This window comes from Brevibacillus choshinensis, assembly GCF_001420695.1.
Lineage (GTDB): Bacteria > Bacillota > Bacilli > Brevibacillales > Brevibacillaceae > Brevibacillus > Brevibacillus choshinensis.
Genome location: NZ_LJJB01000010.1, coordinates 1 through 230,686, shown reverse-complemented (window position 1 = coordinate 230,686; position 230,686 = coordinate 1). Strand labels below are relative to the sequence as shown.

At 49.3% G+C, this 230,686-nt stretch carries 223 protein-coding genes and 1 riboswitch (1 of these 224 cut by a window edge); of the genes, 163 read left to right on the top strand and 60 right to left on the bottom strand.

The genetic code is table 11. The annotated features are described in order from the left end of the window. Both AN963_RS11450 and AN963_RS11445 read left to right on the top strand, forming a co-directional pair. Positions 1 to 592, top strand: partial view of a pirin family protein gene (locus AN963_RS11450; protein WP_055744734.1) — the 3' portion only. It extends 107 nt beyond the left edge of the window; 592 of the gene's 699 nt are visible here — the last part of the coding sequence; its start codon lies off the left edge, out of view; the stop codon is at positions 590 to 592. Between the two features lie 13 nt (positions 593 to 605). After that, positions 606 to 935 carry a hypothetical protein gene (locus tag AN963_RS11445; RefSeq protein ID WP_055744733.1) on the top strand — a complete coding sequence of 110 codons (330 nt, stop codon included), beginning with the start codon at positions 606 to 608 and terminating at the stop codon, positions 933 to 935. Positions 936 to 1,475: 540 nt separating this feature from the next. Here the strand turns inward: AN963_RS11445 and AN963_RS11440 are convergent. Further along, positions 1,476 to 1,736, bottom strand: coding sequence for a DUF2573 family protein (locus tag AN963_RS11440; protein WP_055744732.1), 261 nt, complete (start codon positions 1,734 to 1,736; stop codon positions 1,476 to 1,478). Positions 1,737 to 1,919: 183 nt separating this feature from the next. On the opposite strand from AN963_RS11440, the gene AN963_RS11435 reads away from it, so the two are divergent. The 14 genes from AN963_RS11435 to AN963_RS11365 all read left to right on the top strand — a co-directional run bounded on the left by AN963_RS11435 (position 1,920) and on the right by AN963_RS11365 (position 18,384). Next, complete coding sequence (locus AN963_RS11435) at positions 1,920 to 2,837, top strand: hypothetical protein (protein ID WP_055744731.1); 918 nt, start codon at positions 1,920 to 1,922, stop codon at positions 2,835 to 2,837. 709 nt (positions 2,838 to 3,546) lie between these two features. Continuing rightward, the gene (locus AN963_RS11430; protein WP_055744730.1) at positions 3,547 to 3,756 is read left to right on the top strand and encodes a hypothetical protein; all 210 of its coding nucleotides are present in this window, start codon (positions 3,547 to 3,549) and stop codon (positions 3,754 to 3,756) included. Between the two features lie 239 nt (positions 3,757 to 3,995). After that, a complete protein-coding gene (locus AN963_RS11420; RefSeq protein WP_055744728.1) occupies positions 3,996 to 5,051 on the top strand; it encodes a polysaccharide pyruvyl transferase family protein in 1,056 nt (351 codons plus the stop codon). Positions 5,052 to 5,143: 92 nt separating this feature from the next. Then, entirely contained in the window at positions 5,144 to 5,359 is a 216-nt protein-coding gene (locus AN963_RS11415; RefSeq protein ID WP_055744727.1) for an alpha/beta-type small acid-soluble spore protein, read from the top strand. 170 nt (positions 5,360 to 5,529) lie between these two features. Continuing rightward, positions 5,530 to 6,654: a response regulator gene (locus AN963_RS11410; protein ID WP_055744726.1), complete on the top strand. Its 1,125-nt coding sequence runs from the start codon at positions 5,530 to 5,532 to the stop codon at positions 6,652 to 6,654. Between the two features lie 252 nt (positions 6,655 to 6,906). After that, entirely contained in the window at positions 6,907 to 7,296 is a 390-nt protein-coding gene (locus AN963_RS11405; protein WP_055744725.1) for a response regulator, read from the top strand. Between the two features lie 42 nt (positions 7,297 to 7,338). Continuing rightward, a complete protein-coding gene (locus tag AN963_RS11400) occupies positions 7,339 to 9,543 on the top strand; it encodes an NAD-dependent epimerase/dehydratase family protein (protein ID WP_055744724.1) in 2,205 nt (734 codons plus the stop codon). Next, a complete protein-coding gene (locus tag AN963_RS11395; protein ID WP_055744723.1) occupies positions 9,536 to 10,546 on the top strand; it encodes a hypothetical protein in 1,011 nt (336 codons plus the stop codon). The genes AN963_RS11400 and AN963_RS11395 overlap by 8 nt, the downstream gene beginning before the upstream one ends. After that, the gene (locus AN963_RS11390) at positions 10,543 to 12,384 is read left to right on the top strand and encodes a DUF2194 domain-containing protein (protein WP_055746257.1); all 1,842 of its coding nucleotides are present in this window, start codon (positions 10,543 to 10,545) and stop codon (positions 12,382 to 12,384) included. The genes AN963_RS11395 and AN963_RS11390 overlap by 4 nt, the downstream gene beginning before the upstream one ends. Before the next feature lie 3 nt (positions 12,385 to 12,387). After that, positions 12,388 to 13,824, top strand: coding sequence for a GT4 family glycosyltransferase PelF (gene pelF, locus AN963_RS11385; protein ID WP_055744722.1), 1,437 nt, complete (start codon positions 12,388 to 12,390; stop codon positions 13,822 to 13,824). Continuing rightward, the gene (gene pelG, locus AN963_RS11380; RefSeq protein ID WP_055744721.1) at positions 13,805 to 15,202 is read left to right on the top strand and encodes an exopolysaccharide Pel transporter PelG; all 1,398 of its coding nucleotides are present in this window, start codon (positions 13,805 to 13,807) and stop codon (positions 15,200 to 15,202) included. Before pelF ends, pelG begins: the two co-directional genes overlap by 20 nt. Positions 15,203 to 15,231: 29 nt before the next feature. Continuing rightward, positions 15,232 to 16,956: a CotH kinase family protein gene (locus tag AN963_RS11375; protein WP_236707951.1), complete on the top strand. Its 1,725-nt coding sequence runs from the start codon at positions 15,232 to 15,234 to the stop codon at positions 16,954 to 16,956. A gap of 16 nt (positions 16,957 to 16,972) precedes the next feature. Continuing rightward, the gene (locus AN963_RS11370; protein WP_055744719.1) at positions 16,973 to 17,683 is read left to right on the top strand and encodes a polyphosphate polymerase domain-containing protein; all 711 of its coding nucleotides are present in this window, start codon (positions 16,973 to 16,975) and stop codon (positions 17,681 to 17,683) included. Between the two features lie 20 nt (positions 17,684 to 17,703). After that, positions 17,704 to 18,384 (top strand): DUF4956 domain-containing protein, encoded by a 681-nt coding sequence (locus AN963_RS11365; RefSeq protein WP_055744718.1) that lies wholly within the window; start codon positions 17,704 to 17,706, stop codon positions 18,382 to 18,384. 54 nt (positions 18,385 to 18,438) lie between these two features. Here the strand turns inward: AN963_RS11365 and AN963_RS11360 are convergent, their stop codons facing one another. Further along, positions 18,439 to 19,818 (bottom strand): DUF4832 domain-containing protein, encoded by a 1,380-nt coding sequence (locus AN963_RS11360; RefSeq protein WP_055744717.1) that lies wholly within the window; start codon positions 19,816 to 19,818, stop codon positions 18,439 to 18,441. A 303-nt stretch (positions 19,819 to 20,121) separates the two neighbouring features. Between AN963_RS11360 and AN963_RS11355 the strand changes: the two genes are divergently transcribed. The 5 genes from AN963_RS11355 to AN963_RS11335 all read left to right on the top strand — a co-directional run bounded on the left by AN963_RS11355 (position 20,122) and on the right by AN963_RS11335 (position 26,352). Beyond that, positions 20,122 to 22,212, top strand: a complete 2,091-nt coding sequence (locus AN963_RS11355; RefSeq protein WP_055744716.1) for a carbon starvation CstA family protein — start codon at positions 20,122 to 20,124, stop codon at positions 22,210 to 22,212. After that, complete coding sequence (locus tag AN963_RS11350) at positions 22,209 to 22,421, top strand: CstA-like transporter-associated (seleno)protein (RefSeq protein ID WP_055744715.1); 213 nt, start codon at positions 22,209 to 22,211, stop codon at positions 22,419 to 22,421. Before AN963_RS11355 ends, AN963_RS11350 begins: the two co-directional genes overlap by 4 nt. A 232-nt stretch (positions 22,422 to 22,653) precedes the next feature. Continuing rightward, positions 22,654 to 23,475, top strand: coding sequence for an inositol monophosphatase family protein (locus AN963_RS11345; protein ID WP_055744714.1), 822 nt, complete (start codon positions 22,654 to 22,656; stop codon positions 23,473 to 23,475). Between the two features lie 257 nt (positions 23,476 to 23,732). Beyond that, positions 23,733 to 24,824 carry a glycoside hydrolase family 15 protein gene (locus AN963_RS11340; RefSeq protein ID WP_055744713.1) on the top strand — a complete coding sequence of 364 codons (1,092 nt, stop codon included), beginning with the start codon at positions 23,733 to 23,735 and terminating at the stop codon, positions 24,822 to 24,824. A gap of 151 nt (positions 24,825 to 24,975) precedes the next feature. After that, entirely contained in the window at positions 24,976 to 26,352 is a 1,377-nt protein-coding gene (locus tag AN963_RS11335) for a peptide MFS transporter (RefSeq protein ID WP_055744712.1), read from the top strand. Between the two features lie 20 nt (positions 26,353 to 26,372). Here the strand turns inward: AN963_RS11335 and AN963_RS11330 are convergent, their stop codons facing one another. Then, entirely contained in the window at positions 26,373 to 27,296 is a 924-nt protein-coding gene (locus AN963_RS11330; protein ID WP_055746256.1) for a DMT family transporter, read from the bottom strand. Positions 27,297 to 27,456: 160 nt separating this feature from the next. Here AN963_RS11330 and AN963_RS11325 point away from each other — a divergent pair, with 160 nt between their 5' ends. Then, a complete protein-coding gene (locus AN963_RS11325; protein WP_055744711.1) occupies positions 27,457 to 28,902 on the top strand; it encodes an aminotransferase-like domain-containing protein in 1,446 nt (481 codons plus the stop codon). Between the two features lie 12 nt (positions 28,903 to 28,914). On the opposite strand, the gene AN963_RS11320 is transcribed toward AN963_RS11325, so the two are convergent. Then, entirely contained in the window at positions 28,915 to 29,808 is an 894-nt protein-coding gene (locus AN963_RS11320; protein WP_055744710.1) for a LysR family transcriptional regulator, read from the bottom strand. A gap of 137 nt (positions 29,809 to 29,945) precedes the next feature. Between AN963_RS11320 and AN963_RS11315 the strand changes: the two genes are divergently transcribed. Beyond that, a complete protein-coding gene (locus AN963_RS11315) occupies positions 29,946 to 30,728 on the top strand; it encodes a SagB/ThcOx family dehydrogenase (RefSeq protein ID WP_055744709.1) in 783 nt (260 codons plus the stop codon). 42 nt (positions 30,729 to 30,770) lie between these two features. Here the strand turns inward: AN963_RS11315 and AN963_RS11310 are convergent, their stop codons facing one another. After that, a complete protein-coding gene (locus AN963_RS11310) occupies positions 30,771 to 31,481 on the bottom strand; it encodes an SGNH/GDSL hydrolase family protein (RefSeq protein ID WP_055744708.1) in 711 nt (236 codons plus the stop codon). Between the two features lie 164 nt (positions 31,482 to 31,645). On the opposite strand from AN963_RS11310, the gene AN963_RS11305 reads away from it, so the two are divergent. Then, positions 31,646 to 32,188 (top strand): nitroreductase family protein, encoded by a 543-nt coding sequence (locus AN963_RS11305; protein ID WP_055744707.1) that lies wholly within the window; start codon positions 31,646 to 31,648, stop codon positions 32,186 to 32,188. Between the two features lie 513 nt (positions 32,189 to 32,701). On the opposite strand, the gene AN963_RS11300 is transcribed toward AN963_RS11305, so the two are convergent. From AN963_RS11300 to AN963_RS11285, 4 genes are all read right to left on the bottom strand, one after another. Beyond that, a complete protein-coding gene (locus AN963_RS11300; protein ID WP_055744706.1) occupies positions 32,702 to 33,436 on the bottom strand; it encodes an amino acid ABC transporter ATP-binding protein in 735 nt (244 codons plus the stop codon). Positions 33,437 to 33,455: 19 nt separating this feature from the next. Next, entirely contained in the window at positions 33,456 to 34,151 is a 696-nt protein-coding gene (locus tag AN963_RS11295; RefSeq protein ID WP_055744705.1) for an amino acid ABC transporter permease, read from the bottom strand. Beyond that, the gene (locus AN963_RS11290; protein ID WP_055744704.1) at positions 34,138 to 34,977 is read right to left on the bottom strand and encodes an amino acid ABC transporter substrate-binding protein; all 840 of its coding nucleotides are present in this window, start codon (positions 34,975 to 34,977) and stop codon (positions 34,138 to 34,140) included. The genes AN963_RS11295 and AN963_RS11290 overlap by 14 nt, the downstream gene beginning before the upstream one ends. Positions 34,978 to 35,051: 74 nt before the next feature. Beyond that, positions 35,052 to 35,885: an amino acid ABC transporter substrate-binding protein gene (locus AN963_RS11285; protein ID WP_055744703.1), complete on the bottom strand. Its 834-nt coding sequence runs from the start codon at positions 35,883 to 35,885 to the stop codon at positions 35,052 to 35,054. A 280-nt stretch (positions 35,886 to 36,165) separates the two neighbouring features. On the opposite strand from AN963_RS11285, the gene AN963_RS11280 reads away from it, so the two are divergent. The 9 genes from AN963_RS11280 to AN963_RS11245 all read left to right on the top strand — a co-directional run bounded on the left by AN963_RS11280 (position 36,166) and on the right by AN963_RS11245 (position 44,208). Next, a complete protein-coding gene (locus AN963_RS11280) occupies positions 36,166 to 36,567 on the top strand; it encodes a hypothetical protein (RefSeq protein WP_055744702.1) in 402 nt (133 codons plus the stop codon). Positions 36,568 to 36,580: 13 nt separating this feature from the next. Next, positions 36,581 to 37,519 carry an AEC family transporter gene (locus AN963_RS11275; RefSeq protein ID WP_055744701.1) on the top strand — a complete coding sequence of 313 codons (939 nt, stop codon included), beginning with the start codon at positions 36,581 to 36,583 and terminating at the stop codon, positions 37,517 to 37,519. Between the two features lie 138 nt (positions 37,520 to 37,657). Further along, positions 37,658 to 38,437 carry a stalk domain-containing protein gene (locus AN963_RS11270; RefSeq protein WP_055744700.1) on the top strand — a complete coding sequence of 260 codons (780 nt, stop codon included), beginning with the start codon at positions 37,658 to 37,660 and terminating at the stop codon, positions 38,435 to 38,437. 101 nt (positions 38,438 to 38,538) lie between these two features. Further along, positions 38,539 to 38,676, top strand: a complete 138-nt coding sequence (locus AN963_RS31495; RefSeq protein ID WP_169791920.1) for a hypothetical protein — start codon at positions 38,539 to 38,541, stop codon at positions 38,674 to 38,676. 175 nt (positions 38,677 to 38,851) lie between these two features. Next, positions 38,852 to 40,768: a ribosomal protection-like ABC-F family protein gene (gene abc-f / locus AN963_RS11265; protein ID WP_055744699.1), complete on the top strand. Its 1,917-nt coding sequence runs from the start codon at positions 38,852 to 38,854 to the stop codon at positions 40,766 to 40,768. A gap of 39 nt (positions 40,769 to 40,807) precedes the next feature. After that, on the top strand, positions 40,808 to 41,215 hold the full coding sequence (locus AN963_RS11260) for a cytidine deaminase (protein WP_055744698.1): 408 nt from the start codon (positions 40,808 to 40,810) through the stop codon (positions 41,213 to 41,215). A 108-nt stretch (positions 41,216 to 41,323) separates the two neighbouring features. After that, positions 41,324 to 41,611 (top strand): hypothetical protein, encoded by a 288-nt coding sequence (locus tag AN963_RS11255; protein WP_055744697.1) that lies wholly within the window; start codon positions 41,324 to 41,326, stop codon positions 41,609 to 41,611. Between the two features lie 36 nt (positions 41,612 to 41,647). After that, positions 41,648 to 42,403 (top strand): NAD-dependent epimerase/dehydratase family protein, encoded by a 756-nt coding sequence (locus tag AN963_RS11250; protein WP_055744696.1) that lies wholly within the window; start codon positions 41,648 to 41,650, stop codon positions 42,401 to 42,403. A gap of 143 nt (positions 42,404 to 42,546) precedes the next feature. Beyond that, positions 42,547 to 44,208, top strand: coding sequence for a peptide ABC transporter substrate-binding protein (locus AN963_RS11245; protein WP_055744695.1), 1,662 nt, complete (start codon positions 42,547 to 42,549; stop codon positions 44,206 to 44,208). Between the two features lie 62 nt (positions 44,209 to 44,270). Here AN963_RS11245 and AN963_RS11240 read toward each other — a convergent pair whose 3' ends face one another. Then, entirely contained in the window at positions 44,271 to 45,440 is a 1,170-nt protein-coding gene (locus tag AN963_RS11240) for an MFS transporter (protein ID WP_055744694.1), read from the bottom strand. Between the two features lie 187 nt (positions 45,441 to 45,627). Between AN963_RS11240 and AN963_RS11230 the strand changes: the two genes are divergently transcribed. The 3 genes from AN963_RS11230 (at position 45,628) to AN963_RS11220 (ending at position 46,975) form a co-directional block, all read left to right on the top strand. Continuing rightward, entirely contained in the window at positions 45,628 to 46,026 is a 399-nt protein-coding gene (locus AN963_RS11230) for a hypothetical protein (RefSeq protein ID WP_055744692.1), read from the top strand. Next, positions 46,023 to 46,226 (top strand): YqgQ family protein, encoded by a 204-nt coding sequence (locus AN963_RS11225; protein ID WP_055744691.1) that lies wholly within the window; start codon positions 46,023 to 46,025, stop codon positions 46,224 to 46,226. The genes AN963_RS11230 and AN963_RS11225 overlap by 4 nt, the downstream gene beginning before the upstream one ends. A gap of 173 nt (positions 46,227 to 46,399) precedes the next feature. Then, positions 46,400 to 46,975, top strand: a complete 576-nt coding sequence (locus AN963_RS11220; protein WP_055744690.1) for a DedA family protein — start codon at positions 46,400 to 46,402, stop codon at positions 46,973 to 46,975. 18 nt (positions 46,976 to 46,993) lie between these two features. Here AN963_RS11220 and AN963_RS11215 read toward each other — a convergent pair whose 3' ends face one another. After that, positions 46,994 to 47,476, bottom strand: coding sequence for an NUDIX hydrolase (locus tag AN963_RS11215; RefSeq protein WP_055744689.1), 483 nt, complete (start codon positions 47,474 to 47,476; stop codon positions 46,994 to 46,996). Positions 47,477 to 47,494: 18 nt separating this feature from the next. Continuing rightward, complete coding sequence (locus tag AN963_RS31490; protein ID WP_169791919.1) at positions 47,495 to 47,650, bottom strand: hypothetical protein; 156 nt, start codon at positions 47,648 to 47,650, stop codon at positions 47,495 to 47,497. 134 nt (positions 47,651 to 47,784) lie between these two features. Between AN963_RS31490 and tkt the strand changes: the two genes are divergently transcribed. The 3 genes from tkt (at position 47,785) to AN963_RS11200 (ending at position 53,041) form a co-directional block, all read left to right on the top strand. After that, positions 47,785 to 49,791: a transketolase gene (gene tkt / locus AN963_RS11210; RefSeq protein ID WP_055744688.1), complete on the top strand. Its 2,007-nt coding sequence runs from the start codon at positions 47,785 to 47,787 to the stop codon at positions 49,789 to 49,791. Positions 49,792 to 50,067: 276 nt separating this feature from the next. Continuing rightward, positions 50,068 to 52,593: a PBP1A family penicillin-binding protein gene (locus tag AN963_RS11205; RefSeq protein ID WP_055744687.1), complete on the top strand. Its 2,526-nt coding sequence runs from the start codon at positions 50,068 to 50,070 to the stop codon at positions 52,591 to 52,593. Between the two features lie 100 nt (positions 52,594 to 52,693). Beyond that, positions 52,694 to 53,041: a hypothetical protein gene (locus AN963_RS11200; protein WP_055744686.1), complete on the top strand. Its 348-nt coding sequence runs from the start codon at positions 52,694 to 52,696 to the stop codon at positions 53,039 to 53,041. 148 nt (positions 53,042 to 53,189) lie between these two features. Here AN963_RS11200 and AN963_RS11195 read toward each other — a convergent pair whose 3' ends face one another. Further along, positions 53,190 to 54,611, bottom strand: a complete 1,422-nt coding sequence (locus AN963_RS11195; protein WP_055744685.1) for a L,D-transpeptidase — start codon at positions 54,609 to 54,611, stop codon at positions 53,190 to 53,192. 67 nt (positions 54,612 to 54,678) lie between these two features. On the opposite strand from AN963_RS11195, the gene AN963_RS11190 reads away from it, so the two are divergent. The 8 genes from AN963_RS11190 to AN963_RS11155 all read left to right on the top strand — a co-directional run bounded on the left by AN963_RS11190 (position 54,679) and on the right by AN963_RS11155 (position 63,285). Beyond that, positions 54,679 to 55,395, top strand: a complete 717-nt coding sequence (locus AN963_RS11190) for an AAA family ATPase (RefSeq protein WP_055746255.1) — start codon at positions 54,679 to 54,681, stop codon at positions 55,393 to 55,395. A 164-nt stretch (positions 55,396 to 55,559) separates the two neighbouring features. Beyond that, a complete protein-coding gene (locus tag AN963_RS11185) occupies positions 55,560 to 56,084 on the top strand; it encodes an RNA polymerase sigma factor SigX (RefSeq protein ID WP_055746254.1) in 525 nt (174 codons plus the stop codon). Beyond that, complete coding sequence (locus AN963_RS11180; protein ID WP_055744684.1) at positions 56,081 to 57,250, top strand: DUF4367 domain-containing protein; 1,170 nt, start codon at positions 56,081 to 56,083, stop codon at positions 57,248 to 57,250. The genes AN963_RS11185 and AN963_RS11180 overlap by 4 nt, the downstream gene beginning before the upstream one ends. 90 nt (positions 57,251 to 57,340) lie before the next feature. Continuing rightward, complete coding sequence (locus AN963_RS11175) at positions 57,341 to 58,291, top strand: ABC transporter ATP-binding protein (protein ID WP_055744683.1); 951 nt, start codon at positions 57,341 to 57,343, stop codon at positions 58,289 to 58,291. Further along, positions 58,275 to 59,138, top strand: coding sequence for an ABC transporter permease (locus AN963_RS11170; protein WP_055744682.1), 864 nt, complete (start codon positions 58,275 to 58,277; stop codon positions 59,136 to 59,138). The genes AN963_RS11175 and AN963_RS11170 overlap by 17 nt, the downstream gene beginning before the upstream one ends. A gap of 386 nt (positions 59,139 to 59,524) precedes the next feature. Continuing rightward, a complete protein-coding gene (locus AN963_RS11165) occupies positions 59,525 to 60,826 on the top strand; it encodes a CitMHS family transporter (RefSeq protein WP_055744681.1) in 1,302 nt (433 codons plus the stop codon). A gap of 122 nt (positions 60,827 to 60,948) precedes the next feature. Beyond that, positions 60,949 to 62,535 (top strand): ATP-binding protein, encoded by a 1,587-nt coding sequence (locus AN963_RS11160; RefSeq protein WP_055744680.1) that lies wholly within the window; start codon positions 60,949 to 60,951, stop codon positions 62,533 to 62,535. Positions 62,536 to 62,556: 21 nt separating this feature from the next. After that, on the top strand, positions 62,557 to 63,285 hold the full coding sequence (locus AN963_RS11155; protein ID WP_055744679.1) for a response regulator: 729 nt from the start codon (positions 62,557 to 62,559) through the stop codon (positions 63,283 to 63,285). A 62-nt stretch (positions 63,286 to 63,347) separates the two neighbouring features. On the opposite strand, the gene trmB is transcribed toward AN963_RS11155, so the two are convergent. Beyond that, positions 63,348 to 63,992, bottom strand: a complete 645-nt coding sequence (trmB, locus tag AN963_RS11150; protein WP_055744678.1) for a tRNA (guanosine(46)-N7)-methyltransferase TrmB — start codon at positions 63,990 to 63,992, stop codon at positions 63,348 to 63,350. A 513-nt stretch (positions 63,993 to 64,505) separates the two neighbouring features. Between trmB and AN963_RS11145 the strand changes: the two genes are divergently transcribed. The 5 genes from AN963_RS11145 to AN963_RS11125 all read left to right on the top strand — a co-directional run bounded on the left by AN963_RS11145 (position 64,506) and on the right by AN963_RS11125 (position 69,072). After that, positions 64,506 to 65,006 (top strand): C40 family peptidase, encoded by a 501-nt coding sequence (locus tag AN963_RS11145; RefSeq protein ID WP_055744677.1) that lies wholly within the window; start codon positions 64,506 to 64,508, stop codon positions 65,004 to 65,006. A 205-nt stretch (positions 65,007 to 65,211) separates the two neighbouring features. Continuing rightward, positions 65,212 to 66,015 (top strand): TrmB family transcriptional regulator, encoded by an 804-nt coding sequence (locus AN963_RS11140; protein WP_055744676.1) that lies wholly within the window; start codon positions 65,212 to 65,214, stop codon positions 66,013 to 66,015. A 73-nt stretch (positions 66,016 to 66,088) separates the two neighbouring features. Further along, the gene (locus AN963_RS11135; protein WP_055744675.1) at positions 66,089 to 67,354 is read left to right on the top strand and encodes an MFS transporter; all 1,266 of its coding nucleotides are present in this window, start codon (positions 66,089 to 66,091) and stop codon (positions 67,352 to 67,354) included. Positions 67,355 to 67,377: 23 nt separating this feature from the next. Continuing rightward, complete coding sequence (locus tag AN963_RS11130; RefSeq protein ID WP_055744674.1) at positions 67,378 to 68,151, top strand: cyclase family protein; 774 nt, start codon at positions 67,378 to 67,380, stop codon at positions 68,149 to 68,151. 12 nt (positions 68,152 to 68,163) lie between these two features. Then, the gene (locus tag AN963_RS11125; RefSeq protein ID WP_055744673.1) at positions 68,164 to 69,072 is read left to right on the top strand and encodes a fumarylacetoacetate hydrolase family protein; all 909 of its coding nucleotides are present in this window, start codon (positions 68,164 to 68,166) and stop codon (positions 69,070 to 69,072) included. 56 nt (positions 69,073 to 69,128) lie between these two features. Here the strand turns inward: AN963_RS11125 and ilvD are convergent, their stop codons facing one another. Continuing rightward, positions 69,129 to 70,805 carry a dihydroxy-acid dehydratase gene (gene ilvD / locus AN963_RS11120; protein WP_055744672.1) on the bottom strand — a complete coding sequence of 559 codons (1,677 nt, stop codon included), beginning with the start codon at positions 70,803 to 70,805 and terminating at the stop codon, positions 69,129 to 69,131. Between the two features lie 220 nt (positions 70,806 to 71,025). On the opposite strand from ilvD, the gene AN963_RS11115 reads away from it, so the two are divergent. Beyond that, a complete protein-coding gene (locus tag AN963_RS11115) occupies positions 71,026 to 71,499 on the top strand; it encodes a PaaI family thioesterase (protein ID WP_055744671.1) in 474 nt (157 codons plus the stop codon). Positions 71,500 to 71,575: 76 nt separating this feature from the next. Here the strand turns inward: AN963_RS11115 and AN963_RS11110 are convergent, their stop codons facing one another. Then, on the bottom strand, positions 71,576 to 71,953 hold the full coding sequence (locus AN963_RS11110) for a hypothetical protein (protein WP_055744670.1): 378 nt from the start codon (positions 71,951 to 71,953) through the stop codon (positions 71,576 to 71,578). A 118-nt stretch (positions 71,954 to 72,071) separates the two neighbouring features. On the opposite strand from AN963_RS11110, the gene AN963_RS11105 reads away from it, so the two are divergent. The 14 genes from AN963_RS11105 to cysC all read left to right on the top strand — a co-directional run bounded on the left by AN963_RS11105 (position 72,072) and on the right by cysC (position 84,271). Continuing rightward, positions 72,072 to 72,848, top strand: a complete 777-nt coding sequence (locus tag AN963_RS11105) for an inositol monophosphatase family protein (RefSeq protein WP_055744669.1) — start codon at positions 72,072 to 72,074, stop codon at positions 72,846 to 72,848. A 142-nt stretch (positions 72,849 to 72,990) separates the two neighbouring features. Then, positions 72,991 to 73,440 carry a hypothetical protein gene (locus AN963_RS11100; RefSeq protein WP_055744668.1) on the top strand — a complete coding sequence of 150 codons (450 nt, stop codon included), beginning with the start codon at positions 72,991 to 72,993 and terminating at the stop codon, positions 73,438 to 73,440. A gap of 11 nt (positions 73,441 to 73,451) precedes the next feature. After that, the gene (locus AN963_RS11095; protein ID WP_055744667.1) at positions 73,452 to 73,730 is read left to right on the top strand and encodes a hypothetical protein; all 279 of its coding nucleotides are present in this window, start codon (positions 73,452 to 73,454) and stop codon (positions 73,728 to 73,730) included. 8 nt (positions 73,731 to 73,738) lie between these two features. Next, complete coding sequence (locus AN963_RS11090; RefSeq protein WP_236707950.1) at positions 73,739 to 74,980, top strand: glutathionylspermidine synthase family protein; 1,242 nt, start codon at positions 73,739 to 73,741, stop codon at positions 74,978 to 74,980. 21 nt (positions 74,981 to 75,001) lie between these two features. Further along, entirely contained in the window at positions 75,002 to 75,439 is a 438-nt protein-coding gene (locus AN963_RS11085) for a DUF350 domain-containing protein (RefSeq protein WP_055744666.1), read from the top strand. A gap of 39 nt (positions 75,440 to 75,478) precedes the next feature. Further along, positions 75,479 to 76,270 carry a potassium channel family protein gene (locus tag AN963_RS11080; RefSeq protein ID WP_055744665.1) on the top strand — a complete coding sequence of 264 codons (792 nt, stop codon included), beginning with the start codon at positions 75,479 to 75,481 and terminating at the stop codon, positions 76,268 to 76,270. A 135-nt stretch (positions 76,271 to 76,405) separates the two neighbouring features. Next, complete coding sequence (locus tag AN963_RS11075; RefSeq protein WP_055744664.1) at positions 76,406 to 77,218, top strand: sirohydrochlorin chelatase; 813 nt, start codon at positions 76,406 to 76,408, stop codon at positions 77,216 to 77,218. Next, positions 77,184 to 78,800 carry a nitrite/sulfite reductase gene (locus tag AN963_RS11070; RefSeq protein WP_055744663.1) on the top strand — a complete coding sequence of 539 codons (1,617 nt, stop codon included), beginning with the start codon at positions 77,184 to 77,186 and terminating at the stop codon, positions 78,798 to 78,800. Before AN963_RS11075 ends, AN963_RS11070 begins: the two co-directional genes overlap by 35 nt. 36 nt (positions 78,801 to 78,836) lie before the next feature. After that, the gene (locus tag AN963_RS11065) at positions 78,837 to 79,076 is read left to right on the top strand and encodes a DUF3906 family protein (protein WP_055744662.1); all 240 of its coding nucleotides are present in this window, start codon (positions 78,837 to 78,839) and stop codon (positions 79,074 to 79,076) included. Between the two features lie 48 nt (positions 79,077 to 79,124). Then, the gene (gene cobA / locus AN963_RS11060) at positions 79,125 to 80,621 is read left to right on the top strand and encodes a uroporphyrinogen-III C-methyltransferase (RefSeq protein ID WP_055744661.1); all 1,497 of its coding nucleotides are present in this window, start codon (positions 79,125 to 79,127) and stop codon (positions 80,619 to 80,621) included. A 37-nt stretch (positions 80,622 to 80,658) separates the two neighbouring features. Further along, positions 80,659 to 81,744, top strand: a complete 1,086-nt coding sequence (locus tag AN963_RS11055) for an inorganic phosphate transporter (RefSeq protein WP_055744660.1) — start codon at positions 80,659 to 80,661, stop codon at positions 81,742 to 81,744. After that, positions 81,741 to 82,460 (top strand): phosphoadenylyl-sulfate reductase, encoded by a 720-nt coding sequence (locus AN963_RS11050; protein ID WP_055744659.1) that lies wholly within the window; start codon positions 81,741 to 81,743, stop codon positions 82,458 to 82,460. The genes AN963_RS11055 and AN963_RS11050 overlap by 4 nt, the downstream gene beginning before the upstream one ends. Before the next feature lie 45 nt (positions 82,461 to 82,505). Then, positions 82,506 to 83,648, top strand: coding sequence for a sulfate adenylyltransferase (gene sat / locus AN963_RS11045; RefSeq protein ID WP_055744658.1), 1,143 nt, complete (start codon positions 82,506 to 82,508; stop codon positions 83,646 to 83,648). A 17-nt stretch (positions 83,649 to 83,665) separates the two neighbouring features. Beyond that, positions 83,666 to 84,271, top strand: coding sequence for an adenylyl-sulfate kinase (gene cysC, locus AN963_RS11040; RefSeq protein WP_055744657.1), 606 nt, complete (start codon positions 83,666 to 83,668; stop codon positions 84,269 to 84,271). Between the two features lie 61 nt (positions 84,272 to 84,332). Here cysC and AN963_RS11035 read toward each other — a convergent pair whose 3' ends face one another. Both AN963_RS11035 and AN963_RS11030 read right to left on the bottom strand, forming a co-directional pair. Further along, positions 84,333 to 85,556: a purple acid phosphatase family protein gene (locus AN963_RS11035; protein ID WP_055744656.1), complete on the bottom strand. Its 1,224-nt coding sequence runs from the start codon at positions 85,554 to 85,556 to the stop codon at positions 84,333 to 84,335. 129 nt (positions 85,557 to 85,685) lie between these two features. Further along, positions 85,686 to 86,951 (bottom strand): hypothetical protein, encoded by a 1,266-nt coding sequence (locus tag AN963_RS11030; RefSeq protein ID WP_055744655.1) that lies wholly within the window; start codon positions 86,949 to 86,951, stop codon positions 85,686 to 85,688. A 168-nt stretch (positions 86,952 to 87,119) separates the two neighbouring features. On the opposite strand from AN963_RS11030, the gene AN963_RS11025 reads away from it, so the two are divergent. The 6 genes from AN963_RS11025 (at position 87,120) to galU (ending at position 96,620) form a co-directional block, all read left to right on the top strand. Beyond that, complete coding sequence (locus tag AN963_RS11025) at positions 87,120 to 90,275, top strand: DNA translocase FtsK (RefSeq protein ID WP_055744654.1); 3,156 nt, start codon at positions 87,120 to 87,122, stop codon at positions 90,273 to 90,275. A 129-nt stretch (positions 90,276 to 90,404) separates the two neighbouring features. Then, complete coding sequence (locus tag AN963_RS11020) at positions 90,405 to 90,800, top strand: hypothetical protein (protein WP_055744653.1); 396 nt, start codon at positions 90,405 to 90,407, stop codon at positions 90,798 to 90,800. A 172-nt stretch (positions 90,801 to 90,972) separates the two neighbouring features. Further along, positions 90,973 to 91,959 carry an LCP family glycopolymer transferase gene (locus AN963_RS11015; RefSeq protein WP_055744652.1) on the top strand — a complete coding sequence of 329 codons (987 nt, stop codon included), beginning with the start codon at positions 90,973 to 90,975 and terminating at the stop codon, positions 91,957 to 91,959. A 172-nt stretch (positions 91,960 to 92,131) separates the two neighbouring features. Beyond that, positions 92,132 to 93,580: a hypothetical protein gene (locus AN963_RS11010; protein ID WP_055744651.1), complete on the top strand. Its 1,449-nt coding sequence runs from the start codon at positions 92,132 to 92,134 to the stop codon at positions 93,578 to 93,580. 361 nt (positions 93,581 to 93,941) lie between these two features. After that, positions 93,942 to 95,708: a phospho-sugar mutase gene (locus tag AN963_RS11005; RefSeq protein ID WP_152985662.1), complete on the top strand. Its 1,767-nt coding sequence runs from the start codon at positions 93,942 to 93,944 to the stop codon at positions 95,706 to 95,708. 15 nt (positions 95,709 to 95,723) lie between these two features. Beyond that, complete coding sequence (galU, locus tag AN963_RS11000) at positions 95,724 to 96,620, top strand: UTP--glucose-1-phosphate uridylyltransferase GalU (protein WP_055744650.1); 897 nt, start codon at positions 95,724 to 95,726, stop codon at positions 96,618 to 96,620. Between the two features lie 6 nt (positions 96,621 to 96,626). On the opposite strand, the gene AN963_RS10995 is transcribed toward galU, so the two are convergent. Then, the gene (locus AN963_RS10995) at positions 96,627 to 96,956 is read right to left on the bottom strand and encodes a helix-turn-helix domain-containing protein (RefSeq protein WP_055744649.1); all 330 of its coding nucleotides are present in this window, start codon (positions 96,954 to 96,956) and stop codon (positions 96,627 to 96,629) included. Positions 96,957 to 97,088: 132 nt separating this feature from the next. Between AN963_RS10995 and AN963_RS30295 the strand changes: the two genes are divergently transcribed. The 18 genes from AN963_RS30295 (at position 97,089) to AN963_RS10910 (ending at position 117,487) form a co-directional block, all read left to right on the top strand. Then, positions 97,089 to 97,232, top strand: a complete 144-nt coding sequence (locus AN963_RS30295; RefSeq protein WP_083496912.1) for an anti-repressor SinI family protein — start codon at positions 97,089 to 97,091, stop codon at positions 97,230 to 97,232. Between the two features lie 217 nt (positions 97,233 to 97,449). Then, on the top strand, positions 97,450 to 98,622 hold the full coding sequence (locus AN963_RS10990; RefSeq protein WP_055744648.1) for a glycosyltransferase family 4 protein: 1,173 nt from the start codon (positions 97,450 to 97,452) through the stop codon (positions 98,620 to 98,622). Next, a complete protein-coding gene (locus AN963_RS10985) occupies positions 98,619 to 99,416 on the top strand; it encodes a glycosyltransferase family 2 protein (protein WP_055744647.1) in 798 nt (265 codons plus the stop codon). The genes AN963_RS10990 and AN963_RS10985 overlap by 4 nt, the downstream gene beginning before the upstream one ends. 16 nt (positions 99,417 to 99,432) lie before the next feature. Beyond that, positions 99,433 to 100,779, top strand: coding sequence for a UDP-glucose dehydrogenase family protein (locus AN963_RS10980; RefSeq protein ID WP_055744646.1), 1,347 nt, complete (start codon positions 99,433 to 99,435; stop codon positions 100,777 to 100,779). Next, positions 100,776 to 101,708, top strand: coding sequence for an NAD-dependent epimerase/dehydratase family protein (locus tag AN963_RS10975; protein ID WP_055744645.1), 933 nt, complete (start codon positions 100,776 to 100,778; stop codon positions 101,706 to 101,708). The genes AN963_RS10980 and AN963_RS10975 overlap by 4 nt, the downstream gene beginning before the upstream one ends. Positions 101,709 to 101,738: 30 nt before the next feature. Then, a complete protein-coding gene (locus AN963_RS10970) occupies positions 101,739 to 103,148 on the top strand; it encodes a sugar transferase (protein WP_055744644.1) in 1,410 nt (469 codons plus the stop codon). Positions 103,149 to 103,173: 25 nt separating this feature from the next. After that, a complete protein-coding gene (locus tag AN963_RS10965; RefSeq protein ID WP_055744643.1) occupies positions 103,174 to 104,544 on the top strand; it encodes a sugar phosphate nucleotidyltransferase in 1,371 nt (456 codons plus the stop codon). Positions 104,545 to 104,553: 9 nt separating this feature from the next. Next, positions 104,554 to 104,910, top strand: a complete 357-nt coding sequence (locus AN963_RS10960) for a helix-turn-helix domain-containing protein (RefSeq protein WP_330218830.1) — start codon at positions 104,554 to 104,556, stop codon at positions 104,908 to 104,910. A 175-nt stretch (positions 104,911 to 105,085) separates the two neighbouring features. Then, positions 105,086 to 105,745: a YveK family protein gene (locus AN963_RS10955; protein ID WP_055744641.1), complete on the top strand. Its 660-nt coding sequence runs from the start codon at positions 105,086 to 105,088 to the stop codon at positions 105,743 to 105,745. Positions 105,746 to 105,762: 17 nt separating this feature from the next. Continuing rightward, complete coding sequence (gene gmd, locus AN963_RS10950; RefSeq protein ID WP_055744640.1) at positions 105,763 to 106,821, top strand: GDP-mannose 4,6-dehydratase; 1,059 nt, start codon at positions 105,763 to 105,765, stop codon at positions 106,819 to 106,821. Continuing rightward, on the top strand, positions 106,818 to 108,194 hold the full coding sequence (locus AN963_RS10945; RefSeq protein ID WP_055744639.1) for a flippase: 1,377 nt from the start codon (positions 106,818 to 106,820) through the stop codon (positions 108,192 to 108,194). The genes gmd and AN963_RS10945 overlap by 4 nt, the downstream gene beginning before the upstream one ends. Continuing rightward, positions 108,195 to 109,148 (top strand): GDP-L-fucose synthase, encoded by a 954-nt coding sequence (fcl, locus tag AN963_RS10940; protein WP_055744638.1) that lies wholly within the window; start codon positions 108,195 to 108,197, stop codon positions 109,146 to 109,148. It abuts the gene before it with no gap. Positions 109,149 to 109,176: 28 nt separating this feature from the next. Further along, entirely contained in the window at positions 109,177 to 110,442 is a 1,266-nt protein-coding gene (locus AN963_RS10935; protein WP_055744637.1) for a hypothetical protein, read from the top strand. Next, the gene (locus tag AN963_RS10930) at positions 110,439 to 111,179 is read left to right on the top strand and encodes a glycosyltransferase family 2 protein (protein ID WP_055744636.1); all 741 of its coding nucleotides are present in this window, start codon (positions 110,439 to 110,441) and stop codon (positions 111,177 to 111,179) included. Before AN963_RS10935 ends, AN963_RS10930 begins: the two co-directional genes overlap by 4 nt. 2 nt (positions 111,180 to 111,181) lie before the next feature. Further along, the gene (locus AN963_RS10925) at positions 111,182 to 112,354 is read left to right on the top strand and encodes a glycosyltransferase family 4 protein (protein WP_055744635.1); all 1,173 of its coding nucleotides are present in this window, start codon (positions 111,182 to 111,184) and stop codon (positions 112,352 to 112,354) included. A gap of 43 nt (positions 112,355 to 112,397) precedes the next feature. After that, on the top strand, positions 112,398 to 114,041 hold the full coding sequence (locus AN963_RS10920) for an asparagine synthase-related protein (protein ID WP_055744634.1): 1,644 nt from the start codon (positions 112,398 to 112,400) through the stop codon (positions 114,039 to 114,041). Between the two features lie 40 nt (positions 114,042 to 114,081). Then, the gene (locus AN963_RS10915; RefSeq protein ID WP_055744633.1) at positions 114,082 to 115,776 is read left to right on the top strand and encodes an asparagine synthase-related protein; all 1,695 of its coding nucleotides are present in this window, start codon (positions 114,082 to 114,084) and stop codon (positions 115,774 to 115,776) included. Positions 115,777 to 115,807: 31 nt separating this feature from the next. After that, a complete protein-coding gene (locus AN963_RS10910) occupies positions 115,808 to 117,487 on the top strand; it encodes an asparagine synthase-related protein (protein WP_055744632.1) in 1,680 nt (559 codons plus the stop codon). Between the two features lie 46 nt (positions 117,488 to 117,533). Here AN963_RS10910 and AN963_RS10905 read toward each other — a convergent pair whose 3' ends face one another. Continuing rightward, positions 117,534 to 118,319, bottom strand: a complete 786-nt coding sequence (locus AN963_RS10905; RefSeq protein ID WP_055744631.1) for a carbohydrate deacetylase — start codon at positions 118,317 to 118,319, stop codon at positions 117,534 to 117,536. Positions 118,320 to 118,419: 100 nt separating this feature from the next. After that, a complete protein-coding gene (locus AN963_RS10900; protein ID WP_055744630.1) occupies positions 118,420 to 119,202 on the bottom strand; it encodes a glycoside hydrolase family 16 protein in 783 nt (260 codons plus the stop codon). Between the two features lie 239 nt (positions 119,203 to 119,441). Here AN963_RS10900 and AN963_RS10895 point away from each other — a divergent pair, with 239 nt between their 5' ends. Further along, positions 119,442 to 119,813: a YmaF family protein gene (locus AN963_RS10895; protein WP_055744629.1), complete on the top strand. Its 372-nt coding sequence runs from the start codon at positions 119,442 to 119,444 to the stop codon at positions 119,811 to 119,813. A 96-nt stretch (positions 119,814 to 119,909) separates the two neighbouring features. On the opposite strand, the gene AN963_RS10890 is transcribed toward AN963_RS10895, so the two are convergent. Beyond that, complete coding sequence (locus AN963_RS10890) at positions 119,910 to 120,437, bottom strand: CPBP family intramembrane glutamic endopeptidase (protein WP_236707949.1); 528 nt, start codon at positions 120,435 to 120,437, stop codon at positions 119,910 to 119,912. 413 nt (positions 120,438 to 120,850) lie between these two features. Here AN963_RS10890 and dpaL point away from each other — a divergent pair, with 413 nt between their 5' ends. The 12 genes from dpaL to AN963_RS10830 all read left to right on the top strand — a co-directional run bounded on the left by dpaL (position 120,851) and on the right by AN963_RS10830 (position 135,304). Further along, the gene (dpaL, locus tag AN963_RS10885; RefSeq protein ID WP_083496910.1) at positions 120,851 to 122,086 is read left to right on the top strand and encodes a diaminopropionate ammonia-lyase; all 1,236 of its coding nucleotides are present in this window, start codon (positions 120,851 to 120,853) and stop codon (positions 122,084 to 122,086) included. Between the two features lie 38 nt (positions 122,087 to 122,124). After that, positions 122,125 to 123,282, top strand: coding sequence for an ArgE/DapE family deacylase (locus tag AN963_RS10880; RefSeq protein ID WP_055744627.1), 1,158 nt, complete (start codon positions 122,125 to 122,127; stop codon positions 123,280 to 123,282). A gap of 54 nt (positions 123,283 to 123,336) precedes the next feature. Continuing rightward, complete coding sequence (locus AN963_RS10875; protein ID WP_236707948.1) at positions 123,337 to 125,151, top strand: sigma 54-interacting transcriptional regulator; 1,815 nt, start codon at positions 123,337 to 123,339, stop codon at positions 125,149 to 125,151. A 124-nt stretch (positions 125,152 to 125,275) separates the two neighbouring features. Beyond that, positions 125,276 to 125,839, top strand: a complete 564-nt coding sequence (lepB, locus tag AN963_RS10870) for a signal peptidase I (RefSeq protein WP_055744626.1) — start codon at positions 125,276 to 125,278, stop codon at positions 125,837 to 125,839. 84 nt (positions 125,840 to 125,923) lie between these two features. Then, positions 125,924 to 127,420 carry a response regulator transcription factor gene (locus AN963_RS10865; RefSeq protein ID WP_055744625.1) on the top strand — a complete coding sequence of 499 codons (1,497 nt, stop codon included), beginning with the start codon at positions 125,924 to 125,926 and terminating at the stop codon, positions 127,418 to 127,420. A gap of 167 nt (positions 127,421 to 127,587) precedes the next feature. Beyond that, positions 127,588 to 129,258, top strand: coding sequence for a urocanate hydratase (hutU, locus tag AN963_RS10860; protein WP_055746249.1), 1,671 nt, complete (start codon positions 127,588 to 127,590; stop codon positions 129,256 to 129,258). A 5-nt stretch (positions 129,259 to 129,263) separates the two neighbouring features. Then, on the top strand, positions 129,264 to 130,538 hold the full coding sequence (gene hutI / locus AN963_RS10855; RefSeq protein WP_055744624.1) for an imidazolonepropionase: 1,275 nt from the start codon (positions 129,264 to 129,266) through the stop codon (positions 130,536 to 130,538). Beyond that, positions 130,535 to 131,533, top strand: coding sequence for an agmatinase family protein (locus tag AN963_RS10850; RefSeq protein WP_055744623.1), 999 nt, complete (start codon positions 130,535 to 130,537; stop codon positions 131,531 to 131,533). The genes hutI and AN963_RS10850 overlap by 4 nt, the downstream gene beginning before the upstream one ends. 242 nt (positions 131,534 to 131,775) lie before the next feature. Further along, complete coding sequence (locus AN963_RS10845; protein WP_055746248.1) at positions 131,776 to 132,498, top strand: HoxN/HupN/NixA family nickel/cobalt transporter; 723 nt, start codon at positions 131,776 to 131,778, stop codon at positions 132,496 to 132,498. Positions 132,499 to 132,664: 166 nt separating this feature from the next. Next, positions 132,665 to 133,645: a GntR family transcriptional regulator gene (locus AN963_RS10840; protein ID WP_055744622.1), complete on the top strand. Its 981-nt coding sequence runs from the start codon at positions 132,665 to 132,667 to the stop codon at positions 133,643 to 133,645. A 90-nt stretch (positions 133,646 to 133,735) separates the two neighbouring features. Next, a complete protein-coding gene (locus AN963_RS10835; RefSeq protein WP_055746247.1) occupies positions 133,736 to 134,374 on the top strand; it encodes a pyridoxamine 5'-phosphate oxidase family protein in 639 nt (212 codons plus the stop codon). 102 nt (positions 134,375 to 134,476) lie between these two features. Beyond that, positions 134,477 to 135,304: an aldo/keto reductase gene (locus AN963_RS10830; protein ID WP_055744621.1), complete on the top strand. Its 828-nt coding sequence runs from the start codon at positions 134,477 to 134,479 to the stop codon at positions 135,302 to 135,304. Between the two features lie 64 nt (positions 135,305 to 135,368). Here the strand turns inward: AN963_RS10830 and AN963_RS10825 are convergent, their stop codons facing one another. Continuing rightward, positions 135,369 to 136,094, bottom strand: a complete 726-nt coding sequence (locus AN963_RS10825) for a YheC/YheD family protein (RefSeq protein WP_055744620.1) — start codon at positions 136,092 to 136,094, stop codon at positions 135,369 to 135,371. Positions 136,095 to 136,327: 233 nt separating this feature from the next. On the opposite strand from AN963_RS10825, the gene AN963_RS10820 reads away from it, so the two are divergent. Beyond that, positions 136,328 to 137,071: an IclR family transcriptional regulator gene (locus AN963_RS10820; RefSeq protein WP_055744619.1), complete on the top strand. Its 744-nt coding sequence runs from the start codon at positions 136,328 to 136,330 to the stop codon at positions 137,069 to 137,071. 183 nt (positions 137,072 to 137,254) lie between these two features. Here the strand turns inward: AN963_RS10820 and AN963_RS10815 are convergent, their stop codons facing one another. Continuing rightward, entirely contained in the window at positions 137,255 to 138,382 is a 1,128-nt protein-coding gene (locus AN963_RS10815) for a glycosyltransferase family protein (protein WP_055744618.1), read from the bottom strand. Between the two features lie 169 nt (positions 138,383 to 138,551). Between AN963_RS10815 and AN963_RS10810 the strand changes: the two genes are divergently transcribed. The 5 genes from AN963_RS10810 (at position 138,552) to AN963_RS10785 (ending at position 142,011) form a co-directional block, all read left to right on the top strand. Continuing rightward, positions 138,552 to 139,184, top strand: coding sequence for a TetR/AcrR family transcriptional regulator (locus AN963_RS10810; protein ID WP_055744617.1), 633 nt, complete (start codon positions 138,552 to 138,554; stop codon positions 139,182 to 139,184). 9 nt (positions 139,185 to 139,193) lie between these two features. Continuing rightward, positions 139,194 to 139,697 (top strand): DUF4188 domain-containing protein, encoded by a 504-nt coding sequence (locus AN963_RS10805; RefSeq protein ID WP_055744616.1) that lies wholly within the window; start codon positions 139,194 to 139,196, stop codon positions 139,695 to 139,697. A 452-nt stretch (positions 139,698 to 140,149) separates the two neighbouring features. Then, positions 140,150 to 140,416, top strand: a complete 267-nt coding sequence (locus AN963_RS10795; RefSeq protein WP_055744614.1) for a CD3324 family protein — start codon at positions 140,150 to 140,152, stop codon at positions 140,414 to 140,416. Between the two features lie 80 nt (positions 140,417 to 140,496). Continuing rightward, the gene (locus AN963_RS10790) at positions 140,497 to 141,240 is read left to right on the top strand and encodes an MBL fold metallo-hydrolase (RefSeq protein ID WP_055744613.1); all 744 of its coding nucleotides are present in this window, start codon (positions 140,497 to 140,499) and stop codon (positions 141,238 to 141,240) included. A 21-nt stretch (positions 141,241 to 141,261) separates the two neighbouring features. Next, positions 141,262 to 142,011 (top strand): class I SAM-dependent methyltransferase, encoded by a 750-nt coding sequence (locus tag AN963_RS10785; RefSeq protein ID WP_055744612.1) that lies wholly within the window; start codon positions 141,262 to 141,264, stop codon positions 142,009 to 142,011. 52 nt (positions 142,012 to 142,063) lie between these two features. Here the strand turns inward: AN963_RS10785 and AN963_RS10780 are convergent, their stop codons facing one another. Next, positions 142,064 to 142,396 (bottom strand): DUF3892 domain-containing protein, encoded by a 333-nt coding sequence (locus AN963_RS10780; protein WP_055744611.1) that lies wholly within the window; start codon positions 142,394 to 142,396, stop codon positions 142,064 to 142,066. Between the two features lie 154 nt (positions 142,397 to 142,550). On the opposite strand from AN963_RS10780, the gene AN963_RS10775 reads away from it, so the two are divergent. Continuing rightward, the gene (locus AN963_RS10775) at positions 142,551 to 143,483 is read left to right on the top strand and encodes a DMT family transporter (protein WP_236707947.1); all 933 of its coding nucleotides are present in this window, start codon (positions 142,551 to 142,553) and stop codon (positions 143,481 to 143,483) included. Positions 143,484 to 143,565: 82 nt separating this feature from the next. Here the strand turns inward: AN963_RS10775 and acnA are convergent, their stop codons facing one another. Further along, complete coding sequence (gene acnA / locus AN963_RS10770) at positions 143,566 to 146,295, bottom strand: aconitate hydratase AcnA (RefSeq protein ID WP_055744610.1); 2,730 nt, start codon at positions 146,293 to 146,295, stop codon at positions 143,566 to 143,568. 417 nt (positions 146,296 to 146,712) lie between these two features. Between acnA and AN963_RS30290 the strand changes: the two genes are divergently transcribed. Genes AN963_RS30290 through AN963_RS10750 form a run of 5 tightly spaced genes read left to right on the top strand, consistent with a single transcriptional unit; the run spans position 146,713 to position 150,725 of the window. Further along, positions 146,713 to 146,859 (top strand): MFS transporter, encoded by a 147-nt coding sequence (locus AN963_RS30290; RefSeq protein WP_236707946.1) that lies wholly within the window; start codon positions 146,713 to 146,715, stop codon positions 146,857 to 146,859. Beyond that, positions 146,835 to 147,224 (top strand): MFS transporter, encoded by a 390-nt coding sequence (locus AN963_RS10765; protein ID WP_161827274.1) that lies wholly within the window; start codon positions 146,835 to 146,837, stop codon positions 147,222 to 147,224. Before AN963_RS30290 ends, AN963_RS10765 begins: the two co-directional genes overlap by 25 nt. Positions 147,225 to 147,229: 5 nt before the next feature. Continuing rightward, positions 147,230 to 148,987: an ABC transporter ATP-binding protein gene (locus AN963_RS10760; RefSeq protein ID WP_055744608.1), complete on the top strand. Its 1,758-nt coding sequence runs from the start codon at positions 147,230 to 147,232 to the stop codon at positions 148,985 to 148,987. A gap of 5 nt (positions 148,988 to 148,992) precedes the next feature. Next, on the top strand, positions 148,993 to 149,667 hold the full coding sequence (locus tag AN963_RS10755; protein ID WP_055744607.1) for a response regulator transcription factor: 675 nt from the start codon (positions 148,993 to 148,995) through the stop codon (positions 149,665 to 149,667). Then, positions 149,664 to 150,725: a sensor histidine kinase gene (locus AN963_RS10750; protein WP_055744606.1), complete on the top strand. Its 1,062-nt coding sequence runs from the start codon at positions 149,664 to 149,666 to the stop codon at positions 150,723 to 150,725. The genes AN963_RS10755 and AN963_RS10750 overlap by 4 nt, the downstream gene beginning before the upstream one ends. A 73-nt stretch (positions 150,726 to 150,798) precedes the next feature. On the opposite strand, the gene AN963_RS10745 is transcribed toward AN963_RS10750, so the two are convergent. Then, positions 150,799 to 151,824 (bottom strand): ThiF family adenylyltransferase, encoded by a 1,026-nt coding sequence (locus AN963_RS10745; protein WP_055744605.1) that lies wholly within the window; start codon positions 151,822 to 151,824, stop codon positions 150,799 to 150,801. Positions 151,825 to 151,826: 2 nt separating this feature from the next. Next, entirely contained in the window at positions 151,827 to 152,531 is a 705-nt protein-coding gene (locus AN963_RS10740; protein ID WP_055744604.1) for a molybdenum cofactor biosynthesis protein, read from the bottom strand. Positions 152,532 to 152,745: 214 nt separating this feature from the next. Between AN963_RS10740 and AN963_RS10735 the strand changes: the two genes are divergently transcribed. The 10 genes from AN963_RS10735 to AN963_RS10690 all read left to right on the top strand — a co-directional run bounded on the left by AN963_RS10735 (position 152,746) and on the right by AN963_RS10690 (position 165,297). Beyond that, a complete protein-coding gene (locus AN963_RS10735; RefSeq protein WP_055744603.1) occupies positions 152,746 to 153,549 on the top strand; it encodes a hypothetical protein in 804 nt (267 codons plus the stop codon). A 141-nt stretch (positions 153,550 to 153,690) separates the two neighbouring features. Further along, the gene (gene moaC, locus AN963_RS10730) at positions 153,691 to 154,173 is read left to right on the top strand and encodes a cyclic pyranopterin monophosphate synthase MoaC (RefSeq protein ID WP_055744602.1); all 483 of its coding nucleotides are present in this window, start codon (positions 153,691 to 153,693) and stop codon (positions 154,171 to 154,173) included. 3 nt (positions 154,174 to 154,176) lie between these two features. Further along, on the top strand, positions 154,177 to 155,415 hold the full coding sequence (locus AN963_RS10725; RefSeq protein ID WP_055744601.1) for an MFS transporter: 1,239 nt from the start codon (positions 154,177 to 154,179) through the stop codon (positions 155,413 to 155,415). Positions 155,416 to 155,555: 140 nt separating this feature from the next. Further along, positions 155,556 to 156,455, top strand: a complete 900-nt coding sequence (locus tag AN963_RS10720; protein ID WP_055744600.1) for a DMT family transporter — start codon at positions 155,556 to 155,558, stop codon at positions 156,453 to 156,455. A 177-nt stretch (positions 156,456 to 156,632) separates the two neighbouring features. Next, positions 156,633 to 157,094, top strand: a complete 462-nt coding sequence (locus AN963_RS10715; protein ID WP_055744599.1) for a MarR family winged helix-turn-helix transcriptional regulator — start codon at positions 156,633 to 156,635, stop codon at positions 157,092 to 157,094. Next, positions 157,091 to 160,225, top strand: coding sequence for an efflux RND transporter permease subunit (locus tag AN963_RS10710; protein ID WP_055744598.1), 3,135 nt, complete (start codon positions 157,091 to 157,093; stop codon positions 160,223 to 160,225). Before AN963_RS10715 ends, AN963_RS10710 begins: the two co-directional genes overlap by 4 nt. 37 nt (positions 160,226 to 160,262) lie before the next feature. Further along, on the top strand, positions 160,263 to 161,495 hold the full coding sequence (locus tag AN963_RS10705; protein WP_055744597.1) for an efflux RND transporter periplasmic adaptor subunit: 1,233 nt from the start codon (positions 160,263 to 160,265) through the stop codon (positions 161,493 to 161,495). A gap of 59 nt (positions 161,496 to 161,554) precedes the next feature. Further along, positions 161,555 to 161,673, top strand: a riboswitch (SAM riboswitch). A gap of 103 nt (positions 161,674 to 161,776) precedes the next feature. Continuing rightward, positions 161,777 to 162,955, top strand: coding sequence for a pyridoxal phosphate-dependent aminotransferase (locus tag AN963_RS10700; protein ID WP_055744596.1), 1,179 nt, complete (start codon positions 161,777 to 161,779; stop codon positions 162,953 to 162,955). A gap of 263 nt (positions 162,956 to 163,218) precedes the next feature. Continuing rightward, entirely contained in the window at positions 163,219 to 163,689 is a 471-nt protein-coding gene (locus tag AN963_RS10695; RefSeq protein ID WP_055744595.1) for a hypothetical protein, read from the top strand. Between the two features lie 396 nt (positions 163,690 to 164,085). Then, positions 164,086 to 165,297 carry an aminotransferase-like domain-containing protein gene (locus AN963_RS10690; RefSeq protein WP_055744594.1) on the top strand — a complete coding sequence of 404 codons (1,212 nt, stop codon included), beginning with the start codon at positions 164,086 to 164,088 and terminating at the stop codon, positions 165,295 to 165,297. Between the two features lie 55 nt (positions 165,298 to 165,352). On the opposite strand, the gene AN963_RS10685 is transcribed toward AN963_RS10690, so the two are convergent. The 3 genes from AN963_RS10685 to AN963_RS10675 all read right to left on the bottom strand — a co-directional run bounded on the left by AN963_RS10685 (position 165,353) and on the right by AN963_RS10675 (position 168,425). Next, positions 165,353 to 166,816, bottom strand: coding sequence for an HD-GYP domain-containing protein (locus AN963_RS10685; RefSeq protein WP_055744593.1), 1,464 nt, complete (start codon positions 166,814 to 166,816; stop codon positions 165,353 to 165,355). A gap of 127 nt (positions 166,817 to 166,943) precedes the next feature. After that, the gene (locus AN963_RS10680; protein WP_055744592.1) at positions 166,944 to 167,792 is read right to left on the bottom strand and encodes a family 1 encapsulin nanocompartment shell protein; all 849 of its coding nucleotides are present in this window, start codon (positions 167,790 to 167,792) and stop codon (positions 166,944 to 166,946) included. A gap of 33 nt (positions 167,793 to 167,825) precedes the next feature. After that, a complete protein-coding gene (locus AN963_RS10675; RefSeq protein WP_055744591.1) occupies positions 167,826 to 168,425 on the bottom strand; it encodes an IMEF encapsulin system ferritin-like cargo protein in 600 nt (199 codons plus the stop codon). 256 nt (positions 168,426 to 168,681) lie between these two features. Between AN963_RS10675 and AN963_RS10670 the strand changes: the two genes are divergently transcribed. Beyond that, positions 168,682 to 168,963 carry a DUF2325 domain-containing protein gene (locus AN963_RS10670; RefSeq protein ID WP_055744590.1) on the top strand — a complete coding sequence of 94 codons (282 nt, stop codon included), beginning with the start codon at positions 168,682 to 168,684 and terminating at the stop codon, positions 168,961 to 168,963. Between the two features lie 63 nt (positions 168,964 to 169,026). Beyond that, positions 169,027 to 169,173, top strand: a complete 147-nt coding sequence (locus AN963_RS31480; RefSeq protein ID WP_169791918.1) for a hypothetical protein — start codon at positions 169,027 to 169,029, stop codon at positions 169,171 to 169,173. A 93-nt stretch (positions 169,174 to 169,266) separates the two neighbouring features. Here AN963_RS31480 and AN963_RS31890 read toward each other — a convergent pair whose 3' ends face one another. From AN963_RS31890 to AN963_RS10655, 3 genes are all read right to left on the bottom strand, one after another. Then, positions 169,267 to 169,590, bottom strand: a complete 324-nt coding sequence (locus tag AN963_RS31890; RefSeq protein WP_083496908.1) for a S1C family serine protease — start codon at positions 169,588 to 169,590, stop codon at positions 169,267 to 169,269. Further along, positions 169,565 to 171,007 (bottom strand): recombinase family protein, encoded by a 1,443-nt coding sequence (locus tag AN963_RS10660; protein ID WP_055744588.1) that lies wholly within the window; start codon positions 171,005 to 171,007, stop codon positions 169,565 to 169,567. The genes AN963_RS31890 and AN963_RS10660 overlap by 26 nt, the downstream gene beginning before the upstream one ends. Positions 171,008 to 171,126: 119 nt before the next feature. Next, a complete protein-coding gene (locus tag AN963_RS10655; protein WP_055744587.1) occupies positions 171,127 to 171,447 on the bottom strand; it encodes a winged helix-turn-helix transcriptional regulator in 321 nt (106 codons plus the stop codon). A gap of 230 nt (positions 171,448 to 171,677) precedes the next feature. Here AN963_RS10655 and AN963_RS10650 point away from each other — a divergent pair, with 230 nt between their 5' ends. After that, positions 171,678 to 172,781: a YheC/YheD family endospore coat-associated protein gene (locus AN963_RS10650; RefSeq protein WP_055744586.1), complete on the top strand. Its 1,104-nt coding sequence runs from the start codon at positions 171,678 to 171,680 to the stop codon at positions 172,779 to 172,781. A 32-nt stretch (positions 172,782 to 172,813) separates the two neighbouring features. Here AN963_RS10650 and AN963_RS10645 read toward each other — a convergent pair whose 3' ends face one another. Then, a complete protein-coding gene (locus AN963_RS10645) occupies positions 172,814 to 173,314 on the bottom strand; it encodes a trypsin-like peptidase domain-containing protein (protein ID WP_055744585.1) in 501 nt (166 codons plus the stop codon). Between the two features lie 296 nt (positions 173,315 to 173,610). On the opposite strand from AN963_RS10645, the gene AN963_RS10640 reads away from it, so the two are divergent. Then, positions 173,611 to 174,150, top strand: a complete 540-nt coding sequence (locus tag AN963_RS10640) for a PadR family transcriptional regulator (protein ID WP_055744584.1) — start codon at positions 173,611 to 173,613, stop codon at positions 174,148 to 174,150. Between the two features lie 73 nt (positions 174,151 to 174,223). Here the strand turns inward: AN963_RS10640 and AN963_RS10635 are convergent, their stop codons facing one another. Next, a complete protein-coding gene (locus AN963_RS10635; protein WP_055746245.1) occupies positions 174,224 to 175,336 on the bottom strand; it encodes an aminopeptidase in 1,113 nt (370 codons plus the stop codon). Between the two features lie 172 nt (positions 175,337 to 175,508). Continuing rightward, the gene (locus AN963_RS30285) at positions 175,509 to 175,601 is read right to left on the bottom strand and encodes a YjcZ family sporulation protein (RefSeq protein WP_083496907.1); all 93 of its coding nucleotides are present in this window, start codon (positions 175,599 to 175,601) and stop codon (positions 175,509 to 175,511) included. A 214-nt stretch (positions 175,602 to 175,815) separates the two neighbouring features. On the opposite strand from AN963_RS30285, the gene AN963_RS10630 reads away from it, so the two are divergent. The 3 genes from AN963_RS10630 to ytxJ all read left to right on the top strand — a co-directional run bounded on the left by AN963_RS10630 (position 175,816) and on the right by ytxJ (position 177,196). Then, positions 175,816 to 176,049: a hypothetical protein gene (locus tag AN963_RS10630; protein ID WP_055744583.1), complete on the top strand. Its 234-nt coding sequence runs from the start codon at positions 175,816 to 175,818 to the stop codon at positions 176,047 to 176,049. Between the two features lie 184 nt (positions 176,050 to 176,233). Continuing rightward, a complete protein-coding gene (locus tag AN963_RS10625) occupies positions 176,234 to 176,632 on the top strand; it encodes a hypothetical protein (RefSeq protein WP_055744582.1) in 399 nt (132 codons plus the stop codon). A gap of 237 nt (positions 176,633 to 176,869) precedes the next feature. Further along, on the top strand, positions 176,870 to 177,196 hold the full coding sequence (ytxJ, locus tag AN963_RS10620; RefSeq protein WP_055744581.1) for a bacillithiol system redox-active protein YtxJ: 327 nt from the start codon (positions 176,870 to 176,872) through the stop codon (positions 177,194 to 177,196). A gap of 55 nt (positions 177,197 to 177,251) precedes the next feature. Here ytxJ and AN963_RS10615 read toward each other — a convergent pair whose 3' ends face one another. Beyond that, entirely contained in the window at positions 177,252 to 179,426 is a 2,175-nt protein-coding gene (locus AN963_RS10615; protein ID WP_055744580.1) for a cell division protein FtsA, read from the bottom strand. Positions 179,427 to 179,687: 261 nt separating this feature from the next. Here AN963_RS10615 and AN963_RS10610 point away from each other — a divergent pair, with 261 nt between their 5' ends. The 4 genes from AN963_RS10610 to AN963_RS10595 all read left to right on the top strand — a co-directional run bounded on the left by AN963_RS10610 (position 179,688) and on the right by AN963_RS10595 (position 183,327). Then, a complete protein-coding gene (locus AN963_RS10610) occupies positions 179,688 to 180,785 on the top strand; it encodes a bifunctional 3-deoxy-7-phosphoheptulonate synthase/chorismate mutase (RefSeq protein WP_055744579.1) in 1,098 nt (365 codons plus the stop codon). 129 nt (positions 180,786 to 180,914) lie between these two features. Next, positions 180,915 to 181,223 (top strand): metal-sensitive transcriptional regulator, encoded by a 309-nt coding sequence (locus tag AN963_RS10605; RefSeq protein WP_055744578.1) that lies wholly within the window; start codon positions 180,915 to 180,917, stop codon positions 181,221 to 181,223. Between the two features lie 116 nt (positions 181,224 to 181,339). Beyond that, positions 181,340 to 182,350 (top strand): catabolite control protein A, encoded by a 1,011-nt coding sequence (gene ccpA / locus AN963_RS10600; RefSeq protein ID WP_055744577.1) that lies wholly within the window; start codon positions 181,340 to 181,342, stop codon positions 182,348 to 182,350. Positions 182,351 to 182,391: 41 nt separating this feature from the next. Next, a complete protein-coding gene (locus AN963_RS10595; RefSeq protein WP_055744576.1) occupies positions 182,392 to 183,327 on the top strand; it encodes a 5'-methylthioadenosine/adenosylhomocysteine nucleosidase in 936 nt (311 codons plus the stop codon). 79 nt (positions 183,328 to 183,406) lie between these two features. Here the strand turns inward: AN963_RS10595 and AN963_RS10590 are convergent, their stop codons facing one another. From AN963_RS10590 to AN963_RS10575, 4 genes are all read right to left on the bottom strand, one after another. Then, positions 183,407 to 184,555 carry an acetoin utilization protein AcuC gene (locus tag AN963_RS10590; RefSeq protein WP_055744575.1) on the bottom strand — a complete coding sequence of 383 codons (1,149 nt, stop codon included), beginning with the start codon at positions 184,553 to 184,555 and terminating at the stop codon, positions 183,407 to 183,409. Continuing rightward, on the bottom strand, positions 184,552 to 185,196 hold the full coding sequence (locus AN963_RS10585) for an acetoin utilization AcuB family protein (protein WP_055744574.1): 645 nt from the start codon (positions 185,194 to 185,196) through the stop codon (positions 184,552 to 184,554). The genes AN963_RS10590 and AN963_RS10585 overlap by 4 nt, the downstream gene beginning before the upstream one ends. Before the next feature lie 41 nt (positions 185,197 to 185,237). Further along, the gene (locus AN963_RS10580; RefSeq protein WP_055744573.1) at positions 185,238 to 185,870 is read right to left on the bottom strand and encodes a hypothetical protein; all 633 of its coding nucleotides are present in this window, start codon (positions 185,868 to 185,870) and stop codon (positions 185,238 to 185,240) included. Between the two features lie 75 nt (positions 185,871 to 185,945). Beyond that, positions 185,946 to 189,089 carry a penicillin-binding protein 1A gene (locus tag AN963_RS10575; RefSeq protein WP_055744572.1) on the bottom strand — a complete coding sequence of 1,048 codons (3,144 nt, stop codon included), beginning with the start codon at positions 189,087 to 189,089 and terminating at the stop codon, positions 185,946 to 185,948. Positions 189,090 to 189,442: 353 nt separating this feature from the next. Here AN963_RS10575 and AN963_RS10570 point away from each other — a divergent pair, with 353 nt between their 5' ends. Further along, positions 189,443 to 189,949 carry a DinB family protein gene (locus tag AN963_RS10570; protein WP_236707945.1) on the top strand — a complete coding sequence of 169 codons (507 nt, stop codon included), beginning with the start codon at positions 189,443 to 189,445 and terminating at the stop codon, positions 189,947 to 189,949. 126 nt (positions 189,950 to 190,075) lie between these two features. Here the strand turns inward: AN963_RS10570 and rpsD are convergent, their stop codons facing one another. Together rpsD and AN963_RS10560 are read right to left on the bottom strand one after the other, a co-directional pair. Then, positions 190,076 to 190,675, bottom strand: coding sequence for a 30S ribosomal protein S4 (gene rpsD / locus AN963_RS10565; protein WP_055744571.1), 600 nt, complete (start codon positions 190,673 to 190,675; stop codon positions 190,076 to 190,078). Positions 190,676 to 190,962: 287 nt separating this feature from the next. After that, positions 190,963 to 193,263: a YcdB/YcdC domain-containing protein gene (locus tag AN963_RS10560; RefSeq protein WP_055744570.1), complete on the bottom strand. Its 2,301-nt coding sequence runs from the start codon at positions 193,261 to 193,263 to the stop codon at positions 190,963 to 190,965. Between the two features lie 232 nt (positions 193,264 to 193,495). On the opposite strand from AN963_RS10560, the gene AN963_RS10555 reads away from it, so the two are divergent. The 4 genes from AN963_RS10555 (at position 193,496) to AN963_RS10540 (ending at position 198,411) form a co-directional block, all read left to right on the top strand. Further along, the gene (locus AN963_RS10555; protein WP_055744569.1) at positions 193,496 to 194,077 is read left to right on the top strand and encodes a histidine phosphatase family protein; all 582 of its coding nucleotides are present in this window, start codon (positions 193,496 to 193,498) and stop codon (positions 194,075 to 194,077) included. 40 nt (positions 194,078 to 194,117) lie between these two features. After that, the gene (locus AN963_RS10550; RefSeq protein ID WP_055744568.1) at positions 194,118 to 196,361 is read left to right on the top strand and encodes a sensor domain-containing diguanylate cyclase; all 2,244 of its coding nucleotides are present in this window, start codon (positions 194,118 to 194,120) and stop codon (positions 196,359 to 196,361) included. A gap of 75 nt (positions 196,362 to 196,436) precedes the next feature. Continuing rightward, positions 196,437 to 197,432: an MBL fold metallo-hydrolase gene (locus tag AN963_RS10545; protein ID WP_055744567.1), complete on the top strand. Its 996-nt coding sequence runs from the start codon at positions 196,437 to 196,439 to the stop codon at positions 197,430 to 197,432. Positions 197,433 to 197,508: 76 nt separating this feature from the next. Beyond that, positions 197,509 to 198,411, top strand: coding sequence for a hypothetical protein (locus AN963_RS10540; RefSeq protein ID WP_055744566.1), 903 nt, complete (start codon positions 197,509 to 197,511; stop codon positions 198,409 to 198,411). 30 nt (positions 198,412 to 198,441) lie between these two features. On the opposite strand, the gene AN963_RS10535 is transcribed toward AN963_RS10540, so the two are convergent. After that, entirely contained in the window at positions 198,442 to 199,284 is an 843-nt protein-coding gene (locus AN963_RS10535) for an endonuclease/exonuclease/phosphatase family protein (protein ID WP_055744565.1), read from the bottom strand. Between the two features lie 298 nt (positions 199,285 to 199,582). Between AN963_RS10535 and refZ the strand changes: the two genes are divergently transcribed. The 3 genes from refZ to AN963_RS31345 are packed head-to-tail and all read left to right on the top strand — an operon-like array spanning position 199,583 to position 202,906. Then, entirely contained in the window at positions 199,583 to 200,185 is a 603-nt protein-coding gene (gene refZ / locus AN963_RS10530) for a forespore capture DNA-binding protein RefZ (protein ID WP_055744564.1), read from the top strand. Positions 200,186 to 200,232: 47 nt separating this feature from the next. Next, a complete protein-coding gene (locus tag AN963_RS10525; protein ID WP_055744563.1) occupies positions 200,233 to 202,701 on the top strand; it encodes a septation ring formation regulator EzrA in 2,469 nt (822 codons plus the stop codon). 7 nt (positions 202,702 to 202,708) lie between these two features. Continuing rightward, positions 202,709 to 202,906 carry a hypothetical protein gene (locus tag AN963_RS31345; RefSeq protein ID WP_055744562.1) on the top strand — a complete coding sequence of 66 codons (198 nt, stop codon included), beginning with the start codon at positions 202,709 to 202,711 and terminating at the stop codon, positions 202,904 to 202,906. Between the two features lie 241 nt (positions 202,907 to 203,147). Here AN963_RS31345 and AN963_RS10515 read toward each other — a convergent pair whose 3' ends face one another. Both AN963_RS10515 and AN963_RS10510 read right to left on the bottom strand, forming a co-directional pair. Next, a complete protein-coding gene (locus AN963_RS10515) occupies positions 203,148 to 204,449 on the bottom strand; it encodes a BaiN/RdsA family NAD(P)/FAD-dependent oxidoreductase (protein ID WP_055744561.1) in 1,302 nt (433 codons plus the stop codon). 71 nt (positions 204,450 to 204,520) lie between these two features. Beyond that, positions 204,521 to 205,360, bottom strand: a complete 840-nt coding sequence (locus AN963_RS10510; protein WP_055744560.1) for a GNAT family N-acetyltransferase — start codon at positions 205,358 to 205,360, stop codon at positions 204,521 to 204,523. A gap of 150 nt (positions 205,361 to 205,510) precedes the next feature. On the opposite strand from AN963_RS10510, the gene AN963_RS10505 reads away from it, so the two are divergent. Together AN963_RS10505 and AN963_RS10500 are read left to right on the top strand one after the other, a co-directional pair. After that, on the top strand, positions 205,511 to 206,590 hold the full coding sequence (locus tag AN963_RS10505) for a M42 family metallopeptidase (protein WP_055744559.1): 1,080 nt from the start codon (positions 205,511 to 205,513) through the stop codon (positions 206,588 to 206,590). Positions 206,591 to 206,611: 21 nt separating this feature from the next. Then, positions 206,612 to 207,121, top strand: coding sequence for a hypothetical protein (locus tag AN963_RS10500; RefSeq protein WP_055744558.1), 510 nt, complete (start codon positions 206,612 to 206,614; stop codon positions 207,119 to 207,121). An 87-nt stretch (positions 207,122 to 207,208) separates the two neighbouring features. Here the strand turns inward: AN963_RS10500 and AN963_RS10495 are convergent, their stop codons facing one another. The 3 genes from AN963_RS10495 to AN963_RS10490 all read right to left on the bottom strand — a co-directional run bounded on the left by AN963_RS10495 (position 207,209) and on the right by AN963_RS10490 (position 210,274). Further along, positions 207,209 to 208,615 carry an HD domain-containing phosphohydrolase gene (locus AN963_RS10495; RefSeq protein WP_055744557.1) on the bottom strand — a complete coding sequence of 469 codons (1,407 nt, stop codon included), beginning with the start codon at positions 208,613 to 208,615 and terminating at the stop codon, positions 207,209 to 207,211. Between the two features lie 118 nt (positions 208,616 to 208,733). After that, the gene (locus AN963_RS32265) at positions 208,734 to 208,868 is read right to left on the bottom strand and encodes a hypothetical protein (RefSeq protein WP_269084394.1); all 135 of its coding nucleotides are present in this window, start codon (positions 208,866 to 208,868) and stop codon (positions 208,734 to 208,736) included. Positions 208,869 to 209,026: 158 nt separating this feature from the next. Further along, positions 209,027 to 210,274, bottom strand: coding sequence for an MFS transporter (locus tag AN963_RS10490; RefSeq protein ID WP_055744556.1), 1,248 nt, complete (start codon positions 210,272 to 210,274; stop codon positions 209,027 to 209,029). 38 nt (positions 210,275 to 210,312) lie between these two features. On the opposite strand from AN963_RS10490, the gene AN963_RS32260 reads away from it, so the two are divergent. The 5 genes from AN963_RS32260 to AN963_RS10465 all read left to right on the top strand — a co-directional run bounded on the left by AN963_RS32260 (position 210,313) and on the right by AN963_RS10465 (position 212,619). Next, positions 210,313 to 210,444: a hypothetical protein gene (locus AN963_RS32260; protein WP_269084393.1), complete on the top strand. Its 132-nt coding sequence runs from the start codon at positions 210,313 to 210,315 to the stop codon at positions 210,442 to 210,444. Between the two features lie 138 nt (positions 210,445 to 210,582). Further along, the gene (locus tag AN963_RS10480; protein ID WP_055744555.1) at positions 210,583 to 210,810 is read left to right on the top strand and encodes a hypothetical protein; all 228 of its coding nucleotides are present in this window, start codon (positions 210,583 to 210,585) and stop codon (positions 210,808 to 210,810) included. Positions 210,811 to 210,941: 131 nt separating this feature from the next. Further along, positions 210,942 to 211,253, top strand: coding sequence for a YtrH family sporulation protein (locus AN963_RS10475; protein WP_055744554.1), 312 nt, complete (start codon positions 210,942 to 210,944; stop codon positions 211,251 to 211,253). Beyond that, positions 211,250 to 211,783, top strand: a complete 534-nt coding sequence (locus AN963_RS10470; RefSeq protein WP_055744553.1) for a hypothetical protein — start codon at positions 211,250 to 211,252, stop codon at positions 211,781 to 211,783. The genes AN963_RS10475 and AN963_RS10470 overlap by 4 nt, the downstream gene beginning before the upstream one ends. 59 nt (positions 211,784 to 211,842) lie before the next feature. After that, a complete protein-coding gene (locus tag AN963_RS10465) occupies positions 211,843 to 212,619 on the top strand; it encodes a sporulation protein (RefSeq protein ID WP_055744552.1) in 777 nt (258 codons plus the stop codon). Positions 212,620 to 212,678: 59 nt separating this feature from the next. Here AN963_RS10465 and AN963_RS30280 read toward each other — a convergent pair whose 3' ends face one another. After that, positions 212,679 to 212,768 (bottom strand): YjcZ family sporulation protein, encoded by a 90-nt coding sequence (locus AN963_RS30280; RefSeq protein WP_083496904.1) that lies wholly within the window; start codon positions 212,766 to 212,768, stop codon positions 212,679 to 212,681. A 219-nt stretch (positions 212,769 to 212,987) separates the two neighbouring features. Between AN963_RS30280 and codY the strand changes: the two genes are divergently transcribed. From codY to menC, 3 genes are all read left to right on the top strand, one after another. Next, positions 212,988 to 213,764, top strand: coding sequence for a GTP-sensing pleiotropic transcriptional regulator CodY (gene codY, locus AN963_RS10460; protein WP_055744551.1), 777 nt, complete (start codon positions 212,988 to 212,990; stop codon positions 213,762 to 213,764). Between the two features lie 174 nt (positions 213,765 to 213,938). Then, positions 213,939 to 214,817, top strand: a complete 879-nt coding sequence (locus AN963_RS10455; protein ID WP_055744550.1) for a MurR/RpiR family transcriptional regulator — start codon at positions 213,939 to 213,941, stop codon at positions 214,815 to 214,817. Between the two features lie 5 nt (positions 214,818 to 214,822). Continuing rightward, complete coding sequence (gene menC / locus AN963_RS10450; RefSeq protein ID WP_055746243.1) at positions 214,823 to 215,941, top strand: o-succinylbenzoate synthase; 1,119 nt, start codon at positions 214,823 to 214,825, stop codon at positions 215,939 to 215,941. 76 nt (positions 215,942 to 216,017) lie between these two features. On the opposite strand, the gene AN963_RS10445 is transcribed toward menC, so the two are convergent. Further along, complete coding sequence (locus AN963_RS10445; protein ID WP_055744549.1) at positions 216,018 to 217,334, bottom strand: MFS transporter; 1,317 nt, start codon at positions 217,332 to 217,334, stop codon at positions 216,018 to 216,020. Continuing rightward, positions 217,312 to 218,043 carry an ArsR/SmtB family transcription factor gene (locus AN963_RS10440; RefSeq protein WP_055746242.1) on the bottom strand — a complete coding sequence of 244 codons (732 nt, stop codon included), beginning with the start codon at positions 218,041 to 218,043 and terminating at the stop codon, positions 217,312 to 217,314. Before AN963_RS10440 ends, AN963_RS10445 begins: the two co-directional genes overlap by 23 nt. A gap of 166 nt (positions 218,044 to 218,209) precedes the next feature. Here AN963_RS10440 and AN963_RS30275 point away from each other — a divergent pair, with 166 nt between their 5' ends. Both AN963_RS30275 and AN963_RS10430 read left to right on the top strand, forming a co-directional pair. Continuing rightward, positions 218,210 to 219,418: an MFS transporter gene (locus tag AN963_RS30275; protein ID WP_083496903.1), complete on the top strand. Its 1,209-nt coding sequence runs from the start codon at positions 218,210 to 218,212 to the stop codon at positions 219,416 to 219,418. A gap of 165 nt (positions 219,419 to 219,583) precedes the next feature. Next, the gene (locus tag AN963_RS10430; RefSeq protein WP_055744548.1) at positions 219,584 to 220,882 is read left to right on the top strand and encodes an MFS transporter; all 1,299 of its coding nucleotides are present in this window, start codon (positions 219,584 to 219,586) and stop codon (positions 220,880 to 220,882) included. Here the strand turns inward: AN963_RS10430 and AN963_RS10425 are convergent. Further along, complete coding sequence (locus AN963_RS10425) at positions 220,817 to 221,596, bottom strand: SDR family NAD(P)-dependent oxidoreductase (protein WP_055744547.1); 780 nt, start codon at positions 221,594 to 221,596, stop codon at positions 220,817 to 220,819. The two genes, AN963_RS10430 and AN963_RS10425, sit on opposite strands and share 66 nt — an antisense overlap. Positions 221,597 to 221,710: 114 nt before the next feature. Between AN963_RS10425 and AN963_RS10420 the strand changes: the two genes are divergently transcribed. Next, positions 221,711 to 221,923 carry a DUF1540 domain-containing protein gene (locus AN963_RS10420; RefSeq protein WP_055744546.1) on the top strand — a complete coding sequence of 71 codons (213 nt, stop codon included), beginning with the start codon at positions 221,711 to 221,713 and terminating at the stop codon, positions 221,921 to 221,923. Positions 221,924 to 221,983: 60 nt separating this feature from the next. On the opposite strand, the gene AN963_RS10415 is transcribed toward AN963_RS10420, so the two are convergent. After that, positions 221,984 to 222,574 carry a hypothetical protein gene (locus tag AN963_RS10415; RefSeq protein ID WP_055744545.1) on the bottom strand — a complete coding sequence of 197 codons (591 nt, stop codon included), beginning with the start codon at positions 222,572 to 222,574 and terminating at the stop codon, positions 221,984 to 221,986. 94 nt (positions 222,575 to 222,668) lie between these two features. Between AN963_RS10415 and AN963_RS10410 the strand changes: the two genes are divergently transcribed. Then, positions 222,669 to 223,253, top strand: coding sequence for a hypothetical protein (locus AN963_RS10410; RefSeq protein WP_055744544.1), 585 nt, complete (start codon positions 222,669 to 222,671; stop codon positions 223,251 to 223,253). A 51-nt stretch (positions 223,254 to 223,304) separates the two neighbouring features. Here AN963_RS10410 and AN963_RS10405 read toward each other — a convergent pair whose 3' ends face one another. Then, positions 223,305 to 223,835, bottom strand: coding sequence for a DUF84 family protein (locus tag AN963_RS10405; RefSeq protein ID WP_055744543.1), 531 nt, complete (start codon positions 223,833 to 223,835; stop codon positions 223,305 to 223,307). A gap of 124 nt (positions 223,836 to 223,959) precedes the next feature. Here AN963_RS10405 and dapF point away from each other — a divergent pair, with 124 nt between their 5' ends. Beyond that, on the top strand, positions 223,960 to 224,820 hold the full coding sequence (gene dapF / locus AN963_RS10400; RefSeq protein ID WP_055744542.1) for a diaminopimelate epimerase: 861 nt from the start codon (positions 223,960 to 223,962) through the stop codon (positions 224,818 to 224,820). 61 nt (positions 224,821 to 224,881) lie between these two features. Here the strand turns inward: dapF and AN963_RS10395 are convergent, their stop codons facing one another. Both AN963_RS10395 and AN963_RS31475 read right to left on the bottom strand, forming a co-directional pair. Further along, positions 224,882 to 226,075, bottom strand: a complete 1,194-nt coding sequence (locus AN963_RS10395) for a LysM peptidoglycan-binding domain-containing protein (protein WP_055744541.1) — start codon at positions 226,073 to 226,075, stop codon at positions 224,882 to 224,884. Positions 226,076 to 226,334: 259 nt separating this feature from the next. Further along, the gene (locus AN963_RS31475; protein ID WP_169791917.1) at positions 226,335 to 226,481 is read right to left on the bottom strand and encodes a hypothetical protein; all 147 of its coding nucleotides are present in this window, start codon (positions 226,479 to 226,481) and stop codon (positions 226,335 to 226,337) included. A 269-nt stretch (positions 226,482 to 226,750) separates the two neighbouring features. On the opposite strand from AN963_RS31475, the gene AN963_RS10390 reads away from it, so the two are divergent. The 3 genes from AN963_RS10390 to AN963_RS10380 are packed head-to-tail and all read left to right on the top strand — an operon-like array spanning position 226,751 to position 229,932. Next, positions 226,751 to 227,911, top strand: a complete 1,161-nt coding sequence (locus AN963_RS10390; RefSeq protein ID WP_083496902.1) for a cysteine desulfurase family protein — start codon at positions 226,751 to 226,753, stop codon at positions 227,909 to 227,911. An 11-nt stretch (positions 227,912 to 227,922) separates the two neighbouring features. Continuing rightward, positions 227,923 to 229,122, top strand: a complete 1,200-nt coding sequence (gene thiI, locus AN963_RS10385; RefSeq protein WP_055744540.1) for a tRNA uracil 4-sulfurtransferase ThiI — start codon at positions 227,923 to 227,925, stop codon at positions 229,120 to 229,122. A gap of 33 nt (positions 229,123 to 229,155) precedes the next feature. Continuing rightward, on the top strand, positions 229,156 to 229,932 hold the full coding sequence (locus tag AN963_RS10380; protein WP_055744539.1) for a fumarylacetoacetate hydrolase family protein: 777 nt from the start codon (positions 229,156 to 229,158) through the stop codon (positions 229,930 to 229,932). A gap of 82 nt (positions 229,933 to 230,014) precedes the next feature. On the opposite strand, the gene AN963_RS10375 is transcribed toward AN963_RS10380, so the two are convergent. Beyond that, positions 230,015 to 230,296 carry a hypothetical protein gene (locus AN963_RS10375; RefSeq protein WP_055744538.1) on the bottom strand — a complete coding sequence of 94 codons (282 nt, stop codon included), beginning with the start codon at positions 230,294 to 230,296 and terminating at the stop codon, positions 230,015 to 230,017. Between the two features lie 192 nt (positions 230,297 to 230,488). Next, positions 230,489 to 230,686: hypothetical protein (locus AN963_RS31885; RefSeq protein ID WP_236707943.1), on the bottom strand; the 198-nt coding region annotated here is incomplete at its 5' end.

Genomic DNA, 230,686 nt, shown 5'->3' with positions numbered 1-230,686 from the left:
CTTTGGAGTCATGCGGGTATGCAACGACGATGAGGTAGCAGGTGGAAAGGGCTTTGGTCCCCATCCACACAGTGACATGGAAGTCGTCACGATCGTTCTCAAAGGACAAGTCAAGCATGAGGATAACCTGGGGAATGTCGAGGTCGTCTCTGCGGGGGAAGTTCAACGGATGTCAGCAGGAACGGGTATCGTCCACGCGGAGTACAATGCGTCAGAGACGGAAGGCGTAAATTTTCTCCAGCTGTGGTTCATGCCCGAGGAGAGAGGGCTTACACCGTCTTTTGAAACGAAGGGGTACGACCGAGAGCAGTTGGCGAACGCTTTGTTGCCGGTCGTTTCCAAAAAAGGGACCGATTGTGTCGCGTCCATTCATCAGGACATGACCATCTACTTGAGTCGTCTGGAGCAAGGGAAGGAGCTGTCTTTTGTACAACCAGAGGGACGACGCGTGTTTTTGTTCGTGATCGAAGGGAAGCTAGTGGTGAATGGACACGAACTAGGGACAAGGGATACGGCGCGAATGGAATCCGTATCGAGCCTGGCAATCGCTGCCCAGGAAGAAGCATTTTTTATGCTAATTGATTTACCGTGAGGAGGGGATGAGGTTGAAAGAAACCTTTTTGGTAAAGCACGCAGTAGGGGGCAGGACGTTCATCGATTCTAGCAAGCAGGACGTGGTTTATCACGTGGAAAAGGTAGAAGCGGGCTGGATGTTTAGTCTGAACGTTCCTTTTGATGCCGTCGTGGAAGATATCCTTAACTGGAAGGACGAGCTGAATGTCTTTCTGTTTCATGAATCAGAGGGAGAACCGACAAAGAAAACGTGGTTTTACGTCAAGGATAATCCGGTGAAGTACGACCATGAGAACCATTGCCTGACGATCGTAGCAGAAGCGCATATCGAGTATGTGCCTGAACGTTTTCGTGCTAGCTAGAAAGTATCTGTTGTAAAAGAGAAGCCTGTTTCCATTCTCCGCTCCGGGTTACGTCCTACGAGAAGCGCAGACTGTCCGCTGCACCATGATCCCGAGGGAATCGCAAAACGGCGCGCAGCTCCGAAGGTGATTCATAGATAGCGATTCTGTTGCCTCGGGATTCATGGCTCCGCTGAGAGGGACTTCACGAGTCGCTCCGCCTGGAAACAGTCTTCTCTTGCGAACTGATTTGAGCATAACGATCTTTATGCCAAAAAGCACAAGAAAAATGAAACTCCATAGAGGTATGGAGTTTCTCAACAATCTGGGGCTGCCAGTAGAGGCAGCCCCTTTGCTTTATTAAGCTTGTGGCAATTTTGCACAGGTTGGACTGAAACGTACAGCTGACTAGGAAAACGGAGAAATGGAGATGACAGGGGCACAGCCGAGGCGGAGTGAAAAAAAAGAACCGTGCAGGAATGACTCCTGCACAAGTGTCCCTTTGAACCGCAGCTTTTTTCTCCGGTTTCCGCCCCACCACCATAGCCTATCAGTCGCCGATTAATGCTTCTGATTTTTCGTCTGATTCCACTGCTTGATTTGCTCGATGATCTCTCTGATCTGATCGCGTGCCTCGGCGTGATCCGGCTCGCTCGCCCAGTGCTGGATGAGTGGCGGCATCGCTTTGCTCATATGGGTGTAGAGGCACCATACTTTCACCATTTCTACACGTTCAGGTGTCGCTTCGCCTGTCAGCAGTTCCGTAAATTTATACAGTAGTTCCTCGAGTTCCGGGACAAGTGTTTCCTTTTTTTCTTCCATGCTAGTTACCTCCCTTTCAGGAACGTCAATTTTATTCACTTTGTTTATTTTACGCAAAACGACCACGCAGGGAAAGACGTAGTTGGAAATGAGTTGGCAATGAGTGCGTCATGATAGTATGTCCGCACTGCTCGTGATAAAGTGAGAGGAAGGAAAAAGAACGGAGCAACAGAAGGAGATCGTATGAAAGAAGAGGATATGTACGACCCAATCAAGAGCTGGATGGAAGAGCGTGGTTTCACTGTTTACCCAGAGGTAGAATGTCGGCATCGAGGAGGACGTGCTGATATTGTCGTTACGAATGGCCAGTTGGTCGGCGTCGTGGAGATGAAGCAGTCCCTCAGTCTAGACTTGATCGAGCAGGCACTGAGATGGCGTGGGTATGCCCATTACATCTGGATCGCCATTCCGTATCAGCCCAAATCCTATAAGAAGTTCGTGACCATGGTTTTGCGAGATTACGGGATCGGAGTATTGACGATCAGCAAGTTTGGTAGTGTATGGCCGGATAAAACAGCGACATTCGCTCGCCGTACGCTGCCCTACCTCAAGGAAGCGCTCACGGAGCATCACCAGACTTCAGAAGTAAAAGGCGGACAAAGCGGTGGCGGTTATATCACGCCCTATCGTATTACGATGAACCAGATCAGGCGTTACTTGAATCAAGAGGGCGACTGGAGGACGATCAAGGAGATTCTCGACCATTGTGAGACCCACTACGTTAGTCCGCGCGCATCACTGGCGAAAGCGCTTTGGCAATTTGAAGCTGGCTGGTGTGAGAGAAAGAAAGAGGGCGGAAAGCTTTACTTTCGAGTTCGTACCAAGGATTCCGGAGAACGAGGCAAAAAGAAAGTGGCATATCGATTGCCAGAAAAGCAGTGGAATGTGCTGCTGGCGTTAGCGAGAGACGAGTGGCGGACTCCCACCGTGATCGCAGGAAAATTGTCAGGAGTGAATCCGGAAAAAGCCCGTCGATTTGACTCACTGTTCGTGAATCAACCGCTAAAGGCATTGATTAAAAAAGGATGGGTTGAAAAGAATCCAGTTGGTCGTGGACAATATCGGCTGACAGAAGCAGGGCATGCGGTGATATTGGAGTAGTGGGAAGGAGAGTAACTAGGGTGATCATTTGGATCAATGGGGCATTTGGAGCAGGCAAAACCGAGGCTGCTCATGAATTGCATCGATAGCGAGTATGGTGGGATCATCATTGTCCCTATGACGTTGGTCAATCCCCACTATTTTTTCTGAAATTTTCGGGAAGCTGCGTGATGACGGAATTACCGTCCACCACTACGCGTTATGTGCATCGCATGAACGATTGCTCGAACGATTGAGAAGCAGAGGAGAAGGGGAAACCTCATGGGCAGCTCGGCAAATGGAGCGCTGTACCGCTGGCTTGTCCCATGAAGTTTTTGCCCATCACTTGGATACGGATGACTACTCCATCTCTGAGGTTGTAGAGGCCATTGCTTCGATGTCACTCCTTCAACTGGAATAAACAAATATGGGAGTTTCACTTTCTTTGTACGATTCATCCCCATTTAATGTCCCTTGTCTTTTCCGCTACCAGCTCGGCAATAGCCGGGTTTTTTCATTTTCAGGACAAAAAGGCTGTTCGAAATGAATCAATCTATGGAAAATGCTCAAATGACTTATATCACCATCGACTATCCTCGTATACCTTGTACGAGTGGAGAAATTCCATATGGATAGGAAGCAAGATGGAGAGTGAGGCGGGCGGCACGATATTGTTGATCCCGTTTCATCAGATTCATTTTGTGCACGCGGTGTAAAAGGAGGAAATCACATGGATTTTCAAGATAAATTGCGTTCTCTCCTTGGGGAGACGATTGAAGTCATTACAGGTCTGCAAGTCGAAACAGGGGTGCTGATCCATGTAGGTGACAGTACTGCCACGATTTTGTCAGCCCCTGGAAGCTTCAAGGGACAGGGGTATGAAACGAGCAAAGCCCGTCCACAGTCTCGCGCGTATGCTCAATGGGCTTTATGGTCGTAAAGATTTAAGGGAAGCCAGCCTTCTAGAAACGCCCTATGCCCTGTCGATAGTAGCCCTGTGCAAATGGCTACGCAGGACTACGCGCTTCGGCAGGAACTTCGAGACCAGGGAGCGTTGAGAACAATCGGTGCACAAAGGAGAGAGTGGATTTCGTCCCATTTTGATATCGTCCAAAAAGGTCAGGAAATTCTCGATCTGTATGAGTGTGTGAAAAAAGGAAAGGAAGGAGGGGAAGATCAATGAGAAAAATCTTGTACGTGGGCTGGATCGGATTCAACAACTTGGGTGACGAACTGATGTGGCGGGTGTTCGAGCAGCTATCAAGAAAACATCTCGATGCCAAGCAGTTTCAAGTTATCCCTTCACTTCCCGGTGTCGATCTCGTCGATTTGAGTCCTTACGATACGATCGTCCTTGGTGGGGGTTCGCTGCTCGTACCAGGTTATGTCGATGTAGCATATCGGGCAGTCAAGCAGCAAAAACGACTGGTCATCTGGCGGAGCGGCTACGATACACAGGAACCTGTGCATCTAGACTCGGCTGGAAGGCTTCTCGACGCACGATTCGGCGAAAGTGAAAAGATGCTGCAGATGCTGCGTGACATTGGACGCCACGCACTGTTTTTCGGTGTGCGTGGACCGCTGACCTATCAATATTTGCAGGAAACTGGCGTAGGAAACAGTCTAAAGATCAGTGGCGATCCAGGCATGCTGCTGCTCCCACCACGTACTGAAAATGTAGGGAAAAAGAATGAGCAACGTGTCATCGGCATCAACTGGGGGACTTCCTACAATCGTATTTATGGGAAAGACGAAGCGGCTGTCGAGGACGCACTGGCTACTGCTGCACGCCTTTTGGTGGAGGACGGCTACAAGCTTTATTTGTTTACGATGTGGAGACCGGATCGGGAAGCAAATAAGCGTCTCTACAAGAAGATCGGGAAACCGGAGCAGACCACCCTTGACTTGGATGTGCACGATCACGCAGAAATGATGCGGCGTCTCCAAAAAATGGAGGCGACGATCAACTTCAAGCTACATGCCAATGTGCTCAGTGCTGCTTGCGGGACCCCTTTTGTATGTCTGGCGTATCGCTTTAAATGCTTGGACTTTACTCATTCGCTGGAGCAGTCCGAATTAACGGTCCCAACAGATGAGCGAGATCTAGGAGCGCGCATACTGTCCCGCGTCAAGTACGCGACGGAATACAAGGATACGATAAGAAGCAATATGGCAGAAAAGCAACGGCAGATGATTGATAACCTGAAGGAGCCTTTTGTACAAGGATGGCTGTAAAATTGGTAAGTTAAGGGATCGCTATTCGGCGTAAATATTGCCACAAGTACTGGCGCATAATAAGCCCACAACACCGAATGGAGTGATCACACATGTACAGCACTGGCAGTCGCAATTCCAATCAACAGCTCATTCCACAAGCGTCTCAAGCTCTGGATCAAATGAAGTACGAAATCGCAGCAGAATTTGGCGTTATCCTCGGACCTGATACCACCTCTCGCCAGAACGGTTCCGTAGGAGGAGAAATTACCAAGCGATTGGTGAGCTACGCAGAACAACAGCTCTCAGGTGGAGGCTTCCGTATCTAGGAAGTAGAAATAGCAACCGCAAGAGGCCAGTCTTGTCCTAAGTGGAGAGGCTGGTCTTTTTTCGTTTATTTGAAGAAGGAACGTTTTTTGTAACTTTCCTGGTAAAGGATTCATGCTACAGGAAGAGAATTACAGTGAAAGGGCTGTAGATATGCATGGGGGTGCATGGAGTGAAGGTTGTTTTAATCGATGATGAGCGATTAGCACTGAATTACCTAGAAAAAATGTTACAGGGTAATGAAGAGCTAGAGATAGTAAAAATGTTCTCAGATCCCATTCAGGCCATAGAGGAGATCCAACAAATCAAGCCTGAAATGGTTTTTCTGGATGTCGAGATGCCTGTGATGACGGGAATTGAGGCGGCGGAGCAAATTCTTACCCTACTGCCGGATGTCCATATTGTGTTTGTCACGGCTTATGAGGGATATGCGATCAAGGCATTTGAACTGAATGCACTCGATTACGTCTTGAAGCCTGCCCGACGGGAACGTTTGCAAAAAACATTGATGCGGATACGAAAAGAAAAGGCAGAGATGGTAAAAGAGAGCTCGCCTGTTCCTTACCGGAAAATTTGTTGCTTTCGATCTCTTCACCTGGAGAGTTCAGAACACGGGACAGAAACGTTTCGCTGGCGTACAACCAAAGCACAGGAATTGTTTGCCTATCTGATCCATCGGCGTGGTCAGCCTGTCAGAAAAGACGTTCTGCTGGACCTTTTATGGACAGATGTAGAATGGAAGAAAGGGTATGCGCATCTCTATACCACGGTGTATCAGATCCGTAAAACACTTAACAAGCTCGGAGTAGAGCTAAAGCTGACCAACTGTGAGGACGGCTATTTATTAGAGATGAACGATGTTAGTCTCGATGTGGAGGAGTGGGAAAAGCGTTTGCGACAAGCTCCTCCGATTACGAAGGAGACCATACAGGAGCATTTGAATCTGGTCGAGCTCTATCGGGGTGACTATTTGGCCGAGTACGACTACTTGTGGGCGGAGAGTGAACGGCAAAGGCTGCGAGCGGACTGGTACCATCACGCTGCACAAGTCGGGAAATTTCTGGTGGAAACGAATGAGTTTGCAAAAGCAATGGCTGTATACCTTCGGATGCAGCAAATCGTCCCGCATCAGGAGGAACTCTTTTTTTATATGATGAAGCTGTATGATGCAGTTGGGGACCGTGAAGCGGTAGAAGGACAATATGTCCGATTGACACAAATGCTTCGTGAAGAGCTCGAGACCACACCGCAGGAGGATGTACAGAACTGGTATAAACAATGGAAGAACAAACGATAAAGAAGAAACATGTGAGTCGAGGTAGCCAGGGGCTGCTCTCGACTTTTTTTATACAATCAGTGAGAAAAATCTAAGAGTGGTTCATTTTGTTCAGAAATTGTTTAGAGCGTCCCTGTAGAATTATGCCGATTGGTGTAGGAGGAAAATATGGAAGTTTCGAAAGACCTATTTATCACTGGGGTATTTTTCCTGGTCTAGTATGAAGCTGGATAGTGCTAGGAAGACAGATTGGATAGAAGAACGGAGAGTGGAATGAACAGCATTATGATCGTTGATGTTGCAGCGTTCACGCGGCTCACGATGAGAAGCGTGTTCGAATCGTTGGGGTTTGAGGTCATTGCAGAGGCTGATTCGGTGGAAGAGGCGCTGAAAAATTATCGCTTGTATCGGCCCAAATTAGTCTTTATGGACATCTCCATGATTGGAATGGACGGGCTTAGTGCTTCTCGAAAGATCATAGAATTTGATCGCGATGCCAATATCATCATGTGTTCGGCCATTGTTTATCGCGAGACAGTCATCCAGGCCATTCGGTCAGGAGCGAAGGATTTTATCGCAAAGCCACTGCAAAAAGAACGGATCGAGCTTTCTATTCAAAAAGTGCTTGGGGAAAAAGAGGAAGGATGGATGATGCCCAAATAGGCGTAAATCCGTTCAGCTTTCAAATAGAGTTGGGGTGTGTGTATGAAAGTTCTGGTTACAGGCGGGTATGGATTTATCGGTTCATTTGTAGCAGAAAGATTTTCAAAAGAAGGGTATGAAGTGTACATTCTCGATAATTTGTCTTCGGGAAACAGGAAGAATGTATCTTTCAAGCACAAGCCATTTTTTCTTTCCGTGGAAGATAAAAAATGCGATGAGGTGTTCCGCAGCAACAAGTTTGATGTGGTCGTTCACTTGGCTGCACAAATGAGTGTTCAGACGTCGATGGAGGATCCCCTTCTGGATTCAACCTCCAACATACTCGGGCTCGTTAACATGCTTCGTTTATCGAGCAGGTACCATGTCGCGAAATTTATCTTTGCTTCCTCTGCCGCGGTTTACGGCATGAATGAAAGAGTTCCCCTAGGAGAAGAGTCTGCATGCGATCCAGTATCCGTATACGGGATGAACAAACTGCTAGGCGAACAATATTGCCTGAAGTGGAAGGAACTCTACGACTTAAATACGCTCTGCTTCCGATTTTCCAATGTGTACGGTCCTAGACAAGGCTACGTGGGAGAGGGTGGAGTCATCTCGACGTTTTTGGATCGCTTGCATACAGACAGAGAGATCGAGGTGTTCGGGGACGGCAACCAAACGAGAGATTTCATCTATGTGGAAGATGTCGCGGATGCCATCTATCGATCGGTTACGACGGATTTCAACGGTGTGCTCAATCTGTCTACGAACACACAGAGCAGTATCAACGAGCTAATCGGGTACCTGCAAGAAGATAAACGATTTTCGGGAGTCCATTACCGCGCAAAAAGAAAAGGGGACATCGGCGTATCCGTGTTGGACAACACGCTAGTAAAGAGGAAGCTGGACTGGGTGCCGATGTACTCGTTGCGAGAAGGTCTGGAGAAAACGTCTCGGTGGTTTGCAGAAAGACAGACGCAGCAGGAGAACGAGCAGCGGAAGGAAGCAGAGGAAAAGAGGACATGGTCCTTGTCTGCTGACATCCGGTCGTATGTGGAGAACGTGCTTGCCTTCCTGGTCGTGCTGGCTTTATCCGTGTTTACGACGCAGGGCAGTATGTTTGACCTGAAACTGATTTATATCGTTTTGATTGGGGCTATTTATGGGACGAGGCAGTCGATCCTGTCCGTCATTTTGTCTTGTGGGTTGTTTATTGGAGAGAGCTTGCACAATGGACGGGAAATCGTCTCCTTGATCTACGACGCGAGTGTCCTGTTTCACATCGCGGTGTATATCATCATTGGGGTCGCTGTGGGATATTCCATGGACAAGCGGAGCAAGGAAGTCATCTCCACTCAGCTTGAGAAGGAGAACGTAGAAGAAAAGTATGATTTTCTCAAGGATATCTACAATGACGTACTTATGGTAAAGGAAGAGCTACAGCAGCAGATCGTGAATTCCGAAGACAGCTTCGGGAAGATGTACAACATTACCAAAGAGCTGGACAGCTTGGAGCCGGAGAGAGTGCTGCAAAGGTCGGTTCACGTCTTGGAGAAAATCATGAAGTCTGATGAGATCTCCATCTACACCATGAATCAGAACAATTCCTTCCTGCGCTTGATGGCGAAATCAAACAAAAGCGGCTTCGATCTTCCGCGCTCGCTCCGGGTAGAAGACCATACGTACCTAGCTCACTTAATGAACACGCAAAAGATCTACGTGGAAAGGGAGCTGCGAGACGATCGGCCGATTATGGCAGCTCCGATTTTTGACAATGGCAAGATGGTAGCCATGGTAGCCATCCAGCACCTTGGCTTTGAACATTTCACCTTGTACACACAAAACTTATTTCAGGTTGCCGTTCAACTCATTTCAGCAGCACTTTCTCGCTCGTTGCGTTATATGAACTCCACCTATCGAGAGCGCTACGTAGAAGACACGGCGATCCTGCGGCCTCTTTATTTTTACGAAATGCTGAAAAACAAGCGGGATGCAAAGCGACAGCTGAACACCGATTTTACCCTTTTGTCAGTCGAGCTATCTGGAGCAGACTACTCGACTTTATCCTCTCGAATCTCGGGTTCCTTGCGCGAGGCCGATTACATCGGAATGGGCGAGGAGGGCAAGCTGTTCATCATTTTGTCCAACTCTAATGAGCTGGAAGCTGCGATTGTCGTAAAGAGATTGGAACGAATGGGAATATCGGCTTGGATCATCTCGGATAAGGACAGGCAGTTTCTTTCGTTCAAGGATGGCGTGTATGTATAAACTGGCCATCATTCATATCTTGATTTGTCTGTTGTACGGGCTCTTGGGTGTTCGCAAAAACAGAGAAGAAGCAGTGGCACGGTTTCTTGTCGTCTTTTTTCTACCGGGCGCAGGATTGCTCCTCTTGCTCATCACCAATGCCTTTAAGCATACAGCGGAAAAGAACGCGCATGATCTGGAGCTGGAAAGTGAGCTACTGAAGCTAGGGGAGGAATCGAGAATCTTCCGCAAGGCTGATTTGGAAAAAGAAATGAACATTGTTCCCGTTGAAGAGATTCTCCTGGTAAACGATACGAGTACGAGACGGAAAATGCTGATCGATGCGTTAAAGGAGCAGACGATCTGGCAGATCCGAACTTTGGAAACCGCATTGCAAAATGAAGATTCGGAAACGGTCCACTATGCCGCAGCGGCCCTGACAGAAATGCGCAGGAAGCTTCAGCTTCAACTTCAGGACTTGTCGGTGAAGTACGAGGAGGACAAGCAAAATCTAGATGTCTTGAAAGCGTACGCAAACGTTTTAAAGACGTATCTGGGCAGCACGTTGCTGGATGAGAGAACCACTCTGAAGTACACGTACACCTATTCGTTCGTTTTGGAATCGTTGCTAGAGGTCTATCAGGAAGAAGCGACGTACTTTGTAGAAAAAATCAACTGTGAACTGGCAAGCAAGTCTTTTGATACGGCGAAGGCATACTGCGACTGGTTTCATCAGGCACATCCTGACAATGATTTACCGTATGTCATGTCCCTCAAGCTCTATTATACGTTGCGCCGCTACGATGACTTTACCGCAGAGCTGAAGAGACTGAAAAATTCGCCAGTGAGGGTTTCTCATAACACGCTCATGATCATTCGTCATTGGAGTCAGTACGAGAATGAGCTGGAAGAAGAGCTTACGAGCAAAGCGGTACAGGCTGAATACGAATGGGCATTTCAAGAGGTAGCAGCAGGATTGGCTTACGAGAAGAGTCCAAGAGAGATGGGCGATTGCGAAAAATGAATAAAGATATTTATGTAAAAAAGAATATTTTCATCATTTTGGCGATCGTCCTTTTGCTGGGGATCGTCATCGAAGCGACACGTTCCCAGTTTATTTTGCAGGTGAGCAGCAATCAGGCAAACGATGTAGCGGCTGCAGCCGGGAAGCCAAAGCAAAACGGGATAAGCCAAGAGGAGCTAAGCAAGCTCGAACGGGAGAAATTCCTGATTGTGTATGATGCCGAGGAAGATGGAAGCGGCCATATTACAGAAAACGTCAAGCACGTTCTCGCTTACATGAAAAAAGAGTATGAAACGATCGACGTGAAACAGCTCGCCACCCCGAGCCCTTCGTTTATGACGTTGATCGTCACAGTAGAAGACTTGAATAAGCTCCCGGATTTGGACGCGATTCTGCACTATGTAGAAAAGGGTGGGAGAGTGTTCTTTGCACGTACTCCTGAATACAACGATGCCTTTTACCGAATTTACCGCAAGCTAGGCGTTAATGCGATGGATGGCCCCGTCGTGACGAAAGGCATCAAGATGACCTCTAACCTCCTCATTCAGGGGGAAGGGGCGCAGATCGACGAAAATCTCGTCTTCAACACGTCGATTCCAGTTGAACTCCAGGAGAGCGCCAAGGTATACGCGGTGGCAGCGGATCAAATCCCACTGCTCTGGGACGTCGCTTACGGAAAAGGAAAGCTCATGCTGTACAACGGAACGAATCTGCATTCCTCCATGAACCGAGGGATCATAGCGGGTGCTGTCAGTGTCCTAAATCCGGATTTCATGTATCCGATCATCAACATGAAAGTGATGTATATCGATGACTTTCCATCGCCGTTTCGCCAAGGGATCGATCCGAATATTTATCAGGAGTACAAAAAGGACATCCCGGATTTTTACAGAGACATCTGGTGGCCGGACATGATCAGGCTGGCTGCGGACTATGACGTGGTTTATACGGGAGCTCTCATCAAAACGTACAATGACCGTGTCGTACCGCCTTTTGAAGACCAAGAAGGAACAGATAAAAACAACCTGATTACGTACGGCAGAGATTTGTTGAAGCTGGGCGGTGAGCTCGGTATTCACGGCTACAATCACCAGTCTCTCGTGACGGATCAATCGAGGGTCAACGAGCTAGGTTACAATGCGTGGCCCAGTGAGCAAAACATGACCGAGTCTCTCAGGGAACTGGACGAGTACATCAAGCACGTCTTCTCGAATTACGCGATTCGCGTGTACGTACCACCCTCAAATGTCATGGCAGAAGAAGGACGGCAAGCGTTGAAAAACACGTTTCCTCATGTGAACATCATTGCGTCCCTGTACGCCGAATCAGCGAACAATCTCGAATACATTCAGGAGTTCTCGCAGGCAGAGGATGGAATCATCGAGATGCCTCGCATTACCTCTGGCTATGCGGATACAGAATTGAATGACTGGTACATTACCAACGCAGCAACCTCAATCGGTGTATTCTCTCACTTCGTCCACCCGGATGACATTTTGGACAAGGCCAGAAGCAAAGAAAAGACATGGCCGGTCCTTTCAAAGGAATTTCGTTCGATGATGAAAAACCTGTACGACCGGTATCCATGGCTGCGGAGTATGACCGCATCGGAGGGGGGAAGCGAGCTCTCCGGCTATCTCCAAACAAAGGTTTACCTGCAGCATCAGGAAGATAAGATAACAGGCTACATGAACGATTTCACGACCGATATGTATTTTGTTTTGCGGACGGACAAGAAGATGACAGCCACTGAAAATTGCACCGTCGAATGGATTGATGAAGGTGTCTATCTCGTCCACGCGACCAAGCCCAAATTCCAGATTGGACTGAAAGGATAAGCGATGAAGATTTGTCTGATTGCGGAAGGCTCATATCCGTACATAACGGGAGGAGTTTCGAGCTGGATTCATTCCTTGATCAAAGGAATGCCGGAGCACGAGTTCATCCTGTATGCCATTGGAGCGCAGGAAAAAAACAAAGGGAAATTTGTGTACGATCTGCCTGTAAATGTCGTGGAAATCAAAGAAGTATTTCTGGATGCCTATATTCGAGAGGAGGCTGTTCCAGGAAAGAGATTGGCTCTTACGGACGAGGAGCAGCTTGCCCTTCTTTCCTTGCTCGAAGGCAGCGATGTGAACTGGGGAGATTTCTTTTCCATGCTGGTTAAAGGAAGGTTGCCATCTGTTGGAGACTTCCTCACCAGTAAAGACTTCTTTGATATCGTTAACAGGCTGTGCGAGCAAAAGTACCCGCAGATTCCCTTTACAGAAATGATCTGGATGATTCGCTCGATGATCCTGCCGCTGTGTCTGATCATTGAAGAAGGAATGCCCGAAGCAGATCTCTACCACAGTGTCTGCACCGGCTATGGAGGGGTAGCGGGAGCGCTTGGGAAGCATCTCTATGCCAAGCCTTTTGTGTTGACCGAACACGGTATTTACACACGTGAACGGGAAGAAGAGATTATCAAAGCGAGCTGGATCAAAGGCCACTTTAAAGATATTTGGATCGATTATTTTCACAATCTTTCCCAATGCGCCTATTCCTATGCAGATCGTGTCATCACTCTTTTCGGGAGAAACAAGGACATTCAGATTGAGCTGGGGTGCGATGCGGAAAAAATCGACATTATTCCAAACGGAGTAGAAGTGAGTGAGTATCGGGACTTGCCAGGGAAACTACCAGGCGAGGAAGACATCATCAACATTGGCGCGTTGGTTCGTGTGGTACCGATCAAAGACATCAAGACACTGATCCAGAGCTTTGCGTTCGTCAAGGAACAGGTGCCGAATGCTCACTTGATCATTATGGGGCCGACGAATGAGGACGAGGAGTATTTCGAGGAGTGTCAGCAGCTGGTGACCAGTCTGGAATTAGAGCACGTGCGCTTCACGGGAACAGTCAACGCCAAGGAATATCTCGGTAAAATGGACATGCTCGTATTGACCAGCATCAGCGAGGGGCAGCCCTTGGTCATTTTAGAAGGGATGTCATGTGCCAAGCCTTTTGTCACGACAGATGTCGGTAGTTGCAGGGAGCTGTTGTACGGTAGAGAAGATGGCTACGAGGAAGCGGGCATCGTTGTACCGGTCATGCATGTGACGCAGATCGCACAGGCAATGGTTACTCTGTGTCACGATGAACAGCTGCGTACGCAGATGGGGAACAACGGATATCGACGTGTTTCTGATCTGTACACAAAAGAGAAGTTTTTAGAGGGGTACCGGGATCTGTACCGGGAATGTGAGGGGATTCAGTATGGCCGGAATTGGATTTGAGCTAAAAAAGATGTTCAGGGGTCAAGGGTACTTGTCGGGGATGAAGGCGTACGCGTACTCGTCACTCGTAACCGTAGGACCCATGCTATTGTGTATGCTGATGGTCACGATCTTACAGCAGATGCTTATGTATCTGGATGTCTCCTATCAGGAGCGAATGACATTCCTGTCGGCAGTGGTGTATGCCTTCGTTTTCTCGTTGCTCGTTACGTGCGGGTTTATCATGGTGGTTTCCCGTTATATTGCAGACAAGATTTACATGCGGGAATATGACGACATCATCGCCTCGTTGTATGGAGTGATGGCGATCTGCCTCAGTATCGGCGGGGTGAGCGGAGCTGTCTTCTACTTTTTCTCTCCGCTCGATGTAGCGTTTAAATTATCCGCCTATCTGCTTTTTGTAGAGTTAATCGTGGTGTGGCTGCAATCTGCCTATTTGTCAGCCCTGAAAGATTACATGCGGATTATTCGAGGGTATCTCACCGCAGTCGTCCTGACGATTCTTGCTGCATATCTCTTCGTATATGTGATCAGTCTGCAGACAGGGTTTGGCATGCTGCTTGCGATGAATGTCGGCTTTTTCGTCATGATTGTCTTGTCCATGCTCCATCTGGAAAGCTATTTTCGCAAGCAGGAAAGAAACTACTTTGATTTCCTGCGCTACGTGAAGCAGTTTCCGACTCTGCTAGGAACGGGATTGTTCTGCTCGCTGGGCTTCTACATTCACAATTTTGTGTACTGGATGATGAGTCCCTTGCAAGAGCAGGTAGCCAACACGTATTGGATTGCCTCTACCTACGACGTACCTGCTTTTTATGCATCCCTGAGTATTCTGCCGACGATGGTCATGTTCGTCGTTTCTGTAGAGACGGCGTTCTATGAGAAATATCGGCAATACTACGGAACCATTTTGGGGACGGGCTCGGTGCTAGACATCAAACGCGCGAAAAAAGACATGGTCCAGACGCTGATGCAGGAGCTTGGCTTCATGATGGAAATACAATTGTTCTTTACCTTCGTATCGCTGGCGCTCGGTATTACCCTACTGCCGCACATCGGATTTTCTTCCGAACAGATCGAACGGTTCAACATTTTGGTAATCGCAGGCTTTCTTTATGCAGTGATGTTCGTGATCATGCTCCTGCTGCTCTATTTTGATGATCGCCGTGGAGCTTTCCTGGTCACCGTATTCTTTGTCACGAGCACCGCGATTCTCACAGTGGCGATGCTTCCGCTCGAAAACTACGGATTTTCTTTCTTCGTATCGACCTTTCTAACGCTGATCGCAGCTTTAGCACGGCTCGTCTACTTTCTGAAAAATATTGACTACTATACGTATTGCTCACAGCCACTCATTGCCAAAGAGTTGGGAAAGTGAGAGCACAAAGCAATTGAAATACAGGAGGAATGATGGTGAGGAGGAAGCCATACGGATGGTTGCTAGTGGCTGCAGCGGTTGCCTTGACAGGTTGCGCTCGGGAAATCCCCAGTAACGGGGAAGCCATACCGCTATCCAAGAAACAGCTGGTACAAGTACAAACCCCTGCAGAGGGATTGCATGAAAATAAAGCGGTGTATGAGCAAGATGAAGATGGTAGCATCGCTCATTTGTATGTCACGGTAGTAAACGAGGAAAGCTCGGCGTTCCAAACGACAACTTTCTCAGAGCTGAGCCGATCTCTGAACGGTATGGATGAAAAAGGGGATGATCTGAAGGCGAAAATCATCTTTCAGGAAGGGACGGCTGATGGTCCTCAGTCCGGATATTTTGGGTATGGGGAATCGAGAGCGAATGGCACGATTGAAATCCGAGGGGAATCGAGCAGAAGCTCTCAGCAAAAGTCGTTCAAAATTCGCTTGCTGGAAACGGCCGGTTACTGGAAAGAACAGCGAAATATCAACTTGAACAAGCATCGCCCAGACATTACGCGCGTACGTCAAAAGCTCAGCTTTGACTACTTCGAGCAGATGCCGAATATGACGAGCTTGCGGACGCAGTTCGTGCACCTGATGGTGAAAGATATGACGGGTAAAGATTCGAATCCCAAATTTGTGGACTACGGCTTGTTCACACAAATCGAGCAACCCAACAAAATCATGCTACAAGCACATGGTTTAGATCGGAACGGAAATTTGTACAAAGCGATCAACTTCGAGTTTCACAGGGATGAGGACAAAATCAAATTGGCGAATGACCCTGCCTATGACAAGAAGGCATTTGAAAGTGTCATGGAAATCAAGGGGAGCGAAAATCACGAGAAACTCATTTCCATGCTGGACGATTTGAAAAACCAGACCTTGCCCATCAAAGAAGTGCTGGACAAGCATTTTGACAGGGATAATTATTTTACCTGGTTGGCTGCGAACATTTTGATGGGGAACGCTGACACAGCAGCTCACAACTTTTATTTATACAGTCCATCGGATTCAGATAAATGGTTCTTCCTTCCATGGGATTACGATTTGTCATGGGGCTATTTTGAAGAAGAGGCAAAACGAAATGATCTATATGCAATCGGAAAATGGGAGGTCGGAATATCCAACTATTGGGTTTCTGATTTGCATAGGCGCGTCTTCAAGGACCCTGAGAATGTAAAAGTTTTAAATGAAAAAATAGAAGAATTGAGTTCATTCATCACCAAAGAAAAAACAAAAGCCATGCTGGATAAGTATTATCCCATTGCCAGCCATTATGTCAAACGACAACCGGACTTGTATCATCTTCCGCAAGAGGTTGCCAAGTTTGATTATGAATACGGCGTTATCGCGGGAGAGCCTGAGCGAAACAAGGCGAGATATTACGAAAAACAGGAAAATCCGATGCCGTTTTTCATGGGTGACCCCGAAACGGAGCAAGGGAAGGTCCTTTTCAGCTGGGATCATTCTTACGATCTGCAAGGAGATGACCTGACATACGATTTTGCCATTGGCAATGATCCGACATTATCTAAGATCCTCATACAGGTTAAGGGGTTAACCGGAACGACCTACTCAGTTGACAAACTGGCTAAAGGGCGTTATTACTGGCGCGTCATCGCCCGGGATAGTAAAGGAAATGAACAAACTTCCTTTGACAGTGTAAACAGCGATGACCTGCGCTACCATGGCGTAAGAGAGTTTGTGGTGAAGTGAGGGGGGAAGACCGGGCATGCAGTTTGGCAACAAAAGATTGCGAAATGAATGGAAGTATTACATCCGTTTCCATGATTACATCTCGTTACGGAACAAATTGCGGTTGATCACCGCACTTGATCCGAACTCGTTGGACGATGAAGGCTACCATATCCGCAGCCTGTATTTTGACGATGTCTATGACACTTCTTTGTACGAAAAAAACTCCGGTGTGTACAGACGAAGGAAGTACCGCATCCGTATTTACAACCAGTCGGATGCCGTGATCAAGCTGGAGCGAAAGAGCAAGTATGATGGATACATCTGCAAGGAAGCGGAATCCATCACGCGGGACGAATACGAGCAAATCATGGCCGGACAGCTAGATTTTCTGCTGAAAAGAAAAGAGGGCTTGCTGCACGATTTTTATTACGATTGCAAGAATCATCTCTTTCAACCGAGAGTGGTAACAGATTACGTCCGAGAAGCTTATTTGATGGAAATTGGCAACGTCCGGGTTACGTTTGACAAGCGTTTGATGACGAACGTGAATACATTCGATATTTTTGATCCCCAGATGAAGACCGTTCACGCGATTCATGAGCCGAAGATGATCATGGAAGTGAAGTTTGACAACTTCTTGCCGATCAATATTCGCTATCTTCTGCAGAATTTCAGCAATCAACGCTCCGCTATCTCCAAATACGTCGTTTGTCGAGAGGAGAGTAAAGTGTACTACAAACTTTAGCGTAAGGGGATTATCGTTCTATGGATCAGACTATTAATTTTCAGGACATTATCAAAAAGAGCGTGCTGAAGATGGAGCAGTTCGCGAGCATCTCCGTATTGGATACGGTGATCGGACTCATCCTCTCAGGAGCGATCGGACTGTTTATCTACTATATTTATAAAAAGTCGTTTCGCGGTGTCGTGTATAGCCATACCTTCAATATCACACTTGTCGTGATGGCGATGCTGACTTCCTTGATCATTATGACGATCAGCACCAACATCGTCTTGTCGTTGGGGATGGTAGGGGCATTGAGCATCGTCAGGTTCCGTACCGCCATTAAAGACCCGCTGGACATCGTCTTTATGTTTTGGTCGATCGCGGTCGGAATTGCGACAGGGGCGGGAGCCTATCCGGTTTCCATCATCGGGTCCATCATCGTGGCCGCCACGATCTTGCTGTTATCACGAAAGCAACTGAAGGACATGGCCTATCTGCTCGTGATTCACTACAGAGACAACGCCAACGATGAAGTGAGGTACCAGTTAAACAAGCTAAAATATGCCCTCAAATCAAAAACGATCAACAAGGACGTCGTAGAATTGATCGTAGAAATCAAGCTCAAAGATGACAACACGGCATTTGTCCAAGATATATCCGCTATCGAAGGGGTAAAGGACGTCTCGCTGGTCAGCTACAATGGAGATTATGCTCCGTAAAAAGGAAAATCCCTCCTCGGAAAGACTGTTCCGCAGGAGGGATTATTTTGTTCATCAAGGGGTGTGGACGATCACCTTTCCCAGGGAATAGCGCAGATCTTCCCGTTTTCCTTTCATCGCCCATTGAATACCCGGTTCCTCAGTTTGCGGGTCTAGGATCGCGATGCAAAGGGTGTATTCACCCGCAGGTAGATCGGCAGGAATCTCTAGAGTCGGAGTCGACACGGTTTTTCCAGGCAGCCATTTTCGGATGTCTTCATTGGTTGCTGTTTTCGCTACGATGTTTCCATCGGCGTCAGCAAGAGAAAGCTCCAGCACCCAAGGGAAGTAAAAAGGCGCTACTCCGTTGTTTGCCAGCTCCATGTGGACATCCAGACGGGAACCAGCGACGACTTCTTGTTCGTGTGTTTCTTTGTTCGCGACAAAGCGATAACCTAGCGTATTCAAGAACCGGTTCAAATACTTTTGTTGCGCTCCTTTGGCAGGGAACGCGGCAGGCGTATTTGGGCCGATCCAGGAGAGATGCGTCGATTGAGCTTGCGCGATCATATCGTCGATCGATGAAGCGCTGAAATACCGCTTTAACGGCTTGGAGGGGGAAAACTCTCCACCGCTCGGTGCTACCTTCCAGAAGTCAGGCATCGCAGGCATTCTCTCTTTGGTGAGCCAGGAAACGTACCCTTTGTCAAACCAAGACTTGTATTCTGCGGTTTGCTCCTTGTTTCCAAATACATCATTAAAGAGACCAAGTCTATATTTCTTTGCAATCGGATGAGGCCTGCGCATCATCAGTATAGAGTCAGGAAAGTGATCCAGATAAGGTTGGACGTACTGGTCCGTGATGGCTAGCTTTGGAAAAGGGATGGACGTATTCGTATGCCATTCGCCCCAGTGACCGATGCTGCCCAATTCTACAAAAGCAAGACGAGAGTCGTTCTTGTAGTGCTCTCCCAGTTTTTCGATCAGCTTTTGATGGTAGGAAATGAGGAGCGGATTGCTGTAGTTGGGACTGAACCCTTTCCCGTAACTATTTTCGTACCATTCGCCGTCACCGTTTAGCTCTCGATAGAGCCAATCAGGAATGTTCAGATGTGTCTTTTCCTCCGGGGAGTCCATGATGATGCGGAGGATAAATTTGGCTCCTTTGTCCGCCCATTTATCCAACAGCAGTTCTTTTTCTACTTGCTCAAATTGGTAATCTCCCTTTTCTGGCTCCAGCATTCTCCACGAAATATTCGCATACACGAGTGTGGGCTCCTGATCGTAGGATTCATTTCGTGAGTCTGGAGCGAGGCCCATGTAGGGATTGAGAAGGACGTCTTCTATGGGCGCTGGCTCGTAGGTAATCATGTTCTTTCCAGCTCCTTCTGTGAGTGCGGGAAGGGATGTGAGTAGTAAGGTAAGTGCAAAGGTGATGAGCCAATTGGTTCTCATGAATGCCCCCTGTTAGGATTGGAAATCAAGCGAGTGGTCTGTGCGTTATTTCGATACAGTGAAAGAAACCGTGGAAGACATAGAACAAAGTAATGATAGCGAAAACAACTAGACAATTTCTAAACAATGGCCTATTCAGGCTAGCGGAATTGTATCCGCTTTCATTCGTGCGCCTATGGTGCAATTCGTGTTTTATTTTGTACGGCTCAGCCATTTTCCATATTGAGGAAGTTTTCCTTGTGATACGTTCTAGGAAGGCATTTTGCCTGCATGTGTCACAAATTGAAAAAGGAGGAGACTCAAATGAGAAAATGGTTTCTCTCAGTCCTGATCTGGGGCGGGATTGCTGCACTGGGCGCTGTTGGTTTTGGGATCATCGCGCTCACTCGTGGTGAATCCGTCAACTCGTTCTGGTTGCTGACAGCCGCTTTTTGCACTTATGCCGTCGCTTATCGTTTTTACAGCCGTTTTATCGCAAAGAAAATCATGGGTCTAGATGATAACCGAGCAACACCTGCCGAAGTGAACAACGACGGTAAGGATTTCGTTCCGACGAACAAATGGATCTTGTTTGGGCATCACTTTGCCGCGATTGCGGGGGCGGGCCCACTCGTAGGTCCGACGCTGGCAGCCCAGATGGGATATTTGCCGGGAACACTGTGGATCATCGTAGGGGTGGTCATCGGTGGAGCGGTTCAGGACTTTGTCATCCTATTCGGTTCGATGAGGCGTAATGGTAAAACGTTGGGCCAGATCGCCAAAGAAGAGATTGGTCCAGTGGGTGGAGCACTTGCTCTAGTGGGTATCATTGCGATTATGATCATTTTGATTGCTGTTTTGGCGATGGTAGTTGTAAACGCTCTCGCGGAATCCCCATGGGCGACCTTTACGATATTCATGACGCTGCCGATCGCGATCTTGATGGGCTTGTACATGCGTTACATTCGGCCAGGACGGGTCATGGAAGGCTCTATTATCGGGCTCGCCCTCTTGTTCCTGTCGCTTTGGCTGGGTCAGGCAGTAGCAGCATCGCCTACTTGGGGTCCTGCTTTTACGTTCACTAAGGTACAACTGGCCTGGATGATCATCGTATACGGCTTTATTGCATCGGTATTGCCAGTTTGGCTATTGCTGGCACCACGTGATTACTTGAGCTCGTTCTTGAAAGTTGGTACGATTGCGGTTTTGGCGGTCGGGATCATCCTGACGCTACCTCCGCTGCACATGCCGGCGCTGACCAAGTTTATTGACGGTACCGGTCCAGTCTTTGCGGGGAATCTGTTCCCCTTCCTGTTTATTACGATTGCCTGCGGTGCCGTTTCCGGTTTCCATGCTCTTGTCTCCTCAGGAACGACACCCAAGATGATCACCAAAGAATCGCATGCACCATTGATCGGGTATGGCGGCATGTTGATGGAATCTGGCGTTGCCATCATGGCGATGATTGCTGCTTGCGTACTTACGCCGGGCGTCTACTTTGCCATTAACTCGCCGGGTGCGGTAATCGGTGCAGATGCAGCGGCTGCAGCTACTACGATATCGAGCTGGGGCTTTACTGTTACGCCTGATCAGCTGACGACGCTGGCTAATGACATTCAGGAGAAAACGATCCTTTCCCGTACGGGAGGAGCGCCGTCGCTGGCGATCGGGATGGCGACCATTTTCTCAGGTGTACTGGGCGGAAAAGCGCTTATGGCGTTCTGGTATCACTTTGCGATCTTATTTGAAGCGGTGTTTATCCTCACCACGATCGACGCGGGTACTCGTGTAGGGCGTTTCATGGTGCAAGACATGCTCGGTAACATCTTCCCGAAAATGAAGCAAACGAACTGGCTGCCAGGCAATCTGATCGGATCTGGGATCATCTCGATCGGATGGGGCTACTTCCTCTTGCAGGGCGTCATGGATCCGCTCGGTGGTATTTATACCTTGTGGCCGCTCTTTGGAATTGCCAATCAGATGCTTGCCGCGATCGCCTTTACCGTGGGGACGACGATCATCTTCAAGATGGGCAAGGCGGCGTACTCGTGGGTCACACTTGTTCCTATGGCTTGGCTCAGTGCAGCGACATTGACAGCTGGATGGCAAAAGCTGTTCCATCCAGATGCGAAAATCGGGTTCCTCTCTCATGCGCAAGCCTTCCAAAAAGCGCTTGATGCAGGGACATTGCCAAAAGGCGTAAAAACAATCGAAGCGGCGCAAAAGATGATTTTGAACGACCAGATCGACGCGGCCGTCTGCGCGATCTTCATGGTCATCACGATCGGGATCATATTGGATGGCGCTCGCTTGTGGATCAATATTTTGAGAGGCAAGCAATATCCGCTGTATGAATCCCCTTATATCCAGTCCAAAGGAAACATCATCGACGGGAAAGGTCACCACGTGGCATGAGACGCAAGTGGAGAACGATCCGAAAGTCCCTACGCGGCGTGAGCTCCGCGATCAAGACCATCTTCGGGATGCCGGACTACGATCGTTATGTACAGCATTGGTATGCGACGCATGCAGCGCCAGGTATTTTTCCGATGACGGAACGGGAGTACTACATGTATGCACTCCGGGAACGTTACGAAAAAGGCGGCGTCACACGGTGCTGCTAGGAAAGGATTGAACCCAACAAAGAGGCCGGGCGCTCCCCGACCTCTTTTCCTTGTACAGATAAGAATTTATAAGAATCTTATCCAGTATAAGTGCAACTAAGGCTCCGCCAAAGGCTTAGCGTAGCCTAGTTTTCTAACGAGGGACTGCATGCATCCCCTGTTTCAGTGTGGTGTAACCACAGGTAAAGTATGGTACACTAAACAAAAAGTCATGTTTTAGGTGGCGATATGCGTGCAAGAACCATCACTGGCGGAACTAAAAGAGCTGGCTCTGCAATGCGCCCGATCTGCGGGTGAACTGAGTCTCAAGAGAATGAAAGAGCCGTTTACTGTTGAATACAAAACTTCTGCCTCCGACCTTGTCACTGCTGTTGATAAAGAAGTGGAGAAGCATGTGATTCATATGATCCTCGAGCGCTTCCCTAATCATGGGATATTGGGAGAAGAAAGCACGTTTAAAGGGGATTACCATCAATGTGATACACTGTGGGTCATCGATCCGATTGATGGAACCACAAACTTTGTCCATCAGCAGATCAACTTTTCCGTGTCCATAGCAGTGTACCACAAGGGTGAAGGACTTATTGGAGTGGTGTACGACCCTTCCCGAGATGAGCTTTTCTACGCCGTGAAAGGCGAGGGAGCTTTTCTCAATGAACGTCCGTTGCGTCTGGAAAGGGTAGTGACCCTGGAGGAAGCTCTTCTGTGTACAAGCGTTTTTTGGAATAAACGCGCCGAACAAATGGGCATTGACCAGATCGTCAAAAAGCTGGCAGGAAAAGTGCGGGGAATGCGTTTGCTAGGAAGTGCAGCACTGGAAATGTCCTATGTCGCTGCAGGCAGATTGGATGGCTATGTGAGTATGTCCCTGAACGCTTGGGATTTTGGCGCTGGACGAATCATCGTCGAGGAAGCTGGCGGCAAAGTCACGACGATGATGGGGACTCCACTGCCGTTTGATCAAAAAAGCAGTGTGATGGCTTGCAATCCGGCATTTTACGAAGAACTGCAGCATTACCTGAATTTGACTGACAGTACAGAAATGGGATCGTAAACGATAATAGACCTGCTGGATGCACCTTCCAGCAGGTTTTTGTTTTACAGATAAGAATATATGAGATTCTTATCCAGTATAAGTGCAGCTAAGACTCCGCCAAAGGCTTGGCGTAGCTAAGTTTTCTAATGAACTCCTCTTGAGACGGAGAGTTGCGTCAGAGGGGGAGAAGTGCATATGCTAGGGGAAGCGGTTTCTTTTTGATGTGAGGTGAGATCATGAATTGGACAAAGCTTGTCTCACAGGAGGGAAAAAGAATGACAACTGCTCCCTTGATCGAGGAAAGCATCCGGATGATATTGCAGCATCAGGCAGAGAGCGGGGCCTACATCGCTTCACCTGCCTTTCGACCTTATCAATATGCATGGCTGCGCGATGGTACATTTACAGCGTATGCGATGAATCGTGCAGGGCAACATGACAGCGCGCGTCGTTTTTATCAATGGTGTGATGGCGTCGTGCAGCGATACGCGGACAAAGCTCGGAATGCCATTGCAGCTGTACAAGCGGGAAAAAGGAGCGGGGGCAATGAGCTGTTTTTGCACACACGTTATACGCTGGACGGTGCAGAAGTGGCAGGTGAATGGGGCAGCTTTCAACTCGATGGGTACGGTACCTGGCTGTGGGGGCTATCCGAGCATGTGCGACTCAGCGGGGACAAAGGGCTCGTCCAGGAACTTCGACCTTCCATCCTTTTGACACTGGATTACTTGCGAACATGCTGGCAACTTCCCAATTTCGATTGCTGGGAGGAATGGGGAGACCGTCAGCATCCAGCGACGATGGCCGCTATCTATGGCGGGATTCAGGCGATGGTAGAGCATCTACCAGAACGTGAGGAAGAGCTCACTCAATTAGGGGAGAGCATTCGCCAATTTGTCTTTACGAATGGAACGGCAGACGGCCAGTTCATCAAATCGCTAGGCGAATCAGCTGTGGACGCCAGTCTGCTGTGGATATCCTTGCCGTTCGGGTTGGCAAAAGTAGAGGATCCAGTCATGGTAAAAACCGTAGAAGCAATCGAACGTGAGCTTCTTTCTGGCCAGGGCGTTCACCGTTATGCGGCAGATACGTACTACGGCGGAGGGCAATGGCTATTGTTGTCGGCATGGCTCGGCTGGTACTACGTGCAAACAGAAAGACGGACTGAAGCACACACCATCCTCGAATGGATTGCGTCGCAGAGGCGACCTGCTGGTTTGCCAGAGCAAGTGCAAGCTCACCTTTTATCTCCAGCGTCCTATCCGCCATGGGTAGAGCGTGAAGGACAACCGGCTGTACCACTGCTCTGGTCTCATGCCATGTATCTCGTACTGGCAGCAGAGCTGCATCTGCTAGAGGAATCGTAAACCCATACGCCCAGTAAAGCAAAAACAAAACGCGGTCCCCATCCAGCGGGCCGCGTTTTGTTGTGAGGAATAAAATGACTGCGATGGCAAATAGTAAATGAGGCGTACGAAAGCGACATTCATAACTATTGGTGGCGGGGAGCGATGAAATTTGGCGGAATCAGGGCAAACTCATCAAGGCAAGGTTCGGCATCCGCCAGGGCTGTACTTGCTGTTTTTCACAGAAATGTGGGAGCGCTTTAGCTATTACGGCATGCGAGCACTATTGACGCTGTATTTGACCACTGCGCTGATCAGTGGTGGGCTCGGTTTTGAGAAGAGCACAGCGATGAGCATCTATGGTTTCTTTACTGGTGCCGTTTATTTTACTCCTTTGGCAGGAGGCTATTTGTCTGATCGATACATAGGTAGAAGGCGCGCGATTACCATTGGCGGTATTTTAATGGCCTTGGGTAATTTCATGCTGTTTGCAGTCACGAACACAACCGGGCTCTATATGGGATTGGCATTATTGATCATCGGGAACGGTTTTTTCAAGCCTAATATTTCAACTCTTGTAGGGGAGCTGTATCCAAACGACGAAGGCAGAAAAGATGCGGCGTTTACTATCTTTTACATGGGCATCAACATCGGGGCTTTTTTTGCCCCATTGATTTGTGGTTACTTGGCAGAGGATTTGTTCAAGACGACGGTGGATGGCGTCGATCATTTTGGTTTTCGCTATGGCTTTCTGGCTGCGGCGATCGGCATGATCATCGGACAAGCGATCTACAACGGCATCGGAAATCGCTACTTGGGTGACATCGGCAAGGTGACGGTCAGAGCTTCATCTGGCAATCAGGGCAGCGGAGACGTTTCTCAAGCACCATTAACCTCCAAAGAAAAGCAACGAACAGCGGTCATCGTCATCATTACTTGCTTCGTTATTTTTTTCTGGGCTGGTTTTGAACAGGCGGGGAGCTCGCTGACTTTGTACGCAGACAAGTTTGTGGACAAGCATTTCTTTGGGTGGGAAGTGCCTACCTCATGGTTCCAATCGCTTAATCCATTCTTTATCGTTGCACTTGCGCCTGTCCTGTCTGCATTATGGATCAAGCTGGCATCTACAAAGCGAGGGGACCTGAGTATTCCCGTGAAAATGTCATGCGGGATGATCTTGCTCGGCCTCGGCTATATGGTGTTGATCATAGCAGTGTTGCAAACGGGAAGTGACGAAAACAACATCGTCGCCCAGTCCAACATCATGTTCATCATCGTCACTTATTTACTCCACACGTTAGGGGAGCTTTTCCTCTCTCCAGTAGGGTTGTCAATGGTGAGCAAGCTGGCTCCGCTTAAATTGGCGTCCTTGCTGATGGGGGTTTGGCTGGCGAGTACGGGAGTGGCAAATATTCTCGGGGGTTATCTGGCTGCTTTTACGCAGTCACTGGGCTACTTCGAAGTATTTGGTCTCATCGGGCTCTTGGCGATTGTGATGGGGCTGATCCTGCTGATGCTGTCGAGAAAGCTGGAACGGATGATGGAATAGAGGAAAATCTCGCGTCGTTCTCAGAGGGAAGATTGGTCAGCTAGTGGCCGATCTTCCCTCTCCTTTCTATTTTGGAGGCCGACTCGGATCGTCGCGAGCAAAACACCGCCTAATGTGACGATGCCACCGACAATCGACAGGAGAGTGGGGACTTCCCCGAGCCATATCCACGCGATTCCAAATGCGAGCGCAGGCGTCAGGTAAAGGGAGCTGGTTGCCTCTGAAGCACCCACTCTCGATGTGACGTACGCGAGCGCGAGATAAGCGATCACCGTAGGAAAAATACCCAGGTAGAGCACACTGAGGGTGACTTCTGTCGGTGCCTGGATGATGGCCTCTCCCAGTCCAGGCAAGGAGTAGAGCATGAACAAGGTTCCGCCCCAGATCGTATAAGCGGTAAACGCGAGAAAACCGTATTTTTCTACATAATTTCGCTGAAAGGCAAAGTAGAGGCTCTCAGAAAAGGAAGCCAAGAGGATTAAGAATATTCCGCCATTCCATTGGAAAGGTTCGCCGGTTCCCAATGAGCTGATTGTCACTCCAATAAATCCGAGCATAGAGCCTAGCCAGCCGCGAAGCCCGAACCGTTCGCGAAAAAACAGCAGAGCGAGTATCGAAGCAAAGAGGGGTGTGGTCGATACAAAAAGACTGGCAACTCCTGCGCTAATCGTCTGCTCCCCGTAGTTCAGCGCAACGTGGTACACAGTAAAGCCTAACCCGCCTAATAGCAACAAGGCAGGAATATCCTTTGGTTCAGGCATGCGGATACGAAAGAAGATAGCAAAAATAACAAGAAGCACAGATCCGATGAGAAAACGCAGCAAAGAGAGCTGATCGGGCGAATACGCTTCCAGGCCCACCCGGATCCCGGGAAATGCCGAAGCCCATATAACGATGGAGATGAATTGAGCCATGACTACGCCAAGCTGAGACTGTTTCTTCATATCGTCTTGTCCTTTCTGTGAGAAAAACCAACCGATTTCAGATGCCATACAGCTGTTGTTTTCATCTTAAAGACGAATTGATAAAATAGCTTCAACCAGTTGCACAGAACAAAACCCAACCACTTAGCCTAGGATCAGATCGACGAGGGGATGTAGGAAGATGAGCAGAAACGGGACAGGAACAGTCAAACAGCCGCCAAAATACAAGCAGATTATCGTCTACATCAAAGAGAAGATTTCCGCGGGTGAATGGCCGATCGGAAGTGTCATACCCAGCCAGCGTGAACTGGCTACCATGTTTGGAGTCAATCGAAGCACAGTCATTACTGCGCTGGAAGAGCTGATGGCGGACGGGCTGATCGAGGGAAAGATGGGGATGGGGACAGTCGTAATCAACAATACGTGGATGCTGCTTGCTACCAATCCGCCTCCCGACTGGAATGAGTATGTACAATCCGGCAATCACAAGCCGAGTCAGGCCGCGGTTCAGGAAATAAATCGGGACGAATCCAATCAGAGCTTCATCCAGCTTAGCAAAGGTGAATTATCTCCAGACATTTTTCCGCTGGAGACGATGAAGGGTGTCTTGCGACGGGTGACAGAGAATCTGGGGACTTTCGGTTACGAAGAGCCAAGAGGGTTTCTGCCTTTGCGCCAAGCCTTGAGTGACTATGTCAAAACATTTGGGATCGACGCCTCACCGTCTTCGATTCTGATCGTATCCGGGGGATTGCAAGCGCTTCAGCTCATTTCGGTTGGGCTACTGCACCGGGGATCCACGGTCCTGTTAGAGAGACCATCCTATTTGTACTCGTTGCATCTGTTTCAGTCAGCGGGGATGAAGCTGTCAGGTCTGCCGATGGACAAGCAAGGGTTGCTTCCTGGTGCGATTACTGCGCAAAAGAAGCAGAAGAAGGGGGATATTCTCTACACGATTCCTTGTTTCCACAACCCGACAGGCTTGCTCATGACTGAAAAAAGGCGCCTTGAGCTCCTGCGCGTCTGTGAAGAGGAACGTCTGCCGATCATGGAAGACGATATTTACCGGGAGCTCTGGTTTGACGAGCCACCCCCTCCGCCGCTCAAAGCAAGGGACAAGCATGGACACGTCTTGTATTTAGGCAGTCTGTCGAAAACGTTGACGCCAGGACTACGGATTGGTTGGGTCATTGGACCGGAGCTTGTCATCGACCGCTTGTCGGATATCAAGATGCAAACCGATTACGGTTCCAGCTCTCTATCACAGCGGGTGGCGGCGGAATGGCTGTCCAGTGGTCTGTACAGCGAGCATGTCCACATGGTGAGAGAGGAACTGAGAGTGCGAAAGGCAGCGGCGCTTCATGCGCTGGAACGGTATATGAACGAGCTGGCGACCTGGCAAATCCCAGTTGGCGGTTTTTTTATCTGGCTGAAAATCAATGCCAAGGTATCCATGCTGGAGCTGTTCAGCAAGGCATCGCGGCAAGGCATTCTCCTGAATCCGGGAAACATCTACGCGCAAGAAACGGATGGTTATCTGAGGCTTTCTTACGCGTATGCTTCCTTGTCGGATCTTGAGCGCGGAATTCGCCAGCTGAGCCAGATCGTCGCCAGCTTGAGCAAATGACAGACGGTTTCTTTACGAGTGGTGAGCTCTCGCGTCGCTAGTAATCTCCATCCCGTTCATGTATTTTTGACTGTGTACGGCAAATTCAGCAGTCAAGGGCGATACGGCCTGCCAATTGCGCACAGCGAGGACGAGCTGTCGGTTGATGGGTGGAGAGAGTGGGATCGCCACTACTTTTGGGATCGTTAACGGGATATACAGCTCAGGCAGGATACTTACCCCGATATACTCCTGGACCATCGTCAGGATCGTGCTGATGTCACCGACTTCAAAGGTAGACTTAGGGACGATCCCATTCTCATGCAGTGTTTTTTTCACACACTCATCCCGGGGCATGATGAAGCAACGCTCCGCGATCTGCGCAAAGGAAAGCTGTGACTCATTGCTAAGCGAGTGAGTCTGAGGGAGAATGACCATCATGCTGTCCTGAATCAAAGGGAGAGTTTGCAGGTCCTTTTCAGGCTGGACGGTAAACCCGATATCTACCACTGAGCTGGCAATCCAGTTATGAATCTCGTCATTTTTCCCTTCAAACAGGATGATCTCCACAGCGGGATACTGTTTGCGAAAGGCTCCAAGCAGTCCGGGAAGTATTCGCGTGGCCACGCTGGGGAGCGAAGCGATGCGCAATGTACCAGTGGCCAGATTGCGCGCTGATGCTGCTTCCTGTGTCATGCAAGCCGTGATCTGAAGGATGTCGCGTGCGTGCTGCAGCATACGCTCACCGATGCTGGTCGGACTAATCCCGCTGCGGCTTCGATGAAATAAGGAGATACCCAATTCCTTTTCCAAACTGTTGATCATCTGGGAAACCGCTGACTGCGTAAACCCGATTTCTTCAGCGGCGCGGGTAAAGCTTCCGGCCTTGGCAGCCGCGAGGAGAACGTGGAGCTGGGCTAACGTCAAAATTGGTCGCCTCCTATCCATTAGATAAAGCTTATGTCATCTATTATAAACCATTGTTTTACTAATGGAATGCAGGAACGTATAGTGAGGTTCATACGAACGAATACGTTTCTACTTTGAAGGAGGTTCCAGCACAGATGCATCCGGAATGGCAAAGAATAGCGAATGAATTTATCCAAGCAACTTCGTACCGAGTGGGAGAGTTGGAAAAAGGCTGGGCGTCACGCTACGATTTTTCAAAAAGACCTGCCACTTATTTGCGATATGAGCAAGCTTTTGTCCGTGTTCCTCTCGACAAACCTGATTTTCCGGCATCGCCCGATCTATGGGAGCTGCTAGGCAATAGACGCTCCAAGCGCAATTTTTTGACGACTCCGATGACGCGAAATGAACTGAATATCCTGCTCTGGGGTACACAAGGAATTACGGCGGATATGGGAGATTACCAATTGCGGACGACACCATCTGCAGGAGCGCTTTATCCTATTGAGACCTATCTGTTGATTAATCATGTCGAAGGTCTGGAAAAAGGATTGTACCATCTCGACGTTGAAAATTGGGAACTCGAGGGACTGCGACAGGAAGATCCTGCGCAAGCCGCTTATTTGTATACGGAAGATCAGGAGATGACGCGACGGGCTGCTGTCAATTTTGTCTGGACTGCAGTCGTGGATCGCACGAAGGAAAAGTACAAGGAACGGGCCTATCGTTATATTTGGTGGGATGCCGGGCATGTCGCGCAGAATCTCCACGTTGTCGCAAATGGATTAGGTCTTGGTGTCAGCACAGTGGGGCACTGGATGGATCGAGAAATGAACAGCTACTTAGGCATCGATGGAGAGTCACACCTGTCCGTTCTCATGGCATCGGTAGGGAAAATTGCAGGCGGGGACTGGTTGAAGGATCGCCGTCCGGAATAAAGAAAAGGATGGGGCTATTACGTATAGCCCCATCCTTTTTTCTTACGTCGTGAGATCAATACCTTGTGCTGCTAGCGTCTCACACAATACCTTTGCCATGATCCCATAACCGAGCACATGAGGATGAAGGCCGTCATCCGCGAGCCCCTCCCGCAAGGTGATTCCATCTGGATCTACGAGGTGGGAATGATAGTCGACATAGATTGCACCTGAACCGGCAGCCATCGTCTTGAAAGACTGATTGATTCGAACGACGAGTTCATTGCGTCTGTGATTAAGAGCATATCGATCCATTCGGGTAGGAAGCAGGGAGCAGACGACCGGACAAATGGCTTGCTCCAACGCTGCCTGAATCATGCCTTCTACATCGCTAGTCACCTGCTGATAAATCTCTTCACTGGTCAAGCGGTCCTCGGGAGAAAAGGCGTCCAAGGCCCATGTATTATTAATGCCAATCATGATGATGACGTGACGAGGGCGCAGCTGCAGGACATCAGCGGCAAAGCGTTGGCGAGCATGCGTGGTCGTATCCCCACCAATTCCACGGTTGACGATAGTGCGCGGAGAGTTTTCAAAAAAGGTGGCTAGGTCCCACCAGTGAGTGATGGAATCGCCAAAAAAGACAGAATCGATGGAGCGATCATGATAGAGTAGGGCTTCGTTGTGGAAGTCAAACTCATTTCGCCGCCGATCTGCAGCGGCATTGACACTGAAAAAGCCGGGTCTGATCAGTTGTGGACGTTCCTGATTCACGGAATATCGCCTCCTAGAATGGATTGTAACATGTAGGTAGCAGGTGAAAATGAAAAAATCGTGATAGCTGCTACTTGATTTTAAGGGAAGTAAACGATAACATATGAAAATGAGAACCATTATCAGATGTTCCCGATCCCATTTCATTCCTAGAAGGTGAGCTTATGTCCATATCTAAAGTCATTCGCGAGCGTCGATCGATAAAAAAAGACTATAAACCAGATGCGGTCCCAGAATCATTGGTGCTCGAGCTGCTAAATGACGCCGTCTATGCGCCGAACCATGGTTTGCGTGAACCTTGGCGCTTTCTGTTTATCCCAACGGAAAACAAAGAGACATTTATCGAACGCATGCTTCCCGTGTACGCGATCGAGCAGCAACAAACCCGTCGGGAGCTGTTCAGTGCTCCTGCAGCCTATTTGATCGTGATCATGAAAGAGGACCCACGTCAAAAGCAATGGGAGGAAGATTTCAGCGCTACCTGTGCGATGATCCAAAACTTTCAACTGCTTGCTTGGGAGAAGGGTCTTGGCGTCGTATGGAAAACGAATCCGCATAACTGGGATCCAAAAGCTCATCAGGTGCTGGGTGTTGCGCCAGGAGAGAAAATCGTCGGATTCTTGCACCTCGGATTCTTTGAAGAGGATTCTGTACCGAAGCCGGGTCCTCGTACACCGGCTGAGAAAAAATTCACTCGATTTGAATAGAAGGAAGCGAGCTCTCCGCTGGAGGGCTCGCTTTTTTTATTTGTCATTTCCTTTTTATGAAAAAAACCCGCCCGATCTAGAAGGGGGCTATTCGGGCGGCAAATGGAGGACGATATGTCCATCGTAGGGTCTGACAATCCCATGATAGTCCATGGATGTTAAGGAACAGTAGAGACAACATGAAGCATTTGTTAATTTTTAGGCCTGACGGGCAAGCACCTGTTTTTTAAAAATTTGGGAATTGAGATAGACAGGCATCCATACGGTCATGACTGGATTTTCATATGGTGTGATAGAAGCGCTGTGTTGATAGACAGTTGCTGATATCTGCAGGAAAGGGGAGAGGTCACGATGGGATTTGGTTTTGGCTTCGGTAATGGCGGTTTTCTGTGGATCATTCTTATTATTGTTCTGATCGCTTGTTTCTGCGATGACTAAGGTGGATTTATAAAAAAGAAGACTCTGAGCCGATAGGGGCGTAGAGTCTTTTTTCTTTCAGGTGTATTCGTGAACTTACTTCAAATGCTGCAAGAATTGACGGGTACGATCTTCGCGAGGCTGGGTGAACAGCTGCTCTGGCTTCCCCTGCTCCACAATGACGCCCTGGTCCATGAAAATGACTTCGTCGGCAACATCGCGAGCAAAACCCATCTCATGGGTAACGACGACCATGGTCATTCCTTCTTGAGCGAGCTCCTTCATTACCTTTAGAACCTCGCCAACCAGTTCGGGATCCAAGGCAGAGGTAGGCTCATCAAATAGCATAACTTGCGGATCCATACCGAGAGCACGGGCGATTCCCACCCGTTGCTGTTGACCGCCGGAGAGCTGGGCGGGAAAGTGGTCTAGCTTATCTCCCAATCCTACCTTTTTGAGAAGAGAAGATGCTTTTTCTCTGGCTTTATCCTTGGTTTCCCTTTTCACCGTGACGGGACCTTCCATGACATTCTCCAAGGCGGTCATGTGCGGGAATAGATTGTAGTTTTGAAACACCATGCCGGTTTGCTTGCGTAGCAAAGGAAGCTGAGAACGCTCTACTTTCTTCGAGAAATCTACCGTGACCTCTCCGATTTGAACGACGCCCTTCGTCGGAACCTCCAAGGCGTTCAGGCATCGGAGCAGTGTGGTTTTCCCGGAGCCAGAAGGACCGATGATCACGACTACCTTTCCTTTGGGAACGTTCAGCGTAATCCCTTTCAACACTTGCAGGTGGTGGAACTGTTTGTGCAAATCAGTGATGGAAATCATTCGAATTCACCTACTTTTATCATACGTATCGGTCCAGCCTGTTCTCCAGTCGATCCTGAATGATAGAGAGAACAAAGCAGATCATCCAGTAGATGAGTGCGGCTTCTGAATATACCAAGAGAGGTTCATAGGTAGAAGCCACGATCTCCTGTGCTTTTCGAAACATCTCAGGCACGAGGATTGCAGCAGCAAGCGAAGTGTCTTTGACCAGACTGATAAAAGAGTTGGACAAAGGTGGCACCGATACACGTGCGGCCTGTGGGAGAATAACCCGCTGCAAGGCTTGGCGATATGTCATCCCGATCGAGTACGCAGCTTCCCATTGCCCTTTGGGGATGGACAAGATAGCAGCTCTGACGACTTCAGAGGAGTAAGCCCCTACGCTGAGAGAGAAGCCTATAATGGCAGAAGGGATCGGATCGATCATCACGCCAATACTGGGGAGACCGAAAAAGATAATAAATAACTGTACGAGCAATGGCGTCCCGCGAATAATCGAGACATAGATGCGCGCGATAGCGACCAATGGCTTGATTCCGGAGATCCGTGCCAAAGCAGTAAAGATGGCGATGATCAGACCGAAGAAAAAGGATGCAATCGCGAGTGTCAGAGAATAGAGCAAGGCTCCTTTCACCAGAGGGAGAAAGGAGCTTTGCGCGATTGAGATCCAACGGTCCAGGCGTTCTGGATTGTCAAAAAAGTTACTGAGAGACATCTGCACCAAACCATTTCTCGGAGATTTTTTTGAGTGTACCGTCTTTTTTCATTTCATCCAGCGCGCTGTTGAAGGCTTCTACAAGCTCCGTGTTGCCTTTGCGGAACATAAAGCCGTTTTCCGCGACATTCGGATCTTTAGCCACGATCTTGATCGGCGTATCTGGCTTTTGCTTCAAGAAGTCCAGGAGAGAGAGGCCGTCGTTGATCGTGATGTCCACGCGCTTGGACACGAGCAGGTCGATTGCTTGGTTAAAGCCTTCTACCCCCACGATCTCTGCACCGTTCTTTTTCGCGATATCGGTCAGGTTGCTTGTGAGCGTTTGACCTGCTTTCAAACCTTTGATATCTTCAAAGCCTTTCACGGTTGTGTTGTCCTTGTGTGTCACGAGTACTGCAGTAGATACTGTGTACGCTTTGGAAAAATCATATTTTTCCTGGCGATCAGGACGAATACCTACTTGGTTTGCAATCACGTCGAAGCGTTTGGAGTCCAAACCTGCGAAAATAGCGTCCCATTGCGTTTCTTGGAAAACAGGCTCTACTCCCATGCGTTTTGCTACTTCCGTCACGACCTCCACATCATAGCCGGTCAGCTTACCAGATGTATCATGGAAGGTGAAGGGTGCATAGGTACCTTCTGTTCCGATCAGGAGTTTGCCATCTGCTTTTACTTTATCCAACAGATTCTTTTCCTTAGGTGCTTCTGCAGGAGCAGGGGTAGAGGCTTGGTGATTATCATGAGATTGGCTTGTCGTTGCAGTCCCGCAACCAGCTAAAGCAAAAACCAGAGTCGAGACAATAGCAGTAAATAATCGTTTTTTCATAACATAACCCCCACTAAACCTATGTGAATTAAATAAGGAACATACTATAAGGGTTGAGTTGTTTTGTCAATGAATTATTTGGAAATATCTTCACCGAACCATTTTTCGGAAATGGTCTTCAGTGTGCCGTCTTGTTGCATCTCATCCAGTACCTTGCTCATCGCTTCAGCCAGATCGGTGCTGCCTTTGCGGTACATGAATGCAGTCGGTTGACCTTCTTCATTTTTTGCGACGATTTTGATAGGTGCATCTGGTTTATGTTTCAAGAAATCGAGCACAGTCAAGTTGTCATTGAGCACGACGTCGACGCGGTTGGTAGCAATCAGGTCGATCGCTTGGTTAAAGTTATCCACAGCCACGATTTCTGCTCCATTCGAGCGAGCGAGGTCCGCGTAGTTGCTTGTCATCGATTGGCCGGCCTTCAGACCTTTAATATCTTTGAAATCTTTCACAGTCGAGTTGCTTTTATTAGTGACCAGAACCGCGTGTGAAACGGAATAAGGCTTGGAGAAGTCATATTTTTCTTGGCGGTCAGGACGGATACCTACTTGGTTTGCGATCACGTCAAAGCGTTTGGAATCGAGACCTGCAAACATCGCATCCCACTGGGTTTCCTGGAAGACTGGTTCTACACCAAGGCGCTTTGCCACTTCAGTCGCTACGTCGACGTCATAACCCGTCAATTTTCCGGATTGATCGTGGAACGTGAAAGGAGAGTATGTACCCTCTGTCCCGATCACTAGCTTTTTATCTGCTTTTACTTTCTCGAGCAATCCTTGCGAAGCAGCTTGGTCAGCAGGCGGTGTTGTGTTATTTGGTTGGGATGATGAACCGGATCCGGATGTACCGCAGCCGACAATACCCAGTAGCATACTTGAGATTAAGGCGGAGAAAATAAGCTTTTTCATTGGATGATCCCCTTTGATGTATTTGAATTTCACTGCTTCATAGTAGAGGCGGAAATACGGTTTGTCAATCAATAAAGTGTTAAATCCGATTTGTTTTATAGGTTTTTATTATCCGCCCAGTCTTCCACCTTAGGATACACAAAGGTGTGGAAGGCTATGTCAGGACCTTTGTCTAAAAAGGTTTTGTGGTTGAGCTTCACAGCGAAGAAGCGTACAATTAGGTACGAATCTCGGCAGTTTGCTTACATAGATGAGCAGATGAGAAAAGGAGTCAAACGATATGTTGAACGACTGGCGTCTATATACAGATGAGAGTGGGATCGAGCAAAAGCACGTCGCTTGGCATGAGGTCCTCAAAGAAATCGCACAGCTGAACGGGAGCTCTCGCACATTGGTTCATGCGGCTTACGGTGATCACGTAGACCTGGTCGTGGCAGGCGGGAATAATGGTCAAGTTCTTGTGCAATGGAAAGAGCATGAGCCGGCTGAGCAGCATTACGTACTCATAACGGACAAGCATCCAGGCGTCATGTCTGCCCTCGTCATCGAAGGCAATGAAGTCACGTTCCCTATTTCGTGGTGCGTGCCATTGGAGCAGGTAGTTCCGCTTTGTGGAGATATATTACGAACGTGTGATAAAGGTGAGCCAGCCGAGCTTCAGTGGCTCCCTGTACAGATGTAGACGGGAGGACGGCATGGAATTTCAGACGTTGACACAATCCATCCTGATTATGGCCGTCATCATCGGTATCGGTAGCCTGATTGGCTATCGACAACCGCTGACGGCCGATTCTCGCCAGCTCGTCATTACGATCATCGTCAATGTCGCGATGCCTTGTATCATTCTGGACGGAATTTTTCGGACCCCGATTGACAGCAATACTTTGACTCAAATTTTTTCAATTTTCATCATTTCCATTCTCTTAAATTGTTTAGGAATCTTAATCGGCTGGGTAGGTGCACGCACCTTGCCCCTCTCTGCGAAAAAGCGTCGGGAAATTGCTATCTTATCTGCGTTGGGTAATACCGGTTTTATTGGGCTGCCGCTGTGTGCCGCTCTTTTCGGACCAAAGGGAGCGCTTCTGGCGGCGATCTTTGACGCTGGGGTAGACGTCGTTTTGTGGACGATTGCTGTGATGATGCTACAAGAGAAAGGGGCTTTTTCGCTCAAAGGCTTGAAGACGATCATCAACATCCCGATGATTGCGATCGTCATTGGTCTGGGCTCTGCCATGATCGGCTTTGCTCCACCTGAACCAGTCAAGCAGCTGTTTGGTACGCTGTCCAAGCTCGCTTCCCCGCTGGCAATGATGTACATCGGTATGCTGCTGCCGATGTTTATGAGAAACAAGCCACAGGTATCCTTGCCGCTCTTGAGCATGCCGATCGCGATGAAATTATTTGTATTTCCTCTGTTGACTGCCTTTCTGCTGTCTGCTTTTTCGATCGACAAAGACATTTCCAGTGTGGCGTTGATCCAGGTGGCGATGCCGACGCTGACGTTAGCTTCCATATTGTTTAGTCGGTACAAGGCAGATGAAGAAATGGGAGCGATGACGACGGTATTTTCGACGCTTTTGGCGCTGTTGACGATCCCTGCCGTTGTGCTGATGGGCAATTGGTTTTTGCATTGATGTAGATAGAATAGACCCGATCTCCGGCAAAGGTGGAAATCGGGTTTTGTTTTCTTAGGAATGAAACGAATAAAAGCACTCGCTAGTCTTACAAGATAGAAACAACAAAGAAGCGTGCAGACGAGTGGAGGAATGAGTATGAAGGGCAAGATTTTACTAGCGGCCACGTTGGGAATGCAAATGCTCGTAGCCTATCCAGCCGCAGCGGCGCCTGCATCACCTGCAGCTGCTCATGTGTATGTGAACGGGGAACAAGCTTCCTTGGAAAAGGCACCGATCCTGGTCGATCAGCGGACGTATGTTTCAGCTAGTGATGCGAGCCAGATCCTGCAGGCAGACTGGACGATGTCAGCAGGTAGTGGTGTGTTGAAGCTATCGGACGAACAATCGTTTACGTTTGGCTTGAAAGATGGAAAAGTAGCGGTAAATGGGAAGTGGAGTGAAAAGGGGCAGGGAGCGATCGTCCGTGATGGTCAGGTCTATCTGCCGCTGAGATGGCTTGTGGAACAAGCAGGTGGCAAAGTCGCGTGGAACGCCGAGAAAAAGGCGGTGGAAATTATGGCAGCTTTACATGAAGGCAGTCTGGTCCTGCTCACTGATGACAAGCTGACGAAAGAGGAGCAGGCGTACGTAGAATCCGTCAAGAAAAAGCAAGGTATTTACCAACAAGGCAAACTGTATGTGGTTGCTCGGGGTGAATCTCCAAATCCGGGATATGGTTTGCAGGTGACTCACACCCAATGGAGCTGGGAGCAGCTTCTGGTCTATGTCAAACAGACCAAGCCAGAACCGGGCAAAATGTATACACAAGCGATCACCTATCCGCATATCGTAGCGAAGGCTGATTTGCCACCGTACACAACGGTCGTCTTCCTCGATGCTGATACGAAAAAACCGCTGTTTGCTCCAGAGAAGTAGGGAATTCACCGTTTTTTCAGAAAGCTAGTTGAGAAATAGTGGAAGCTGTTGTATAGTGGAGGATAGGTAAAATTCTTCCTTGGAAATGGAGGTGTAGGTACGTGTTTGGATCCGTTCACGCATGGTTTGTGGTAGAGATTACCAGTATGACACATGATGTCGCATACAACGGGATCAGTCTGCCCATTTTTAACCATACAACTGAACGGGAATACCATAGGCGTACCATGCATCGATAAGGAACGGTTGTTTTGTTCTAGCTAAAAAGAGGACACGGATCAGGGGCACAGCAAGAGCTGTTGCCTGCACAGCAAGAGCTGTTGCCAGTTGCCAGTCCTTTCACGATGCCGCGGGCGTATGCCTGCGGCTTTTTTTGTACTTTCTTCGCCCCCAAAACCAAGGAGGATGAAATTCATGATACTAGTAGCAACTCAACATATCCAAAAATCGTACGGGGCTGATCCCGTTTTACAAGATATTACGCTCGAAATCAAAGCAGGCGAGAGGGTAGGAATCGTCGGGCCAAATGGAGCGGGGAAAACGACGCTGTTCAAGCTATTAGCAGGGATAGAGTCGCCAGATGCTGGTGAGCTGTATCGCGCAAAAGGCAGCGAATGGGCGTATTTGCCACAGACCCCAAACTACCCGAATGAGTGGCGGACACAGGACGTGATTGCCAGTGCGTTTGATGAAGTCATACGTCTACAAAATGAAATGCGCAATCTGGAAGAGCAGATGGGGCAGGTGACCGAATCGGCAATGGACCTCGAACGGTTGATGCATCGCTATCAAAAGCTGCAGGAGACATTCGAGCAATTGGACGGCTATCAGTGGGAGACGAAAATGGCACAGGTCACAGAAGGTCTGGGTATTTCTCCAGAGCATTTGGAGACGCCGTTTGCGCGATTGAGCGGGGGAGAGAAAACAAAAGCGGGTCTGGCCAAACTCCTCTGTCAACGCAGTGACGTACTCCTGCTCGATGAGCCGACGAACCATTTGGACGTCGAGTCGATGGAATGGCTCGAGGAATTTTTAAAAGAGTATTCAGGAACAGTCTTGATTATTTCCCATGATCGCTATTTCCTCGATGCTGTCGTGACGTCGGTCTATCATGTCGATGGGGGAGAGGCTGAGTATTACATCGGAAACTACAGCGCTTTTGTCAAAGAGCGCGAGGAGCGGCTGCTGCGTCAGTTCGCGGCTTATCAAGAGCAGCAAAAGCAGATCAAAAAGATGAAAGAAACGATCAAGAGACTCAAAGAGTGGGGGAATCGCTCCAATCCTCCAAACGAAGCCTTCCACCGCCGTGCCAAAAGCATGGAAAAAGCATTGGCGCGGATTGAGCGGATCGACAGACCAAAGATGGAAGCGGATCGCATGGGGTTGGCTTTTCAAAAGACGGAGCGGAGCGGTCAGGATGTGCTGATCGCATCAGGCGTACACAAGACATTCGGCGGGAAAACGTTGTTCGCAGACGCGGGATTCCTGCTTCGATACGGTGAGCGAAAGGCACTACTCGGACCAAATGGCTGTGGAAAATCTACCTTGATCCGGATGTTACTGGGAGAGACGGAGCCAGATGCGGGCACCCTCAAAATCGGCAGCAACGTCAAGGTCGGCTACCTTTCCCAGCAAGCGCTTGAGGGAGATCAAAACTTGCGCGTCATCGATATGTTCCGGGAAGTGGCTCTGGTCACTGAACCTGAGGCGCGTCATCTGCTGGCCCGGTTCCTCTTTTACGGAGAGCATGTGTTTAAAAAGATTGGACAGTTGAGCGGCGGGGAGCGTATGCGCTTGCGTCTGGCGCAGATGATGCATCAAGAAATCAATCTGCTCGTACTGGATGAACCGACCAACCACCTGGATATCGAGGCGCGGGAAACACTGGAGGAAGCCTTGGCTGATTTCAAGGGCTCCCTGTTTATCGTCTCTCATGACCGTTACTTTTTGCAAAAGATGGCTGATGGCGTGTACTGGGTCGAAAACAGGCAGTTGGTCCATGATGTAGGAACATACGAAGAGGCGAGAGAAAAGCGGAAGCAGCGACAAAACGTCAAGGCAAAGGTGGTAGAGGTCGTAGCGCCTGTAGCCCAGAAGGTACCTGTGGCACCTCGTCCGACAGAGGCACCCAAGCGCCCCAATCCTTACAAGCTGGCCGATCTGGAACAAAAAATTGCACTTCTGGAAGGGGAGCGTGACGAGATCATCGCACGTCTCTCCACTGGGGATGAGAACTACCAGCAACTGTTCGAATGGCAGCAGCAAAGCGAACAGATCCAGCAAAAGATCGAGGAACATTATCAGTCATGGCTGGAGCTGCAGGAATCGTGAGCGGGACTCAGTCACAATCAGAAAGGGAGGGGATCAACAATGAACAGAGTAGATACGAAAGACATTGAGCTGATTGAAGCTGCGAAGCAAATGATCCGGGCACGTTATAAAGAAGGGAAACATCACGTGGGAGCGGCTGTGCGTACAAAGTCAGGAAAGGTCTACGCAGCGGTCAACCTGGAGGCGTACATCGGCAGGGTCGCGGTATGTGCGGAAGCGATTGCTCTGGGGAAAGCCATTTCAGAAGGTGAAGATGGATTTGAGACCATTGTCGCTGTGTTAGCTGATGAAGAGGGTGATGCGCGCATCGTCTCTCCGTGCGGGATTTGTAGAGAGCTGATCAGTGACTATGGGCAAGAGATTCACGTTCTTTTACCCCAAGGTCAGGAAGAATACAGCAAAACGGGCATTTTAGAGCTGCTGCCAGCGAAATACAAGAGAGAGTAAGTGGCGAAGTAGGATCAGAGGAATGCGAGGAGGAAAGAGAAGCGGGCTGTCGAAAGAAAGGGTGGCAGCCTGTTTTTCTCGTCCGAAGGCAGCGAGAGGGGAATGGTAGTGGGGTTTTTACTAGAGCTCGTTCGTATCGTAGTGCTCATGATGCTGATCGGTGCAGCCTTGTCCGCGCTGATGCGCCAGATATACGTTTATCTCGGTTTTGATTCCGTAAATGGCTGGCTGCTGGGAGTGGCTATTTATTTGGTGCTTTTCGTTATGTACAGAAACAAGTGGCAATTTTCTGGCTGGTACAAAGGAAAGGGTAGAGAGAAGCTGCCCAGACGGTTTACGATTGGCCTGATCTTGTGCTCCATAATTCTGGCGGTCACTGCGCCTTTTGTGAAATGAGACTCGCGACTACTTTGAAAAGAGAGGGCTGCTAATATGAAAATAGCCATAACAGGCGCATCGGGAAGAATAGGAAGTACGTTAGCTGAGTTTTTAAAAGACCGTTATTCCCTGCGATTGGCTGATCTGGATTTGTCAAAACTAGAACCCTATCAAGCGTCGAAGCATGAAATTCAAGAGCTCAACGTTGCTGATTTGGACGCTTGTCAAATCGTATGTAAAGGGATCGATGTGGTCATTCATCTAGGAGGGGACCCTTCGCCAGATGCGGGCTTTTATGAATCGTTGCTGGAGAACAATATCAAAGGGACATTCAATATGTTCCGCGCGGCAAAAGATCAGGGAGTCCAGAGAATCATTTTCGCGAGCAGTGCTCAAACGATCGAGGGCTACCCTCTCGATGCGCAGATTTATTCAGACATGCCTATGCGTCCACGAAATCTGTACGGAGTGAGCAAGTGCTTTGGTGAATCGCTCGCCTCCTATTTTGCCTATAGCGAAGGACTGCAAAGCATTGCCGTGCGAATCGGTTCCTACGACAGTTTTCAACCGGATGAGGAACCGCTCACTGCCCGTGATATGAGTGCTTACATCAGTCCACAGGATTTGTGTGATCTCCTGTTAAAAGCGATACAGGCAGAAGAACTCCCTCCGTTTACGATCCTGCACGGTATTTCAGATAATCGATTCAAACGGCTAAATCTTGACGAATCCAAAAAACGGGTAGGTTATGCGCCGAAATCAGATGCCTTCCAACTGAGTCAAATCCCACTCCACGATGAGCGCAGATAGACGACCCCTGCTTTATTTCTATTTATAATTTTGAATAAAAACAATAATCAGATAAATCTAAATAAAATCTTCCCTCTTCTTATTCCGGTACCTATAATCATGCGCTATAGTATGGTCAGCTGGAAAATAAAGGGGGATCTTTTGTGAAGAAAAGGGTGAGTGCATTTCTTGTTTCTTGTCTGTTAGTCGCGGGTGCACTGGCAGGGTGCTCGACTGCAAGCTCTCCAGCGGCCAAACCGCCAACCTCTAACGAAAGCCAGAGTAGCAACAACTCAGCTCCTGCGACAGGGACCACGGAGGGCGGTACCAAATTGTTTCGTCTCAACATCGGTTCAGAGCCTTCTACAGCAGATCCGGGGCTCGCTGATGACAACATCTCGAGCATGGTTGTTTCCTCCACGTTTGATGGAATGACACGCAAAGGACCGGATGGCAAGTTTCACGAAGCGGCTGCAGAAAAGATAGAGATTTCTGAGGATGGTTTGACCTATACGTTTCATTTGCGTGATGCCAAGTGGAGCAATGGAGATCCAGTAACCGCCCAAGACTTTGAATACGCATGGAAACGCGCCCTCGACCCTCAGACGGCTTCCGATTACGCCTATCAGCTCTTTTACCTTAAAAAAGGTGCCGACTTCAACGCAGGAAAAGCGACCAAAGACGATGTGGGTGTAAAAGCGCTGGATGACAAGAAGCTGGAAGTTCATCTGGAGAACCCGACTCCGTTTTTCCTAGAGCTGACTGCCTTTGCTACGTACTACCCAGTGAACAAAAAAGTCGCAGAGGCAAATCCGAAGTGGGCGATGGAAGCGAATACCCACGTAGGGAACGGCCCGTTCAAGCTGGAGACTTGGGCGCACAAAAATAAAATGAGCTTTGTGAAAAACGATAGCTACTGGGATAAAGACAACGTAAAAGTCGACAAGATCGAAGTGACTATGATTGAAGACCAAAATACAGAGCTGTCCATGTTTGAAAACGACGAATTGGATTGGGCGGGCGGACCGTTCAGCACATTGCCCACGGATGCCATTCCTGCTTTGAAGGATTCCGGGAAGTTCAAGGTGATCCCGGTCGCAAACACGTACTGGTATCAGTTCAATATCGAGAAGCCACCATTTAACAATGCAAAAATCAGGAAGGCGTTTGGCTATGCCATCGACCGCCAAGCGATCATCGATAATATTTTACAGGCCGGACAAATCCCGGCGACTGGGCTGCTTCCCCCGACTATGGCGGTCAAACCCGATGGCTATTTCCGCGATCACGACACCGCGCTGGCCAAACAGTTGCTCGCAGAAGGCATGCAGGAGTTAGGCATTACCAAGCTCCCGCCCCTCACGTTGATCTTTAATACGAGCGAAGCGCACAAGAAAATTGCCGAAGCCGTACAGGATCAGTGGAAGCAAACTTTGGGGGTAGATGTAAAGGTCGCCAATATGGAGTTTAAGGTGTATCTGGACACGCTGGATTCGGGAAATTACCAGATTGCCCGTAGAGGTTGGGTCGCGGATTTCAACGATCCGGTTAACTTCATTGAGATTTTCCGGGAGAAGAGAGGCAACAACAATACGAATTGGACCAACGACAAATACAATGAACTGTTACAGCAAGCCGCCAAAGAGCGTGACCTCGAAAAGAGGAAGCAGCTATTCGGCCAGGCCGAGCAAATTCTCATGGATGAGATGCCCGTGGCACCTATCTATTTTTACACGGTCAGCTGGCTAGAGGGAGAGAAGGTCGCGAAAGGCATTTATACAGATGCCCTCGGGAATGGAGATCTCAAGTATGTGGAGATGAAGTAAGGTAACGCCGACGAACAAAAAAACAGCTATCCGCCGATGGATAGCTGTTTTTCTTTGCCGATCTACGCCTGCGCACTAGGCTCAGGCAAACGCTTGTAGCTCGTACGGAACCAGAGCAAGATGAGTACCATCAGTACGCCGCCCAAGAGGAACGGACCGCTGTGTGTAAACTGGTACACGGCTCCTCCCGCGAGAGGGCCAAGGATTCGCCCGAGACTGTCCATCGAGCTGATCGCTCCCGTCGTCACCCCTTGTCCCTGTGTCGTGCGGTGCGTGATCATCGCTGTAGCTGTCGCGCGAATCATGCCTTGTCCTGCTCCGAACAAGGAGAGTATGAGTGCGAGAACCCAGAAATTCCCTGAGAGAGGAATGGCAAAAAATCCGATACCGTACAAGAGCATCCCGAGTGTCAGGACTGCCGCTTCTCCCATTTTTTTGACCATTTTTCCGATCAGCCCACCTTGTACAAAGGCGGCGATAATCCCCATGACGAGAAACATATAGCCCAAGTCTTTGGAGGTAAAGCCATACAAGTCGTTGATGTACAAGGCAAACGTCGTTTCGAGACCGGAAAAGGCAAACGAGACGATGAACAGGATGCCGTACAGCAAGGAAAGGGAGCCGAATAACGAAACGAGTGGGTTGCCCGATGATTTGGGAGCATGCCCCGTCCGTTTTTCCTTTGGCAAGCTTTCCGGCAGGGCGAACAAGATGACGAAAAAGGTGAGCAAGGCTACAGTCCCGGAAGCAAAGAAAGGAACAGCAAAGCCGTATCCGCTCAAGAGCCCACCGATGACAGGCCCAAAGACAAAACTAAGTCCAATGCCGGCCCCAATGATTCCCATCCCTTTGGCACGTTCTTGCGGAGGAAACAAGTCAGCTACCATAGCTGTCACTGTCGGCATGGCAGCAGCAGAAACGATCCCCCCGATAATCCGGTAGGACAGCATCGCTGTATAACTCTCAGCCAAACCAAACAGGATAAAGGTGATGGAAAAGCCAAATAATCCAAATGCGACCAGTGGCTTGCGTCCGATGCGGTCAGAGAGGGCTCCCCAGACAGGGGCAAAGATCAACTGCATAATATTGTAGCTGGCGAACAGAACGCCTATTTGAAAGGATGATGCGCCCAGCTTTTCCGCAAAGTACGGCAAGATCGGGATGATGATGCCAAAGCCCAGCATGGTGAGAAAAGCAATCAAGAACAAGAGGGCAAGATGCTTCTTATTCACGGGAAATACCTCTTTTCACACAAAATCAGTTTGATGGATGTTTGCTTACTTTTTCCACCTTACGTGATGGGTCGGGCGAAGTCAAGCAAGCGAAATGGGCAGGTTGCCCACATCCATGCTATAATAGAAAAGAAAGAAGAATCGTTCAGAAAGTTGTCAAGTATATATCCATGAGGTGTTTATCAACATGTCTACTGCAATGCTGTACTACCTGGCCTGGCAAGAAGACGACTGGCTGGATGAGGTCCTCGACCGGTTCCCTGAGGTGAACGCTCTGGTGCCGTCAGTGAAAACGTTTGAGATGCTGGCCGAGCAAAGAAAGTCGGGCGAGGTAAAGCGCGCCGTATTGGTGCTGAATGCAGCTGGGGAACAGGATCGAACGCGAGAGTTTTTGCAGCTCTGTATGGCTGACCCGCAGATGTCCGTCGATCCGCTTTACATCGTCGGCCTGAAACCAGAAGAAGAGGAGGCGTGGCAAGAAGCGTATCCGAACGCGAAGATCATCGTTATTACCGGCTTTGCTGTCGAGTTTGACTACGATGCCGTCCTCGCGAGGATGGAAATCGATCTGGAGGGAGCACATTGAATTCTCGCCCGAATGATTTCGATTTAAAGGCGTTTCTGCACCGCTTCGGACTGTTTATTTATACAGGGGACCCCGAGGGGGATCTGCTCCTGATTGAAGATGAGATCCGGGAGCTTTACGAATTAAACGTCATCGATAAGGAAGAATTTATGGAGGCGATGTCTGCAGTACGCAGCAGGCGCAAAGCGGACGATCGATGATGGATGGAGGCGTGTTTACTGACCATGGCGAGCGGCGATGGCGGTGAGTGCGCTTTTTCTTTTTCCGTAAGAAATTCTTCAGAAATCCTTTAGGAATTCTTAAACGTTTCTCTCCCTTTTTGAAAGGTTTCTTCTATAACATAGAGAGGAAGAAGCCGAGGGAGGGATAATTCGTGGAATTACATAGTTTCTTCGGGTTATTCGTCTATTATGGAAAAGAAATGACGAGTAAGCTGATACCTGATGAAATAGTCGTGATGACCGCAGGGACACAGGCAGCCCATTCTGATTTATACATAGGAAAGACTTTCATAGCAGTATATCTTGCCATATTGCTTGTACTGACTTCCTGTTACTTCCTAGGAGCCATCATGGGGGCAAGGTTTGGAACATGGATCAATCAGCGCAGAGGGATTCGGATTGACAAGGGAAAGTCAAAGGAGGGGCTAAAGCATGGGGGGTGGATGCTGTGCTTGAGTCTCTTCATTCCCGGTGCCCGGTACCTCGTTCCATTTTTGGCGGGGGTCTATCGGTTCCGCCTGCCGCATTATTTGCTAGTCCTTTTGCCGAGCAGCTTGATTTGGACACTACACTATTTTTTAGCGGGCTACTGGTTTTCCGACAAGATGGAATGGTTGGAGGCGGGAGTGTACAGCTACAGCAAGATTGCGGTGAAAGGCATGATCATCATCGGTGTTGCCTATACGGTGATTCGGCAGCTCCGTCGAATGGGAAACAGGTTTCATTGATCATCAAAAGAGCAACCGTCAGGCTGAGTTGTGCCCCCGACGGTTGTTTTCTTTTTGCCGAACGTTTTCAAAACCAAAGCTGTCAAACCATTGACCACTTCGTGCATTTTCCATTGCTTTTCGCACATAGGGGATGAGGTTGTCAGGCAGATGATCCATGTCTACCCACTTCAGATCATCACATTTATCCGGCTCTGCATTGACGATCTCACCGCTCCAGCGTGTCGTGATCAGGAAGAAGTCGATTCGCTCCTCGGACGAGTTGCGATGCATGACGCCGACTACCTGCAAATCATTCCGATCAATTAGAATACCGCATTCCTCATGCGCTTCTCGAATCGCAGCAGTTACGACCTCCTCACCGCTCTCGACATGGCCAGCAGGGACGCTATAATTGCCGTCCTCATAGCCAGTGTTGAAACGACGGAGCAACAAGATTTCGGATCCTTTCATGACAAACAGATGAACGGCGACTGGCATGGTATACCATTTCTTACTCATCCAAACCCTCCGCTTTCTTTACCCTTCATCGGGACGATGATTTTCTGCTGCCTTTTTACGTCGTTCAAGACGGTTTTTTTTCAAAATAGGAGAGCTGGCCATGGCTGCAAACAGCATTCCAAAACCAGCCAAAGCAAGTAAAATTCCGATGATCAGATACTTGGTAGATGACATAATGGGGTACCTCCTAAATTCAAGAGCAAGACATGATTGTAATGGGGAACTATGCTATAATTGGGCAGTATGTTTCATTCGTTCTCACGTACCCTCAAAACCGTTTTCCAAAAAAGCAAGGAGGATTTTGCGAGATGACTCAGCAAGTGTCTGTTGATCAACTATCGATTAATACCATTCGCACACTGGCTATTGATGCGATTGAAAAGGCTAATTCCGGCCACCCGGGAATGCCGATGGGTGCTGCTCCGATGGCACATGTCCTATGGAGCCGTTTTATGAAGGTGAATCCTAGCAACCCGAAGTGGATAGACCGTGACCGTTTTGTACTCTCGGCTGGACATGGCTCTATGCTATTATACTCGATGTTGCATTTGATGAAATACGATGTTTCACTGGAAGACTTACATAATTTCCGTCAGTGGGGTAGCAAAACGCCTGGTCACCCAGAATTCGGACATACAGCTGGGGTTGATGCAACCACGGGTCCTTTGGGACAAGGGATCGCGATGGCTGTCGGGATGGCAATGGCAGAAAAACACATGGCGGCTGTTTACAATCGTGACAGCTTTGACATCGTTGACCACTACACGTATGTCATTTGCGGTGACGGGGATTTGATGGAGGGTGTATCCAGCGAGGCTTCATCTCTGGCCGCTCACCTGAAGCTGGGTAAAATGATCGTGCTCTACGATTCAAATGATATTTCTCTAGATGGCGAGCTGTCTCGTTCCTTCTCGGAAAACGTGGCGCAGCGATACCAAGCGTACGGCTGGCAATATCTGCGTGTAGAAGACGGCAATGATTTGGAAGCCATTGATAAAGCGATTGCAGAAGCAAAACAAGATCTGGATCGCCCGACTTTGATCGAAGTGAAAACGGTCATCGGTTACGGAAGCCCGAACAAAGGCGGATCCAGTGCATCTCACGGAGCTCCTCTGGGTAAAGAAGAAGTGAAGCTGACCAAGCAGAACTACGCGTGGACGCATGAAAACGAGTTCCACGTTCCAGAAGAAGTAACCGAGCTGTACTCAAACCTGGCTGACCAGGGAGCAAAAGCAGAAGCTGCCTGGAGTGATCGATTCGCAGCTTACGCGAAAGCATACCCTGAGCTGGCACTGCAGTTCCAAACGGCTGCAGAAGGTCATCTGCCAAGCGGCTGGGACAGCAATATGCCTAGTTATGAAGCTGGAGCTAAGCTAGCTACACGCGTTGCGTCTGGTAATGCGATCAATGCGCTTGCAAACAGCGTTCCGTTCTTCCTGGGCGGTTCTGCTGACCTGGCTCACTCCAACAACACGGTAATCAAAGAGGCAGGCAACTTCCTCCCAGGCAGCTACGATGGTCGCAATATCTGGTTTGGTGTTCGTGAGTTTGCGATGGGTGCTGCACTGAATGGGATGGCCTTGCACGGTGGAGTGAAAGTATACGGCGGGACATTTTTCGTGTTCTCTGACTACGTCCGCCCGGCGATCCGTTTGTCCTCACTGATGAAACAGCCAGTCGTGTACGTCTTCACGCATGACTCCATCGCGGTTGGTGAGGATGGACCGACGCATGAGCCAATCGAACAATTGGCGTCCCTGCGTGCGATGCCAGGCCTGACTATTATGCGTCCAGCAGATGCGATCGAGACAAACGAAGCGTGGAAGTATGCGGTTTCCCGTACGGATGAGCCAGTCGTGCTCGTGCTGACTCGTCAAAATCTGCCTGTCCTGCCTGAAACCATCGAGAAAGCGGCAGAAGGTGTTACCAAAGGTGCATACGTATTGGCGGATGCTCCAAGCGGCAAACCACAGCTGATTCTGATTGCGACAGGCTCCGAGGTTTCTCTCGTTATGCAAGCGCGTGAGCAACTTCTGTCCCGTGGTATCGAAGCTCGCGTCGTATCCATGCCTAGCTGGAATCTGTTCGAGCGCCAATCCCAGGAATATCGTGAGTCCGTGATTCCTCCAACAGTCAAAGCGCGTGTGGCTGTGGAAATGGGTTCTCCAATGGGCTGGGAGCGTTACGCAGGAGATGGTGGCAAAGTGATCGCCATCAATCAATTCGGCGCATCCGCACCTGGCGATCGCATCATGAAAGAATACGGCTTTACCGTAGAAAATGTCGTTGCCCAAGCAGAAGAACTGCTCAAATAAGACGACTTCTATAGAAGAAACGGCCTATCTCCCAGTGACGGGGGATAGGCTTTTTCCAGTACTATGAAGCCACAAGCCAACCAAACGGTGGTACTATAGGTACCATTGGCGGCCGGGGGAGGCTGATCAAATCCAATCGCAGCGAACGCTCTGCCTGTGCTGACGCTTGTCAAACGAGGACGAGTGTGGAATGATAGACATGCCAAAAGCCAGAAACTTTTTTCGAATGTATCCGTCTATAAGATGTGGGGGAGAGAGAAAATCAGGAGGTAAGTAATGGCAACAAAGGCCAAGAAGAAAGTCAGGAAGAAAAAGAACAGCTTGCTGATGATTGCCGTATCGTTTGCAATCTTCCTGCTCTTGAGTGTCATCGGGGGGTATTTTGCCCTGTTATACGCTGGAGATCGGATGATTGCGGAAAATGAACAGAAACTGAAGGATCTGAAAGCAGAACCAACGGTCATATACGACAAGAACGGAAATGAAATGACGAGTCTGATTCGTCAAAAAAACCGTGAATACAAGCCGATTAATGAAATGCCGAAAACTCTGATCAATTCATTCCTCGCTGTCGAAGACAAACGCTTCTTCGAGCACAAGGGCGTGGATATGATTCGGATCGGTGGAGCCATCGTCAATGACATTCGAAAAGGGTCATTGGCAGAAGGCGGTAGTACGATTACCCAGCAGTTAGCTAGAAACGTATTTCTCACCCTAGATCAGACATTTTGGCGGAAGACAAAGGAAATGAGCATTGCGATTGGTCTGGAGCGTAAATACTCCAAGGATCAAATTTTAGAAATGTACCTGAACCGTGTCTACCTGGGTGAAGGGGAGTTTGGTGTAGAGGATGCGGCCAAGTATTACTTTGGCAAGTCAGTTTCCGACGACGACTTTACGGTAGCTGAAGCCGCTATGCTGGCAGCCATTCCGAAGGCACCGACGACCTATTCACCGTTCAACAATCCGGAAAAAGCGAAGCTGCGTCGAGATACCGTGATCCGGTTAATGTATGAACAAGGGATTATTACCGAGGCACAAAAAAATGAGGCACAAGCTGAGGAGCTTCCAAAGGAACCGACAGAAACAGCAGGTGCCAGCTTGAAAAAAGGCTACCGGGCCTTCTTTGATCACATGCTGGATGAAGCAGAAGCGCGCTACAGCGTGACCGAAGAAGAGCTGTACCGCGGTGGCTGGCAAGTCTACACGACGTTTGATCCGCAAATGCAAGACGCGATGGTCGAGCAATATGCCAACGCGAAAAACTTCCCCAAAGACGGAGCAAAACGTGGTGTGGAATCGGCGATGATTGTCGTCGATGCGAAAAACGGTGGAATTGCCGGGATGATCGGTGGTCGTAATTACGCCCCGAAAGGCTTTAACTACGCGACAGACATGCAGCGTCAGCCTGGTTCGTCGTTCAAGCCTCTGGCGGTGTATGCACCGGCGGTCGACTCCGACAGCAAGTGGGGATCTAACTCCTCCCTGAGCAACAAGCGACAAAGCTTTAATGGCTATGAGCCGCGCAACTACAATAACAGATACAGTGATTCCGTAAGCATGAACCGTGCCTTGATTGACTCCCTCAACGTTCCAGCCGTGTGGTTGTTGAATGAGATCGGGGTCAAAACAGGTATGGATTACTTGAAAAAATTCGGCATCGATCTCGCCCCAGAGGATCGCAACCTGGCTATTGCGCTGGGTGGATTGAGCAAAGGGACGTCCCCACTGAAAATGGCACAGGCCTATACGGCTTTCCCTAACGGTGGTGTGATGTCGGAAGCGCACTCGATCACCAAGATGACGAATAGAAGCGTAGGCGTGGAGCGTGTGTACGAGGAAAAACAAACGGCCGTGCTGAAGCCGCAATCTGCATGGGAAGTTCACTCCATGATGGAACGTGCGGTTCAGGAAGGGACCGGTAAAGCAGCACGTATTTCTGGTCGTCACGTAGCAGGGAAAACAGGTACGACCCAGTCGATCGCGGGCGGCAGCGATGTCAACAAGGATGCCTGGTTCGTAGGATACACACCTGAGTACGTGGGTGCAGTCTGGATGGGCTTTGACCCTGAAGACAAACAGCACTTAATGCGTCAAGGTAGCAGCTTGACCGCCCAGATGTTCTCCAAAGTACTGGCAGATGGCCTGAAAGGGGTAAAATCCAGCGACTTTGTGAATCCAGGCGGAGTGAAAGAAGAGCAAAAACAGGAAGAAACGGAATCGCCAATCCAGTTGGCTGCAGACTTGACACTCGACAACGGGCAGTTAAAGGCAGTACTGAGCTGGATCGGTGGATTACCGGAATACACTTATGATGTGTACCGTATCTTGCCAAACGGTGAACGACAACAGATTGCTTCGGGTATGAAAGAGACGGTCTTTGTGGACATACTGGATAGCCCGACTGCCTATCAATACATTGTCATACCTCGCAATGCGGAAGGGCAGGAAGAAGCTCCTTCCAAAGTGGTAAAGATCAGCACAACGCAGCTGGATAACCTGTTGAATGCTGGAGAGGACGCAAATCAGGGTACTGACGGCGGGTCACCTCCTGATACAGGAGACGGAGGAAATGAGCAGTTGCCGCCTGGCGATAATGGCGGGCAAGGTGGCCAATCCAATGGGCAGAATCCGGGAAATTCAGGGAGCACCTCGAACCCTGGTGACACACCTGCACCTCCACCCGATATCGTAAATCCAGGGGGAGGCCAGTCAGGTACGCCATCTCAAGGGATTGAATTACCACCTCCACCACCTGATCAGGGAGGTCAAAATCCTGATTCAAGCGGTACCAACGGCTAATATCTAGAATAAGATGAACAACTCAAACAGTTTCAGCTATTTGCACATCTTCTTTCGCGTGGTACAATACCAATAAATCGGGAGACAGGGGGGACAGTCCATGTCTGACTACGCACAAAAGGATTTACCCACATTTTTTATGGATCAATTGCTCCAAACCAAAGTGAATTTTGAGCGAGCTCTCGACTGTAAACACACCGATTTTGATGATCTCTACCCATATATGAATGAGCAGCCACAGTTTTTCTGGTACAAACGATACGTCGCTTGGTCAGAACTGCTGACCGTCGTGAGGCTGGCTGAGGAATTGGAGATCGAGTGGACACAGGATTTTACCGAGCAGCAAGTAGAATTCATCAAGGGTAAGGTGCTACAGGGAAAAGTGCTCGATCATTGGAATCCGGAAGAAGAACAAGAAGAAAAGATTAGCCAACTGGAAGAAAAATAAATGAGTCAAAAAAAGCGCGTCCCCATTTCGGGGGCGCGCTTTTTTCTGTGTTATGTGATCGACAACCCGACCATGATCAAATGGTTTAGCAAAGAATGGAACGTAACAATTCTATAGACTCATTCGTCTTTTCTAATATAAAAGAAGCTCAGTGCAACCATTGATAGATGACATGTGGAGTCTCTTCTTCCGGTCGAGCTGCCAAAACAAACGGAGCTGGGTTGCTCCACGGATAGGCTGGAACAGGAGAATCGGAAAGGATGACTTCCGTGCCTAGTGAAACAAAGGAGTACAATTCCTCGACAGCGGCATTGAGCATACGGATGCAGCCGAGTGAGACAGACGTACCGATGCTCTCTGGATGATTGGTACCGTGAATCGCGTAGCCGTTGCTCTGAAAAACCATTCCTCTGGTGCCATAGATATTATCATGTCCGCGAGGCTGGTTGATTTTTTGCAGGATGGTGAAATACCCCTCAGGAGTTGAACCGTTTTTTCCAATCCCGACCGGATAGCTGCGCACGACATGTGAACCGCTGAGGAGTCGCATCGTATGGCTGGATTCAGACATACGAATCTGCAGGGGCGCAAGCGGGATGAGTGGTTCTGGATAGCCCGGCAGTGGCAAGACATCACGTAGACTGACCCAGGCGGCTTCCGGACGAAATGCATCTGGCCGATATGGGTAGGCTTTGAGGCCAAGTCCAGTGGGTGGGACAGGAATTTGTGGCAAATAGTTGCCAGGGTACGCACCAGCAAGAAGAGCGAGGTTTACAGGTAGCGTTCCTTTTTGCTGATAATAACGATACAGCGCATTACGTAGAGTCAAGATATGCTCCGTGACCTGCTGTTCTTCTGCGAGAGAAGTACGAGCTGGTCGAAGCATTTGATCCTCTTCATAGGTACCCGGACGATCAAACCATTTCTGATTAATGACCGTTCGGTTGACTGGATGATAGCGCATGACCCCAAGCACGGTGTTGGGCTGGTAAAAGAGCAAGGGTGTGTAGATCGGTGCTCCCGCGACTTCCGGTACGGCAATGACTGTATACGGCTGAGTAAGGGAAGGACGACGACTCTCTACATACTTTCGCACCTGACTCTCCCGCTGAGCTGCACTCAAATGAGACGGTACTGCGATCACTTCTACATGCGGTTGGACAGGCACAGCCGACGGAACGGCTTGAGTTGGCGCTGAGGTCGTGACTGCCTTCGGTTCTGTCAGAGGCCCAGGTGAAAAGGCGAACTGAAAATAAAGAAAGAGGAGGGAGGCCAACAAACGGCGTGTTTTGTTCCGCCATTCCTGTTGTTTTCGCTCCCGAATCAATTCCTGGTACGCTTCTCTCGCCTCATTGAAGTAAGGGCCGGGCTTGGCATGCAAGGCTCGTCTCAGTGCGGCCAGTGCCTGCTCCCGGTCGCCACGTGCTTGTCGCTCGCGCCCGAGATGATACCAGCCGATAGCTTCATCAGGATGCTGCTCGGTGAACCACCGATAAAAAGAAAGATCGCTCTGATCTGGATATTTCATATGGAATGTGCTTTTTTCCTGTAGAAAGGAAACCTTGTCCACGGATACTCCCCCCTATTAGGATGTATCGGACGTAGAGGCGAAAATAGTGAGTACGGAGGAAAAAAAGATGGTTTACTTGCGAACGATCCGACTGATGCGCGAACAATTTCCTCAGACCAACCGTTATCCGTTCACGCTACCATCGATCCGTCAGCTGGAGGAAATCGAAATCACGAGTAGCGTCACGTATTTTGTAGGGGAGAACGGTTCCGGCAAGTCTACGTTGCTAGAGGCAGTCGCGTACCAATGCGGTTTTCATACAGCAGGTGGTTCCCGCAATCATTTTTACGAAGTAGATCGGTCAGAGGCGAGCCTGGGTGATTTTGTCCGGCTCTCCTGGATGCCCAAGCAGACCAATGGCTTCTTTCTAAGGGCGGAAAGCTTTTACCAGTTTGCCAGCCATGTCGATGAGCTGGAAAGAGAACGTTCTACAGGCTTTTCTGCGTATGGGGGGCGCTCCCTGCACGAACAATCTCATGGAGAGTCCTTTTTGTCCCTGTTCACGAATCGGTTTACAGGAAAAGGTATTTATTTGCTGGACGAGCCTGAGGCGGCCTTGTCACCGATGCGCCAGCTGGCGTTTCTCTATGTCATGAAGGATCTAGTGGATGAGGGAGCACAGTTTTTGATCGCGACACATTCCCCGATCCTCATGGGATTCCCGGAGGCGAAAATTCTCAATTTTGATGCTTCCCCGATGGAAGAGATCCGATATGAAGACACAGAACATTATCAATTGACGCGGCGTTTTTTGGAAAACCGTGATCGATACTGGGTAGACTAAAAATTATTTTGTTTTTCTTGTCACAAAACGTGATTCGGTGGTTTCTATTAGATGAACGAAGCGAAAGGACCCGAAGAGACCGGAATGTGGTTCGTGCAGGTCACTCGTAGACGGGCCCAGCCAGGATGGAGGGAAGAACAGTGGAGGTGCAAGCAAAACTGGCGATGAATTCCATACTTGTCCAGGATGAAACGGATTCCTTTCGAGACTTGTTTACGACGTACTATCCCTTCGTCGTGCGGCAAATCATGAGGATTGTCAAAGAGCAGCAAACAGCGGAGGATATCTCCCAGGAAGTGTTTCTATCCTTTTACCATACGGATCGCTCCGTGATTGAAAATATTCCGGCGTGGCTGTCTCGCGCTTCCGTATATGCCGCCTACAACCACCTGCGTTCGGAAAAGCGCAGACTGACCAGGCAGGAGAAGGAAGCGGAAGGGAAAGAGCTGGTCGCCCCTTCTTCCGAAGACACGTGGCTGGAAAAGGAAGCGATCGAGGACGTGCGCGATGTGCTCGCTAAGCTGGATGAACGAGAACGGACCTTGCTCTTGATGAAATACTCGGGATTTGCGTATGGGGAGCTGGCAAAAGCAACGGGGACGGAAGTAGGCTCGGTCGGGACGCTGCTGTCGCGGGCCAAGACCAAATTTCGCAACATGTATGCTCGGATGAGGGGGGAAGAAGGATGAAATGTGCAGATGCAGGCATGATTCAAGCGTATCTGGATGGAGAGTGCAGCGCCTCGGAAAGCGAAAAGTTCCGAGACCATGTGAAGCAGTGTGACCAGTGTCGTCTGAAGCTGGAGGAGCTGTTCGCTCTGGAAGCCTGGACTGCGAACACGTTGGAGCAGGAGCTGTTTCGTCCGGTAGACAAGGTCAGAGTCGATACTGAGGCAGCTTGGCAGGCCTTTTCCCGCAAGATAGGTCAAAGCGAAGGCCATGGCAAGCCTGTGCAACTTGGTTCACAAAAGAAGGTATTAAAAAGGAGCTGGAAAGACATGAATAAAAAGACGAAAAAATGGGTGACAGGGACTTCGGCAGCAGCTGTGCTGGTCGTATCGCTATCTTTCCCACAAGTACAAGCAGCAGCTAGCGATCTCTTGTCCATTTTCCGAATGGATAAAGTAGAATTCGTCAAAGTGACAAAGCAGGATCTGCAGGATGTCGAAGCCTGGATGTCCAGTGGGCGTGCAGGTGAGATGGAGCTGAAAGGAATCGGTAAGCTGTGGATTGATGAAGCTGGCCAGAAAGACAAGGAAAACCGCTACTACAATAGTCGTGAGGCAGCAGAAAAAGCAGGCGTCAAACTGCCAGCTCTGCCAAAAGGACTGGATGTAGAAAGTGTGGATATCAGCCCTTCCTTTACCCTCCAGCTCGAAATTAACGTGGAGAAAGCAAACAAACTGTTAGCCCAGATGCAGGTTGATCAGCAATTCGATGAAAAATTGAGCGGCAAACGCTTTTCTCTGCATGTCCCGGAATCACAAAACATCTGGCTCCGCTCCGGAGAAAACAGCCTGAACTACATGGTCGTGGATGCTCCTGAACTGAAAGCACCAGAAGGAGTGGATCTGGAGCAGCTGCGCAATACGATGCTGGCTCTGCCGTTCATTCCGGACAACGTGAAAAAGCAAATGCTCAGCATCAAGGATTGGCAGCACACTCTCCCTATGCCGTACTTGACGGACAAGGACAGCAAAATGAAAGAAGTGAAAGTCAACGGTACAGATGCCGTTCTCATCTCGTCCGAACACAACAGCCAGATCATTTGGCAGGAGGATGGTCACATCCACATGCTGCAAGCCTATGACAAGATCAAGGGCGATGAACTGTTGGAAATTGCCAAGAAAATGTAAAAAACCAGATAGAATGGATCAGCAGAGCTCCCTTTTTGGGGATGCTCTGCTTTGTACCGTTTTGGGAGAAAAAAGGAGGCCAGAGGAGCGATGGCTGATTACGTAATCGAGACCTGGGACCTGACCAAGCAGTATGATGGCAAGGCAGGTTGCAAAAATATCACCTTGCAAGTCCCACGAGGCTCGGTATTTGGATTCTTGGGACAAAATGGAGCCGGCAAGAGCACGTTTGTCAGGACCATGCTCGGATTGTTACACCCAACCAATGGCAAGGCCGTGATGCTCGGCCATCCGATCGGAAGCGTAGAAGCACGCCAAAAGGTAGGGTATTTGCCGGAGCTGTTCCGTTATCCAGATTGGTTGACGGGGACACAGCTTCTGGAGCATCATGCGGAGCTATGCGGCTTGTCCCGTGCCGAACGAAAGAAAGTCATTCGTGATGTGGTCGCTCGCGTGGGTATGTCGGGGAGAGAAAAGGAGAGAATTCGGGGGTATTCAAAGGGGATGCAGCAGCGGATCGGTCTCGCTTGCGCCCTATTGTCCGATCCGGACCTGATTTTTTTGGATGAACCGACCTCTGCCCTGGACCCGATTGGGCGAAAAGAAGTACGGGAGCTGATCGCCGAGCTACGAGACCAAGGGAAGACGATCTTTCTCAATAGTCATCTGTTGAGTGAAATGGAATCCGTGTGCGATCATGTCGGGATCATCCATCGGGGAGAGCTAGTGGTCCATGGAGAGTGGCGCAAGCTGAGTGCGGTCTCGCCGCAAGTGGAAGTAATGCTGGAAGCAGGACAGCGAGGATTCATCGAACAGCTTCCGCCTTTTGTAAAGGAAACGGAATTCATGCGCCAGGACGCAGATCAGGAACGCTGGCTGGTCACTCTGGATCAGGATGGGAGAGTACCTGCGCTGGTGCAAGCTCTGGTTTCGCAAGGTGCTGCCGTTCATGAGATTGTGCGGAAGCAACAGTCATTAGAAGAAGTCTTTTTGTACTGGGTACAGAAAAAGGAGGGGGAAGCACATGTGGTCCATCATTAAAATCACGTATAGAGAGATGATCTCCAAGCGCATCTTTACGATTACGCTCCTGATGTCCCTCGCCTTTTTGCTGTTGTTTGGAGTTGCGACCTGGTACGCATCGAAAGAAATGGGGGACATGCTCGGAAATACAGGAGATGCCCTGCTGCAGCAAGGTTTTTTCTCAACGCAATTACTGGGGATGGGCCTGTACTTTGGCTCCTTTATTACAGCACTGCTCGCGATTTTGAGCAGCGTCGGCAGTATCGCCTCCGAGGTAGAGAGCCATCAGATAGATACGTGGTTGGCTCGTTCTCTGCCGCGCAGCAAATATTTGCTGGGGAAGTTTGGCGGATTGGCCAGCATGCTCGTCCTCTATGCGATCCTGATGTTTTTAGGCTTGCTCGGGATTAATCAGTTTGTCGGGGGAGGCGTACTGGCCGTTCAAGTCAGCATAGGTCAGATCGTGACGGCACTTGGCTTTTTCGTGCTCATGCCGATTATTCTGGTCTGTGTTTCCTTGCTGCTCAGCAGTATCACGACGACCGTAACCGGCGGGATCATCCTGATCATTTTGTACGGGATCAGCTTTATTGGGGGATTTATTGAGCAAATAGGTACGATGATCAACCAGAGCTCCCTCATCAATATAGGGATTATTTCGAGCCTGTTGTTTCCGACGGATTCTCTGTTCCGCAAAACAACGATTGCCCTTTTCGATACGGCAGATGATCCGATCTCTTTTGCTTCGCAGGGCTTTTTTGGCAGTACCTCTGCCCCGAGTGACGCCATGCTGATCTATACGTTGATTTATGGAGCAGCTGCTTTGTGGCTGGCTGTACGGATGTTTAGCAAACGAGATGTTTAAATGAAAAAGAGAACAGCATCATGACTGCCGTTCTCGATCTTTGAGGAGCTGGATCAATTGGTCCAGCTTTTCGTTTTACAGATAGGAATTAATCTTCTCCTGCGAGCTTTTGTGGTTTCTAGTAGCCTGTTTTATACGGATATTCATGGTTCGTACCAACGTCCCATTTAAGGTTTTTCTCAAAGAAACTCCGTGGAAAATTCCCAGGACCCAATAAGCTGGTGATTTTTATGACGTTAATAAAGGAAATACGGCTAATGTCGTTTATGGCCAATTTCTATTCGCTCTGACTGAACATTGTTATAATGACAGCAATTGATGAAAGCGCATTCGTTTATGAAAACACGTACGTTTTGAAAGCGTATTCTTCTGAGGGGGAACTGATCATGCTGTCATGGCTCGGATTTTTAATGGTTGCACTCTTTATGTACCTGATTATGTCCAAACGGCTATCCGCACTGGTTGCCTTAATCGTTGTACCTGTCATCTTTGCGCTTATTGGCGGCTTTGGGGCAGACATCGGTGATATGATGCTGACGGGTATCAAACAGATTGCACCTACAGGTATTATGCTGCTTTTTGCCATCCTGTATTTTGGCATTATGATGGATGCAGGGTTGTTTGAACCATTGGTTGCCAAAATATTAAAAATAGTCAAAGGTGATCCGCTGAAGGTGATTGTTGGGACGGCCATTTTGTCCAGTCTCGTGGCATTAGATGGCGATGGAACGACTACGTATATGATTACCGTTTCAGCCATGCTGCCCCTTTATCAGAGACTGGGGATCAAGCCGATGATTCTGGCAGTCGTACCGATGCTCGCACTGGGCGTTATGAACATGGCTCCATGGGGCGGTCCGACTGCCCGTGCGATGAGCGTACTGAATCTCGATGCTTCGCAGCTTTTCACACCGGTCATTCCGGCGATGATTGGTGGCCTGGCTTGGGTTATTTTTGTAGCCTGTATTTTGGGGAAACGGGAGAGAAAACGGCTGGGGGTTATCGACTTGAGCCAAGATCACGCGGTTGATCTGGCTGCAGGGGAAATGGCAGCGGCAGGTGACTCACTAAAACGTCCGCGACTGATCTGGTTCAATCTGATTTTGACTGTCGTCTTGATGGTATGTCTGATCATGAGCTTTCTTCCCCTACCTATTTTGTTCATGCTTGCTTTTGCTGTTGCTCTGCTGGTCAATTATCCCAAGATGGAAGAGCAAAAGGAGCGGATCTCGGCCCATGCAGGAAATGCGCTGGCGACTGTATCGATGGTGTTCGCAGCAGGGATTTTTACAGGAATCTTGACGGAAACCAAGATGATCGATGCCATGTCAAATACGATTGTTTCCTTGATTCCCGATGCACTCGGTTCCCATATGCCTGTCCTCGTCGCTTTGACGAGCATGCCATTCACGTATTTCATGTCCAATGACGCGTATTATTTCGGTGTCGTTCCGATTCTGGCCAACGCTGCAGCAGCTTATGGTGTAGATCCGGTGGAGATCGGTCGCGCGTCGATCCTGGGTCAGCCGCTGCACGTATTGAGTCCATTGTTTGCCGCACAATACTTGCTGATCGGAATGGTCGGTGTGGATTACGGGGAGACCCAGCGGTTTATTTTGAAATGGGCATTTGGCACGTCGATCGTCATGATTGTCATCGCTATTTTAACTGGAGTCATTTCGTTGTAAACTTTTTCAATCTGAAGTATAGAGAAAAAGTAAAGAGGCCTTGGATGGCCTCTTTTTGCTGCATCCGCTCATGTGAAAAATCATCCCATGCTTGGCTACAATGGAGAAGAGGAGGGAAGGACGTGCGGTTTCACACAAAGCTCTTGATCATGATGGGATCACTCTTGCTAGGCGTGATCGTTCTATTAGGGATCTCTTTTGAACAAATGCTGGACGGCGCACTGCGCAAGGAAATTGGAACGAGGGCACTCCATACGGCAAAGGCAATCGCACGGATGCCGGAAATTAAAGAAGCTTTTTCAGAACCGGACCCTGCTCACACGATCAATCCTTTAGTGGAAACGATTCGGCAGGACACGCATGCTGCCTTTATTACGGTCGGTAATCGTCAAGGCATCCGTTACTCTCACCCAGACCCCGAGCAAATTGGGAAACCGATGGTCGGTGGAGATAACGAGGCGGTATTCGCCGGTCAATCGATTATTTCGGAAACAGTCGGTTCGCTGGGACCAGGTCTTCGCGGCAAGACCCCTATCTGGGGTGACGCAGGGAATGTGATTGGCGTGGTCTCCGTAGGCTTCCTCTTGGAGGACATACAGGAGACGATCGAAATGTACCGCGATCGAATTGTGTTGATTGGAGCAGTCATTCTCTTACTGGGAATTATTGGAACGCTGCTGATTGCACGAAATGTCAAAGAGTCCATCTTTGGTCTGGAGCCTGTACAGATTGGACGGATGTATCAGGAAAATCAGGCCGTACTGGAATCCATTCGGGAAGGGATCGTCGCGGTCAATACGGATGGGGCGATAACGATGGCAAACCAAACAGCGATGAGCTTGCTCGGACCGTCAGAAAAACAAGGGCTGATGGACGGGGAAAACAGGGAATGGCTGCGCTCCCTCCGGCTCCTCGACGTCATGGAAACGGGAATAGCGGAATTTGACCAAGAGACTTTTGTTGGGAAAAAGGCTTTGATCGTCAATCGCGTACCCATTTTGGATAAAGAAGGACAAGTTATGGGAGCTGTGGCGAGCTTTCGTGACCGATCGGAGCTGTTTCGCGTGACACAGGAGCTCTCACGCGTAAAAGAATACGCGGAGGCTCTCCGTTCCCAGACCCATGAATACTCGAACAAGCTGCATTTGATTTCCGCCTTGATTCAACTGGAATCGTATCAGGAAGCGGTCGATTTTATTTCCACAGAAGTAAACGTCCACGTCAGCAGTACGCAAATGATCATGCGGATCGTCCCCGATCCACTTATCGGAGGTTTGCTGCTGGGAAAGGTGAATCAGGCCAACGAACGAAAAATTGTACTGACGATTGATCCGGAGAGTCATTTCCGTGATATAGCGACTGCGATTGACCGATCACTCTTGATTGTCATTCTGGGAAACCTGATAGACAATGCGATGGATGCGGTCTGCGCACCAGATGCGTTTGCCAAAGAAATCACGATCTACTTGGGACAAATGGATGAGCTCTTGCTAGTAGAGGTGGAGGATCGTGGACCCGGGATTCCAGAAGAAAACGCGGATAAGGTGTATGAGCGAGGCTTTTCCACCAAGCATTTGCAAAACCACGGCTACGGCCTGTTTTTGGTAAAGGAGGCAGTGGAGCAGCTGCATGGAACGATTACCCATGCTGGAAATCCGCAGGGGGGGACAATCTTTACCGTCATGCTTCCACAGGGCCTAATCCGGTGAACGAAAGGGAGGATCGACACGATGAATCAGCACCAGAGTGATGAAGCGAACCGCATTCGCGTGCTTATTATAGAAGATGATCTGAGAATTGCCGAGGTAAACCGACGATTTGTGGAAAAGATAAGCGGCTATGAGGTGGTAGGGATCGCCGCCGACAAGGAAGAGGCAAAGGATCAGCTGGAGCTGTTGCAGCCTGAGCTTGTCCTGTTGGATGTGTACTTTCCGGATATGAACGGGCTCGAGTTTCTTTCCTACATCAAAGAACACCACCCGGGTAGCGACGTGATCATGTTGACCGCCGCCAAGGAAGTAGATGCAGTCGTCGATGCCATTCGCTACGGCGTCTTTGATTTCATCACCAAGCCGCTGATTTTTTCAAGACTGCAGCAGACGTTGCGGAGCTATCAAGATTTTCGCAAGAAGATTCACGTTTTGAAGAAGGAAGGGGAGTCGATCAATCAGGAGGAAATCGACCAGCTTGTACACGGTTCTGGGGTGAAAAGCAGCAAAGAGAGCAGACCGGTCAAAGGCATCGACAGGATAACACTGGAGAAGATCACCTCCTATCTGATGCAAACGGAAGAAGCGACTACGGATCAGGTGAGCAAAGAAACGGGAATCAGTCGATCGACTGCGAGACGATATCTCGAGTATTTGGTGACAATGGGGGAGGCCAATGCGGACTTGTCCTACGGGGTAGTCGGGCGGCCAGAACGCGTATACAGACGGGGAAGTAAAGCCAAAGGATAACGGGCATGACTATAGAAGAAAAGGAAGTCCAGCGACTAGGCCGGGCTTCCTTTTTCTGTGGCTCAGGTAAAACTGCAATGAGCTTCTACCCGATAGATTCGCTGTCCGCGAGACGAAAAGCGTTCTTCGTATTCCGTCATGACGTTGTCTGCAGCGAGCTTGGATTGATGCAAGTCGAACGTGATGTTATGCATCTGGAAGCGTTCACTGGCAAACTGGTTGAGCGAAAACTCGAACAGCTTTTCATTGTCAGTCTTCATATGAATCTCTCCATCGGACTTCAGCACTTGACGATACGTATTCAAAAAGCTGGCGTAGGTCAGACGGCGTTTGGCGTGACGGGACTTCGGCCAAGGATCGCTGAAGTTGAGGAACAGGCGGGAGATTTCATGATCGGCGAACAGATCCGTCAATACAGCTGCATTGAACTGGACAAACGCCAGGTTCGGAATCTCGCGGTATTCGGTGCGTTGAACCGCGCGCAGAACGACCTCCGCTTTCAGCTCTACCGCGATGAAGTTCACATCAGGATGACGCTCCGCCAGTGTATTAATGAAACGTCCTTTTCCACAGCCAATCTCGACATGGATGGGATTGTCATTTCCGAACCGTTCTCTCCATCGTCCTTTGAAGGATACAGGGTTGTCCACGAACGTCGGATATTCGCGCAGGGCCGATTCGGCACCTGGTATGTTGCGCAGTCGCATATGTGCCTCCTTTAAACGAACTCCTATCTACTTTACGATGACTCTCACTAGGTTGCAAGCATGTAGAAAGAGAGAGTAGCTAGATTCGAGTCCGAAGAGAGGAATTGCACGGGCAATAGGGATTTTTTGTAAGTGAAACTAGGATATAAGTCACGTGTTATGCGGATGTGAGGAAAAATAGTGTGGATAAATTTGGGGGATTTGTGAGGAACATCTTGGTAATAAAATTAACTGAAAATTTGAGGAATGCTTGTGAAATCAGGCGTGACAGCGTCAAGATGAAAAGTTATCCAGAAGTGGTTGCGAGATTTGGTAATAATTTGGGAATTTAATAGAATCCAGACCAATGGTAAAGTAGAGAACAAGTGAGAGGTCAGCCAAACTTTGCATAAAAAAAGCTTCTTGTCGAAGTCATTTGAGAGAAGCATTTACGGTTTCGTAGAAGCTTTTATGCGTAACGGAATACGAAGCAATATTGCGAATATTCCTACACGATCAAAAGGGAGGATGAACATGAAACTACATAAAGGATTAATCGGGGTATTGATGGGATTGACACTGGGATTCACGGCCATCGTAGCTCCACTTCCAGGAGATCAGAATGTGGCTCATGCAGCTTGGACACAAGCCAAAGCTGACAAAGTCATTACCACCGGGAAAAAATACTTAGGCACACCTTATAAATTTGGAGTGAGTAGCAGTACCACAAGAGTATTCGACTGCTCTTCCTTTACAAAGCGCGTATTTGATGTAGCAGTGGGCAAATCCCTGCCGCGCACATCCCGTGATCAAGCGAAAAAAGGGGTCAGTGTATCCAAGAGCAACCTGAAAAAGGGCGATCTGATCTTCTTTAAAGCGAGCACCACCACGACGAACAAGCGCATTACGCACGTGGCTATCTATGCCGGCAACAACAAAATTTTGCATACCTATGGAAAACCTGGGGTGACGTTCACATCGTTCAAAGGGACGTCTTGGGAAAAACGTTTCGTCTCCGCGCGTCGTGTACTATAACGAACTCGTCTGGCTCTCTACTTATTAATACGCAACCGATTCAAATTCGTTGCGAAATGAAAGAAAGCAAATCCTGTCAGTTTTTACGATATTCAAAATAGCGAAGGAGTTCCCAAGTGTCTTACTAGGGGGCTCCCTTTTTATATGGAAGAACGGTTGACGATTATACTACTTAGGTAGTATATTTCTTTGTGAGGTGAATGTTTTGAAAATTCAACAAACAATAGATGGCCTAAAAGATCTCGGCTTTACGGAATACGAGGCAAGGATTTATCTCTCTCTCCTCCGTTCCCATCCTTCTAATGGAAATACGATCGCCGTCCAATCCGGTGTGCCGACACCAAAGGTATATGAGACCTTGCGCAAGATGCAGGAGCGGGAAGTCGTGTTTGCAGTGGCGGGCGGCGACAAAGGCAACCAGATGCGTTACAGCCCGCTGCCCTACGACGATCTGCTATCGCGTAGCAAAAAAGCGTTTTTGGGAAATGTAGACTTCTTGCAAAATGCCCTCACTGAGATAGCTGCGATGAGTGATACCAACTGGACAGAACTCTTTGTCATAAATGGGTACGCGGCGGTCATGGAGGCTGTGCGCTCGGCAGTGACGGAGTCAAAGACGGACATCATCATGAGCCTGTGGAGCCAAGAGCTTGATTTTCTTTATGAAGCACTCATGGATGCGCATCAACGGGGGGTTTCGATTGTTACGCTGACGTTTGATCAGGCGGTGCACGTGCCTTGGCGTAATTTCAAACACCATCATGCGGACCTGATTCGTGCTCGTCACGCAGGAGAGCTCAATCTGGTGCTGGACAAAGAAAAAACGATCATTTTCCAATCGTCGGATGAACGCCCCCATGCAGTCGTATCCAGACATCCTGTGACGATCAAGACAACTTTGAACTACATACGTCACGACATTTACGTCAACCGGATTGTTGAGGACTTTGGGGAGGTGATGACACAGCGTTACGGTTCAGGACTGGAAGGCCTCATCAATGACTTCTGACAGCAAGGTGTCCATTCATCCATTGCGGTGGATGGATGCGTACAAATGAAAGCGATTACAAGGAGGGAATGGCATGTCCGACCACGTTTCAAAAGAAGGCACCCGGTCAGGCAAAAATGCTGTCAAATGGCATACTCTGTTTGGTTCGTTTTTTAGCTACACGCTGGATGCGATGGACTTTATGTTTCTGGCTTTGGCGTTGCCCGTCATTATTAAGGAATGGAACATGTCGCTCGGTGACGCTGGACTGTTGGGTACCTCTACCTTGATCGGGGTAGGGCTGAGCAGTGTCGTGCTTGGATGGTTTTCCGATAATTACGGCAGGAGAAGGGCTCTGTTAGTGAGTCTTGGCATCTTCGGGCTGTTTACAGTCGCGATTGCCGTGTCTCAGACGTGGGAGCAGTTTATGGTGCTGCGTTTCCTCGCAGGTCTAGGGCTCGGTGGAGTGTGGGGAATTGCCTCTGCATATGTAAGCGAGACATGGTCCGCCAAGCATCGGGCGCGTGCGACTTCGTTTGTGCTGAGTGCATGGCCAGTCGGATATGGTCTGGCTGCGTTACTTGCGGCTGTCATCTTGCCCCGGTACGGTTGGAGAGCGCTGTTTGCTTGCGGGCTTGCGAGTCTGTTGGCCATGATTTATATCTACTACTTTGTTCCCGAATCAAAAGCCTGGCAAGAAAATAAAAGTAAGCGCGAACGTGAGCTGAATCGTCCCGTCAAAGTGTCGGTCAAAGAACTGTTTAGTGGGGGACTGGCAAAACGCACGATCTTGGCGACTCTCGTTTCGTGCTGCACATTGACCGCTTACTGGGGAATTAATACGTGGCTGCCGACATATTTAACCAAGGAGAGGGGATTGTCCGTAGACATGATGGGCATGTTCCTGATCGTGATCAACGTCGGCATGTTTATCGGGTATCAGCTGTTTGGCTATGTCGCGGACAAAATCGGGCGGAAAAAGATCTGCATCCTTTCCTTCTTCGGTGCTGCAATCATGATTCCGCTCTATGTATTCACGCAGAACGTGACCGTCTTGTTCTGGATGGGTCCCTTGTTATTCTTGTTTTTCTCGCAAGCGGGCGTATTTGGAGCGTACTTCTCAGAGCTGTATCCGACGCATTTACGAAGTATGGGTGCTGGCTTTTGCTTCAATGTCGGACGGGGGCTGTCCGCTTTTGCTCCGTTTATACTCGGGCATATTGCGACCCAGTACAGTCTGGGGACTGGTTTTGCCCTGTGCGCCATCACGTTGATTATTGGCGCTGTGATCACGCTGTTCTTGCCGGAGACAACTACATCAGCAGAAACAACTACATATGAGCATGAAGCGACCGCTTAAGCACAAGGAGGAGGGGAAAGAGCATGACGCGAAAAACACGACGTATCATTGACCTCAGTGTACTCATGGATCCTGTGGCAAAGGAGCCGTCTCCGCCAGACATCCAGTATGGCGACCACGAGAGCGGAGCCGTACACGCGGCACAGCTGTTCGGGTTGCAACCGGCTGATTTTCCTGATAGCAAAGCATGGGCGAATGAAACCATTACACTGACGACTCATACAGGAACGCATGTGGATGCTCCCTGGCACTATTGGCCGACGTCAGAAGGAAAGCCGTCCAAAACGATCGATCAGCTGCCATTGGAGTGGTTCTATGGAGATGGTGTACTGCTAGACTTTAGCGACAAGCCATCCGGCTATGAAATCACGGTGAGTGATGTGAAGCAAAAGCTGGAGGAGATCGACTACACGCTAAAGCCGTACGACATCGTCCTGATTCGCTCGGATGCGGATAAACGATTCTACGAGGACAACTACTATCAGTCACATGCTGGGGTGTCCGCAGAGGCAACTCACTGGCTCATCGACCAAGGTATCAAGGTGATGGGCACGGACGGATGGGGGTGGGATATCCCGTTTTCCATTCAGGCGGCCGACTACAAGCAAAATCCGCGTGAAGGAGTGCTCTGGGCTGCTCACTACGTTGGCAGAGAGAAAGAGTATTGCCAGATTGAAAAGCTGGCAAATCTGGACCAACTGCCAAAGCCGTTTGGTTTTACTGTTGCCGTCTTTCCAATCAAGATCAAGGGAGCGAGTGGCGGCTGGGCTCGTCCTGTTGCCATCATCGAAGAATAGGGGGGAGAAAAAATGAGATTTGCTACATATAAAGTCGATAGAGGAGATATTCGCGCGGGCTGGGTGACTGAGCAGGGCATCGTGGATATGAATGAAGCGAGCCAGGGAGAGCTGCCTGCGAATATGCTCGACTTTTTGGCGCAGCAGGAAAAGTATCTGCCACTGGCTCAGAAGCTCGCTCAAGAGGTACAGACGCCGTCCTATTCTATGGAGGAGGTAAAGCTGCTGTCTCCCGTGCCAAATCCGCGCAGTGTTCGAGACTTCATGGCATTTGAGCTGCATATCCTCAATGCAGCCAAACGACTGGGACAACAAATGGCACAAGCCTGGTATGAGATTCCCGCTTTTTATTTTACGAACCATCAAGTGATCCAGGGGACAGGCGCCAAGATTGCCAGACCAACCAGGTGCGAATGGCTGGATTACGAGCTGGAGATCGCGTGCGTCATTGGCAAGGAAGGGAAAAATATTCGAGCCCAGGATGCGGAAGAATACATCTTTGGCTACTCCATATTAAATGACTGGTCTGCGCGCGACCTGCAAATGAAAGAATCCAAGATCGGTCTCGGTCCGGCAAAAGGCAAAGACTTTGCGACGTCGATGGGTCCGTATCTGGTGACGAAGGACGAACTGGAGCCGTATCGCATAGGAGATCGCTTTGATCTGGAGATGGTCGCCAGGGTAAATGGGAAAGAGCTCTCCCGCGGCAATTTCAAAGACATCTATTATACCTTTGGGCAGATGATCGAGCGTGCGTCAGATGGCGTGACGTTGTATCCCGGAGATGTGATCGGATCAGGGACGGTAGGAACGGGCTGCCTGCTCGAATTGGGGCCTGATGTGCATCGTTGGCTGGAGCCGGGCGACAACGTGCAGCTCGAAATTACTGGGCTCGGCATTTTGGAGAATACGATTGAATAAGAGAACAGCAAAAACCCCCTTACGCTGTAAGTAAGGGGGTTCGTTATTGGCACAAATTAGAACTTCAATACAGCACCGTTGCTCGCGTTGGTAACCATTTTGGAATAGCGAGCCAGATAACCGGTTTTCACTTTTGGTTCAAACTCTTTCCAGCCTTCTGCGCGGCGAGCCAGTTCTGCTTCATCTACGTGCAGTTGGATCGAACGATCTTCCAGGTCGATGGAGATGATGTCTCCGTCTTGTACGAAAGCGATCGGACCACCTTCCGCAGCTTCAGGGGATACGTGACCGATACTGATTCCGCGGGAAGCACCAGAGAAGCGTCCGTCGGTGACGAGTGCTACTTCCTTACCCAGTCCCATACCCACGATTTGCGAGGTAGGAGCCAGCATTTCCGGCATGCCCGGGCCACCTTTTGGTCCTTCGTAGCGGATGACTACGACATGACCAGATTTGATTTTGCCAGAAGCGATCCCTTCCAAAGCTTCTTCCTGAGAGTCAAAGCAGATTGCTGGGCCCTCATGGCGTTTGATAGAAGGATCGACACCGCCCGTTTTGATGATAGAGCCTTTTTCTGCCAGATTACCGAACAAAACAGCCAGGCCACCGACTTCACTGTATGGGTTGTCGAGACGACGGATGACTTGATCGTTTTTGATCTCAGCGCCCGCGATGTTTTCAGCCAGCGTTTGACCTGTAACGGTGATGCGGTCTGGATGGATCGCACCTGCTTTTTTGGCGATTTCATTCAATACGGCAGAAACGCCGCCTGCTTCATGGCAGTCCTCGATATGGTAATCGGAGGATGGAGCCAGCTTGCAAATATGGGGAACGCGCTTCGCTACTTCGTTGATGCGCTCGATTGGATACTCAAATCCAGCTTCTTGTGCGATTGCCAGTGTGTGCAGAACGGTATTGGTAGAACCGCCCATCGCCATATCCAGTGCAAAAGCGTCGTCGATGGCTTCCAATGTAACGATGTCGCGAGGTTTGATGTCGCGCTCGATCAGATGCTTCAGTTTTTCCGCAGAGGATTTTACCAGCTCTTTGCGCTCTGGGGAGACTGCGAGAACAGTACCGTTTCCTGGGAGAGCGAGACCGATTGCTTCCAAGAGGCAGTTCATAGAGTTCGCAGTAAACATACCGGAACAGGAACCACATGTCGGACAGCCGTATTGCTCCAGCTCTTCCAATTGTGCATCGTTGATCAGACCTGCTTGATGCGCGCCGACCCCTTCAAAAACAGAGGACAAGGAGATGGAACGACCGTCACTCGTTTTCCCAGCTTTCATCGGGCCGCCCGTTACGAATACGGTTGGAATGTTGACACGCAGCGCACCCATGATCATACCAGGCGTGATTTTATCACAGTTCGGGATGCAGATCATACCGTCGAACCAGTGAGCAGCAACTACCGTTTCGAGGCTGTCCGCGATAATTTCACGGCTAGGGAGGGAGTAGCGCATCCCGATGTGGCCCATCGCGATCCCATCATCAACGCCAATGGTGTTGAATTCAAATGGAACCATGCCTGCCGCACGAACGGCTTCTTTTACGATTTTTCCGAATTCTTGCAAATGTACGTGACCCGGAATGATGTCGATGTAGGAGTTACAGATGGCGATAAACGGTTTATCGAAATCCTCGTCTTTTACACCTGCTGCGCGCAGCAAGCTGCGGTGTGGCGCACGGTCAAATCCTTTTTTGATCATATCACTGCGTTGTCTAGCCAATTGAAAAATCTCCCTTCCATATAGATGATACCTGTCTTTGGTTTTGAACTATCTTATCACTTTTTTATTAATAGAAACAACCGTAAAAGTCTGAACATTTGTTCAGAGTTGCTCGAGGGCAACATCGCTCACGCCAGTGATAAGCACGGGTGAAATAGAATTATAGGCGTATTTGAGCTACAATAGAGGAATTGATAATATTTGTGTTGGAGTGAACAAAATGATAGAGGAACTAAAAAATATTTGTGAGGAAGGCAGCGAGGAAGAGCAGCAAATCCTGGAGCTCGCTCTCAAGTCTATTCGCCAAAGACGAGAGCGAAAGAGCGCCTTTTTGTCCGGCTTTCTCGGATTGCAGGGTGAGTTTGTGGACGAGCGAACCTATCGATTCGAGATTCCCCTCACCGTGTTCATGCACAATTCGGGTGGGGCTGTTCACGGTGGTATATTGGCTACCTTAATCGATTCCGTGATGGGCTCACTCATCAATCGTTCTCTGCCGCCGGAAGAATATGCCGTGACCACCGAGCTGAAGATCAATTACTTGCGCCCGGGAAAAGGGGAAAAGCTGCGTGCGGAAGCGACTTTCCTTCACCGTGGACAAACACTGGTCGTGATGGAAGGCAGTGTGTACGATGATCGAAACAAACGGATTGCCCATGGAACTGGGACATTCATCGTATTGAAACGGTCATAATGAAAAACCTCTGCGCACGTGGTTTGTGGCAAGAGGTTTTTCGATGTGTGCAGGCACTCTCATTTGATTAGAACGATTACTTGATAGAGACGAGCCCGCTGTATTGAGAGATGTACGACAGCACTTTGGATGAAAGGGGTACGATGAACTCCATGTTTTCCTTCTCGACGATCCCGGAACGGGACACGACGCGAGTCCACTTCACCACTAACTTGTAGTAATCGGAACCAAAGGTCGAGTGGATCGTTTCGCTCTGATAGCGAAAGGATATAGGGGCTGAATCCAGTTTGACCGGAATCATGCTGACAATGTCATGCAGGAACAGGTGGTACGTCAAATGTGGCTTGAAGAATACCAGCTCCTTGCTTGTGATAGAGCAACCGAGACTATTGTTCATCTGAGAAAATTTGAGTTCGCCTTCCAGATTCTTTAGACGAATAAAGTCGCTGTTCATATTTGTTTTCCCCTCCTGTCAAAAAGTCGGATCGGGTGTCTCTCTATCATAGTAAGGGTGCAGACAAGAGTGCAAGTGAAATCAATGGAACTGTAGAGAAAAGAAGGAGATGGAATCCATGCTGGAGATTGCCAAAGAGGCAGCGAGCGTAGCAGGGGCGTATCTTTTGGAGCGTTTTCTGGAGCAGCTCGTGCCAGATGAAGAACTGCACAACGACGTGAAATTGCCGGAAGACAAGGAGAGCGAGCGACGTATTATTGAGGTGCTCCATCGTCATTTCCCGACCCATACCATTTTTTCGGAAGAAGTAGGCATGGTATCGCGTGAGGAGGAGTATTTGTGGATTGTCGATCCTCTCGACGGAACGAATAACTACTTCATCGGCTTTCCGTACTTTTCGATCTCCATCGCCTTGCAGCACATGGGAGAGCTGGTGCTGGGTGTCGTGTACAATCCAGTCGCAGGACAAATGTTCTGGGCGGAAAAAGGAAAAGGAGCTTACTTGAACGGCAAACGATTGTCGGTCAATGAGCGGACAGACCTGACCAGAGCGGTCGGTACTTATATCCGGGGAAGAAATACGATCACAAAAGAGCAGGAGCTGGATTTCACCAGACCGTTTATGATGAATACCAAGCGCTTGCTGCGTAACGTGGCTCCAGCTCTGGACTGGTGCCTTCTCGCCAACGGCTGGCTGGACTACGTCGTCATGCAGCGCTCGGGCATTATGGATGTCGCTGCGGGAATCGTGATCGCCCAGGAAGCGGGCGCTACCATCACGGATTGGCAAGGAAATCCGTATCGACACGAGCCGTTTCAACAGGAAGGCTTTCGTTCCTTGCTCGCAAGCAACGGGCATTTGCATGAGACCGTTCGTGGCTTGATCCAGGAATAAAGACAGCCTGGTGGATCGTACGCTCCGGCAGCAGCGATTCTTTTGCTGAACTGCCGTTTTTTTATGGTTCATTCAGGAAACCATCAATTCCCTTATGCGTATAAATTGATAGTCTGTATGATGAGAAGTTGAGGTGGAGAGAATGGCACGATTAGAATATCGGTGGCTAGACGAAAAAAACGGCTACCCGGTCCTGTTTTATTACGACCGTATTGATCAAGATGAAGTCTCCCTGCGATTTGCTTGTGATTATCTAGTGAAGGGGCACGTCGTCTATGAAAAGACTTCCTGCGCCGCCCTGCCTGGATGCTACGTGATTTACGTCAAGCGCTCCACGGATGAACAGGCAGTGGACTACAACCACACAGCTTCTACCCGTTGGGGCAACATCCAGCTTGAGCTGCGGGAGTACAAGGAAGGGACCATGACATACCCCCTTGTGCATACGTACTACTTCAAGGACGATGACGAAGCCTTGTTGTACCTGCAAAGCGATTATTTGGTTCTCGATGGGCGCGAGTGGGAGAAGACTTCGGCTGAAGTCGATGAAGACAGGCGCGTGTATGTGTATTACGCGCGGCCAACTTTGTAGGGGGAAGAGAAATGGCACTAACCAAGACGGCCAAGATGGTCGGGCTGTTTATAGCTGCCACATTGACGGTCACCGGTTGTTCGTCAGACTATGATGACGATTGTTACGATCAGGACAATGATGGATATTGTGATGATGACGGTGGTGGATCCAGGGGGAGTTCATCCACCTATTATTCCAATGGAAGCAAAAAGTACAAGAGCAGTTCTACTGGAGTGAGTACCGGCTCGTCCAGTTTCACCAGTGGGTCTAAGGGCGGCATTGGAAGCTCTGGCGCAAGCTCGGGGTGAGAACGAAAATGGCAGATCCGATGCAGACAAGACGTGAGCAGATTTATGGCCCCATGCGCGAGGAAGGCGTATTCACCTGGGACCGGATGTACGGGGAAGAGTACGCGCTGGCTGATATCCATCTCATCACAAAGTCGTTTCGTGAAGAGCTGGCAGAGGCTACGAACAGGCTAGGAAACATTTATGCAAAAGTAGTGCCTGTGCTACAACAGGCGGATGATTCTCTTCTGCGTGAATTAGGTGTACCCGAGCAAGCACTTGCGGCAGTCCGCATCGTCGTTTCACAATCTTTGCCTACGGTTATTGGCCGCTTTGATTTTGCTCATACCACTGAAGGTTTAAAAATGCTGGAATACAATAGTGATACGCCTACAGGGATCGTGGAGGCTTTTTACGTAAACGGACGTGCTTGCCGCTTTTTCGATTTGGAAGATCCGAATGAAGGCATGAATGCACAAATGGCGCCTGCCTTTGGTAAACTGCTCGATGCGTATCAAAAACGGGGGTATCCGACGGAGCAGATCTGGTTTAGTTCTCTGGACTGGCACGAAGAGGATAAAGGAACGACGCTGTATTTGCTTCGCGAGTCAGGTCTCTCAGCCAAGTTCGCCGCGCTTGAGCAGTTACGTGTCTGGGAAGATCGCTTGTATGTGCAGGATGGACAGGAGATGCTGCCAATCGATGTGCTCTATCGCTTGCACGCATTGGAAAAGCTCGCTGAAGAAAGAGATGAGGACGGTTACCCGACAGGTGCTCATGTGCTCCAGTTGATCGCAGATCGCAAGCTCGCTGTCATCAATCCGCCGAGTGCTTTTTTGACACAGACAAAAGCACTTCAGGCACTGATCTGGAATTTGCATGAGGAAGGGAAATTCTTTCAGTGCGAAGAACACGACACCATAGCCCATTACATGCTACCTACTTATTTTGAAAACCATTTTCTGGGAGAGGTGGACTATGTCACCAAGCCTGTTTTTGGCCGAGAAGGTGGAGGAGTCATCCTGTTTGATGTAGAGGGTGGTGTCGTGGACAAAGATCAGGAGGAATGTTACTGGGAGCAACCGATGATCTACCAAAAGCGGGTAGAGCTACCGAAAATCAAGGTGAATACGGAAGCAGGAGCCTATGACGGACGCTTGCTCTGGGGTTCCTTTTTGATCGGAGCCAAACCATCCGCGATTGTCGCCCGTGTCGGAGGTCCCATTACGAACAACATGTCTTACTACTTGCCAGTAGGAATAGCAAGATAGCGGAAGGAGAGGAAGAACGACGTGGATTCACAATTGGGTAATTTACTAAACTTTTTGTCGTATTTGATTGTCACGATTCCCATTTTGGCCATAGGCATTTTTGTATTTACGTTAACTACCCCTTACAAGGAGTTTGAGCTCATCAAAAACGGCTCACAGACGGACGACCCGAAAAAAATGGCGGCAGCCAAAGCAGCTGCACACGATTTGGGCGGAAAGATTATCGGACTGGCGATCGTGCTCGCCTCTGCCGTGTATCATGCTGTGAGCCTGTGGGATCTCGTCATTTGGGGGATCGTCGGCATGGTTTTTCAGGTGTTGGTCTTTTACTTGTTTGAATGGATCACCCCGTTTAAGGTCGTATCTGAAATCCCGAATGGTAACGTATCCGTTGGGATTTTCGCTTCGAGGCTGAGCATCGCGGCAGGTTTGCTGATGGCTGCACTCATCAGCTATTAGAGACCTGTCATAAGGCGCTTAGCTCGAGGAGGAGTCTGCTTGTTTTGGCGTGTGTTGTATGAGATCTTTGTCATCATGCTCGTGATCACCTATGCAATCCTGCTGTCAGCTGATTTTTCCGTTCATCCACTGCTGACAGACGAAGTGATGGATCAGGTCGATCTAGGACTCATTAGCTTTTTGGTAGTAGAATATCTGATTCGTTTGTTGCGCTCAAAAGACAAGCGAAAGTTTATCATCAGCAACTGGTTTGATCTCGTAGCCATGATTCCATTGGACCATTATTTTTATTTGGCCCGCTTTATGCGGGTTATGCGGCTGATCCGTATTTTACGAGCATCGCCATTTTTGTGGAGTATTGTTCAATCCGGGTCCATGCGTCGCGTGTTTGGTGTCGTTTCGATGATCATGCTGTGGAGCTCCTTGGCGATCTACCTGCTCGAGTACGGAGTCAACGACAATATCAACAGCTTTGGTGATGCGCTGTGGTGGTCAGTCGTGACGACGACGACGGTAGGTTATGGCGACATTTCTCCGGTCACGCCAGGTGGTCGGATTATGGCGACGATCCTGATGCTTACAGGAATTGGGATGCTTGGGGCGCTGACAGCGAATTTTGCTACGCACTGGACAGAGCTGCATGATAAAAAACCTAGGAATGATCAGGATCGTCTCACACAGGAATTGTCGAAACAGGCCATTCGGCACATCCAGGAAATCGACCAATTGACGGAGACGGAATACGAAACTCTAAAGGAAACAGTCGATTTACTGTACCGTAGGACGAGAAAAGAGCAGATGGATAAACAAAAGAACGAAGAAGACCGCTGAGCATTGGCTTGGCGGTTTTTTCTTGCTATGTTGGAGCGAAATATCAAATTTTGGTTGACGGAGAAATTGAACCCAATTATAATTCCGAGTAACCGGATATGATTTATTAAAATAGGTTGGATAGGGGGCCATCTGATGGGAGACACCGCAGTTCTGGTCATTGCACACGGTTCGCCTGATCCTGATTGGCTGGAGTTAGTAGAATCGGCAGTTGGGCAGTGCCATCTCGACTTGCCCATTCGGGTGGCCTTTCTCGGAGGAGTCGAAGGACGCAGTATCGCTGAGGAGTGGGAGCGACTAGAGGAAGCCGGCGCGAAACGAATTGTCGTCGTCCCTTTATTTGTTACCGCAGGGAGCTCGCACGTCGGGGAAATACGTTCCATGCTAGGACTGGATCGTTGTCAAGGGAAGGACACCGAGATTCCACGTGTAGCCGTGCAGGCGCGAATCCTTTGGTGCTCTCCATTAGAAGATCATCCGGTGGTAGAACAGATTGTGGCTCATCGAGTCCATGCATTAGTCAGCCATCCTCCGACTGAAGCTCTGCTATTGGTAGGGCACGGGAATGAGCGGGCTGGTGGCCAAGCGAAATGGGAGAGGCTGTTGCATCGATTGACCCTCCGACTGCAAAACCGGTTTGGTTTTGCTGCTGCTGGCTACGGTACCTTGCGTCCGGATACTTTGCGCGAACAAGCCCACTTGTTGGCTGACAGAGGAGAGCTCGTCATCGTACCGCTTTTTGTCAGTCAGGGCTACTTTACTCGCAAAGCCATTCCGCAGAGGTTGGAAGGCTTGACCTACCGGTATGACGGTAGTGCGTACCTCCCTCATTCGTTGATGGCAGAGTGGATCAACCAATCGGTTCGAACGGCAATCGTAGCTGACCTCTTCACAAAAAGGAGCGTGTATGCAAATGGCAGAGAGAAAACAGTGGAAATGGGCAGATGATCCATCCCTCAACAAGATGGAATTCACCAAGCTGGAAAAAGACGGATTGGACGTCATTGAAACGATCGTGAACACCTATTCCAAAGAAGGCTTTCAATCGATTGAATCTTCTGATATGGACCGTTTCAAATGGGCGGGTGTCTATCAGCAGCGTCCAAAAGATGGTCACTTCATGATGCGTGTTCGTATCCCCGGAGGTATCTTGAACAGCGAGCAGGCAAGAGTGCTAGCTAAAATCGCTGAGGATTACGGCCGTGACCTAGTCGATGTCACGACCCGTCAGGCTGTCCAGTTCCACTGGCTCACGGTAGAATCATTGGCTGACATATTTGACCGTCTCGCTTCCGTAGGTCTCTCTTCTTTCGAGGCTTGTGGAGACTGCCCGCGGCAAATCATGGGCAATCCGTTGGCAGGAATTGATCCGCATGAAGTGCTGGATACACGCCCACTCGTGGCTGAGCTCGAGAAATTCTTTCTGATGAATCGGGAGTTTTCCAACCTCCCTCGCAAATACAAAATTTCCATTTCCGCCAACGTTCATAACGCTGCCCATGCGCAAATCAATGACCTGGCCTTCACGCCTGCCAAGAAAACGATCGCGGGCGAGGAAGTGATCGGCTTCCATGTATGGGTAGGGGGCGGCTTATCTGCCAAACCACATTTGGCCAAAAAACTCGACGTATTTTGCCGCCCAGAAGAGGTCATCAAAGTAGCAGAAGGGGTCACCACCCTGTTCCGCGATTTCGGCTACCGTCAAAAGCGGACACATGCAAGACTGAAATTTTTGGTGGCTGACTGGGGCGCAGAGAAATTTAAAGACGAATTGATCAATCTCGTCGGCGAACTGGAAACGCAAGGGGAGGACTTGCTGAAAGGCTGGAATGGCGGGTATTTCTACGGCATTCACGAGCAACAGCAGGCAGGACTCTACTACGCAGGACTGTCTGTACCGGTCGGGCGTATGAATGCTGGAGAGCTGGTCGAGCTGGCACATCTGGCAGATGAGTACGGGGACGGAACGATCGGTACATGCAATACGCAAAATGTACTGATCCGAAATATCCCACAAGACAAGGTAGCGGCTTTCCAGGCAGAGCCACTCATCGTGAATCGGTTCAAGCTGACACCAAACACATTTGTCGGTTATGCCGTTTCTTGCACAGGAACGGAGTATTGCAACCTGGCCATCGTGGAAACCAAAGAGCGGATGCGTTCGCTGGCTCTCTATCTGGATGACACGGTCACGCTCGACACGCCTTTGCGCATCCATATGATCGGCTGCCCGAACTCGTGCGGTCAACGTCAAATTGCGGACATCGGCCTTCAGGGAGCATTGGTCAAAACATCTGCAGGAATGGTGGAGGCATTTGATATCCATGTAGGCGGTACCTTGGAAGAAGCGCAGTTCAACCGCAAGCTAAACGCGCGCATAACTGTCGACAAGCTGGGGCCTTTCCTCGCGCAATTAATTACGCTCTATAAAGAAGATCGCAGCGAAGGTGAACAGTACTGGCGTTATGTGGAGCGTGTAGGTCTGGAGAAGATCCAGTCGCAGGTAGATTCGATCTTGCAAACCGCGTAATTAGCGAGTGAAACGTAGCAGAAAAGAGGGACCACTATGACAGGAGAGCAAACGGAAAGCTATCTGTACAAACTGGAGGCAGTGCTTGAGGAAGGGCGCTTATTGACTGTTGTCGTCCTGGCCCAATCAGACGAGAGGGCATTTAGCACTGCAGAAAACAATATTTTGAGACACACAGTGGCACCAGCTAAGATCAAAGAGCTGAGTCTGGTGGAAAAGAAGCCGGTCGGTCGGCAGGGTGTCGGCTACGTCATCGAGACTTCCCATTTCGGATAATACAGGCATGCATGATAGAAAAGAGCTGGCAGCGAGGGAGCGATCACGATGAAGACAGGCAGCGTCTTGTTTGTCGGGGCAGGACCAGGTGACCCCAAGTTATTGACAATCAAAGGAATGGAGGCTCTGCAACGAGCAGATGTCGTGGTCTATGACCGTCTGGCGAATCCGTTGCTGCTGGCACATGCTAAACCGGATGCGCGGTTGGTGTACTGCGGAAAAGAAGCGGATCGGCACACATTGCCCCAGGACGAGATCAACCTGCTTTTGGTTCGTGAAGCGCAAAAAGGACAGACGGTAGTGCGGTTAAAAGGGGGTGACCCCAGCATGTTCGGGCGAGTCGGAGAAGAGGCGCAAGTGTGCCTCTCCCATGGCATCCCGTTTGAAATCGTGCCGGGAATCACTTCGGGCATGGCTGCGCCACTTTATGCTGGAATTCCGCTTACGCACAGGGAGTACAATTCATCGGTCGCATTCGTGACAGGTCATCTTTGTGAGAAAAATGCGGACAAAGAGCCAGATTGGTCAGGGCTGGCTTTGGTGGAAACCCTTGTGATTTACATGGGGGTAAAAAATCTCCCGCGGATCAAAGACCAATTGCTGCATCACGGCAAACATCCAGATACACCGGTCGCCCTCGTGCGCTGGGGAACCCTCGGGAAACAGGAAACGGTAGCAGGCAGGCTGGAGACGATTGATCGAACGGTGGCTGAGGCTGGGTTTACGGCACCAGCCATCATCGTCATTGGAGAAGTCGTACGTCTGCGGGACTCTCTCAGTTGGTATGAGAGCAAGCCGCTTTTCGGCCAAAGAGTGGCAGTCGCTTCCCGTCAAACAGGAAAGTACTCCCTTGAAAATGTTCTGGAACAGGTGGGGGCAGAGGTCTGGCCCATTCCCCTGACAGAACAGTCGCTCTCGACATCAGATGCTGCTGGGCAAGGGATTCCTGAAGATTTCTCCACCTATGAATGGCTCGTATTTGATAGCGAGTTACAAGTATCCGCCTTTTTCCGGGAGCTGTCAGCCAGACGCTACGACCTTCGCAGACTGCAGGCCAATATCGTCGCGTACAATCAACAAACGGCTTTCGCATTAGAGGAAAAAGGGCTCTACCCCGATCTCGTAATCGGAGCGGCGATCCCTGCCTCAGCTCTGCATCAGATGTTGCCATTAAACAGTGGGGAACGAGCTTTACATGTGAGCAGTGACCAAAGTGCTGTCATTTTGCATGCGCAAGGCAGTGTGACACATACGGTGCAGGCGGGAGGGCTGGAGTGGGATCCTTCTCATCCGCTAGCAAAATGGTTCGCTTCCGATTCTTTTGACTGGATCGCAACTGACGATCCAAACACGCTGTCAGCATTGACACAATTTGCAGGTTTGGACTGGAGAAAAAAACGACTCTTGTGTGTCGGTACTGAAACGATCACGCGCGCCAAAGAGCTAGGCTGGAGCGAGGTGATCGAGTGTGCGCAAGCAGAACGGCTCGCGGAAGTACTCGGTCAGATGAAAGTCGCAGGAGAAGTGACTCCCCTCTATTCGTAATCTTCAGACGGGCATGTGATGGGAGGTGTTCGGTCCCGTGGGATGGAGTTATGTTGCAATCGCCATTGCCTTGTTTTTCGCCATGAATATTGGAGCGAGCGGGACAGCTGCATCGATGGGCGCAGCTTATGGCAGTGGGGCCGTCCCGAACAAGCGAGTCGCCATGGCTCTCGTAGCCGTAGCAGCACTCCTCGGAGCGGTCATAGGCGGGGGAGAAGTCGTCAAAACCATCAGCGGTGGCATTATCCCAACTAGTCTGATGATCGTGGAGACGGTCGTAATTGTTCTGGCTTCTGCTACCCTGACATTGTTTGGCGCAAACCTGTTGGGAGTTCCGCTCTCGACCAGTGAGGTTACGGTCGGTTCCATCGTCGGGGTAGGGCTGGCTTATCAGTCCATCTACCTCATGAATCTGCTTGTGATTGTGAGCTTTTGGTTGCTTGTACCAGCCGTAGCTTTTTTCGGAGCCTATCTCGTTGGCAAGCTGATCCATCGGGTCAACCAACGCTATCCCGATCTGCAAAAGCCGGGTACGACAGGTGAGCGTTGGCTACGCTGGCTGTTGGTTGCATGTGGTCTGTATGAAGCCTTTTCAGCAGGAATGAACAATGTAGCAAACGCGGTCGGCCCACTGGTGGGAGCAGGCTTGATGAGCACTTCATCCGGGATCTGGATGGGCGGAGTAGCGGTCGCGATTGGTTGTCTCTGGCTGGGAGGAAAGGTGCTCGAGACAAACGGGAAGAAAATTACGTCCCTCTCGCTTCTACAGGGCAGTGCCGTGTCGGCTACCGGGGGAACCTTGGTCATCTTCGCATCCTTGTTCGGGATTCCTGTGCCGCTGACTCAGGCAACGACCTGCGCCATACTCGGCGTGGGGACAGCTGAGAACGGCTTTAAGCTGTGGCAAAAAGGGATCATCAAGCAGATCCTCATGGTCTGGATCGTCTCTCCCGTCTCCTCTCTGGTTGTCTCTTTTGCTTTTGTGCACGTATTCCTGCGCTCGGATCTCTATATGCTTGTCGCGCTCATCAGCGTTTTCGTATCGACACTGGGTTTTGTCGTCCTGATTCGACTCATTCGCAGGGAAAATAATTCGATCAATGATCAAGGAGGGGGCATATGAGCAACTGGAGTTACGCAACGGCTACGGACGAACGTCTCGCCGTCATCAATCAGCAATTGGGTAAGGGTGATACTCTGGATGTGATCAAGTGGGCCTATCAAACGTTTCAGGATGATTTGATCTATTCCTGCAGCTTTGGGGCTGAAGCGATGGTGCTCATCGATATGATCAGTGATGTAAAAAAGAATGCTCAGATCATTTTTTTGGACACCCATCTGCATTTCAAGGAAACCTACGAGTTGATTGAGAAAGTTCGTGCGAGATATCCGGACTTGCGTATTACAGCCAAACAACCAGAGGTGACTCTGGCACAACAAGCTGCCGCCCACGGAGATGAGCTGTGGCTCAACCAACCGGATCTGTGCTGTCAAATTCGTAAGGTCGAACCAATGGATCAGGCACTCAGAGGAGCAGTAGCTTGGATGTCTGGACTGCGTAGAGAGCAATCCGCTACTCGTGCGTCAGTGAATTTTGTCAACCGCGACGGGAAGTTTGAATCGTTAAAGATTTGTCCGCTCATTCACTGGAAGTCAGAAGAGGTGTGGCAGTACATACGCATTTTTGAGCTGCCCTACAACGCCTTGCATGACCAAAACTACCCGAGCATCGGATGCGCGCCTTGTACGCGGACAGTAGCACCTGGAGAGGATTCTCGCTCAGGCAGATGGGCTGCTCATGCAGGCAAAACGGAGTGCGGACTCCACTTGGCGAAATAAGCGAAAATAGCTGCAAACAACCAACAGGGATGAGGAGTGGAAGAGATGAGTGGAAGCACGCCACATGGAGGTATCTTGATCAATCGCTATGATCCGGAGGCAGACCTGTCACAGGTGACGAATGAGGTAGAGCTGGATGGGTTCGCCCTATCTGATCTAGAGCTGATTGCAATCGGTGGTTACAGCCCGATCACCGGATTTTTGGACCGCCGCGAATATGAATCTGTCGTACAGCGAATGAGATTGGCAGACGGAACCGTATGGAGCATCCCGATCACGCTTCCTGTCTCTGAAGCGGTAGCGAAAGGACTTCAAGTGGGCGAGCAAGTAAGTCTGGTCCATCAAGGAACCGTCTACGGGCTTATGGCCATCACAGATATTTACCAGCCAGACAAAGGTGAAGAAGCGCGTCAGGTATACGGAACGGACGACGTGAATCATCCAGGTGTGAAAAAGCTGTTGGAGCGTCCATCCGTCTATCTCGGTGGCCCGATCACTCTCGTAAAACGGACGGAAAAAGGAGAGTTTGCCAGCCATTATTTTGATCCTGCTGAAACGAGAGAGAGTTTTGCGGAAAAAGGCTGGAAGACAATCGTGGGCTTCCAGACACGCAATCCTGTGCACCGTGCGCATGAATACATTCAAAAGTCTGCGCTGGAAATTGTAGATGGCCTCTTCCTCAATCCATTGGTGGGGGAAACGAAATCAGATGACATTCCCGCAGATGTTCGGATGAAAAGCTACCAAGTCCTGCTGGAAAAATATTACCCTGCCCAGCGTGTACAATTGGCAGTCTTCCCTGCTGCGATGCGCTATGCGGGACCTCGTGAAGCCATTTTCCATGCCATGGTACGGAAAAACTACGGCTGCACGCACTTTATTGTAGGGCGAGACCATGCTGGAGTCGGCAATTACTACGGCACGTACGATGCGCAGCACATCTTCCGTCATTTTACTCCAGAGGAGCTGGGGATAACGCCGCTTTTCTTTGAAAACAGCTTCTATTGCCGCACGTGCGGAAACATGGCATCCAACAAGACGTGCCCCCACGATGCAAAGCATCATGTTGCCTTGTCAGGGACCAAAGTGAGGGAAATGCTTTCGAAAGGGGAAGCGCCACCGGCAGAGTTCAGCCGCGCGGAAGTCGCTCGAGTCTTGATCGAAGGATTACAGACCATTTCTGTCTGAGAGAGGAGGAGGAAAGGATGAGGAGAGAAACAACGGCCAACCTCGTATGGCATTCTACTACGGTGACAAAAGAGGACAGGCAACAGCGTGCAGGACATAAAAGCTGCGTGATCTGGTTTACAGGTCTGTCTGGTGCAGGGAAGTCGACATTGGCCAATGCGGTGGAGTATGAGCTGCATCAGCGGGGTCTCGCTAGCTATGTATTGGATGGAGATAATATCCGGCTTGGACTCAACCGTGGCTTGGGCTTTGGAGCGGAAGACCGAAAAGAAAACATTCGTCGGATCGGGGAAGTGGCAAAGCTGTTTGTTGACGCAGGAGTCATTACCTTGACTGCCTTTATCTCACCATTTCAGGAGGATCGCGAGCTGGCGCGGAGCCTGGTAGCAGACGGAGAGTTCGTCGAGGTCTATGTCAAATGCTCCCTGGAGGAGTGCGAGCGACGGGATGTGAAAGGCTTGTACCAAAAGGCGAGAGCTGGAGAGATCAGTCAATTTACGGGCATCTCGTCACCGTATGAGGAGCCTGCGGCACCGGAGCTGGTGATTGAGAGTGGGGAACTTTCAGTCGAAGAATCGGTACATACTGTGCTAGATTATCTGAAGGCAAGAGGGATTATCTAACAGACGTAGGAAAGGGGCTCTTCTAAAGCCATGTAAAATGGCAGTGAGATAACCCCTTTTTCTACTTTTTCAAGGTAAAGGTATCTAACTTTTCTCCGTCGATATCGTAGGCTGCATAGAGTAAGCGGTCACCGCTGATTCGGATTCCCGCAAACATCGGCTTGCCGTTCTGAAAATGGACAGCATGATAGAACTGATCGTCTTTCTTTTTGTTCCATTTGCTCCCAGCAACATTGGTTACGACGTATACGGTACCATCTCCATCCTTGACGATTTGATTGCCTTTCAAGGGATAGGAACGTGAATATTCATGATTATGACCTTGGAGCACCAGGTCCACTCCGAACTCATCGAAGAGAGGAACCCACTTGTCGAGCACGGCATCATTTTGATTGCCACCATATGGCCCGTGGTGCAACGCAACGATGATCCAGGTCTGTTTGGTAGCAGCCAGATCGGCTTTCAACCATTCAGTTTGCTTTTTCACTTTCGATTCGGTGTTTAGGTAAACAAAGTGCGCAGGGCCGTAATCAAATGAATAGCTCGTACCTAGATTTGAACTTTTCGCCCCGTTTTCAGGCAGGTTGAAGTGCGAAAGAAACCGCTCGGCATTTCCATCGATTTCATCGTGATTCCCCGTGGCTGGCATGAGTGGATAACGACGAAGCAGCGTCTGGGCACGATCAAAAAACGAAAACCAACCGCTCTCATTCTCAGGATCCTCAGTCAAATCCCCGTTATGCACGACGAAGGCTGAGTCAGGGAAGGTCTCAAATGCCTTCGTCAGCGTGTTGCCCCATAGTTCGAAATCCAGATCCTTTTTTCCTTGTGAATCCGTTACGTTGATGAAAGTAAATTCACTCGTGCGTGCTGCCTCCGTTTCAAATTCAGCTGGGGGACTCCATCCATTGTCCGCCCTACTACCGACCCGATAGGAGTAACGAGTGCCTGGAGCAAGATTAGTCGCATGGACCTTGTGAACACCTTGCATGACCCCTTTCCCAGTGTCGATCGTGGAGGTCGTCCCTGATATGGAGATCACGTCATTTCGATTGAAATCGGTGATTCCAGGCGCAGCAACGAGTTGGAGAATGGTCTCGGCACTCGGGCTTGTTGTATACCAAGTGAAAGCGCGGCTTGTCTGCGGGTTGTCCTTGAAGGTGGTTACGATCGAATGTGGTGTCGGTGATGGAAGGTCTGCATTGCTTTGGAACAGTCTGATCCCGGCAATGGACAGAAAGACAACCACCAACGCAATTGCCAGAAACCAGAGATTTTTGTCCATGATATACCTCCAAAATAGGAACCCACGAGGGGAAAGGTCTTTTTCTGCAAAACAAAAGCCCCGCTATCAAACGGGGCTTTCGCTCATAATCTGATGACGCGTGTTGGTGTGTGCAGCGTCAAGATTTTATTATGGGGAAACGACCTCAACTTCTTCTGCTTCCAGCTCAGCTTCCCATTCCTTTTGCCATTTATGTTGCTCCAGCAAGCTCTCTGCGATTGGGCGCAAGAAGCCTTTGTCACTGAAATTGTTAATGGCTTTTTCGTCTTCATACAGCTGCTCAACAGTGAGTCCCGCATCTTTCGCAGGGATGTCATACTTGGTAGCTTTTCCGAAGTTATACACGTATTGATCGGCTGCCAAACCAACTGTCAGAGGCTGTTTCATCTCTGGAGCTTGGAAAGTGACGCTCAGCTCGCTCTTCTGGTGAACAGACATTTTCGCATCGTCGATGTAGAAGTCAAGGTTCCAAGCGAGGCCATGGAATCCTTCCTTCTTCATTTCTTCTACGATTTTCTCAGGCGTATATACTTTGCCGGTTTCATCCAACCATTCTTTTGCAGATTGGAGTCCTTCGGTTACAGTTGCTTCCGCCAATGCGCGTTTTTCTGCTTCTGTCGTTTTGCCCATCTCAGGGTCCAGCTCTTCCTGCAGGGAGTTAGCGAGAACCATCATGTCGATGGCAAAGTCTTTTACATCTTTGCTTGCTACAGCATCATTTGCAGTGAAGAAGAACATTTTCACTAATTCTTTGGCATCAATCTTGATGTTTACGTGAGTTGCCTTCACTTTTTCGCCGTTAGGCAATTCGACTGTCTCCACACCCATGTTCTTCGCGTTGGAGAGTGTGTAGCCGTATTTCGCGATGTATTTCTTCATGAAGTTGATCGCGAGGTCGTTCATTTTGTCCTGATACTCTTTCAGTTTGGCAGGGTCCGCATCGGATCCGCCAAAGCCACCCAGAGCACTTGTTGTATCTGCACTGATTTTCAGATATTTGCTGTCCAATGGCGTTTTTGCGTAAAAATTGTCATCGGCCACGATCAGCTCAACAGAGGCTTTTTTGTCGCCAGCCCACAGTTTGTTGTCGCGAAGCAGTTTGTCATCGTTTACTTCAAACTGAACCTTCGTATTTTTCAGGTCAAGCTGAGAGCCCTTCATGGTCACGCCAGCTTTGAGTGCTGAAAAGATAGCAGTATCTTCTTTATCAGCTGCTTCGCCGAAAGCTGCTGGCAACTTATCAACGTCACCTGTCAGTTTCAACGTACCCTGATAATCGTAGTTTGGTTTTTCGATCGATGCCACGATCGAATCGCGAACCAAGGATGCTTCACCTGAACATCCGGTTAGCACCAGCATACCCGCAACGAGTAGGGCGCTTCCTTTTTTCCACATGTGTTGTTCCTCCCCTATGTATCTTTTTGCAGTCCCTCTTTGTACTACGCTTGAAATGGGAAAAGGTTTCGCAAAAACGGAAAAAAATCACAATCTCGCAAAATTCATAGGAGATTCATGGTAAGATGAAAGGGAAAAGATGGTTAGTGAAGGAAAGGGCGTTGCAACATGTGGTCGTGGCTTCAAAAGCTGATGAGTTTTTTTCAGGGCGAAGAAGAACAACGGATAGAAAATGAAGTGCGTTCCCCCGTTCAACAAGCTCCCCGTCAGCTCCAGGCAAAGACAAAGAGCATCTACCCGAAAGAGCGGGCTAACAGTCGGGCAGGGGAACAGTCCAGACAGGAAAGAGAACGTCAATTTCGTTTTCCTGTCGTTCCTGATGAATATCCGGAGAAAAGACGAAAAGAAAAACAGGCGGACAATGGATCGTCTTCACGTGAGCAGAGGCAGCCTTCATGGGAGCGCCAACCAGGCGCAACTCGTGATACGGGATCTACAGAATCTAACGTCCGTAACAGCACTCCTGCACCATATACCAGCAGGAATATAGAGACGAGTAGAAATCAAGAGATAGCAAAGGCCATGCCAGACAAATCGGCAGAGCGAGTAGCTCGACAAGTCGAACGGAGGACGGAGCCACCCGTACGTACCAGTCAACCGGAGGAAACCAAGAAGGCGTACAAGCCTTCTGATGTTGTTTCTCCTGTCTATGGCAAAATTACGCCAGCGACACGTGAAGAGGAGCATCGGATTCACACGACTGCAGGGATCGTGTATCCCCGTATCGAGCAGGAAGAGCATCTAAACCAGCTGAAGCAGTGGGATCAGCAGCAGATCAACGAACGGGCAAAGGGGATGGAGGCAGAGCTTCCAGTCGTAGCGTCTCCACCAGTAGAGGTGACCGATAGAGCTGGTAGTGTAGTAGAGCAGATTGGCATCACGTTAGAGGACGATCTGGTAGAGAATCACGATGCGGCAGTCGAAAAAGACCAGGACGTGAATCTTGAATCGGTCGCGCTCTCTGACGATCATGAGCCTGTTCACGAGCAAAAGGAAGACGAGGAATTTGCTTGGAGCGTTATTGGAAAAGGACTGAAAGAAACAGCAGTAACGGTTCAAGTAGAGATGCCTACTTCCGCCGAAGAGCCTGAGCCTGAGTTTGAGCAAGCAGTTGCGTTGGTAGAGGAAGCAGAATCTACAGAGTCGGAATCAGACCAAGCAGAGGAATCCAACGAGATAGTAGTACAAGCCGTAGAGGGAGAAGAGAATCTCGACTCATCCCATTTCAGTGGCTATCCAGCTGAACATGAAGAGGACGAGCGAGAAGAACGCTGGGTGATGACTGAAGACAGCTCTGTGCAGGCGGTAGTGGAGCCTGAACCAGAGACACATTTCGAACCAGAGACCCTACTGAAGCCAGTGGCGGATCAGGAACTACAGACATCTCAGGAACTAGAAACTACTCAAGACTTAGTTCCAACTCAAGAACATGAGACAGAAGGAGAACCAGTATCAGAACCGGTTCCTCTTCAAGATGACTTCCAGGAACATACGCCATCTGCCGTGCCAACTCCATATGCTGAAGACGAAGCGGTTCTGTACCATCTGGAGGACGAGGAGACGACTGAACCGGATGAGGTACACCTCGCCGTTGAAGAAAGCGCCGAAAGCGTCGAAAGCGTCGAAAGCGTCGAAAGTGCGGAGGACAGTGCTGTTTACATCCCGGCAATAAACCGATTATTGGAACGTGCCGAAGCAGATGTGCCAATGGTAGAGCAGGAAGTGCCGATCCGTCACCCGTTGACTCCAGTGCTAGCGCCGGCTGAGTCAACGACCATGCAAATGGCAACAGTAGAAACTTCCAGTCAAACACAAATGGAACAAACACCGGAGGATAAAGAAGAGCTGGAACTGTCCTACAGCATGCCTCAGTTAGACCTGCTCAATCCGAGTCCGATCCCGAGCGATGACGACGACGAGCACACGCAGCTGCAAAAACTGCTGTTAGAAGAGACGTTGTCCAATTTCAACGTAAGTGCCCAAGTAGTAGGCATCGTCAAAGGTCCATCCGTGACTCGCTTTGAGCTACAGCCTGCTCCGGGTGTCAAAGTAAACAAGATTACCGGTCTGGTTGATGACATCAAGCTCAATCTGGCAGCCAAGGACATCCGTATCGAAGCGCCTATCCCGGGTCGCAATGCGATCGGGATCGAAGTGCCAAATCTGTCGAGCCGTCCTGTCATGATCAGCACGATCATCGGCTCCGATAAATTCCAGGAGCACAGCTCTCCATTAGCTGTAGCGTTAGGGATGGACATCGGTGGCGAACCGATCATTGCGGACATCAAAAAGATGCCACATGGCTTGATCGCTGGCTCGACTGGATCAGGGAAGAGCGTTTGCATCAACTCGATCATTGTCAGCTTGCTGTACAAAGCTACACCAGAACAAGTCCGTTTGCTTTTGATCGACCCGAAAATGGTGGAGCTGGCACCGTATAACCATTTGCCGCATCTGGTGACACCTGTCGTTACCGAAGCGAAACAAGCGACCGCTGCCCTCAAGTGGGCGGTGGAGGAGATGGAGAAGCGGTACACGCTGTTTGTAGAAGCCGGGGTACGAGATATCGATCGCTATAACCAAACGACGGATGATACGCTCCCTTACATCGTCATCGTGATTGACGAGCTGGCTGACCTGATGATGGTGTCACCGCAGGATGTCGAGGATTGCATCATACGGATCGCTCAAAAGGCGCGAGCTTGTGGTATTCATCTGCTGCTCGCTACCCAACGCCCTTCCGTAGACGTCATTACCGGTAACATCAAGGCAAACGTGCCTACCCGTCTGGCGTTTGCGGTATTCTCCCAGGTGGACTCCCGGACGATTCTCGATCAGTCCGGAGCAGAGCGACTTCTGGGACGCGGGGATATGCTCTTCCTGGAGAGTGGAACGACGCCTGTCCGTCTGCAAGGGAACTTCGTATCAGATGACGAGATCGAACGAATCACGCATGTCATTAAAAAGCAAAGAAAACCTTCTTATATTTTCAGCAAGGAAGATTTGGAACAGCAAGTTCAATCGTTTGATGCTGGTGATGATCCCCTTTATCTAGAAGCCCTCGTGTTTGTGGCTGAACAAGGCCAGGCGTCCGCATCCGGTCTGCAGCGCAGGTTCCGCGTTGGCTACAATAGGGCAGCACGCTTGATCGAAATGATGGAGGCGGACGGATACGTAGCAGGACAAAGTGGCGGCAAAGCTCGCGCGGTACTGATTTCCCGTGAGGATGCGCAAGCGGTTGTTGAGGGTTCAAGTTTGGTCTAAAAGGCAAAGGATGGGGAGGGTCTTGCTCGTGAGCGAGGCCCTGACCACATCCCTACTTTATGATTAGTTGCCTAAATATTCGAAAATATAGTATGCTAAAAGATATGTCATGAACTATCAGGAGGGCTTATGGATCAGGTGACCAAAAAGTATCAAGCGATTGATACGGAAATTGTCCTATTTAACGAGGAATATTATTTGAGTGTGATACACGTTGATATCTCCGCTCTTGCTACACCTGACAGAGAATCGCTGTTTACCCATCTCTTTGAATTTGATAGCAAAGACATTGAACTGGAAATAGACGTTTCCGAAGAGCATGTTGGTAATTGGTTTTTGCAAGTGTTGGTGCCCCATGTTTTGACGCTCCCTGATGTCGCTCGGAAGCGCCTAGAACGAGGACGCGAGGAGCTCGCAGCGCATTTGGCGAAACAATCGGTGAATCCAGTGCAGGCCCAACTGTTTGGGGATGACATTTATCAGTACGTAAAACGATATAACCCTCATTTGCAAGTCATCGGGTGAAGGTAGGCAGCAAGATGCAGCGATCAATCACGATCGCTGTTTTTTGTACACTTGGGTAGCTAGTCAAAGCCAAACAAATGTGAAATTTCTGTTGCGAGTCAATAGATACGGAGGGGCGTAATACGCTAGGAGTAGTGGGATTGTCCAATGACCTGAGTAGGAGAGTTGGCTGATGAAAAGATTCTTGCGAGTTTTGCTCATTATTTTTGTAATAGGTACTGGAGCGGCTTCCTGGTATTTTTATGAACTGTACAAAAACGTTGAGGAGACAGCAAATGCGATCTATGATCCTTTGACTTCCGTTTCAGCAGCTCAAGCTCCACCTCCCTTAGGACCACAACCACAACCACAACCTTTTCAGGCGACTGATGTCCCCACCACAAAAGAACAGAAAACGGACGACCAGCAAGCGAATAAGGCGATTTCCATCTTGTTGTTTGGTGTTGACAAGCGAGGGACGGATGCAGGCCGTTCCGATACCATCATTTACTTGGTCAGCAATCCCTCGTTAAAGAAGACGTTGATGTTTAGTATCCCGCGCGATACACGCACGCAAATATCTGATGTAGGACGGCAGGACAAGATCAACCATGCCTATGCATTCGGAGGGATGTCTGCGACGGTTCGGACGGTCGAGAGTTTTTTGAATACCCCCATCGATTATTACGTGAAGGTAGATATGGAAGGCTTTCTCAATATCATCGACTCCCTGGGAGGGGTCGAGGTGGACAATCCGCGTGCTTTCAGTTACGAAGGGTTTCGCTTTGAGAAGGGGAAGATTTCTTTGGATGGAAAAAGGGCATTGGCTTATGCGCGCATGCGACACGATGATCCGGAGGGGGATTTCGGCCGCAATAAGCGACAGCAATTGATCATCGAGGAATTGATGGCCAAAGCCAAGGAAATCGGCACGGTCAACAAGCTGGATGAAGTGCTGGCCGATATCGGCTCCAGTGTCAAAACCAATCTCACCTTTGATGACATGCAAAATCTCATGTTCCATTACAAGAGTGCACTCGATCAAATTAATGTGCTCAGAATCGGTGGCCAAGGTGAGATGATCAACGGAATCTACTATTATGTGGTACCTGATGAGGAACGGTCACGAATCAAACAAGAGATCGATACGGTCCTGCACGGTTCTGCGCAGCATTCCTAGCTGCAGGAAGTGGCATTCGCCTTTGTCTAGCTGACACCTGACTATCAGGTTGGTCAGCTTGTTTTTTTAGAGGGACTAGTGGTCAGCGGAAAATTGGAGAAGCCGTGGCTAAATTGATTCGTTTGCATATCGTATTGCAGGTCAACTCCACATTAGAAGGGAAGGTAGATAGATGAGTATATTAACACCACAACCGTATGTGGTTTCTATCACCGATTATAAGCAATATGCTGTGAATGTCGGGACGGCGACGGAAGACTGGTCAGATGCGATCCAGAGAGCTGTCAACGACGTGTCGCAAAAGGCAAGTAACAGTTCTACCGGCTTCGAATCCAACATTCAAGGGATCGTTTCGTTTCCAATCCAAAGATTTAAGATCCGCAAACCGATTTTGTTGCCTCCACAAGGGATCGTACTCGAAGGAACATCCATCTCATCTGTTGTATTGGATGACATCTACACGGGTAAATTTACATTTGTGCCGTGTACGATCATCGAAAAGACGACGAACAACACATACGGAGCTAAAACGCGAAAATCGCGGGGAAGTGCCATCACCGACGATTATAATGTCGACGCCTTTTTCCTCGTAGACCATGGTGAAAATAACACCAATTACAATACCTCACTCCAGTTTTTGTCGCTTTACTCCACCGCCCCCAAACGAGTACGATACGGCATCTACGCCCCCCGAACGACCCACGCTACCTTCAGCAATATCCAAACCTACTACTGTGACTACGGTTTCTTCACCTATGATTCCTGGATGACGAAAATCGATAAATTCTTCGCCAGGGACTGTGTATCTGCCCTTTGTTGGCAGGATGACGGGACTAACAACGGGACTGGCACAAGCTTGAATGCCACGAATGTTTGGGCGAACACGGCTCAAGTAGGCATTGACATCACGTTGCTCAACTACTCCACATTTACGAGCTGTGGCGTAGACCATGTGAACAGCGGAACAGCTCGTGCGTATTCTTTTAAGAAATGCAATGGGGTCACACTGAACGGATGTGGGGCTGAGGATATCAAAGGGGACGTGCTCTATTTTGAGAATACGGCTGCGGTAGTAAATGCTTTTAACTCCTATTATCTCTTGGGTGCTCCCGTAACGAGAGGAACATCTGGGGTTGTTTTTGCGACAGGCTCATCCAATATCGTCTTTAACGCCTGCAAATTCCCCAATTATCAAACATCCGACCCATCAGATAATTCCTATACTCTGTCGACGACTAACAACTTTAATCACATCGTGCAAAACGGGGCAGATGTCATGTTCAATTTGTGCCAACTTCCGACAAACGGCAATAGCTATGTCTCCTACAGTAACAATAGTAGCGGAACGTATGTCGATGAAAACGGGACGACGACCTGTATCAATGTAAATGGAGTCATCTACAAAGGGACCATCGTGAATGGTCTCAAACGGATGCTAGGTACAGCGATGCCGACTTCAGGAAGATGGACGGCTGGCGATCGAATCGAAAATACAGCCCCATCCGTCAAAGGCACAAGCGGAAGCAGATATATCGTCTTAGGCTGGTGTCGTTTGACAACGGGTAGCAACAACGTATTGAATACAGACTGGGTACAAATGATCAGCTATACAGGCAACTAATGCCTTTGGTCGCTACTCGGTCGACGTGGAGACACCTCGGAGCAATAAAAGGCACGAGGTGTATGTTTTATTGATAAAACTTTTTCGAAACCGTCTTCATTTCTGAAAACACTAACTTTAGATAGTTGCGACTGAGAATGTAAAAAGATTATGGTAGAAATAATGCGTTAAAAAGACTATTGACAAATCGACATTCTATTCAAAATTCGCTATTTGTTCGCGTCAAACGACAAATTAAGTCTATTGTCATTCAAATAGGCGTATTGTAGTATAAGCCTATCCGACGAAGCTCCCATTATGTAGCAAGTTGAATAATGGAGCATGGTTGAGAAGATGATGCTAAAATCCAGAGGTGACTTTCATGCTAGAAAAGAATGAGGTAACGAACCCTAGTCCTGGTGCCATGGAAGAATACACGCGCTGGTTGAAGCACACGTCGATGCCGACTGACCTTCTGGATGAGCTACAGCTCATCCAGTCTGATAGCACTGAGATAGAGGAGCGATTTTATAAGGACTTGGAATTCGGAACAGGAGGGATGAGGGGAATCATCGGTGCAGGAACGAATCGTCTGAATATCTATACGGTTCGCAGAGCTGCACAAGGTTTTGCCCACTACCTCAGCAAAAAAGGGGAGACAGCCACTCAAAAGGGTGTTGCCATCGCCTACGATTCTCGTAAATACTCCAGGGAGTTCGCCTGTGAAATGGCGACGCTCCTCGCTCATACAGGAATAAAGGTTTATCTGTTTCCTGACATTGCTCCGACTCCACTGCTCTCCTTTGCCATTCGTCATCTCCAAGCCTCCGCGGGTCTCGTGCTCACCGCCAGTCACAATCCACCCGAATACAATGGAATCAAAGTATACAATCAAGATGGAGGTCAAATCACCGAAGAAGATGCTCAAAGCATCTACGCCGAAATTCAGGCAATAGGAGATCCACTGATCCTTCCAGCCATTGCATGGTCCACCGATAGCGCTGACGAGCGAATCATTTCGATTGGAAATGAAGTCGTGGAAGCGTATTGTCAACAAGTGGAACTGCTGCTGCACCAGCGAGCGTTGATTGAGGAAAATGGCGATAGCCTTTCGATCGTCTATACGCCGCTGCACGGAACTGGGGTCAAAGTGATCCCTGACTTGTTAAAAAGGGTAGGTTTTACCCGTGTTCAGATCGTCGAGGAACAGGCGACGGCGGATCCACGTTTTCCTACCGTTAAAGCACCAAATCCCGAGGAGCCGGAAGCGTTTGAACTGGCTTTGCAGCTCGCGTCTGAAAAGCAGGCAGACCTAATCATGGCAACAGATCCGGATGCCGATCGACTGGGAGTTCTGGTCAAAACGGGGACAAAGTATGAGATGGTCAACGGGAATCAACTAGGAGCCATGCTCCTGTACTATTTGCTGGGACAATCGGCTGTAAAAGGTCGAACGATACAAAATGGCCTGGTATTGAAAACAATCGTAACCTCGGATCTGGGAGAGAAAATTGCCGAGAGCTATGGAGTCGAGACTCTCCAGACGCTCACCGGATTCAAGTACATCGGTGAAAAGATCGAAGAGTGCTGTTCGCTTGGATCACGCACTTTCGTTTTTGGCTATGAAGAAAGCTACGGGTATTTGGCGGGAGATTTTGTCCGTGATAAGGATGCTGTACAAATCACGGTACTGGTTGCTGAGATGGCCCTCTACTACCAACAGAGAGGAAAAGATTTATTTCAGGTATTGGAGGAGATTTATAGCAAGTTCGGTTACTATCGTGAAAAGCTTCATTCCTTGACTGTCGCGGGAAAAGAAGGACGCGAGCAGATGGAGGAAAGCATCGCAAACCTGCGGAAGAATCCACCCGAACAAATAGCAGGCTATGCAGTGTCGGTAGTAGAGGATTATGAACTGCAGATAAAAAAGGTGATGGGGACAGGGCAAGTGGAACCGTTGTTTTTTCCGAAGGCAAACGTCATAAAAATCATCTTGGCAGATGGGTCGTGGATAACTGTCCGGCCATCCGGTACGGAACCCAAGATGAAAGTGTACCTCAGTACGAATTCCCCGTACAACAAAGAGCAAGCAGAAGAGAAAATGTTGCTGCTTCAGGGAGCTTTGCCCGACTTGATTCGGTTTTCCTAGGAGGTTGTTGGGGACGTGGCACAATCAAAAATTAAAAAAGCAATTATTCCGGCTGCAGGTCTGGGTACCCGATTTTTACCAGCGACCAAAGCGATGCCAAAAGAAATGCTGCCGATCGTAGATAAGCCGACGATTCAGTATATCGTGGAAGAAGCGGTCGAAGCGGGGATCGAGGACATCATCATCGTAACGGGAAAAGGAAAGCGAGCGATCGAGGATCATTTTGATTCCGCGTTTGAGCTGGAACAAAATCTGTTGGAAAAGCAGAAGCTGGATTTACTGGATCAGGTTCGCTATTCCGCGAAGATCGCGAACATTCATTACATCAGACAAAAAGAGCCACTGGGGCTGGGACATGCGATCTGGTGTGCGAGGAAATTTGTCGGGAATGAACCGTTTGCCGTTTTGCTCGGAGACGATATCGTTCGTTCGGACGTACCGTGCATCAAACAATTATCAGAAATATTTGAGCATACAAACTGTTCGGTTATTGGTGTGCAGGAAGTTCCTGAAGAACACACTTCAAGATACGGGGTAATCGATCCAGTCGCTGAGGAGGGTGGTTTGTATCGGGTACGCGCCTGTGTGGAGAAGCCACCAAAAGGCACAGCGCCTTCCAATCTTGCTATCATGGGACGCTATATCCTGACCCCCGACATTTTTGCGATATTGGACAGTCAGGAAAAGGGAGCAGGCGGGGAAGTTCAGCTGACAGACGCCATACAGCGTCTAAATGAAAAACAGACGGTGTACGCCTATCAATTTGAAGGGGTACGGTACGACGTAGGAGAGAAGCTAGGATTTATCACGACGACGATTGAGTTCGCGATGAGAAGCGATGAATTGCGGACACCATTGCTGCACTATTTGGAAAATTGGATGCAGGGTCAGACCATCACACAAAAAAGGTAAGGACGGCTACTCCTTGTTTTGGGCCAACTTCCATTTCTGATATTCCAGAAACCCACGAAACTCTTCTTTGCTTACACCGGATTTCATGGCTTCCAAGACCAATTGGTTCCACTCATCATCCAAATCAGGCTCGGTCAAAGGGTCTTTCTCGATCAAGACGTTCATGGGAACATCGAGTACCTGAGCAATCTTTTCTATGAATTGGAGCGAAGGATTCGATTGGATATCCCGCTCGATGGAACTCAGATAAGACTTAGCAACTCCAGCACGTTCAGCCAGTTGCGACAGGGAAATGCCCTTTTCTTTTCGCAGTTTCTTGATACGTGTCCCAATCATGGAAAGAATCATCCTTTTTCTTTGCTGATTCTTCCATTATAGCAGGAAAAGAACCTTTTGCCTAATAGTGAAAAAACGCGGCTTTTGATAAAGCGAAAGGATTGAGCAATCTGGTTGAGAGGAGTCGTTACCATGTTCGCTAAAGAGTTCGGCACCGAAGAGATAGATTATGAGTGGAAAGAATTGATCGTGGAAGCCAAAAATCTAGGAATATCGAAGGAAGATATCCGGAATTTTTTACTGCTGGCGGCCAAGGACGCGACCGCTCAACGTTAAAAAGCCCAATCAAATGCTTGGAAGTGGGATTATTGTAACCATTTTGTTCTTTTTTAAGAACGAACATGAAAAAGCTTAATAATCGTATTAAAACGGCTAAAATGGCTAAAAACGGCTATTTTAGCCGTTTTTGTTATTTTCTTCAGGCGAATATACTTAGAGATATCGTTCCTTATAAAGAACGAAAATAGTAAGGAAGGATGATCGTGAAGACCGAATGCTACTTCCTACGAAAGTCTGTATCTTTGCACCCGTGCACATTTCCACAGATGTCAGAGTGTATCAAAAGGAAGCAAAAGCACTTGCTTCGGCCGGATATTCAGTAGTTCTCTTGGCCAGGAAGGATGAGGAGCAGGAAGGGGATGCGGTACAAGGTCAGCTCATAGTGGAGGGAGTACCACGGTATAAAAGCCGCTTTCAACGGTTTCTCCTGCAGCCGCTCATGCTGAGAAAGATCTTGAGGACGAAAGCATCTATCATCCACCTCCACAATCCAGATACGTTGCCCCTTGGGTTTTTATTAAAGCTCATGGGTAAAACGGTCATCTACGATACGCACGAAGACTTTACCCAACGAATTTTGATGCGTGAATGGATCCCTGGAAAGCTGCGAAAGGTCATCGCAAAGGCTGTTGGACAGCTCGAGGCTTGGGCGGGACGGGTGTTTGATGCTTCGATCGCGACACAAGTGGATGTCGCTCTGCGATTGGGGGCAAAGAGTATCGTTCTCGAAAATGCACCGATCACCAGAGGGGAACTGATTGAGAGGGCGTACGCCCACAGCCTTGAGGTTCCTAAAGCAGCGGAGTTTCGATTGATTTATGTCGGAACAATTGGCCGTACCCGGGGATTGCTGCAGATGGTGAAAGCCATGGAATACGTGAATCAAATCTTCCCAGCAAGGCTGTGGCTCATTGGTCCTGTCCACGATCAGGCAGGGATGGAAGAAGCGAAGGCGAGATCGGGATGGAAGCATGTGGATTACATGGGGAGCTTGCCCCAAGAGCGGGCATTCGCCTACATCATCCAGTCAGACGTCGGATTGATTACGATTCAGGACATAGGCGATCACTCCAAAACAAGCCCAAACAAGATTTTTGAGTATCAGCGGTTTGGGATCCCTTTTATCGCCAGTGATTTTGCAGCTTGGAGGAAAAAAGTAGGACATGTCGGATCAGGGGTCTTTGTGAATCAGGAAGACGTTATGGAAATCACCCAGATGATTACGCTGTTGCACGATCTACCCCAGCTTGCGAAAGAGATGGGGCAGAAAGGGATGGCTTTTACAGTCAACGAGTACAACTGGGAGATGGAATCGGAAAAATTGATCAGGCTCTATCAAACGCTATCTGAGACGAATCAAACATGGGTGAGAGGTGTAGCGCAATGACGGTTTCCCCTGTTCAGGCGATTCGCGAGGAACACGCGTATCCGCTGGTATCCATAATTACTCCTACGTACAATGCGGCCAGATTTATCCGGGAAACGATCGATTCAGTAAAAAGGCAAACGTACCCCTACTGGGAGCTCATCTTAGTCGATGATGGCTCCAAGGATGAGACAGTCGCCTTGATTCAAGAGGAGATGATAGACTCCCGCATTCGTCTAATTGTAATGCCCAAAAACGGTGGAGCAGCCGTTGCGCGTAATACAGGCATTTCTACCGCTGGGGGAAGGTATCTCGCATTTTTGGACAGTGATGACTTGTGGCTCCCGGAAAAGCTGGAGAAGCAGGTTTCCTACATGCAGCGAAACGATGTTGCTTTTTCTTTCACCCGGTATCGCATCATCCAGGAAAACGGAACGCAAACCCCGTTTGTGGTGCCAATTCCGCGGCAGATCGACTATAACGGATTGCTGAAGAATACGATCATCGGCTGCCTGACGGTCATGTTGGACAGAGAAAAGCTGGGGGTCGTACAGATGCCGAACATCCGGACACGTCAGGATACAGCGCTGTGGCTGCAAATTCTCAGAGAAGGACACATCGCCTACGGAATCCAGGAGGAGCTTTCCCACTATCGCAAAGTAGTGGGGTCGATCTCCAGTAACAAATGGAAAGCAGCACGCAATACGTGGAGGTTGTACCGAGATATCGAAAAACTCAATTTCTTGCGAGCGTCATGGTGTTTTCTGCATTACGGCTGGAACGCATGGAAAAAAAGTGTGGGTCAGAGCGGATAGGAGAGGGAATGAACACATGAAATTGACCATCGTCGGAACAGGGTATGTCGGACTTGTTACAGGGGTTTGTCTGGCCAGCATTGGCCACAGCGTAATGTGCGTGGATGTGGATCAAGAGAAAATCTCACAGCTGCAAGCGGGAAGGGTGCCGTTTTTCGAGCCTGGCCTAGAAGAATTGCTAGCTCAACAAATACGTGAAGATCGGCTCGCGTTCACAGTCGATCACGAAGTAGCATTCGCGCAGGCAGAAGTTATTTTCATCGCAGTTGGTACACCCCAAGGGATTGACGGGCTGCCAGATTTGCGTGCGCTGATTGAAGTAGCCCGCTCGATCGGTCGTACGGTTGATCACGATGTCATTGTCGTCATCAAAAGCACGGTGCCTGTTGGGACGAACCATTTTCTTAGTCAAATCATTGCAGAGCAGCTGCTGCATCCAGTATCGATCCAGCTGGCTTCCAATCCGGAATTTTTGCGGGAAGGCTCAGCAGTCTACGATACCTTTCATGGAGACAGAATCGTCATTGGCGCAGAGGATGAGGCGGTGGCACATACGCTCGCGACGATTTATCAGTCGATGCACATTCCTATCCTGCACACCGACATCCGTAGTGCGGAAATGATCAAGTATTCGTCGAATGCCTTCCTCGCGACGAAAATCAGCTTTATTAACGAAATCGCCAATCTGTGCGAGCGTCTGGGAGCAACGATCGAGGATGTCGCACGGGGAATGGGCATGGACCAACGGATCGGGGAGAAATTTTTGCGAGCAGGGATCGGCTATGGCGGATCTTGCTTCCCAAAGGACGTCAAAGCTCTCTTGGGAATGGCAGATCTGTCCGGTTACCCCTTTCAAATTCTCCAGGCAGTAGAGCGGGTCAATCGCAAGCAACAGATGCTCCTGATCGAAAAGGCTACCAAGCGTTTAGGTAAATTACGAGGAAAGCGGGTTGCGCTACTAGGACTTGCTTTTAAACCAGACACCGACGATATGCGTGAAGCACCTTCTTTGGCAATCGCAGGCGCCTTGCTGGAGTTGGGAGCGCAAGTCGTCGGATACGATCCAGTCAGCATGGGAAATGCTCGATACTTCTTACCTTCGCAGGTAGAACTGCTCACTCGCCCCGAACAAGCGCTGGAAGGAGCTGACGCAGCCTTTATTTTGACGGAATGGGAAGAGTTTACCTTACCTACATTTGCCCCTCTTCTTCTACAAATGAAAATACCGGTTGTTTTCGATGGCAGAAATTGTCTGGATGCTTCTGCACTGAGCGAACTGGGGATCGAGTACCATCCGATCGGCAGAGGGATGGACAGAGAGATGGTCACGACAAGTTTTCAGGAAAAAGGGAGAGAGCGATGAAAGTACTTGTGACGGGTGGAGCTGGCTTTATCGGTTCGCATATTGTGGACCAACTCATCGCTGACAATCTGCAAGTCATCGTAGTAGACAATCTTTCGACGGGAAGGAGACACCAGGTTCACTCGTCAGCCAAGTTTTATCCGTGCGATATTACGAGCCAAGAGCTGGAAGTGATTTTCGCACAGGAAAAACCGGATGTCGTCATTCATCAAGCTGCCCAAATCGACGTGCGACAGTCCATGCTTGCCCCCCTTCAAGATGCCGTCGTCAATATTATCGGGACACTCCGTCTCTTAGAGTGTTCTATTCAACACCACGTGCAAAAGTTTATCTACGCATCCTCAGCAGCTGTATACGGCATTCCCAACGCTTCTTACATCAAAGAGACGCATCAGATACTCCCCTTGTCTTGCTACGGAATATCCAAGTACACACCTGAACAATACATTCGCGTTTTTTCTGAACAGTATGGATTAAACTACTCGATTTTGCGCTATGCCAATGTGTACGGCGAGCGTCAAGAGTTGACGGGAGAAGGCGGGGTCATCCTGAGCTTCGTCCAGAAAATGCTGCAAAACAAACCTCCTCACATTTTCGGTGACGGATTACAGACGAGAGATTTCATTCATGTAAAGGATGTCGCCTCTGCGAATGTGGCAGCTCTGCGCTCAGGCAATCGAGAGGTGCTAAATGTAGCCACGAGTCAGGCCTTGAGCATCAACGATCTGGTAGAACTGTTGAACGAGATGATGTCCGTCCACATCGAGCCTGTTTATTTGCCTGCGCGAGAAGGGGATATTCGGCACAGTTGTCTGAACAACGACAGAACGAAAGAGGTGCTGCAATGGGAACCACAGGTCTCCTTGCATCGGGGCTTGCTTCAAACGATTCACTATGTTCGGAACAGAATGTCTATCGTTAGTGGCTGATGATTCCATTGAAAAAAGCAGGAGGAACCTATGAGTGGCAACAAGTTGAAGCTTCGTCTATTACTACTGGCTTTACTTGACGTTGGTTTACTGAATGCATGCTACGCGATTTCCTTTTTATCCCGCTTTTCGTTTGATGTTCCTCTGCGAAATGTCAAACCGTATCTCGCGCTCTTTCCATGGATCTCGATGTTTTGTCTCATTGCCTTCTACATGTTTGACCTGTATTCCAACTGGAAGCGGAAAAGCCTGCATCATCTCGTGTATACGATTACGCTCTCGCTCTTGCTCGTCATGATTCTCACCATGTCCTTAACGTATCTGGGCAAAGGGTTTTCGTTCCCGCGCAGTGTGATCCTCTTCGCGACCTTTCTGCAGATCATCGTGCTTGGAGTGAGTCGTTCCCTGATCTGGCACATGGGACGGAAAAGGCATGGCAGCAAGAAGGTGTTGATCATCGGAGACACCATCGAGAACGGCGTGTCATTAGCCGAGAAATGCATGAATCACTCCAAAGGCTGGTTTATCATCCACGGATTTCTACCCGCCAATAGCAAGCGGTTCTTGCTTAAAAAAATGGGGGAAGTCGACGTCGTCTTGTTGGGACCCAGCCTGAATCGCGAAGACAAGGCGGAAATCATCAGCCTGTGCATCAAGCATGAAAAAGAAGTCTTGGTGGTCCCGGAGATGGTGGAGTTGCTCGCCATGGAGTCAGAGCTGCAGCAAATCGATGATCTCTTGGTGCTATCGATTCAGCCGCCAAGGTTTGTCCCGAGAAAACTGCTGATGAAACGCAGCTTTGATATCGCGGTATCTGGACTCATGATTCTCTTTTTATCACCAGTGATGCTGATCTTGTACGCGCTCATCAAGCTCACTTCTCCTGGTCCTGCTATTTTCAAGCAGGAGCGTCTGGGAGAAGGTGGTCGGTCCTACTTGATCTACAAATTCCGAAGCATGGTGGTAGATGCGGAAAAAACGACAGGGCCCGTCCTGGCAGCAGCAAAGGATCCACGGATCACACGGATCGGCAGCATGATGCGTTCCACGCGTCTGGACGAAATCCCACAGCTGTTCAATGTGCTGAAAGGGGAGATGAGTCTCGTCGGTCCGCGACCGGAACGCCCCTATTTTATCAAGCAGTTTCAAGAAATTCTTCCTGATTACTCCTATCGCTTGTCAGTCAAACCGGGGATTACAGGCCTGGCCCAAATCCTAGCTAATTACAGCACAAAGGTAGAAGACAAACTACGCTTCGATATCTTGTACGTCAAAACGTATTCGTTCGTCCTCGATATCAAAATTCTGCTCCAAACCATACGCGTCGTGCTGCAGAGAGAACAAGCTGCAGGCGTGTCGTTTGAAAATGACGAGAACAAGAAAAAACTGCTGCGATTATTTGGGTATTACGACATGGCAAACACGGCGAATAACGAATGAAAACGGATGAACGGGGGAAACACCAGTGAAGCTGATTCTTTTATCGGGTGGTTCAGGAAAACGGTTGTGGCCACTGTCCAATGACGCGAGATCCAAACAGTTTCTCAGACTCCTGCAAAATGACGAGGGTGAGATGGAGTCGATGATCCAGCGCATCTGGAAGCAGCTGGGGGCGGCGAATCTACAGAAGGAGTCGGTCATCACGACCAGTCACACGCAGGTCGATATGATCCAGAATCAGATCGGCAGTGACGTCGAGCTGCTGGTCGAGCCACAGCGTAGAGATACATTCCCTGCCATTGCGTTGGCAGCTGTCTATTTGTACTCGATGAAAGAAATCAGCATGAATGAAATCTGTGTGGTCATGCCCGTAGACGCTTATGTGGAAGACACCTTTTTCGAGAAGATCAAGGAGCTAGAAGCCGTTTTGGGTGATTCCGAGGCTGAGCTCGCGCTGATCGGAGTGAAACCGACGTATCCTTCTGAAAAGTACGGCTACATCGTTCCGTATCGTAATCAGGATTCGATGTCGTACTACCACGTGAATCATTTTACGGAAAAACCGACGAGAGAGGTAGCGCAAGAGCTGATCGCACATGACGCACTTTGGAATTGCGGCGTATTTGCTTTCCGGTTGGAAACGATGATTGCTGGGCTGATCGATCGAGGGATCCCGATTCATTTCGAAGAGCTGCTTCGACAATATCAATCGCTGCAACCGATCAGCTTTGACTACGAGATTGTCGAGAAAACGAATCGCATCGCCGTTCTTCCCTATGAAGGAAGCTGGAGTGATCTCGGGACCTGGAATACAATCACGGATCAAATGGTGGACAATCAAGTGGGGAAAGGTCTAGTGGACGAGAGTTCTTGCTCTACCCATCTGGTGAATGAGCTTGATATTCCCATTGTTGTGCTGGGAATGTCTAATGCGATTGTTGCGGCTAGTCCGGATGGGATCCTGATCTCCGATAAATCCGTCAGCCATCAAGTGAAGGATTGGGTGAAAGATATCGGAACCAGACCGATGTTTGAGGAGCGCCGTTGGGGATGGTACAAAGTATTGGACCATGCGAAATCGCTGGATGGACGCGAAGTGCTAACCAAGCGCATTGGCGTTGCGGCGGGCAAAAACTTGAGCTATCAGCTGCATTACATGCGCAGTGAGGTCTGGACGATCATACGCGGTGAAGGAGTATTTTGCCTGAACGATAAGATTTTTCATGTAAAGGCGGGCGATGTGATCACGATTCCTGTAGAAGCAAAGCATGCGATCAAGGCATTGACAGACCTTGAGTTCATTGAGGTCCAAACAGGTCAATTACTCGTGGAAGAAGACATTATTCGAATCTACATGACGTGGGAAGAAATCGAAAAAAATGGTGCGTGGGTATGAAGGGAGCGCTTGCCATTGCTTGGTAAATGTATTCAAGAATTGCGAATGCAAAAAGGGCTATCCATGTCAGAGCTAGCCGAGCGATCAGGGGTGACAAAATCGTACTTGAATGCCTTGGAGCGAGGGATCAAGACAAATCCTTCCATACAGATACTGGAGAAAATAGCAGGCGTTTTAGATATGGAATTGGGGAGTCTTGTCCGCTATGTCCATGATCGCCAAGCAGGGAATGCACCTTTTGATCCGGAGTGGATCGAATTAATCTGCGAAATGAAAAGGTCTGGAATTAGTAAAGAAATTTTGAAATCGTGGAAAGATGCCTGGGCGAATAACGAAGATGAGGATGCTTCAAAATATTCTTCATAAAGAACGATAAGTAGTGTGGGACCTTATCGAAAAAAGTTGTCGAAAAGGCTCTGAATACAACGGTTTTTGTGGGAAAACACACGAATAAGGCTGTTCCAATTTGAGGGTATTTGAGGTAAACTATAAGAAAACGTTCTGTAAAAAGAACGATCACGTTAGGAGTCCAGGAGGGCATATGAAAGTACGTGAGCTGTTTGACATGATCTGGCGACGATTCTGGATTGTCATTGTCTTCACCGCCGCTGTCACTTCTGCCATCGGTATTTACAGTTACTATTACATTACCCCTATCTACGGGGCATCGGTGGAACTGCTGGTGATGCCGAACTCTAAAGATAGCACCGAACAATCGAGAGAAATTGATTACAACGATATTCAAACGAGCATTAAATTGATGGACACGTATCAAGTCATGATCAAAAGTCCACGGGTGCTTGAGAAGGCAATGATCGCTATGAAGCTACGATTATCTACGAGTGAGCTGAATAACAAAATTGAGGTCAAGCCCGTAAAATCCTCGCAGGTGATCGAAGTTACGGTTCGAGACCCGTCGCCAGTAACCGCAGTGGAAATCGCCAATACCTTGTCCAAAATATCAGTAGAAGAGATCAGAGATATGATGAAGATCGACAACATCCAAGTGATTTCAGAAGCAAAGGTATCGGATAATCCCAATCCCGTCTATCCCAGACCGATTTTGAACATCCTCATGGCGTTTGTCATCGGATTCTTCCTTTCCATTGCTTTTGTACTTTTGTACGATTCTTACGCCATTTATAGAAAATCCAGGGTTTTGCAAAAGCAGCGGATCATGAGTAAATCCGCGCTCGGATAAAGGAGAGGTCCATCCAGATGAAAAAAGTAGCGTTGGTTACAGGGGTTACAGGTCAAGACGGTGCTTACTTATCGGAGTTTCTGCTAGAGAAAGGGTACGAGGTCCATGGAGTTAAACGGAGGGCTTCCTCGTTCAACACGGACCGGATTGATCACCTCTATCAAGACAAGCATGACGAGGACAGCCGATTCTTTCTCCATTATGGCGATTTGACGGATTCGACGAATCTCATCCGTATCATTCAAGAAGTACAGCCAGATGAAATTTACAACTTGGCCGCTCAAAGTCATGTAAAAGTGTCGTTTGAAACGCCGGAATATACTGCTAACGCAGATGGGATCGGGACCCTGCGGCTACTAGAAGCGATCCGTATTTTGGGCATGACAGAAAAAACGAGATTCTATCAGGCTTCGACCAGTGAGCTCTACGGACTGGTGCAGGAAGTGCCGCAACGGGAAACGACGCCTTTTTATCCGCGAAGCCCCTATGCAGTAGCAAAGCTGTACGCTTACTGGATCACCGTGAACTATCGGGAAGCGTACCGGATGTTTGCCTGCAACGGCATCCTTTTTAACCATGAATCACCACTGCGGGGAGAAACGTTCGTTACACGCAAGATTACGCGAGCTTCAGCACGGATCCGGTTGGGTCTGCAGGACAAATTGTATCTGGGCAATCTGGATGCCAAACGAGATTGGGGCTACGCAAAGGATTACGTCAAAGCAATGTGGCTCATGCTGCAGACAGAGGTGCCAGAAGATTTCGTGATCGCGACAGGAGAAACGCATTCCGTGAGGGAGTTTGTTGAATTGGCTTTCCGTGAAAATGGCATTGAGCTTGCTTGGAGAGGGCATGGTGTCGAGGAAGTGGGGATCCATCAGCAGACAGGAAAGGTGCTAGTGCAGGTAGACCCACTATATTTTCGGCCTACGGAAGTCGACTTGCTTTTGGGCAACCCGGAGAAAGCCCGGAGAGTCCTGGGCTGGGAGCCTGAATGTACGTTTGCCGAATTGGTCCGATCGATGGTACAGTCCGATCTGGCAGAAGCCAATAAAGAACTGTTACTCTCCCTATGATTCATAAATGGCGAACGATCACCCTATCACTCGTGCAATTGTTTAGCAAGAGTCAAGACTTAAAAAAAATCGTGGTCAGTACGGGATGGCTGGCAGTCGAGCGAGTCTTTCGAATGGTCGTTTCCTTTTTTGTTGGGATCGCTATCGCCCGTTATCTGGGACCAGAGCAGTACGGGCAGCTAAACTATGCACAGTCCTTTGTTGCTCTCTTTTCAGCGCTAGCGGCATTGGGGCTCGATGGAATCGTCGTGCGCAACATCGTCAACCAGCCGTCACGAAAAGACGAGTTCATGGGTAGTGCGTTTGTTTTGAAGCTGTTTGGCTCTCTGTTCACGATTGCGCTTACTGTTGGATTAATTATCTTCCTGCGACCAGACGATCCTCATACGCAATGGATGGTGACATTGGTTGCAATGGGAATGATCCTGCAATCGTTTGATACGATCGACTACTGGTTCCAGTCACAGGTATACGCCAAAGTAAAAGTCTACGCATACGGCATCTCGTTCTTCCTCCTTTCCTTGGTTAAAGTCGTCATGATCGTGCTGCATGCTCCGCTCATTGCCTTTGCTTATGCGGGCATGGCTGAGTCTGTCATCGTTGCGATTGGGCTGTTGGTCGGTTATCGTCTGCATGGCAATTCGATGAGGAAATGGCGAGTGACTTTTGCCTGCTCTATCGAAATGTTGAAGGATAGCTGGCCATTGATCTTTTCCAGTCTGGCGATCATGATCTACATGCGGATCGATCAGATTATGATCGGTGAGATGGCGGGAGACCACGAGCTTGGTATTTATTCGGTGGCAGTCCGATTGGGGGAAATGTGGTATTTCGTACCAATCGCCATCGTTTCCTCGACGTTTCCCAGCATCGTGCAAGCCAAGCAAATCAACGATGAGCTGTTTTATGAACGGCTGCAGCACTTGTACGATGTCATGGCGTTTATCGGTTACGTTGCGGCGATTGTCACGACGTGCTTTGCTCCCTTCATCGTTACACTATTTGGGCAGGAGTATTCGGCAGCCGCTTCTATCTTGATCTGTTATATCTGGATTGGACTTTTTGTCAATTTGGGTGTAGCGAGAAGCTCGTTTCTAAACACGATGAACTATACCAAGTGGCATTTCGTCACCTCATTTCTAGGATGTGTCATGAACGTTCTGTTGAATCTGATACTCATTCCCCGATATGGAGCAATGGGAGCTACGATTGCCTCCCTGTTTTCGTACTGGTTTCAGACACATGGCTCTTGCTTCTTTTTTCGTCCGCTGCACAAAACGGGTGCCATGCAGACCAAGGCGATTCTCGTGCCGTTTCGTTTGAGAAAAATTATGGCACAACTGCAAATTCGTTCGAAAGGGGAGTACCTGTAAGTGGAACTAGATGCACGTATTTATGTTGCAGGACATCGGGGATTGGTCGGATCAGCTATCAAAAGGGCATTAGAATCGCAGGGATACCAAAATGTGCTCGAACAGACCAGGAGCGAGCTGGATCTGCTGGATCAATCCGCTGTTGCGCAATTTTTTGCGAAAGAGCGGCCTGAGTATGTGTTTTTGGCTGCGGCCAAAGTGGGGGGGATTTCTGCCAACGCAACGCACCCGGCTGATTTTCTTTATCATAATTTGGTGATTCAGACGAATGTGATACATGCAGCCTATCTGTACGGTGTAAAAAAGCTGTTGTTCCTGGGAAGTTCTTGTATCTACCCCAAATTTGCTCCACAGCCGATCAGGGAGGAGTATTTGCTCAACGGTGAGCTGGAACCGACGAATGAGCCATACGCTCTCGCCAAAATTGCAGGGGTCAAGATGTGCGAAGCGTACTATCGCCAATATGGGTCTGATTTTCTGGCAGTGATGCCGACGAATCTCTACGGCCCCAACGACAATTTTGATCTGGAGAGTTCTCACGTGCTACCGGCGTTGTTACGCAAATTCCATGAAGCCAAAACGATGGATGCCTCTCACGTCGAGGTATGGGGGACGGGAAAACCGAGAAGGGAATTCCTGTATGTCGACGATCTGGCGGACGCGTGCGTGTATCTGATGAAACGTTACAGCCATTCCGATATCGGATCGTTCGTCAATATTGGTACCGGGGCAGATGTGGAGATTGGCGAATTGGCGACCATGATCAAGCAGATCGTCGGCTTTCGAGGGAATATTGTCTTCAACTCGGAAAAACCGGATGGGACACCACGAAAATGGTTGGACGTGACGAGGATAGAGGGCTTGGGATGGAGAGCAAGTACGACGCTAAGAAAAGGAATTCAAAAGACGTATGAATGGTATCTTAATCAGCATCAATCGACCGTCAGACCATAGAATATGAGGGTTGCCTGGAGGGGTACGCTTGCGTGACACGTTTATCATTCTATCGCGAAGCCAAAATGAACAGCTGTCCGCAAATCAAGGGGCAACAACCTATACGATGGCTACCTATTTCCTGTTGCTCAGTGTTTTCCTCTATGGAACGAGCATTCCAAACTTGTCTCTAATCTGTCTGATCCTGTGTTTTCCTGTCATTTTTTTCTTGCAACATAAGAGAGTGACTGTTTCCTTCCTGATCGACGCATCCCTCGTTTTTCTATTCGCCTTTTTGTACTACACAATGTGTGTTTTATTCGAGATTACGACGGATGATGATTGGCTAGAGAGCAAAATGATGTTTCTAATCGTGAACATGAGCATGGCTTACATCATCGGTTATTTTCTCGCACAAAACTTTAAGAAAATTAGCGCAGTCATCGCGGTGACCGTAGGCGGCCTGTTCACGTACGGATTGCTATCAACGGCGAAGTTTGCTCTGGACCATTTGGGGCAAGTTGCCAGTAACGATTATTTGATCGCAGAAAGGGCAGTACCTTCCTTTTGGAATGGGGGAATTGTGAATGGCCCGATCATCGGGATCTTTTTTTCCTTGGGTATCTGTCTGATCTCCATGGTTTATAGTCGAATTAACTTGCTTGTAAAAGGATGCTTCCTCGCCCTCGCGCTGTCCAGCGTATTTTTCAACCTCATGCTTCAGAACCGCAGTCCCATATATGCGGGGGTTCTTTCCTTCTCCTTGGCTACCCTCATGTACGTGACCCAAATGAAGCTCACCCACAAGAAGCTGATTATCCTCATCATCGTTGTTTGCCTACTGCCGTTGAATCTGTTTTTCATCGATTTCTCCGAGACGAAGAGTCTGCTGGATAATCCTTTCATGGAACGTTTGATCAGTGAAGGGTTTGATACCCCTCGCTATGAGCTGTGGTACAAAGGGGTGCTAGGACTGTTTGAGTATCCGATGGGAGGAGCCAAAACAGACTTCTCTCCGTATGATTACGCGCACAATCTGTGGTTGGATGTGGGCTGGTATGTAGGCTGGATTCCCATGCTGCTGCTATTGTTTATCCAGCTCAAGCACCTACCTTACTTGATTCGTTTTGTGAGGACGAGACCAAGTCAATCATACGGAGTCATGGGAATTTCGGTTTCCTTTTTGGTGGCGATGATGGTCGAGCCTACGCTGATCGCATCATATACCTATGTTACCTTGTTTTTCTTCTTTATAGGCTACATGAAAGGATTCCATCTGCACGTGGATCTGGACGGGAAGGAGGGGCGCAAGTGACGGCCAAACTGCATTTGCCAAAAATAAGCATCATTACGGTGACCTATCAGGCAGGACCGAGGTTGGAGGCTACGATCCAAAGCGTCATGGGGCAAACGTACCGCAATAAGGAGTATATCGTCGTGGACGGAGGATCCACGGATGAGACTCTGGCACTCGTAGAACGCTATCGCCGCTTTATCAACACCGTGATTTCCGAGCCGGACGAAGGTATTTATGATGCCATGAACAAAGGGCTAACCATGGTCTCTCCAGACAGTGATTATGTCATTTTCATGAATGCAGGTGATGTCTTCTACAATCATGTCGTGCTGGATGCGCTTCTACCGGGACGTACAGGAGCGGGACATTTGTATGGAAATATTTATCGGAATGGGAGTGTCGTATCACAAGCCGCCCGGCTGAGCGACTTTTATCTGAGCACGCAAATGATCTGCCACCAATCCATCCTGTTCGCGACGAGGCTTCATCGACGTGTCTTGTATGATTGCCACTATTCGATTTCGGCTGATTTCAAAGCTGTTCTGGAGATGCGGAAGAACGGGGACACGTTTGAAAAGGTGGATCAGGCGATCTGTAAGTATGAAGGCGGCGGAGTCAGCGATCGGCAGCGACAGGAATTGTTCCGGCAGAGACACGAGATCCTGCTGCAATACCCCATGCTTTTGCGGATATATAGAGGTAAGACTTTTCTCAAGCGATGTCTGCCATTTCGAAACCAGTTGAGGATGCGATAACTATGGGAAAACACGTATTGTACATTGCGGGAAAGCTATTCCCAGTCAACTCTGGTGATGCGATCTACTCACTCGGTATTCTGGAGAGAATCACCAGTGCCGATAGCTCGTTTGATGTGCTCTCCTACCAATACGACGAGACAGATGTCGAAACCGATGAGTATCGCTACTATTCCACACTCTTTCGCCAGATAAGGCTGGTTCCGTATCACCCGACGAAATGGGAGAACTACAAGAAAATTCTCATCTATGGTGATAGCACCCAAAAATATTTACAGAGAATGATTCATGAAGCGGATCAACTCTTGTCACAGACTCACTATGATGTCATCATTCTCGATCATTTACGGATGTATTTTCTATATGAAACGATTATGAAGCACGTCGATCGTAAGCGGACCAAGCTCGTGCTCATCCAACATAACATCGAGCATCTGAACGCCCGAGAAGAAATCAGGTACCAGGCCCGGAGCAAAGATAAATGGAAATTGCGCCTACTCAATCGAGGGATTAAAAGGCTGGAGTATCAAGCGATTCACGCGGTTGACGATATCTGGGTCATTTCCGAGGAGGATAAAAAGCTCATTTCGGACATGGGAAAAGCCGCCAGTCAAATCCACGTGATTCCTCCCTACTACAATTACCCGACGATTAAAGAGAGAGAACACGTAGAACAGCCGTCCTACAAGCTGCTGCTCTTGGGCAGCATGGAATGGTACCCCAATGTGGTCGGGGCCGTTTGGTTCATCGAAAATGTGTTTCAGGAGCTCGTCAAGCTTGATGATCGCTACCGGCTATTCGTAGTCGGGCGTGATCCCAGTCCCCGGATTCAAAAATATCGCTCGGAGCAAATCGTCGTGACCGGAGCTGTCAAATCCGTGGACGAATACATTCGTAGCTGTGATTTTCTCATCGTCCCGAACACGCTGGGTGGCGGTGCGAAAATCAAGATACTCGAGGGGATCATGAAGGGTATCCCGGTACTGGCGACCAAAGAAAGCACGGTCGGTTACTCTGAAGACATTTTTGATGAAGATTTTTGTGTCAACCACCCGCAGACGTTTGTTCAAAAAATCATCCAGTTAAATAAGGACGCGACAAAGAAGGTTTCCTTTGTGAACAAGGCGAGAATCATCATTGCTGACAATCAAAAGCTGAGAGGCATTCTGGGCTAGTAAGCGGCATACGGACTAAGGGAGAAGAAGGGGGAAGTTGGAATTGCTGTTGACAGCGAAAGGAATGAGGAGTGTAGAGAGTGATCTGCAATCGTGGGAGAATCCGGATTATTCCTTCCGGTGGAGAGGTTTTCTCTACTTGCTGGGAATCCCACCCGGGGCTGCATCTGTTCGAGAGTTTTCTCGATTGGTAGCGTCGAAAGGAATCGATCGTGCATTGAAGGCGTTGAGGGGCCACTTCTTTATGGTGGTGAAGGAAAAACAGACGCACAAGTACAACTGCTTTACGGACAATAATGGCGGGTTTACCGCCTTTCATTCAAAATCAGCAGTTTCTACTTCATTTTTAGAGCTAGTCTCCTATCAGGGAGTGACTCCTTCTAGCCTAGACCGAGATTCCGTTCTGGAGTTTGTCAACTTTGGAAACGTGTTCTCCAATAAGACGCTAATCGAGGGCATTTCCCGGATTGATCGTAACCAGATCATCCGTTTTGGACCGAACGGGAAGAGTGTCCACTCCAAAAATTTGGCTCCGATCGATGCGGGAAAAGGTGATTTTGACTACCTCCAATTTTTCGAGAAGTTTGCTCAGTCCATCAAAGAGTATCGACTGAGTGTGGATTTGACAGGTGGAGTAGATTCACGACTGATTGCGGTCCTCTTGGATTACTTTGGCGTTCCCTTTGAAACGACTGTTTCCGGGATGGACGGTATGGAGGACGTCGAGATCGCAAAGGAAGTGGCTGCCGCCATGGGGACATCGCTGTATGTGACGCGTCCCAGTATTGACGGCTTAGAGGAAAGTATTCCGGAAGTGTTTCGGGTCAGTGACGGATTAAACGATGTCTTCAAGCATTATCGGTCGTTTCAGCATAATCAAAATCGGGTGAAAAGAGGCGTCGAACTTGCCTTGAGCGGTATTGGCGGCGAATTTCTAAAAGACGAATTATGGTTGCAGGATTTCCCGTTTTATACGAGCAAAACATCGCGGCTGGATCGCATGTTCACCATGTTTATGCTCCCCATCCCGTGCAAAAACGACTATTTTACCGGGGAGTATGCGGACTCGAATCAAAAGCTGCAAAACGGAACGATACATAACCTGGCCCGCTATGAAATGGACACAAACACCAAAACGTATGACAACATCTACTACTATTATGAGCTCCCTACCATTGGTGGTGGCTTTATCACCGCAGCCAACCGTGTGCTGCCCAGCTATGCTCCCATGATGGAGCTCGACTTCGTACAATTCGGCTTCAATTTAAAGCGACGAGAGCGGTTTTTCAATACCTTTCATCGCAAGACGATCTCCAAAGTGAATCCACTCATCTCCAGAATTCGAACATCAGAGGGCGGGATTTCCGTGTCGGCAGACAAGTGGGAAGTTGGCAAAGACATTCAAAAATATGTGTGGGACAAAGGGACTCGTCTCATGAAAGTGATCGAACGAAGGCTCTTTCATGGTTCTTATACAAGGCAGCCTGCTGATCATCCGGAATTGACCAATCGAATCCGGGAATCACGGTTAGCAAAGGATGCGATTGAGCTGTTAAAGGAGGAAAAAATCTTGCAAGGGAATGTTCAGTTGCAAGATATCCATGACGCCCATCTCAGTCATTTCTTATCGTTTTTTCTCTTTATGGAGTTCCTTCACTCTAACAAAGGGCAGTGTCATGGCACCTAATGCAGGAAGGAACGGATTACAAGCTAATGGGGGAGTATACTTGTTACTTACGCGTGAAGGGATAACGACAGACGATTCCGGATTTCACCGCTGGGAAAACGACAAGGCTGTTTTTTACTGGAAAGGCTTTTTGTATATACAGGGAGTTTTGGCGGGGCTGCCTTCTGTGCGGCATTTTGCGACGTTCTTTACCGAGTCGAACTTGGACCAGGACGTCCTGCATTTGAAAGGTAGCTACTTGATGGTCATGAAAGTCAAACAACTAAATCTGTATTACTGCTTCGTCGATTCGAGCGGTTGCCACGACGCTTTCTATACGGAGGATGCCATATCCAGTTCCTTTCTCACGCTGGCCGGGCACAAGAATCTGAACATCACCAAGATGAACCGTCAGGCGATTATGGAGTTTCTCAATTTTGGTCATTTGTTTGAAAATAAAACGTTCTTCGAGGAGATTCGAAAAATCGACAGTAATGAACTGCTCGTGTTCGACCGTCGAAAGGTCATGGTCAAACAAAAAAAGCTCACCCCCATCTATGATGAATCACAGCCAGCCGTAGATTTTCATGCGTTTTTTCAGCAACTATCCCAGTCCCTGCGTAATCAGCGGGTTAGCGTGGATTTATCGGGTGGAATCGACTCCAGGATGATCGGCGTCTTGCTTCATTATTATGGTGTCGATTTTGAAACGACCATCTCGGGTAGGGAAGGCATTCAGGATGTGGATATACCCAGAGAGGTAGCTAGCTTATTTGGAGTTTCTCTCCATGTGACCCACCCGATCTTGGATCATCTGGAGGAGGAAGTCGAAGAGCTGTTTCGGATCAGTGATGGCTTGAACGATTTTCTTAGGCACTATCGAACCCTTCAACATAACAGGAGCCGCGTCCAGCGAGGAATGGAAATTGCCATTACCGGAATCGGAGGGGAATTGTTCAAAGACTTTTTCTGGCTTCAGGATTTTCCTTTCTACGCCAGCAAAAAGGCAAACCTGAGTCGTCTTTTCCATACGCGGTTTCTCCCTATCCCTTGTGGTCATCACTATTTTGATGATTCGTTTGTTCCTCTCCAACAAACCCTTACCAAGCAGATGCTAGATGAGTTTTCCCCTTACGTGCTAGAGACCAATACCAAGACGTATGACAACATTTACTACCATTATCGGATGAAGTCGATCGCGGGCAAATATTTGACGGCCGCCAATCATGTGCTGCCAACATACGCACCTTTGCTGGACGAAGACCTCGTTCGATATGGATTTCAATTAAACAGAAGGGAGCGCATTTTCAACCGTTTTCACCGCAAAATCATTACTCATCTGAATCCCGAGGTGTCAAAAATCCGAACATCAGAGGGCGGAATCTCTGTCTCTACCGATCGACTGGAGGTGGCAAAGGATGTACGAAAATACGCGGTCAGTTATTCCAAACGGCTGATGAAAATGCTGGGAAGGAAGGTGCTCAAGAAAAGCTATACGTCAGACAGCCCAGAGCATCCCGAGCTATTCACGACGATCAGACAACTTCGCCATACCCAGGAGTCATTGAGCCTGTTAAAAGAGGTTCACATTCTGCATCCCGATTTGACGATCGATCAGATACACAATCAGCATTTGGGAAATTTGATTTCATTAGCGACATTGATCTTTTTTCTGGACAGAAAGAAAACAGAATCGAAAGGGCAGCAAGCCGGTCTCTGGGGAGAGAGACAGATGTCGATTCTTTCCCACTCGTAGTGAATTATTCGATAGAACAGGGTGAGTATGCATGCTGATCACGAGTGAGGGCATTACACAACTACAAACAAAAGAGCAGGTCTGGGAGGATGCCAACTATATCGTTGGCTGGAAAGGTTTTGTCTTTATTCTGGGAGTGGCGGCAGGAGTCGAGTCTGTCATGGCTTTTGTAGAAGAACTCCGAATGAGTAACATGATAGCAGCTGTCAAAATGTTAAAGGGCCACTTTTTTTTGACAGTCTACGACAAACAAGCGGATATATACTATGCGTTCATTGATAACAGTGGGGCATTCGAGGCGTTTCACATGGAGTCCGTCGTCTCGACGTCTTTTCTCACTTTGGCGAGGCAAAGTGGGTATGGCAAGGAGCGGGTGTCCAAAGAATCCATTATTGAATTCCTGAATTTCGGGAGCATCTACCATAACCGCACGCTGGTGGATGGCATTTTCAAGATCGACTGTAATGAGATTATCGTTCTTTGCAATCATAAAAAAACAATCCTCTCCAAGGAACTGGAAACCCTAGAAGATGCTTGTCCCAACGTAGACGTCATGGAATTTTTTCGATTGTTCAGCCAGTCTGTTAAACAGATGAAGGTAAGTGCGGATTTAACAGGTGGTGTAGATTCTCGGCTCGTGTGTGTGCTGCTCGATCATCATGGCGTTCCCTTCGAGGCGGCTATCACGGGCATGGAAGGGATCCAGGATGTCGAGGTTCCCAAGCATGTCGCCAAAGCGCTCAAGCACGAGCTGCATATTTCAGTGCCGTGTGTCGATCGACTGGAGCAAAACGTTCCGGAACTGTTTGAATGGTGCGATGGGATGAACGATCTGTTCAAGCACTATCGAACCTTGCCACATCACAAGAATCGGGAGGAGCGAGGAGTTGATCTCGTCATTTCCGGTATCGGCGGGGAATTTTTCAAAGAAAATATGTGGGTGCAAGACTTCCCCTTTTATTTACGCAAAAAGGCAAACATTCGCCGCTTTTTGCGGATGAGGATGCTGCAAATCAAGTGCAAGAGCGCGTATTTCGAGGGCGAATACAAAACGTTGAACGACAGCTTCGAAGATCGGGTGGTCCAAAAGCTGGGATGTTATCTCTTGGATACGAATACGAAAACGTACGACAGCATCTATTATCATTTTCGGATGAAAACAGTGGCTAGCACGTTTATTTCCGCGGCGAGTCATCTATTTGGCTGTTACTCTCCTTTTCTGGAGTATGATCTGGTAAGGTATGGCTTTCACTTGAAGCGCAGGGAGCGTTTTTTCAATCAGTATCATCGGAAAATGATTACGAAGTTAAACGCACCCGTTGCTAAAATCCGTACGGCTGAGGGCGGCATATCGGTCTCTTATGAAAAGATGGAAATGCTGAAGGATATGATCAAATACATTCGTAATCGGACGAGAAGAGCGACGAAGGTGTTGGGCCGCAAGCTCTTCCATAAAACTTATTTACAGGAAAGTCCGGAGCACCCCGAATTGTTCAGGACAATCAGAGGTATGCAAGTGACACAAAAATCCATTGCCCTGTTGAAGCAGGAAGGAATCTTGGACAATCAGCTGAAGATGAGTGAGATCCTGGATACTCATTTGGGGAACATGGTGACGATTGCCTTGTTCATGCGCTTTCTCGAGGGAGAGGACGTGCGGGGAGAGCAGGTAGATCTACAGGTTAGCAATTTGGCGGTGGCGACTGTATAGCATGGAGAAGGGGCGGGATCACTTGGATCTCGCCCCATTTGTATTGTCATCCGGCTTGCTTGGTTTGGCCATACGTTGTCAATTGCATTTCGGGGATAAGCGCGATGAGCTCCTGGAACTGCTGTGTGATAGAGGCTCCGCACAGATCGTTGATATTGCCGTTTTCAGAAAAAACCGGATGGCACATGATTTCTACAGATCCAGTCCGGTTTCCGCCATTTTTGTAGATGGCAATCATGTCCTCAAATTCTCCAAAATAGTTGACCCCGCGCAGTCCTTTTGACGACAGGATTCCGTTGTAGAGGGACTTGTATACTTTTTTCACTACAGACATGTCAGTACCGATGTTACGTGTCAAACGCAAGAAGGGAATATCTTCTTCTTTGAGAACATCCATAATCAATGTCCCGATCATGATTTCTGTATGTACGTGGTTGTGGGAATCAGCGTGTGTGAGTGGCAAGCCATGTTGACGACATCGGCGGATTTGCGCTCGGAGCTCATTGACCAGAGCCATTTTTTCATCCGCATTCATGGGGAGGAGTAGGTGAGGGAGCGTGTTGTTCTTCGGGAGAAAAAAACCATCGGCATCACAAAAGCGTGGGCATTCCCGGATGTCATCTGTCAACGGCATGCCCTCTGTCAAATTGATATGAAGCCCGATATAGTTTCGCAATTTTTGCTCGTGAGCTCTCTGGCAGGCGGCTTCGAAATTCGATCCATTCGCGAGGATCGTTGTGGAAGAAAGGGCACCGATCGAAAAGGTCTGGATGATAGCGTCGTCCGTGGAAGGGGACATGCCGAAATCATCCGCATTAATGATGATTTTCATACAGTCAACTCCTATTTCTCTTGCAGAAGGTTTCGGAAAAGGGGCGTTGGCAGAAGGAAGAATCGTTCTTTAATAAGAACAATATGAATCTATTATAGGACTACCAGAACTTCCAGTCAACGGCTTTTTGTTTCTGATAGACGCGGACATAGTCGATGTCATGGAATTGAGGAAACACGGTTGTTTCATCTGGCGAACCAGGCCAGTTTCCTCCAACAGCTGTGTTCAGGTATAAATAGGCGGGCGTGCTTTGGACATGCGAGGTAGAGGAGTATCGCTCGATTCCATCGATGAACCAGGTGATTTTTCCTGGCTCCCACTCAACGGTAAAGGTATGAAATGCCTCCGAGTAATCAGGACCTACGTAAGTACCCGTATACTGCTTCGGGATCCATCCCAGCCAGTGGTGCGTCAGGTAGATTTTGTTTGGCTCATGTCCGAGCATTTCCATAATGTCGATTTCATAAGGAGAAACGTGGTCGCTCGGAGGCATCCAATGGGCAGGCCAGATCCCTTGTCCCTTAGGAAGGCGTGCGTGTATCTCCACTTTACCGTATAGAAAATCATACTTGAATCTCGTTTCGAGCGCACCCGATGTGTAATTCAATCCTTTATAGCTTCGTTTATCTGTGCGAATGCTGAGGAATCCGTCTTTCACTGACACGGCTTCCGGGGTGTAGTATTCGAGTTCGTTGTTGCGAGGGGAGGCGACATCGAGCACATTCCATTTAGACCGATCCACAGTGGAGCCGTCGAATTCATCGCTCCAAGCCAGTGTCCACTGGTTTTCGTAATGATTCAACCGTTCTTTCACAATCTCATACAGAAGAGCTCCTAGGCAAATAAAAAGAAACCACAGAACGAGCCGTTGCCGGGCAAACATGGATTACCCCCTTGGATAAAAGTGTTTTGTTTCTACTATTCATTATAACGAACAAATTGTATTTTGAAAGGTTGAATTACCACTAGTGCGAAGAAGATGAACATTTCTATTTTTACCAAAACCAAGCACAGTCAAACAGAGTGATCGCCCTTTTTCAAAATGTTGGGTAAGCAGTCTAAGACTTGTCTATCCCTTCTGTCATAAGATAGTTCAGTTCCGATCGAAAGGAGGTACTCTTCATGGTTAGAAAAAAAGCAGCGAAGAACCTCAACTGGAGGCTGAAGAGGAAGGGTATTGCAGTATCCACTCAAAGACACGTGCATGAGTTCATTGGTAGCACCAAGCTCGCCGAAGAAGGCGATGAAAGGCACAACCACCGTTTCGCAGGGGTGACGGGGCAAGCGATCCGGAGAGGAAACAGTCACGTCCATATTATCCGTACCAACACGGATTTCTTCGACCATTTCCATCAAGTGCGGATTACGACTGGACCTGCCATTCATGTGGGTAATGGGAAACACATCCATTTTGTCAAAGGATCAACGACCTTTGAAGATGGGCACGTCCATGTATTCACTTTTGCAACACTGATCCAAAAACCGCTCATTTAAAAACAAACGCCTTTTCAAGTGATGACCGTCGGGAGTAAAGCGTGATACCCGAGTCTTCCTGGAAAGGCGTTCTGCATGTGTGGTTGCTATTTTGAATCAAACCAGAAAAAACAAATAGACCATCATGATGCCGACATCGGCCAGAATGTGACTGATCATGGAGCCAAAGATCGTGCGGTACCGATGTCGCAAATAACCCCAAACGATCCCTGCGAAAAAAACGGGAAAGACCATCAAAACATGATAGGGCCAGGCGAACAGAGGAATCACAGAGAGCAAATGATACAGGCTGTAAAAAAAGGCAGTAAGGAGAATGACAGTAGCGGGTCTTCTGCTTTCCGCCAGCTTCTGATGCATAAAACCTCGCCAGTAAAGCTCCTCCAATAGTGGATTAATGAACATCAAGATTCCGATAAGCCATACTGCTTGATTGCCGGAAAAATGCCACCGCTCCAACAGCTGTGTAAAGTCGTCTTGTTGAAAGAGGAAAGGATGAAAAAGAGATCCAGTCCAAAAGATCACAAGGAGAAAAAGTGCGCCGGACATGCTGCCCACGATCAAGTTCTTGCGATGAAGAACCAAACCAACGTAAGAAAGGGTGTCACGCCAAAGTTTTCCCTGCAAGAAATGCAAATCCAGGAATGGCACGAGTAGAAGCCAGCTATAAAAGAGAAGAAATGTGATCGGGACGCTGCTAAACAGTTGTAATCCACAAAAAATCATAATCGTTGGACCTAGAAATAAGAGGAGAAGGTACATAGGATCGCCACCAATAAGAAGAGTTTGGCATGTGCTGCCTACCCATCATCCTAACGGGAGCAATCTGATCGTAGAAGTACCTAATTTTCGTGGTACCTTTGTTCGGTCGATACAATTGTGTGCAAATTCTCAAAGTGATACGTAAATCTCATTTTGAGACGAATAAATCTCGAAATGAGACTGGGGAATCGAAATAAAGGTTGAATCTGCGTGGGATACGCTGGCATGCTCCGTGCTACTGAAAGAGAGTGGAAAGACACTACGTCGGAGGTATCGAGATGCCACAAGAAAAAACGATTCGAGCTGTGATAAACGCAAGAAATGTCAGGAATGCAGGTGGCGACGCCAACCGCTTACCGCCCTTTCTATCGACGGAAGCCTGTCGTTTGGCCCAAGCTTTTCACGAATCCTTTCCTATTTATGAGCCAACTCCACTAGTCATTCTGCCGTCATTAGCGCGGGAGCTTGGCGTCGGGCAGCTGCTTGTCAAAGATGAGTCACATCGATTTGGCCTCCATGCTTTTAAAGTTCTAGGTGCTGCTTATGCTATGGGGTGCTACTTATGTGAAAGACTGGGTCTTTCGATAGAGCAAGTCGATTTTGACACGCTTCGCTCAGAAGAAGTGAGGCAGCAGATTGGACCCGTTACCTTTGTCACCGCGACCGATGGAAATCATGGGAGAGCAGTTGCATGGGCAGCAGCACAGCTTGGCCATCAGGCAGTCGTCTATCTTCCAAAAGGCTCGTCACAGGAGCGAGTCGCTGCGATCCGCGAGGTGGGTGCCGATGCCCATGTCATTAACGGAAACTATGATGAGGCGGTTCGTCTCTCTGAAAAAGTGGCACGCGAGCGAGGCTGGCAGGTGGTGCAGGATACCGCGTGGAATGGGTACACAAAGATCCCGGCTTGGATTATGCAAGGCTATACGACGATGGCAGCGGAAGCCATCCGACAGCTGTCGGAGCAACTCCCCGAAAAAAAGCCCACTCATCTGTTTTTACAAGCAGGGGTAGGCTCGATGGCGGGTGCCGTTCTCGGATACTTTGTTCAACAGCTCGGTTCAGACTATCCGGTAACCGTAATTGTAGAGCCTCATGCTGCAGCTTGTATGTACATATCCGCTACGAGCGGAGACGGAGAGCCTCATGTCGTTTCAGGTGATTTACAGACGATCATGGCGGGCCTGGCATGCGGAGAGCCGAATCCGCTGGCGTGGGACATCTTGCGTGATTATGCAGATGCGTTTGTGAGCTGTCCCGACCATGTGGCGGCAACAGGGATGCGGATACTGGCCGCTCCGTCTGGTAGTGATCCCAAGATTGTAAGCGGCGAGAGCGGGGCAATTGGTTTGGGGTTATTGGCGGCAATCCTGCAAAAGGAAGAAGGCAGGCTTCTGAAAGAACAGCTGAGAATCCGTGAAGATTCGGTCATCCTCTGTTTTAGTACGGAGGGCGACACCGACAAGGAGCAATACAGGCGCATTGTCTGGGAAGGAGCCTGGCCTAGCGTATAACTACAGTCGATTATCGAATGAAACGGGAGGGCGAGCACATGCATATAACGATTGAACGCGATGAATTGGTTTCTTTGGTACAGGATCTCATTCGGATTGATTCGGTGAATCCATATCTGGACGCAGATGGTCCAGGCGAAAAGGAGATCGCTGAATTTATCAAGAAACGACTCCTAGAAAGTGGATTGGAAGTACGACTCGTGCCAATCAATGAGACGGCCGTCAATGTCATCGGTATTCTGCGAGGAAGTGGCAAAGGAAAATCGCTTCTCTTGAACGGCCATATGGATACCGTGAGTGCCAAACGGATGGCAATCGGACCATTCGAGCCGACGCATGAGGACGGCAAAATATACGGACGCGGCAGTCAGGACATGAAAGGCAGTCTGGGAGCGATGATTGCAGCGGTCGAAGCGATCAACCGGGCAAAGGTGCCTTTGGCAGGCGATGTTATTCTCACGTTCGTGGCAGATGAAGAGTACAAGAGCATCGGGACGGAGGCTCTGGTCAAAGAGTATCGTGCTGACGCAGCCATCGTATGCGAACCGTCCGATTTGGATATTGGCGTCGTACACAAAGGCTTTGCCTGGGTGAGCTGCGAGGTTAAGGGTAAGTCAGCACATGGTAGTCGCCCGGCAGAGGGTGTGGATGCTATTGTTCATGCTGGCAGGGTACTTCAGGAGCTGGATCGACTCTCTCAAAAGCTGAAGGAAAAGCAGCATGCTATCTTAGGCTCACCCTCCGTTCATGCATCGTTGATACAAGGGGGAACGGAATTGTCCACCTATCCGGATTATTGCCGTCTGGATTGGGAACGCAGGACGATACCAGGTGAGACTGAGCAAGAAGTGGCGCAGGAAGTAGAGGCGATTTTGCAAAAGCTCCACGTAGAGGATGAGAGCTTTCAGGCAAGTGCCGAACTCTTTTTCTGGAGGGAGCCGTACGAAGTTTCCACAGAAGAGCAGATCTTCGGCACGTTGGAAGCTGCTTGCCGCAACCGCTTGGGGCGCTCTCCTGGAATTACTGGCTTTTCCGGATGGACGGATGCCGCTCTGATCCAGGAGGCAGGGATTCCTACCGTACTGTTTGGACCAACGGGAGCAGGCTTGCACGGGGCGGTGGAATACGTGGAAACGGATAGCCTCGTAGATATGGCACATATCTTGGCGGAAACGATTTGTGAATATTGTGGCTAATGGAAATTTGGAGACGAGGTTCCCCTGCAACCACGGTATAATGGAGGCATAGGCATGAGTGAGAGGGGAATCCGTATGCCCTTGCATGAGATACAGGAAAGTGTACAACAGATCGCCTCGGCGATGGCCTCCGCATTGCGGGTAGAGGTGGAAATTGCCGATCATAACTTGATGCGGATTGCCGGTACGGGACGGACAGAGGCAGGAATCCTGCGTACGATGGCGGGAGAAGACCATGTGTACCGAGCGTCTTTGTTTGATGGGCGGCCAGTGGTCATTATGAATCCCGGTGCAGATGAGCGTTGTCGACCCTGCACGCATTTCGGCAATTGCGAGGAGACGGGAGAAATATGCTGCCCGATCACGTTGGATGGCAGGAATGTAGGAGTCATCGGGCTGCTCGCCTTTGATCAGGAGCAGCGACAACGCTTATTTGCGGATGTCGATGCCATCCTGCCCTTTTTACAAAAGATGGCGGAGCTGATTGCCAGTAAACTAAAGGAGCACCTCACCTACGTCGAGCAACAGCTGACGCTGGAAAAACTGCGTATCGTTATGGATGATCTAGACAAGGCTATGCTGACTGTGGATCAATCCGACCGGATCGTTCAGGCCAATCAGCGTGCTCGCCACTATCTGGGGATTGCTGATCCTTCCGAAAATGACAATAGAAGAAATACAGAGCAAGAGACGCAGTGGATCCAGGCTATTCGTCAGGCAGTGGACACAGGGGTGACACCGCAAAAGGTCGTGCTGCACGTCGGTAATTCGGACAAAGAGTTTTTGTTTTCAATCAAACCGATCCAGCTAGCAGGTACGACGAGAGAGTGGGTCATCATCCTGGATGATGTGCATGAAGTCGTAGCGATTGCCAGACAGGTCGGAGGCTTCCAGCATGAAGACGCTTTTTCACAAATTGTGGGCACCAGTCCGGCAATTACACAGGCAATTGATGTGGCGAGGCAGGTGTCAACGAGTGATTCCACCGTCTTGTTGACAGGAGAGAGCGGCACGGGCAAGGAGCTTTTTGCCGATGCCATTCATCAGGCTGGACATCGAAAGAAAGGCCCGTTTGTCTCCATCAATTGTGCGGCGATCCCGGAGCAGCTGCTGGAGAGCGAACTGTTCGGCTATGAGGATGGCGCATTCACCGGGGCTCGCAAAGGTGGAAAAAGAGGCTTATTTGAGGCAGCCGATAAAGGGACGCTTTTTCTCGATGAAATAGGAGATATGTCTGCCCATCTGCAGGTCAAGCTGCTGCGAGTCTTGCAGGAGAAACAGATCGCGAGGGTAGGCGGAGCGGGACGGGCGATCAGTGTCGATGTGCGAATCATTGCTGCGACCCATCGCAATCTGGAGCAATTAGTCGCTGAGGGTTCATTTCGGACCGATTTGTACTATCGCTTGCATGTCATTCCTATCCACCTACCATCCCTGAGGGAGCGTCGAGAAGACATTTTGACACTGGCAAATGGTTTTCTGCGTGCACACGGGGAACGGCTGGGCAAAGATCTACGAGGCTTTACCCAAGAGGCGCAGGCCATGCTGTTTCATCATGATTGGCCGGGGAATGTACGGGAACTGGCCAACGTGATCGAGTACGCGGTGAATCTGGAGTCGACCTTGTTGATCCAGCCTGAACGGATCTCCATTCCTGCCAAGAAAGAACAAGGTGTGGGAGTAGAAGAAGCGGAGGCGGTTGTTCCGCTGGACGAATTACTGAATCTGAAAGACAGAGAGCGAGCAGCGATTCGCCAAGCATTGAAGGTGGTTTCGCTAGCCAATCAGAGTAAAGAGGATGCGGCGCGTCTTTTGGGGATCAGCCGTGCCACTTTGTTTCGCAAAATCAAGGAACACAATCTACCGTAAATTAACAACACTGTATTTCCCTTGTGGTTGGCTACGTGATAGCCAACCTTTTTGGATTGGCGCTCTTTTTGTGGTATCATGACTCTAGCAATGCGATTTTTCATACTGGAGGGAGGATAGACACATGAAATTAAGAGAGATCGTAGGATGGGTCCGTTCTATTGGATTTGCTGTCATCTTCGCCCTGGTCCTCGGAATCTTTGTGTTCCAGCCATACAAGGTGGATGGTCATTCCATGGATCCGACCCTGCAAGACCAACAGCGCATATACGTGAGTAAACTAGCCCATACGTTCAACTATTTGCCGAATTATGGTGACATCGTCGTGATTGACAGTCGCGTAGAAAGAAATCGTTCCTTCCTGGACGATGTGACGAGTCATCCGCTTGTGGGTATGCTGACAGGCACAGGAGATGACCATTCCATGTACGTCAAGCGTGTCATTGGCAAACCAGGTGATGTATTGGAATTTAAAGATAGCAAGGTCTACCGGAATGGAAAAGCATTGAACGAGCCGTATATCAAAGAAACGATGGATTATGTAGCGGATGGTAAAATGACAGTCCCAGCAAATCACATCTTTGTGATGGGGGACAACCGCAACCATAGCACGGATTCCCGGGAGATTGGTTTCATCCCGGTCGATCACGTGATGGGAACGATGATCGAAAATCCATTTACATCGTAATAAACGAGGGTTGTCCGAACGTGGGCAACCTTTGTTTTTGAATCGTATGTCGCAATCTTCTGCCAAAGTAAAGGAGGGTTCTGCATGCCCAGCATCTTGATCGCGGACCGTGATGCCAATGAACGAATCGGAATCGGCTGGTTAATTACGAGCTGCGCCATCCCATACGATCAGGCCTATGCGGCAGCTACAATGGCAGAAGTCATTGAATGCATGGAGTCCCATAGGCCTGATGTGCTTTGCCTGGAATTAGACATGATCGGACGTGGAGAGTGGGAAACGCTCAAGCTACTGGTCGAGCAATATCGACCGCTCGTCCTGGTCATGACGGCGGAAGCGACTTTCGAGCGAGCGATGCAAGGGATCGAGCTGAATGCACGTGACCTGTGGCTGAAACCACAGACGCCGGAGACGATCAGGCGGGTCCTGACGAGGTATTGCCAGGAAAGAAACGATGGCAAGATGGTCGGGTGTGAGGCGCAAGGCAAGGCGGGCGGAGTCGATCCGGTTTCTTATCTGGAGTTGTTTTTTCCCAAGCAAAAGTCGTCAAGGCCATACCCACTTTTACTTGCCCAACTGGAAGATTCCAATCGACACCCGGAGCTTTTGCGTTTCTTGGAAGCGTACCCATTTCGTGAACCGCCGATTTTGCTTCCGTTGAGCGACGCGATTGTCGGGATTTTTTCTGTGGAGGATTCGGATCCCTTGCCACATCTACAACAAGTGGGAAAAAGACTGCTTCGGGATTGGGAAGCCACTTTTGACGATCCACTGTCACTGGTCATGTACCATTCCGATACCCCTCTGGAGGATTTGAACCAAACGTATATCGATGCGAGCCAAGCTCTGCACATTCGTTTCTTTAAAGGCTACCGCCAAGTCTCCGTTGTCAGGAATCGCATCGCTTGGACGATGATAGATCCCTTCTTGAGTCCTTCGGAGCAGAGATCCTGGATCGATATGCTTCACGATGGAAATAAGGAAGAGCTCAAGCAATGGATGTACCGTCAATTCTTTTACAAGGAAGAGCCATATCCGGAGCCAGGGTTGCTGCGTATTCGACTAACCAGTATTTTGGCGCAGGTGAGGCGATACATGAAGGCGCATGGATTGGATCACGGGAAGGTAGAAGAAGGCTACCACCGCGTATTCGAGACGATCCTGTATTCCCCGATCTTGTATCGGATCGTGCAGGAGCTGCTGCTGTTTATTTACTCGCTGATTGACTCGGTTCATCACCAAAAGGAAGAGGCTCGAGTAGATTTGATCGAGCTGGCGATCCGCTATATAGAAGGTCGCTACACCGATCCAGATTTGCGACTGGAAGACGTAGCGCGTCATGTGGATCGGAGCCCTGCCTACTTTAGTACCCTGTTGAGTAAAAGACAAGGCATATCGTTCCGTCAATTACTGAATAATTTACGAATGAAGGAAGCACAGCGGCTTTTGCTGGAAACTTCTTTGTCTGTTCAAGAGGTGGCTATGCGCACTGGATTTGTAAACCCGAATTATTTCAGCAAAATTTTTAAGGAAAAAACGGGGACAACCCCTCGTTTATTGCGAAATCAAAAAAAAGTATAGAAATCGAAAAAAAAGAGTGATCATTCGGGGCAATGACCGTTGGTTGCTCCTCTTTCATCGAAAGAACTGGCACCATTTCGAAAGGGAGGTGCCTTTTTTGTACTTTTTTTCTTTTCTATACTGAGAGTAAGAAAGATTCTGGAGAAAAGAAGGTGGACAAGATGACAATGACACAAACGCAAACGATTCAACAGATGATTCAAGACTTCTCCGGTACGAAACTGCACACGAAAGGCTGGGTGCAGGAAGCAGCATTGCGCATGCTGTTGAACAACCTCAACCCGGATGTCGCCGAGCGGACGGAAGATCTGGTCGTATACGGTGGGATTGGTAAGGCAGCTCGTAACTGGGATTGTTTTGATGCTATTGTCAAAACATTGAAAAATCTAGAGAGTGACGAAACGCTCTTGGTTCAGTCTGGCAAACCAGTTGCGGTTTTCAAAACACACACAGATGCACCTCGCGTATTGCTGGCAAACTCCAACCTTGTCCCTGCATGGGCGACGTGGGAGCATTTCCATGAGCTCGATAAAAAAGGCCTGATGATGTATGGACAGATGACGGCTGGTAGCTGGATTTACATCGGCAGCCAAGGCATTGTGCAAGGAACGTATGAGACGTTCGCTGAGCTGGGTCGTCAGCACTTTGAGGGAACGTTGGCCGGTACGATCACCGTCACGGCAGGCTTGGGTGGAATGGGGGGCGCACAGCCACTAGCGGTTTCTTTGAACGGTGGCGTCAGCATCAACATCGAAGTCGACCCGACCCGGATCCAGCGTCGTTTGGACACCAAGTATCTTGATGTGATGACTGATAACTTGGGTGAAGCTATCCGATTGGCACAAACAGCCAAGGAGGAGAAAAAAGGAATTTCCATCGGCTTGTTAGGCAATGCACCTGAAGTACTGAACGCAATGCTGGCTCGTGACTTTATCCCGGATGTCTTGACAGATCAGACGTCTTCACACGATCCGTTGAATGGTTATATTCCCATCGGCATGAGCCTGGAGGAAGCGGCAGAGCTGCGCGTTCGTGATTCCAAAGAGTACGAGGTGCGTTCGAAAGCGAGCATCGCCGAGCACGTTCGTGCCATGCTGGCCATGCAGGAAAAAGGAGCCGTCACGTTTGACTACGGCAACAACATTCGGCAAGTGGCGAAAAACGAAGGGGTAGAAGACGCGTTCCGTTTCCCAGGCTTTGTTCCCGCATACATCCGACCACAATTTTGCGAAGGAAAAGGTCCTTTCCGCTGGGTAGCACTGTCCGGTGATCCGGAAGATATTTATAAAACAGACGAAGTCATCCTCCGAGAGTTTTCCTATAACACGCATCTGTGCAATTGGATTCGCATGGCGCAGGAACGTATTCAGTTCCAGGGCTTGCCTTCGCGTATTTGCTGGCTCGGCTATGGGGAGCGTGCGCGTTTCGGAAAAATCATAAATGACATGGTCGCACGTGGCGAGCTGAGCGCTCCAATCGTCATCGGGCGCGATCATCTGGACTCGGGCTCGGTAGCGTCTCCGAATCGCGAGACAGAAGCGATGAAGGACGGTAGCGATGCGGTGGCAGACTGGCCGATCCTCAATGCAATGGTAAATGCGGTAGGTGGAGCTAGCTGGGTATCGGTGCACCACGGCGGAGGTGTCGGCATGGGCTATTCACTGCATGCAGGAATGGTGATTGTGGCGGATGGTACTCCTGAAGCAGCGAAGCGCCTTGAGCGAGTACTGACGACAGATCCAGGCATGGGCGTCGTCCGTCACGTGGATGCAGGCTACGACTTGGCGATCCAGACAGCAAAAGAAAAAGGTGTACACATCCCGATGATGGAGGAGTGATCTCAATGACCAGACCCGTTTGGATTCGCCACGCTAGCCAGCTCGTCACGCTGGCTGGCGGTTCTTCCTCGCCAGTCGTGGGTGGACGAATGAATGAATTGTCGATCATCGAAGACGGTAGCGTTTGGCTGGAAAATGGTCGCATCGAGCGCGTCGGAACGGATGCGGAGATGGAGGAAGTGTACCGTGACCGCGCAGCGGAAGCGGAGATGATCGATGCATCAGGACGCTTGGTAACGCCAGGGCTGATCGATCCACACACTCATCTGGTGCATGCTGGCACTCGCCAAAATGAATTCAACATGCGGCTGGGTGGCGCTACTTATATGGAGATCATGAACAACGGTGGAGGGATTCACGCCACGACGGCTGCCACGCGAAATGCTTCTCATGAGCAGCTGTATACGGAAAGCAAGAAGCGTCTCGACCTGTTTCTTTTACATGGGGTCACAACTGTCGAAGCGAAAAGTGGGTATGGTCTGACGCTAGAGGATGAAATCAAACAGCTCGAAGTGGCAAAGCAATTGCACGAAGAACACCCGGTCGATCTCGTCAGTACTTTTATGGGAGCGCATGCCGTCCCTAAGGATTACCGGGAGAATCCGGATGCTTTCGTCGATCTGGTGATCCAGGAGATGATCCCGGAAGTGGCCCGCCGCAAGCTTGCTGAGTTCAACGACGTCTTTTGCGAGCGGGGGGTATTTACTCCGGAGCAGTCGCGTCGCATCTTGGAAGCGGGTGTCTTACACGGGCTTTTGCCGAAGATTCATGCGGATGAAATCGAGCCGTACGAAGGCGCGGAATTGGCTGCAACGATCGGAGCGGTATCTGCTGACCATTTGCTGCGCGCATCGGATCACGGTATTCAGCGAATGGCTGAGGCAGGTGTCATCGCGGTCCTCTTACCGGGAACAGCCTTTTTCTTGATGGCGGAGTCTGCAAATGGACGCAAAATGATCGATGCGGGAGTAGCTGTCGCCATTTCTACGGATTGCAATCCAGGATCTTCGCCAACCGTATCGATGCCACTCGTCATGAACCTTGGTTGCCTCAAAATGGGGATGACACCGGCAGAAGTGCTTACAGCAGCAACCATTAATGCAGCTCACGCGATCAAGCGTGCTCATGAGATCGGTAGTATCGAGGTAGGCAAACGTGCAGATATTACGGTTTTTGATGTACCAGACTTTATGACTCTACAGTATCGGTATGGGGTGAACCACGTACATACCGTGATCAAAAAAGGTGCGGTCGTTGTGTCGGGAGGGGCATTGGTGTGAAGAGCTACCCCTATCCTCTTCTGAAGCCTCCCAGCTTTGCCTGGGACAGAAGCGCTGCTCCTGCGGAACCAAAAGTAAACGAATGGATCGAAACGCTGGAAGTGGCGCATGCGGATCAAACCGATTGGTCGGCTGTGGATGCAACCATTCTAGGGATACCTCTGTCACGCTCGTCCATCTCGGCTTCTGCTGCCAGTGAAAATCCGGATGCGATGCGACGGGCGTGGAAGTATTTTACGACCTACAATCTGGATCATGATGTCGACCTGAGTGAGATGCGCGTGGTCGATCTGGGCGATGTCCGTCAGCACGTCACGGATATTGCCCGGTGCCACCAAAATATTCGAGAAGCGATGCAGGCGATGCGCACCCATCATCCGCAGGTACTTCCTGTGATGATGGGCGGCGATCACTCGATTACAGCGATGCTGATCAAAGGCTACAAGGATGCTCATCCACATGACCGAGTCGGTATCCTGCAGCTCGACACGCATTTTGATCTGCGTGATTTAGCTGATAACGGGCCTTCCAACGGCACTCCTGTACGCAACTTGATTGAAAGTGGAACAGTCAAGGGCGAGGATGTCCACAATATAGGTCTGCACGGATTTTTCAATGCGCGTTCGCTCAAGACATATGCCGATGAAGTGGGCGTTTGTTATACGACGCTGCGAGAAGCACGCAAACAAGGTGTCGCGCAAACGGTCAAGGAAGCACTGGAGTCGCTCAGCCAACGAGTGGATGCGATTTATTTGACTGTGGATATGGATGTCCTCGATAGCAGCTATGGTCCTGGTGTTCCCGCATCGACACCTGGCGGGATGAGCAGTGATGAGCTGTTCGAAGCGGTGCATGTCGCAGGCTTGTGCTACAAAGTGAAAGCGATGGATATGGTTTGCCTCGATCCTTTCAAAGACCGGGGAGAAGCGACGGTCAAAACAGCAGTCCATGTGATGCTTTCTTTTTTGACAGGGTACAAGCAAAGATTGAAGTGAAAGACAGAGAAACCGCCTGAAAAGGCGGTTTCTTTTTGTTGTGGACAAGACAAAAAATCTTGCGAAAAGGTTGGTGAGCCATGGTAAAATCAGACATACTCCTGATTGTTCGACAGGAGCGGATGCTCGAATCGAAAGCCAAAGAGATCGTCACCACGACAGTGATGAAGATAAAGGTCGCTTGGAACAGGCTGTTTATTGGAGTGCAGTGCCAGAGAAAACAAGAGGAAAGCGGGTGTACTATGGAAGCGAGTTTCCTTACCGTATTGTCTATTGGTTTTGTCGTGGGGATCAAACATGCGATGGAGCCAGATCACGTGATCGCCGTATCCACGATTGCGAGTCATACGAAAAAACTCGGTAAGGCTTCGTTGGCTGGAGTCTTCTGGGGGAGCGGTCATACCTTGACTCTGCTAGTCGTAGGGATGCTGTTGATTTTTATGAAGGGTGCCATTCCGGAGACATGGGCCATGTCCTTGGAATTTATCGTCGGAATCATGCTCGTTTACCTCGGGTTGACCAGTATTGTTTCGTTACGAAAAGGGAAAATTCAGTTGCACAGTCACGCTCATCATGGAAATTCGCATCATCACTTACACTCGGCAGGACAGCGTGAGGATTCTAGTCATGAGAAAGGAAAGACGTCCTTTGCCAAGTCAGCCTTTATCGGCATGGTTCACGGATTGGCTGGAAGTGCGGCTATGGTGCTTTTGACCATGTCTACCGTACAAACGGAGTGGGAGGGTCTCCTGTACATTCTGGTTTTCGGTGCTGGGACCATTGTGGGAATGCTGTTGTGCACGACCATCATTGGAATTCCTTTTGTGCTCAGCGCGAGGAACATCAGCCTGAATGCCGCATTAACCCGGATTACAGGCATCATCAGCGTCGCTTTCGGATGCTATTATATGTACAACCTGGGAATATCGGAAGGGCTGTTTCAGATGTGGATGCAAGCTGTCTGAAGGCAAGAATAAAAGAGGCCGGATGTCTTTAGGAATCCGGTGCTTTTTTATGAAACGATGAAAGTGTTTTCACAGTCCTATTATCTGATAGTTCGCTCTTGCTAGAAATCACTGAAGCATTGTACGATGACTGTATCTTGCATCCTTTCTTGTCAGAGGTGACCCGATGAAAGTGTCTGTCAACGAAACTCTCTCCATTCCCATACATGTTCAACTGAAGGAACAGATTAAGACGTTAATTCATGAGAGACTTTATCAACCCCAAGAGCAATTGCCTAGCGCAAGAGAGCTTGCTGGTTTTTTGCGCATGAACGGAAATACCGTACAAAAAGCATATACAGAGCTGGAGCAGGAGGGGTATGTCCAGACCAATTCAGACGATGGTGTATTTGTACATTCCCAGCCTCCTCATGGAAGCGACCGAATCCTGGGGGCAGCTTTGGACCAAGAGCTGGACATGGAAATGTCTCAAGAACAGCCCGATGATCCTCATGCTTTTTCCGGAACATCGATGACGATGGGATACTCACTCAGGAAAGCGACCAAGCCTGTCCTGCTATTTGTCGAGTGCAACGTCCCACAAGCGCAAGAATACGCGGTGGAATTGGAGAAAGCGACCGGATACGTCGTGAAGCCTTGCCTAATCAAGGACTTGGATTTGCTCGGAAGCAGCATCCAGAGTGGCTACTACGACCTGATCGTAACGACGTTCCTCCATGTGGAAGAAGTGCAGCCTATCATCACACGGCTGTGCGGCGAGAATGAACCCAAGGTCATCGCATGCCTCATGGAATCGAATCTGCAGAGTATCAAGAGACTGCATGAACTGCCAGCCGGAAGCAAGGTGGGGATCGCGGGGACGACGTGGCAAGGAGCGGATAATTTTCGCCAATCGATCGTCAATGCGGAAATGTCACATGTGGAGCTGCTCATTGGCTCGTTGGAATATCCAGCGTCACTGGACGCGATTATTGAGGCCAAACCAGATCTTATCGTGAGTACGAGTATTGTCAGCTCTTATTTGCAGCGACTCTCCCGATATACCCCGATGATGGTAGAAGATCGTTGTCTCAGTGCCCAATCGGTTCACTACATCCAGCAGTATGTAGAAGGCAAGCGAGCACTTTATGACAACATGAACGACTGAGAACGAGAAGAGCACAGGGGATGCAGCACACTTTATGTTATCATGGGAAAAGGGTATACAAACCAAAACATGGAAAAAGAGGTGTTCAGCGTGCATGGATTCGAAAAATTTCGAGAAGTCATAACCGAAGAATCCCAGCTACGAGAGTTACTCGGTGAACCTAGTCGTCTGGTTCAAAACAAGTCGATCAATCATTTGGATGAACATTGCCGTGATTATATAGCAAAAGCGCCGTTTCTCATTCTCTCGACAGCTGACGTGGATGGCAACTGTGATGCATCCCCGAGGGGAGACGCACCGGGTTTTGTACATGTACTCGATGATCGCCATCTAGTGATTCCCGAGCGTCCTGGTAACAAGCGTATGGACTCACTACGAAATGTACTGGCAAACCCGCATGTCGGTTTGATTTTCATCATTCCTACCTTGGAAGAAACGCTTCGCATTAACGGACGAGCCTGTGTCATGCGCGACCCAGAAGTACTCGAAAAAATGGCCGTAAACGGTAAAGTACCTGCTGTTGGGATTGCCGTGCAAGTGGAAGAATGCTACGTGCATTGCGCAAAGGCCTTCATGCGTTCCGGACTTTGGAATCCAGAAAAATGGCCGCAGAAAGAGTCGATCCCGAATATGTCCCAGGTGCTGGCTGATCATGTGAAGCTCCCGGATGTGACCGCAAAAGATGTGGCTTCCAGCTTGGCGGACAGCTATAAAAATCGCTTGTATTAAACAAACAGGGTATGTGCATTTGAAACCCTTTTTTTGGTAGTCCACTTGTGCTACACTTACTTATTGTACGTACATATTTAGCGGACGACGGGAGGAGATCAGATGGCAACACATATCACGGATAGTTCGGTATTGAACAACGGGGTGAAGATGCCTTGGCTAGGACTGGGTGTCTGGAAGGTGAAAGACGGTGACGAAGTAACACTCGCTGTCCGTTCTGCCATTGAAGCGGGGTACCGCAGTATCGACACGGCTGCCGTCTATGGCAACGAGGTTGGTGTTGGTGACGGAATCCGTCAAGCCGGTATCGATCGGGATCAGCTGTTCATCACGACCAAGGTGTGGAATGCCGATCAAGGCTATGAATCCACGCTGAAAGCATTCGATGATAGTGTGAAAAAACTCGGTATCGAGACACTGGATTTGTATCTGATCCACTGGCCAGTCAAAGGCAAGTATGTAGAGACGTGGAAAGCATTGGAGAAACTGTATCGCGATGGTTATGTACGCGCGATTGGTGTCAGCAACTTCCATAGTCACCATCTGGAGGATTTGCGCCAGAACAGCGAAGTCACTCCGGTCGTCAACCAGGTCGAATACCATCCACTGCTCACCCAGAAAGAATTGCTCGCTTACTGCCAAGAGCATCACATTCAGATGGAAGCGTGGAGCCCACTTATGCAAGGGAATCTCGATCATCCGTTGCTAGTGGAGCTGGGGCAAAAGTACGGCAAATCACCAGCACAGATCGTAATCCGCTGGGATTTGGACAAACAAGTCGTGACCATTCCAAAATCGATCACACCAGAGCGAATTCGTCAAAACGCAGATGTGTTTGACTTTTCACTCAGTGCAGAAGATGTGGAAAAAATCAACGCCCTTAATGAAAACAAACGTTTTGGGGCTGACCCGGACAATTTCAATTTCTAACATACCTTCCTGAAAAAGAAAGGGAGCCGTTGAAAGCGGCTACCCTTTTTTCGTACCTGGCTGTTTACTGATAGCTCACGATCTTGCGGTACATCTGTTTATCCGATAGCTTGAGAAACAGGGAGATATCCGGGCGCAGGTTGGCTTCGATGATCCACACCCTGCCATTCGCGTCAATGCCCATGTCTAAGCCGAATACCCGTTGGTGAGTATAGTAGGTGGCTAGCCTGTTTGCAGCGAGCAGAGCGATACGGTGTAGACGTGCGATGATGGCATCGGTGGAGGACCTGCGGATCGATGCACGTCGGATGGCGGTGCGCAGGGGGAGAACACGCCCGCCACTGCGCTTGACGTTGGTAATGATGTACCCTCTGCCTGCTACTTTGGCGAGCATACCTGTGACGACCCAATGAGAGCCTGAGCGCCTCTGGACCATCACGCGTACATCAAAAGGACGCCCATTTATGCGGGCAAGGGAAATGCAACGCTGGACCAAATAACGAGTCCTGATATTCCTGCGCAAATATAGATAGGTGCCTTTTTTTCCACGGGTAGTTCGCCGCGTCGCCCCACGCTGAACACGATATGAGCTTTGCCCGTGGCTGGATATCATGATGACTCCTGCGCCACCGCTGCCAGAGGCTGGTTTGGCGATCACCTTGCGATACCGATCGAGAAAAGCATAGAGAGACCTTTTGCTAAAAGGCCTAGTGTGCGGCAGTGCCCCTACGAGTGGGGAACTGGCGCGCAGTACGTAGTATTTGGTCAATTTTGTTTCGCTTCTAGCCATGTGAGGTCATTCCCCCAATCCTGATCTGAAACAAGAGGTGTTTCTCTTCTAATGTATGTACCTTTTGTTTCATCGCTTGTGGGAGTGCCCTACCTGTTAGGAAACGGGAACAAATAACACGGTGTGTGATTTAAGCTCTTTACTATGCACATTTTTTTCGTATACTGAAAAGTAGCATATTAGTTTCATCAGATGAAACGTACGGAACCACGAAGGAAGCAGGTGTAAGAAAGATGGAAGAACAAAAAGCAAACGTGCGGGCGGTTGAACGGGGTCTGGATATCCTGCTTTGTTTTACGGATGCTACCGATTTGGGCCTGAGTGAAATCTCCAGTCGACTCTCGTTGCATAAAAGCACGGTGCATCGTTTGCTGGCAACGCTAGAAAACAAAGGCTTTCTCATCAGGGACGTCCAGACAGAAAAATATCGTCTTGGCTTTCGAATCTGGGAATTGTCCGCAAACCTTACTCATAACGACGACCCTGCCATTATGCTATTGCCGGAAATGGAGCGGCTGCGTGATTTGGTAGAAGAAACGATCAGCTTGTACGTGCGGGATGGGAACGAACGGATTCGTATTCAGGCGGTACAAAGCAAGCAACCGATCCGTAGGGTGGCCCCTATTGGAGCCCGCATGCCGTTGACGGTAGGAGCGTCCAGCAAGGTGTTAGTCGCGTATACGGAAGAATCAGTGGCGCAGGAGCTTTTGCAAGATCCCGATTGGCCGGACTTTGTGAGCCGGGAATCCTATGCGGAGCAACTGGAACAAATCAAGCAGCAAGGCTTTGCTACGAGCGTAGAAGAGCGGGAGTTAGGAACCGCAGCGGTGGCAGCTCCAATCTTTAACCGGAATGGACAGTTGGTGGCATCGATTGCTGCTTCTGGGCCATCTAACCGACTGACACAGGAAAAAATGAGGCAGTACGCTCCCTTTATTAAAGAGGCGGCGTACCGCATGGGGAAAATGATGAAATAGACAAAAGCCAACTCGACTGCCCATGCAGCGTGTTGGCTTTTTTGCACAGATAGGAATTTATAAGATTCCTATCCAGTATAAGTTCAACATAGCGAGACCTCGAATGATAGTGAGATGGCGAGACTAGTGCCCTTTGGGTACTAAGGCTTCACCAAAAAAGATTGGCGCAGCCAAGTTTTCTAACTAGATCCCGCGTTTGTATTCGTCATGCATCACGTCCCAAAAAGATTTCACTGCCTCATCGGCGAGGAAACGTTGCCCGCGTTCTTTGACATAACGACACATTTCTTCATAGAAAACGGGGTTGTTCAGATTTTCGTAGTGGTACACGATATCATGTGCATCTTCTACGAACAAGGGGTAGCTAGCTCCGAGCAAGGCGAGATTTCCAATCGTTCGCGTCGTCAGAACGGGAACACCGAGACCCATACACTCTAGGATCCGCGACAGGTACGAATGGGAAGGGTTGCGGTCTTGCGTATTGTCGTAGAGCAGCGCTACGCCAATACCGCTTTTGACGATCATTTCTTTTGTTTTCCACATCGATTTCTGACCGTGATCGGCGACACCTGGCGTACGCAGTAATTTCTCTGCCTGCTTGCGATACTTCCCTACGATGGATGGGTAGAGCACCCGTAGCTTTGCTTTTGGAAACTGCTTACGGATGAGGCGGATTGCTTTTGTAGCTACAGGTAGGCCGTAGCGAGGTCGTATGACTCCAGCCTGAATCAGATCGAGGGGATCAGACGGGGACCGAGTTAATGAGAGGTCGTGCATAGGCTCTACAAACTGAGGGAGCACCTGTATTTTTCGGAGCAGCTCTTGGTTTGAGTAGGTGCCATTTTGCAGCTGGTACGTACGGTATCGCTCGGCATTAGGTTCGGTTTGAAAAAAGACGACCCGCGCATGGCGGAACACATAGTCTAGCCGTCGCATGATGTACGGGTCATGCAAATTGTATTGAATGGCTAAAAACAACAGCTTCGGGCCAAATGATCGCTTTTTTCTCAACAGCTTCACAGCTTCATTGCGGCCTCGAATGAAGATGAAGTCGTACGGTCGCTTGCGATCCCTCCGGATAATTTCCTGAATGGGTTCGTCAGCCTGATGAAAGCGGATGTGCCGAAATGTAAAGCCACCCATTCCATCGCGAAATCGGAAAGGGAGGACGCATTCAAAAACATATTGTTGCCGCTCGCTTGCTGACAATTGGGCAAGCTTGCGATCCAGGGCACGCAGCAAAATGAAAAACTGCAAGACGTTTCCCTTTGGCTTGAATTCGATGAGATTGCAATAAAAACAGACTCTCACGTGATTCTCTCCTTCGCAGGGCTCTTCACTATGGTATTGGGAAAGAAGGCGATTGGCTACCCGAAAAGAGAAAATCACGAGAGGATAATCATTTATTATTGCAAAAAACTTTACTTGAGTTAATCTTTATACTAACATAAAGAAAACAGAGACTTTACAGGAGATCATCATGAGCGTGAAGATATCGTTGCGAGAAAAGAAAAAGGCGAAGACCAAGCTCGATTTGCTACAAGCCAGTCTGGACTTGAGCGGAGAGCGTTCCTTTCGAAGGGTACTCGTGGAGGACATCTGTCAGCAGGCGGACGTTTCGAAAGTCACCTTCTTCAAGTTCTTTCCCCAAAAAGAGGATCTGCTCATTTACTTCATGAGCGTGTGGCAGGCACAGTGCTATCTGGAGCTCGTGGATTCAGGCAAACGGGGATGGGAGGCAGTACGCTACATCTTTGGCAAAGTGACGGAGGATGCCGCGAAGCACCCGGGGATCATGCTCAGTCTGATCAGCTTTTTGTCAGAGCAAAAAATGCATCCTTGGGTACCCAAGCTCTCAGAAACCGAGCTCTGGCTACTGTTTCCCGAACGAGAAACAACAGCAGGAGTAGAAGAGGTTACATTGGATCGTATTTTTCAACGATGCGTGAAAGAGGTTCGAGAAGATGGAGAGCTAGTTGCACACCTAACGGAACATGAGGCGGTGGTACTGCTGTTTTCTATCTTTTACGGGGCCTATTTATCTGCCCATCTTTTTCGCTCTACGGATTACATGGCGTATTACGAGATGCACCTCAAACTTTTGATCAGGTAGGTGAACCCAGTGGCAAAAGTAGTACCAGGAAGATTCACGGCACAGTTGGAGGGCCCTTTTGTCGTTTTGATTATCGGTATGCGCGTAAACCGTTTGTTGGCCGTTCATAAATGGGTACCGGTCGCTACTGCCATGGGGGGCATGCTCAAAGAGCTGTATGAGCATCCCGAACTTGGATTTTTGGGGAGTACGGCGCATTTCAATATGCGTGAAATTACGCAAATCCAGTATTGGCGATCCTACGAGCACCTGGAAAACTACGCGAGAAACAGTCACAATCACTTGAGTGCCTGGAGGAAGTTCAATCAATCAGTAGGAACGGATGGAACCGTCGGAATTTTTCACGAGACGTATCTAGTGGAAGCGGGAAAATACGAGTGCATCTATGGAAACATGCCTGTCTGGGGATTGGCCAAGGCAGGTGAACATCTTCCTGCAGTTGGTAAGAGAGAGACGTCGCGGCGACGCTTGGGAGGAGACAATGAGCCTGCTGTGCCGACACCTTCGCAATGAAGAGACGAATAGTTTTGAATATTCCTGAGTACGTCACATGTGAGGGCAACACAAAAGCCAGGAAACATCGCTCGCAGGCAGCGGAAAGAGGCCAGATGGATCTCCCCGTATACAAACCATATCCGTTGGCTGCGCGTTCTGGTGCAGACGGGTCTAGGAGGAGGGACGTCTGGAGGGGGAGTAGTGGCAAGGCACCCCAAAAGAGTCGATCTCAGGTAAACTTTTAGCTTAAAAGAGTAGTAGCAGTATTGTATAGCACAGGTGTACACTGTGGGAAGAAAGGCAGTGCGGAGGTGAATCCATGGCTACCACATTTGTTCGCGTTGCCGGATGTGGCTCTGAGCAAAGAGTTCCAAAAGATCTTTGTTTAGAGCCTACTCCATAACGTAAGCTGGAACTCTTTGCTTCTCTATATACGGAAATAGACGTTATATAGATAGGAGCAAAGCGAAATGAAATATGTAAATGCAGAAAAAATGTTGCCGGAAAAACTTCTGCGCAGCATTCAGGAATATACGCAAGGCAGCTATTTGTACATCCCCATTCGAGAAGAAGATAAAAAACAATGGGGGGAGTGCACCGAGTCTAAGCAAATTTTGCGGGAGCGAAACGAGTCGATCGTGCAAGCGTATCGCTCTGGAAGCTCGGTAAAGACGCTCGCCTTGCACTACTATCTGACGGAACATAGCATCCGCAGAATCATACGCGGACAACGTTGATTCTGTATCATGAACGAACTTTCTTCTCCTCATTCCCTGCAGTAAGCTAAGTGTAATGGCGAAGGAATGAGGAGGTACATATGAGCACTATCCATCTACTCGAAATCGAGTTTGCGAATAACGGCCAAAGTCAATCCCTGACTCCGGTGCTTTTACAAGATGAACATGATACGATTCTCGTCGACTGTGGATACCCTGACTTTATGGGGCTGCTTGAAGAAGCGGTTGCCCGCTGTGGTATTCAGCTCGATTCCATTACCAAGTTGATCGTGACCCATCACGATATCGATCATATCGGTTCCCTTGCTGCGTTGAAGCGGACGTACCCGCAGATGGACATCATCGCTCACGAGCTGGAAGTGCCTTTTGTGGAAGGAAAGCAAAAGTCGTTGCGACTGGAACAGGCGGAATCTTCTCTTGATGAATTGTCGGGGGAAGCGAGAGGGCACGCGGAACAGTTCATTCACTTCTTGCAGTCCCTGGAACCGGCACCTGTCGATCAAATGGTTACACATGGGGAAAAACTGCCCTGGTGCGGTGGTATTGAAATCGTACACACGCCAGGACATATGGCTGGCCATATCTCCCTGTATCTGGCTACCACAAAAACGCTGATCGCTGGGGATGCTGTCGTGATGGAGGACGGGAAGCTTGCGATTGCCAATCCGCAGTTTACACTGGATATGGAAGAGGCGATTCATTCCATCCAGCGCTTGCTTACCTATGACATCGAGCAGATCGTTTGCTATCACGGTGGATTGTTTCAAGGAGATGCGAAGCAAGCTCTTCGCCAGCTCATTCTTGCGCATACTTCCAAGGGATGATAAACGTAGAGGTGAAATCCGATGAAACAAAACAAATACGATGATCCTGAATTCTTTTCCGCGTATCAAAAAATGTCTCGTTCCATAAATGGACTTGAGGCTGCGGGAGAATGGCATGTATTCAGATCATTGCTGCCAGACCTTCGATACAAACATGTCCTTGATTTGGGATGTGGGTACGGCTGGCATTGTCGGTATGTCCGTGAGCAACAGGCAAGCTCAGTAGTAGGGGTAGACCTGTCTGAAAAAATGCTGAAAAAAGCACGAGAACAGACTCATGATCCTGCTATCACCTACACGCAAATGGCAGTTGAGGACATCGCATTTGCAAATGACCAATTTGATGTAGTGATCAGCTCGCTTGCGTTCCACTACGTCGAGTCCTTTGGAGAGCTTTGTCAAAAGATATATGACTGTCTGAAGCCAGGGGGAACGTTTCTTTTTTCAGTCGAGCATCCGATCTTTACTTCTCGAAAAGAACAGGATTGGTTTGTAGATGAGCAGGGAAATCGCCTGCACTGGCCAGTTGACAATTATCAGGCAGAGGGGATGCGCGTCACTTCTTTTCTAGCCGAGAATGTGATCAAATATCACCGCACGATTGCGACGTATATGAACGACGTCATTCAGGCGGGCTTCGTCATCAAAGTCGTGAAAGAACCCATGCCTCCTGAAGAGATGGTGGGGGATGACTGGATGAAGGATGAAATTCGTAGACCGATGTTCTTGATGATTTCTGCTGAAAAACCACATGCTGGCTCATTACGATGAATAAATAGAAAGAGGTCGCCTAGTCCAGCAGGCGACCTTTTTGTTCTATTTCTCAAAAGCCAGGCAAGTTGTCCAGGTTGTTTTCCTTGATTCCATCAGGCTCGCTGCGCAAAATGTCGCGCCCGTATTTATGGAAGACGTCGACATGAGCGAGTTTTCCTGTTTTCGCTTCCGTTAAGGCAGTGATGTAGTCTAGCTCCCTGCCCGAATCTGTCTTAAACGCGATCAAATCCCCATCGTCGTTTTTACGTACAGCGACGATCTGCTCCTTGCCCGGGACCGCTTGGCCATTTGTGCTGCCGTTTTCCACCATAGCCTGTTGCTCGCCATTCGCTTTGTATTCGGCGTAGATCTGTGCAAAGTCTTTTTCATTGGATGGATTCACGTCAGATTCCCCCTCTATAGGTAAGGGTGTCTATGATACGCTGAAGTCATGCGCATCAACGGAAGTTTAAATATTGAAATAATAAAAAAGAACGAGGATACTGGGAGGTACGAGACCACAATAAGAGATCGTCTGCAAAAGAGGAGTGGAAACGTTGGGGAAAAATCGAGCTTGGTGGTTGCTGATGTTTTGCAATTTGTTTTGGGCAGGGAATTACGTGTTTGGCAAGTTTGTCGTTACCGAGATGACTCCTTTATGGCTGACTTTTGCGAGGTGGGTATTGGCACTCCTCGTATTAATCCCCTTGGCACAAGTCCTGGAAAAGCCAGATTGGAAGCAGGCAGCAAAGGCATGGCTTCCGCTTTCCTTCATGGGCTTGCTCGGCGTCATCGGATTTAATGTACTCTTGTACACATCGCTGAAGCACACTTCCGCTACCAATGCTGCATTGGTGACGGCTCTCAATCCCGTCGTCATCGTCTTGCTTTCGGTATTTTTCTTGCGTGAAAAGGTATCACGTATTCAGGCATCCGGATTTATTCTATCGCTGCTCGGAGTGCTCGTTATTTTGACCCAAGGAAATATCGTGCGCGTTTTTCAGGCGCAATACAACCAGGGCGATTTGCTGGTACTGTGCTGTGTGTTGGTATGGACGCTGTATTCCATTATTGGCAAGAGAGTGAAGGGGGTTCCTCCCGTTACGGCGACAGCCGCTTCGACCTTCTTGGCAGCGATCATGATGCTGCCGTTTGCCATTGTTCAGGGAATTGATTTCTCCATCCTTAGCCCCTTGGCTTTCTCTGGCATTCTGTATATCGTACTCTTTCCGTCTATTTGCTCCTTTGTATTCTGGAATGTATCCGTACGGGCAGTGGGAGCGAGTCAGGCAGGCATCACGCTGAATCTGATCCCGGTATTTACGGCGATGATCAGTGTTATTCTCGGGGACAGCATCACGCAGGCACAAGTGTGGGGAGGACTGCTCGTCTTTATCGGTGTTACGTTCGCTTCCGGTTTGATTGATCAGCAGTGGAAGAGGAGAAAGGCGAAGCAATCTGCTGAAGTCATGGACAGGAAAACGATATAGCAAAAGAGGCAGTCCATCGAACGAACGATGGCTGCCTCTTTTATTGGGTGGGTGCTGTAACGAACTTATTTGAAAAGTAATCTTATGCGTTAACTGGTTTGCCTTCGTCCAGCAATTGACGCAGAACGGTTTGCAGGATACCACCATTGCGGTAGTAGTCTACGTCTACCATGGAGTCCAGACGAACGATGACTTCGAATTCGAAGCTGCTGCCGTCTTTACGGGTAGCGAGTACTTTCACGCGTTGGCCTGGTTGAACGTCATCGGAGAGACCTACAATGCTGAAGGACTCAGTACCGTCGATGCCCAAGGTTTTCCAGCTTTGGCCATCTGCGAATTGCAGAGGCAGTACGCCCATACCTACCAGGTTTGCACGGTGGATACGCTCGAAGCTCTCAGCAATAACAGCTTTGATGCCCAAGAGGAATGTACCTTTTGCTGCCCAGTCACGGGAAGAACCAGTACCGTACTCTTTACCAGCCAATACAACGAGTGGAGTACCGTCTGCTTGATACTTCATGGAAGCATCGTAGATGGACATGACTTCGTCTGTTGGCAGGTATTTCGTTACGCCACCTTCAGTGCCAGGAGCCACTTGGTTACGGATACGGATGTTTGCAAACGTACCGCGCATCATAACATCGTGGCTACCACGACGAGCACCGTAGGAGTTGAAGTCTTTGCGTTCTACGCCGTTTGCTTGCAGATAGAGACCTGCAGGGCTAGTAGGCGAGATGTTACCAGCTGGGGAGATGTGGTCCGTTGTCACAGAGTCACCGAACAGAGCGATGGTGTTCGCTGCTTTGATGTCAGCGATAGCCGCAATGTCGCCAGCCAGGTTTTTGAAGAATGGCGGTTCTTGGATGTAGGTGGATTTTTCATCCCACTCGTACAGATCGCCAGTTGGAACGTCGATTTGGTTCCAAGCTTCGTTTTGCGTGAAGACGTTACCGTATTCAGCACGGAACAGGGCTGGGTTCATTGCTTTACCCATTGCTTCCGAGATTTCTTGTGGAGTTGGCCAGATGTCTTTCAGGTATACAGGTTGACCGTCTTTGCCAGTGCCGATTGGCTCTGTGGACAGGTCGATATCTACAGTACCAGCCAGTGCATAGGCGATAACCAATGGAGGAGAAGCGAGGTAGTTCGCTTTTACCTGTGCATGGATACGGCCTTCAAAGTTACGGTTACCGGACAGTACAGCAGCTACTGTTAGATCTTCATCTGCGATTGCTTTGCTGGTTTCCTCTGGCAATGGACCGGAGTTACCGATGCAAGTGGTGCAACCATAGCCTACGACGTTGAAACCGATGGTGTTCAAGGATTCGATCAGACCTGCGTCGACCAAGTACTGGGTAACTACGCGGGAACCTGGAGCCAGGGAGCTCTTTACGAAAGCTGGTTTCGTCAGACCTTTTTCCACTGCTTTTTTCGCCAGGATACCAGCGCCGAGCATTACGCTTGGGTTAGAAGTATTGGTACAGGAAGTGATCGCTGCGATAACAACTGCACCTGTTTTCAAAGTAGCGTTCTCGCCGTTAGCATAAGCAACTGGAGCGGAAGCTGCGATTTTCTCTTCGGAAAGACCAAAACCGCCTTTGTCGATCGGCGTACGCAGGCTGTTGTTGAAGGATTCCTTCATAGCAGTCAATTCTACGCGGTCTTGTGGACGTTTTGGACCAGCCAAGCTAGGAACTACTGTGGACAGATCCAGTTCCAATGTTTCGGAGAATACTGGGTCTGGAGTTTCGTCAGTACGGAAGAGACCTTGTGCTTTGGTGTAAGTTTCCACCAGGGAGATCAGATCTTCTTCGCGACCTGTTTGACGCATATAGTTGAGCGTTTCGGAGTCTACTGGGAAGAAGCCCATAGTAGCACCGTATTCAGGAGCCATGTTTGCGACAGTAGCACGGTCAGCCAACGAGATGTTGGACAGGCCTGGTCCGTAGAACTCCACGAATTTACCTACAACGCCTTTTTTACGCAGCATTTGGGTAACAGTCAGAGCCAGGTCAGTTGCAGTTGCACCGGCATTCAGTGTGCCAGTCAGTTTGAAACCAACGACTTCTGGTGTTACGAAATACAGAGGTTGGCCGAGCATTCCTGCTTCTGCCTCGATACCGCCAACGCCCCAACCAAGAACACCAAGACCGTTGATCATCGTGGTGTGGGAGTCAGTACCTACGAGAGAGTCAGGGAAAGCTACCAGTTCGCCATCTACTTCACGAGTAGCGATCACAGTTGCCAAGTACTCCAAGTTCACTTGGTGAACGATACCCGTTGCTGGAGGAACCGCACGGAAGTTGTCAAACGCAGTTTGTGCCCAACGCAGGAAGCGGTAGCGCTCTTGGTTGCGTTCGAATTCCAGTTTCATGTTGTTGTCCAGAGCCGCAGGGTTTCCGAAATCGTCAACCATTACGGAGTGGTCAATAACGAGGTCAACCGGTACGAGTGGGTTGATTCGTTTTGGATCTCCACCAGCGCGTTTCATTGCGATACGCATAGCAGCCAAGTCTACAACGGCAGGTACACCGGTGAAGTCTTGCAGCACGATACGTGCAGGCATGAGAGGTACTTCTTGGTTTTCGTCGCGGCCTTTTGTCCAGGTCGCCAGTTGTTGTACGTGTTCTTTGGTGATAGCACGGCCATCAAATTGACGTACAGCTGCTTCGAGCAGTACTTTAATGGAGAACGGCAGTTTGGAAACATCTCCGAGGCCTTGTTCTTCCAACCCTTGCAGGCGATAAAACGCAAAAGACTTGTCGCCTACTTGCAGGGAAGATTTTACTTTGTAAGCATCTTTGTTAGCCAATGTATACAACCTCCCTAAAGAATTCTTGGGGTTTCATCTAGTGAAACGCAGTTTCGTTTCCTACATTACGAACCTATTATACTCGATTTGTTTCTTGTCATCTACCCCAAATTCATCATTTATATACAAAAATCATGGGAGAAAAAATAGGCATCCGCTCTTTATATAGGAACCTAACCTCCGTATTATCCCGTTTATATTCCGTTTACATTCATACGGTATCTTTTCTCTAGCAAGGGGATGAACGCATTTCATCAACCTTTATCCTAAGGAGAGAAGAAGGATGGTAAGCGGAAAGAAGTCAAGCCCGAAGCTGATTTTGACCGGCTTGCTCATGGGTCTTTTGTTGTCCTCCCTCGACCAGACGATTACGCTACGACAATGCCAACCGTGGTCCAGGAACTGGAAGGAATCTCATTGTACAGCTGGGTCTTTTCCATTTACATGCTGACGTCTACAACGAGCATGCCGATCTATGGAAAGCTCGCAGACCTGTATGGACGCAAACGGATGTACATGTTTGGAGCAGCTTGTTCATCATGGCAGTCGGATTTGGATTGCTAAGAATGTTGGACGCACATACAACCTTACTGATGGTTGGTACGTATATGATAGTAGCGGGATTGGGGATGGGCCCCCTCATGCCGGTCTTGGGCACGGCGATGCAGCAAAGTGAAGTGGGCAAACAACAGCGTGGAGTCGTGACTTCCTTTTTCGGATTCATCCGATCCATGGGGAGTACCATCGGAGTCAGTCTGATGGGAGCAATGATGCATATGCAATCGGTCCTGACGATTTCCATCCAGCACGTCTATACATTCGGCCTGTTTTTCGTCATCACCGCATGGATGGCAGCCTTTTTTCTAGGAAAAGCACGATTGATCAGGCAAGACAAGTCAGATCTACAATCTGTTCAAGTAAGGAGATAACTACCATGAAAACAAATCAAGCAGAAAGAACAAAGGCTAACTGGCGCCCGTTCTTTCAATTAATAAAAGAAACAAAGCCTTCCAAATGGAAAGTCGGAATCGCCTTGTTTCTGAGCATCGCCACGACGCTGGTGAGTCTTGTTATCCCGCTCTTCACCAAGGACCTCGTGGACAGCTTTACGCTTTCTTCCATCAGCCGTGGTCAAATCGTCCTCTTGGCGCTTGCCTTTATCGCGCAAGCCATCGCTGGAGGACTCTCCATCTATTTGCTCAATCATGTCGGGCAAAGTATTGTGGCTGCTCTACGGGATCGTCTGTGGAAAAAGCTGCTGGTTCTGCCTGTCTCTTATTACGACAATCATCGAACGGGAGACACCATCAGCCGCATGACCAATGATACGGGTGTCGTCAAAGGGTTGATCACAGAGCATTTGTCCAATTTCTTCACCGGTGTCATCGCCATTATCGGCTCGATCGCAACACTCTTGTACCTCGACTGGCAGATGACCTTGGTGATGCTGATTGCCGTTCCCTTTTCATTCTTTATCCTGTTTCCGTTAGGACGACAAATGTACCGTATCTCGAAAGGGTTGCAGGATGAGACCGCAAGCTTTACGACTATCATGAACCAAGTCCTCTCGGAAGTCCGTCTGGTCAAGTCCTCCAATGCGGAGCCACATGAGTACGAGAGTGGAAAGAAAGGGATCGACAATCTGTTCCGCTATGGGCTCAAGGAAGGCCGGGTGCAGGCAATGATTGGGCCATTGATTTCCTTTGTCATGATGGTACTCCTGGTGGTCATCATGGGGTATGGCGGGATGCGCGTCGCAACGGGTGCGCTAACTGCAGGCGGACTTGTTGCTTTCATATTGTACCTCGTCCAAATTGTGATGCCTTTGGGGCAGTTCACACAGTTTTTCACCCAATTGCAAAAAGCGATGGGAGCGACAGAGCGGATTATTGAAACGCTGGGTGCCGAAGAGGAGGACCACGTATCTGGCCGAGAATTAAAAAGGGCTGACTTGCCCATTCATGTGGATCGCGTGAGCTTTGCCTACGATAGTGGCGAGACGATTTTGGAAGACGTGAGCTTTATAATTGAGCCAGGAAAGGTCACCGCGATTGTCGGACCGAGTGGCAGCGGGAAAACCACGATGTTCTCTTTGCTCGAACGTTATTATCAACCAGTGAGTGGCGAGATCCGTCTCGGTGACGAGCCCATCCAAGATTTTACACTGGCTTCCTGGCGCAGTAAGATTGGCTATGTATCCCAGGAAAGTCCGCTGATCGCAGGGACGATTCGGGAAAATATTTGCTACGGACTGGATAGAGAAATTAGCGATGTAGAGCTCAAACAAGCGGCAGCCATGGCCTATGCCGATCAGTTTATCGAAGAATTTCCTGACGCATACGAAACGCAAGTCGGGGAGCGAGGTGTAAAGCTATCCGGAGGGCAACGCCAGCGTATCGGGATCGCACGAGCTTTGCTCCGGGACCCGCAAATCCTGATGCTGGATGAAGCGACCTCTAGTCTGGACAGTAAATCAGAGCAGGTCGTGCAGCAGGCTCTCGCTAATCTAATGAAGGGACGCACCACACTCGTCATCGCCCATCGCCTGTCAACCGTTGTGGATGCGGACCAGATTCTGTTTATGGAAAAAGGAAAGATTACAGGCAGGGGAGTCCATGCGCAGCTGTTCCAAACCCATGATTTGTACCGTGAATTTGCTACACAGCAGCTGCGCGTGAAAGAAAGGGTGTAAGGGAAATGACCAGAGTGATGGTTGTGGACGACGACCCACACATTCGGGAGTTGGTCAAAGTCTTTTTGCAACGGGAAGGCTTTGAAATCACAGAAGCAGCAGATGGAGTAGAGGCTTTGTCCAAGCTGGAAAGTACCTCCGCAGATCTAGTCGTTCTCGACATCATGATGCCGAACATGGATGGCTGGGAGCTGTGCCGGGAGCTGCGTGACCTCTACGACATTCCCTTGCTCATGCTGACGGCAAAGGGAGAGACCGCCCAAAAAATCAAAGGCTTTGAGCTAGGTACGGATGATTATCTCGTCAAGCCATTTGAGCCTGCTGAGCTCGTCGTTCGGGTCAAGGCACTTTTAAAGCGATACCGTATCGCCAGCTCCCATATCGTGCAGGTCGGCAACCTGCAGTTGAATCGGCAAACGTTTGAGGCTACGAATGGCGATAAGCTGTTGAGCATTCCGTTGAAGGAGTTTGAGCTTCTGTTCACGCTGGGGAGTTATTCCGGCAAAACACTCTCCAGAGAGCAGTTGATTGAGCAGATCTGGGGGTATGATTTTGAAGGCAACGAACGGACGGTGGATGTGCATATCAACAGGCTGCGTGAACGCTTTCCAGCGGAGGAGTATGGATTTCTGATCCGGACGATTCGCGGTCTGGGCTATCGTCTGGAGGTGAATCGATGAGCGAGCCACGGAGGAGAAAGCATATCGGTCTCAAGATGCTTGCTACCCTAGGCTTCCTGATTGTTCTTGGGGCTTGCTGGTCGGCAGCGTATGGAATTACCTTTTCCATGCTGCCAAAAGTGTGGCCGCAAGCATCCGATTTCGCTAGAGGTGTGACAAGTGGCATTCTCGGCTTTTTCTTCTTCGTAGGAACGATGTTTTTGGTTTCGCGATTTTTTCCTCGACGTCATATGGATCTCTTCCGTATGCTGATCGATGCCCTGCGCAGAATTTCCAAGGGGGATTTCAGTGTCAATCTGGATGTGAAAATGGATCACCATTGGGGCGAGCTGGTGGATGGGATCAACCATATGGCGGAGCAGCTAAATGAAATGGAGCAGCTGCGACAGGAGTTTATTTCGAACGTATCCCACGAGATTCAATCTCCTCTGACTTCGATCAGTGGTTTTGCCAGAGCGTTGCAAAATGACAGCCTCACACGCGAGGAACGGATGCACTATCTGGAGATCATTGAAACGGAGAGCGCGCGCTTGTCCAAAATCAGTGAAAATTTACTCAAGCTCACGTCACTGGAGGGCAGGCAGCACCCAGTCGAGCGGACAAAATACAATCTCGATCAACAATTGCGGCGAATTATCCTGGCATGCGAGCCGCAATGGATGGAAAAGGAGCTAGAGCTGGACATTGCGTTGGAAAAGGTAGAGATCGTGGCTGATGAGGAGATGCTGAATCAAGTCTGGAACAATTTGATCAGCAACAGTATCAAGTTTACTCCGCAGGGCGGTCGTCTTCAGGTCCAACTACAGGGCACAGGGCAAGAAGTGATCGTGCGTGTAACCGACACGGGCATCGGAATCGCAAAAGAGGACCAGGAACGCGTATTCGAGAGGTTCTTCAAGGCAGATAAATCGCGCAATCGGACTGGTGGCGGTAGTGGGTTGGGACTGTCCATTGTGAAAAAGATCATTGATTTGCATCAAGGGACCATCAGCGTGCAAAGCGAGCTGGGAGAAGGGACGACATTCATCGTAACTCTACCGGTATCAGCAGCTGTATAAGGGTTCAAATGAAACAGTGGCGATCTTGGTGTTGTCATTTTTTGACAGTAGAGATCGCCCCTGTTCGTTACGTTTACGCCCCTATATATTTCGCATGAAGAGTCCGTGCTTGAGCGATGTCATCCGTACCTTGCACGAGCACTCGACCATCAGGGAATACGACCAGTGTGTGTGGCTCGACACGGAAACGCAGCAAAAACTTGTTGCGTTCTACCTGCCCTAACGGAGCGAGTCTTTCGGCGAGACCGTCCAGATCGAGAGACATATGGGCAGCCGGAGAAATTTGTACAGTATCGCGGCCGCATAGTGATACGGCCTGTCCATCCTGTGTTTCTGGATGCAAGAAGGCAAACTCGCGCTGTCCGCAGCATGGGCAATCCGTGCGGCGACCGTTGCTTACTTTGATTTGTTGATGGCGGTTATTCCAAATCTCGAAGTGCTCCAGATTCGGATTGAGTGCGTCTGTAGCGCCGACGAGCATTTTGAACGCCTCCGTAGCCTGATAAGAGGCAACGATATGAATGATCGGACCGATGACACCGGCTGTATCGCATGTCGCCATTTCACCCGGATTCGGTGCTTCGGGAAACAGACAACGCAGACAAGGTGTTTCACCCGGACGAATTGCGGTGAAGGTACCTGTCGCACTGACAGCACCACCGTAGACCCAAGGGATGCCGTGTTTCACACAGACGTCGTTGACCAAATAACGAACTTGAAAATTGTCTGTCGCATCGAGTACCAGATCCACATCGGCGAGTAGCTCCTCCGCGTTGTAAGCAGTCAGATCAGCTACGATAGGCTCGATCGTGACTTGGGAGTTAATGCGCGACAGCTTGGCGTGAGCAGCGATTGCTTTTGGCAAATGTTCCGCTGCATCTGACTCGTCGTACAGCATTTGGCGCTGCAGATTGCTTGGTTCCACAAAGTCACGATCAATCAGACGGACAAATCCTACTCCGGCGCGAACCATGTGATTGGAGAGCACAGTGCCGAGGGCTCCCATCCCGACGATAGCGACGCGGCTGTGGCCGAGCTTTTCCTGTCCACTGCGACCGATCGGACCAAACAGGATCTGGCGGGAATAGCGAGTATCCACTATTATTTCCCTCCTTCTTCGTACTTCGAGATAGGGTCCCAAGGTCCTTGCTGGTGGCCTTTCCACTCGCTACCGTCTTCCCACATTTCTTTTTTCCAGATCGGGACAATTTGTTTTAGTCGCTCGATGGCATATCGGCCTGCCTCGAACGATTCGTTTCGATGCGCGGTCGCGACAGCCACGACGACAGCGATCTCTTCTACTTGTAGATCTCCAATGCGGTGTTGCATGGCGACCTGAGCACCTGGCCAGCGTTCTTCGATTTCAGCAGCGACCTGCTTCATCTTTTCCACTGCCATTGGCGCATAGGCTTCGTAAGAGAGGTACACGGTGCGTTGTCCGTGTGTGAATTCACGTACCGTTCCTACAAAGGTGAGGATCGCTCCGGCATGCGGATTGCTGACGAGGCGAACCAGCTTGTCGGCACTGAGCGGCTCCTCTGTAATGGAAAAACGCGGTTCTTCCCCTCCACTTACAGGTGGCAACAGGGCGATCTCGTCTTCTATGGAGATCATTCGATCTGTCGCTGCATACTCATGGTTAATCGAAACGAAACAACTGCTGAGCAGTGGAGCGAGTGCAGGGTGCTGGTGGGCGACGGCACCCAACAGATCACGAACACTTGCTTGCTCAGGCAGGGTTATTTGAATTTCACGTTCATTGGCTCGCTCGGCCAGACCGGCAAACAACAAGATCGTAACAGTCATCAATGCAATTCCTCATTTCCCGTTGATAAATAATGATTCTCTATGGCTTGAAGATATCATAATACAGGCAAGATGCCAATGATCGAGGGGCTGGGGAAGTGGATTTGACTGAATTTTCAAATGGATGCGTTGTGTGTGAATTTCAAATGATTTCCATGAATGTTATAGTAAAAGAAAAGCGATCGAGAAAGAGGAAGAAAGGGGAAACACCGCCATGTGTACAAGCTTTGTGGTTTACGGGACACGTACTTTGATTGGTATGAATTTTGATATTTCCATGCGTCCCATCAAGCTGGTCTATCAAAAGGACAGCCAGCTAATTGTTCTGCAAGAAGAACACGGACAGTTTTTACCCGCGTTTGGAATCAACAAAAGCGGGACGTTTATGAATCTCCATATGGTAAAGGAGAATGAGGCGGGAAAGTATCGGCGTGGGAAAAATTGCGTCCATATTATGAAGCTGTTTGAGGATGTCTTGGGAGAAAAGCTTGCTCTTGCTGATGTGTCCGCATTTGTGGGTGATCATGTCCTTGTGAATGTACCCGGGCATAGCGTACAGAGTCTGATTGCTGGTAGAAATCAACAGGCGTGGGTCGTCGAACCTGGGAAGGGGGCGTTAGACGTAGCTAACGTCGATCCGAATTTTTTGGTCATGACGAACTTTTCGTTGTTTGAACGGAATGAAAACGAGTGTATCACAGGGGAAGTCCCTGGAGCGGATCGCTATCAGGCCGTTTCTGAGCGGCTAACCTCACTTCAGGAGCAGCTTGAGCTGGAGACTTGCTTTTCCATCCTGCAAGATGCCGTACAACAAGGTGGAGATTTTCCTACTCAGCTATCCTTGATCGTCGTTCCAGATGAAGGGCTTGTGTATTTCGCCTTGCACGCGAATTTTGAAAAGATCTACTGCTTCTCGTTTCATAATCAGCATATACGTACGGAGAAGGGGTTTCAGAGCCCCATGCAAAGTACTCTCACGAAGAAGGGTGTTGCGATCTCTGAGCTTGCATCCTGGTAAAGAATTGGACCTTGGAACCATTTACATTCTGATTGCTTTTATAAGGAAGCCAGAGTAAGGTAGAGGATAGAGAATATCATCGATCGAATGGAGCGAAAAACGGGATTCATCCGTATTTTCGCTTATTTTTGGAGGCCTAGCATGAACGACCAGTTGACCCATTTTAATGAACAAAACCGTGCCCGCATGGTAGATGTTTCGGAAAAGGATATTACCAAACGAGAAGCCGTAGCGCACAGTAAAATTACCATGAAGCCGGAAACGCTGACGCGCATCCGCGAAGGACGTGTGGAAAAGGGGGATGTGCTGGCAGTAGCCCAAGTAGCAGGAGTGATGGCTGCCAAAAAAACGTGGGACATCATTCCGATGTGCCATCCGTTGCCACTGACGGGTATCGATATCCGTTTTACCTTTACGGATGAAGAGACTGTCGAGATCGAAGCAGCTGTCAAAACGACCGGAAAAACGGGAGTAGAGATGGAAGCGCTAACGGCAGTGAGCGTAGCTGCTCTGACGGTATACGATATGTGCAAAGCCATGGACAAGGGAATGGTCATTGGACCGACCAGCCTTCTCCTGAAAACAGGCGGAAAAAGTGGGGACTTCCAGCGGGGAGAGAACTAACACATGGGACAGACATGGAAATCCTATCCGAGCAGCATTCGTCTCCTTGCGATTGCTGCCATCATTTTTTCTACCGGTATGGCTTGTATTTGGCCACTGGTCACCATTTATATTCACGATTATTTAGGAAAGCCGCTAACTGTAGCAGGCTTTTTACTGTTGTTGAACCAAGGGGCATTTCTTATTGGTAGTTTAGCTGGCGGCATGCTCTTTGACCGCTGGGGGAAAATGAAAACGATCGTACTCTCCTCTTTTGGAATTATTGTGATCTCTATTTGCCTCGGTTTTACAACGGACTTTACGGTTTACACGGTTCTCTTGCTACTGAATGGCTTGTTTTACGGGACGCTGTCTCCCGTCATGAATGCGCTCGCAGTGGTCATGTGGCCAGAAGGTGGGCGCAAAGCGATTAATCTGATCTATGTGGCACTCAATGCAGGCGTAGCAGCTGGGTCTGCGCTGGGTGGCGTTCTGGCGAGCGTGTCCTTTGCCTGGACTTTTTTCGGAAATGCCTTTGCGCAGGTTGTGGTCTTCGCGATGTTTGTGCTCATTTTGCCTCGCCATTTGAAGGCTCTCGAGGAAGCGCCTGTGACAAAACTTGATCAGTCAGCGTCTTCGGCTCTGAATGAGGCCCCTAAAAAAGTCGTCTGGGGAGCGCTGGTGCTGCTGTGCGCGGGACTCTTGATCAGCTGGATTGTGTATGTGCAATGGACGACGGTGCTGTCTACCTACATGCAATCATTGGGCATTTCCTTGCGTCAATACAGCTTGCTCTGGACGCTGAACGGAGCTTTGATTTTGTTCGGTCAGCCACTCATTTCTTGGGTGATCAAGCATTTTGCCCGGACGTTAAAAACACAGATGTTGCTCGGTACGTATGTCTTTGCCTTGTCGATGCTGATCTTGTCCCAAACGACGGCATACGCTGGTTTTGTAGTCGCCATGTTTGTGATGACAATCGGTGAGATGCTCGTCTGGCCAGCGGTTCCAACCGTCGCGGCAGAGTTTACCCCAGAAGGACAGGAAGGCTTCATCCAAGGCCTGGTGTCCGGTACGGGTTCTGCTGGCCGAATGCTCGGACCGTTGCTCGGGGCCGTAATCTTCCAAAACTTTCAGGCGCAAGGTCTGCTCTATATCATGGCTGGGCTTTCGCTCATGTCTGTCGCCTTTTTCGTACTGCACAGCTCCTTCCAAAAGCGCAGCAAACGCAGCGTTATTGCCACGACAACGATTGAGAAATAAACGGAAAAAGGACGCCTTGAGCGTCTTTTTCTGTTTTTATTTGCAGCATTCAAACTTCGATGGTAGAAGAAGCAAATGCCTGATAGAATACAGGCATGAATGTGCGGCAAAGCCAGAGAACAAAGAAGGAAGGGATTGAAGTGTCTCGTTCGTTATTTCTCGTGTTAGTCCTGCTTAGTCTGATTTGGGGAGGATCGTTTTACTTTATGAAAATCCTGCTCCATGATTTCGGGCCGTGGACAATCGCATTTTTGCGCTCATCGCTCGGCTTTCTGACGATCGTGTTGGTGATGGTCATCTTGAAAAAGCCGTTTGGATTCAAACAAATTGCGTGGGGCCCGATGGTGACGATGGCTCTGATCAACACGGCCATCCCTTGGACGTTCATTGCGTTCAGTGAGACGAGAGTGACGAGTACGATGGCGTCGGTTCTAAATGCGACGACACCGCTCTGGACATTGGCAATCGGGATTTTCTTTTTCAAGGCGGTATCGGGTCGCATGCAATGGCTTGGAATGCTTATCGCCTTTAGTGGAATTATTGTCTTGCTCGACGTGAATCCGGTGTCTCTTGTTTCCGTAGATATGATCGGTTTTCTCTGCATGATGGCCGCGACCTGCTGCTATGCCATCGGGGGACAACTCTCCAAGCGACTGCCAGGTAACTTGTCCATGTACCAGATCACCTTTGGGACTTTGCTCAGTACCATGATCGGCAGTGGCGTTGTGGCGTTTACGACGGAATCGTTTTCCGTCTCTGGCTTTGTAGAGATCGGTACACTCGCAGCCTTGGCGGGAATTGGGGTGTTCGGTTCGGGGATCGCGTACATCCTCTATTATTATTTGGTGCAAAAAGGTGGGCCGGAAGTCGCGTCACTGGTTACCTATTTAGTTCCCCTCAGCGCGATCGTTTGGGGATATACGCTGCTGAATGAAGAGATTACATGGAATTTGTTGGCGGGGATGATCTTCATCGTGGGAGGCGTGTTCTTGTCAGGAAAGAAAGAAAAGCCAAAAGCGAAAGTGACAGCGGGGGTATAAGAGCTAAGAAGAAAGGATCTATGAAGGAGCAGGCTACCGAAATGGGCAGTCTGTTTTTTTGTAAGCATGCGTCCTTGTCGAAACTTGCTTCGCTTTTCATAACCGATATTTCTTGATGCGAAATATTACAGCGTGACATAATTATTTCGCGAAGCAAAATAATCTGGGGTGTATGCCATGGACGAGAAGAAGCAAATGTCAATGCACCTGATGTACATGAACAAAGTGTATTTGGATGTACTCGCACAGGAGTTGGCTGCATGCGGGATGACCGTGCCGCAGATGTTTGTGCTCGGTCCTGTTATGCAGGGGAAGAAGACGATCGGTGAAATCAGTCGGCTGATCGATCTGTCCTACAGCACGGTCTCAGGAATCGTCGATCGACTGGAGCGGAACGGCTTTGTGGAGCGTGCTCGCGATATCCACGACAGGCGCATGGTCTGGGTCGTGCTGGCCGAGTCGGTAGAGGCCATTCAGCAGCGGATTCCATTTATGCGAGGTGAGTATTTCCCCGATTTGTTCACATCCATGACAGCGTCTGAAGTGGAGAGGGCGTCTGCGGCCTTGACGCTTTTGACCAGACATCTCGAAGTGCGGCAACAATCGTTTCCGAAAAAGGGAGGTAGCGATGCGAGATGAATCTTTCGCGTTTTTCCATCCAACGGCCTGTCACCATTTTCATGATGGCACTTGCTTTACTCATCTTTGGCTTTGTCTCCCTCCCCAAACTGGCTGTGGAACTGTACCCTGAGCTAAATTTGCCCGTAGCGGTAGTCGTCACGACGGTAGATGGCAGCACGCCTGCTGAGGTAGAAAAACTCGTGACAAAGCCGATTGAGGAAGGGCTCGGTACGGTCGCCAACGTCGACAAGATCATGTCCAATTCGGCGGAAGGCGCTTCTCAGGTCATCCTCCAGTTTAATTGGGGAACGGACATGGACCAGGCTACCCTGAACATGAGAGACAAGGTAGACCAGGTGCGAGGAAGACTGCCAGACAACGCAAACTCACCAAGAATTATCAAGATCGATCCGAACAGCGAGCCGATTATGACCTTGTCTGTCACGGGGGAGAGTAACGTCGCCAAGCTGAAATCATTGGCGGAGGACGTGATCAAGCCGAGATTGGAGCGGATTGACGGAATTGCCTCTGTAGGTGTGTCCGGCGGTGAGGACCAAGTGATCGAGGTCGTGCTCGATCCCGACAAGATAGCCGCTTACGGCATCGGACTGGAGCAAGTGCAGCAAGCCCTGCAAGCGACCAACCTCTCCGGCACATCGGGTAGTGTTCGCGAGGGTGACACGAAGCTGTCGATCCGAGTAGACGGGGAGTACAGCAGTGTCCAGGAGATAGGCGAGACGCCTATTCGGCTGGCTGCCGGTACCATCGCGCTGAAAAATCTGGCGACCATCAACGATACATACAAGGAAATCACCCAGAAAACGTATTTGGACGGTCAGACGAGCGTTGGCTTGAGCGTAACAAAGGCTTCTGGCGGAAATACAATCGAAGTAGCCGACGAAGTGAAGGCCGAACTGCTACAGCTCCAAAACGTCTTGCCGAAAAATGTGAAAATCACGACCATTCTCGATTCTTCTCAATTCATCAAGGATTCCATCTACACGGTAGGAGAACATGCGCTGGTCGGTGGTCTGTTTTCCATCTTCGTTTTGTTCCTGTTCCTAAACAGCTTCCGATCGATGATCATTATTGCGATCGTACTACCCATCTCCGTTATTGCCACATTCTGTCTGATGTATTTTACCGGTCAGACGATCAACCTCATTTCACTGTCCGGCTTGACGCTTGGACTCGGTTCTCTCGTTGACTTCGCTGTCGTCATTTTAGAAAACATTTTCCGTTATCGTGAGCAAGGCAAAAGTATGATGGAAGCGGCACGGCTAGGCTCCAAAGAAGTCGGTACAGCGGTAATGGCTTCCGCCTTGGCGCAGATCGCGGTGTTTGCTCCCATTGTTTTCGTAGAGGGGCTGGCGTCTGAGCTGTTTGGACCACTTGCCCTGACCGTCGTCTATTCCCATATCGCTGCTCTGTTGGCTTCCCTGACGATCGTGCCGATGCTGAGTGCTCGTTGGCTGAAAAAGACGCCGCATATGGATGAGCAGGAACGTGCGAACTATCGTGGCATCAATCCGATGGTCTGGTTCAACATCGGCTTTTTCAGACTGGCACGCGGATACGGACGTTTCCTTGGCTGGGCCATCACGCATCGGAAAACAGTATTTGCCGCGACGATTGCCCTGTTTGTCGGTGCTATTTTTCTATCGGGAGCAGTCGGAGCGGAGTTTATCCCGAAGCTGGAGCAAGGCAAAATTTCCGTGTCCATTAAAATGCCCAATGGTACCCTGCTGAAAGAAACGGAGAAAGTGGTCACAGAGGTAGAGAGCAGGATCAAGCAGCTGCCGCAGCTCGAGCAATTGTATACGTCGATTGGGTCTTCCGGAGGTCCTTCCATCATCGCCACATCGACGAGCAATCGCGCTCAGCTGCAGGTATCGCTGGTGTCTAAAGAAAAGCGTACCGTGACGACGGAGCAGGTAGTTGAGCTTCTGCGCAAACAATTGGCAGACATCTCTGGTCCCGAGATAGAAGTCAAGGAGCTGGATCAGTCAGGAGGGCCGGTAACTGCTCCGCTGGAAGTGACGGTGCGCGGAGACGATCTCGCTGTGCTAGAAGATATCAGCGCGATTATCGCAGGGGAAATGAAGCAGGTAGACGGCACTCGCAACATCCTCTCTTCCTTGGAAGAAAAAAACCATGAGCTGCAGGTGGTTGTGAATGCTTCGCGTGCCGGGCTGTACGGACTGACGACCAGTCAGGTGCTTTCCAATGTGAGAACAGCCTTTGACGGCACGACGGTCACGACTTTTCAAACAGGGGACGATCAAATTGACATCCGAGTGATGATGCCGCGTAAGTATCAAGACGACATTACTTATTTGCAGCAGCTCCGTATCCCGACATCAGGTGGGGCACAGATTGCCTTATCTTCCGTAGCTGATGTAGTCAGTCAGGAAGTGCCGCAGGTCATCGCGCGCTCCAATCAGACCCGTGAAGTGAAAATATCCGGAGAGTTCGTAGGTCGTGACTTGAATTCCGTCTCCACCGATATTCAAGCGAGGCTAAACGCACTGACTCTACCGGATGGCTATAGCATTGAGTTCGGCGGCCAAAGTAAGGAAATGATGGAGTCGTTCGGCAGTCTCGGACTCGCGATTATCTTGTCCATTGCCCTCGTCTACATGGTCATGGCCAGCCAATTTGAGTCATTGTTCACACCGTTTATCATTATGTTCTCGATTCCACCTACGTTCATCGGTGTGGTCGTAGGGCTCCTGGTAACCGGTAAGCCGCTCAGTGTACCGGCTTTGATTGGCTACATTTTGCTTATTGGTATTGTCGTGAACAACGCCATCGTGCTAATTGATTACGTCAATCAGCTCCGTAAAAAAGGGGTGGAGCGCAACGACGCCATTCTGCATGCAGGTCCCTTGCGTCTGCGTCCGATCTTGATGACCTCGCTCGCAACGATTTTGGCGATCACTCCACTCGCATTCGGAGGCGGAGAAGGAAACGAGTCACAAGCTCCGATGGCGATCGTCGTGATCTTTGGTCTGTCTTTCTCCACACTGATTACACTTGTGCTTATTCCAGTGGTTTATACGTGGTTTGACGATCTGGGACGCAAGCTGAAAAATCGCAAGCGCAAGCAGAAAAAGACGAGTGAAAGCGAGCTTTTGACAGAGGGATGAGTAGGCAGTTTGCTTGGTAGAAGGAGGAAAAAAGGGAATGAAAAGAAACCGAGCAAGGATCGGGCTGTTGGTAGCTCTCGCAGTAGCCATTGGAGGGTGCAGTAGCCAGGAGGTGCAAGTACAACCCAAGCAAGAGGAGAACAAAGTCGTTCCTGTACAGGTCGATACTGTAAAGCGTGGGAATGTAGGAACGCGAGCAGGGGTCACAGGAAAGCTGGCGCCGAACGAGGAAGTCGCTATCACACCCAAGATCAGCGGAAAAATCAGTCAGGTCCATGTGAAGCTGGGCCAAAGGGTTCAGGCGGGAGCAGTGTTGTTCACGTTGGATCAAACCGAGCTGAACAACGCAGTCAGGCAGGCGCAGGCGGCTTACGAGCTGTCCGTCGCATCGCTACGGCAGAGCACCACCAGCACGGGGCAAAGTCTGCAGCAAGCCAAAAACGGTCTCGTTCAGGCGGATCAGACATTAAAGGATGCCCAGCGCGATTACCAACGGATCTCGCAGTTGTTCAATCAAGGTGCCGTATCTGCCCAACAGCTGGAACAAGCCAAAGCTACGCTGGTATCGGTGCAGACCGCCTATGACAACGCCAAGCAGGCGCTTGCGACCGCCCAACAGAAGACAGGTGTAGCGGTAACGGAGGCTTCTGTCGAGCAAGCGCGTGTCGCTCTGGAAAATGCTCGTCAGCAAGTGGGCAATGCAGTCATCACCGCGCCTATTTCGGGGACGATTTCTCTCGTACACGGTTCGGCAGGGGAGATGGCTTCGCCCCAATCTGCCGTCGTGACGATTGTGAATACGGATCCACTCATCGCAAAAGCGAACCTGTCGGAACAAGATGTGGCAACTGTGAAAAAAGGGGACGTTGTGACCATTACCTTGACTGCACTGGAGAAAGATCTGAAAGGAACAGTCTCAGCGATCAGTCCCGTGATGAATCCGGATTTGCGCGCCTACCCAGTCGAGATCTCACTGGCCAATCCCGATGCCGTTCTCAAAGCAGATATGGTCGTCAACATTCAGTTTGGCTTGCAGCAGTCGGTAAATGCGCTTGTCGTCTCGCGAAAGGCAGTTTTTGAGGAAAACGGGAAACAATACGTGTATAAACTGGATGATAAGACAGCCAAAAAAGTAGAAGTCGAGACAGGTGCCCAAACGAGCGATGCGATTGAGATCGTGAAGGGGGTACAAGAAGGCGATCAGATTGTCGTACGCGGCCAGACTTTACTGAAGGATGGGGCAACCGTACAAATTCAGCAAGGATCTTGACACACCGAAATCGCTCAAGTAGTATGAAGAAGATTCAAAACATTATATTCCGTGTGCTTTACTTATTTAGAGAGGTGGAGGGACTGGCCCTATGAAACCCGGCAGCGGATCTGCTATCCTTTGATGCGATGGTAGATGCTGTGCCAATTCCAGCAGGAGTATTCCTGACAGATAAGGACGTGACGAAGCTGATCTACCCCTTTTTCTGTGAGGAAAGAGGGGTTTTTTGCTGCACTTATCATTTCACTTGCATTACCCGACAGAAAGGAAAATGACGACAGATGCGTATCCAACCTTCCGACATGATCGATCGGCTGCCGACACAGTTTTTTGCCACGCTAGTAGCGAAAGTAAACAAAGTCATCGCTGCAGGTCACGATGTTATCAATCTCGGCCAGGGCAATCCTGATTTGCCGACTCCGGCCCACATTGTAGAAGAATTACAGGCAGCGGCTGCACTCCCGCTACATCATAAATATCCGCCGTTCAGTGGTCGAGTAGAGCTGAAGCAGGCGGTCGCACATTGGTATAAGCAAGAGTTTGATGTGGATCTCGATCCGGAAGAAGAAGTCGCTATTTTGTTTGGCAGCAAAACAGGTTTGGTGGAAATTTGCCAGGTCCTAATGAACAAAGGGGATGTCGCGCTGGTACCAGATCCAGGCTATCCTGACTACTGGTCTGGGGTTGCTGTCGTGGATGGACGCATGGTCATGATGCCACTGCGGGCAGAAAATCAGTTCTTGCCAGATTACGGTCAGATTGCTCAAGACGATCTGGATCGTGCGAAGCTGATGTTCCTCAACTACCCGAACAATCCGACCGCAGTCAATGCACCTTTTGAATTCTATGAAGAGACCATTCGCTTTGCGCGGAAAAATGAAATCGTCGTATGCCATGACTTCGCTTATGGAGCCATTAGCTACGATGGCAAGAAGCCGGTTAGCTTCATGCAAGTACCGGGTGCAAAAGAAGTGGGCGTGGAGTTCTACACGTTGTCCAAGACGTATAACATGGCTGGCTGGCGCGTCGGGGCAATGGTAGGAAACCGTGAGCTGGTGCGTCTAATCAATCTGATTCAGGACCACTACTTTGTCAGCCTGTTCGGAGCTGTGCAGATGGCTGCCGCGAAAGCCATGACGGAGTCGCAGCAATGCGTCCGCGATCTCGTAGCTGTCTATGAGGACCGCCGCAATGCGCTGTTCACCAATATGCATCGCATCGGTTGGCAAGCACAACCTTCGCAAGGCTCGTTTTTTGCCTGGTTGCCTGTACCGAGTGGGTTTACGTCCGTAGAGTTTTCGGACCTCTTGCTTGAAAAAGCGCATGTCGTCGTAGCACCAGGGGATGGCTTCGGGCCAACAGGTGAAGGTTACGTGCGAGCAGCTCTCTTATCTGACGAGCAGCGACTCGCAGAGGCCGTACGTCGGATCGAGCAGCTAGGGATTTTTACAAAAGCATAAGGGAAACGTATCGTGGGCCGTACTTGCTGACAATCAGCGAGTACGGTCTTTTCTTTCTTTTTGCGACGAGTTCGGGCGCATGCCTATCGCCTAGTTTTGCAGAGCGGAATAGGGTAGGAGAGACTGGGCAAATCAAAAAAAAGGCACTTCATTCTCAATAAAAATCATTCTCATTATTGACAGATAATGATTTTCATTATACGATGGATACTGTTAATGATAATTAGTCTCAGCTGCGACTTTTGGCAGATCAGGAGGGTACCATGCGCTATCAGATTAACGGTTACACGGATATGTATACGGTGATCGCCAACGAGCGAAAAATAGGCGGGGCCATTGAAGCAAGTTCGATCCGTCTGCGTACGGGAGAAATATTTGCGAATGCCGTTCTCACTCGCTTGGAAATGTCCGGTGCGCATTTTTGCTCAATCGGTTTTGTAACAGAAGAAGGACAGCGACTGATTGTTCATGTAGACGATATCAGCATGATTGCGGATGCACGCCACGTTGATGTGTGCGATTTGCGCAATGACTGCATGAGAGCGGAGAAGAAAGCAGAGCGCTTGAAGCGTTTGAAGCGACTGTGCGAGCTCAACGAAGGTAGCTGTACCCTGACGTTCCAGGAAGAAGCCCTGTTGCTGGCTCAAGATGTTGGGTTGGAAGAAGCACATGCACAGGTTGACCTGTCTTTCCTGCCGCAAGTGGAAAAAGCACGAGTGATCCGCATCGCGTAGGCATAAGACTCACGGTAAACATACATAACCTCTTTCCGTTTTCGGAAGGAGGTTTTTCGTTTTTTCAGGAGATTGTCTTCAGGTTGTGCTGGATGGACAAGCGATTACGTATTTTCATCCACGGCAAATCGACAGAGGAAAACAAGGATGGCTGCTGCTTCCCAAATCAGCCGCGTATCTGTATCCGCAATTAGACGAAAGGTAGATCGCTATGTCACGCATCTTGGCTATTTCAGACATCTATGGCCATTTGGAAGGGGGAGAGTGGCTAAAATAAGCCGAACGAACAATCGCTCGACATAGTCAAAACCTATTCCCCCATAGTAAGCGAGCATTGGACATTGCCTTTCGACAGTGATAAAACAAGTATAAACAAAAATCAAGGGGGAACGGAACATGGAGTATTCATTTTCAAAATCAGTAGAAGCATTATCCTCCTCGGCTGTCCGGGAAATCTTGAAGCTGACGCAAGGCAATCAGGTGCTCTCGTTGGCTGGGGGATTACCAGCAGAGGATTCATTTCCAATCGCAGAGATGCGTGAAGCTTTTGATCGTTCATTTGATTTAGGTGCAAAATCACTGCAATACGGCTTGACGGATGGCTATCTGCCCCTTCGCGAGTGGGTTGCTGCCCGCATGAAACAAAAACATATGAATGTTGGCGTGGACAATATGCTGCTAACCACCGGCTCCCAGCAGGCCGTCGACTTGCTCTGCCGTGTCTATTTGGACGAAGGCGACGTCGTGCTGGTAGAAAATCCTACGTACCTGGCTGCGGTCCAATTGTTCCAATTTCGTGGTATTCGCGCCATTCCGGTGGATGGAGACGCTGAAGGAATGGACTTGGACGATCTGGCAGCCAAAATCGCGAAATATCGTCCGAAAATGGCTTATGTCATCCCGACCTTCGCCAATCCGACTGGCAAAGTGTGGTCGCTAGAACGCCGCCTCGGCTTGCTGCGACAATGTAAGGAAAATAATATCCTGATTCTGGAGGACGATCCGTACGGTGAGATCCAGTTTGACGGTCAAGCGCCTTATCGCTCGATTTTTTCTCTGGATGAGCACCCAACAGATTCGTGTGTGGTCTACACTAGTACGTTCTCCAAAATTGTAGCACCTGGTCTGCGTACCGGCTGGGCGATTGGTGATTCACGTGTCATCCAGATGATGGTTAAGGCGAAACAAGCAGTAGATTTGCAGTCGAGTACGATTGATCAGATTGCTCTGCACCAGCTCTTGTCCCATTTTGATCTGGAGTCCCATATCGAAAAAATCCGTGCTTCTTATAAAGAGCGCATGGAGTGGATGAACGAGCTGTTGACCCAGCAGCAATGGGCCGATGTCACTTGGGAAAAACCGCGTGGAGGCATGTTCCTCTGGGTGAATCTTCCTGAAAACGTGGATGCCGAAAAGCTGTTGGCTCTCTGTGTAAAAGAAGGGGTGGCTTTCGTGCCGGGCAAACCGTTCTTTGCAGAAGAAGCCAAAGTCAACACCATGCGTTTGAACTACACATTGCTCAACCACGATGATACACAATTAGCGATTACCCGACTGGGAAAAGCGTTAGCACAGTACCAACAAAGTCAGGTCGTAACACAGTCATAAAGGAGAAAGACGAAAGACAGCCAGTGATTGGCTGTCTTTTTGTTTGCGTTTGGTCCTAACCATGATGGACGTTCTCTTTCGAGGACACCAGTGAAATCGAGGTGTCATCATTGATCATCATCGCCGGATATTGATACACCGAAGGGTCTCGCTCACAAACGCGGACCCACGCCTCTACACAGCTGCCGTCAAAGTGGGATCCTTTATTTTTGAGCAGAAAGGCGATGGCTTCCTGATGAGACCAGGCTGTCCGGTAAGCACGGTTGGACGTAAGGGCATCATACACATCTGCTACGGAGACGATGCGGGCCATGAGTGGTATGTTTTTGCCTTGGAGATGGTCTGGATAGCCGCTTCCGTCCCATTTTTCGTGATGAGAGCGAATAATACTTAGCTCATCCTTCATAAAACCAAGATTTTTACACATTTCATACCCTTTGACCGTATGCATTTCAATCAAGGCTCGTTCTTCTGTCGAAAGCTTTCCAGGCTTGTTGAGAATGGAATCCGGTATGTTGAGTTTCCCTACGTCATGGATGATCGTTCCTTGAGCTAATGCGCGAAGCTGATCAGGCTTGAGCTTGAGCTCTTCACCTAGCTTCAAGGCGTACATCGTGACGCGAAAATTATGTCCGGCTGTATAGCGATCCTTTGTTTCCGTGGCGATCACGAGGGCTTTGACGCTCGGAGAGATACTATTTGTGATCCGTTCGATTGGATCCGTAGTGAACAAGGCGCGCAGAGCACCTGCCAGAGACTGTTTCATGGCGTACTGCCTGATCAGTCCTACGATCATGACAATCATGGAAGCCAGCAGCAAAAAGTGATAAATCCACCAGCTGATGCGCCACGTTTCCCCTAACTGCATGATGAGCTGGGAAGTAATCAACCATCCGGAACTGTAGACGATCGAGAGCTGGAGCGGAAACTGTGAATACTGATAAGAATGATAATAGCGATACATGGTGATCGAGTTAAGTAGGATGGTTGTCAACGTTAACAGCCAATTGATGGGCCGGGAGTCTAGCTGGATAACATCGACAAGATGCGGAAAGAACATGCTGACGGTACCGACGCTCGTTAAGATCAAGGCCCATACCGGGAGAAGAAGGCGCTGCTGATGAGACAAATACTCAATCAAAGGACGATCGGTCGTAAAGGAGGACAACCAGAGCCAAAAGGTAGCGAGTAATATACTAACTTGTGCGGCAACTCCAGGTAAGTGCGTTTCATGAAGCAGAAAATGTGGAGTAGACAATCCGTGGACAGCAAAAATTGCAGCCAGGGAGAGGAATGCCAAGGACAGTAAGGTGACCTTGATGTTGCGCAAGCGGGATCCGGCAACTCCTACAGAAATGGCAATCACAATTCCTAATATTGCGACGGAACTGACTATGTAAAAATGCCCGCTAGGTAAAACAATCTGGCGATCAAGAGCAGTGTCCATTCTCAAGTACCCGAACAACAGGAAAGGAAAAATGACAGCAAAAATGGGGCCAAGAATGCTGCGGAAGAACATAAAAGACAGTCACCTTCTTTGATTAAAGTATGACGTGATGCTTGTCTCATAGCGGAAGACTCCATGAGAAAAAGGCGTACCAATTGCTGTATTCATCAATTGATCCGCCTTTTCTTATGCGCAAAGCCTATTCTTCGGTTTCTTCCAGCGTGCAGATAGCACTCGGAAGTTTGATTCGCAGTACAACACACTCGTAAACGCGGAACAGGCTATTCATTTGTTCGTCTCCGAGGAAAGCCGAGTCAAAGTCTTCGGCGATCGCCAAGTCGAGGTTGTGACGACCCGTTGCTACGAGGACACCGCTGCGTCCTTTGATCGTCGGGGACTGGAACACACCGTCTGTTACGAGATTGCGGACATGCTCAATCTCCAGTACGTTGGTGCCTTTGTGGACACGGTGCAGCAGGGCATACAGCTCGGGAGACACCACGAGCGCGTAAGGACCACTGTGACCCATTTTCAAAAGCTTGTTGCGAGCTTCTACGATGTCAGCAAAAGCGTTTCCGGATTCCATCCAGTCACTCTTCAGATGGGTGAGACGTCCTTTGACATTCATCAGGCCAGGCAGATCAAATTCAGCTGCGCCATTGAAAATCAGATCATCTTCCATCAAGGCACCGCCAGCAGCCGCATTGGCAGCCGCACTCATATCGAGAGGCATGCCCAGCGTGCGTGCTTGTGCAACATCGCGCCAGTAGAGCATGAAGTCTTTATAAAGAATCGGAATGGTCATGCTGACACGGCGACTCGGCTGGGTCATTTCCAGCGATTCACCACGCAAGCTCAGTCCACCGAAGCGGGATTCATCATAAACGTCATTTGTGATGGTTTGGATCCCTTCACCCAACGGTCCGTAGATGTCAATAAAACGGCGACCAACCAGTTGACGACGAGCCATGTCAATGACGGTCGCGTCCAATTGGCTCCATTCTTCGAGCGTCAAGGGAGAATCTGGGTATTTTCGAAGCTTGTCCATAGCGTTACCTCCAAGTCATACGGGATCGTACTCTTATTTCAAACCTTTCAAGCTTCCTACGGTCAGTCCCTTTTTGCCGGGAGCTGGAGTTGCAGTGTGTGTGATCACGGAAGCGACGCCTTGAGGCGCATTGGCCGATGCTTTTAGGTGGTCCACCTGATGAACATCGTGCCCTTCGTCATGATCGGTGAGATCGGTGTACACATCAGAGAAGCGCTCACTCAGCTTGGCCATGATGTCTTTTACCTGCAAGTAGTCGGTATGCGTTTTTTCTCTCATACCATCGAGGGTTTGACGTGTCTCATCATCCCGGAACTCATACAGGGAAAGCTCCAGATGTTCGCGGAAATTGTGCAATCCGAAACGCTCCAGATTGATATCAGACAGCAGTTGGGACAGCTCGCGGTCACTTAGCTGGTCCGTTTTTTTCTCGGCAGATAAGGTTTCCAGATGGGGAACCAGTTCTTGCAGACGTCCCATGCGTTGTTCTTCTTCTTCAAGAATGTGATGGTAGTACAGACGAGTATGCTCGTCCTGGGCAGCGTCAATAATCGGCTGGATGATGCCCATGAAGCGGTCAATATAACTTTTGGTTCGATCAAAAATGGCGTGCAGCTGTGAAAAGTCTTGCACCCTACGCCACCTCCTCGCTAATGATCTATTTGTTCATTATACCTTTGGAAAAATACACCGGGCAAGAAGTATGTACATTTTCCTATATTTGTTCCTTAGTTTTGTTTTTTTACAAAAAAGATATCATGGAGAGTATTGTCAAACACAAATGGGAATGATAATATTTATCAATAAGAGTGATAGTCATTATCAATTACGTAACTGAGAATCCACATAGATCAAATACACATCCAACTTTCAAGGAGGTAACACGGTTATGTCATCTATTCTAGTGATTGGCGGAGATCGCCTCGGGAATATTATCGAGTTTTTGCAGGAGAAGGGGTTTCACGAAATCCATCACGTAACGGGACGGAAAAGCTCGCAAACAGGAGTAAAAATCCCGACCGGAACGCACATGATCCTCGTTTTAACAGATTATGTCAATCATAACCTCGCTAAAACGGTAAAGAGCCAGGCAAAAGACCGAGAATTGCCTATTCTGTTTTGTAAACGCTCGTGTTCTGCGATTGCCAAAGCTTTTCATATGACGGCGTAAATACATACCATTCGGGTTGGGCAGACTATATCGCGAGTCTAATATCAATGGAGGGATGGCGCAATGGAACAGAACCGCATGGATGAATTGCCGATAGCTCAGCTGACGGCCGCACAGCTGCAACAACTCCAGCATGCCGAAGAACAAATGAATACAGGTGGTCAAAATGTGTACCTGATTGCATTTGAGAAGCAAGCCCCGTCCCGTTAGACGGGGTTTTTTTGTACGCACTCATCCACATATGGTGGGGCTACGCCGAAAAGTGGCGCAGCCGGGTCCTCCTACCTTACATGAAAACGACTCTTACTTGAACACGTACTGCTCCAATTGAGATTTCAGGGCGTCAATACCAATGGCAAAACCAAGGCATTGACTAGACTGGATGATAAAAGCGTTTAGACCAATGACTTCTCCGTTCAAATTGATGAGGGGCCCTCCACTATTTCCGGGGTTGATGGCGGCATCTGTCTGGAAAATTTCTTCATACAGCCGTTTCGCTACCTGTAATCTGCGGTTTTTTGCGCTGATAATACCGGCTGTGACGGAATTTTCCAAACCGAGTGGGGAGCCACATGTTCCCGTAGAGGAAAAAATATCAGCATTACAGAAAGAGCCACTGGGTAACATGCACAGTACGTTTACCCTTTGTACGCGGGCTGGAGCACTCTTCAGCCTCCACACGTTTGAGCAGCGCGCACGTGAGCTGTCTCCTTTCCTCACGTGTGGCATGGGACCAAATGACCATCCAGTCTCCCAGCAAGCTCAACTCATCCGGATGGAGCGGGATAGAGGAGGGATGGTGAAACAGCTCTGCCACTGCCTCCAGCTCTGCAAGCTTGGCTCTGAACGCATGTAATGGTAGCAAGCCCTCCGCATAGGCATCTTCCCAGCGCTTTCGCTTGTGTGAAAGCGCGTTTTCTGTTTGGTGATCCCATTCCTGCTTTTTTCCTGCTCGTATGTCCCACGCGGAGCTAGCGACCTCATGCAATTGCGGTGAGTACTCCGTCAGCTGCTTCAGCATAGCACGCTCCAGTCGATCTTCGCGGATCGTAGGTGCGTCGCAGGTTCCGGACCGCTTTCCCGGGCATGAATAATAGGTGTGCGTGTATGACGTGTCGTTCGCATTTTGCGTGTTCGTGGTTTTTCCTCGCATCAGAGATCCACAGCGAGAGCAGTACAGCAGACCGGAAAAAAGCAGGGCAGAGGAGAGGACACGCGGATGTCTTGAGCTACGCTGTTCAATCATGTCTTGCACCATGAGGAAAGAATCCTCGTCAATAATGGCTGGATGGGTCGACTCCTCTAGTAACCATACACCAGGTGGATTTTGCCTTTGTCCGGAGTCTGCAAAATTCCAACGAAGTGCACCGTAATAGACAGGGTTTTTCAACAGTCTCAGGACGGCACTGGCACTCCACTTGGCACCATTTTTCCCCCTGGCACCCAGGCGATTGGCATAGTCAGCGATTTTTCGTGGGGAATCACCACGTGCGTACTGTCCAAACATGGCCTGAACAACAGATGCTTCTGTAGGATGAACAGTCAGATTTCCATCGATGAGTTCGTAGCCGTAGGGGGGAGGTCCACCCGGCCGTTTACGTTCCTTGACCATCTGCTCCATGCCGAGCTTGACGCGTTCCGCCAGGTTTTCTCGCTCCCATTGGGCAAGTGCTGCTACTAGCGTAATAAAGAGGCGACCCATGGCCGTCGTCGTATCGTATACTTCTGTGCAGCTTTTGAAGCGTACACCGTAGCGTTCAAATCTCTGGAGCAGCTGATACAAGTCGAGGACCGATCGCGTGAGGCGATCCAGACGATAGACGAGCACGACATCGATGCCTCCGCTCTGTATGTCTGCTAAAAGCCGTGTCAGTTCTGGACGGTTCGTATCCTTTGCACTAGCTCCTTCATCTACATACAGATTTGTTAGCGTCCAATCCTGCGAATGAACATAAGACAGCAGCTTTTCACGCTGTGCTGCAATGGAGAATCCCTCTCGTGCCTGCTCCTCTGTACTGACTCGAATATAGACAGCTGTTCGCATGAGAATCACCCTCCTGTCGCGTCAGGTTGCTAGAGTCTACAGCAAGAGAGGAGGGCTTATGCCTGGACAAAATAAAAAAAGCCCCGCTACTCATCCTTTTTTGGACGAGGCGGGGGGAACTACATCCACTTCTGACCCCATTCGTGAATGGAATCGATGACGGGACGAAGGTCCTTTCCTTTTTCTGTCAGCTCGTATTCGATGCGAACGGGGATCTCCGGGTACACTTTCCGATCCAAGATCTCCAATTCCTCAAGTTCTTTTAACCGTTCTGACAACATTTTATCGCTCATGTGTGGAACCATTTCCCGAATGTCTTTGAAGCGCACAGGACCACGCAACAGTACGTGGATGATCAAGCCAGTCCATCGTTTACCCAGGACGTTGATCGCCCCTTCGTATTTCGGACACATGTGTTCGCCAGCAAATTCTTGACTCATGACGGCGTCACCTCTACCCTACATGTTTGAATTACCCAATATTGTAACACACGGACTTGAAAAAAGTAAGTAACAGAAGTGTAGCTTCTCATCTCTCTTGTTGTCACCCAAACGGGAAAGACCTATGCAGCCAATAAGCGGCAGGGAACGAGCCTGATTCCTATGCCCTCGATACCATACCAGGCACGAGCACATATGATAGGAAAAAAGAAAGGGGAAGAGGTGCGGGCATGACTCCCAAAAAGGTCATCGGTATTTTGACTTGGAGAGCGGGAAAGCGATTTGCCGAACCAGATTACTTGAGCCGTTTGGTGAAGGCCGGCCGTGAGTTAGGGGCAGAGGTTTTTTTATTTTCTCACCAGGATGTGTTTGCAAAAGACCGGAAAATCAGAGGATTTGTCCCGAAAGCGGGAGGGGGCTGGGAGAGCAATTGGCATTCTTGGCCACAGATCGTGATCGATCGCTATCGCAGACGGGTTCCCGAATATATGAAGCTGCGCCACAGCAATCTGTTTGAATTCGCCAACAGCCCATTCAGCAAAAAGTGGAGGGTGACGGAGCTGCTCGCCAATGACGCGAGGGTCAAGATGTGGATTCCGGAGACCTACGTGTATTCGCCGGAAAAGCTCAAAGCCATGCTAAGGCAATATCCGATACTCTATGTGAAGCCGGGAATTGGAACGGGTGGAAAAAGTATACTCAAAGTGTCGGCTCGTGGGAAACGGTATGAGCTCCAAGGACGAGACAAACGCTATGCGCGAACAAATGCCAGCCTGCAGCGTGCAGAAGAGGTGAACCAGTGGGTGCGCAAATGGGTAACGGAGCAGCGCATCAGCAATGGAAATTTCCTGGTGCAGCAAGGTTTGAATCTGGAGCTGATCCCGAATCGCGTAACGGATATCCGATTGTTGATTCAAAAGAACGAAAAGGGCCAATGGAGTGTGACCGGATGCGGCGTGAGGATGGGGGAAAGTGGCAGCTCCACCTCCAATCTGCACGGTGGGGGAAGAGCGATTCCTTTTCATAGGCTCGTGACGAAACGATTTGGCGAGGAAAGAGCACAACAGATATTACGCGAATGCCACCATATGGCTCATCAGGTCGCATTCGTTCTCGAGGAGAAATTCGGCCGCATGATGGAATTTGGTTTGGATATTGGCGTAGACGTGGATGGCAAGTCGTGGCTCATTGAAGTCAATCCAAAGCCAGGGCGAGAAATATTTAAGCAAATGAAAGCGATGGATCTATACGCGGAATCCATCAGCCGGCCTGTGCAGTTTGCGATGCATTTGATTGAGGAGAAAGAGGGAAATTGCATTAGGCTAGCCAAGTAAGAAAGTCACCACAATTGGAAAAGACGAATCGGTTAGATCGTGCTTGTTTTTACCTCTATGGCGACAAGTGGGGAACCGACACTGATGACCCATTCGCCAACCTTTGTGTGGGCGGAGTTTCCGAGAGGCAGCGGAAACAGTTTGCAATCGGCATCAATTTTGATGACCGCATAGTCGCGCACGCGATCGGACAGGATGCGCTGTGCTTCAAATACACGACCATTAAACAGCTTGACATAAATGTTTTTGGACTTGCCGATCACATGTTCACTGGTCAGGATGTACCCTTTCGGATGAAACAGGAATCCTGAACCAAAGCTGCGCTCAGTGGTGGATGGGGTTTCCTCTTCGTTCATCAGGCTGCGAATCAAGGAATCCATGTTTTTGGAATGGGGAGCGTCCTCGGTGACGATGGAGACCACTCCCTCTTGGACTCGTTCCACGATTGGCACAAAAAAATTGAAGGGATGCAAACTGCTGCTGCTCACGGGGTACTTTACCCGCGTATATTGGGACCATTTTTTACTTTTCACCGAATTCTCCCCCTACAGCAGATAGGTATGTATCATCTTATGGGGAGGGGATAGCGGAGGGAAGCCCAATTTTACTGAGCTTCGAGCATATATCAGTATTTATATATCATTATTTTTGATTGATATAATAAAGAAATAGCATTGGTATAATTATTAGAATCCAATTATAATACATATAGTTAAAGAATATTTTGAACATAAAGGCTATGCAGGTTCTTGCATTGGGACACTCCGAACTATCTGACATAGCCGCCACAGAGAGAAAAGAGACGAACGGTAATGGAGGATGCGAAGAGATGGACGTAAAAACAATCATACTTGGCTTTTTGAGTTACGGTGAGATGAGTGGGTACGACATAAAGCAGGCGTTTACCAATAGCATTGGTTTCTTCTACGACGCTAGCTTTGGTGCGATTTATCCAGCGCTGCGAAAGCTGGAAGAAGAAGGGTACGTGACCAAACAGGAAATCATTCAGTCGGGCAAGCCAAACAAAATCCTGTATCGAATTACGGAAACGGGCAAAGGTACCTTCTTGCAAGAGATTCAAACACCAATCGTACCGGCTGTTCTACGCTCTGACATGCTGGTAAAAATCTTCTTCGGCAAGAGTCGGAGCCAGGAAGAACAGCAGGATCTGATCGAGAGCTGTATCGAAGTTCAACGCCAGGTATTGCAGCAAAGTAAAACAACCTTTAAGAAGCTAGAAGCCAATTTTGACGAGTATCAGCGCTTTTGCTGGGAATATACCATACACCATCTAGAGACGACCATTTCGTTCTTGGAGCAAAAAGCGTCGGCTCTATTGAAACAGCCGGCCTATTCCGTGACTGGGTAAACGACGGGATGGCCAAATAGAAAAGCGAAGGACCCGCGGTGGGTGCCTTCGCTTTTTTCTTTGAACGGAGACGTTATTTCAGGTTTTCTGGATTGAGGCATTCCAGCTCAGGAACAACAAAGCGTCCATCTTTACGAATCAGGCGGTCATCAAACCAGATTTCTCCGCCGCCCCATTCAGGACGTTGGATCATAACCAAATCCCAGTGAACGGATGACTTGTTGCCGTTGAAAGCTTCGTCGTAGGCCTGACCTGGCGTGAAGTGGAAGCTACCGTCGATTTTTTCATCGAACAAAATGTCTTTCATTGGATTTTGGATGAATGGGTTGACTCCGATCGCAAACTCGCCAACGTAGCGAGCTCCTTCATCGGTATCAAACACTTCATTGATTTTAGCTGTGTCGTTTGCGGTCGCTTCGATAATTTTGCCGTCTTTAAACGTCAGCTTGATATTATCGTACGTGTATCCTTGGTAGGGAGATGGCGTGTTGTAAGAAATCGTTCCGTTGACGGAGTCACGCACAGGGGCTGTAAACACTTCACCGTCTGGAATATTCGCATTTCCTGCACATTTGATTGCCGGGATTCCTTTGATCGAGAAAGTCAGATCGGTACCAGGACCGGTGAGACGCACTTTGTCTGTTTTCTCCATCAGTTCTACCAGGCTGTCCATTGCGCTGTCCATTTTGCCGTAGTCGAGGGTGCAGACCTTGAAATAAAAGTCTTCAAAGGCATCCGTGCTCATGTTAGCCAGCTGTGCCATAGACGAATTTGGATAGCGAAGAACGACCCATTTCGTCTCAGGAACGCGCACGTCCAGTACCGGACGCATCAAAAGCTTGGAGTAGAGCTGCATCTTGTCGCCTGGGACGTCAGCCAGCTCGCTGATGTTATCGCCGCCGCGAATGCCGATGTAGCAATCCATTTTTTTCATGAAGCTCACGTCTGCTTCACGCATGACACCCAGCTGTGTTTCATTCGCATTCAAGAGAAGCTCACGTTGAACCGTTTGATCAATCAGTTGAACGTAAGGGTGACCACCTGCTTCATATACTTTGGCGATGACGGCTTTCACCAGATCAGTGACTTGCCCGATCGCGTAAATCAATACGTTTTCACCAGGCTGCACGGTTGTGGAGTAGTTAACCAGAACGTCTGCCAGTTGTTCGATACGTGGATCTTTCATAGGAAGGGTATCCCTCGCTTTCCATATCATTCAGTATGTATTGTACACAACCTCCATACAAAAAAGCTACCCAAGAAGAACGGGTAGCGTGCGTAGAAACGCGCTTAACAGGATTCGGTTTTAATGTATATGCAGCTCCCTGCCTAATTGTTCCACATCAGAATGAATCAATTTAATCGCAGCTGCAAGCAATAATTACCAGCAGGATGAACAGAATTAATACTAAAGTGAATCCTTCGAATTCGCCATTAAAGATGCTACTCATATGATAAACATCCTCCTCTGTGTGTTAAGCCTCTCGTGCTTACATCCATAAGATATGGGTTTTCGCACATGACCGATACGGGCATATGCCTATTTTTGGGAAGATTCTTTCGCATCCTTACTATTCCTTTTGGCTTCCATGTTTATTATTCTGAAAATCAGGAAAAGCTAGAGGATACGAAAAGACTTTGCAATAGCGAAAGGATGTTATTCAGATGCAAAGATCATTGTTTAGTCTCCAACACGACCTCGTTCCCATTACTATTAATGTAGGGGAAGATTTTAAATCGATCGTCTGGAAAGCTCAGTACGATATGGACTTCAATACGGAATGCCTGTTTTGCTTTTCAGAGCAGATTACCGGTTATCGGGTAGAGGATGAAGAAGGTCATTCCGGCAAGGTTGCTGTGTGTCCTCATTGTGAAAAAGTAAACGCTATTTACGCCTGATTTGCCAACCTTATACGAATGGGTCCAGCAAAAAGCGATGCCTCTAAATGGGCATCGCTTTTATTTGATTTCGTTTTCTATATCTGCCACTGTATCCACCATGTACCACCAAATGTTTAGCAGGATTGAAGAGAGGTTTCACGAATAGTACAGAGGTATACATATGTGGAATAGAGGTGAAATAATGCAGAAGAAATGTAGCCGCTGCGGAAACGACATGGAAATCGTGCTACGCAACGTCGTGTACCGCAACCGGGTCAAGATCCTGAATGTACCGGTACACGTCTGCGTGGACGACTGCTGTGCCCATTCCCAGGTGGTGGATGTCATTAAAGACGATCTAAAAGCACTCATGGAGGAATTGGGGCAACATCCAGAGCGACAGGCGATCGAATTCGAAGAAATGTCAGAGTTATCCAACTTATTGGTTTTGATTGCCAATGAAGGAATGGACTCATCTGTACGGGAAGTGCTAGGTGAGCGTGTAAACGAACTCTTGGACTTATTTTTACTGGCGCAATCATTGGGCGACGAGAGATGGACGCTGGAGCTTCGGGAGCGATTGACAAAGATAATGGTGTAAGAGAAGGGAGAGGGGCGCCTGGTAGAAGGCGTCTTTTCTTTTGTCCTATCGGAAGGTAAAAAATTCTAAGGATGATAGTATAAGCGAGACTTGTGTCCTTTGAGTGCTAAGGCTTCGCCGACGCCAAGGCATGGCCTTGCCTAGTTTTCTAATCTGCACCGGTGACGTAGACTTCTCGTCGTCTGTTTATGTATACTGAGAACCACATAGGAATGAACTTAAAGGAGAGATGCGAAAATGGCACAACAACAATTGCACTCCACAGAGGAATTGGATCAGTTTGTGGCAGAGAGCGGTAAAAGACTCTTGTTCAAACATAGTACGACTTGCCCGATTAGTGCTACAGCCTATTCGGAATTCCAAGCTTTTTTACAGGGTGAGTCCGTTCCTTCTGCCGTCATCCACGTAATTGAGGACCGCCCTGTTTCCAACGCAGTTGCTGAGCGTTTTGAGATTAAGCATGAGTCTCCGCAGCTCTTCTTGCTGGTGGATGGACAAGTAAAATGGCATACCTCCCATTGGAAAATTACCAAGGATGCCATTGCTCAAGCGTTGAAGGCCTAAAACAAAGCAACTCAAAAGAGCTGTTGACTCCCTCGAGTCAGCAGCTCTTTTTCCATCAATCCCAATATAATTCGAGCTTGTCGCCAGTCTTGAGCTCCGTCTGGAAAGACGCGAGCTCGCCATTTACGAGCATGACAAAGCCGGTGATGCTTTCTCGATCCGGCTTTTCCAGCGATACATCCACAAAGCGGAAAACATCGCTAAAAACGGGAGAGGAGGCAGGAGAAGACTTGACGGTGATGACCGCGCCATCGCTGATCACATCCTCCGCATGAGCTGCTCGCCCATCCATAGTGATGGTCACTTGGGCCACTGGAAGTACCACGCGTTCTCCGTTGAAGTGCACAGTGATCGTTTCCTGCACCCACTCCTCGAGAGGGATGACATCGCGAATGGCAGGCAGTGCGACATCTTCTACGCGATAAATCAGTTCATCACCCTGGCGGATGTAATCAGTAGAAGTGACAGGCTTGCCATTTACCTCCATCGTGACGGTCTGTGCCGGAATCGAGTATGAATGACCGTTTACGCTGAATTGATATGGATTCACGTCCTGTCCTGGCTCAGCTAGAAGTCCTGAGATCTGCAAGGCTTCGCCGACTGTGCGTGGAAGGCGAATCTCCACCTCGCTTCGATCCGGGACCTCGGTGTCGAGTGTTTGAGGCTCTCCGTTGATAAAAATGACAGGTCCAAGTGACAGAGAAAGATCGTTGCAACGGATTTCCAGCGTGTCCAAATGTTCAAGCAGGTCCTTTGCTTGTACGTGGGCGTCCTCGCCATTTTGACCTGCTACGATCGCGATCTCATCGCCGTCCTCGAGTGGAGCATCCAGTCCGACTGGCTCTCCATTTCTTTCGATGACGGGCGGTGTACCGTGCTTGCCCGGGATCATTTTCATTCTGCCGTTGATCGTGACCGTCATGGCAAGCCCCGGACGTCCGTAGAGGCGTCGGATGTCCAATCCTGCTCCGATCAGCGCATCACCCAGCGTCATTTTGCGCAGGTCGAAGATACGTACCGGAACCTCGTTGACTGTGACCGTCACATAGCGCAGTGGGTGGCGACGAGCAGCCACTGCGATACCGACAGGTGTGACGAACTCAGGGCCGCTTAGCAACGGATGGTCACCGACGTATTGCTTGATCGCATCTCCGCCTCGGACAGCTACACGAGCAGCAGGAATGCCCAGCACTTGCGCCACTTTTGTCGTCAATCCTGGGGTGAGACTACCACCGCCAATCAACATGACGGCTTGCGGCGCCTTTCCATTTAACTCCAGAATTTTAAAGGCAATTTTTTCTGCCAGCAGATGGATATCGGTATCGATCGCGGCTGTTACCTCTGTAGCTGACAGCGTGTGCTCCAGACCCAGAATGTCGGTAAATGATACGGTATCATGTGTGGAAAGGACACGCTTGGCTTCCTCCGCCATCGGGAAATCGAGCAGATACGCATTCATGAGCGCATCGGTGATTTCATCGCCTGCGACAGGGACCATTCCATAGGCTGTGATGGCGCCCTCCTCCGTCAACGCAACATCCGACGTACCCGCGCCAATATCCACGAGCGCGATGTTCAGTCGACGCATCGTGACCGGGATCAAAACGTTGATTGCAGCGATCGGCTCCAGTGTCAGTGCCTGCATGTCCAGACCGCATCTTTTTAGGGCAGCGATCAAGGAATCTACAACCACACGTGGCAAAAAGGTTGCGATGACGTCGGCGCTCGCTGTGTCTCCTCGCTGGTCGATCAGGCTGCCAATAAGTTCGCCGTCCAAATGGTAGTTTACGACGCTGTAGCCCACGCAGTAATACCGGGTCACGTCTTGATCCTTCAGCTCCTGGGCGAGCTCAGCCTGGGCTTCCTGTACCGCGGCAAACTCCAGCGTCAATACGTCCTCACGTGTTATGAAGGCGTGGCGTGCGAGAGGCATGTCCAGCTTGACGCGTCGCGTGCGCAGCGAACGACCGGCAGCAGCGACAGCTACTTGGTGGAGCGGTCCGTATTTTTGCTCTAGTTCATCTTTTATTTGTTGGATCACTTTGGCAACGGCAACGATATCGTGGATTTGTCCGTCCAGCATCGAGCGTTCGTCATGCTCGCGGATGGCGCAGTCCAGGACGCGGTACTGTTCACCAGTTGCTTCCACGATCAGGCCAACCACACTGCGTGTTCCGATATCTAAAGAAAAAATCAGCTCTTGTTTGGCTGTTTCTGTATGCTCAGACAAAGGTCAGGTCACTCCTCGTTCTGGATGAATAAAGTGCAAGTATATGTACTTATATCCAATTATTCGACTCGTTTGAAGGAGAATCCTGTCGAATCAAGGAATCTTCTATCCTTGTAGAGAAGATTTGAAAAACATTTACAATTTACTTTCGCGCTTTTTGGCGCTAAACTGCTGACAAGGGAGAATGAATCGATTATAATAACCCTAATTTATCGAAAGTACCTGTAACAAGCATATAAAGAAAGAGGAGAGTGGAGAGAAATGGCACACGATTTGATCGACACCATGCGCAAACAGATCGACGAGATCAACCTGCAAATTCTTGATCTGATCAACAAGCGCGCGACTTTGGTACAAGAGCTTGGCAAAGAAAAAGAAAAACAGGGCAGCAATCGTTTTGATCCAGAGCGCGAGCGTCAAATGCTCAATCTGCTGATAGAGAACAACAAAGGTCCTTTCAATGACAGCACCGTTCGTCATTTGTTCAAACAAATCTTCCAAGTATCTCTTGACCTGCAAAACGACGACAAGAAGAAAGTCTTGCTCGTCAGCCGTAAAAAACAGGCAGAAGATACAGTGATCACAGTAAAAGGAGTAGAATTCGGCGGTGGCAATCCGATCCTGATCGCAGGCCCTTGCTCCGTAGAGAGCTACGAGCAAGTAAAGGCTGTAGCGGAAAACCACATCAAACGTGGTCTGCGCACGCTGCGTGGCGGTGCCTACAAGCCTCGTACATCGCCATACGACTTCCAAGGCCTGGGCGAAGAAGGCTTGCAAATTCTCAAACGCATCGGTGATGAGTACAATCTCGTTACGATCAGTGAGATTGTAACACCGGGCGACCTGGAAATGGCGAGCAATTACATCGACGTCATCCAAATCGGTGCGCGGAACATGCAAAACTTTGAACTGCTGAAAGCAGCAGGTCGCCTCAACAAGCCAATTCTTCTCAAACGTGGCTTGTCCGCTACGATTGAAGAATTCATTTACGCGGCAGAGTACATTCTGTCTGAAGGTAATGCGCAAGTCATGCTGTGTGAGCGCGGTATCCGTACTTACGAAAAAGCTACTCGCAACACGCTCGACATTTCCGCAGTACCACTTCTGAAGCAAGAAACTCACTTGCCTGTATTCGTGGACGTGACTCACTCCACAGGTCGTCGTGACCTGCTGCTGCCTACCGCAAAAGCTGGTATCGCTGTCGGATCTGATGGAATCATGGTCGAAGTTCACCCGGATCCAGACGTAGCGTTGTCTGATGCGAAGCAACAGCTGAACATCCCGGACTTCAACGAGTTTGTAGACTCGCTGCTGGCTTCTGGCCTGTACAAAGGCGAAGTAGTCGTTGCAAGAGGTTAATCCAATACGTATGATGTGGATGGAGGTCTTTCCTGTTTGCGGGAGAGGCCTCTTCTTATTTGACGAACAAGTGGCGACCAAGTAAGCTAGGATTACGTACTGGTATCGCTAGAAGGGGGATAGTACCAGATGAATGAACAGGACCAATGCTGCTCGTCAGATCGAGCCACTGTGCGTACGGACAAAATCAAGTCGAATCTCGTGTCCCGTCTCAATCGGGTAGAAGGTCAAATTCGTGGGATTCGTGGCATGGTAGAAAAAGATGTGTACTGTGATGACATTTTGAACCAGATCGCTGCCGTACAGTCCGCACTGAATGGGGTAGGCAAGATTCTCCTCGAAGGACATATGCGAAGTTGTGTCATGGAACGCATTCAGCAAGGGGACAATGAAGTTATCGACGAGCTGCTGAAAACGATGAACAAATTAATGAAGTAACACGGTATAGACAAGCTAAAAACGATTGCAACCATGTACGGCTTGTCGTATCATAGGTGCATATATTTATGAAAATGATTATGAAAACCATTTAATGGGGAAAGCGAGGGTGTGTGATGCCGGTTACGATTTACGACGTGGCAAGAGAAGCGGGGGTTTCGATGGCGACGGTCTCACGGGTTGTTAACGGAAACCCCAATGTGAAACCGTTGACCCGGAAAAAGGTGCTGGCTGCCATTGAACGATTGGGATATCGTCCGAATGCAGTCGCGCGCGGACTCGCCAGCAAGAAAACGACAACTGTCGGTGTCATTATCCCGGATATCTCCAGTCTGTTCTTTTCAGAGTTGGCTCGCGGAATTGAAGATATCGCGACCATGTACAAGTACAATATCATTCTTTGCAACTCCGACCAACGGATGGAAAAGGAATTGCAATTAATTAATACCTTGCTTGAAAAACAGGTGGACGGGCTGTTGTTCATGGGTGCAGAAATCAAGGAAGACCATTTGCAGGCGCTCACAAGCACTACCGTGCCGACCGTACTGGCCGCGACACGCGATGCAGACAATGCGTTGCCATCCGTGAGTATCGATCACTTCCAGGCTGGTTACGATGCGACACAGGCTTTGATCGATCGTGGTCACAAAAGGATTGCTATGATTACTGGGCCTCTGAACGATCCACTGAGCGGTCTGATGCGCTTTGAAGGCTATAAAAAAGCCCTGATTGATGCAGGAATCGGCTTGCAGGAAGAGCTCGTAGCAAGCGGTAACTTCTTCTACGAGTCGGGACTGATGCAAACCAAAGAGTTTTTGAAGCTGGCGGAACCACCTACTGCTGTTTTTGCAGCAAACGATGAGATGGCGATTGGGGCGATCCATGCCATTCAAGATTCGGGACTGAATGTACCTGGTGATATCGAAGTAATCGGTCATGACAACATCCGACTGGTTGAAATGGTGCGCCCGCGTCTGACGTCCGTGGTTCAACCGATGTATGATATCGGTGCTGTAGCGATGCGCTTGTTGACGAAGTACATGAACAATGAAAATGTGGAGGAGCATGTCGTACTGCTGCCACATCGAATCGAATACAGAGAGAGTACCAGACCCGAGCAAGCATAATCACGGGACCCATGATCGACCAGCAAGAGGAGGATATCGTTATGCGGATCGGCATCATCGGCGCGATGGATGAAGAAATCGCGCTGTATTTGGAAGCGATGGGACAGACGAAACAGACTGCCAAAGCAGGGATCACCTACTATGAAGGGGAGATGGAAGGTAAATCCGTCGTTCTCTGCAAATCAGGTGTAGGCAAGGTAAATGCGGCTGTCACCACACAAATATTGATTGATCAGTTCCAAGTGGATCGCGTCATTTTTACGGGAGTAGCAGGTGCGGTTCATCCGGAATTGAATATCGGGGATATCGTCGTATCGACAGATTGCGTCCAGCATGACATTGATGTCTCTGCGCTGGGGTTTGCGCCAGGTCAAATCCCGTTCACTGAGCAATGGGTATGGAAAGCGGATGAGGAATTAATGCAACAGGCGATCGAAGCCGGCAAAGAGGTTGACGCAGGCATTCAAGTCGTGAGCGGGCGTATTTTATCCGGTGACCAGTTTGTAGCTAGTCGTGAAAAAGTGAAGTGGCTGTTCGAGCAGTTCGAAGCTCATTGCACGGAGATGGAGGGAGCTTCCGTTGGCCAGGTTTGCGCGATGAACAACGTGCCGTTTGTAGTCGTGCGTTCCATGTCGGACAAGGCGGATGGTTCCGCCCATGTCAACTTCGTGGAATTCACCAAGCTTGCCTCGCAACGTTCTTACGCGATCGTTCGCAATATGCTGACGGCGGGTAGTGAAGCTGCACAGGTCATTGTCTACTCTACGCAAAATTGCATTGATTGCAATCTGGTGAAGCAGTGGCTGACTGCCAAAGGAATTTCCTTTGAAGTGCGTGATGTCATGACGAGCCGTGACTACCAAGAGGAAGTCGAGCGCTTTGGATTCATGGGCGTACCTGTGACAGTCATCGGGGACAAAGCTGTAAAAGGTTACCAGCCAGCTGAGCTCGAGCAGTTGGTAAGTAGCCTTTCGTAAGGCAAGGCAAAAAGCGTGAAGGCAACGTATCGGAATGATACGACGTCTTCACGCTTTTTGCTTTCTCTCCGGGAAAATCTCAATCTACAGGGGCATACATCAAAGCACGCTCTAGTGTTATCTTGTTCTTTTGTGTAATTTCTTCCCGGCGAGGAATGGCTGGGAATGGTTCGTCAAACAAACGCTTGGGTAGAGCCAGCTCGGAATGCGGCTGCCAGCGTTCGCCCCATGCTTCTGGGAGCGGCCCGTCTGTCAGGGGCTGATCCGTCATTTCGCTCCACAATAAGGTCCAGGCACGTGGAACGACCCGCCAAATATCGTAGCCACCGCCACCGACAGCGATCCAGCGACCATCACACAGCTCATGCGACAGCTGATGAGCGAGCCGAGGGATTTCCTGATAGATTTTCATCGAGCAGGACAGATGAGTGAGTGGATCGTACGCGTGGGCGTCGCAGCCGTTTTGCGTCAAGATGACATCTGGCTTGAAACCGCGAGCGATCTTGGTGACCAGCTCCTGATAAATATCGAGGAACGATTCGTCTTCCGTAAAGGCATCAAGTGGGACATTCACGGAATAACCGTAACCGCTACCATCGCCGCGTTCTGTGAGATTGCCGGTGCCGGGGAACAAGTACTTTCCCGTTTCGTGCATGGAGACAGTCAACACGTTGGGATCGTCGTAAAAAGCCCATTGCACACCATCGCCGTGATGGGCGTCCGTATCGATGTACAGGACCCGCGCATTCCACTTCTGGCGTAAGTAGGCAATCGCGACAGAACAGTCATTGTAAATGCAAAATCCGGAAGCTCGTCCGCGAAAGGCGTGATGTAAGCCACCTGCAGGATTGAATGCGTGCTCGGCTAGGCCACTCATCACGGCTTCCACGGCATTCAGTGTTCCTCCTGCAATGAGGGAAGCTGACTCGTGCATGTTGGCAAAGCAGGGAACGTCTTCCGTACCTACCCCATAGCTGGTAGCGAGAGGAAGCTCTGCTTCGCTATGCCCCTGATCGCGTATGAATTGTATGTAACGTGAGTCGTGAACCATCGCCAGCTCTTCATCGGTCGCGTGACGCGGTGGCAGAATGTCAGATTCAGAAAGGATTCCGTACATGCTCATCAGATCATGCATGAGGAGAAGACGCCGTTGGTTAAATGGATGCTCGTCATTGAAATAGTAGTTGGTGTAGTCCGAAGAATAGATGAGACGGGCATTGCGGCTCACAGAGGATTCCCTCCTTCTGTTGGCCAGACGACGGTAAATCCTTTTGCGGAAAGTCTCTGGATGACGATGCGAGGATCGATCGTCTGTACGCGGAAGACCAGATTTTTCTTGGGAGGTTTTTTCCCCGGGTAAACGACGACACTACAGACGTTCACCTCGGCTTCTCGAAAAACCTGGCTCACCTCGGCTAGCATGCCAACTCGATCATCCACTTCCACTTCAATGTGAGAGCTTGGTTTGTTGACGCCAAACAGCTCGATCAGACTGGAAAACAAGTCCGATTCTGTGATCATGCCCACGAGTCGAGTTCCTTCGACGATTGGCAGCGAGCCGATCTTATGCTCGTAAAGTTGTGCAGATGCATCCTCGATGAAGTCTAGCGGATGGGCAGTAATGACCTGCTTGTACATGATGTCAGCGACTGGCTTGTGCAAGATGGTGTCATCATCCTCGTGTTTCAGCAGGCGGGAGGGAAGGGCATCGCGCAGATCGCGGTCAGAGAAGATGCCCACCAAACGATCATGTTCCACGACGGGTAAATGTCTGATTCGATTGGAGCGGAGTAACAGGAGAGCTTCCCCGATAGAGGTGGAAGGATTTACCGTGACAACGTTTTTTCGCATGATATCCTCAATACGCATGAGAGGCCTCCTTTTTCGCATCCGAGAGGGCTTTGATCTAGTTAATAAAGAAAACGATTTTGAAATCGCATGGCGTCAAAAGCTTCGACGGTTTCTGGAGGGACACGCTTGCCGATTTTTGCCATCAAGCAATTGGCGGGGTGAGAGCAGATTTCCGGATCATCCGTCGCCATCCAGGTCATCCCGACGCTCCCCATGACTTTTTCCATGACTTTGCGATACTGCCAGACGTCCAGTCCGGTTCCTTTCAGATCCCAATGCCAGTAATATTCAGTCGTGATGATGACGTAGTCTTCTATGGCATCATCCATAAAGGATACTTCCAGCAGTTTTTTGGCAACACCGCCTGCTCGGACCAGATGGCTGATTTCAATAGCACCTAGCTCCAGAAGATCGGGAAGCTTGGCTTGCGACCACCGCTCCAGTGGGTCTGGATGGAGAAAGGTTACGTACCCGAGTACAAGATCGTCCTCGCGTGCTACAATGATGCGCCCCTCAGGGAGATCAGCTATTTCGATAAGGGCTTTGTGCTGCTGCTCGGGAATGCGGAAGGCCTTAAGACCTTCGTCAAAGCGGAAGGAGGCGAGCTCGCTTCCGGAAATGGGTCCCTCAATCAACAGTTCTCTTCCGTTCACAGTCATTTTCAGCGAATGATAACGCTTGACGTGATCCATCAGTTCCCCCCCTGTTTTTGTAGAAAAAGAGAGATGGTTATGACAACCATCTCTGCTTCTTCTTTCAGTGTATTCTTAGTTGTTGGCCGTGACGCTGTTCGAATGTGACGATTCTCCGTAACTGTTCACAGCCGTAATGTAGTAGTTTCCATTTGCTACATCCGTAGTATGCGTGTAGCTCGTGGCAGATACCGTATCGATCAGCAGGAACCCGCTCGTCGCATCCGGTTTGAAGTAAATATTGTAGGCAATGACTTGCTCAGATGTAGCATTTGCTTTCCACTGCAGCTTCCATCCGCCACCTGCTGATTTGATCGTCAACGATTTTGGTGTAGATGGAGGGGATGTCGTTGCAGCTCCAGGGTCCGTTTGATTACCGTTATCTCCTGGGACAGCTCCATTTCCATTTCCGTTTGGATCGGTAGTATCACCTGGAACAACAGGAATATCAGGAATTCCTGTTCCTGGGTCCTTATTCGGATCTGGCAACTGCCATGTATGCGAGCCGGTGCCACTGGTTGCGATAGCAGACGGCTGTGATTCCTGACCGGTAATATCGACGGCGGTCACGTAATACCCTGCATCTCCAATGACTGCTCCCGTCTCGGTAAAGGTCAGTACAGATGGATCCTTGATAGTGGCGATGCGGATGAAACCATTTTGACTATCAGCGCGATAGATTCGATAGCCTAACAGATCGGCTTCTTTGGCGGATTGCCAGGTGAGTACACTTTGCTTGCCTGTCGTATTGGCTACTAAACTGCTAGGTGATGCCGGAGCCCCAGCGACTTCTGTACGCGGATCTTCCTTATCTGGGAGTCGTTGTTCCCAGTCAGGAGGATGGAGGGCAACTTTCTTGTTTTTCTCCTGAATTTGGTCCTTGGTCGGGAGCGGATCAGGTGAGCGGTAGAAGACGCCTTCGGTAACAAAGTCATCAGGAGTGCCTTCTTTGGCCAAATATCGTTCGTCGTCATAAGTGACAATACGAGCTTTCTGATGCGTATCGTCTACTTTCGTCGGTACGAAACGACGGTTGAACAAGTCTGTGATCACGTGACCTGCTTCCTTGGAAAGCTCGCTCGGCAAGAGGCCCGATTTGGAGTCCACAGTGGCACTGACGATTCCATCCGGTTTCTGGAACTTGTCATCCGGTGGCGACAAATTCGGTTGGTTTGCGATAATGTCTTTCATGATCTTGCCCCATACGACCATCGGTACGTATTTATCGGCATCTGGCATCGGATACGGCTCATCAAAGCCGACCCAGACACCCATGGACAGCTCTGGCGTATATCCGACAAACCACAGGTCATTGCTGCTGTTGGTTGTACCGGTTTTGCCCGCTACGTCCACTTTTTTCGGTACGTATTTTCGAATGTGAGTCCCTGTACCTGCGTTGACAACAGAGCGCATCATGTCGGTGATCAAGTACGCAGTCTGTTCGCTGTACACTTGTATGGGTTGTGCCTCGTGTTTATAAATAACCTTGCCTTGGCTGTCCTCGATGTGATCAATGAGGTAGGCGTCCACAAATGAGCCGTGGTTGGCAAAGGTGGCGTACGCATTGGTCATCTCTTCGACGGTAGTACCGTATGTAAGTCCGCCGATTACCCCAGTCGAAGCGTAGTTGTCTGCATCAACGAGTGTCGTGATCCCCATCTTTTTCACATACTCGAGGGCTGTCGGGATGCCCACTTTGAGATAGGTTTTGATGGCCGGAATGTTCCAGGACATCCGCAGGGCTTCACGCGCGCTCATGATACCTTGCCATTTGTTATTCCAGTTCATCGGCAGGTGAGAGCCGTTTTGACCGTCTGCGAGCAAGACGGGTGAGTCATCGAGAGGAGAAGCTGGTTGCAACAGCCCTAATTCAAAGGCTGGAGCATAGGCAGCAAGTGGTTTCATCGCCGACCCAGGCTGTCTCGCGGCGGTGGCATGGTTCGTCTGTTCCACTTTAAAATCACGACCACCGATCATCCCGAGGATGGCACCGGTCTTGTTGTGGATCAGCATAGCGCCGACTTCTTCCATTGCATTCTCGATCTTCTCTGTCTTGCCGTTGGAGCGGCGAATTGTATAAGAGCGATTTTTACCGAAGTTCTTTGGATCATTCGCGACGGCTTGCATCGTGGTGTACACGTTTTTGTCGATGGTGGTATGTACCTTGTAGCCGTTGCGGAGAATGTCCCGTCGCTTTTCTTCTACTAACTGGCGATACTCGTTTCGGCCTACCGTCTCTTTGTCCCTGCCTTTTTCTTTGAGGTCCACGTCGACCAGCTGGCGCGCAGCACGTTCTTCGATTTCCATCATCAGGAACGGCACTTCGCGATAGGCTTGTTCGGTAGGTTTTGCCAAGGACGCTTTGAGATCCGCGTTGGTGGCTCCAGCGTATTGCGACTGGGTAATGTAGCCATTTTCCACCATTCGGTCGAGAACCATTTTCTGGCGTTCTTTTCCGCGCTGGTAGCTCTCGTTTCCAAACGGAGAATAGGCGCCTGGATTCTGAATCATCCCTGCCAAATACGAGCTTTCGCTGAGGTTCAGCTCCTTAACGTCCTTGCCGAAGATCCCTTTTGCGGCAGCTTGTACCCCGTAGACGTTCGAGCCGTTCGCATTTTTTCCAAAATAGATCTCATTCATGTAAGCTTCCAGGATCTGATCCTTGGAAAACATGCGCTCGATCCGCAGGGCGATGAAGATTTCCTTGGCTTTGCGGGAATGGCTGACTTCAGCAGAGAGAATCGTATTTTTGACGAGCTGCTGAGTTATGGTGCTTCCTCCCGTTACGACAGGCTGATTGGTAAAATCTTGGATCGCTCCACGCAAAGTGGACTGCACGGCGATCCCGTTGTGATGATAAAAACTTTTGTCCTCAGTTGCGATGATTGCGTTGATCAAATAGGGAGAAACGTCTGCTTTTTTCACCAATCGTCTGTCGCCCTCTTCCGCTCGCAATTGACCGATAAGAGAGCCATCATTGTAATAGGCGAAGCCAGTCAGATAGTTCGTGAAAATCTTATTCTCTAGTTCTTCCTTGCTGCGCACAGGCTCGTCTTTCACGAGTGCGGCAACATAACCTGTCACGATTCCTCCTGCAACGACGCCTCCCATTATGCCTAGTAGAAACAGCAGCTGGACGATAATCCAGATCGTTCTACCGCGGCTTCGTCGGCGTTTTTTCTTCGTCGGTTCAGAGGAAGAATTGTGGCTATTCGACATAGTCTATGACCCCCTAGCATACACCCTGATTATACCATACGAGGGACATGGAGGATAGAAGTTGAGAAGTGGACAAGCGGGGAGACGGTGTGTAGGAAAGCCTGATATTTTTACAAAGAACTAGACTTCGTGAGCCAAATAGAAAAGGAGTCTGCTCGGTAACAAAACCTACTGAACAGACACCTTTTTAGAAGCTACGGGACGATCTTCTACTTTTTCTGCGATCGGAAAACCGTTGGCACCGTGAATTTCGACGCCATCTTGCGCAGCTAAAGAAAGCGTAGCTTGGGTAGAGGATCAAGCAAACGCAACTTTTGTGACGATAAGACGTGTAAAGAAAAGGGGTCGCCCTAATGAAACCATGCAAAAGGGAGTGGATCGGGATGGTAAAGGCACTCATCGAGGAGTACGGAAGCGGGCTCGAACGGGTAAGGGAAGCAATTCGCGCACTGTCAGAAGAGGAGATGCACTACAAGTCGGGGCCAAACAAATGGAGTATTCATGAGATTATCGTCCATCTAGCCGATGCAGAGCTAGTAGGTGTGCACCGCATGAAACGAGTGCTTGCGGAAAACAATCCGATGCTGACGGCGTACGACCAAGACGCGTGGGCCACTTCATTGGGCTACTCAGACCAGGATGCAGAGTATTCCCTTAAACTGTTCGGATTAATGCGGGAGATGATGCTTCCAGTGCTGCAGAAGGTGGAAGGCGCCGATTGGCAGCGCTGTGGAATTCATGAAGAGGCGGGACCCTTGACATTGGTTCAGCTGCTTGAGCGGTACGTGAACCATGTGAGTGATCATTTGGAACAGATCCAGAGGGTGCGAGCCGCCTATCGAGAACAGACAGTTCGATAAAGTGCAAATTAGAAAACTTGGCCCACTAAGACTTTTGGCGGAGCCTTAGTTGTACTTATACTTTTCTGAAAGAATAAAAAAGAGTAGGCCACAAGTGGCGCTACTCTTTTTTGGACTCCCAGTCGATTAACGGCTGTAGAACTCAACGATCAGAACTTCGTTGATTTCAGCTGGCATTTCTTCACGGTCAGGCAGACGAGTGAAGGTACCTTCAGCAGCAGCATCGTTGAAAGTGATGTAGTTAGGCAGGAAGTTACGGCCTTCCAGGGAGTTCTTGATGATTTCCAGACCACGGGATTTCTCGCGGATGGAGATCACATCACCTGGTTGAACACGGTAAGATGGGATGTTAACTTTTTTGCCGTTTACCAGGAAGTGACCATGGTTTACCAACTGACGAGCAGCTGGGCGAGTTGGTGCATAGCCCATACGGTATACCACGTTATCCAAGCGGGATTCCAGCAATTTCATGAAGTTTTCGCCCACTACGCCAGCCATTTTGTTAGCATGGTCAAAGGTGCGGCGGAATTGTTTTTCGTTAAGGCCAAACATGTGGCGCAGTTTTTGTTTTTCTTGCAACTGGATTCCGTACTCGCTCATTTTACGACGGTTGTTATGACCGTGTTGGCCAGGAGGGAAGTTGCGTTTGATGTCTTTTCCTGTACCATCGAGGGAGATACCCAGACGACGGGCAAGTTTGTGACGAGGTCCTGTGTAACGTGACATATATTCATTCTCCTTTAATATGGATTCGCAGGTGTTTACTTCCGACAGGTTAGTTCCTTCTTTATCTACACGAACTTCGGACGGTAGCGTTTCCGCATCGTGCTCCTCACAGGTAGTACAGCCGCTGCCTGAAAGGGAGGGAACTAAGAGGGTACATCCTTCCGTTTTTACCTGCAATCAATGCTACCCTGTACACATACATTCAATAATACTCGGATAGGCAGTTCGAAGTCAAGGGAAAAGAAAAGCGCCATCCGGCACCAATATTGGCGCGGACGGCGTCAGACTTACTCGTATTTGGCCTGATAGGTGACAGGTTGTGAGTCTTGATTCCCCCGTTTTTCGAGGAAGCGTGTAAAGGTTGTGGCAGCATCGGCGCGGGAAACGGTCGCTGTCGGCTTGAACGCTTGTTTGTCAGAGGTCATGATGCCAAGAGTCGTCGCGATGACGATTGCCCCGCGGTGCTTCGTGTTGGCGATGTCTGTCAGGTTGGACTGGAACATCGAGGAGTAGTCAGCCAACTTGTTGTAGCCCAGAGCACGCACGATCATATCTGCCAGTTCTTCCCGATTGATTGGCTCATCTGGATTGAGCTTGGAAAGATTTTTCTCGAGCAGACCGCGGTCAACGGCAGCCTCGACAGCGGAGAAGTAGCGGGAACCGTTTGCTACGTCACTGTACGTATTCTTGCGCTCGGCTGAGTACATCGGGTAATAGCGCCCGTTGTTCAGGCTGATCATTAGCATTTCGATCATTTCGCCGCGAGTGATCTGTTTTTGTGGCATGATTTTGCCGTCGATCAGGGAAAGAGCATCATATTCATACATCAGGAGCAATTCTTTCTCTACTGGATGTCCTTCCAGATCAGAGGGTGCTGGTCGATGCAAATTTATGACTTTTCCGGTTGATTGTGAACGCCACTCTCCCGTTACGGCATCGTAGAAATATGCCTGTTCAAATGGAGTGGTTGTGGCACGATACACGAGTTTGGCTGTTCTCTTGGGTAGGTAAGACGGCAGTGCTTCCATTTTCTTGCGATCTTCTGTACTCAAAGGTGTCAAGACGTAAACCGCTTCCGTCTCGATTTCACCCTTCCATGCAGATATAGCTTCTTGCTCAGACAAATGCTTGCCTGGCTTGGCTGGGTATGTCTCGCTTCCGATCTCGGCGTAATAGGAGAGGAGCTCGCCAGACTTCGTGTCAAAGGTCAGGGATGCCGTACCGGATGCGGCAGCAATCCCATCCAGATAGCGTTGGAAGGTTATGCTGTAGCGATCCGAGTCGCCTTGATCGGCATCTTCTTGGCTGCGGTCCACCAGGTACAGTTGATTCGCTAGCGTTGGTGTCCATTTACGGACGGTTTCGATCGCTTTTTCCTGGAGTTTATCGGTGCTGACTTTTTTGGTGGAGCCTTCGGATGACTTCAGTGGACGTATGTCTTTGTTATAAGCGTAAATATCGCCTGTTCCTGCATCGATGGACACGTATGCAAAGCCACCGTTGCGATTGTCCTTTTCCCCGTATTCCAGATTCCAGATAGGTCGGTTTCCGCGGTAATCTTTTTCATTATAATTAGCGGAGCGCAGCTCGTATTTGTCGAGATCAAATGTGTCGGATGCCACTTTGATCGCTTCGTCTTGAGAAAGGGCTTTGCCCGAATGACGAGCGGGCAATGCTTTGGGGCTCACAGGGGCCGGTTCCTTGACCTGACTGCGAGGAATAAGGGATGCAGTCGTCAAAGCGGAGCCATCAGCCGCATCGATGTAAAAGGTGAACGGATTTTGATAGGCTAGGGTCGGCTTGGTGCGTTCCTCGCCTCCTTTTTCCCAAGGAATGAGATAGGAGAGTCGAGCATTGGCCTGTGCGGTCATCTGTTTCTCGGCTTCCTCTGGGGAGATGACCTTGGATGGTTTTTCAAACGTGACGTCGTTCCATGTGAGCGAGTATCCGATCACTGATCCAGCGCTGTTTACAGTAATGTCAGCACTATTGTCAGGAAAGAGCATCCCATCGACAACCCGAACAAAACGGAAGGAATACGCGGTATCCGTGTTCAGCGGCGTCTTGGGAGCAGGCATGTCGCGGACGTACAGGCGAGTCTGCTCGGCTTTACCCGCGTTGTATTTGGCCAGGAAGTTCTCGGCTTGCTTACGCGCATCTTCATACGATATCCGTTTGGCATACGGCAGGTTCGACGCTCCGCGATCATAGCGAGAGTAAGCAGTCACCTCACCTGTGTTGGCATGGATACTGACGCTGTAAGACAATTCTACATCTTCACTGTTTGCTACTTTCTTTCCCCAGCTAAAAGACCATTCAGGGAACGGTCGCCAAGGGTCACTCGAACGGAACGAGACATTGGTAAGCTCCAAGCCTTTTGTTGGCACGAGCTTTTGGGCGAGAGTCACTGCATCCTCTTTGGACAACTTCACCTTGCTGGCAGCGGCGAGCATAGCACCACCTACTTGAGAGTTATTGGAAACGGCTTGGTTAGAAGCATTAGGCGTTTGTGCGTGTGCTGAAAAAACAGGGAACACCAGACTAGCAGTCAATAGAAATGAGCTTGAGCGAACGAGCCAAGGCTTCATGTAAACCCCTCCAACGATGTCAATATTTTCACTTACCACTCTGACGTACCAAAGGGAGATGGCGTTTCACCTTCTAGAAGAAAAAGGTTGAAATGTAGTTTCGAGGGCAAGAAAGGAAGAATTATGGGAATTTTGTCCCAAATGTTTTTTGATCAATCTAGAATTGCGTATAAGCATCTTATATAATAAAAAGTACTATCAATTAGAAAGATTACCAAAGGAGATTATCGTCTTGGAAACCATCATGTACCTCGTCCGCCACGGAGAAACAGAATGGAATCAGATCAGGCGCATTCAAGGTCACAGTGATATCGACTTGAATGAGCAGGGGTTGCGCCAGGCAGAGCAGGTTGCCCGTCGGTTCCGGGGCGAGACGATCCACGCCGTATATTCTAGTGATTTGAGCCGTGCTCGTGTCACTGCGTCCAGAATCGCCGACCAATCGGGCTCAACCATTTCCACCCGGTCGACACTACGGGAGCGATGCTACGGACAATGGGAAGGATTGACCTACGAAGAGATCCGCGCACGATTTGAAGCGCAGGATGAGACTGCTTGTGGGATCGAGACTTTTGAGGACATGCAGCAGCGTGCTGTGAATGCCTTGACAGAGTTAGCCAAAAACCACCCGGACGAAGCGGTGGTCGTCGTGTCGCACGGCGGTTTGATCAACAGCTTTTTGCATTACGTGACTGCCGGGGAGCAGGGAACGGGCATCACGCAGATCGATAATACGGGAATCACGATGTTCCGGTATACCGACAATCGGTGGGAAGTTCTGCAGGTGAACGATACAGACCATTTGGGAATTTGAGAAAAATGCGTAAGAGAGGGAGTATCTCGTGTCAAGTAAAATGTTGGGGAAGTTAGAGACGGTCTTTTCCTACACGGCCCATTTTATTCTACAATCTTGGCCGGAAAAGCGCCCAGGCATCCTTTTCTTGACAGATTCCGGGGGCCGTGTAATCAACTTCATGGAGATGCAGGTAGGCCAATCCTGGAACCCTCAAGGACTTGACCTGATGCTACACTCTGTTCCTTCCGGTCATGTATTTGAGCTGACCGCGGAGGCGGCTAGCACCGGGGAAATTGTCATGAGAGCTTGGAAGGGTGATCCCAACGTATACGGGGCCATTCCTCTGCTTGAAAATGACGGACGCGTACGTGCCGTGATCGGGATCATTGCTTCCCAGTCAGACATAGACGTTGATCTCCATTCCTACATGCGAGGATTGGAGCCCATGATTCGAATGGGGTATGACGCCTACATCCAGCACGCAACTAGCCAGATTGTAATGGATCTCAATCTTCATGACACCACGCGTGAGTTATTGGTTAGCTTGACGAATCAGATCAGCGAAATCATCCAAAAAGGCTATTGTTCGGCCGTGAAGTTGTCCGAAAACGGGTTGTGTATCCCACAGGAATGCGTGACAACACAGCGAATGGAAGAGGGACAGAGCGAGATATCCCAAATCGTTGCACGTTTCGGACAAACTCCTGTGATCCCGACCATTCTCGAAGAAAACCGGATCGTGGTCGTGCCGATCATGTGCAATGGCAGCCCGCTCTATGCGTTGCTCCTCCATCTGCCAGCTGATGAGACAGATTGCTTGTATGATGAGCGGGATGTTGCCTTCTTGCAGGAAGTAGGGGAAAAGGCGAGCAGTGCGCTTTGGCGGGCCGTTATGGCGGATGATTTGCGAAGGGAAGCCAGCAAAAAGGACTTGTTGTATCAGCTCATGTCCAAGATTCAGGCATCGATCGATGTGAATGACGTCTTGCACGAAATCGTGACGAGCATTCCTAGCTTGTATCCGCACTTGTCCGTAGAGTTGTTTTTGACGGTCGAACCGAATGCCACTACGCCAGTCAAGCAGCTTTCCTTTCAGGAAGCGGAGCCTTCGACGAGCACAAGAGCGTATCTCGAAGGCAGACTGATCGTGGAAAAAGTGGAAGAGGAAGATCAGTCCACAACAGTGATTGCGGCTCCATTGTTGGGGAAACAAGGGATTTACGGTGTGCTGCAGGTCACATCGGATCAGCGGGTGTCCTTGAGCCAGCATGAGACAGATTACATTGCGATCCTGGCTGATACGGCGGGAACCGCATTTGAGAATGCCCAGCTGTATCAGCAATCCCGAAATTTGATTCGTGAGCTGAGACTGATCAATGAAATGGCGCGACAGCTGAATCGCAGCCTCGATTTAAAAGAAATACTGGACTTTGTGACCACGATGATGGGTGCTACCTTTGATGCTGAGTTTTGTGCTATTTTGAGCAAATCGCCTGGGGAGGACCGCTTTGACGTGCTCTCGTCCTCGTTGCCGGAATTCACCGGAATGACCGTGCACACAAACGAGAAGCCGTTCCAGGAAATTTTGCAAAACAAACAGGCGCTATTACTGGCTCAGCCAGGTGCTGGACCCCTACCGTTCTCACTTTTGCCTTGTTGCTCGCTAATGGGTGTGCCGCTGATCGTGGAAGGCGAAATTAGTGGAGTGCTGCTAGTCTCTGATTCGCGTTATCATTTTTTTAGTTTTGACGACTACAAGCTACTCGAAATTTTCGGACAACACGCCAGCCTGGCGATGACCAACGCAGTCTTGCACAACGAGATGGAACGCATGGTCATTACAGACAATTTGACCGGTCTCTATACTCGCAGGCATTTGAATGAAAGGGTCCGCTCCTCGCTGGAAAAGGATGGGTACGGTTCCCTGATCTTGATCGATATCGATTACTTTAAAAATGTGAATGATACATTTGGTCATCAGGTGGGGGACGAAGTATTGATACAGGTGTCCAATCTGATTCGCCACAGTATTCGTGACAGTGATATCGCTGCGCGTTGGGGAGGCGAGGAGCTGGCTGTTTATCTGCCGCGCGTAGACAAGACCACGGCACATAGTGTGGCAGAGCGCATCCGGCACTGCGTCGAGCAAGAGACGTCGCCACAGGTAACGATCTCGTGCGGTCTCGCCAAGTGGAGCAAGGAATCGGATTTCGATCTCAGCGTCGAATCGCTGTTCCATCAAGCCGATATTGCGTTGTACGAAGCAAAGAATTCGGGAAGAAACCAAGTTGTGTTAGCATAGAGCCAGACATTGGCTCTCTTTTCTTTTTTCGGAAAAAAGGGGCCAATCATTGAGAGGTTTACGGGAGGAAATCAGATGACACCACACGTTCAGCGAGGAATCGCGCAAGAAATGGCACCAGATGTGTTTCGGTTGGAGCTACCGACTCCATTTAACGTAGGTCCTGTCAATGTGTACCTTGTAAAAGGCGAGAAGCTGACGCTGATCGACGTAGGACCACTCACCGAAGAGGCGTGGCAGGCTCTTACAAACGGACTAAGCTCGATCGGAATGAGTATTGAGCAGATTGAGCAAATCGTGCTCACTCACCATCATGTTGACCATTGCGGACTGTTGGAGCGGGTCAGACAAATCTCTGGGGCAAAGACACTGGCTCATCCACTGGCGGCTCCGTATATCGAGCTCGACGAGGAATTCATGGACTTTCATGACCGGTTTTTTACGGACCTGTACAAGCAGAGCGGTGTACCTCAAGAGAAAATGTACATCATTCAACGATTTCACCAACTTATGAAAACATTTTCGGAAACGAGTCGTATTGATGTACATCTGAAGCACGAACAGACTGTTCCACACTTGTCGCAGTGGCAAGTCATGTATACCCCCGGCCACAGCCAGAGCCATTTGTCTTTATACCGCGCTTCTGACCGCGTGATGATCGGAGGGGACCATATCATCAAGCGGATCTCCTCCAACGCCTTTATCGAGCCTCCACGCGACCGTAGTAGCGTGCGCCCTTTGACGTTGGTGCAGTATCGAACAGCTCTGCAAATGTGTGCGGATATGGACATTGAGCAGGTGTTGTCAGGACATGGGGAACCAGTACTGGACCATCGAGAGCTGATCCTCGCCCGATTGCGAAAAAACTGGGAACGGACAGATACGCTTCGTCGACTGCTCGGAGACGGAGAAAAGACAGCCTACGAACTGACGGCTCTGCTCTTTCCAACTCTGTATGAAAAAGAACTGCCGCTTACCATCTCGGAAACATTGGGGCACATTGATTTGCTGACGATCTTGCATCAAGTGGATGTGCGAGAACAGGAAGGTGTGCTCTACTACTCCGTATAGCGAGAATAACCTTTTTCTCCCCCGGAAACGCTATGAGGGATGAGCTTTGCCAGAGTAGCGTGAAGGAGGGGTAATTATGCGCAAAGGTTGGATGATTTGTCTCGTGACCCTTTTATGCTCAGCCTTGGGCGGCTGCAATCAAATGGGGGTAAAGCAAAACGCGGGTTCGACGTTTGATCAGGTAAGCGATCATTTCACTACACAAGATGCTTACGAATTTCACGGTCTTACCAAGTTACTCACGGAAAACAGTGCAAATGGCAACGTCGTAAACTTTTCTGGACGAAAAGATAAAGACGCCGTCTATATGAATGTGAAGCTGTCTATGCCAGACGAAAATCGGGTAAACAATCTTAGCCTTTTGCATCAGGGAGAAAAGCTGTATGCCAAGCAGGGCAGCGATCCAAATTGGAAGAGTGTCACCCATACACAGGCAGCCTTTCAGCAGGAAATGAATAACTGGGATCCAGCTTACGCGTTTCAACAGATGGCGGAAATGAAAAAGAACGTGCTTCCTCTGCCAGATGAGGATCCAAATGATGACTTAGAAGCAGTAAGAGTCACGCTCGATCCTAAGAAGTTGAAAAGCTGGCTGGTGACTCAAATGAGCGAGCAGTCCTCGGGCTCCCAGATTCAGTCTACGTCTACCGCTTCTTACAAACCAAGGCTGAAATTAGCGATGGCTTTGTCTGATGGGGATTGGAAAAAGAGCTCGACAGGCCACAAAGGTCCGCGGATCCAATCCCAGGCTGCGCCGAATGTCAAAGAGATCGTGGATCAAATGGACGTAAATGCGGAGTACACGGTCTACTACAACAAGACGAGTATGCTCCCGGCTACTATCAACATGTCCATCCAATCACAATATGATTTGAATGGGCACCGTGTTCGCGAGCATTCCCAAGTGGAAACGTACCTGCAAAATTACGGGAAAGTCAAGCCGCTTCCCAATCCGGAAGAACGTCAATCAGCCAAATAAACTGTACCCAGAGGCGGTCTTTGTCCGACATCAGTTGGAGGAGATCGCCTCTTTGCTGGGAAAGACCAGTTTCTTCAGCCTCATCTGAACTGGAAAATGATCAGAAGGCCCGATGGCAGGTGCAGAAGCATCGATGAAGGCTAGCTCAGGTGATAGGAAAATGCGATCGATCTCTTTAGGGGTACGCGTATGTTTTAGGGTGCGAAGTGCATGCTTCTGTTCGTGTGCAGGATCGCGGTACACACCTCGCAAGGTATCGAGTAATGGATCGGTGGGGAGCATGTTGAAATCACCGAGCAGTATGCTGTACTTGTACGACTTTTCTTGCAAATAAGCGTGCAATGATTCAATTTGATCTCTATGTTCTGACTTTTTTACGCCTAAATGTGAAACCAGGACATGAAGCGGTTCGCCATTCCAGTCAATCGTTACATCCAACATACTTCTTGGCTCCCAGTCAGCAGGGAGTTTCTTTAGTTCGGCATGTTGAATGGGGTACTTGCTGAGCACGGCATTGCCATATGTTCCGATCACAAAATCAATGGATGGTCCGTAGGCGTAGTTCATCTCAAGTCCTTTCGCGATCGCTTCGACCTGATTCACAAACTGGGAGCGTGGTAGGTTGTTATCCACTTCTTGTAGGGCAATGACATCTGCATGGAGAGAATGGAGTGCAGCAATGACGAACTCGGGATCGGCATTTCCCGAATCCGTACGACATCCCCGAATGTTATACGTAACGACGGACAGTGGATGCTCGTAATTACTTGACAGAGACTCGGAGGATGGGGCAATATTCCGGATGATCGCTCCTCCTGTCGGAAAGGTAAACAGGGTGAGACACAAGGTGAGTGGTAGCCATTTTTTTCTCATGGTACCTCCTTTGCGACGTCGACATAAATAGGGAGCTTTTTTTATCGTGCAGGAATTCATAAGCGCGAATGCTTATGAATTCTGGAGCGAATAAACTTTCCGCTTAAACGCGGTCGCTCCTCCATGAACCAGCCTAGATAGTGGTTTTTTTATCATAGCTCGTCCAGTCGTAGGAGGAATACTGGAAAACTTTGTCGAACTAACAAACTAGACTATCTTTTTACGTCGAATCATCAGTACAATGGATGAGAAACCTGACTGGCCTTTGGTGATGCACCAATACAGGAGGGACTAGGCAATGGATCAGACGAAGATGCGCATCCTGTCAGCAGCGGCTAAGCTATTTGACATACATGGCTACAAAGGTACATCGGTTCGACATATTGCCGAGGAGGCTCAGGTGAACTCCGCACTCATCTCCTATCACTTTCAGGGGAAGCAGGGCGTACTGGAAACCTTGATTGCCTCTTATTTTGATACGTTATTCCGGCTGGTAGAAGAGCAGGAAATCGAATATAAAAATGCACCACCATACGAACGACTCGAACAGATTATCGGGCTCTATTTGCGTTTTCAGTGCGAGCACGCTCCGATCACTAGGCTGATCCAGCGAGAATTGAGTGTAGAGTCCATGCTGGCGAGGGAAGTGTTGACCCTCTACATCAGCCGTTGGAAGCATGGATTGTCCCGAGTCATTGACATAGGCATTGCATCAGAAGAATTTCAATCCGTATCTGCGGACAAAATCGTCTTGGCTGTTATCAGTCAAATGACGTATCCATTTTTGCAAGCTCAAATGGTTCGCCAGGTCTATGATCTGGAACCGTACTCTGAGGAGTTCGCCTTATGGCTGCAAGCCTCCATCATGCGCTATCTGCGGGCATGCTTGCTAGATGCATAAGCAATACCCTCTCCCATGAATACATACGCTAAGGGGTTGTATGACAAGTGAAACGTTCATTATTCATGCTCTGTCTGGCAGGCATGTTACTATATGCGAATCCGGCTTTTGCCACGCCGTTTCCAGATAAATCAGATGAAGTCGTGCAGGACGCTGACAACTATTTGAAAAAAGAAGATCGAACGAAATTCGCTAATGCCCTCAAAGAGAATCCAGGCAGCTACAAAGTCGTTGTGGTAGAGAGCACATCTCCTGAAGCGGAGTCTCCCGATATTTACGCACAGAAGCTGTTTGATAATTACAATCTGGCCGATGATGCCTTGATGGTTGTCCTCGATATGGATACGGAGCAATTAGGAGTATACGCGGGTCCTTCCTTGCAGTCCAAAGGTGCGAATCTCGAGATGCTCCACGATAAAATTACTTCCTACTACGACCCGTTTCGCAATCAGAAGCAATATTTGACCGGAATCCAGACACTGATCACAGAAGTCAATTCTGAACTGGATAGAATCAAAACAAACCAAGGTGCAACGACCGCGGCCACAACTGATCAGCCTGATGCCCAAACGAAAGAAAAGGAAGGATCAGGTCTTGCTAGCGTGCCATGGTGGATTTACTTGATTGGGGTGGTCTTTGCAGGACTTTCCGTCGGTCTGATTTATGCCATGATGCGTCGCCGGTCCATTTTTGCACAAGTAGATGATGTGGAAGACTGGAAAGAAGAGCTGGTAGAAAAAATCAATGTCATCGAAGTAGAAAAACCATTGCGCCGCTCCAGTGGCATGACAGAGGTTCGGTACCATCATCTCGCTGATAAAAAAGAAAATCTCCTGCGCATCCGTATTCCCGATGTGGAAATGATGATTCTCGATGCGGAGGAAGCATGCGATCGCTTCCGCTTTACGTTGGCGCTCGGTATGCTGGATGAAGCCAGAGCGGCGATCACCGAAATCGAGCAGGAATTGGCGGAACTGAAAACAGACACGTCCAAAGTGGCGGTAACCAAACAGGAAAACAAGGTCGTCATCCCGGAAATCGGTAAGCTGGTTGAGCAAGTAGAACGACGTCTATCTGACTTGCGGCTGGAGTACGGACTTTCGTTTCATGAGCTAAAGTCGACACTGGATGAAGTCGAAACGATGCGCAAGCTGGTCAAAACCTCGCGTGCCGCTGGAGATGATGTACAGGCCTATGAAACGACAATGAAAGCGCAGCAGCTGCTGGAGAACGTGAACAAATCGATGGAGCAGATCCCAGCGATGGTCCAGCGCATTAAGAAGGAACTGCCAGAGGAATTTAAACAGCTCGAAGAAGGCATTGATCAGGTTGTTCGCGATGGCTTCCAGTTGGAGCAGGATACGCTGGAAAATGCTTTGATGCAAGCCAAGCAACTGCTGGCGGCGTCAAAAAGCGCCCTGGAAGAAGGCAGTCTGGAAATGGTTCAGACCCATCAAAAAGCGTTTGAGGTATTGATGGACGCCACTTATCAGAGCTTGGAAGAAGCGGTGCTGGCGCAAAGAGAAGCGGCAGCAGCGCAAGCCAAGCCTGCCGACGTACATTTGGTCGAACAGCCAAAAGAAAACAGGGATGGGGATGCTGACGAGGCCTTCCAGTCAGAGGTGCTTTCTGTAGAGCATGACCAGCTACAGGCTATCATCGAAGATCAGCATGAAGATCAGCATGAAGATCAGCATGCAGAACAAGCGGAACCGGCCCCAGTCTACCAGCCTGCTCGTTCAGACAAAGAGACTGGGAAGGCCTACGACTATGAGGCAGATGAAGAATATGAAACAGTATATCCACAAACGGCAGAAGTCTCTGCTGCGGAAGTAAGCAAGGCAGAGCGTGACGTGTTGCTGAATGCAAAAGCGATCCCATTCCCGTCCTCCCCACGCCAAGCTCCCGCTCCTACGACTCAGCAAAAGACAGTGGAACCAGAACTCGATGGTGAAGAAGAGTACGAGTTGGTCATTCCCAAGCGTCCAGCAGAGTGGGAAGAAGGGAATTCAGAGGTCGAGTCACCGTACTTGGTCATCGAGACAGAGGATGATGCACTCGATGAACTAGAGCGAATCTCTGGGACACTGGTACGGGTTCGCCAGCAAATCAAGAGAAGCTATCTACCAGGTATTCCTGATCATTTGAAGTATTTGTTTGAAGAAGTGGTGCAGACGTTAGCACGAATCAAGGCGATGATGGAGCAATATCGCTACGATCTGGAGGAGGTTTCGATTCTCATCCAGGACGCCAACGAATTAGTAGGCGAGACGGAGCGGATGGCAGAACGGATTATCTCGACGTGCCAGTTGGCGGAAGGAGCTATTCAGTACACCAACCGCTATCGTAGACAAAACCGTCAAGTGAACGATTTACTGACAAAAGCAGAGCAGTCGTTTAGACAGCTGGCTTTCGCGGAAGCCTATCAGTTAGCAGAAGAGGCGCGTCTGGTAGTCGAAGGGGCTCCAGAGGAAACGGAGACGCGCTGGTTGCTGCGGAGGAAGAAAAAGGGGTGAGACGTCTTTGAATTTTCCTCTGTTTCTTCTCCTGATCGGCGTCATAGTGATGATCCAGCCTCGAACGAAACGCTGGAAGTCCCGTATGACGGCCCATTTCAAAGGAGATGAAAAGCGGGTCAAGCAACGCGCAAACACCTTTTACTTGCTTGGCTTCGCTTTTATAATGGCTGGCTTTGCCTATTTGTACCAAGCGGTAGGATGATGAAAAGAGAGCAAGAACGAGACACCCGTGCGGATCGCATTGGGTGTTTTTTCGTTTATGAGAATGGCCCCATGGAGCAAAAAAAAAAGAAGCGTCGCTCACCGAGGCGACGCTCCATATAGGGAAGATAAAGGGAGTAAAGGTGTGATAACCAGCATCTTACAACTAGGGGGGAGTAAGATGCTGATCACTCTTTTCCAAAAAGAGTACCTTCTCTTTAGCTTCCCCGTTCTGGCCCTACTTAAACCTCATTTGCAGAATATTTTTCCAGCGCTTCGAGGGCGCTGTGTGTTCCTGCGACATGTCCGGAGGAAAAGGCGATCGTAATATTGTAACCGCCCGTGTGTGCGTGCACGTCCATCACTTCTCCGGCAAAGTAGAGGCCATCCATACATTTGGATTGCATCGTGCGCGGATCAATTTCTTTTACGCTGACCCCACCGCCAGTGATGAACGCTTCCTGCAAGGAGAGTGTTCCTGTGATCGTCAGCGGGAATGCCTTAATGAATTTCGCCAAGCCTGCCCATTCCTGTTTGCGCATGTGGCTGAGCGTCGTATCCTCAGGAATGGAAGAGAGCGAGAGCAAGAGCGGAATGATCCGTTCTGGCAAATATCCTTTCAGGACGTTTTTCACTGCTTTCTTCGGCTGCTCCTCCAAAAGGCTCCAGCTTTCCGCTGTAATTTCTTCTGTGGACTTGCTAGGCATGAGATCAAGCGTAAGGGAAAGCGGAACGGACCCGTGCTTGCGCTGCGTAATGGAGACATAATGACCCATTCGCAGAGAGGAGGGACCGGACAAGCCCTGATGGGTAAAGATCATGTCACCTTCCTGTGTGTTGACCTTTTTCCCGTTCGGGGCGTACAGTGTCATTTCCACATCGCGCAGAGAAAGTCCCTGCAACGATTTATCGTGGATGAACGAATCGTTTGCCACCAGTGGTACTTCCGTCGGATACAGGTCGGTAATCGTATGTCCGGCATCTTTGGCCCATGTGTATCCATCACCGGTGGAACCAGTCTGTGGTACGGAACAACCACCGACGGCAATAATGACACAGGCAGCAGACAGTTCTTCACCGGATTGCAGCTGGATTCCGACCGTGCGGCCATTTGCATACAGGACTTGCTTCACTGCGCTGTTTAAGCGAATGGTCGCGCCTTGTCTTTTTAATTTGTCTATCAGAGCTTGGGCGACCGTGACGGCTTTATCTGTCACAGGGAACATACGACCGCGATCCTCTTCTTTCAGTGCGACCCCGAGCCCCTCGAAAAACTGGATGATTTCCCGATTGCTAAACTGAGCGAATGCGCTGTACATGAAGCGTCCGTTTCCCGGCATCTGCTTGATCAGTTCATCCTGCTCCTTGGCATTGGTCACATTGCATCGACCGCCACCTGAGATAATCAGCTTCCGTCCCAGCTTGCCGCCTTTTTCCACCAGACAGACTCTCGCTCCCTGACTGGAAGCAGCGACAGCAGCCATCAATCCAGATGGACCGCCGCCGATAACAATGACATCAAAATCGTGTTCAGATCTATGCATGTATTTTTCTCGTCCTTTTTATATAGGGTAGGCCAACACCCATTGTACCACAAGCCTCAGGCATTTCGCTCTTACCCGCGGGAAGAGGCGTTCAGGATCGCAGGGAGCGGCTGCTTGTCGAGCACGTAACGGACGACATCCTGATCACGGACGATGTACGTCACTGTATAGCCCTTTTCCATGTAAGACTGAAACAGCTCGCTTGTCATTTTGCGCCAGGCTATTGCGGTATCCATGTCTCGTCGTTTGACCTCCTGGAAATGGGCAGGGACCGGGAGCGACAAGACGGGATCCTGCAGATCGAGTCGCATGCCGAGTGGGCGTGGTAGTTCATCGATCATTTCGTAGGTGAGCACCTCAGGAGCATCCTTCACTTCATCAGGAACTTGGACACTTCCATCGTGAAGGCGTTCTACGCGATGACTCTCTAGAAACCATTCGACGAGGAAGCGGTCCGTTGGAAGTCCACGGTTGAATTCATCGTCGAGCTCTCCATAGCAGTCAGGAAGATAAGAGCGGACGATTCCTCCTAGTTTGACGATATTGAGAATGCCGTTTACCGTTTCTAGAGGATCGTACGTCCACGTAATCTTCGTATGCCCCATGGCCAATGCTTCCTCACGCTGTAGCCACTTCATTTTCACGCCCAGCCCTTGCTTGCGGTAGGCAGGCAAAAAGCCGAGCATGTGTGAGCAGAGGTGAGGCTCTCCGCGGGTATAGCCAGGAAAACTATAGAGAAAGCCAATCATCTTGTCATCATCGAAAGCTCCCATAAAGAGACCGCCAAATTTGGCGATCGTAATGGTCATATGATAGGGAATGACTTCTTCCGTATTCCAGACGTCGCCTTCTAAGGCTTCGACTTGCTGCAGCTCAGTAGGCTCGGTTAATTTGCGAAAGGTAATGGACATGTTTTTTCCTCCCAAACAATGTGTACACGTAAAAGCATTCGGGAAACGAATGCGTATTCCTGCTACAGATCGGTTGCATCCCTCTGCGCCCTCGCTGATAATAGAGTACGTAGAAAATTATTGGCTGTACATAGAGGAGGCACGACTGGAATGGATAATGAGTTTCAGCTCGAGTTGTGGAAACGTTTGACCGAAGCACCTGGTGCACCAGGCTTTGAAGGTCCGGTACGCGATATCATGCGGGAATACATAAGCAAGTATACAAGTGAACTGGTCTATGACAATCTCGGGAGCATGTTTGGTGTCATGCGCGGGGATGAAACGGGACCGCGGATCATGGTAGCGGGACATATGGATGAAGTGGGCTTTATGGTCACACGTATCTCGGAAAAAGGGTTTATCTCCTTTCAAACGCTCGGCGGATGGTGGGGGCAAGTGCTTTTGGCGCAACGAGTGCAGATTATAACAAGTCAAGGTGTAATCGAAGGTGTCATCAGTTCCATTCCTCCGCACGTACTCAGTGATGATCAGCGCAATCGCCCTATGGATGTCCGCAACATGTACATCGACATCGGAGTGGATACGCGTGACGAAGCAGAGCGTCTGGGAATTCGTCCAGGTCAGCCGATTTTGCCGATTTGTCCGTTCCAAGTGATGGCAAATCCTCGCCGCATCATGGCAAAGGCCTGGGATAACCGCTACGGATGCAGCCTGGCTGTCGAGCTGGCAAAGGATCTGCATGAGCGCCCTGGGCACCCTAATGTCGTCTATGTCGGGGCAACTGTACAAGAAGAGCTGTCCGGAGCGCGTGGAGCCAAAACGGCAGCAGATTTGATTCAACCTGATCTCTTCTTGGCCGTAGATGCGAGCCCAGCTGGTGATATTCCAGGCGTTCGAGAAGAAGGAGGCAAACTAGGTGGCGGACTTCTGATGCGCATTTACGATCCGTTGTACGTCATGCCTGTCGGTCTCCGAGAGCTGTTGATTTCTACCTGTGAAGAGGAAAAGATTCCGTATCAGATCTATGTAGCTAAAGGGGGTACGGACGCAGGTGTCGTTCAAAACCACGGAAAAGGTGTGCCCTCTGCTGTGATTGGTATTCCATCCCGATACATTCACAGTCATGCATCGATCATCGATACAGCAGACTACGAAGCGGCAAAACGTCTCTTGTTCTCTCTAGTCCGCAAGCTGGACCGTAAGACATGGGAGTCCATCCTGCCGCGATAACAATGAAGTGGAGGTGGCGCTATGAACGCGATCACTTTTTATACCAGGCGTCTAGAACAAGCCACATCCTTTGAATTCAATGTGTTTGACAACCAGTTTGCGACGGAAAACCTGGCTGTGCGCAAAGTCTTGATGGCGATGCTCGAGTCCGTCCAAGAACGCTTGAGTGATGTAGAGATTGAGTACAATGATGGGATGCTTGCCGAAAAAATAGGAGCAAAGCGAGCAGGGGAGCTTCTCCGCTTTATGGGAGCGAACAAAGAGAACAGTCGCGAAACACGGAGCAATGGAGTTGTGGTCAGCCGTACTTTCCACGCACCGTTGACTGAGGAGCGTTACGAGTATTTCTACAACCTCAAGGATATTGCGACACTGGCTCACTATCGGTTAAAAGAAGGGGAAGAGGACCGGATCGTGTTTTACTTCACTCGTTATTTGCAACTGATTGCCCCTGACGATCAAGCGACTGACAAGTTTTTAGCCAGACTCGATTCGTTTTCCTTGCCCTACAAGCTCGTACCGATTTCGTAACAAGAATAGGCAAAAAGCCATGCAGCTCCGCTTTCCTGGAGTACATGGCTTTTTGTTTTGCAGGGAGTTCTTTCATCAATCGTCGTTTTAGGCTGGAAAAACGCGCTGTTCGGCTACGAGTGGATCGAGCAGCTCATTAGCCCGCGAAATTTGATGAGCATAGTGAAATGTTTCCTCAGTGATGCTCTTGAAAAAGGCGTCTACCACTCTAGGGCAAAACTGAGTGCCAGAATTACGAATGATCTCGTCGCAAGCTTTGGAAAACGAAAGTCCTTTTCTGTACGCACGAGAGGAGGTCATGGCATCAAAGGAATCGGCTACGGCCGTTACCCGGGCGATGATCGGGATGTCATCCTCTTGGAGCTGATCGGGATAGCCTTTGCCATCAAAGCGTTCATGATGGTGACGGGTGATTGCCAGGATGGATCGAATACTCGCAGCATCCTTTTTGTCCACTTGGGCATATAGCTTTCTGAGGAGGGCCTCGCCACGAACCGGATGTGATTTGATGCTGTGGAATTCTTCCTCTGTCAGTCTACCCGGCTTGAGCAGGATGCTGTCTTCGATGCCAATTTTGCCAATGTCATGGAGTAATCCGCCCGTATACATCAAGTCGAGCGTTCGCTCATCCAGTTCCATTTGCTTTCCGATGACGCGCATGTAATAGGCCACTCGCTGAGAGTGACCAGACGTATATGCATCGCGTTCTTCCAATGCGACTGCGAGCGATTTGAGGATACTCTGATTGACTTCGGCAAGCTGTTCTCCGCGCAAGGTGGAGGAGAGTAGCGCTTTTTCCTTCCGGTACGTGAGAGTAAACAAGATGGCAGCGATGAGGTAGCTCACAGCGACAAGGATGATGAGGAACACTTTGACCTTACTGAATTGCTCGTAAAATTCATCCTCGGGGGAGACGAGACAAATGTACCAGTCCCACTGAGGGAAGTAGCGGACGACCGCAATTTTTTCGATGCTGGAGGAGTCACCAGGCTGTGTCCACTGATATGTACTGACTGTTTTTCCTTCGTTTAATGTTTGCTTGACCAAATAACGTTCACCCGGAAGGTTGTACATGTTTTGCCCTTCGAGGGAGCTGTGTACGGTCAAGGAGCCTTGCGAGTTGAAGGCGAACAGTTCATCACCTTGGGCGAGTGTCAGTTTGACTTGAGAGCGGTCACGGGTCTGATCAGGCTGTTTGGGACCTACCATCATGTCTCTGATTTGATTTTCGGCTTCCGTATAGCTGAGGATTTCGTCCTTCACCTGACTGTTAAAAAGCGAAAGAATTTGCGTTACGGTGTTCAGTTGCCTGTCCATCGCGTGTACGCCTGATTGAAAATAGAGCAGCTTCGCCTGTGAATACCCGATGACAACGACCACTGAAAAAATAACGGGTAGAAGCACGAGGAATAAAGGATAGAGATGAGATTTGGTCGTTGATTTGAGAGGCAAGGCTCTACGTCCTTTCCGAATATTGGTATTGTGTTCTTTCATAATAGGCGATCTCAACATAACGTTCAAGAAAATATCCGAATATTGTCGAAAATTAAACGTTCCTTGCATGGATGATAAAAAAGGAGCACTCGCAAAGGCGAATACTCCCGATCTCATTTTAGGTGGAAGGGCGATTAGGACCTTCCAGTTTTTTATCGCCATAGCCAGGTGCATCGTTTTTTACTTCATCTGGTTGGCGATTTCGCTCGGCATTTTGATCAGAGGATGAAGCTTGCTGTTTCTGCTTGTTCATTGAAGTCTCCTTTCCTGACAGCTATGAATCCCAGCTGGATTTTGCCTGTCTTGGTTGATGACGTATGCTAGCCATATCCTCTAAATGAATCAACAAGGAGGACAAAGGCAACCTCTTTGACTCCCCTGTTTTTGGCTGTTGTATTTGTCCATCTTTTCTCACCTGGCTCCCTCCTTTTTCCCCGTACCGGGCAATTTGTTTTGAGCATCTTGTTTGTAGCGTGCCATCGCGTAAATGGCGAACAAGCCGAGAATGGCTGTAACGAACAAAGTAATCACACCGTACGCGATCCAAGGATTTGGGCTGCCTACACCCCCCAGCTTTTCCACCATAAGTCCACCGAGACTTGTACCAATAGCTGTTCCGATCCCTGAGACAAAGTTGGAGAAACCGAAATACGCACCAAGCCAGTCCTCTTTAGCGAAATGGGTAACAAGACTGTCTTGTACAGGCATAAATAGCATTTCTCCCAGAACGAACAAGATGGCGGCACCACTCAACGTAAGGAATTGCTCTGCCCAGCCCATCACGGTCAGCCCCGTCCCCAGAAGTGTCGTGCCAATAGCGAGTGACAGATAAGGATTAATCCGTTGCAGGACGAAGCGGGAAATCCCCCCCTGCAACAATACGACGCTTATGGAATTAATCGTCCAAATCAGTCCTATCATCGTGGCGGAATGGAGTACATGCTCACCTCGGAGTGGCAGGATTAGGGCGAATTGAGCGTAGAGCGCCCAAATCAACAGGGTAATCAGGGAAAACAACAGAAAGCTGCGGTGGGTCAAGATATTCTTGTACTCCGAGAGCGGTGTTCGCTGACAGTCGGGTCCGACACAGCGATCATCGGGCAGGCTGAATCGGGTGAGCGCGGCCAGTGAGCCAAAAACGAGTGCCGCCAGTAAGAATGGCTGTTGTCCGAGCGAAGTCATCCATGCGATGACGATGCCTGCCACGATTATGCCAGAATGTGCGAGGATCCCACGCCACGAAAAAGCAGCCGTTCGTTGGTCAGAATGGACTTCATCAGCAATCATGGCTTTGATCGTGGGGGCAAGCAAGCCGAGCCCAAGCCCATTGACTCCCGAAAACAAGAGAAAAAACCAATACGTGAAAGCGTAATGATACCCCAGCATGGCACTACCTTGTAGGACGGCTCCAATCGTGATGATGCTACGCCTGCCGAAGCGGTCGGACATCGGACCTCCAAGCAAGCTGCCGATCTGATAGGTGATGCTGCCCGCTCCTAACACTAACCCTACTTGGGAGAGTGAGAGTGTACGCGCCTTTTCCAGAAAAATAGGAAAGACAGGGATGACCAGATAAGAGGCTAGGTGCATGAAAAAAACGAGTAGCAAAAGCAATAGATACGGTTTGTTGCGCCATAGTGAACCTGTCGAGGTTGCCATAATCGTCTCCTCTTTTGTTCATCTCGGGATTAGTATGAGTGAAAGACGAGTGGATCTATGCACCCAATTGGGCAGGAGCGGAAAATGAGAGTCAGCAGGCGATGGTCCAATCCAACGATTCTCCTGCCACATATTACTATAAAGAAGGGCACCATGGGCGGTACGCCTGATTGGCAAGGGGCGTGGCAAATCAAAGGGGGGGATGGACTTGAATGGTTTTTTTAACCAAGACGGTTTTGAAGTGGTGATCTGGATCGTGCTGATCATCTTCCTCCTCTCTATATTCTTTGATGAAGGGATTGATTGAGATGAGTGCGTATCGACCGGTTCGACGCTTAAACAAATACTACAAGTCCAACAAAGGGTTCAAGGCATGGGTGAATGCCAATGAACAATGGTTTCGGGAGAACCCGGATGTGTTCAAACAAGTTCTGAGCAATCCGAGCATGGTCAACTTATTTATGGATCAGATGGTCCAGCATTCTCCCCGAATTGAAAGAAGACTGAGAAGACTGAGCAGGAAAAGAAGACGATAAATGAGTAGACGGCATGCGATGTGGCATGCCGTTGTTTTTTCGTGGCGTTAAAGATGGCATGATACATAAAAATCAGACAAGCCGCGTAGGGATAAACAATAAACTCTCGTAGTCGGGAGGATCGATTTGGTATGGCACAAGTCATTCTGACATTTTTCGTGGCGTACGGCATTGTGGTGGGAGGGTCGCTCTCGGGTGGATTGGGAGCATTTCTAACGGACAAACCACCGCTCCTGTCTATGGCCCAATTAGCAGATCAATTGAAGATTTGGGGACTCGTCGGTGCACTGGGGGGGACGTTTGATTCCTTTTTACAGATTGAAAAGATATTGATGGGGAATTTCTCTCCAGTCTTCAAGCAATTGGTGATGATCGTCGTTGCCTTTCTGGGAGCGCACATCGGGACGATCTGTGTGCAGTGGCTGGTACAGGTACGGTCATGAGTAGACAGCATTGGAAGCGGTATATTGCCATTTTGGTCATCGGTATTCTTTTGGGTGGATCCGTTGTACTCTTTTTGTACGGCAAGGAAATGGAAGAAATGATGCTAGTAAAGCAGAGTCTGGAGTTTCAAAATAAAAAGCTGTACGAAGAGAATCTGGAGCTGAAGAAAAGCCAGAATATATCGCGCAGAAAACTGACGACCGGCATCGAAGAAGTCCGCGTCACTGTTCTCGATCCCAAGCCCCATCCTACAATCGAGGTACAGGTGGTCGAATGGATGGTAAAGGATCTCTCTTCATTGAAAGGGAAAAAAGTCGAGCAGGTTGCTGAGGTGCACCAGGTACTGCACGAGATGCTGCGACGCCGCGAATACGTCCTCCCCGATCGAACCATGGTAGAGGTCAGGGTCAAGACCGTTGTCATTGGTCGTACCTTGCATTTGTTCGTATCGGTTGAGGTGAAAAAAGATGATGTGTTAAAAAAGGTAGCGCGAAACTTTCTATTTCTTCGTCCGTATACTCCTACATAAACACTCTGTGGACTGATTAACAGGATCAACAGGGTCATCGTAAAGGAGAGAGTGAGTACATGTCGATGTTCAAAAAACTGTTGGCTAGCGTGGGAATTGGTTCTGCGCAAGTGGATACACGATTGGAGCAGGATTCCCTTATACCCGGGGATGAACTATCTGGTGAAGTGCATCTTACCGGAGGAGACGTGGCCCAGGAGATCGACGAAATATATATGTATGTAATCACCCATTATGAACGGGAAACGAATGACAGCAAGGTAAAAGAAGAGTGCACGCTGATTAAGCATCGCCTCACAGAACCAATCGTCTTGCTGCCCAAGGAACATAAGGTGCTCCCGTTCGCTTTCCAGCTCCCTTATGAGACGCCGTTGACGATGGGGCGCCAGCCAGTCTACTTACGGACGGGACTGGATATCAAAAATGCGATTGACCCTGGTGATTCTGATTTTATGGAAGTACGGCCACATCCTTTGATGGGGAAAGTACTGGATGCAGTGCAGCAGATCGGATTTCAATTGTACAAGGTAGATTGTGAGTACAATCGTCACTTGGGAAAAACGCATCCGTTTGTGCAGGAATTTGAATTCCGCCCGACAGGTCCGTACCGTAGTCGAGTGGAAGAGCTGGAAGTGGTCTTCTTCCTCCAAGAAGATAGTCTGGAAGTATTGATGGAGCTGGATAAACGAGCACGTGGCTTCTTGGGAGCATTTGAAGAAGCTTTTAATCTGGACGAACGCTATGTGCGTTTCCGCTTGCATATGGATGATCTGAAGCGCCCGACAAGTGTTATCGCTGACTCTATCGAAGAGCTGATCCGCAAACAGATTCGTTAATAAGCACCAAAAAAAACTGCCTGTAGCCAATGTACAGGCAGTTTTTTCTATTCAAAAAATTAATCGCAAGCGACACTAACGATGACCAGCAGAATAAACAAAACGAGGATCAACGCAATCCCTTCTCCACCATTAAATAGGCTCATCATTTCCCCTCCTAATCATGTTTCATCTCTTGCTCCCTATAGGATATTTGTGGATAGACAATTGGTGTCCGGGCATCGACCTAAATTCCGGGTACATCTTGAGGAATGTACAGTTTAGAGGGCAGTCCATCAAGTGTCTTTCTAATTTTTTGACTTGCATGTATGGGCCTGGATTTTTCTGACAATACTGTGACCATGAAGAATCCAAGGAGGAAATAAGGAATGAACTTACTAGAAAAAACCAGGAAAATTAACGTGATGCTGCAAAAAACAATGGGAGGAAGCGGCGTAGGCTATCAAGACCTTGCGCGACTTTTATCCGAAGTCATTGCAGCCAATGTGTACATTATTACGGCTGACGGTACTATCCTCGGAAGTGGGCTGAATCAAGAAATCGGGCTGAACGAAGACGGACGTTCCTCAAACTCCGTTCAGAATGGTATTCACCAGAAGCTATTGGAAGTCAATCAAACGCTGGCAAACGAGACAATCAATAGCCCTTACAGCATGGTACCGGCTGAAATGAGCTCACTGTTCCCGCAGATGATGACGACAGTTGTGCCAATCAATGCCGGAGGAAGCCGTTTGGGTACGTTGGTCTTGCTCCGTGCTTACGGTCAATTTGAAACGGAAGATCTGATTCTTGGTGAAATTGGCGCTACGGTCATTGGAATGAAAATCGTTCGTCAACGTACCGAGCAGATCGAAAATGAAGTGCGTGACAAAACGTTTGCCAAGATTGCGCTCTCTTCTCTTTCTTACAGTGAACAGATCGCGATCGAAAAAATTATGGAGCAGCTGGATGCGAGAGAAGGATTGCTGGTCGCGAGTCAGTTGGCAGATCAAGCAGGTCTCACACGTTCGGTCATCGTCAATGCTTTGCGCAAGCTGGCGAGTGCCGGTGTTTTAGAATCGCGTTCGTTGGGCATGAAAGGTACCTACATCAAGGTGCTGAATGATAAATTCCCTTCTGAGCTGGCGAAATGGAAAACGTCTTAAACCGTTTGAGCAACAGCTGGAGCCTCTCTTCGTAAAGGAAGAGAGGTTTTTTGTCATAGTCAGCATTGAATATTTAGAAAAAGGAGACTATACTTTCAGGTAAGGCTATACTGCAAAGTTTTCAAAAAAGTAAAGTTTATACTTCAAAAAAGGGGAGAAGGGCCAATTAGCCATATGGAAGATGTCCAGGAACGAATCCGTAAATACTATCCGCAATTGACAAACCAGCAAAAATTGGCAGCCAAGTTTATTTTGGAAGAGCCAAAGGAAATTGCCTTGCATCCAGCCAAAGTCGTAGGAGCATTGAGTGGGACCAGTGAAACGACGATCATCCGTTTATGTTACGCCCTTTCCTACTCCGGCTATAGCGAGTTGCAAAACGAGTTGCGCCGCACGCTTATCGACCGTCCACCACAGGAGCAGACCCTCAGCCATTTTCGGGTCGCTGCTGAGGAGCTAGAGGGCCAAGAGGATCTGATTGCTTTTCACATGGAACAAGATTTTGCCACGATTCAGCAGACGTTGACGGATTTAGGCAATGAAAAGCTGGCGCGAGCCGTCGAGGCTATTCTTGATGCCAAACAGATTGTCGTAGTGGGATTTCGAAGCTCCCATGCACCAGCTCACTGGCTAGCCTTTGCATTGAATATCGTAAAAGGCAACGTCCATTTGTACAACGGGCCGATTGACGATGCTAACTATTTGCTCACACAGCTGAATTCATCTTGCCTGGTTATCGCATTCTCATTTCCTCGCTATGTCAATGAGACGATTCAGTTTGCCCAAGCGGCCAAGGAAAAAGGGGCAGTCGTGCTGGGGATCACCGATAATGAGCTGTCTCCACTCGGGCCGATTGCCGACCAGCTGCTAAAGGTCACAACACCAGCACCTACGGTATTAGTAGGGATGGCCGCCCTTTTTTCCTTGTTAAACACATTAGTGAGCGGTGTTGTCGCCGCAAACAGGGAACAGGTACAAGAGCGTCTCGATCAATATGAGAAAACCAGCCGACAAATCTATCCATTTGTTCGCCATACAGAAGAGAAGGGATGATCCACATGAAAATCGAACGCATTGAAGTACAACAATTACATATGCCGCTTCGTTTCCGTTTTGAAACGAGCTTTGGCAGCACGACGATTAAAGATTTCCTGCTCATTTCCGTCCACGGTGAAGGTGCAGTCGGCTATGGAGAGAGTGTCGCGATGCCTGATCCTTTTTATAATGAGGAAACGACGGAGACTGTATGGTACATGATGGAAAAGTTTTTGATTCCACGTTTGCTGTCTCATCCGATCGAAACGCCGGAGGATGTAGACCGCCTCTTCGCTCCGATCCGTCGCAACAACATGGCGAAGTCTGCATTAGAAGGCGCGATCTGGGATCTTTACTGCAAACAAAAAGGCATCTCGTTGGCTAAGGCTCTCGGGGGCAATAAATCGGTGATCGATGTAGGGATCAGTATCGGCATTGAGCCTACCGTCGATGCAGTGCTGCAAAAGGTGGAGCGTGCTCTCGGGGATGGATACAAGAAAATCAAGGTCAAAATCAAGCCGGGATTTGATGTGCAAGTCATTCAGGGAATCCGCGAGCGCTTTGGTGCCGATGTTCCACTAATGGCTGACGCCAACTCTGCTTACACGATGGAGCATCTTGCTATCATGAAAGAGCTGGATCAATACGGGCTGATCATGATCGAGCAGCCGTTGGCACATGACGATATCATCGATCATGCCAAGCTGCAGAAGCAGCTCAAAACACCGATCTGCCTCGATGAAAGCATTCATAACGTTGAGGATGCGAGAAAAGCGATTGAGCTGGGAAGCTGCGGGATCATTAATATCAAGATCGGACGTGTCGGCGGGCTCACCGAGTCCAAACGTATTCATGACCTGTGCCAGTCCCACGGCATCCCGGTGTGGTGCGGAGGAATGGTCGAATCAGGTGTAGGGCGCGCGCACAATGTCGCCATCACTTCTCTGCCGAACTTCACGATCCCTGGAGACACAGCTGCATCGAGCCGTTATTGGGATCAGGACATCATCGAACCGAGCGTGGAACTGATCGCTCCAGGTCAATTGGCTGTCCCAGAAGGACCAGGTATCGGCTATTCCGTAAACCATCAGGCTGTAGGGAAATACGTTATTCGATCCGCTAACTTCCGTCCAGTGAAGTAAGCAAAACGCACACCTTGAGCATTTATCATGCTCATTCGGTGTGCGTTTTTTGTTAGTTTTGTTCCTCGCTTAAGATCTAGGAGGAAAGGGAGCGAGATGGATTTACTTCAGTGGGACGCGCCCAAGCAGGATGCTGCTCCATCCGACGAACCTCCCGGAATAGCCACAAGCTCATGCTGATGAGCGCGAGACCAAGTCCACCTGTGAGCATGATCACGGCAGGGGTAGCGACATTATGCTCCAGGACGAACGAGCAGATGGCGTAACTTACTGGCCCCAAACCGATTGACATCAACGAAAGTAATGACATGACGCGACCTAGCATATGAGCGGGGACGATGCTCTGAATGTAGGTGATATACGGGATATTGGTGATGCTGAGCATCAAGCCGATGGTAAACATCGCGGCGAAGCCCAGACTGATATGTTGCATGAAAAACAAGGAGCTGACCGCGAATCCCATCACAGCGAGAAAGAAAGGGAGCAGGAGGAACTTGCCGCGAAAACCGTGTAATAGCCCTGTAATAATGCCACCGGTGATCGTACCGATACCCAATGTGATACTGAGCGAACTGTAGGCGCTACCGTCCCATCCTAGATTTTTTACGAGTAATGGCAGCCCCATATTGATTGGCCCGGAAAAGGTCATGTTCGTAAAGAGAGAAGTGACAAAAATGATGCTCAATATCGGGACGGAAAAGGTGAATCGAATGCCGCTGAAAATGTCTTTGAAATAGGAGCTGGTGGCAGGAGTCGATTCTTTGGCGGGATCATTCGGCTCGTGATTGGTCACGGCAGGCTGCAAACGTAGCGAGAGGATAAATAACGTCCCTGCAAAGAAGGCAACCCCTAATATCATGAACATGACAGGATAATGAGTGGTGCGAATGAGTAGAGCAGAGACTAACGGTCCCCCGACCATGCTGATTTGCTGGGATATTTCCATCATGCTGTTGGCTGGCGCGAGCTGATCGCGTGTGACGAGAAAAGGGAGGATCGAGCTGCGAGCAGGCCAGAAGAAGGCATCGACAGTGCCAAAAAGCACGGCGATGACATAGGCGGAGATCGGAAGCCACCCGCCACCCTCATCTAGCAGGAGCAGACTGAACACAACCAGAATGACACCGCGCGCAAGAATGGAGCTAAACATGATCCACTTGCGGCTCCATCTGTCAGCAGCGACTCCACCTACCAGCATAAATAGCAGTCGTGGGATCGACATGCAGATCAAGGTGGTTCCGAGCATCGCCTCTGAGCCTGTCACATCCACAATAAACCAGGAAAGCAAGATGAAAAAGGCGCTGTCGGCCAAGGCTGACAAGATCGTGCCGCACCATAAACGCACAAAGGAGCGATTTCGCCACAGACTGTTAGTTACGGGTTGCGTCGTCATCAGAGTCGCTTCCTTTCTTTTTCTTTACGACTTTTTCTGTAATGTGCTCGTATTCCGTTGGGACATGTTCGTAGTTCTCAGGCAAGGACTCGTCATCGGCGACGTAGTAGCGCTCGTTGGTCATGAACCCGACTGTCACCAAGTAAAAGTTTTCTTCGGTATCCTCCGCTTCACCGTTCGCGACACGTTGAAGATAGCGATGCTCCATCTGTCCAAGCTCATTTATCAAAGCTTTGTATTTCTTGAGCCACTCGTGTATCTCATGGCGTGGGGCTTTGACTTCTGAGTTGAGTCCGATGGATGGTGGGCGTTTCTCCTCATCAGCAAATTGCAGAAATGATTCCTCGGGAGCGTTGTACAAGCGTGTAATACTGGAGCGCAAATGATTGAGCAGCGACTCTTGCATGAGTATGGTGTCCTCTTGCAATGAAGGGAGAAGTGCATCACTGACTTTCATGTCATAAGCAAGCGCACGATAAAACTTTTGCACGATGCCGTTCTTTTCTTCCGTTCGTACCACGTGAACAAATTGGTGGTTTTCCAACTCCTTGAGATGGTAATGGACCTTGGAGGCAGAAAGGTTTAACATGGTAGCCAATTGCTTCCCGGTGTATTCTTCTTTGACTAGTAAGGTAATGATCTCCATGCGCAAAGAGTCGCTGATTGCCTTTAGTTGATCGACGGTTTCAATAACCATATAACGTTTCAACAGGATCATCCTCATTTCGATATAGCTAAACGTATTTTTATTTTTAAACGTTCAACTTTATTTGAACGTATTGTATCAGTAGAACGAGATGAATTTCAAGATCATTCTGCCATTATTTTTCGACAAGTGATACAATACGAGAAAAACGGTGAAAGGGACCAGGTCTATGGCACTGCTAAAACATCCGGTATTTCGCCGTTTATACGCGGCTCACATCATTCACATCATCGGAAACGAGTTTACATTCATTGCGGTCGTTGGGCTCTTGCATGATCTTAGTGGTTCCGGCCTCTCGTTTGCAGCTGGAACGGTTTTTCGTATGCTTCCTTATGTATTGACCAGCTTTTTTTCCGGAGCACTGGTAGAAAATTGGGATAAAAAACGAGTCATGATTACGGTCAATCTGCTTCGTGGCATACTCGTTAGCTTATTTTTCTTCATTTCCTCTCCGACTTATTTGTGGGTAGCTTTTTTGCTGCTGATTTTAGTGAATATCTGTAGCGCCTTTTTCCAGCCGGCGATGCAAGTAGCTATCGTCAGTTCCGTTGAAGAAAAGGATCGTTTGACTGCGAATTCCTTGCTACAAGGGACGACTTCATTTTTGATCATCGTTTGTCAGGGTGTGGCTGCTGTTCTTGTCTATTTGTTCTCCTATCGATACAATTTCTTGCTGGATGCTGCGTGTTACATGCTTTCTCTGGTGATCTTGCTCAGGCTTACCAAGATTGATATTTCCAACGAAACCAAAAAAGCCACGAGCTTTCTTACGAGATTGCAGGAGGGCTTTCGTTATATTGGTAAGAAAAGGGAAATTGGCCAGGTGCTCATGTACCAGATGGCAGAACGTGTGCTGGGCGCGTACTACATTATGCTGATGTTTTATATTCTCCAGGAGCGGGGGGAAGGGCTTTATATCTTTGGGTTATTGGATATTCCCTTAGGTTTGGGGGGCGTATTCGCGGGGATATTGGTGACTAAAATGTCTGACCGACTAGGTGACAGAGGGGTCTCAGCTATACAGGGCTGGACACTCGTGGCCATGGGCATCTCCATATTTGCAGTATTCAATATCAAGCCTTTGCTCGGTTTGGCAGTGGCCATTCTGTTTTGTTCTTTTGCTTCGTACAGCGCGTCTATTCTCTCGGTTACCAAGCTCCAGAGATTGGCAGATCCCGAGTATTTGGCCCGAGTCTTTTCCATTCGGGAAATGGCGACAATGGGAAGCTTCTCCGCAAGCTGTCTCGTGTTGGGGTACGGGGCCGAACAAGTAGGGAGTGCGACGGTTTCCGGCTGGTTGGCTATCTTTGGGGTTGTAGCAGGGCTGATCTGGCTGTGGAGTCGACACCAGATAGAAAAGCAGATGGTGAGTATGTAAATGAAACAACGATTCTTTTGCCGTTTCGCGTGGCAAAGGGATCGTTTTTTATTCTCCAATGAGGAAGATCAGAGTAACTTTTTGATTTAATAAATATAATGATTGAAAAAGTATGGTGAAATTCGTACAATGAAGGCAACCTCAGGAAAGAAAAGGAAGATGGATATGAAAGAACTGTGGCGACAGAGCTCTTTTCGTTGGTACTGGCTGGGGATGTTCTTGTCAGGATTAGGCGATCAGTTTGGCTGGATGGGTTTGACGTGGTTTGTCATGAAAAAGACAGGCTCATCCGCAGCGATGGGCGGCGTGATTCTCGCATACATGCTTCCGGCTGTTTTTGCCGGTTTGGTGGCGGGTGTGCTTCTAGATCGATATGATCGAAGAAAATTGATCATGATTGACAATATCGTCCGAGGATTCATATTCATTTCTTTGGTCATCTTGCTGCAGGTCGACCAAGTGCCGTTATTTGTTATCTACATCCTGATTGTCATCGCGGGAATCCTTTCCCCTCTCAGTACGGCAGGTGCCCAGACTTTGCTACCGAGGCTGGTGACGGACCCCAAGCATTTGGTAAAAGCGAATGGGGTCATGGAGAGTCAGTGGCAGATCGTTTATATGTTTGGTCCTGCCCTGGCGGGTGTTCTGATCGGATGGATTGGCGAAGCTTACGTACTGTTGATAGATGCAGCTAGCTTTTTTGTATGCGCGTTTTGCTTTTCACGTTTACCCAAGCACCTTACGCAGAGTGCCAATGCTTCTACGCCAACACAACAAGGTGAAGCTGTTTCGTATTTGCGCTCCCTGTTGCGGGACATGCGTACAGGCTACCGCTATTTGTTTGGCCGCAAGCAGATGATTGTCCTTGTTTTTTTTACCTTTCTGTTCAACATGGCTTATGGACCTGTTGAGGTGGCGTTGCCGCTCTATGCCAATCAAGACTTAGGGGGTGGTTCCGTTGCTCTGGGGATGCTCTGGTCTTCCTTGGCGATTGGTGCCTTACTTGGCTCCTTGTTCTTTTCGACGATCACGTGGAAGGTTCCATTGGGAGCGACTCTGGCGGGAATCATTGTAGCTTGGGGGGTAACGACGCTGCCGCTTGCGATGTTCTCGCGATTGGAAGTGTCGATGCTGGCAATGGCACTGGCGGGCTTCTGCTACTCTCCGTACAACATTTTATATCGTAGCTATTTGCAGAAGCAGGTTCCCGATGCGCTGTTGGGGAGGGTGATGACAAGTATTCGGACCATCACAGGTACAGGCATGCCCGCAGGAGCCGCCGTCTCAGGCTTGTTGATACCCTTTTTGGGAGTACAAGGCTTGTTTGGAGCCGGGGCCGCTGTGTGCATCGTTTGTGGAGGAATTGCGTTTGTGATGCTGCGCCAACTGGATGAAGCATCACTTGCGGTTGAGGAGAGGAGCGACGAGTCGCTTCACGCTGTGCGGCAAGAAGGCGTAGAGTAAGGACAGGTAATGGAGTCGCAAAGGCATCGCTACTTCAGGCTTTTTGCGCTCGACGGCTCTGCTAATGAGTGCAGCCGTTTGCTCAGGAGTCAAGAGGTAGCGACTTACTTTATTGCGATAATTCCCGGTTCGGTCTGCTCGGTCGAGAAAGGGTGTATCGATTGGGCCTGGCATCGCACAAGTAACATGAATGCCGTACTCCGCCAATTCGTGTTGCAATCCTTCACTAAAACGAATAATGGCCGCTTTACTGGCGGCGTAGACAGCTGCTTTTGAAGTGGCGACTTGCCCAGCTAGCGAAGCAATATTGATGATGTGACCTGCATGCGCCTGCTGCATCATAGGTAAGAAAGCGCGGGTCGTATACATCACCCCGGCTATGTTCGTTTGCAACGTTTCTTCTAGCTCCTCGAGGCGCATATCTGCCAGCGCTGCAAATACAGCAGTGCCTGCGTTGTTATACAGAAGATCACAGCGTCCAAAGCGGACATGAACCCATGCAGCTAACTGACGTGCTGCCTCGTTGTCGGTGACGTCGAGCATTTGGGTGTGAAGTCGCTCATTTTGCTGGTGCTCCAATGTTAGTGCTTGTAGTCCCGCAGCTTTGCGTCCGGTGGCGATAACCAAATCACCTTTGTCGAGATGCAGGCGTGTGAGTGCTCGTCCGAGTCCGCTTGAAGCTCCCGTGATGACAACGATTCGTTGTAAAGTCATAATTTCTTCCTTTCTGACTGGGTTAGATGGGGAGAATCGCACGCTTTTTCCTCGTGGCAGGCTGTATAAGCATCCCTGTTGTTGTGAAGGATAGCCCCTAGGGGGTGAATACACATGCCACAAGTAAAATGCAGTGTAGCGAATTGCGAATACTGGGCGCAGGGTAATCTGTGCAGCGCTGACGAGATCATGGTGGAAATCGACGCTCACTCGAACGCGGACTACAAAACAGAGTTTGCTGCGGAGAACAATTCGCACCAGGATAAGGCTAGCACATCGTCCGAAACCTGTTGTCTGACGTTCAAGCCGAAAAACTCCAGCAAGTAGGCCGTTATCGGTACAAAAAGACGTATCCCGATCTGGGTGATACGTCTTTTTGTATTTCATTTATACGCTTGTCCGTTCCAAGGAAAGCAGCTGAACTTTTTCCTGGACTTCATCCCAACTGGTGACACGGTGCACGAGTGGAGGAAGCTCACTCTGATTATAAGGCGTATCAAATAAAAAGACGGGGATCTGTAATGCTTCCGAGAGCTGTAATGCGTTTTCCAAGCGGTCCTCCAAAAACAGATCCACCCCCCACTTTTTCGCTGCAGACAGCTTGTCATGGGAGCCAACCAGATCGATATTGTGAAAAGGAATGTTGTAACGGGAGAACCAATTTATGGTGACATCGCGGTGACGGGCTTCCCGAGCGCTGATATAGACCAGCTTAAACTGAGGGTGCCATGTTCGCAAAATGTGATCGGCATTTCCATGAACAGGAGCTTCATCGTACAAGCGCTCCCCGTGTAGATCCAGCCACTTGTCAAATTCCTCATCCGTGATCTTATAGACATTTGCCAGATTGTATTCGTAGCAGTCTTCATATCGTAAATCTTTTCCAAAGCTTTCATTCATCAGTGGGACAATACTGCTGGGTGATGTCACTGTGCCATCAATATCAATGCCAATGGTTAGGATTTTCTCAGGTTTCATCCTCTCGCCTCCAGTTTAAATTGTACACCGAACGCAGAGAATAAGGCTACTTCCTTCACCAACTAATCCTTTTCCAAAAGGGGCTGAGCATGCCATGTCGGACCGAAAAGAACGTATGAATGCGAAGCGGAAGGAAGATACCGGCTTTTCCGAGACAGTCGATCTTCACGATACGGAGTTTGCTGCGGACACGTGGACCCAAAGAGCGTTTGATGAAGACGAGGATAGGGTCAAAAAGCGAAGAATCCAGTATGACCCGTACACCCACACAGAGCGCTATACTGGCGAGATGGATGGGGAAAAGGACGATTTTTCGGAGCGTCTGGACGGTGTAGATCGTACACAGGAAGAGCGATACCGGATTTCCTCTGTACGTGACCGTGACACAGAGACCGCTGCGGAAATCGCCGAGCCGATTCCGGTTCGACGACGTTCTGATCGTGTTGAACCTGACGAGGATAGTCGGGAAAGTGGGGCAAGCGGTATCGGGATGACGGGGCTAGGGTTATCGATCCTTTCCCTGTTTTTAATGCCGTACCTGATTGCACCCATTGGGATGGTGCTAGGCTATCTGGCGTATCGACGTAATTCTCGATCGCTAGGTGCATGGGCTATGATTGTAGGGGCGATAGCCATTTTGGGCGCATTGATCATCTACCCCTTCTACACGGCCCGGTAAGCACCTTTCCAAAAAACCTCTCCAGTTGATTCTGGAGAGGTTTTTCTACATTTACACATATAGTTTTGAGAAATACGGCGTCAATGCTGCAATCACCGCATCGCGAAAAACATCCGCCCTGCGAATGCGACCCTCTGTTAAAAGCGCGTAAGCTCCACCTTGATGATTACTGTTGCGAATGCCGCTCCATTCGTCGATGATCGTGCTCAATTCAATGTTCTCTTTTTGGATCCGCTCAGCGGCTTGCTTTGGTATGGGGAAGGACAAGCCTTTTCCTACATGAAGTTTCATCCCGTTCCACGCGGCACATATGGAGATGAGGTACCACTCTTGCGTGAACCGTTCGTCGTACATCAATCCTCCTTCCAGTCCCAGTCCGATATCAACATTTGGAATTTGAGTGAAGACTGTCTTTGCTCGGTTAATGGCTCCGGTAATCGTTTCCTCTTCGGTCATAGGCTGGTCGGAAATGCAAGAAGGAACAGACAGGCAGATGGGTTCTACACCAGTAGCCAGCTGAACCGCCGATTTTTTTGCAGCGTTCGTAGTACCCAACGCATAGTGAAATGTGGAAAAATCCATGCGACACTCTCCTTATCAAGCGATAAACTAGTGGTAGTATACCACTTCCCCAAAGACGGGTGTGTTGTGTTAAGATAGGGCTTATACTAGAGACAGAAATTTGTGAGAAAAAGAGGAGAGGACCATGAAGTTTACGAAATTGCATGGACTGGGAAACGATTATGTGTATGTGAATTGCTTCACAGAAGATTTGACGGGCGTGGATCTTCCTGAGCTGGCAAGACGAGTAAGCGATCGTCATTTCGGCGTTGGCGGAGATGGATTAATCTTGATCTTGCCTTCAGAGCGGGCCGACTTCCGCATGCGCGTTTTCAATAATGATGGCAGCGAAGCGAAGAATTGTGGGAACGGATTGCGCTGTGTCAGCAAGTACGTATTCGATCATGGTTTGACGAGTGAGCATACATTTACCGTAGAGACGTTGGGGGGAATCGTTACTCCTGTCGTTTCACTCGGCACGGATGGCAAAGTAGAGCAAGTCACGATTGACATGGGCGAACCGTGTTTTGAGCGAGCAGCCATCCCGATGACTGGGATACCCGAAGAGAAGGCGCTCGAAGAAACGATCGAAGTCGACGGAGAGGCTTTTACCATGACGGCTGTTTCCATGGGTAATCCACACGCCATTCTGTTCATGGACGAAGTACTCGACGAAGAAGTGGTCAAATACGGTCCCAAGATCGAATTCCATGAATGGTTTCCTGAACGAACGAATGTAGAGTTCATCCAGATTCTAGACCGACAGGAAATCCTTTTCCGCGTATGGGAGCGAGGATCCGGTGTCACACTAGCATGTGGTACAGGAGCTTGTGCAGCGGCAGTCGCTGCGATCCTGAGCGGTAGAACAGATCGGGAGGTTACCGTGCATTTGGCGGGTGGAGACCTATTCATCGAATGGAGAGAAGTCGATAATCGTGTGTTCATGACCGGTCCAGCCACAGAAGTATTTTCTGGCGATTACCAGGGGGCTATCCCTTATAAATAGAATAGAAAAAACGTTCCGTCTAACACAGACTGGAACGTTTTTTTTATGAACAAGTATCTTACTATCTTCCGGTTGCTACTTTGATCGCTTCCTGATGATCAGGGTCTATGGAATTATCCTTGTGCCGCAGACTGTTTAGGAAGTGGATGTCAAAATGGCCAGTGAAATTATTGTTAGTAATGTACTCGATACTGTGAGGCATGGAGGTCATCGAAGCCGCAATTCGTCTTCCGTTCACCTCAACAATGACGGGACGCACGCTCCAGGAAAAATCGCCGCCCCAGATGTCTTTAATCTTTGCTGTATCTGCCGCAGTGAGTGGCTCAGTATCTGAATGAGAGGCCCCGATCGTGCGCTTGACCTGAAAGCTACGTCCTGTTTCAAAATCTGTTACCGTCGCAACGGCATTGATAGGAAAGAGGTACTGACTCGCTTCAAACCAGTCCAAATATTCACCGTACTTTGAATTTTTGACGGAAGTTTCAGGAATATGGTGAACAGGGATGATGAGTGATTGCCCGATTTGCAGCTCTGCATTTTCCGAGAGCTTGTTCACTTGCAACAGCTCGGTCATCGGAATCCCGTGATCGATCGAAATCGTCCAGGGAGTATCGCTTTGCTTGACTTGGTAGCGAGTGTTTTCTACCCAAGGTTTTGTGGCATCTTTTGCAGGTGTAGCTGTATCTTTATCTTTCTGGCTCCCTGTTTGATTGGAAGCTTGTCCAGTTGTTTTCGGGATGAGTAACTTTTGACCGATAAGAAGGTCGGTAGAAGTCAATCGATTGGCATCCAGAATAGATTGGATGGACACGTTATAGCGACTGGCAATTTTCCAGAGAACGTCGCCGCTTTTCACGGTGTATGTTCTATCCGTAGTAGTAGCGGATGCTGTCGGTACCAAGATTTTTTCACCGACGAAGAGATCGTAGGATGTACGTTGATTGATTTCCATGATCGTGGGAATCGTAGTTTGATGGTCTGCTGCAATTTTCCAAAGCACATCGCCTGACTTGACTGTATAGATTTCGGAACGGGGGGGTATGTACAGGGATTGACCGGATTGGATCATGTCTGTCTTCAAATGATTAGCGATTTTCAATTGTTCTACAGAAACTTGATAGTGGTACGCCAGATTGCCCAACGTATCTCCAGGTACTACAGAAATAGGCTGTGCAAAAGCAGACGTGGCAGGGAGCAGTAAAGCGATCATTGAAGTTTGCGCAGCTAGACGTTTCCATCGTGTTGTTCGGAACATGAAAGCCTCCTCGATGCCGTAGCGTGATGTTTTTGAATGTTTCCACCATAATTGTAACCAGCAGAACCATTAGCTTTCATTAGGTAAATAAGCACTTACATGGGCTTATTTTCCAACGTGAGCAAGGAGACTCCCTTTTACGAAACGTATTTTCGATCCATGGTAGGAGAAAGAAGGGCGTATAGACACAAAAATAGCGTGGGTTGCGGCAGATTCATCATGCCACTTCCACGCTACTGAAAACAAAATAAGTGAAATGTCACCCGTTGTACACCTCATTTAGATAAGCGACGTCTGATCGGTTAATGGGAGGGGTACTTTTGTTCATTTTTGCAAGTTCAGCCTGCAGTCGTTTCAGTTCTGCTTCCATCTTAGTGATTTTTTCTTGCATGGCTTGGGTAGTCATAGTTGCTCTCTCCTCGTTGTTTTGTTTAAATTTACTGACAATTCTAACGAAAAGGACTTACGATGTAAAGAGCCTATTATTGGGTGTAAGCGCTTTAAGTATGAATAGTGTGTGAACGATCGTTCAGAGCTGGTCCATAATGGCTATTTTGGCTGGTAAAGTGGGGAAAATAGAGGGGAAAGAGTGCTTTGCGCTATATGTTCGTGGAACAGTCGTGTTATGATGTAGCGTAGACATAGGGCACCTCGCCCTCAGGAAGGTGTGGACCAGTGATTTACTTGGATAACAGTGCTACGACTCGTCCTCATCCCCAAGTGGTTGAGACCATGAGACGTGCAATGGAAAGCTATTATGGCAATCCCTCTTCTCTCCATCAAAAAGGGGTAGAGGCAGAAACGGTTTTGAAGCAGGCACGTGAGGTAGCAGCAAAGTACCTAGGATGCAAGGCTGGGGAAATCATTTTTACCTCCGGTGGTACGGAAAGTAATAATACGGCGATCAAAGGCGTTGCCTTCCAATATCAGAACCGCGGGAAGCATATCATTACGACCCAAGTGGAGCATCCGGCTGTATACGATGTATGCAAGCAACTGGAGAGCTTGGGATTCTCGACGACGTATGTACCTGTCGATCGGGATGGACGTGTCTCTCTTGAAGACGTCAAAAAAGCGATGCGACCTGATACGATTCTCGTTTCAATCATGCATGTGAACAACGAGCTTGGCACGATTCAACCTGTCGAGGAGATAGGTCAATGGCTCAAGCAATTTCCAAAAGTCCTCTTTCATGTGGATGCCGTGCAAGCCATCGGCAAAGTCCCGCTTCGACTCAAAGATTCCGGTATTGATCTGTTGAGCGTGTCGGCCCACAAGTTTTATGGGCCACGCGGTGTAGGGATTTTGTATAAACGCGAGGGGCTAATTATTCATCCTTTGTTGATGGGTGGAGGGCAAGAAGGCGGTGTCCGGTCGGGTACAGAAAACCTGCCAGCGATTGCCGGTCTTGCCAAGGCGATCCGTTTACTCGAAGAAATGGGCTCTGGAGAAGGTAATCGTCTGCAGGAAATGCTGCGTCAGCTGCGAGAAGGGATCTCATCGATTGAAGGCTGTATCATCAACACTCCTGAGATCGGAGCGGCCCCGCATATTATGAACATTTCTGTTCCGGGCGTAAAGGCAGAAGTGTTGCTTCACGCGTTGGAAGAACGTGGCTTTTTGGTATCCACCAAGTCGGCATGCTCCTCTAAGGCAAACGAACCGAGCCGTGTACTTACGTCAGTGGGCATTGAACGTGACTGTGCGCTGTCATCCCTTCGCATTAGCCTCGGTAGGGAAAATACAATAGAAGACATCAATCAGTTTCTCGTGGCACTTAAGGCGTGCGTCAGCAGCTTGCGAACACAAATGAAATCCAAAAGCGTAACCAGATAAAGGAGACGAACATGAACTACGATGTAATTTTGATCCGTTATGGAGAATTGGCTCTAAAAGGCAAGAATCGCGATATGTTTGAAGAAACGCTGATGCGTAGCGTGAAAAGCGTCTTGCGTTCCTTCTATAAAGTAAAGGTACGTCGCAATTACGGTCGAATGTATGTGGAGTTGCACGGAGAAGATGCTTACGAGGTCATGGATCGACTCAAGCGTGTATTCGGGATATCCTCGATTAGCCCAACCATTCACGTAGATCCAGATATCGAGGTTATCAAGGAACGCTCCCTGGAGCTGATTCGTCAAATGAATCCGCAGCCACGAAATTTCCGTGTCGTAACGCGTCGTGCAGACAAGCGTTACCCGATCCCTTCAATGGAAGTCAATCGTATGGTCGGTACCCATATCCTGCGAGCCCTCCCAGCGATCAAAGTAGATGTGCATGAGCCAGAAGCAATCGTGAACATTGAGATCCGCACAGAAGGTACCTATGTCAGCTGTGAAACGATTCCAGGCCCAGGCGGATTGCCGGTAGGTGTGAGTGGAAAAGTTCTTTTGTTGCTATCTGGTGGGATCGACAGCCCGGTTGCAGGCTGGATGATGATGAAGCGCGGTGTTACACTCGAAGCCATTCACTTCCACAGCTATCCGTATACCAGCGAGCGTTCTTTAGAAAAAGTACGCGATCTAGCGCAAAAGCTGACAAAGTGGGGAGGAACTGTCCGCCTGCACGTAGTACCGTTTACAGAGATTCAGACAGCGATTCGCGACAAATGCCCGGAAGATTACCTGATTACGATCATGCGCCGATTCATGATGCGCATTTCTGAGAAGGTGGCTGCAAATACAAAAGCATTGGCACTAGCGACGGGTGAAAGCCTAGGTCAAGTGGCTTCGCAAACTCTCGAAAGCATGGATACGATTAATAAAGTCATTTCTATTCCGATGCTGCGTCCCCTAATTGGGATGGATAAGATCGAGATCACGGACATTTCTCGTAAGATTGATACGTATGAGCTCTCGATCTTGCCATATGAAGATTGCTGCACAGTCTTCACACCGAAAAATCCTGTTACTCGCCCCAAGGCTTATCTGGCGGAAAAATTCGAAACGGCGCTGGACGTGGATGCGCTGGTAGAAGACGCAGTCAATCGCACGGTTATCGAAGAGATCACAACGAAACCGCGGGAAGTCGTCTCGGATTTGTTCTAAGACAGGCAAAGGTTAGACGGGGGAGGAAGAGCCATGATTATTCGGTTTGAACGAAACGGTAAAGTGAAGCACGGTTGGATGGTAGAAGCAGATAACAAGGTGCGTGTGATCGAAGGGGATATTTACAAGATTCAAACGGCGAAGCCCATTATGACGGGATTGGAGCTCCCGCTGGACGAAGTGGCGCTCCAAGCACCCACCGCTCCCAGCAAAGTCGTTTGCATCGGGGTCAATTACCCGGATCATGCGTCTGAGATGGACATAGAGCTGCCAAAGGAACCATTGATGTTCCTCAAGCCTTCCACAACTGTCATTGGACCAGGAGAGCCGATTGTTTATCCCAAGCTGACCAAAAACCTTCATTATGAAGGTGAACTTGCTATTGTCATTAAAAAACAAGCCAAGAAGATCAAGGCAGAAGATGCGGAAGATTACATTCTCGGCTTTACGTGCGCGATTGATGTGACTGCACGGGATTTGCAAATGAGCGATGGCCAATGGACGCGTGCCAAAGGGTTTGATACCTTTTGCCCGCTTGGTCCGGCGATTGCAGCAAAACTTGATTACAATGATCTGCGTATTGTGACTCGTGTCAACGGAGAAGTACGGCAGAATGCGAGCACGAGCCAGATGGTATTTAGCATTCCGCAGCTCGTGGAGGCTGTTTCAGCTGTTATGACTCTTCTTCCTGGCGATGTGATCCTCACGGGAACGCCAGCGGGGGTGGGTGAGCTGCAACCTGGTGATGAGATATCCGTTACGATCGAAGAGATTGGTACACTTGCTACACGGGTGGTCATGGAAGAATAATCGTCATATCTACAAGTGAAAATAGGCCAAGCCCCCTTGGTGAATGAGGGGGCTTGGTGTTTTTATCAATTGGGGCACCAGATTATTCTCTTTCATCCGGATCGTCGTGGATCGGATGAGCAGATGGATCTTGACGAGGCAAGTCTTGATGCATGTTCCGGGTCTCGTAGGTAAAGCGAGTCGTCGTTGAATGCTGTCCTGGTTCCCAGTCTTGGGATTTTCCTAGTCGTTCTCGATTGGTTGATGAACCGTATGGCCCTTCAGGGAATTCCTCCTGAAGAATTTCGTTACGCTGAGATTCTACTGTAGATAGCTCGCTATATTGTTCGTTTTCATACTCTTCATAGGTTGGCTTCGGATCCATGGGTGAGCCACCATCCTTTTTCATTGAAGTAAGGGGAATTTTTGTCTATGGGATAGTGTGAAAAAAAAGAGGTTCTTCTATTCGTTTTTTATTGACTTCTTCAAGTTTTTCACTTATACTTAATTTCCGCTACGAAACATTGAGTTTTATTAAAAAACATCAGTAAAAAAGTTTGGAAATCACTTGACTCTTTTAGTAGCGATTTGTTATATTAGTTCTTGTCGCCGCTGAGCGACAAAGACTGTCAAAAAAACCTCTTGTAAAATCGAATCTGACGTGATAAGATGAAGAGGTCGCCTTTTGGGCGGATAACCAAAATGTTCCTTGAAAACTGAACAGCGAAAGCGTTGATGAGTCTATCATTAAATGATTTGCCAGCTTTGAACCAGA

What these genes read in the sequence shown, in the direction of transcription:
- AN963_RS10980 (WP_055744646.1), top strand. Translation starts at nt 99,433, where the DNA reads ATGAAATTGACCATCGTCGGAACAGGGTATGTCGGACTTGTTACAGGG.
- AN963_RS10690 (WP_055744594.1), top strand. Translation starts at nt 164,086, where the DNA reads ATGGAGTATTCATTTTCAAAATCAGTAGAAGCATTATCCTCCTCGGCT.
- AN963_RS11275 (WP_055744701.1), top strand. Translation starts at nt 36,581, where the DNA reads ATGGAATTTCAGACGTTGACACAATCCATCCTGATTATGGCCGTCATC.
- AN963_RS10535 (WP_055744565.1), bottom strand. Translation starts at nt 199,284, where the DNA reads ATGAGAAAAAAATGGCTACCACTCACCTTGTGTCTCACCCTGTTTACC.
- AN963_RS10840 (WP_055744622.1), top strand. Translation starts at nt 132,665, where the DNA reads ATGAAAGTGTCTGTCAACGAAACTCTCTCCATTCCCATACATGTTCAA.
- AN963_RS11290 (WP_055744704.1), bottom strand. Translation starts at nt 34,977, where the DNA reads ATGAAAAAACGATTATTTACTGCTATTGTCTCGACTCTGGTTTTTGCT.
- AN963_RS10810 (WP_055744617.1), top strand. Translation starts at nt 138,552, where the DNA reads ATGAGCGTGAAGATATCGTTGCGAGAAAAGAAAAAGGCGAAGACCAAG.
- AN963_RS10955 (WP_055744641.1), top strand. Translation starts at nt 105,086, where the DNA reads ATGAAAGTACGTGAGCTGTTTGACATGATCTGGCGACGATTCTGGATT.
- AN963_RS10765 (WP_161827274.1), top strand. Translation starts at nt 146,835, where the DNA reads ATGGCAGTCGGATTTGGATTGCTAAGAATGTTGGACGCACATACAACC.
- AN963_RS10825 (WP_055744620.1), bottom strand. Translation starts at nt 136,094, where the DNA reads ATGGCTAGAAGCGAAACAAAATTGACCAAATACTACGTACTGCGCGCC.
- AN963_RS11065 (WP_055744662.1), top strand. Translation starts at nt 78,837, where the DNA reads ATGACAGGAGAGCAAACGGAAAGCTATCTGTACAAACTGGAGGCAGTG.
- AN963_RS11015 (WP_055744652.1), top strand. Translation starts at nt 90,973, where the DNA reads ATGAAAAGATTCTTGCGAGTTTTGCTCATTATTTTTGTAATAGGTACT.
- AN963_RS10760 (WP_055744608.1), top strand. Translation starts at nt 147,230, where the DNA reads ATGAAAACAAATCAAGCAGAAAGAACAAAGGCTAACTGGCGCCCGTTC.
- AN963_RS10575 (WP_055744572.1), bottom strand. Translation starts at nt 189,089, where the DNA reads ATGTCGAATAGCCACAATTCTTCCTCTGAACCGACGAAGAAAAAACGC.
- AN963_RS11050 (WP_055744659.1), top strand. Translation starts at nt 81,741, where the DNA reads ATGAGCAACTGGAGTTACGCAACGGCTACGGACGAACGTCTCGCCGTC.
- AN963_RS11100 (WP_055744668.1), top strand. Translation starts at nt 72,991, where the DNA reads ATGGCACGATTAGAATATCGGTGGCTAGACGAAAAAAACGGCTACCCG.
- AN963_RS11075 (WP_055744664.1), top strand. Translation starts at nt 76,406, where the DNA reads ATGGGAGACACCGCAGTTCTGGTCATTGCACACGGTTCGCCTGATCCT.
- AN963_RS10415 (WP_055744545.1), bottom strand. Translation starts at nt 222,574, where the DNA reads ATGAAACCTGAGAAAATCCTAACCATTGGCATTGATATTGATGGCACA.
- AN963_RS10610 (WP_055744579.1), top strand. Translation starts at nt 179,688, where the DNA reads ATGGCACACGATTTGATCGACACCATGCGCAAACAGATCGACGAGATC.
- AN963_RS31475 (WP_169791917.1), bottom strand. Translation starts at nt 226,481, where the DNA reads ATGACTACCCAAGCCATGCAAGAAAAAATCACTAAGATGGAAGCAGAA.
- AN963_RS11090 (WP_236707950.1), top strand. Translation starts at nt 73,739, where the DNA reads ATGGCAGATCCGATGCAGACAAGACGTGAGCAGATTTATGGCCCCATG.
- rpsD (WP_055744571.1), bottom strand. Translation starts at nt 190,675, where the DNA reads ATGTCACGTTACACAGGACCTCGTCACAAACTTGCCCGTCGTCTGGGT.
- ytxJ (WP_055744581.1), top strand. Translation starts at nt 176,870, where the DNA reads ATGGCACAACAACAATTGCACTCCACAGAGGAATTGGATCAGTTTGTG.
- AN963_RS11355 (WP_055744716.1), top strand. Translation starts at nt 20,122, where the DNA reads ATGAGAAAATGGTTTCTCTCAGTCCTGATCTGGGGCGGGATTGCTGCA.
- AN963_RS11200 (WP_055744686.1), top strand. Translation starts at nt 52,694, where the DNA reads ATGTCTGACTACGCACAAAAGGATTTACCCACATTTTTTATGGATCAA.
- AN963_RS10865 (WP_055744625.1), top strand. Translation starts at nt 125,924, where the DNA reads ATGCCCAGCATCTTGATCGCGGACCGTGATGCCAATGAACGAATCGGA.
- AN963_RS10495 (WP_055744557.1), bottom strand. Translation starts at nt 208,615, where the DNA reads ATGAAAGAACACAATACCAATATTCGGAAAGGACGTAGAGCCTTGCCT.
- AN963_RS31480 (WP_169791918.1), top strand. Translation starts at nt 169,027, where the DNA reads ATGGAACAGAACCGCATGGATGAATTGCCGATAGCTCAGCTGACGGCC.
- AN963_RS11260 (WP_055744698.1), top strand. Translation starts at nt 40,808, where the DNA reads ATGAACAGAGTAGATACGAAAGACATTGAGCTGATTGAAGCTGCGAAG.
- AN963_RS10945 (WP_055744639.1), top strand. Translation starts at nt 106,818, where the DNA reads ATGATTCATAAATGGCGAACGATCACCCTATCACTCGTGCAATTGTTT.
- AN963_RS11305 (WP_055744707.1), top strand. Translation starts at nt 31,646, where the DNA reads ATGTCCATATCTAAAGTCATTCGCGAGCGTCGATCGATAAAAAAAGAC.
- AN963_RS10640 (WP_055744584.1), top strand. Translation starts at nt 173,611, where the DNA reads ATGGACGTAAAAACAATCATACTTGGCTTTTTGAGTTACGGTGAGATG.
- AN963_RS11105 (WP_055744669.1), top strand. Translation starts at nt 72,072, where the DNA reads ATGCTGGAGATTGCCAAAGAGGCAGCGAGCGTAGCAGGGGCGTATCTT.
- AN963_RS11400 (WP_055744724.1), top strand. Translation starts at nt 7,339, where the DNA reads ATGAAAGTTCTGGTTACAGGCGGGTATGGATTTATCGGTTCATTTGTA.
- AN963_RS10490 (WP_055744556.1), bottom strand. Translation starts at nt 210,274, where the DNA reads ATGGCAACCTCGACAGGTTCACTATGGCGCAACAAACCGTATCTATTG.
- AN963_RS10750 (WP_055744606.1), top strand. Translation starts at nt 149,664, where the DNA reads ATGAGCGAGCCACGGAGGAGAAAGCATATCGGTCTCAAGATGCTTGCT.
- AN963_RS10410 (WP_055744544.1), top strand. Translation starts at nt 222,669, where the DNA reads ATGTCGGACCGAAAAGAACGTATGAATGCGAAGCGGAAGGAAGATACC.
- AN963_RS11170 (WP_055744682.1), top strand. Translation starts at nt 58,275, where the DNA reads ATGTGGTCCATCATTAAAATCACGTATAGAGAGATGATCTCCAAGCGC.
- AN963_RS11300 (WP_055744706.1), bottom strand. Translation starts at nt 33,436, where the DNA reads ATGATTTCCATCACTGATTTGCACAAACAGTTCCACCACCTGCAAGTG.
- tkt (WP_055744688.1), top strand. Translation starts at nt 47,785, where the DNA reads ATGACTCAGCAAGTGTCTGTTGATCAACTATCGATTAATACCATTCGC.
- AN963_RS10630 (WP_055744583.1), top strand. Translation starts at nt 175,816, where the DNA reads ATGCAAAGATCATTGTTTAGTCTCCAACACGACCTCGTTCCCATTACT.
- AN963_RS10725 (WP_055744601.1), top strand. Translation starts at nt 154,177, where the DNA reads ATGGGACAGACATGGAAATCCTATCCGAGCAGCATTCGTCTCCTTGCG.
- AN963_RS10795 (WP_055744614.1), top strand. Translation starts at nt 140,150, where the DNA reads ATGAAATATGTAAATGCAGAAAAAATGTTGCCGGAAAAACTTCTGCGC.
- AN963_RS10830 (WP_055744621.1), top strand. Translation starts at nt 134,477, where the DNA reads ATGGCAACACATATCACGGATAGTTCGGTATTGAACAACGGGGTGAAG.
- AN963_RS10785 (WP_055744612.1), top strand. Translation starts at nt 141,262, where the DNA reads ATGAAACAAAACAAATACGATGATCCTGAATTCTTTTCCGCGTATCAA.
- AN963_RS11215 (WP_055744689.1), bottom strand. Translation starts at nt 47,476, where the DNA reads ATGAGTAAGAAATGGTATACCATGCCAGTCGCCGTTCATCTGTTTGTC.
- AN963_RS11405 (WP_055744725.1), top strand. Translation starts at nt 6,907, where the DNA reads ATGAACAGCATTATGATCGTTGATGTTGCAGCGTTCACGCGGCTCACG.
- AN963_RS10790 (WP_055744613.1), top strand. Translation starts at nt 140,497, where the DNA reads ATGAGCACTATCCATCTACTCGAAATCGAGTTTGCGAATAACGGCCAA.
- AN963_RS10395 (WP_055744541.1), bottom strand. Translation starts at nt 226,075, where the DNA reads ATGTTCCGAACAACACGATGGAAACGTCTAGCTGCGCAAACTTCAATG.
- AN963_RS10465 (WP_055744552.1), top strand. Translation starts at nt 211,843, where the DNA reads ATGTCGATGTTCAAAAAACTGTTGGCTAGCGTGGGAATTGGTTCTGCG.
- AN963_RS10880 (WP_055744627.1), top strand. Translation starts at nt 122,125, where the DNA reads ATGCATATAACGATTGAACGCGATGAATTGGTTTCTTTGGTACAGGAT.
- AN963_RS11010 (WP_055744651.1), top strand. Translation starts at nt 92,132, where the DNA reads ATGAGTATATTAACACCACAACCGTATGTGGTTTCTATCACCGATTAT.
- sat (WP_055744658.1), top strand. Translation starts at nt 82,506, where the DNA reads ATGAGTGGAAGCACGCCACATGGAGGTATCTTGATCAATCGCTATGAT.
- AN963_RS10685 (WP_055744593.1), bottom strand. Translation starts at nt 166,816, where the DNA reads ATGTTCTTCCGCAGCATTCTTGGCCCCATTTTTGCTGTCATTTTTCCT.
- AN963_RS10425 (WP_055744547.1), bottom strand. Translation starts at nt 221,596, where the DNA reads ATGACTTTACAACGAATCGTTGTCATCACGGGAGCTTCAAGCGGACTC.
- AN963_RS11430 (WP_055744730.1), top strand. Translation starts at nt 3,547, where the DNA reads ATGGATTTTCAAGATAAATTGCGTTCTCTCCTTGGGGAGACGATTGAA.
- AN963_RS11415 (WP_055744727.1), top strand. Translation starts at nt 5,144, where the DNA reads ATGTACAGCACTGGCAGTCGCAATTCCAATCAACAGCTCATTCCACAA.
- AN963_RS10845 (WP_055746248.1), top strand. Translation starts at nt 131,776, where the DNA reads ATGGAAGCGAGTTTCCTTACCGTATTGTCTATTGGTTTTGTCGTGGGG.
- pelG (WP_055744721.1), top strand. Translation starts at nt 13,805, where the DNA reads ATGGCCGGAATTGGATTTGAGCTAAAAAAGATGTTCAGGGGTCAAGGG.
- AN963_RS11435 (WP_055744731.1), top strand. Translation starts at nt 1,920, where the DNA reads ATGAAAGAAGAGGATATGTACGACCCAATCAAGAGCTGGATGGAAGAG.
- AN963_RS10740 (WP_055744604.1), bottom strand. Translation starts at nt 152,531, where the DNA reads ATGACTGTTACGATCTTGTTGTTTGCCGGTCTGGCCGAGCGAGCCAAT.
- AN963_RS11190 (WP_055746255.1), top strand. Translation starts at nt 54,679, where the DNA reads ATGGTTTACTTGCGAACGATCCGACTGATGCGCGAACAATTTCCTCAG.
- AN963_RS10380 (WP_055744539.1), top strand. Translation starts at nt 229,156, where the DNA reads ATGATTATTCGGTTTGAACGAAACGGTAAAGTGAAGCACGGTTGGATG.
- AN963_RS11180 (WP_055744684.1), top strand. Translation starts at nt 56,081, where the DNA reads ATGAAATGTGCAGATGCAGGCATGATTCAAGCGTATCTGGATGGAGAG.
- AN963_RS11420 (WP_055744728.1), top strand. Translation starts at nt 3,996, where the DNA reads ATGAGAAAAATCTTGTACGTGGGCTGGATCGGATTCAACAACTTGGGT.
- AN963_RS11285 (WP_055744703.1), bottom strand. Translation starts at nt 35,885, where the DNA reads ATGAAAAAGCTTATTTTCTCCGCCTTAATCTCAAGTATGCTACTGGGT.
- AN963_RS10420 (WP_055744546.1), top strand. Translation starts at nt 221,711, where the DNA reads ATGCCACAAGTAAAATGCAGTGTAGCGAATTGCGAATACTGGGCGCAG.
- AN963_RS10550 (WP_055744568.1), top strand. Translation starts at nt 194,118, where the DNA reads ATGTTGGGGAAGTTAGAGACGGTCTTTTCCTACACGGCCCATTTTATT.
- AN963_RS10405 (WP_055744543.1), bottom strand. Translation starts at nt 223,835, where the DNA reads ATGGATTTTTCCACATTTCACTATGCGTTGGGTACTACGAACGCTGCA.
- codY (WP_055744551.1), top strand. Translation starts at nt 212,988, where the DNA reads ATGAACTTACTAGAAAAAACCAGGAAAATTAACGTGATGCTGCAAAAA.
- AN963_RS30280 (WP_083496904.1), bottom strand. Translation starts at nt 212,768, where the DNA reads ATGATGAGCCTATTTAATGGTGGAGAAGGGATTGCGTTGATCCTCGTT.
- AN963_RS11340 (WP_055744713.1), top strand. Translation starts at nt 23,733, where the DNA reads ATGACAACTGCTCCCTTGATCGAGGAAAGCATCCGGATGATATTGCAG.
- menC (WP_055746243.1), top strand. Translation starts at nt 214,823, where the DNA reads ATGAAAATCGAACGCATTGAAGTACAACAATTACATATGCCGCTTCGT.
- refZ (WP_055744564.1), top strand. Translation starts at nt 199,583, where the DNA reads ATGGATCAGACGAAGATGCGCATCCTGTCAGCAGCGGCTAAGCTATTT.
- AN963_RS11325 (WP_055744711.1), top strand. Translation starts at nt 27,457, where the DNA reads ATGAGCAGAAACGGGACAGGAACAGTCAAACAGCCGCCAAAATACAAG.
- AN963_RS10755 (WP_055744607.1), top strand. Translation starts at nt 148,993, where the DNA reads ATGACCAGAGTGATGGTTGTGGACGACGACCCACACATTCGGGAGTTG.
- AN963_RS11155 (WP_055744679.1), top strand. Translation starts at nt 62,557, where the DNA reads ATGAATCAGCACCAGAGTGATGAAGCGAACCGCATTCGCGTGCTTATT.
- AN963_RS10995 (WP_055744649.1), bottom strand. Translation starts at nt 96,956, where the DNA reads ATGATTGGGACACGTATCAAGAAACTGCGAAAAGAAAAGGGCATTTCC.
- AN963_RS10660 (WP_055744588.1), bottom strand. Translation starts at nt 171,007, where the DNA reads ATGCGAACAGCTGTCTATATTCGAGTCAGTACAGAGGAGCAGGCACGA.
- AN963_RS10710 (WP_055744598.1), top strand. Translation starts at nt 157,091, where the DNA reads ATGAATCTTTCGCGTTTTTCCATCCAACGGCCTGTCACCATTTTCATG.
- AN963_RS11035 (WP_055744656.1), bottom strand. Translation starts at nt 85,556, where the DNA reads ATGGACAAAAATCTCTGGTTTCTGGCAATTGCGTTGGTGGTTGTCTTT.
- AN963_RS10430 (WP_055744548.1), top strand. Translation starts at nt 219,584, where the DNA reads ATGAAAGAACTGTGGCGACAGAGCTCTTTTCGTTGGTACTGGCTGGGG.
- AN963_RS11145 (WP_055744677.1), top strand. Translation starts at nt 64,506, where the DNA reads ATGAAACTACATAAAGGATTAATCGGGGTATTGATGGGATTGACACTG.
- AN963_RS10820 (WP_055744619.1), top strand. Translation starts at nt 136,328, where the DNA reads ATGGAAGAACAAAAAGCAAACGTGCGGGCGGTTGAACGGGGTCTGGAT.
- AN963_RS11110 (WP_055744670.1), bottom strand. Translation starts at nt 71,953, where the DNA reads ATGAACAGCGACTTTATTCGTCTAAAGAATCTGGAAGGCGAACTCAAA.
- AN963_RS10470 (WP_055744553.1), top strand. Translation starts at nt 211,250, where the DNA reads ATGAGTAGACAGCATTGGAAGCGGTATATTGCCATTTTGGTCATCGGT.
- cysC (WP_055744657.1), top strand. Translation starts at nt 83,666, where the DNA reads ATGAGGAGAGAAACAACGGCCAACCTCGTATGGCATTCTACTACGGTG.
- AN963_RS30275 (WP_083496903.1), top strand. Translation starts at nt 218,210, where the DNA reads ATGGCACTGCTAAAACATCCGGTATTTCGCCGTTTATACGCGGCTCAC.
- gmd (WP_055744640.1), top strand. Translation starts at nt 105,763, where the DNA reads ATGAAAAAAGTAGCGTTGGTTACAGGGGTTACAGGTCAAGACGGTGCT.
- AN963_RS11280 (WP_055744702.1), top strand. Translation starts at nt 36,166, where the DNA reads ATGTTGAACGACTGGCGTCTATATACAGATGAGAGTGGGATCGAGCAA.
- AN963_RS10925 (WP_055744635.1), top strand. Translation starts at nt 111,182, where the DNA reads ATGGGAAAACACGTATTGTACATTGCGGGAAAGCTATTCCCAGTCAAC.
- AN963_RS11360 (WP_055744717.1), bottom strand. Translation starts at nt 19,818, where the DNA reads ATGAGAACCAATTGGCTCATCACCTTTGCACTTACCTTACTACTCACA.
- AN963_RS10895 (WP_055744629.1), top strand. Translation starts at nt 119,442, where the DNA reads ATGGTTAGAAAAAAAGCAGCGAAGAACCTCAACTGGAGGCTGAAGAGG.
- AN963_RS10375 (WP_055744538.1), bottom strand. Translation starts at nt 230,296, where the DNA reads ATGGATCCGAAGCCAACCTATGAAGAGTATGAAAACGAACAATATAGC.
- AN963_RS11250 (WP_055744696.1), top strand. Translation starts at nt 41,648, where the DNA reads ATGAAAATAGCCATAACAGGCGCATCGGGAAGAATAGGAAGTACGTTA.
- AN963_RS10655 (WP_055744587.1), bottom strand. Translation starts at nt 171,447, where the DNA reads ATGAGTCAAGAATTTGCTGGCGAACACATGTGTCCGAAATACGAAGGG.
- AN963_RS30295 (WP_083496912.1), top strand. Translation starts at nt 97,089, where the DNA reads ATGTTCGCTAAAGAGTTCGGCACCGAAGAGATAGATTATGAGTGGAAA.
- AN963_RS10570 (WP_236707945.1), top strand. Translation starts at nt 189,443, where the DNA reads ATGAAACCATGCAAAAGGGAGTGGATCGGGATGGTAAAGGCACTCATC.
- moaC (WP_055744602.1), top strand. Translation starts at nt 153,691, where the DNA reads ATGAACGACCAGTTGACCCATTTTAATGAACAAAACCGTGCCCGCATG.
- AN963_RS10715 (WP_055744599.1), top strand. Translation starts at nt 156,633, where the DNA reads ATGGACGAGAAGAAGCAAATGTCAATGCACCTGATGTACATGAACAAA.
- AN963_RS10580 (WP_055744573.1), bottom strand. Translation starts at nt 185,870, where the DNA reads ATGGATCACGTCAAGCGTTATCATTCGCTGAAAATGACTGTGAACGGA.
- AN963_RS10500 (WP_055744558.1), top strand. Translation starts at nt 206,612, where the DNA reads ATGAACGCGATCACTTTTTATACCAGGCGTCTAGAACAAGCCACATCC.
- AN963_RS11330 (WP_055746256.1), bottom strand. Translation starts at nt 27,296, where the DNA reads ATGAAGAAACAGTCTCAGCTTGGCGTAGTCATGGCTCAATTCATCTCC.
- AN963_RS31490 (WP_169791919.1), bottom strand. Translation starts at nt 47,650, where the DNA reads ATGTCATCTACCAAGTATCTGATCATCGGAATTTTACTTGCTTTGGCT.
- AN963_RS10650 (WP_055744586.1), top strand. Translation starts at nt 171,678, where the DNA reads ATGACTCCCAAAAAGGTCATCGGTATTTTGACTTGGAGAGCGGGAAAG.
- cobA (WP_055744661.1), top strand. Translation starts at nt 79,125, where the DNA reads ATGAAGACAGGCAGCGTCTTGTTTGTCGGGGCAGGACCAGGTGACCCC.
- AN963_RS32265 (WP_269084394.1), bottom strand. Translation starts at nt 208,868, where the DNA reads ATGAACAAGCAGAAACAGCAAGCTTCATCCTCTGATCAAAATGCCGAG.
- pelF (WP_055744722.1), top strand. Translation starts at nt 12,388, where the DNA reads ATGAAGATTTGTCTGATTGCGGAAGGCTCATATCCGTACATAACGGGA.
- lepB (WP_055744626.1), top strand. Translation starts at nt 125,276, where the DNA reads ATGAAATTAAGAGAGATCGTAGGATGGGTCCGTTCTATTGGATTTGCT.
- AN963_RS10985 (WP_055744647.1), top strand. Translation starts at nt 98,619, where the DNA reads ATGACGGTTTCCCCTGTTCAGGCGATTCGCGAGGAACACGCGTATCCG.
- AN963_RS10670 (WP_055744590.1), top strand. Translation starts at nt 168,682, where the DNA reads ATGTCATCTATTCTAGTGATTGGCGGAGATCGCCTCGGGAATATTATC.
- AN963_RS10900 (WP_055744630.1), bottom strand. Translation starts at nt 119,202, where the DNA reads ATGTTTGCCCGGCAACGGCTCGTTCTGTGGTTTCTTTTTATTTGCCTA.
- thiI (WP_055744540.1), top strand. Translation starts at nt 227,923, where the DNA reads ATGAACTACGATGTAATTTTGATCCGTTATGGAGAATTGGCTCTAAAA.
- AN963_RS10625 (WP_055744582.1), top strand. Translation starts at nt 176,234, where the DNA reads ATGCAGAAGAAATGTAGCCGCTGCGGAAACGACATGGAAATCGTGCTA.
- dpaL (WP_083496910.1), top strand. Translation starts at nt 120,851, where the DNA reads ATGCCACAAGAAAAAACGATTCGAGCTGTGATAAACGCAAGAAATGTC.
- dapF (WP_055744542.1), top strand. Translation starts at nt 223,960, where the DNA reads ATGAAGTTTACGAAATTGCATGGACTGGGAAACGATTATGTGTATGTG.
- AN963_RS10970 (WP_055744644.1), top strand. Translation starts at nt 101,739, where the DNA reads ATGAGTGGCAACAAGTTGAAGCTTCGTCTATTACTACTGGCTTTACTT.
- AN963_RS10585 (WP_055744574.1), bottom strand. Translation starts at nt 185,196, where the DNA reads ATGCGTATTGAGGATATCATGCGAAAAAACGTTGTCACGGTAAATCCT.
- AN963_RS10540 (WP_055744566.1), top strand. Translation starts at nt 197,509, where the DNA reads ATGCGCAAAGGTTGGATGATTTGTCTCGTGACCCTTTTATGCTCAGCC.
- AN963_RS10480 (WP_055744555.1), top strand. Translation starts at nt 210,583, where the DNA reads ATGAGTGCGTATCGACCGGTTCGACGCTTAAACAAATACTACAAGTCC.
- AN963_RS11165 (WP_055744681.1), top strand. Translation starts at nt 59,525, where the DNA reads ATGCTGTCATGGCTCGGATTTTTAATGGTTGCACTCTTTATGTACCTG.
- AN963_RS10595 (WP_055744576.1), top strand. Translation starts at nt 182,392, where the DNA reads ATGCGGATCGGCATCATCGGCGCGATGGATGAAGAAATCGCGCTGTAT.
- AN963_RS30285 (WP_083496907.1), bottom strand. Translation starts at nt 175,601, where the DNA reads ATGAGTAGCATCTTTAATGGCGAATTCGAAGGATTCACTTTAGTATTA.
- AN963_RS11390 (WP_055746257.1), top strand. Translation starts at nt 10,543, where the DNA reads ATGAATAAAGATATTTATGTAAAAAAGAATATTTTCATCATTTTGGCG.
- AN963_RS11270 (WP_055744700.1), top strand. Translation starts at nt 37,658, where the DNA reads ATGAAGGGCAAGATTTTACTAGCGGCCACGTTGGGAATGCAAATGCTC.
- hutI (WP_055744624.1), top strand. Translation starts at nt 129,264, where the DNA reads ATGACCAGACCCGTTTGGATTCGCCACGCTAGCCAGCTCGTCACGCTG.
- AN963_RS10505 (WP_055744559.1), top strand. Translation starts at nt 205,511, where the DNA reads ATGGATAATGAGTTTCAGCTCGAGTTGTGGAAACGTTTGACCGAAGCA.
- AN963_RS10635 (WP_055746245.1), bottom strand. Translation starts at nt 175,336, where the DNA reads ATGAAAGATCCACGTATCGAACAACTGGCAGACGTTCTGGTTAACTAC.
- AN963_RS11315 (WP_055744709.1), top strand. Translation starts at nt 29,946, where the DNA reads ATGCATCCGGAATGGCAAAGAATAGCGAATGAATTTATCCAAGCAACT.
- AN963_RS11350 (WP_055744715.1), top strand. Translation starts at nt 22,209, where the DNA reads ATGAGACGCAAGTGGAGAACGATCCGAAAGTCCCTACGCGGCGTGAGC.
- AN963_RS10455 (WP_055744550.1), top strand. Translation starts at nt 213,939, where the DNA reads ATGGAAGATGTCCAGGAACGAATCCGTAAATACTATCCGCAATTGACA.
- AN963_RS10910 (WP_055744632.1), top strand. Translation starts at nt 115,808, where the DNA reads ATGCTGATCACGAGTGAGGGCATTACACAACTACAAACAAAAGAGCAG.
- AN963_RS11230 (WP_055744692.1), top strand. Translation starts at nt 45,628, where the DNA reads ATGTCTACTGCAATGCTGTACTACCTGGCCTGGCAAGAAGACGACTGG.
- AN963_RS10700 (WP_055744596.1), top strand. Translation starts at nt 161,777, where the DNA reads ATGCGTATCCAACCTTCCGACATGATCGATCGGCTGCCGACACAGTTT.
- AN963_RS10560 (WP_055744570.1), bottom strand. Translation starts at nt 193,263, where the DNA reads ATGAAGCCTTGGCTCGTTCGCTCAAGCTCATTTCTATTGACTGCTAGT.
- AN963_RS11295 (WP_055744705.1), bottom strand. Translation starts at nt 34,151, where the DNA reads ATGTCTCTCAGTAACTTTTTTGACAATCCAGAACGCCTGGACCGTTGG.
- AN963_RS10975 (WP_055744645.1), top strand. Translation starts at nt 100,776, where the DNA reads ATGAAAGTACTTGTGACGGGTGGAGCTGGCTTTATCGGTTCGCATATT.
- AN963_RS10695 (WP_055744595.1), top strand. Translation starts at nt 163,219, where the DNA reads ATGCGCTATCAGATTAACGGTTACACGGATATGTATACGGTGATCGCC.
- AN963_RS10475 (WP_055744554.1), top strand. Translation starts at nt 210,942, where the DNA reads ATGGCACAAGTCATTCTGACATTTTTCGTGGCGTACGGCATTGTGGTG.
- AN963_RS10605 (WP_055744578.1), top strand. Translation starts at nt 180,915, where the DNA reads ATGAATGAACAGGACCAATGCTGCTCGTCAGATCGAGCCACTGTGCGT.
- AN963_RS10905 (WP_055744631.1), bottom strand. Translation starts at nt 118,319, where the DNA reads ATGAAAATCATCATTAATGCGGATGATTTCGGCATGTCCCCTTCCACG.
- trmB (WP_055744678.1), bottom strand. Translation starts at nt 63,992, where the DNA reads ATGCGACTGCGCAACATACCAGGTGCCGAATCGGCCCTGCGCGAATAT.
- AN963_RS11205 (WP_055744687.1), top strand. Translation starts at nt 50,068, where the DNA reads ATGGCAACAAAGGCCAAGAAGAAAGTCAGGAAGAAAAAGAACAGCTTG.
- AN963_RS10445 (WP_055744549.1), bottom strand. Translation starts at nt 217,334, where the DNA reads ATGACGACGCAACCCGTAACTAACAGTCTGTGGCGAAATCGCTCCTTT.
- AN963_RS11370 (WP_055744719.1), top strand. Translation starts at nt 16,973, where the DNA reads ATGCAGTTTGGCAACAAAAGATTGCGAAATGAATGGAAGTATTACATC.
- AN963_RS11175 (WP_055744683.1), top strand. Translation starts at nt 57,341, where the DNA reads ATGGCTGATTACGTAATCGAGACCTGGGACCTGACCAAGCAGTATGAT.
- ccpA (WP_055744577.1), top strand. Translation starts at nt 181,340, where the DNA reads ATGCCGGTTACGATTTACGACGTGGCAAGAGAAGCGGGGGTTTCGATG.
- AN963_RS10510 (WP_055744560.1), bottom strand. Translation starts at nt 205,360, where the DNA reads ATGTCCATTACCTTTCGCAAATTAACCGAGCCTACTGAGCTGCAGCAA.
- abc-f (WP_055744699.1), top strand. Translation starts at nt 38,852, where the DNA reads ATGATACTAGTAGCAACTCAACATATCCAAAAATCGTACGGGGCTGAT.
- AN963_RS11440 (WP_055744732.1), bottom strand. Translation starts at nt 1,736, where the DNA reads ATGGAAGAAAAAAAGGAAACACTTGTCCCGGAACTCGAGGAACTACTG.
- AN963_RS10705 (WP_055744597.1), top strand. Translation starts at nt 160,263, where the DNA reads ATGAAAAGAAACCGAGCAAGGATCGGGCTGTTGGTAGCTCTCGCAGTA.
- AN963_RS11025 (WP_055744654.1), top strand. Translation starts at nt 87,120, where the DNA reads ATGTGGTCGTGGCTTCAAAAGCTGATGAGTTTTTTTCAGGGCGAAGAA.
- AN963_RS11115 (WP_055744671.1), top strand. Translation starts at nt 71,026, where the DNA reads ATGATAGAGGAACTAAAAAATATTTGTGAGGAAGGCAGCGAGGAAGAG.
- AN963_RS10680 (WP_055744592.1), bottom strand. Translation starts at nt 167,792, where the DNA reads ATGGACAAGCTTCGAAAATACCCAGATTCTCCCTTGACGCTCGAAGAA.
- AN963_RS31890 (WP_083496908.1), bottom strand. Translation starts at nt 169,590, where the DNA reads ATGTTACCCAGTGGCTCTTTCTGTAATGCTGATATTTTTTCCTCTACG.
- AN963_RS11125 (WP_055744673.1), top strand. Translation starts at nt 68,164, where the DNA reads ATGAGATTTGCTACATATAAAGTCGATAGAGGAGATATTCGCGCGGGC.
- AN963_RS11020 (WP_055744653.1), top strand. Translation starts at nt 90,405, where the DNA reads ATGGATCAGGTGACCAAAAAGTATCAAGCGATTGATACGGAAATTGTC.
- AN963_RS11185 (WP_055746254.1), top strand. Translation starts at nt 55,560, where the DNA reads ATGAATTCCATACTTGTCCAGGATGAAACGGATTCCTTTCGAGACTTG.
- AN963_RS11375 (WP_236707951.1), top strand. Translation starts at nt 15,232, where the DNA reads ATGATGGTGAGGAGGAAGCCATACGGATGGTTGCTAGTGGCTGCAGCG.
- AN963_RS11030 (WP_055744655.1), bottom strand. Translation starts at nt 86,951, where the DNA reads ATGTGGAAAAAAGGAAGCGCCCTACTCGTTGCGGGTATGCTGGTGCTA.
- AN963_RS10515 (WP_055744561.1), bottom strand. Translation starts at nt 204,449, where the DNA reads ATGCATAGATCTGAACACGATTTTGATGTCATTGTTATCGGCGGCGGT.
- AN963_RS10545 (WP_055744567.1), top strand. Translation starts at nt 196,437, where the DNA reads ATGACACCACACGTTCAGCGAGGAATCGCGCAAGAAATGGCACCAGAT.
- AN963_RS11135 (WP_055744675.1), top strand. Translation starts at nt 66,089, where the DNA reads ATGTCCGACCACGTTTCAAAAGAAGGCACCCGGTCAGGCAAAAATGCT.
- AN963_RS10735 (WP_055744603.1), top strand. Translation starts at nt 152,746, where the DNA reads ATGTGTACAAGCTTTGTGGTTTACGGGACACGTACTTTGATTGGTATG.
- AN963_RS11005 (WP_152985662.1), top strand. Translation starts at nt 93,942, where the DNA reads ATGCTAGAAAAGAATGAGGTAACGAACCCTAGTCCTGGTGCCATGGAA.
- AN963_RS11130 (WP_055744674.1), top strand. Translation starts at nt 67,378, where the DNA reads ATGACGCGAAAAACACGACGTATCATTGACCTCAGTGTACTCATGGAT.
- AN963_RS10990 (WP_055744648.1), top strand. Translation starts at nt 97,450, where the DNA reads ATGCTACTTCCTACGAAAGTCTGTATCTTTGCACCCGTGCACATTTCC.
- AN963_RS11365 (WP_055744718.1), top strand. Translation starts at nt 17,704, where the DNA reads ATGGATCAGACTATTAATTTTCAGGACATTATCAAAAAGAGCGTGCTG.
- hutU (WP_055746249.1), top strand. Translation starts at nt 127,588, where the DNA reads ATGACACAAACGCAAACGATTCAACAGATGATTCAAGACTTCTCCGGT.
- AN963_RS11395 (WP_055744723.1), top strand. Translation starts at nt 9,536, where the DNA reads ATGTATAAACTGGCCATCATTCATATCTTGATTTGTCTGTTGTACGGG.
- AN963_RS11095 (WP_055744667.1), top strand. Translation starts at nt 73,452, where the DNA reads ATGGCACTAACCAAGACGGCCAAGATGGTCGGGCTGTTTATAGCTGCC.
- AN963_RS10875 (WP_236707948.1), top strand. Translation starts at nt 123,337, where the DNA reads ATGAGTGAGAGGGGAATCCGTATGCCCTTGCATGAGATACAGGAAAGT.
- AN963_RS11070 (WP_055744663.1), top strand. Translation starts at nt 77,184, where the DNA reads ATGGCAGAGAGAAAACAGTGGAAATGGGCAGATGATCCATCCCTCAAC.